The 202,920-nt window shown below is 71.6% G+C and carries 171 protein-coding genes, 1 tRNA gene and 12 pseudogenes; 101 read left to right on the top strand and 83 right to left on the bottom strand.

From position 1 onward, the window contains the following. Positions 1 to 359: 359 nt before the first annotated feature. Entirely contained in the window at positions 360 to 1,784 is a 1,425-nt protein-coding gene (locus ABD339_RS23710; RefSeq protein WP_344568447.1) for a protein phosphatase 2C domain-containing protein, read from the top strand. 72 nt (positions 1,785 to 1,856) lie between these two features. On the opposite strand, the gene ABD339_RS23705 is transcribed toward ABD339_RS23710, so the two are convergent. Further along, the gene (locus ABD339_RS23705; RefSeq protein WP_344568446.1) at positions 1,857 to 3,083 is read right to left on the bottom strand and encodes a DUF2637 domain-containing protein; all 1,227 of its coding nucleotides are present in this window, start codon (positions 3,081 to 3,083) and stop codon (positions 1,857 to 1,859) included. A 314-nt stretch (positions 3,084 to 3,397) separates the two neighbouring features. Next, positions 3,398 to 4,255 (bottom strand): (2Fe-2S)-binding protein, encoded by an 858-nt coding sequence (locus ABD339_RS23700; protein ID WP_344568445.1) that lies wholly within the window; start codon positions 4,253 to 4,255, stop codon positions 3,398 to 3,400. A gap of 118 nt (positions 4,256 to 4,373) precedes the next feature. Between ABD339_RS23700 and ABD339_RS23695 the strand changes: the two genes are divergently transcribed. Then, complete coding sequence (locus ABD339_RS23695) at positions 4,374 to 5,222, top strand: GntR family transcriptional regulator (RefSeq protein ID WP_344568444.1); 849 nt, start codon at positions 4,374 to 4,376, stop codon at positions 5,220 to 5,222. 45 nt (positions 5,223 to 5,267) lie between these two features. Here ABD339_RS23695 and ABD339_RS23690 read toward each other — a convergent pair whose 3' ends face one another. Then, complete coding sequence (locus ABD339_RS23690; protein ID WP_344568442.1) at positions 5,268 to 6,251, bottom strand: alpha/beta fold hydrolase; 984 nt, start codon at positions 6,249 to 6,251, stop codon at positions 5,268 to 5,270. A gap of 133 nt (positions 6,252 to 6,384) precedes the next feature. Between ABD339_RS23690 and ABD339_RS23685 the strand changes: the two genes are divergently transcribed. Beyond that, complete coding sequence (locus ABD339_RS23685; protein WP_344568441.1) at positions 6,385 to 6,975, top strand: TetR/AcrR family transcriptional regulator; 591 nt, start codon at positions 6,385 to 6,387, stop codon at positions 6,973 to 6,975. A 70-nt stretch (positions 6,976 to 7,045) separates the two neighbouring features. On the opposite strand, the gene ABD339_RS23680 is transcribed toward ABD339_RS23685, so the two are convergent. Together ABD339_RS23680 and ABD339_RS23675 are read right to left on the bottom strand one after the other, a co-directional pair. After that, on the bottom strand, positions 7,046 to 7,819 hold the full coding sequence (locus tag ABD339_RS23680; protein ID WP_344568440.1) for a hypothetical protein: 774 nt from the start codon (positions 7,817 to 7,819) through the stop codon (positions 7,046 to 7,048). A gap of 317 nt (positions 7,820 to 8,136) precedes the next feature. Continuing rightward, positions 8,137 to 10,038 (bottom strand): PucR family transcriptional regulator, encoded by a 1,902-nt coding sequence (locus ABD339_RS23675; RefSeq protein ID WP_344568439.1) that lies wholly within the window; start codon positions 10,036 to 10,038, stop codon positions 8,137 to 8,139. A gap of 323 nt (positions 10,039 to 10,361) precedes the next feature. Between ABD339_RS23675 and ABD339_RS23670 the strand changes: the two genes are divergently transcribed. The 5 genes from ABD339_RS23670 (at position 10,362) to ABD339_RS23650 (ending at position 17,350) form a co-directional block, all read left to right on the top strand. Continuing rightward, positions 10,362 to 11,267 carry an FAD binding domain-containing protein gene (locus ABD339_RS23670; protein ID WP_344568438.1) on the top strand — a complete coding sequence of 302 codons (906 nt, stop codon included), beginning with the start codon at positions 10,362 to 10,364 and terminating at the stop codon, positions 11,265 to 11,267. Next, positions 11,258 to 11,785: a (2Fe-2S)-binding protein gene (locus ABD339_RS23665; RefSeq protein ID WP_344568437.1), complete on the top strand. Its 528-nt coding sequence runs from the start codon at positions 11,258 to 11,260 to the stop codon at positions 11,783 to 11,785. Before ABD339_RS23670 ends, ABD339_RS23665 begins: the two co-directional genes overlap by 10 nt. 1 nt (position 11,786) lies before the next feature. Beyond that, positions 11,787 to 14,255 (top strand): xanthine dehydrogenase family protein molybdopterin-binding subunit, encoded by a 2,469-nt coding sequence (locus ABD339_RS23660; protein ID WP_425576072.1) that lies wholly within the window; start codon positions 11,787 to 11,789, stop codon positions 14,253 to 14,255. A 217-nt stretch (positions 14,256 to 14,472) separates the two neighbouring features. Then, on the top strand, positions 14,473 to 15,954 hold the full coding sequence (locus ABD339_RS23655; protein ID WP_344568435.1) for an NCS2 family permease: 1,482 nt from the start codon (positions 14,473 to 14,475) through the stop codon (positions 15,952 to 15,954). 253 nt (positions 15,955 to 16,207) lie between these two features. Continuing rightward, on the top strand, positions 16,208 to 17,350 hold the full coding sequence (locus ABD339_RS23650; protein WP_344568434.1) for an XdhC family protein: 1,143 nt from the start codon (positions 16,208 to 16,210) through the stop codon (positions 17,348 to 17,350). On the opposite strand, the gene ABD339_RS23645 is transcribed toward ABD339_RS23650, so the two are convergent. Next, entirely contained in the window at positions 17,337 to 18,431 is a 1,095-nt protein-coding gene (locus ABD339_RS23645) for an endonuclease/exonuclease/phosphatase family protein (protein ID WP_344568433.1), read from the bottom strand. The genes ABD339_RS23650 and ABD339_RS23645 overlap by 14 nt on opposite strands. A 180-nt stretch (positions 18,432 to 18,611) precedes the next feature. Between ABD339_RS23645 and ABD339_RS23640 the strand changes: the two are divergent. Then, positions 18,612 to 20,296 (top strand): annotated as a pseudogene (locus ABD339_RS23640) (AMP-binding protein). 35 nt (positions 20,297 to 20,331) lie between these two features. Here the strand turns inward: ABD339_RS23640 and ABD339_RS23635 are convergent. The 4 genes and pseudogenes from ABD339_RS23635 to ABD339_RS23620 all read right to left on the bottom strand — a co-directional run bounded on the left by ABD339_RS23635 (position 20,332) and on the right by ABD339_RS23620 (position 25,004). Further along, positions 20,332 to 21,054 carry a hypothetical protein gene (locus tag ABD339_RS23635; RefSeq protein ID WP_344568432.1) on the bottom strand — a complete coding sequence of 241 codons (723 nt, stop codon included), beginning with the start codon at positions 21,052 to 21,054 and terminating at the stop codon, positions 20,332 to 20,334. 268 nt (positions 21,055 to 21,322) lie between these two features. Further along, positions 21,323 to 23,092 (bottom strand): glyoxylate carboligase, encoded by a 1,770-nt coding sequence (gcl, locus tag ABD339_RS23630; protein WP_344568464.1) that lies wholly within the window; start codon positions 23,090 to 23,092, stop codon positions 21,323 to 21,325. A gap of 123 nt (positions 23,093 to 23,215) precedes the next feature. Further along, positions 23,216 to 24,139, bottom strand: a pseudogene (locus ABD339_RS23625) (2-hydroxy-3-oxopropionate reductase); the annotation flags it as partial. 46 nt (positions 24,140 to 24,185) lie between these two features. After that, the gene (locus ABD339_RS23620; RefSeq protein WP_344568431.1) at positions 24,186 to 25,004 is read right to left on the bottom strand and encodes a TIM barrel protein; all 819 of its coding nucleotides are present in this window, start codon (positions 25,002 to 25,004) and stop codon (positions 24,186 to 24,188) included. A 651-nt stretch (positions 25,005 to 25,655) separates the two neighbouring features. Here ABD339_RS23620 and ABD339_RS23615 point away from each other — a divergent pair. The 3 genes from ABD339_RS23615 (at position 25,656) to ABD339_RS23605 (ending at position 27,374) form a co-directional block, all read left to right on the top strand. Then, positions 25,656 to 26,540 (top strand): helix-turn-helix domain-containing protein, encoded by an 885-nt coding sequence (locus tag ABD339_RS23615; protein WP_344568430.1) that lies wholly within the window; start codon positions 25,656 to 25,658, stop codon positions 26,538 to 26,540. Positions 26,541 to 26,736: 196 nt separating this feature from the next. After that, complete coding sequence (locus tag ABD339_RS23610; protein WP_344568429.1) at positions 26,737 to 26,991, top strand: thiamine-binding protein; 255 nt, start codon at positions 26,737 to 26,739, stop codon at positions 26,989 to 26,991. Continuing rightward, positions 26,991 to 27,374 carry a helix-turn-helix domain-containing protein gene (locus ABD339_RS23605; protein WP_344568428.1) on the top strand — a complete coding sequence of 128 codons (384 nt, stop codon included), beginning with the start codon at positions 26,991 to 26,993 and terminating at the stop codon, positions 27,372 to 27,374. The genes ABD339_RS23610 and ABD339_RS23605 overlap by 1 nt, the downstream gene beginning before the upstream one ends. Positions 27,375 to 28,271: 897 nt before the next feature. Here the strand turns inward: ABD339_RS23605 and ABD339_RS23600 are convergent. From ABD339_RS23600 to ABD339_RS23590, 3 genes are all read right to left on the bottom strand, one after another. Further along, positions 28,272 to 28,862, bottom strand: coding sequence for a hypothetical protein (locus ABD339_RS23600; protein WP_344568427.1), 591 nt, complete (start codon positions 28,860 to 28,862; stop codon positions 28,272 to 28,274). Between the two features lie 372 nt (positions 28,863 to 29,234). Further along, on the bottom strand, positions 29,235 to 29,519 hold the full coding sequence (locus tag ABD339_RS23595; RefSeq protein ID WP_344568425.1) for a hypothetical protein: 285 nt from the start codon (positions 29,517 to 29,519) through the stop codon (positions 29,235 to 29,237). Positions 29,520 to 29,521: 2 nt separating this feature from the next. Continuing rightward, positions 29,522 to 29,737 (bottom strand): hypothetical protein, encoded by a 216-nt coding sequence (locus ABD339_RS23590; RefSeq protein WP_344568423.1) that lies wholly within the window; start codon positions 29,735 to 29,737, stop codon positions 29,522 to 29,524. A gap of 103 nt (positions 29,738 to 29,840) precedes the next feature. Here ABD339_RS23590 and ABD339_RS23585 point away from each other — a divergent pair, with 103 nt between their 5' ends. After that, on the top strand, positions 29,841 to 30,713 hold the full coding sequence (locus ABD339_RS23585; protein ID WP_344568422.1) for a helix-turn-helix domain-containing protein: 873 nt from the start codon (positions 29,841 to 29,843) through the stop codon (positions 30,711 to 30,713). Beyond that, the gene (locus tag ABD339_RS23580; RefSeq protein WP_344568421.1) at positions 30,706 to 30,891 is read left to right on the top strand and encodes a DUF397 domain-containing protein; all 186 of its coding nucleotides are present in this window, start codon (positions 30,706 to 30,708) and stop codon (positions 30,889 to 30,891) included. The genes ABD339_RS23585 and ABD339_RS23580 overlap by 8 nt, the downstream gene beginning before the upstream one ends. Before the next feature lie 353 nt (positions 30,892 to 31,244). Here the strand turns inward: ABD339_RS23580 and ABD339_RS23575 are convergent, their stop codons facing one another. The 4 genes and pseudogenes from ABD339_RS23575 to ABD339_RS23560 all read right to left on the bottom strand — a co-directional run bounded on the left by ABD339_RS23575 (position 31,245) and on the right by ABD339_RS23560 (position 36,315). Next, the gene (locus tag ABD339_RS23575) at positions 31,245 to 32,621 is read right to left on the bottom strand and encodes an IS1380 family transposase (RefSeq protein WP_344568420.1); all 1,377 of its coding nucleotides are present in this window, start codon (positions 32,619 to 32,621) and stop codon (positions 31,245 to 31,247) included. 128 nt (positions 32,622 to 32,749) lie between these two features. Further along, a complete protein-coding gene (locus tag ABD339_RS23570; protein ID WP_344568419.1) occupies positions 32,750 to 33,127 on the bottom strand; it encodes an Hsp70 family protein in 378 nt (125 codons plus the stop codon). Positions 33,128 to 33,227: 100 nt separating this feature from the next. Next, entirely contained in the window at positions 33,228 to 35,240 is a 2,013-nt protein-coding gene (locus ABD339_RS23565; RefSeq protein WP_344568418.1) for a hypothetical protein, read from the bottom strand. Between the two features lie 278 nt (positions 35,241 to 35,518). Further along, positions 35,519 to 36,315, bottom strand: a pseudogene (locus ABD339_RS23560) (transposase). Positions 36,316 to 36,812: 497 nt separating this feature from the next. Between ABD339_RS23560 and uraD the strand changes: the two are divergent. From uraD to ABD339_RS23535, 5 genes are all read left to right on the top strand, one after another. Then, positions 36,813 to 37,331 carry a 2-oxo-4-hydroxy-4-carboxy-5-ureidoimidazoline decarboxylase gene (uraD, locus tag ABD339_RS23555; protein WP_344568417.1) on the top strand — a complete coding sequence of 173 codons (519 nt, stop codon included), beginning with the start codon at positions 36,813 to 36,815 and terminating at the stop codon, positions 37,329 to 37,331. Then, positions 37,328 to 37,843, top strand: coding sequence for a hydroxyisourate hydrolase (locus tag ABD339_RS23550; protein WP_344568416.1), 516 nt, complete (start codon positions 37,328 to 37,330; stop codon positions 37,841 to 37,843). The genes uraD and ABD339_RS23550 overlap by 4 nt, the downstream gene beginning before the upstream one ends. A 5-nt stretch (positions 37,844 to 37,848) precedes the next feature. Next, on the top strand, positions 37,849 to 38,808 hold the full coding sequence (pucL, locus tag ABD339_RS23545) for a factor-independent urate hydroxylase (RefSeq protein WP_344568415.1): 960 nt from the start codon (positions 37,849 to 37,851) through the stop codon (positions 38,806 to 38,808). Positions 38,809 to 39,005: 197 nt separating this feature from the next. After that, positions 39,006 to 40,397 carry an 8-oxoguanine deaminase gene (locus ABD339_RS23540; RefSeq protein WP_344568414.1) on the top strand — a complete coding sequence of 464 codons (1,392 nt, stop codon included), beginning with the start codon at positions 39,006 to 39,008 and terminating at the stop codon, positions 40,395 to 40,397. A gap of 248 nt (positions 40,398 to 40,645) precedes the next feature. Next, positions 40,646 to 42,106: a nucleobase:cation symporter-2 family protein gene (locus tag ABD339_RS23535; protein WP_425576071.1), complete on the top strand. Its 1,461-nt coding sequence runs from the start codon at positions 40,646 to 40,648 to the stop codon at positions 42,104 to 42,106. Positions 42,107 to 42,180: 74 nt separating this feature from the next. Here ABD339_RS23535 and ABD339_RS23530 read toward each other — a convergent pair whose 3' ends face one another. The 3 genes from ABD339_RS23530 to ABD339_RS23520 all read right to left on the bottom strand — a co-directional run bounded on the left by ABD339_RS23530 (position 42,181) and on the right by ABD339_RS23520 (position 45,400). After that, positions 42,181 to 43,413 carry a low temperature requirement protein A gene (locus ABD339_RS23530; RefSeq protein ID WP_344568413.1) on the bottom strand — a complete coding sequence of 411 codons (1,233 nt, stop codon included), beginning with the start codon at positions 43,411 to 43,413 and terminating at the stop codon, positions 42,181 to 42,183. A 305-nt stretch (positions 43,414 to 43,718) separates the two neighbouring features. Next, positions 43,719 to 44,450: a dipeptidase PepE gene (gene pepE, locus ABD339_RS23525; protein ID WP_344568412.1), complete on the bottom strand. Its 732-nt coding sequence runs from the start codon at positions 44,448 to 44,450 to the stop codon at positions 43,719 to 43,721. Between the two features lie 161 nt (positions 44,451 to 44,611). After that, positions 44,612 to 45,400: an IclR family transcriptional regulator gene (locus tag ABD339_RS23520; RefSeq protein WP_344568411.1), complete on the bottom strand. Its 789-nt coding sequence runs from the start codon at positions 45,398 to 45,400 to the stop codon at positions 44,612 to 44,614. A 134-nt stretch (positions 45,401 to 45,534) separates the two neighbouring features. Here ABD339_RS23520 and ABD339_RS23515 point away from each other — a divergent pair, with 134 nt between their 5' ends. The 3 genes from ABD339_RS23515 to ABD339_RS23505 all read left to right on the top strand — a co-directional run bounded on the left by ABD339_RS23515 (position 45,535) and on the right by ABD339_RS23505 (position 49,024). Beyond that, the gene (locus tag ABD339_RS23515; RefSeq protein WP_344568462.1) at positions 45,535 to 46,527 is read left to right on the top strand and encodes a DUF1177 domain-containing protein; all 993 of its coding nucleotides are present in this window, start codon (positions 45,535 to 45,537) and stop codon (positions 46,525 to 46,527) included. 6 nt (positions 46,528 to 46,533) lie between these two features. After that, positions 46,534 to 48,240: an OPT/YSL family transporter gene (locus ABD339_RS23510; RefSeq protein ID WP_344568410.1), complete on the top strand. Its 1,707-nt coding sequence runs from the start codon at positions 46,534 to 46,536 to the stop codon at positions 48,238 to 48,240. Between the two features lie 73 nt (positions 48,241 to 48,313). Continuing rightward, positions 48,314 to 49,024, top strand: coding sequence for an AroM family protein (locus ABD339_RS23505; protein WP_344568409.1), 711 nt, complete (start codon positions 48,314 to 48,316; stop codon positions 49,022 to 49,024). A gap of 76 nt (positions 49,025 to 49,100) precedes the next feature. Here ABD339_RS23505 and ABD339_RS23500 read toward each other — a convergent pair whose 3' ends face one another. Beyond that, positions 49,101 to 49,991, bottom strand: coding sequence for a Clp protease N-terminal domain-containing protein (locus tag ABD339_RS23500; protein WP_344568407.1), 891 nt, complete (start codon positions 49,989 to 49,991; stop codon positions 49,101 to 49,103). On the opposite strand from ABD339_RS23500, the gene ABD339_RS23495 reads away from it, so the two are divergent. After that, complete coding sequence (locus ABD339_RS23495) at positions 49,990 to 50,634, top strand: GOLPH3/VPS74 family protein (protein ID WP_344568461.1); 645 nt, start codon at positions 49,990 to 49,992, stop codon at positions 50,632 to 50,634. The genes ABD339_RS23500 and ABD339_RS23495 overlap by 2 nt on opposite strands. 167 nt (positions 50,635 to 50,801) lie before the next feature. On the opposite strand, the gene aceB is transcribed toward ABD339_RS23495, so the two are convergent. Both aceB and ABD339_RS23485 read right to left on the bottom strand, forming a co-directional pair. Next, complete coding sequence (gene aceB, locus ABD339_RS23490; protein ID WP_344568405.1) at positions 50,802 to 52,430, bottom strand: malate synthase A; 1,629 nt, start codon at positions 52,428 to 52,430, stop codon at positions 50,802 to 50,804. 400 nt (positions 52,431 to 52,830) lie between these two features. Then, the gene (locus ABD339_RS23485; RefSeq protein ID WP_344568403.1) at positions 52,831 to 53,439 is read right to left on the bottom strand and encodes a nucleotidyltransferase family protein; all 609 of its coding nucleotides are present in this window, start codon (positions 53,437 to 53,439) and stop codon (positions 52,831 to 52,833) included. Positions 53,440 to 53,681: 242 nt separating this feature from the next. Between ABD339_RS23485 and ABD339_RS23480 the strand changes: the two genes are divergently transcribed. Both ABD339_RS23480 and ABD339_RS23475 read left to right on the top strand, forming a co-directional pair. Next, positions 53,682 to 54,044, top strand: a complete 363-nt coding sequence (locus tag ABD339_RS23480; protein WP_344568402.1) for a DUF5955 family protein — start codon at positions 53,682 to 53,684, stop codon at positions 54,042 to 54,044. A 380-nt stretch (positions 54,045 to 54,424) separates the two neighbouring features. After that, positions 54,425 to 55,612 (top strand): glycoside hydrolase family 88/105 protein, encoded by a 1,188-nt coding sequence (locus ABD339_RS23475; RefSeq protein ID WP_344568401.1) that lies wholly within the window; start codon positions 54,425 to 54,427, stop codon positions 55,610 to 55,612. Positions 55,613 to 55,688: 76 nt separating this feature from the next. Here ABD339_RS23475 and ABD339_RS23470 read toward each other — a convergent pair whose 3' ends face one another. Further along, the gene (locus tag ABD339_RS23470; protein WP_344568400.1) at positions 55,689 to 56,516 is read right to left on the bottom strand and encodes an IclR family transcriptional regulator; all 828 of its coding nucleotides are present in this window, start codon (positions 56,514 to 56,516) and stop codon (positions 55,689 to 55,691) included. Between the two features lie 297 nt (positions 56,517 to 56,813). On the opposite strand from ABD339_RS23470, the gene allB reads away from it, so the two are divergent. From allB to ABD339_RS23440, 6 genes are all read left to right on the top strand, one after another. Beyond that, entirely contained in the window at positions 56,814 to 58,154 is a 1,341-nt protein-coding gene (gene allB / locus ABD339_RS23465) for an allantoinase AllB (RefSeq protein ID WP_344568399.1), read from the top strand. Continuing rightward, positions 58,154 to 59,296 (top strand): allantoicase, encoded by a 1,143-nt coding sequence (gene alc, locus ABD339_RS23460; protein WP_344568398.1) that lies wholly within the window; start codon positions 58,154 to 58,156, stop codon positions 59,294 to 59,296. Before allB ends, alc begins: the two co-directional genes overlap by 1 nt. A 119-nt stretch (positions 59,297 to 59,415) precedes the next feature. After that, on the top strand, positions 59,416 to 59,841 hold the full coding sequence (locus ABD339_RS23455) for a guanyl-specific ribonuclease (RefSeq protein ID WP_344568397.1): 426 nt from the start codon (positions 59,416 to 59,418) through the stop codon (positions 59,839 to 59,841). A gap of 286 nt (positions 59,842 to 60,127) precedes the next feature. Further along, positions 60,128 to 61,057: a sugar kinase gene (locus tag ABD339_RS23450; RefSeq protein WP_344568396.1), complete on the top strand. Its 930-nt coding sequence runs from the start codon at positions 60,128 to 60,130 to the stop codon at positions 61,055 to 61,057. A gap of 67 nt (positions 61,058 to 61,124) precedes the next feature. Then, positions 61,125 to 61,772 (top strand): bifunctional 4-hydroxy-2-oxoglutarate aldolase/2-dehydro-3-deoxy-phosphogluconate aldolase, encoded by a 648-nt coding sequence (locus ABD339_RS23445; protein WP_344568395.1) that lies wholly within the window; start codon positions 61,125 to 61,127, stop codon positions 61,770 to 61,772. A gap of 346 nt (positions 61,773 to 62,118) precedes the next feature. Beyond that, positions 62,119 to 62,634 carry a GNAT family N-acetyltransferase gene (locus tag ABD339_RS23440; RefSeq protein ID WP_344568394.1) on the top strand — a complete coding sequence of 172 codons (516 nt, stop codon included), beginning with the start codon at positions 62,119 to 62,121 and terminating at the stop codon, positions 62,632 to 62,634. Between the two features lie 44 nt (positions 62,635 to 62,678). Here ABD339_RS23440 and ABD339_RS23435 read toward each other — a convergent pair whose 3' ends face one another. Next, positions 62,679 to 63,779: a Gfo/Idh/MocA family protein gene (locus tag ABD339_RS23435; RefSeq protein ID WP_344568393.1), complete on the bottom strand. Its 1,101-nt coding sequence runs from the start codon at positions 63,777 to 63,779 to the stop codon at positions 62,679 to 62,681. 142 nt (positions 63,780 to 63,921) lie between these two features. Between ABD339_RS23435 and ABD339_RS23430 the strand changes: the two genes are divergently transcribed. The 3 genes and pseudogenes from ABD339_RS23430 to ABD339_RS23420 form a co-directional block, all read left to right on the top strand. After that, entirely contained in the window at positions 63,922 to 64,641 is a 720-nt protein-coding gene (locus ABD339_RS23430) for a GntR family transcriptional regulator (protein WP_344568460.1), read from the top strand. A 792-nt stretch (positions 64,642 to 65,433) separates the two neighbouring features. Next, entirely contained in the window at positions 65,434 to 66,942 is a 1,509-nt protein-coding gene (locus ABD339_RS23425) for a hypothetical protein (protein ID WP_344568392.1), read from the top strand. A gap of 133 nt (positions 66,943 to 67,075) precedes the next feature. After that, a pseudogene (locus tag ABD339_RS23420) lies at positions 67,076 to 67,385 on the top strand (IS630 family transposase); the annotation flags it as partial. Positions 67,386 to 67,455: 70 nt separating this feature from the next. On the opposite strand, the gene ABD339_RS23415 reads toward ABD339_RS23420, so the two are convergent. From ABD339_RS23415 to ABD339_RS23405, 3 genes and pseudogenes are all read right to left on the bottom strand, one after another. Beyond that, entirely contained in the window at positions 67,456 to 67,833 is a 378-nt protein-coding gene (locus tag ABD339_RS23415) for a nuclear transport factor 2 family protein (RefSeq protein ID WP_344568391.1), read from the bottom strand. 68 nt (positions 67,834 to 67,901) lie between these two features. Further along, positions 67,902 to 68,036 (bottom strand): annotated as a pseudogene (locus ABD339_RS23410) (IS5/IS1182 family transposase); the annotation flags it as partial. After that, positions 68,023 to 68,740 (bottom strand): annotated as a pseudogene (locus ABD339_RS23405) (transposase family protein). The pseudogenes ABD339_RS23405 and ABD339_RS23410, both read right to left, overlap by 14 nt. A 209-nt stretch (positions 68,741 to 68,949) precedes the next feature. Between ABD339_RS23405 and ABD339_RS23400 the strand changes: the two are divergent. The 8 genes from ABD339_RS23400 (at position 68,950) to ABD339_RS23365 (ending at position 76,765) form a co-directional block, all read left to right on the top strand. Then, positions 68,950 to 69,924 carry a sugar ABC transporter substrate-binding protein gene (locus ABD339_RS23400; RefSeq protein WP_344568459.1) on the top strand — a complete coding sequence of 325 codons (975 nt, stop codon included), beginning with the start codon at positions 68,950 to 68,952 and terminating at the stop codon, positions 69,922 to 69,924. Next, entirely contained in the window at positions 69,921 to 71,021 is a 1,101-nt protein-coding gene (locus tag ABD339_RS23395) for an ABC transporter permease (protein ID WP_344568390.1), read from the top strand. The genes ABD339_RS23400 and ABD339_RS23395 overlap by 4 nt, the downstream gene beginning before the upstream one ends. Continuing rightward, a complete protein-coding gene (locus ABD339_RS23390; RefSeq protein ID WP_344568389.1) occupies positions 71,018 to 71,830 on the top strand; it encodes an ATP-binding cassette domain-containing protein in 813 nt (270 codons plus the stop codon). The genes ABD339_RS23395 and ABD339_RS23390 overlap by 4 nt, the downstream gene beginning before the upstream one ends. Before the next feature lie 229 nt (positions 71,831 to 72,059). Continuing rightward, entirely contained in the window at positions 72,060 to 73,214 is a 1,155-nt protein-coding gene (locus tag ABD339_RS23385; protein ID WP_344568388.1) for an ROK family glucokinase, read from the top strand. A gap of 50 nt (positions 73,215 to 73,264) precedes the next feature. After that, complete coding sequence (locus ABD339_RS23380; RefSeq protein WP_344568387.1) at positions 73,265 to 73,825, top strand: hypothetical protein; 561 nt, start codon at positions 73,265 to 73,267, stop codon at positions 73,823 to 73,825. Positions 73,826 to 74,012: 187 nt separating this feature from the next. Further along, positions 74,013 to 75,311, top strand: a complete 1,299-nt coding sequence (gene pcaDC / locus ABD339_RS23375) for a bifunctional 3-oxoadipate enol-lactonase/4-carboxymuconolactone decarboxylase PcaDC (RefSeq protein WP_344568386.1) — start codon at positions 74,013 to 74,015, stop codon at positions 75,309 to 75,311. Further along, a complete protein-coding gene (locus ABD339_RS23370) occupies positions 75,301 to 75,975 on the top strand; it encodes an MBL fold metallo-hydrolase (protein ID WP_344568385.1) in 675 nt (224 codons plus the stop codon). The genes pcaDC and ABD339_RS23370 overlap by 11 nt, the downstream gene beginning before the upstream one ends. A 10-nt stretch (positions 75,976 to 75,985) precedes the next feature. Continuing rightward, a complete protein-coding gene (locus ABD339_RS23365) occupies positions 75,986 to 76,765 on the top strand; it encodes an exodeoxyribonuclease III (protein ID WP_344568384.1) in 780 nt (259 codons plus the stop codon). A 23-nt stretch (positions 76,766 to 76,788) separates the two neighbouring features. On the opposite strand, the gene ABD339_RS23360 is transcribed toward ABD339_RS23365, so the two are convergent. Next, positions 76,789 to 78,636: an SGNH/GDSL hydrolase family protein gene (locus ABD339_RS23360; RefSeq protein ID WP_344568383.1), complete on the bottom strand. Its 1,848-nt coding sequence runs from the start codon at positions 78,634 to 78,636 to the stop codon at positions 76,789 to 76,791. Positions 78,637 to 78,813: 177 nt separating this feature from the next. Here ABD339_RS23360 and ABD339_RS23355 point away from each other — a divergent pair, with 177 nt between their 5' ends. Next, complete coding sequence (locus ABD339_RS23355; protein ID WP_344568458.1) at positions 78,814 to 79,254, top strand: DUF6278 family protein; 441 nt, start codon at positions 78,814 to 78,816, stop codon at positions 79,252 to 79,254. A 45-nt stretch (positions 79,255 to 79,299) separates the two neighbouring features. Here ABD339_RS23355 and ABD339_RS23350 read toward each other — a convergent pair whose 3' ends face one another. Beyond that, a complete protein-coding gene (locus ABD339_RS23350; RefSeq protein ID WP_344568382.1) occupies positions 79,300 to 80,163 on the bottom strand; it encodes a GntR family transcriptional regulator in 864 nt (287 codons plus the stop codon). A 188-nt stretch (positions 80,164 to 80,351) separates the two neighbouring features. On the opposite strand from ABD339_RS23350, the gene ABD339_RS23345 reads away from it, so the two are divergent. From ABD339_RS23345 to ggt, 5 genes are all read left to right on the top strand, one after another. Continuing rightward, complete coding sequence (locus ABD339_RS23345) at positions 80,352 to 81,089, top strand: amino acid ABC transporter ATP-binding protein (RefSeq protein ID WP_344568381.1); 738 nt, start codon at positions 80,352 to 80,354, stop codon at positions 81,087 to 81,089. A gap of 11 nt (positions 81,090 to 81,100) precedes the next feature. Next, positions 81,101 to 82,036, top strand: a complete 936-nt coding sequence (locus tag ABD339_RS23340; RefSeq protein ID WP_344568380.1) for a glutamate ABC transporter substrate-binding protein — start codon at positions 81,101 to 81,103, stop codon at positions 82,034 to 82,036. 18 nt (positions 82,037 to 82,054) lie between these two features. Continuing rightward, entirely contained in the window at positions 82,055 to 82,699 is a 645-nt protein-coding gene (locus ABD339_RS23335; RefSeq protein WP_344568379.1) for an amino acid ABC transporter permease, read from the top strand. Then, a complete protein-coding gene (locus ABD339_RS23330) occupies positions 82,696 to 83,655 on the top strand; it encodes an amino acid ABC transporter permease (RefSeq protein ID WP_425576070.1) in 960 nt (319 codons plus the stop codon). The genes ABD339_RS23335 and ABD339_RS23330 overlap by 4 nt, the downstream gene beginning before the upstream one ends. A 372-nt stretch (positions 83,656 to 84,027) precedes the next feature. Further along, entirely contained in the window at positions 84,028 to 85,821 is a 1,794-nt protein-coding gene (gene ggt, locus ABD339_RS23325) for a gamma-glutamyltransferase (RefSeq protein WP_344568378.1), read from the top strand. Positions 85,822 to 85,912: 91 nt separating this feature from the next. Here ggt and ABD339_RS23320 read toward each other — a convergent pair whose 3' ends face one another. Further along, the gene (locus ABD339_RS23320; protein WP_344568377.1) at positions 85,913 to 87,253 is read right to left on the bottom strand and encodes an FtsX-like permease family protein; all 1,341 of its coding nucleotides are present in this window, start codon (positions 87,251 to 87,253) and stop codon (positions 85,913 to 85,915) included. Position 87,254: 1 nt separating this feature from the next. Continuing rightward, complete coding sequence (locus ABD339_RS23315; RefSeq protein ID WP_344568376.1) at positions 87,255 to 88,160, bottom strand: ABC transporter ATP-binding protein; 906 nt, start codon at positions 88,158 to 88,160, stop codon at positions 87,255 to 87,257. A 390-nt stretch (positions 88,161 to 88,550) separates the two neighbouring features. On the opposite strand from ABD339_RS23315, the gene ABD339_RS23310 reads away from it, so the two are divergent. Beyond that, the gene (locus ABD339_RS23310; RefSeq protein WP_344568375.1) at positions 88,551 to 89,336 is read left to right on the top strand and encodes an anti-sigma factor family protein; all 786 of its coding nucleotides are present in this window, start codon (positions 88,551 to 88,553) and stop codon (positions 89,334 to 89,336) included. Positions 89,337 to 89,363: 27 nt separating this feature from the next. On the opposite strand, the gene ABD339_RS23305 is transcribed toward ABD339_RS23310, so the two are convergent. The 5 genes from ABD339_RS23305 to ABD339_RS23285 form a co-directional block, all read right to left on the bottom strand. Further along, entirely contained in the window at positions 89,364 to 90,218 is an 855-nt protein-coding gene (locus ABD339_RS23305) for an SDR family NAD(P)-dependent oxidoreductase (protein ID WP_344568374.1), read from the bottom strand. 435 nt (positions 90,219 to 90,653) lie between these two features. Continuing rightward, positions 90,654 to 91,508 carry an alpha/beta fold hydrolase gene (locus ABD339_RS23300; RefSeq protein ID WP_344568373.1) on the bottom strand — a complete coding sequence of 285 codons (855 nt, stop codon included), beginning with the start codon at positions 91,506 to 91,508 and terminating at the stop codon, positions 90,654 to 90,656. Positions 91,509 to 91,735: 227 nt separating this feature from the next. Next, positions 91,736 to 92,290: an isochorismatase family protein gene (locus tag ABD339_RS23295; RefSeq protein WP_344568372.1), complete on the bottom strand. Its 555-nt coding sequence runs from the start codon at positions 92,288 to 92,290 to the stop codon at positions 91,736 to 91,738. 66 nt (positions 92,291 to 92,356) lie between these two features. Continuing rightward, entirely contained in the window at positions 92,357 to 93,898 is a 1,542-nt protein-coding gene (locus tag ABD339_RS23290; protein ID WP_344568371.1) for an MFS transporter, read from the bottom strand. After that, the gene (locus ABD339_RS23285; RefSeq protein WP_344568370.1) at positions 93,895 to 94,560 is read right to left on the bottom strand and encodes a MarR family transcriptional regulator; all 666 of its coding nucleotides are present in this window, start codon (positions 94,558 to 94,560) and stop codon (positions 93,895 to 93,897) included. The genes ABD339_RS23290 and ABD339_RS23285 overlap by 4 nt, the downstream gene beginning before the upstream one ends. Before the next feature lie 189 nt (positions 94,561 to 94,749). On the opposite strand from ABD339_RS23285, the gene ABD339_RS23280 reads away from it, so the two are divergent. Further along, on the top strand, positions 94,750 to 96,948 hold the full coding sequence (locus tag ABD339_RS23280; RefSeq protein ID WP_344568369.1) for a serine/threonine-protein kinase: 2,199 nt from the start codon (positions 94,750 to 94,752) through the stop codon (positions 96,946 to 96,948). Positions 96,949 to 97,040: 92 nt separating this feature from the next. Here ABD339_RS23280 and ABD339_RS23275 read toward each other — a convergent pair whose 3' ends face one another. Continuing rightward, positions 97,041 to 97,421 carry an AQJ64_40280 family protein gene (locus tag ABD339_RS23275; protein WP_344568368.1) on the bottom strand — a complete coding sequence of 127 codons (381 nt, stop codon included), beginning with the start codon at positions 97,419 to 97,421 and terminating at the stop codon, positions 97,041 to 97,043. 268 nt (positions 97,422 to 97,689) lie between these two features. Between ABD339_RS23275 and ABD339_RS23270 the strand changes: the two genes are divergently transcribed. The 4 genes from ABD339_RS23270 to ABD339_RS23255 all read left to right on the top strand — a co-directional run bounded on the left by ABD339_RS23270 (position 97,690) and on the right by ABD339_RS23255 (position 102,408). Next, positions 97,690 to 98,532: a nitrilase-related carbon-nitrogen hydrolase gene (locus ABD339_RS23270; protein ID WP_344568367.1), complete on the top strand. Its 843-nt coding sequence runs from the start codon at positions 97,690 to 97,692 to the stop codon at positions 98,530 to 98,532. A 74-nt stretch (positions 98,533 to 98,606) separates the two neighbouring features. Beyond that, positions 98,607 to 99,914 (top strand): aspartate aminotransferase family protein, encoded by a 1,308-nt coding sequence (locus tag ABD339_RS23265; RefSeq protein ID WP_344568454.1) that lies wholly within the window; start codon positions 98,607 to 98,609, stop codon positions 99,912 to 99,914. Beyond that, entirely contained in the window at positions 99,911 to 101,347 is a 1,437-nt protein-coding gene (gene hydA / locus ABD339_RS23260; RefSeq protein WP_344568366.1) for a dihydropyrimidinase, read from the top strand. Before ABD339_RS23265 ends, hydA begins: the two co-directional genes overlap by 4 nt. Before the next feature lie 41 nt (positions 101,348 to 101,388). Next, on the top strand, positions 101,389 to 102,408 hold the full coding sequence (locus ABD339_RS23255; RefSeq protein ID WP_344568365.1) for a TIGR03842 family LLM class F420-dependent oxidoreductase: 1,020 nt from the start codon (positions 101,389 to 101,391) through the stop codon (positions 102,406 to 102,408). A gap of 63 nt (positions 102,409 to 102,471) precedes the next feature. On the opposite strand, the gene ABD339_RS23250 is transcribed toward ABD339_RS23255, so the two are convergent. From ABD339_RS23250 to ABD339_RS23240, 3 genes and pseudogenes are all read right to left on the bottom strand, one after another. Continuing rightward, positions 102,472 to 102,795: a GNAT family N-acetyltransferase gene (locus tag ABD339_RS23250; protein ID WP_344568364.1), complete on the bottom strand. Its 324-nt coding sequence runs from the start codon at positions 102,793 to 102,795 to the stop codon at positions 102,472 to 102,474. Positions 102,796 to 102,842: 47 nt separating this feature from the next. Next, entirely contained in the window at positions 102,843 to 103,442 is a 600-nt protein-coding gene (locus tag ABD339_RS23245) for a DsbA family protein (protein WP_344568363.1), read from the bottom strand. Positions 103,443 to 103,490: 48 nt separating this feature from the next. Continuing rightward, positions 103,491 to 104,359 (bottom strand): annotated as a pseudogene (locus tag ABD339_RS23240) (helix-turn-helix transcriptional regulator). 27 nt (positions 104,360 to 104,386) lie between these two features. Between ABD339_RS23240 and ABD339_RS23235 the strand changes: the two are divergent. Continuing rightward, positions 104,387 to 104,587, top strand: a pseudogene (locus tag ABD339_RS23235) (SDR family oxidoreductase); the annotation flags it as partial. Positions 104,588 to 104,984: 397 nt separating this feature from the next. Here ABD339_RS23235 and lplAB read toward each other — a convergent pair. Beyond that, entirely contained in the window at positions 104,985 to 106,040 is a 1,056-nt protein-coding gene (gene lplAB / locus ABD339_RS23225) for a lipoate-protein ligase LplAB (RefSeq protein WP_344568362.1), read from the bottom strand. Positions 106,041 to 106,605: 565 nt separating this feature from the next. Between lplAB and ABD339_RS23220 the strand changes: the two genes are divergently transcribed. Next, a complete protein-coding gene (locus ABD339_RS23220; RefSeq protein ID WP_344568361.1) occupies positions 106,606 to 107,319 on the top strand; it encodes a hypothetical protein in 714 nt (237 codons plus the stop codon). 280 nt (positions 107,320 to 107,599) lie between these two features. Next, a complete protein-coding gene (locus tag ABD339_RS23215; RefSeq protein WP_344568360.1) occupies positions 107,600 to 107,959 on the top strand; it encodes a hypothetical protein in 360 nt (119 codons plus the stop codon). 88 nt (positions 107,960 to 108,047) lie between these two features. Here the strand turns inward: ABD339_RS23215 and ABD339_RS23210 are convergent, their stop codons facing one another. The 3 genes from ABD339_RS23210 to ABD339_RS23200 form a co-directional block, all read right to left on the bottom strand. Then, on the bottom strand, positions 108,048 to 108,800 hold the full coding sequence (locus tag ABD339_RS23210; RefSeq protein WP_344568359.1) for a 3-oxoacyl-ACP reductase family protein: 753 nt from the start codon (positions 108,798 to 108,800) through the stop codon (positions 108,048 to 108,050). A gap of 354 nt (positions 108,801 to 109,154) precedes the next feature. Beyond that, on the bottom strand, positions 109,155 to 110,195 hold the full coding sequence (locus ABD339_RS23205) for an aminoglycoside phosphotransferase family protein (RefSeq protein WP_344568358.1): 1,041 nt from the start codon (positions 110,193 to 110,195) through the stop codon (positions 109,155 to 109,157). Positions 110,196 to 110,200: 5 nt separating this feature from the next. Next, the gene (locus ABD339_RS23200) at positions 110,201 to 110,983 is read right to left on the bottom strand and encodes an SIR2 family NAD-dependent protein deacylase (protein WP_344568357.1); all 783 of its coding nucleotides are present in this window, start codon (positions 110,981 to 110,983) and stop codon (positions 110,201 to 110,203) included. Positions 110,984 to 111,102: 119 nt separating this feature from the next. On the opposite strand from ABD339_RS23200, the gene ABD339_RS23195 reads away from it, so the two are divergent. From ABD339_RS23195 to ABD339_RS23185, 3 genes are all read left to right on the top strand, one after another. Further along, positions 111,103 to 111,960 carry an inositol monophosphatase family protein gene (locus tag ABD339_RS23195; RefSeq protein ID WP_344568356.1) on the top strand — a complete coding sequence of 286 codons (858 nt, stop codon included), beginning with the start codon at positions 111,103 to 111,105 and terminating at the stop codon, positions 111,958 to 111,960. Between the two features lie 26 nt (positions 111,961 to 111,986). Next, positions 111,987 to 113,429 (top strand): phytoene desaturase family protein, encoded by a 1,443-nt coding sequence (locus ABD339_RS23190; RefSeq protein WP_344568355.1) that lies wholly within the window; start codon positions 111,987 to 111,989, stop codon positions 113,427 to 113,429. A 203-nt stretch (positions 113,430 to 113,632) separates the two neighbouring features. Then, entirely contained in the window at positions 113,633 to 114,766 is a 1,134-nt protein-coding gene (locus tag ABD339_RS23185) for a glycerate kinase (RefSeq protein WP_344568354.1), read from the top strand. Positions 114,767 to 115,104: 338 nt separating this feature from the next. Here ABD339_RS23185 and ABD339_RS23180 read toward each other — a convergent pair whose 3' ends face one another. The 12 genes and pseudogenes from ABD339_RS23180 to ABD339_RS23120 all read right to left on the bottom strand — a co-directional run bounded on the left by ABD339_RS23180 (position 115,105) and on the right by ABD339_RS23120 (position 127,872). Then, positions 115,105 to 115,722: a hypothetical protein gene (locus ABD339_RS23180; RefSeq protein WP_425576069.1), complete on the bottom strand. Its 618-nt coding sequence runs from the start codon at positions 115,720 to 115,722 to the stop codon at positions 115,105 to 115,107. A 98-nt stretch (positions 115,723 to 115,820) separates the two neighbouring features. Continuing rightward, positions 115,821 to 116,959: pseudogene (locus ABD339_RS33875) on the bottom strand (alginate lyase family protein); the annotation flags it as partial. Positions 116,960 to 117,202: 243 nt separating this feature from the next. Continuing rightward, a complete protein-coding gene (gene pssA, locus ABD339_RS23165; RefSeq protein WP_344568350.1) occupies positions 117,203 to 118,123 on the bottom strand; it encodes a CDP-diacylglycerol--serine O-phosphatidyltransferase in 921 nt (306 codons plus the stop codon). Continuing rightward, positions 118,110 to 118,826, bottom strand: coding sequence for a phosphatidylserine decarboxylase (locus ABD339_RS23160; protein ID WP_425576068.1), 717 nt, complete (start codon positions 118,824 to 118,826; stop codon positions 118,110 to 118,112). The genes pssA and ABD339_RS23160 overlap by 14 nt, the downstream gene beginning before the upstream one ends. A gap of 170 nt (positions 118,827 to 118,996) precedes the next feature. Next, positions 118,997 to 120,211 (bottom strand): acyl-CoA dehydrogenase family protein, encoded by a 1,215-nt coding sequence (locus tag ABD339_RS23155; protein WP_344568348.1) that lies wholly within the window; start codon positions 120,209 to 120,211, stop codon positions 118,997 to 118,999. Position 120,212: 1 nt separating this feature from the next. Continuing rightward, positions 120,213 to 120,737: a MaoC family dehydratase gene (locus ABD339_RS23150; protein WP_344568347.1), complete on the bottom strand. Its 525-nt coding sequence runs from the start codon at positions 120,735 to 120,737 to the stop codon at positions 120,213 to 120,215. 2 nt (positions 120,738 to 120,739) lie between these two features. After that, the gene (locus tag ABD339_RS23145; protein WP_344568346.1) at positions 120,740 to 121,738 is read right to left on the bottom strand and encodes an HpcH/HpaI aldolase/citrate lyase family protein; all 999 of its coding nucleotides are present in this window, start codon (positions 121,736 to 121,738) and stop codon (positions 120,740 to 120,742) included. Next, positions 121,735 to 123,873 (bottom strand): protein meaA, encoded by a 2,139-nt coding sequence (locus ABD339_RS23140; protein WP_344568345.1) that lies wholly within the window; start codon positions 123,871 to 123,873, stop codon positions 121,735 to 121,737. Before ABD339_RS23140 ends, ABD339_RS23145 begins: the two co-directional genes overlap by 4 nt. Further along, on the bottom strand, positions 123,873 to 125,318 hold the full coding sequence (ccrA, locus tag ABD339_RS23135) for a crotonyl-CoA carboxylase/reductase (protein ID WP_344568344.1): 1,446 nt from the start codon (positions 125,316 to 125,318) through the stop codon (positions 123,873 to 123,875). Before ccrA ends, ABD339_RS23140 begins: the two co-directional genes overlap by 1 nt. Before the next feature lie 654 nt (positions 125,319 to 125,972). Continuing rightward, positions 125,973 to 126,968 carry a pirin family protein gene (locus tag ABD339_RS23130; RefSeq protein WP_344568343.1) on the bottom strand — a complete coding sequence of 332 codons (996 nt, stop codon included), beginning with the start codon at positions 126,966 to 126,968 and terminating at the stop codon, positions 125,973 to 125,975. Next, the gene (locus tag ABD339_RS23125) at positions 126,965 to 127,171 is read right to left on the bottom strand and encodes a hypothetical protein (RefSeq protein ID WP_344568342.1); all 207 of its coding nucleotides are present in this window, start codon (positions 127,169 to 127,171) and stop codon (positions 126,965 to 126,967) included. Before ABD339_RS23125 ends, ABD339_RS23130 begins: the two co-directional genes overlap by 4 nt. Before the next feature lie 44 nt (positions 127,172 to 127,215). Beyond that, entirely contained in the window at positions 127,216 to 127,872 is a 657-nt protein-coding gene (locus ABD339_RS23120) for a hydrolase (protein WP_344568341.1), read from the bottom strand. Between the two features lie 258 nt (positions 127,873 to 128,130). Here ABD339_RS23120 and ABD339_RS23115 point away from each other — a divergent pair, with 258 nt between their 5' ends. After that, positions 128,131 to 128,598 (top strand): MarR family winged helix-turn-helix transcriptional regulator, encoded by a 468-nt coding sequence (locus ABD339_RS23115; RefSeq protein ID WP_344568340.1) that lies wholly within the window; start codon positions 128,131 to 128,133, stop codon positions 128,596 to 128,598. Between the two features lie 110 nt (positions 128,599 to 128,708). On the opposite strand, the gene ABD339_RS23110 is transcribed toward ABD339_RS23115, so the two are convergent. The 3 genes from ABD339_RS23110 to ABD339_RS23100 form a co-directional block, all read right to left on the bottom strand. After that, positions 128,709 to 130,193, bottom strand: coding sequence for an amino acid permease (locus tag ABD339_RS23110; RefSeq protein ID WP_344568339.1), 1,485 nt, complete (start codon positions 130,191 to 130,193; stop codon positions 128,709 to 128,711). 435 nt (positions 130,194 to 130,628) lie between these two features. Next, on the bottom strand, positions 130,629 to 131,429 hold the full coding sequence (locus ABD339_RS23105) for a TetR family transcriptional regulator (protein ID WP_344568338.1): 801 nt from the start codon (positions 131,427 to 131,429) through the stop codon (positions 130,629 to 130,631). 89 nt (positions 131,430 to 131,518) lie between these two features. Beyond that, positions 131,519 to 133,303: a 3-hydroxyacyl-CoA dehydrogenase family protein gene (locus ABD339_RS23100; RefSeq protein ID WP_344568337.1), complete on the bottom strand. Its 1,785-nt coding sequence runs from the start codon at positions 133,301 to 133,303 to the stop codon at positions 131,519 to 131,521. Between the two features lie 339 nt (positions 133,304 to 133,642). Here ABD339_RS23100 and ABD339_RS23095 point away from each other — a divergent pair, with 339 nt between their 5' ends. Further along, complete coding sequence (locus tag ABD339_RS23095; RefSeq protein WP_344568336.1) at positions 133,643 to 134,251, top strand: HEAT repeat domain-containing protein; 609 nt, start codon at positions 133,643 to 133,645, stop codon at positions 134,249 to 134,251. A 181-nt stretch (positions 134,252 to 134,432) separates the two neighbouring features. After that, positions 134,433 to 134,938, top strand: a pseudogene (locus ABD339_RS23090) (pyridoxamine 5'-phosphate oxidase family protein). A gap of 71 nt (positions 134,939 to 135,009) precedes the next feature. On the opposite strand, the gene ABD339_RS23085 reads toward ABD339_RS23090, so the two are convergent. Both ABD339_RS23085 and ABD339_RS23080 read right to left on the bottom strand, forming a co-directional pair. Next, positions 135,010 to 135,405, bottom strand: coding sequence for a RidA family protein (locus tag ABD339_RS23085; protein WP_344568335.1), 396 nt, complete (start codon positions 135,403 to 135,405; stop codon positions 135,010 to 135,012). Between the two features lie 114 nt (positions 135,406 to 135,519). Further along, positions 135,520 to 136,584: an Rv2578c family radical SAM protein gene (locus ABD339_RS23080; protein WP_344568334.1), complete on the bottom strand. Its 1,065-nt coding sequence runs from the start codon at positions 136,582 to 136,584 to the stop codon at positions 135,520 to 135,522. Between the two features lie 188 nt (positions 136,585 to 136,772). Between ABD339_RS23080 and ABD339_RS23075 the strand changes: the two genes are divergently transcribed. The 7 genes from ABD339_RS23075 to ABD339_RS23045 all read left to right on the top strand — a co-directional run bounded on the left by ABD339_RS23075 (position 136,773) and on the right by ABD339_RS23045 (position 146,270). Continuing rightward, positions 136,773 to 137,237, top strand: a complete 465-nt coding sequence (locus tag ABD339_RS23075; protein ID WP_344568333.1) for an SRPBCC family protein — start codon at positions 136,773 to 136,775, stop codon at positions 137,235 to 137,237. Between the two features lie 231 nt (positions 137,238 to 137,468). Then, a complete protein-coding gene (locus ABD339_RS23070; RefSeq protein ID WP_344568332.1) occupies positions 137,469 to 140,498 on the top strand; it encodes a DHA2 family efflux MFS transporter permease subunit in 3,030 nt (1,009 codons plus the stop codon). 189 nt (positions 140,499 to 140,687) lie between these two features. Beyond that, entirely contained in the window at positions 140,688 to 141,362 is a 675-nt protein-coding gene (locus tag ABD339_RS23065) for a PAS domain-containing protein (RefSeq protein WP_344568331.1), read from the top strand. Between the two features lie 95 nt (positions 141,363 to 141,457). Beyond that, positions 141,458 to 142,291 carry a M55 family metallopeptidase gene (locus ABD339_RS23060; protein ID WP_344568330.1) on the top strand — a complete coding sequence of 278 codons (834 nt, stop codon included), beginning with the start codon at positions 141,458 to 141,460 and terminating at the stop codon, positions 142,289 to 142,291. Further along, the gene (locus ABD339_RS23055) at positions 142,284 to 143,714 is read left to right on the top strand and encodes a M20/M25/M40 family metallo-hydrolase (protein WP_425576067.1); all 1,431 of its coding nucleotides are present in this window, start codon (positions 142,284 to 142,286) and stop codon (positions 143,712 to 143,714) included. Before ABD339_RS23060 ends, ABD339_RS23055 begins: the two co-directional genes overlap by 8 nt. Before the next feature lie 4 nt (positions 143,715 to 143,718). Further along, positions 143,719 to 145,749: a S9 family peptidase gene (locus tag ABD339_RS23050; protein ID WP_344568329.1), complete on the top strand. Its 2,031-nt coding sequence runs from the start codon at positions 143,719 to 143,721 to the stop codon at positions 145,747 to 145,749. After that, entirely contained in the window at positions 145,746 to 146,270 is a 525-nt protein-coding gene (locus ABD339_RS23045) for a DinB family protein (RefSeq protein ID WP_344568328.1), read from the top strand. The genes ABD339_RS23050 and ABD339_RS23045 overlap by 4 nt, the downstream gene beginning before the upstream one ends. 75 nt (positions 146,271 to 146,345) lie before the next feature. On the opposite strand, the gene ABD339_RS23040 is transcribed toward ABD339_RS23045, so the two are convergent. Next, the gene (locus tag ABD339_RS23040; RefSeq protein WP_344568327.1) at positions 146,346 to 147,290 is read right to left on the bottom strand and encodes an aminoglycoside phosphotransferase family protein; all 945 of its coding nucleotides are present in this window, start codon (positions 147,288 to 147,290) and stop codon (positions 146,346 to 146,348) included. Positions 147,291 to 147,556: 266 nt separating this feature from the next. On the opposite strand from ABD339_RS23040, the gene ABD339_RS23035 reads away from it, so the two are divergent. The 3 genes and pseudogenes from ABD339_RS23035 to ABD339_RS23025 form a co-directional block, all read left to right on the top strand. Continuing rightward, positions 147,557 to 148,258: a 4'-phosphopantetheinyl transferase family protein gene (locus tag ABD339_RS23035; protein WP_344568326.1), complete on the top strand. Its 702-nt coding sequence runs from the start codon at positions 147,557 to 147,559 to the stop codon at positions 148,256 to 148,258. A 47-nt stretch (positions 148,259 to 148,305) separates the two neighbouring features. Further along, a complete protein-coding gene (locus tag ABD339_RS23030) occupies positions 148,306 to 148,530 on the top strand; it encodes a LapA family protein (RefSeq protein ID WP_344568325.1) in 225 nt (74 codons plus the stop codon). 283 nt (positions 148,531 to 148,813) lie between these two features. Further along, positions 148,814 to 149,152: pseudogene (locus ABD339_RS23025) on the top strand (DUF5107 domain-containing protein); the annotation flags it as partial. Positions 149,153 to 149,258: 106 nt separating this feature from the next. Here ABD339_RS23025 and ABD339_RS23020 read toward each other — a convergent pair. The 7 genes and pseudogenes from ABD339_RS23020 to ABD339_RS22990 all read right to left on the bottom strand — a co-directional run bounded on the left by ABD339_RS23020 (position 149,259) and on the right by ABD339_RS22990 (position 154,081). Then, positions 149,259 to 150,191 (bottom strand): hypothetical protein, encoded by a 933-nt coding sequence (locus ABD339_RS23020; RefSeq protein WP_344568324.1) that lies wholly within the window; start codon positions 150,189 to 150,191, stop codon positions 149,259 to 149,261. Positions 150,192 to 150,562: 371 nt separating this feature from the next. Then, positions 150,563 to 150,868, bottom strand: coding sequence for a hypothetical protein (locus ABD339_RS23015; protein ID WP_344568323.1), 306 nt, complete (start codon positions 150,866 to 150,868; stop codon positions 150,563 to 150,565). Next, positions 150,865 to 151,619: pseudogene (locus tag ABD339_RS23010) on the bottom strand (recombinase family protein). Before ABD339_RS23010 ends, ABD339_RS23015 begins: the two are co-directional and overlap by 4 nt. Beyond that, positions 151,616 to 151,873 carry a zinc finger domain-containing protein gene (locus ABD339_RS33870; RefSeq protein ID WP_425576066.1) on the bottom strand — a complete coding sequence of 86 codons (258 nt, stop codon included), beginning with the start codon at positions 151,871 to 151,873 and terminating at the stop codon, positions 151,616 to 151,618. Before ABD339_RS33870 ends, ABD339_RS23010 begins: the two are co-directional and overlap by 4 nt. Positions 151,874 to 152,192: 319 nt before the next feature. Continuing rightward, complete coding sequence (locus ABD339_RS23000; RefSeq protein WP_344568321.1) at positions 152,193 to 152,552, bottom strand: VOC family protein; 360 nt, start codon at positions 152,550 to 152,552, stop codon at positions 152,193 to 152,195. Between the two features lie 161 nt (positions 152,553 to 152,713). After that, positions 152,714 to 153,523 (bottom strand): methyltransferase domain-containing protein, encoded by an 810-nt coding sequence (locus ABD339_RS22995; RefSeq protein WP_344568320.1) that lies wholly within the window; start codon positions 153,521 to 153,523, stop codon positions 152,714 to 152,716. Positions 153,524 to 153,631: 108 nt separating this feature from the next. Beyond that, positions 153,632 to 154,081: a CBS domain-containing protein gene (locus tag ABD339_RS22990; protein ID WP_344568319.1), complete on the bottom strand. Its 450-nt coding sequence runs from the start codon at positions 154,079 to 154,081 to the stop codon at positions 153,632 to 153,634. 415 nt (positions 154,082 to 154,496) lie between these two features. On the opposite strand from ABD339_RS22990, the gene ABD339_RS22985 reads away from it, so the two are divergent. After that, positions 154,497 to 155,363, top strand: a complete 867-nt coding sequence (locus ABD339_RS22985; RefSeq protein WP_344568318.1) for a SigB/SigF/SigG family RNA polymerase sigma factor — start codon at positions 154,497 to 154,499, stop codon at positions 155,361 to 155,363. 148 nt (positions 155,364 to 155,511) lie between these two features. Here the strand turns inward: ABD339_RS22985 and ABD339_RS22980 are convergent, their stop codons facing one another. Beyond that, positions 155,512 to 156,951 (bottom strand): PAS domain-containing protein, encoded by a 1,440-nt coding sequence (locus ABD339_RS22980; protein ID WP_344568317.1) that lies wholly within the window; start codon positions 156,949 to 156,951, stop codon positions 155,512 to 155,514. 124 nt (positions 156,952 to 157,075) lie between these two features. Between ABD339_RS22980 and ABD339_RS22975 the strand changes: the two genes are divergently transcribed. The 3 genes from ABD339_RS22975 (at position 157,076) to ABD339_RS22965 (ending at position 160,641) form a co-directional block, all read left to right on the top strand. After that, complete coding sequence (locus tag ABD339_RS22975) at positions 157,076 to 157,849, top strand: ANTAR domain-containing protein (protein WP_344568316.1); 774 nt, start codon at positions 157,076 to 157,078, stop codon at positions 157,847 to 157,849. A gap of 272 nt (positions 157,850 to 158,121) precedes the next feature. Further along, positions 158,122 to 159,354, top strand: a complete 1,233-nt coding sequence (locus ABD339_RS22970; RefSeq protein WP_344568315.1) for an aminotransferase class I/II-fold pyridoxal phosphate-dependent enzyme — start codon at positions 158,122 to 158,124, stop codon at positions 159,352 to 159,354. Further along, positions 159,355 to 160,641: an MBL fold metallo-hydrolase gene (locus tag ABD339_RS22965; RefSeq protein WP_344568314.1), complete on the top strand. Its 1,287-nt coding sequence runs from the start codon at positions 159,355 to 159,357 to the stop codon at positions 160,639 to 160,641. Between the two features lie 153 nt (positions 160,642 to 160,794). Here the strand turns inward: ABD339_RS22965 and ABD339_RS22960 are convergent, their stop codons facing one another. Next, the gene (locus ABD339_RS22960) at positions 160,795 to 161,424 is read right to left on the bottom strand and encodes a DedA family protein (RefSeq protein ID WP_344568451.1); all 630 of its coding nucleotides are present in this window, start codon (positions 161,422 to 161,424) and stop codon (positions 160,795 to 160,797) included. Positions 161,425 to 161,453: 29 nt separating this feature from the next. After that, on the bottom strand, positions 161,454 to 162,230 hold the full coding sequence (locus ABD339_RS22955; RefSeq protein ID WP_344568313.1) for an MBL fold metallo-hydrolase: 777 nt from the start codon (positions 162,228 to 162,230) through the stop codon (positions 161,454 to 161,456). A gap of 408 nt (positions 162,231 to 162,638) precedes the next feature. Here ABD339_RS22955 and ABD339_RS22950 point away from each other — a divergent pair, with 408 nt between their 5' ends. Then, positions 162,639 to 164,696, top strand: a complete 2,058-nt coding sequence (locus ABD339_RS22950) for a phage holin family protein (protein WP_425576074.1) — start codon at positions 162,639 to 162,641, stop codon at positions 164,694 to 164,696. A gap of 79 nt (positions 164,697 to 164,775) precedes the next feature. On the opposite strand, the gene ABD339_RS22945 is transcribed toward ABD339_RS22950, so the two are convergent. Further along, positions 164,776 to 165,978, bottom strand: coding sequence for a fatty acid desaturase family protein (locus ABD339_RS22945; RefSeq protein WP_344568312.1), 1,203 nt, complete (start codon positions 165,976 to 165,978; stop codon positions 164,776 to 164,778). A 352-nt stretch (positions 165,979 to 166,330) separates the two neighbouring features. On the opposite strand from ABD339_RS22945, the gene ABD339_RS22940 reads away from it, so the two are divergent. Beyond that, a complete protein-coding gene (locus tag ABD339_RS22940; RefSeq protein WP_344568311.1) occupies positions 166,331 to 166,636 on the top strand; it encodes a 4a-hydroxytetrahydrobiopterin dehydratase in 306 nt (101 codons plus the stop codon). A 61-nt stretch (positions 166,637 to 166,697) separates the two neighbouring features. Here ABD339_RS22940 and ABD339_RS22935 read toward each other — a convergent pair whose 3' ends face one another. Continuing rightward, positions 166,698 to 167,525, bottom strand: a complete 828-nt coding sequence (locus tag ABD339_RS22935) for an aldo/keto reductase (protein ID WP_344568310.1) — start codon at positions 167,523 to 167,525, stop codon at positions 166,698 to 166,700. 186 nt (positions 167,526 to 167,711) lie between these two features. Then, positions 167,712 to 169,538: an AMP-dependent synthetase/ligase gene (locus tag ABD339_RS22930; RefSeq protein WP_344568309.1), complete on the bottom strand. Its 1,827-nt coding sequence runs from the start codon at positions 169,536 to 169,538 to the stop codon at positions 167,712 to 167,714. 345 nt (positions 169,539 to 169,883) lie between these two features. Here ABD339_RS22930 and ABD339_RS22925 point away from each other — a divergent pair, with 345 nt between their 5' ends. Next, complete coding sequence (locus ABD339_RS22925) at positions 169,884 to 171,011, top strand: bile acid:sodium symporter family protein (RefSeq protein ID WP_344568308.1); 1,128 nt, start codon at positions 169,884 to 169,886, stop codon at positions 171,009 to 171,011. Here ABD339_RS22925 and fdhD read toward each other — a convergent pair. The 3 genes from fdhD to ABD339_RS22910 all read right to left on the bottom strand — a co-directional run bounded on the left by fdhD (position 170,960) and on the right by ABD339_RS22910 (position 173,490). Beyond that, positions 170,960 to 171,805 (bottom strand): formate dehydrogenase accessory sulfurtransferase FdhD, encoded by an 846-nt coding sequence (fdhD, locus tag ABD339_RS22920; RefSeq protein ID WP_344568307.1) that lies wholly within the window; start codon positions 171,803 to 171,805, stop codon positions 170,960 to 170,962. The two genes, ABD339_RS22925 and fdhD, sit on opposite strands and share 52 nt — an antisense overlap. A 175-nt stretch (positions 171,806 to 171,980) precedes the next feature. Further along, positions 171,981 to 172,145, bottom strand: coding sequence for an MFS transporter small subunit (locus tag ABD339_RS22915; protein WP_344568306.1), 165 nt, complete (start codon positions 172,143 to 172,145; stop codon positions 171,981 to 171,983). Then, complete coding sequence (locus ABD339_RS22910; RefSeq protein ID WP_344568305.1) at positions 172,117 to 173,490, bottom strand: L-lactate MFS transporter; 1,374 nt, start codon at positions 173,488 to 173,490, stop codon at positions 172,117 to 172,119. Before ABD339_RS22910 ends, ABD339_RS22915 begins: the two co-directional genes overlap by 29 nt. 290 nt (positions 173,491 to 173,780) lie before the next feature. Between ABD339_RS22910 and ABD339_RS22905 the strand changes: the two genes are divergently transcribed. The 17 genes from ABD339_RS22905 to ABD339_RS22825 all read left to right on the top strand — a co-directional run bounded on the left by ABD339_RS22905 (position 173,781) and on the right by ABD339_RS22825 (position 194,950). Continuing rightward, the gene (locus tag ABD339_RS22905) at positions 173,781 to 174,962 is read left to right on the top strand and encodes an ROK family transcriptional regulator (RefSeq protein WP_344568304.1); all 1,182 of its coding nucleotides are present in this window, start codon (positions 173,781 to 173,783) and stop codon (positions 174,960 to 174,962) included. Between the two features lie 191 nt (positions 174,963 to 175,153). Continuing rightward, positions 175,154 to 176,653, top strand: coding sequence for a sugar ABC transporter ATP-binding protein (locus tag ABD339_RS22900; RefSeq protein WP_344568303.1), 1,500 nt, complete (start codon positions 175,154 to 175,156; stop codon positions 176,651 to 176,653). Positions 176,654 to 176,879: 226 nt separating this feature from the next. Further along, entirely contained in the window at positions 176,880 to 177,890 is a 1,011-nt protein-coding gene (locus ABD339_RS22895; RefSeq protein WP_344568449.1) for an ABC transporter permease, read from the top strand. 41 nt (positions 177,891 to 177,931) lie between these two features. Then, entirely contained in the window at positions 177,932 to 178,957 is a 1,026-nt protein-coding gene (locus tag ABD339_RS22890; RefSeq protein ID WP_344568302.1) for a substrate-binding domain-containing protein, read from the top strand. 142 nt (positions 178,958 to 179,099) lie between these two features. Further along, positions 179,100 to 180,299 (top strand): Gfo/Idh/MocA family protein, encoded by a 1,200-nt coding sequence (locus ABD339_RS22885; protein WP_344568301.1) that lies wholly within the window; start codon positions 179,100 to 179,102, stop codon positions 180,297 to 180,299. A gap of 9 nt (positions 180,300 to 180,308) precedes the next feature. Beyond that, complete coding sequence (locus ABD339_RS22880; RefSeq protein WP_344568300.1) at positions 180,309 to 181,307, top strand: sugar phosphate isomerase/epimerase family protein; 999 nt, start codon at positions 180,309 to 180,311, stop codon at positions 181,305 to 181,307. A 379-nt stretch (positions 181,308 to 181,686) separates the two neighbouring features. Beyond that, a complete protein-coding gene (locus ABD339_RS22875; protein ID WP_344568299.1) occupies positions 181,687 to 184,143 on the top strand; it encodes a PQQ-dependent sugar dehydrogenase in 2,457 nt (818 codons plus the stop codon). Positions 184,144 to 184,258: 115 nt separating this feature from the next. After that, entirely contained in the window at positions 184,259 to 185,704 is a 1,446-nt protein-coding gene (locus tag ABD339_RS22870; RefSeq protein ID WP_425576073.1) for a ThuA domain-containing protein, read from the top strand. A 171-nt stretch (positions 185,705 to 185,875) separates the two neighbouring features. Continuing rightward, positions 185,876 to 187,162 carry an inositol-3-phosphate synthase gene (locus ABD339_RS22865; RefSeq protein WP_344568297.1) on the top strand — a complete coding sequence of 429 codons (1,287 nt, stop codon included), beginning with the start codon at positions 185,876 to 185,878 and terminating at the stop codon, positions 187,160 to 187,162. Continuing rightward, complete coding sequence (locus ABD339_RS22860; protein WP_344568296.1) at positions 187,159 to 188,160, top strand: SCO3242 family prenyltransferase; 1,002 nt, start codon at positions 187,159 to 187,161, stop codon at positions 188,158 to 188,160. The genes ABD339_RS22865 and ABD339_RS22860 overlap by 4 nt, the downstream gene beginning before the upstream one ends. Continuing rightward, positions 188,157 to 189,200 (top strand): sugar phosphate isomerase/epimerase family protein, encoded by a 1,044-nt coding sequence (locus ABD339_RS22855; protein ID WP_344568295.1) that lies wholly within the window; start codon positions 188,157 to 188,159, stop codon positions 189,198 to 189,200. The genes ABD339_RS22860 and ABD339_RS22855 overlap by 4 nt, the downstream gene beginning before the upstream one ends. Then, complete coding sequence (locus ABD339_RS22850) at positions 189,194 to 190,078, top strand: EboA domain-containing protein (protein ID WP_344568294.1); 885 nt, start codon at positions 189,194 to 189,196, stop codon at positions 190,076 to 190,078. Before ABD339_RS22855 ends, ABD339_RS22850 begins: the two co-directional genes overlap by 7 nt. Positions 190,079 to 190,083: 5 nt before the next feature. Beyond that, positions 190,084 to 190,944 (top strand): TatD family hydrolase, encoded by an 861-nt coding sequence (locus ABD339_RS22845; protein ID WP_344568293.1) that lies wholly within the window; start codon positions 190,084 to 190,086, stop codon positions 190,942 to 190,944. A gap of 10 nt (positions 190,945 to 190,954) precedes the next feature. Further along, a complete protein-coding gene (gene eboE, locus ABD339_RS22840) occupies positions 190,955 to 192,136 on the top strand; it encodes a metabolite traffic protein EboE (protein ID WP_344568292.1) in 1,182 nt (393 codons plus the stop codon). Beyond that, positions 192,133 to 193,542: an alkaline phosphatase family protein gene (locus ABD339_RS22835; RefSeq protein WP_344568291.1), complete on the top strand. Its 1,410-nt coding sequence runs from the start codon at positions 192,133 to 192,135 to the stop codon at positions 193,540 to 193,542. Before eboE ends, ABD339_RS22835 begins: the two co-directional genes overlap by 4 nt. Next, a complete protein-coding gene (locus ABD339_RS22830) occupies positions 193,539 to 194,627 on the top strand; it encodes a sugar phosphate isomerase/epimerase family protein (RefSeq protein WP_344568290.1) in 1,089 nt (362 codons plus the stop codon). The genes ABD339_RS22835 and ABD339_RS22830 overlap by 4 nt, the downstream gene beginning before the upstream one ends. Before the next feature lie 238 nt (positions 194,628 to 194,865). Then, positions 194,866 to 194,950: transfer RNA gene (locus ABD339_RS22825), tRNA-Leu, on the top strand. On the opposite strand, the gene ABD339_RS22820 is transcribed toward ABD339_RS22825, so the two are convergent. After that, on the bottom strand, positions 194,915 to 196,639 hold the full coding sequence (locus ABD339_RS22820; protein WP_344568448.1) for a recombinase family protein: 1,725 nt from the start codon (positions 196,637 to 196,639) through the stop codon (positions 194,915 to 194,917). The two genes, ABD339_RS22825 and ABD339_RS22820, sit on opposite strands and share 36 nt — an antisense overlap. Positions 196,640 to 197,368: 729 nt before the next feature. Here ABD339_RS22820 and ABD339_RS22815 point away from each other — a divergent pair. Continuing rightward, on the top strand, positions 197,369 to 198,226 hold the full coding sequence (locus ABD339_RS22815; RefSeq protein WP_344568289.1) for a hypothetical protein: 858 nt from the start codon (positions 197,369 to 197,371) through the stop codon (positions 198,224 to 198,226). A gap of 101 nt (positions 198,227 to 198,327) precedes the next feature. Then, positions 198,328 to 199,320 carry a replication-relaxation family protein gene (locus ABD339_RS22810; protein WP_344568288.1) on the top strand — a complete coding sequence of 331 codons (993 nt, stop codon included), beginning with the start codon at positions 198,328 to 198,330 and terminating at the stop codon, positions 199,318 to 199,320. A gap of 549 nt (positions 199,321 to 199,869) precedes the next feature. Here the strand turns inward: ABD339_RS22810 and ABD339_RS22805 are convergent. Continuing rightward, on the bottom strand, positions 199,870 to 200,052 hold the full coding sequence (locus ABD339_RS22805; RefSeq protein WP_344568287.1) for a hypothetical protein: 183 nt from the start codon (positions 200,050 to 200,052) through the stop codon (positions 199,870 to 199,872). Positions 200,053 to 200,358: 306 nt separating this feature from the next. Here ABD339_RS22805 and ABD339_RS22800 point away from each other — a divergent pair, with 306 nt between their 5' ends. Beyond that, complete coding sequence (locus tag ABD339_RS22800) at positions 200,359 to 200,949, top strand: hypothetical protein (protein WP_344568286.1); 591 nt, start codon at positions 200,359 to 200,361, stop codon at positions 200,947 to 200,949. A 31-nt stretch (positions 200,950 to 200,980) separates the two neighbouring features. Here the strand turns inward: ABD339_RS22800 and ABD339_RS22795 are convergent, their stop codons facing one another. Further along, entirely contained in the window at positions 200,981 to 201,214 is a 234-nt protein-coding gene (locus ABD339_RS22795) for a DUF397 domain-containing protein (protein WP_344568285.1), read from the bottom strand. Between the two features lie 5 nt (positions 201,215 to 201,219). After that, positions 201,220 to 202,083, bottom strand: coding sequence for a helix-turn-helix domain-containing protein (locus ABD339_RS22790; RefSeq protein WP_344568284.1), 864 nt, complete (start codon positions 202,081 to 202,083; stop codon positions 201,220 to 201,222). A gap of 200 nt (positions 202,084 to 202,283) precedes the next feature. Here ABD339_RS22790 and ABD339_RS22785 point away from each other — a divergent pair, with 200 nt between their 5' ends. Next, positions 202,284 to 202,718, top strand: a complete 435-nt coding sequence (locus ABD339_RS22785) for an ATP-binding protein (protein ID WP_344568283.1) — start codon at positions 202,284 to 202,286, stop codon at positions 202,716 to 202,718. Positions 202,719 to 202,920: the final 202 nt, after the last annotated feature.

The following is a 202,920-nucleotide window of genomic DNA, read 5'->3' as shown; positions in this document are numbered from 1 at the left end:
GGTGGCTCCGGCGCCGACCGCGATGACGGCCAGCACGGCGGCGGTGCAGCGTACGGCGCGGTTGAGCTTGGCGGACATGGTTCCTCTTTTCCGGCGCCGGGCTCCCGTCCGGCACTCCCCGTATCCCGTCGCACCCGCTCGTCGTGGCGAGTGCGTCTTACGGAAGGTGAGATGGGCCCGGAGCCACGAATGTTCACGGGATCGGGGGAAAAGATTGTCCGGACCCTGTAACGGCCAACGGCCCTTGTCGCCGCCGCACATCACGGCAGGGGGTCGCGGCGACGGCGAGAGGGACGGCCCTTCTCCGCCGTTCTGCCGTACGGGGTTCCCGTCGGATGTGTGCGCGAGACAATGAGCGGATGAGCGAGCAGGGGGCACGCGACGAGGGACGGGACGGGGAACGCGACGAACGCGGCGGGCAACAGGCGGACTGGTGGGCCCAGTTGTACGACGTCACCGCCTCCGACACCGGCAGGACCCGTGCCCCCGACACCCTGGACGACCGCTTCGCCTCGGTGGCCCGCACCCTGGCGCCACGGGAAGCCCCGGCACCGGGAGAAGCCCAGGCACCGGGAGAAGCCCCGGCACCGGGAGAAGCCCCGGCATCGGGGGAGGTGCCGGAGGCACCACGGGGCGGAGCCGGTTCCGCCCGGACCCTCACGGAGGAGCCGGACGAGGCGAGGGGCGGGGAGTGGGACGAGGAGCCGGACGAGGACGGGGAGATTCCGGCCGCCGACCCCGCCGCGCTCTCGGTGCTGGTGGCCGATGTCGCGCTGGACGGCGGACGGCACGGCGGGCTGACCTTGCGGGCCGCCTCGGTACGGGGAGCCGGGGCACGCCGGGCGGGGACCTTGCGCGGGGACGCGCTGCTGACCGTGCGGTTCGGCGTCGGGGAGGGCGCGCTGTTGCTGGTGGCCGTCGCCGCCGGGGCCTGTGACGGGGCCTGGGCGCACCGGGCGGCGCGCGAGGTGTGTCACTCGATCGGGGCCGCCGTGGGCCGCAGTCATGCCCGGCTCGTCGAGGACATCCGCGCGGGCCGCAGGGGCTCGCTCAAGTCCGGGCTGCACCGCCTCACCGGCCGCACCTTCGGAAAGCTGCGCGCCCAGGCGGCTGCGCTGGGCCTCGAACCGGAGCAGTACACGGCCGATCTGCGCTGTCTGCTGCTGCCCGCCGACCCTCGCTGCCGTACGCGGATCTGCTTCGGTACCGGGGCGGGCGGCCTGTTCCGGCTGCGGAACGGCCACTGGCACGACATCGAACCGCAGGCCGCGCGCGGCGAGTTCACGCCGGGTGAGGCCGCGTCCCGTGAAGCCGTGCCCCGTGAAGCCAGGTCTGGTGAGGTCACGCACACGGAGTCCGTCGGCGGGGCGGTGGTGGAATCCGGTGCCGCCCCCGCCCCCGGCGGGTGGTCCGGTCCCGGTCCGGCGCGGAACCCGGCGCCCGCCCCGCCCGACGACCCGGTAGCGCGGGCGGCGGCGGCACGTGACGGCTTCACAACGGAGCCACCGGTACCGGTCCGCGCCGAGCCGTTCCGCTTCCGCGCGTCCGTGGCGCGACCGGGCGACGTACTGCTGGTGTGCGGCCGGGGGTTCGCCGTACCGCTGCGTGCGGAACCCTCCTTCGCCGAGGAACTGGCCGGGCGCTGGACGGCCCGCACGGCTCCGCCCGGCCTCGCGGCCTACCTCGCCGATATCGGGACGCCGCTGAAGGGCCACGACCTCGACCGCACGGCCGTCACCGTGTGGGAGACGGCCGCGCGAGCCGGAAGGGGAGGGACGAGATGAACGACGGGGTGAGAGAGGTGAGAGGAATGAGAGGGCGAGTGGGATGAGAAGCGCGCGACGGCCGGGCGGCGACTAGCCGAACTGCCGCTCGATCTCGGCCAGTTTCTCCTCAAGGGAGTCGAGCCGAGGACTGGTCGCTGCCCGCTCCTCCCGGTTCCGCTTCTCCTGCGCGGCGCCGGTCTTCGCCTCCTCGGAGACGGCCTGGAGCGCGGGCCGGCCGCGTGCGGCGGAGGAGCCGATGACCTCGGCGGCCGGGAGCTGACTCGTCCCGGATATGTCCGCGGAATCGGCCACGGCGGCGGGCTGCGCGGCGGCGGGGAGCGTGGCCGCGGTGGTGGCCGAAGAGGCCCCGGAGCCGCCCGCGGTGAGTGAGCCTCCGGCGGCTGCAGGGCTTCCGGAGACGGCGGCGGATCCCGCGATCTCCCTGTTCACGTGGTGCGCCGGGGCGCCGCGCCCCCGGTTCCACAGCCGGTGCTGCCGGTTGAGGGCCTTGACCCGGGCCCGCTCCAGTCGCTCCTGCTCCCTCCTGCGCTGCCGCTCCTGCTCGTCGCGGCGCCGGTCCTCGCGTACCTCGTCCACGGCCTCGTCCAGGGTGCGTACGCCCTCCAGCAGCATCAGCGACCAGGCGCCGAACGTCTCGCGAGGTGCCCGCAGCCATCTGACGACCCGGATCTGCGGCAGCGGTCGGGGGACCAGCCCCTGCTCGCGCAGCGCGGCGCGGCGCGTCTGCTTGAGGGCGCGGTCGAAGAGGATCGCCGCCGAGAGCGACATCCCGGCGAAGAACTGCGGCGCGCCGTCGTGTCCCATGCCGCGTGGCGCGTGCACCCAGTTGAACCAGGCGGCGGCTCCGGCGAAGATCCACACCAGCAGCCGCGACCCGAGGGAGGCGTCGCCGTGGCTGGCCTCGCGTACGGCGATCACGGCGGAGAACATCGCGGCGCCGTCCAGGCCGAACGGGACGAGGTACTCCCAGCCGCCGCTCAGGCCCAGGTTCTGCCGGCCGAAGCCGACCAGGCCGTGGAAGGAGAGCGCCGCCGCGACGGCCGCGCAGCAGAAGAGGAGCAGATAGGCGGCCGTCGCGTAGAGGGTCTCCTTGCGGCGGCGCCGCTCCTCCAGGCGCTCCCAGGAGTCGGCCGGTGCGCTTCCGTGCTCCGTGTGCTCGCCGGTCCGGCCGCTCGCGGCGTCGTCGGCCTTGCCGTGGCGTCGGGAGCGGGCCATCACCAGCACCGCGGTGAGGGCGCCGACGAGCAGCACGGCGCTCGGCAGCACCCAGTTCAGCGATATGTCGGTCAGTCTCATGCGGGTGTGCCCCTTGCCGCACGGCGCCTGGGGCGTACGCGGCGCGAACACCGCGTACGCACGCACAGCGCCGCGCTCGCGCTCTGGCTTGCTTCGCTGTCGCCGAGCATCCTTACGGAACGCGGGCGCCCTTCCAGAGGGTTTCGGCGCAAGAGACCGCGAATAGGGGGCGTTGACCGTTGATCGGGCGCCTCTGGGTCGAACTCCCTTACGGGGGCGGGGATTTCGCTCGAAAAGATGTCAGCCGCGAGGGGGGTGTCGGCTGCGGGCGGGGTGTCGGCCGCGGGCCGGGAGGTCAGGTGTGGGCCGGGGTGTCAGGCGCGGGTGGCTGCCGTCATCCGCTCGACGCGCTCCGTGTCGCACGTGCGGGGACAGGTCACACAGGTGTCGGCGGGGCGCAGAGTGTAGAAGAGGCAGCAGCTCGCCCGGTCGCGGGTGGTGAGCCGCTCGCCGTCGGGGCCGCTCAGTTCGCGGAAGGAGGCGCCCCGGGTGAACGGCGCCAGCCGGCCGGGCAGCAGCCGCTGGGCCTCCGCCATGGCGCGCGGCTCCTCGCCCAGCAGGTGCCCCAGGTACCACAGGCCCTCGGTGATCTCGTCCGTCGCCATGCCCCACAGGGCACGCGCTCCGCGTCGCATGCGGGGCCCGAACCCTTCCAGTACGGGTGTCAGATGCTCGGCGACAGCGGCCCGCACCTCGGTACGCAGGGCTTCTTCGTCCGGTACGACGCGGGCCCCGGGTGCCGCCGAGGCCGGGTCGTCCGGCAGGCAGGCGAACTCCTCGACGTGTACGGCGAGCCGGCCCAGCGAGCGCTGGAAGGCGACGGCCTCCACGGGCACCTTCGGCACCCGGCGCTGGAGGAACCAGGGGATGGTGACGAGCAGGCAGGCCGGCCAGGCGTAGCGGTGCAGTCCGAAGCTGGCGATGACATCGGGCCGTCCGGGCTGTCCGTAATCCCGCAGGATCTGCTCCTCGTCCCAGGCGAGGAAGGCGTCCAGGGCCGGGCCGCCGGCCGCCAGTTCGCTCGCCCGGACCCAGCCGTCGCCCTTGGGAAGGGATTCACGCGTCGTGGCCTCGGTCACATCGAGTGACGGGAAGACCTCGGTCAGCCGTGCGTAGGCGGTACGGAGAGGGGAGACATCAGGGGCCACGGAGGTGAGGGTGGGTACGGCCATGGGAACCCCTGGATCGACGATCGTGAACAGGTAAGCCTTACCTTAGCTGATTGTCGCCGAGGTTTGATCTCGCGTCCCGTCCGCCTATCGTGCTCCACAACACCCTGGAGGGGGACAGATGGAGCAAACCGGAGCGGAGCCACTCATACAGCCCACGGCGGATGCCTCGATCGTGCCCGCCGTAGAGATGCCGTCCGCGTCCCGGCCCGCGCCCTCCCCCCGGACGCCTGCCCAGCGGGCGGGGGCGGGGCGCGACGCGCACCTCCCCGCGCGGCCCCGGGCCGCGGGCCCGGACGCGCGGGGCGAACCTGTGCACAGCGAGCAGCCGTCGCCCAGGGTCGTGCCCCAGCGGCACTCGGTGCGCGCCCAGATCCTCGAAGCCCTCCGCGAGGCGCTGCTGTGCGGTGAACTCGCCCCGGGCGAGGTCTACTCCGCGCCCGCGCTCGCCGAGCGCTTCGGCGTCTCGCCCACCCCTGTGCGCGAGGCCATGCAGCGGCTGGCGGTCGAGGGGGCCGTGCGGACCGTGCCCAACCGGGGCTTCCGCGTCGCCGAGCACAGCCCCCGCGACCTGGCCGAACTCGCGGAGATCCGGGCGCTGTTGGAGGTCCCGGCGGTGCTGGGACTCGCCACGGCCATCGCGCCCGAGCGGTGGGAGGGGCTGCGGCCGCTGGCCGAGGACACCCTGGAGGCGGCGACGCGCGGCGACCGTACCGCCTTCGCGGAGGCCGACCGGGCCTTCCACCGTTCCTTGCTGGAGCTGACCGGCAACCGGCAGCTCGTCGCCGTCGCGGAGGATGTGCAGCGCCGCGCGCACCTCTTGTCCGTACGGGCCGTACCCGCGCCGCGCCCCACCGACCTGCTCGCGGAGGCGGCCGACCACCTCGCGCTGCTGGACGCGCTGTCCGAGCAGGACGTGCCCGCCGTCGAACGCCTGGTGCGCGGCCACTTCCGGGAGAGCGGTGTGTGAGGTGACGTCGCGTCTGTCGTCACCGGAAGGTGCGGGGAAGCAGCGTCAGCGCCGACCGTGCTTCCGCCCGGTCTCGTCTTCGTTGTTCTCCTCGCCTTCATCGGCTTCGGTGAGGAAGCCGATCAGCGCGGCAGTGACGGCATCGGGCTGTTCGTCGGGGATGAAGTGTCCTGCGTCCGGCACGACGATCCCGGTGGCGTGGTCGGCCCACGGCCTGATGGAAGCCGCCATGTCGGGGATGGAGCCGTGGCTGCTGGAGATCCCGAGAACCGGGACACTCAGGCGCTGTCGTTCCAGGGCTTCGTGGTTCTTCCGCGCCGACTCGGCGGCGTCCCGGTAGTAGGCCAAGGATGCGCGGAGACCGCCGCCGGCGGCCACGGACGCGGCGTATTGCTCGATTTCGGCGCCGTCGAAGGTGTCGGAGGAGAGGGTCTTGACCTTCAGGAACCAGCCGACGTACTCCCGTTCGCGGCCGTCGAGCAGTGTCTCGGGCAGGTCGGGCACGAGGTGGAAGGCGAAGTGCCAGGTCTTCCACGCCTGCTCCGGGTCGGTCGGAACGGCGTCCGGGAGTGTGATGCCCGGGATGCCGGCGTCGAGCAGTGCCAGGCCACGCAGTTGGCTCTGGTACTTCAAGGCGAGGGAAAAGGCGACCCACGCGCCGATGTCGTGGGCGGCCAGCCAGTATGTCGAGACCCCGAGCGCTTCGACCGCGGCGTGGACGTGTGCGGCGACCGTGTGTGTGTCGTAGCTGATGTCCGGGCGTTCGGAGTGGCCCTGGCCCGGCAGGTCGATCGCGATGACGTGGAAGCGCTCGGCCAGGTCGGGCATCACCTTGCGCCATGCCCACCAGGTCTGCGGGAACCCGGCGAGCAGCACGACGGCCGGACCGTCCGCCCGGCCGCCCTCGACCGCGTGCAGCCGGACGCCGCCCGCTTCGACCCAACGGTGGGTGAAACCGGCCAGGTCGTGCAGCGGCAGGTCGCGCACCGGGTTGCCGGAGACGCGGGGGGCACTTGCGGGGTCGTTCATGACTTCTCCTCCAGTGGTGCGAGGCAGGGTGTCCGGCCACGCTCATGCCTTCACCGTAACCCATCTTGAACTGAATGGTTCATGATGGGATGATGGTCTCCACCGGGAAGGCGGAGCAGAAGGGAGGTGCGGCATGGCGGGCAAGAAGCAGTTCGACATCGCCACGGCGCTCGATGCCGCGATGATCCAGTTCTGGCGGGCCGGCTACGCGGACACGTCGGTGGACGACCTGTCCCGCGCGACCGGACTCAACCGCAGCTCCATCTACTCCTCCCTCGGCGACAAGGACGCGCTCTTCACACGCTGCCTGGAGCGCTACGCCACGCGTTACGGAGACAGGTACGACGCGGCGCTGTCCTGCGCCGCCGACCGGCCCCTGGCAGCCGCGCGGGCGTTCTTCGACGTCACCCTGGAACGCATCGCGGATCCCGGTCTGCCCGACGGATGCCTGGTGGCCCAAACTGTCATGGCGACCCCGGTGCTGAGCGCGAGCGTCGCGGCGCGTGCACGGGAGGCGATCGGCTTCCAGCACACCCGGCTACGCGCCGCGCTGAAGGCCGCCCGACTGCGCGACGAGGCGGCCGAGTCCTTCGCGACCCACCTCGCGGCCGTGAACCAGTCCCTCGCCGTCATGAGCAGAGCCGGCACGAGCACGGAGCAGCTGCGCGCCATCGTCGATGTGACCCTCGGCGCACTCGCGCGGACTCTCGGCGCGAGCGACTGACATGGTCCGGCACAGCGGCCTTCGCCGTCCGCCTGAGCGGAACCCGCATGCGGCAGGGGCGGTTGGCCGGTCAGCTCTCCTCGGCGCCCGCTTCCGGCCCCGCCTGCCCGGCGCCCGGCAGCCGGGTCGCGAGCCAGGTGGGGACTCCGCCCAGCAGGCGGACGAGACGGCCGGCCTCCTCGCGGAGCCTGGTCGCCTCCGGCTCGGGCTCCACCTCGGCCAGCGAGGCCAGCGCGGGCGCCATGCCCACCAGGAACCCCAGCTCCTCGCGCAGCCGCAGCGACTCGGTGAACCCGTGCCGTGCCTCGGCCAGTTCGCCCTCGCGTGCCGCGAGGCCCGCCAAGTGGCGCCAGGTGAACGAGCACAGCAGTAGATCGCCGCGCGAGGTGGCTCCCGCGTGCGCCCTGCGGTAGGCGGCACGGGCCGACTCGGGGGTCTCGCTCAGGTTCTCCGCGAGCAGGCCGCGGCGGAAGTCCAGCAGCGCGCGCCCCGGCGCGTGGGGCGCCAGCAGCGCCGCGGCCCGGCCGAGCGCGGCGCGCGCCTCGTCGGTCCGGTCGCGGACGCCCAGCACCGTTGCGGCGTAGGCGAGTTGGCCGCGCTCGCAGGCCGCCGCACCCCGGTCGTCGTCCACCTGGGCCACCGCCTCGGCCAGGCGCAGCGCGTCCTCGGCCGCCGGCCAGCCTTCGGCGGTGAACACGCAGCGCTCCACGAGCAGCGCGGCGCGGCCCAGTGCGGCCTGCGGATGGCCGGGTGCGTAGGGATCCAGGAGCGCTGCCGCGTCGTCCCAGCAGGCGCGCGAGCGCAGGCGCCAGAGGGCCCGGCCCAGCGGAGTGTCGGGGCCCATGGCGGGAGGCGGGTCCTGTCCCTCGCGCGCTTCTCCGGTCCCCGGCCCGCCGCCTGCTTCGGCGGCCCGCTCTCCGGCGGTGGAATGCGGCCTTCCCGAACGTGACATGGCGGTGTCCGCCACAGTGTCCTCCCCAAGCGCGCCATTGAGCCGGATGTGACCGCATCTCAGCACGGCGGGGCCCGCCCGGCCAAGGGGGCGGTGTGAATCAGTTCACAAAGTTTTACCCTGCGTGCGTTTCTGCCAAGTCCCGTAACGGCGTGGGGAGGTGGGCCACGACGCTCGCGCGCTGCCCGGCTCGCTGCCGGGGCCGGGGCTCAGCTCATCCGCAGGGCGAGGAAGAAGTCGAGCTTGTCCTCCAGGCGGGACAGGTCGCGGCCTGTGAGCTGTTCGATACGGGAGACGCGGTAGCGCAGCGTGTTGACGTGGAGGTGGAGGCGGGCGGCGCAGCGGGTCCAGGAGCCGTCCGAGGAGAGGAAGGCGTCCAGCGTGGGCACCAGTTCGGCGCGGTGCTTGCGGTCGTACTCACGCAGCGGGTCCAGCAGCCGGGCGGTGAAGGCGCGGCGCACATCGTCCGGCACGAACGGCAGCAGCAGGACGTGCGAGGCCAGTTCCTCGTGTCCGGCGGCGCGTACGGCGCCGGGGCGCGCGGCGGCGACGCGGCGGGCGTGCCGGGCCTCCTCCAGCGCGCCGCGCAGGCCCTCCGGCGAGTGCACGACGGCGCTCACCCCGAGCGTCAGCCGCCCGTCGTCGGCCAGGCCCCGCGCCAGCGGCTCGGTGACGGCGGCCAGCAGCGCGTGGGCCCGCAGGCCCTCGCCCCGGCCCGGCCCGGCGCCTGCGCCCATTCCCGCGAGCCCGGTCTGCCCGGCCGACGCGTACACGTCCGCCGAGCCGTTCGGCGCCCGGCCGTCGGAGGCCGGACCGTGCGGCTCCGGGCCACCCGCGCGCGGGCCGTCCGGAGAGTGCGGGAGGCCGGGGCCCGGACCGGAGCCCGGGCCGCGAGCAGGGCCGGTGTCGGCGTCGGGGGCCGCGTCCGCCCGGCCGGCCAGGAGCGTCTCGCCGCCCTCGTCCTCGCCGCCCGCCGGGATCGGCACGAGCGCGACGGCTTCGCCGTCCGCGGTGGCCACGGCGATGCGGTCGGCGCCGTCCGGGCCCGCCGTCGCCGGGTCCACCAGCAGCTCTTCGAGGAGCGACTGCGCGATGGCCCCGCCGTCCAGCCCGGCCGAGGGGTCGGCCGTCTCCCACTCGACGCGGGCCACGATCACCTGCCAGTGCGGCGCGGCCCCCAGCCCCGGCAGTAGCACCGGGGCGGCGACCCGCAGCCTGGCGGCGACCTCCGCGGGCGCCGCGCCGGTCTGCACCAGTTCCAGCACCTCCTGGGCCAGCCGGCGGCGCACGGTGCGGTCCGCGTCGCGCCGGTCGCGCTCGACGGTGATGAGCTGGGTGACGCCGTGCAGCAGGTCCAGGCGCTCGGCCGGCCAGTCGGCGGTGTCGGCGGCGACGGCGAGCAGCCAGTCGGACAGCACCGTCTCGCGCGGGTCCCGCACCCTGCCGCGTACGGGGAAGAGGGAGTAGGCGACCTGGTCCTCCACCGTCCGGTACGGGCCGCGCCGCCCGCCGCGTACGGCCGCCATGTGGGCGCCCGCCAGCCGGGCGGCGACGGCGTGCGGCAGCGCGGGGCCCTCGCTGGGCCCGGCGACCTGCCGCCCGGTGGGGGAGAGGACCCAGGCAGGCAGGTCCAGGTCGGAGCCGAGCAGGTCGAGCACCACATCGGGGCCGCCGCCCGCCGGGCCGGAGGACATCAGCCGCCGGTGCCGCTCCACCACGGCGGCCAGGTCCCCGGCCCGCTCGGTGGAGACCTGGCGCACCACGTGTTCGGTGATCGTGGCGAAGGCGACGTCCTCGGTGACCGCGAACAGCGGCAGCCGGTGCCGGGCGCAGGCGGCCACCAGGTCGTCGGGCACCATGCCCAGTTCGGCCTCGCCCGCGGCCAGGCCCGTGACGCCCGCCGTGGTGAGGATGCGCACGAAGGGTTCGGAGTCGGCGGGACCGTGCCGCCAGGCCAGCCCTGTCAGTACCAGTTCGCCGCCGGTCAGATAGCGGCTGGGGTCGCGCAGATCGGTGGTCATGACCCCGCGCACGGTCCGGTCCAGCTCGTCCTCGCCGCCGAGGAGTCGGAGGCCCAGGGAGCCGTTCTCCAGGAGTGCGCGCAGCCGCATCGTGTCCTCGCCTGCCGTTCTGTCTGTCGCCGGCCGGTACGCCGCCGGGGTGGTGTGTCTGTCGCCGGCCGGTGTGCCGGGCACTGCCGGTGAGGACGCCTTTCGAGTTGCCGGAGGAAGCCGTGAGGTTACTGGTCCCTGACTTTCGTCTGAATCTACAAGACCCGATGGCCGGCCAGCCAAACGCTTCATGTTTTCGGTGACTGCACCGGGAGGGGTACCTGTCTGTGTACTGACCGCACCTCCCGCCAGCACCGCAGAAGCCCGGCCCTCCCTCACGGTCGGCACCCGAAGACCGACCCGGCACACCGAGAAGAGACACCATGGAGTTCCTGCGCCCGGCCAGTTGGGAGGAGGCACTCGCCGCCAAGGCCGAGTTCCCCTCCGCCGTGCCCATCGCGGGTGGCACCGACGTCATGGTCGAGATCAACTTCGACCACCGCCGCCCCGGCCACCTGATGGACCTGAACCGGATCCGCGAGCTGCACGAGTGGGAGACCGGCGAGGAGAGCGTACGGCTCGGCGCCGCCGTGCCCTACGCGCAGATCATCGACCGGCTCGGCCGGGAACTGCCCGGCCTCGCGCTGGCCTCGCACACCGTCGGCTCCCCGCAGATCCGCAACCGCGGCAGCGTCGGCGGCAACCTGGGCGCCGCCTCCCCGGCGGGCGACGCGCACCCCGCGCTGCTCGTGGCGGGCGCCGAGGTGGAGGCCGAGTCGGTGCGCGGCACCCGGCTCATCCCCGTCGAGGACTTCTACACGGGCGTGAAGCGCAACGCGCTCGCCGAGGACGAGCTGATCAAGAACATCCACATCGAGAAGGCCGACGGACCCCAGCAGTTCTCGAAGGTCGGCACCCGCAACGCGATGGTCATCGCCGTGTGCGCCTTCGCCGTCGCCCTGCACCCCGCGACCCGCACCGTGCGGGCCGCCATCGGCTCGGCGGCCCCGACACCGCTGCGCGCCCGCGTCGCCGAGGACTTCCTGACGGCGGCGCTGGCGGACGGCGGGTTCTGGGACAGCGGCAAGGCGCTGGCCCCCGCGCTGGCCCGTGAGTTCGCCGAGTTGTGCTCCGGCGCCTGCAACCCCATAGACGACGTACGCGGCAGCGCCGCCTACCGCCGCCGCGCCGTGGGTGTCATGGCCCGCCGCACCTTGGGCTGGGTCTGGGAGAGCTACCGCGCCACCGGGAGCGGCCGTACCACCGAAGGAGGCGCGCAGTGCGCGTGACATTCACCGTCAACGGACGGCGGCACGAGGCGGACGACGTGTGGGAGGGCGAGTCGCTGCTGTACGTGCTGCGCGAGCGCATGGGGCTGCCCGGCTCCAAGAACGCCTGCGAACAGGGCGAGTGCGGCTCGTGCACCGTCCGCCTCGACGGCGTGTCGGTCTGCTCCTGCCTGGTCGCCGCCGGGCAGGCCGAGGGCCGGGAGATCCTCACCGTCGAGGGCCTGCCCGACCACGCGCGGGAGCGGGATGCCACCGGATCCTACGAGTCCGCCGACGGCACCCGGCTGGCCCCCGTACAGCAGGCGTTCATCGACGCGGGCGCCGTCCAGTGCGGCTTTTGCACCCCCGGGCTGCTGGTCGCCGCCGACGAACTCATCGAGCACAACCCGCGGCCCTCGGACGCCGACATCCGCGAGGCCCTGTCGGGCAACCTGTGCCGCTGCACCGGATACGAGAAGATCCTGGACGCCGTACGGCTGGCCGCCGCACGCGCCGACAGCGCGCCGGAGGTGGCCTGAGATGACCCGCACCACGCGACCGGCCCGCACCCCGGCCACCCCCGCCCCTGCTCCGTCGTCCACCCCGGCCCCGGCCGCCCGCACCCCCGTGCGGCCGACCCGCACCCCCACCCGGCTCGCCCAGGGCGCCGAGGCCCGGGGCGGAGTCGGGGACTCGCCGCTGCGGCCCGACGGCACCTTGAAGGTGACCGGCGAGTTCGCCTACTCCTCGGACATGTGGCACGAGGACATGCTCTGGGGCTGCACCCTGCGCAGCCCGCACGCGCACGCCGAGATCGTCTCCCTCGACATCAGCGAGGCGCTCGCACAGGCCGGGGTGCACACCGTGCTGACCTACGAGGACCTCCCCGCCGAGCAGAAGAACTACGGCCTGGAGATCCAGGACACCCCCGTCCTCGCGCACGGCCGCGTGCGGCACCACGGCGAGCCCGTCGCGCTGGTGGCCGCCGACCACCCCGAGACCGCCCGCCGCGCCGCCGCCAAGATCCGCGTCGAGTACCGCGAACTGCCCGTCGTGCACGACGAGGGGTCCGCGCTCGCCGAGGACGCCCCGCTGCTGCACCCCGGGCGCGACGACCACCATGCCCGTCACGTCCCGCACCCCAACATCGTGCACCGGCAGCCCATCGTGCGCGGCGACGCGGACGCGGCAGCCGCCCGTGCCGAGGTGATCGTGACCGGCGAGTACGAAGTCGGCATGCAGGACCAGGCGTTCCTCGGGCCCGAGTCCGGCATGGCCGTACCCGCCGAGGACGGCGGCGTCGACCTCTACATCGCCACCCAGTGGCTCCACTCCGACCTGCGCCAGATCGCCCCCGTGCTCGGACTGCCCGAGGACAAGATCCGGATGACGCTGGCCGGGGTCGGCGGCGCCTTCGGCGGACGCGAGGACCTGTCCATGCAGATCCACGCCTGCCTGCTGGCGCTTGTGACCGGCAGACCCGTCAAGATCGTCTACAACCGCTTCGAGTCCTTCTTCGGACACGTGCACCGCCACCCCGCCAAGCTCTGGTACGAGCACGGGGCCACCCGGGACGGCAAGCTCACCCACATGAGGTGCCGCATCGTGCTGGACGGCGGCGCCTATGCCTCGGCCTCCCCGGCCGTCGTCGGCAACGCCGCCTCGCTCAGCGCGGGCCCCTACGTCATCGACGACGTCGAGATCGAGGCCCTCGCCCTCTACACCAACAACCCGCCCTGCGGCGCCATGCGCGGCTTCGGCGCCGTCCAGGCGTGCTTCGCCTACGAGGCGCAGATGGACAAGCTCGCCGCCGAACTGGACCTGGATCCCGTCGAGTTCCGGCAGCGCAACGCCATGTCCCAGGGCACGGCGTTGCCCACCGGACAGGCCGTGGACTCCCCGGCGCCGGTCGCGGAGATCCTGCGCCGGGTCAAGGCCATGCCGCTGCCGAGGGAACGCCAGTGGGACACGGCAGGCGGCGCGCCGGACATCCGCGCGCTGCCCGGCGGACTGTCCAACACCACGCACGGCGAAGGCGTCGTACGGGGCGTCGGCTACGCGGTGGGCATAAAGAACGTCGGCTTCTCCGAGGGCTTCGACGACTACTCCACCGCGCGGGTGCGGCTGGAGGTCGTCGGAGGCGAGCCGGTCGCCATGGTCCACACGGCCGCCGCCGAGGTCGGGCAGGGCGGCATCACCGTCCACGCGCAGATCGCCCGCACGGAACTGGGCGTCACCCAGGTGGCCATACACCCGGCCGACACCCGGGTCGGCTCGGCCGGCTCGACCTCCGCCTCCCGCCAGACCTACGTCACAGGCGGCGCGGTCAAGCACGTGTGCGAGCTGGTGCGCGAGCAGGTGCTGGAGCGCGGACGGGCCCGGCTGGGCACCTTCCATCCGGCGTGGGCGACCGCCGAACTCCTGCTGGAGGAGGGCAAGGTCGTCACCGACGGCGGCGAGGTGCTCGCCTCCCTCGCCGACGTCCTCGGCGACGAGCCCATCGAGGCGGAGGACGAGTGGCGCCACCGGCCCACCGAGGCGTTCGACCTGAGAACGGGGCAGGGCTTCGGCCACGTCCAGTACTCGTTCGCCGCGCACCGTGCCGTGGTCGAGGTCGATACCGAACTCGGCCTCGTCAAGGTCATCGAGCTGGCCTGCGCCCAAGATGTCGGCAAGGCCATGAACCCGCAGGCCGTGGTGGGCCAGATCCAGGGCGGCACCACGCAGGGGCTCGGCCTCGCCGTGATGGAGGAGATCGTGGTCGATCCGCGGGCCAAGGTCCGCAACCCCTCCTTCACGGACTATCTGATCCCCACCATTCTGGACACCCCGACCATCCCGGTCGATGTCCTGGAACTCGCGGACGAGCACGCGCCCTACGGGCTGCGGGGAGCGGGAGAGGCGCCGACGCTGTCCTCGACTCCCGCCGTGCTGGCGGCGATCCGGGCCGCCACGGGACGCGCGCTGCCCCGGGTGCCGGTCCGGCCGGAGCACATCGTCGAGGTGTGATCCTTCCGGACCTTCCTGGCCTTTACTCTCCTTCCGCACCTTCCGCACCTTCCGCATCCATGCCCCACCCGGAAGTCCTCAGCCGCCGGACAGGTCCGCACCGGCCCCCGCCGGCGGCTGAGGCGCAGACGCAAGACGCGGGCCGTCCCCCGGGTCGTGCTTCCCCAAGCCCCGGCGCACGCCGGGGCGCCCCTATGAACCTTGGGAGACGGCACACATGACCCAGTCCACAGTGGGGCCGACGACGTCGGCGCAGGACGCGGGCCCCGGCTCGCGCGTCCCCGCCCGACGCTCGTGGCCCGACCGGTACTTCCGCATATCCGAGCGCGGCTCGACCTTCGGCCGCGAGGTCCGTGGCGGTGTCACCACCTTCATGGCCATGGCCTACATCGTCCTGCTCAACCCCGTCATCCTCTCGGTGCCCGACGCCGCCGGACACAAGCTGGACGGCGGGCAGGTCACCACGGCCACGGCGCTGGCCGCCGCCGTGACCACGCTCGCGATGGGCTTCATCGGCAACGTGCCGCTCGCGCTCGCCGCCGGGCTGAGCGTCTCGGCGGTGCTGTCCTTCCAGGTCGTGCCCGAGATGACCTGGGGCAACGCGTGGGCCATGTGCCTCATCTACGGCTGCGTGATCATCCTGCTGGTCGTCACCGGGCTGCGCGCACTCATCATGAACGCGATCCCGCTGGCGCTGAAGCACGCCATCACCATGGGCATCGGGCTGTTCGTCTGCCTCATCGGGCTCGTCCAGGCCGGCTTCGTCACCTCGATGGGCGGACCGGGCGGCGTACCGGGCGAGAAGCCCATCCAGCTCGGCACCTCCGACATGCTCACCGGCTGGCCGGTGCTGTGCTTCGCCTGCACCGTGCTGCTCATCTTCGCGCTCCAGGTGCGCAAGGTGCCGGGAGCGATCCTGATCGGCATCGTCGGCGGCACCGTCCTGGCCGCCCTCGTCCACCAGTTCGCCGGACTGGACAAGAAGGACTGGGGCGGCAGGAACGCGCCCGAGATCACCGGCTCCCTCGTCAGCTCGCCCGACTTCGGACTGTTCGGCTCGGTCTCCTTCAAGGGGCTCGGCGACGTGGGCGCCATCAGCATCGGCGTCATCGTCTTCACCCTCGTGCTCGCCGGCTTCTTCGACGCGATCGGCACCATCATCGGCATCGGCCAGCAAGCCGGGCTCGCCGACGACACGGGCCGTATGCCGGGCCTGAACAAGGCGCTGGCCATCGACGGCGCGGGAGGCGTCGTCGGGGGAGTGGCAGGCGCCTCGGGCCAGACCGTGTTCGTGGAGTCCACCGCGGGCGTCGGCGACGGCGCCCGCACCGGCCTGGCCAGCGTGGTCACGGGGCTCGGCTTCGCGCTCTGCCTGTTCTTCACGCCACTCGCCCAGGTGATCCCGCCGCAGGTGGCGGCTGCGGCGCTGGTCGTCATCGGCTCGATGATGATGACCAACGCCATGCACATCGACTGGAGCGACCCGGCGACGTCGATTCCCGTCTTCCTGACGACCGTACTGATGCCGTTCACGTACTCCATTACGGCCGGTATCGCCGCGGGTGTGATCGCTTATGTTCTGATCAGGGCCGTCCAGGGAAAGTTCCGCGAACCCGGATGGCTGATGTGGGTGCTGGCCGCCGTCTTCCTGGCGTACTTCGCCCTCGACCCGATCGAACAGTGGCTGGGGGCCAAGTAGCCGGGTAGCCGACAGGCCCCGGCCGGGCCGCGAGCGGCCCACCGTCCCCAGGGGCCGGGCAGGAGCGCGGGCGGGAGAGGGGCCCGCCCGCGCCCCTGCCCGGCCGAACCCCTCGATGAGAGCACCCGGCCCCGATGAGAACACCCGGCCCCGACGAGAACACCGGGCCCGACGAGAACCGGGCCCCCGACCAGCACACCGGCCGAATCCCCACGAGCACACCCGGCCGTATCACCGCCGAGGAGAAACACACATGCTGGACATCGCCGCAGAGCTGCACCGCTGGTGCCAGGAGGGGCGGGAGTTCGCCGTCGCCACCGTGGTCGGCGTCGGCGGCAGCGCCCCCCGGCAGCCGGGCGCCGCACTGGCCGTCGATACACACGGCGAGGCCGTCGGCAGCGTCAGCGGCGGCTGCGTCGAGGGCGCCGTCTACGAGCTGTGCCAGGAGGCACTGGAGTCGGGAACCGCCGTCCGCCAGACCTTCGGCTACAGCGACGAGGACGCCTTCACCGTCGGCCTCACCTGCGGCGGCATCATCGACATCCTGGTGACCCCGGTCCGCTCCGGCGCCCCGGTGCGGCCCGTGTTCGCCGCCGCCCTCGCCGAGTCCGAGGCGGGGCGCGCCGCCGCGCTCGTACGCGTTGTCGAGGGCCCCGGGACGCTGGTGGGCGGCGCCCTGTGGCTGGACGCCGACGGACAGCCGCACGGCCGGCTCGGCGGGGCGCCCGAACTCGACTCCACGGCCGCCGCCGAGGGCCGCGCCCTGCTGGCGGTCGGCCGCACCGGCACCGTCACCATCGGTGCCGACGGCAGCAGGTGCGGGCAGCCCGTCACCGTGCTGGTGGAGTCCTCGGTGCCGCCGCCGCGCATGCTCGTCTTCGGCGCCATCGACTTCGCCGCCGCGCTGGTACGGGTGGGCAAGTTCCTCGGCTACCACGTCACCGTGTGCGACGCGCGGCCCGTATTCGCCACCGCCCAGCGCTTCCCGGAGGCCGACGAGATCGTCGTCGACTGGCCGCACCGCTACCTCGACTCCCAGGACGTGGACGCCCGTACGGTCATCTGCGTGCTGACCCACGACGCGAAGTTCGACGTGCCGCTGCTGGAGCGCGCCCTGCGGCTCCCGGTCGCCTACGTCGGCGCCATGGGCTCCCGGCGCACCCATCTCGACCGGCTCGCCCGGCTGCGCGAGGCCGGCGTCTCCCCGCTGGAGCTGGCCGCGCTGCGCTCCCCGATCGGGCTCGACCTGGGCGCCCGCACCCCCGAAGAGACGGCCCTGTCGATCGCCTCGGAGATCGTCGCGGCGCGCCACGGGGGCACCGGCGTCCCCCTGCACGGGGCCCACACCCCCATCCACCGCGACCCGGGCCGGACCGCCGGCGTCAGAACAGCTTGACGTTCACCAGGAAGGCCCGGTGATCGGTGCCCTTCAGATCCAGGAACTGGCCATCGACCGGCACCATCGGTCTGCTCAGCAGCACATGATCGATCTGCGCGCCCAGCGGCGGCGCGGTGCGCGCGGGCCAGGTGGGCGTACGGGAGTTGCCCAGCATCCGGGCCGCGTCGTGCAGGCCCGTCTTGAGCACGTCGCGGAAGGCGGAGTGGTCCTGCGAGGCGTTGAAGTCGCCCGCGATCACCGTGGGCAGCGTGCCGCGCGCGTTCGACCAGGCGCGCAGCCGGTCCAGCTCCACCCGCCAGGCCGCCGTCCTGCCCAGGCTGGGCGGCATCGGGTGGGCCACCTGAAGGCGCACCCGATGCCCCTCGATGTCCGCGACAGCGCCCGGCATGTCCAGGTGTGCGGGCACCCGCGAACGGTCCCGCAGCGGATAGACGCTCAGCAGCGCCGAGCCCCGCGCACCCCCGCCGTCGGAGATGATCCGGTGCGGGTAGGCGTCACGCATCTCGGAGGTGCGCAGCGCCTTGGCACACCGCGCGGAGCACTCCTGGACGGAGACGAACTGGGGCCGCTCCCTGCGCAGCGTCTCCACGAGCCCCGGGGTGGCCGCGCCGTAGCGCAGATTGGCCGTCAGTATCCGGAACTGCGCCTTGGCCGGGCGGCCCTCGGCGCCGGAGGGCGCCGGGGCCCCGTACGGCTGGAGGAACCAGCCGGTGGCTGCCAGCACCGCCAGCCCCCACACCAGCAGCAGCGGGCGCCGCGCCAGCGCGGCGCCCAGCAGCGCCAGCCAGGCGGGCGCCAGGAACCAGGGCAGGAAGGCCAGCAGCTGCGGCACCGGCGTCGGCCCGTCGGCGTCGGCGCCCCGCACGGCGAGCGGCACCGTGAGGACGGCCAGGGTGAGTGCGCTGAGCGCGGCGATCAGGGGGTGGCGCGGCCCGCGCCGGGCGCGCGGATACCGCCCGGCACGGGGTGGATGCCCGCCGTCGTCCGGCGCGTCCTCCACCGCCTCGCCGGGTGCCTCGTCCGCCGTCCGGCCCGGTGTCCCGTTCCTGGTCCGTCGTGTGCTCGCCCCCGTATACACCTCCCCGATGATGCCCCACGGGCGGTCGCGGCGGGGTAAAGGGCGCAGGGGAGAAGTGTGGGGCACGGGTGAATCGCGGCGGGCGGCCCGCGCTCCCCGGCGAGTGGGCCGGTGCCGGGGCTGGTGCGGGGGCGCCGGGCCGTACACGATGGCTGCCAGCACGACCTGCCAGGAGGAGACATGCGCCCGTCCACGCCCACCGAGGAATTCCGTGCCGCCCGCGACACCCTGCTGCGGCACCGTACGGACTACGACGCCGCGCGTGCCGCCTTCGAGTGGCCCCGGCCCGAGCGGTTCAACTGGGCGCTGGACTGGTTCGACCCGATCGCCGAGGGCAACGACCGTTTGGCGCTGCACATCGTCGAGGAGAACGGCACGGAGCGCCGACTGACGTTCGATCAGATGCGCACCCGTTCCAACCGCGTCGCCAACTGGCTGCGCGGGTGCGGCGTAGGGCCTGGTGATCGCGTCATCCTGATGCTGGGCAACCAGGCCGAGCTGTGGGAGACCCTGCTCGCCCTCATGAAGCTGCGCGCCGTCGTCATCCCCGCCACCCCGCAGCTGGGCCCGCACGACCTGACCGACCGGGTGCGGCGGGCGAGGCCCGCCATGTGGTCGTCCGCGCGGCGGACACCGGCAAGTTCGCGGAGGTGAAGGGCGACTACACGCGCATCGCCGTGGGCAGCGGCGGCACACCCGAGGCGGGCTGGCTCGCCTACGAGGATGCCCACAAGGCGCCCGAGGCATTCGACCCCCAGGGCGTGACCAGGGCCGATGACACGCTGCTGCTCTACTTCACCTCCGGTACGACGGCCCTGCCCAAGCTGGTCGAGCACACCCATGTCTCGTACCCGGTGGGGCACCTGGCGACGATGTACTGGATCGGGCTCCGGCCCGGCGATGTGCACCTGAACATTTCCTCGCCCGGCTGGGCCAAGCACGCCTGGTCCAACTTCTTCGCGCCCTGGAACGCCGAGGCGACGATCTTCATCCACAACTACGCGCGCTTCGACGCGGTCCGGCTGATGACCGAGATGGACCGCGCGGGCGTCACCAGCTTCTGCGCCCCGCCCACGGTGTGGCGCATGCTCATCCAGGCCGACCTGAGCCGCCTTCAGACGGTGCCCCGCGAGGTCGTCGCCGCGGGCGAGCCGCTGAACCCGGAGGTCATCGAGCATGTGCGCCGGGTCTGGGGCACCACCATCCGGGACGGGTTCGGCCAGACCGAGACCGCCGTCCAGGTCGCCAACACCCCGGGCCAGCCCCTCAAGCCCGGTTCCATGGGCCGCCCGACCCCCGGCTACGACGTCGTCCTCCTCGACCCCGTGACGGGCCGGCCCGGCGCGGAAGGGGAGATCAGCCTCGACCTGTCCCGTCACCCGGTCGGACTCATGACCGGCTACCGGGGGGACGAGGCCCGTACGACGTCGGCCATGGCCGACGGCTACTACCGCACAGGGGACATCGGCGCGCGCGACGAGGAGGGCTACCTCACCTATGTGGGGCGCTCCGATGACGTCTTCAAAGCGAGCGACTACAAGATCTCGCCCTTCGAGCTGGAAAGCGTGCTGCTGGAGCACGAGGCGGTGGCCGAGGCGGCGGTCGTCCCGTCACCCGATCCGGTACGGCTGGCCGTCCCCAAGGCGTATGTCGTCCTGGCGGAGGGCTGGACGGGGAGTGACGAGACGGCACGGCAGCTGTTCGCCCACTCCCGCGAGCGGCTGGCGCCCTACAAGCGGGTGCGCGTCCTGGAGTTCGCCGACCTGCCCAAGACGATCTCCGGCAAGATCCGCCGGGTCGAGCTGCGGGCCCATGCGGCGGGGGAGACGGGGTCGGGCGCTCCCGGGGTGGAGTACCGGGACTAGCGCGTGTCAGGCCATCTGCGGTCCCCCCGCCCCCGCTACCTCGGCGTACGGATCAGCTGGTCCGCCGGGTCGTTCACGGCCTTCGGGGTGCCCGTCAGGTCGAGGACGAACAGGGGGAGGGCCAGCTCGTCCGCGCGGTAGCGGGCGTCGCGCGCGTACCCCGCCAGGCAGAAGGAGACCGCGACGGCGGAGTCGTTGAGACCGTTCAGCCACAGCGTTTCGATGTCCCGCAGCGGGGTGGGGGAGGTCGTCGGATCGACGTGGGCGACGATTCCGGGTCCGCGCAGGTCGATTCCGGAGGCGGGGGTCCGCTCGGCCACCCGGATCTCCGCGAACCCCAGCCAGCGCAGGTACTGGGCCGCGGCCGTCTTCGCGTCCTGAGCGGTACGGATGGTGACGGGCCGGAACGCGGGGCGCGGGATGGGGGTTTGGGCCGGTGCGGGGGTGGGTGCGGGCGGGGGTGTCGGGGCCGGGCGGGAGGCCGGGGACGACGGTGCGGGCGGGTGGATGGGGACCCGCAGGACCGTTCCGCAGTCGCAGCTCAGTTCGGGCTGCGGCCACTCTTCCACGTTGCCGCAGGCCGGGCAGCGCGCCGAGACCCAGGAACCGGCCCATGTCCGGTGCCGGACCTGTACCGGCGTACTGGAGCCCATCACCGGCAGGGCGACCGGCGCGCCGCAGCCGCAGGGGTAGACCGGCGCTGTGTAGCGGTGTTCACGACGGCAGACGGGACAGCGCACTTGCACACTCTCAGCCATCGCTGCGGCTCCTGGCACGGTTCAACGGACGGTCATGTTCCCCCCAATCGTCCCCGATCCAGGGCCTTTTACGAAGGGCGTACGGCGGACGGGTTGACGAGGTTGACAGAGACCGCGGCGGGCGTGCGGTGGGGCGGGCATGGGTGTGCCCCCGTGCGGGGCCGGCCACCCCTCATCTTGGGCCGGATCCGCACGGGGGCTCGCGGCGGGCGACCTCCCAATCGGCCCGCGCGCGGTCTTTGGCGGGGGCCGCGTACCCCGCGCCGGGTCAGGACAAGGGGACCGCGGCCGTCGGCGCGTCCGCCGCCGACCTCGCCAGGTCTTCGAACTCGTTCACCGAGGCGATATCGGTACCGCTCATCGCGATGTCGGTGACGCGTTCGAGGATCGCCTCCACCACCACAGGCACCCGGAATTCCGCGGCGAGCTTCTTCGCCTCCTCGAAAGCGGGCAGCAGTTCCCCGGGGCGGCGTACGCGGAGCGCCTTGCAGCCGAGGCCCTCGACGACCTTGACGTGGTCCACGCCGTAGGCACCCAGCTCGGGGGCGTTGATGTTGTCGAACTCCAGGTTGACCTGGAAATCCATGTCGAAGTTCCGCTGTGCTTGGCGGATGAGGCCGAGGTAGGAGTTGTTGACCAGCACGTGCACGTACGGGATGCGGTGCTGGGCGCCGACCGCCAGTTCCTCGATCATGAACTGGAAGTCGTAGTCGCCCGAGAGGGCCACCACGTTCGCGGACGGATCGGCCTTGGCGACGCCGAGTGCGGCGGGCACGGTCCAGCCGAGTGGTCCGGCCTGGCCGCAGTTGATCCAGTGGTGCGGGCGGTAGACGTGCAGGAACTGGGCGCCCGCGATCTGGGAGAGGCCGATCGTGGAGACGTAGCGGGTCTCGGGGCCGAAGGCCCGGTTCATCTCCTCGTAGACGCGCTGCGGTTTGAGGGGCACGTTGTCGAAGTGCGTACGGCGTTGGAGCGTTGCCTTGCGCTCCCGGACGGCGGCGGCCCAGGCCGAGCGGTCCGGGAGACGGCCCGCGGCGGCGCGTTCGCGGGCGGCCTCGACGAAGAGCGTGAGGGCGGGGTGCGCGTCCGAGACGATGCTGTAGTCGGGGGCGAAGATCTTGCCGATCTGGGTCGGGTCGATGTCCACGTGCACGAACGTGCGGCCCTCGGTGTACTTCTGGAGGGCTCCGGTGTGCCGGTTGGCCCAGCGGTTGCCGATGCCGAGGACGAAGTCGGACTCCAGGAAGGTGGCGTTCCCGTAGCGGTGCGAGGTCTGGAGGCCGACCATGCCCGCGTGCAGCGGGTGGTCGTCGCCGATCGCGCCCCAGCCCATCAGGGTCGGGACGACGGGGACGCCCATCAGCTCCGCGAATTCCACCAGCAGCGCGGACGCGCCGGCGGTGAGGACGCCGCCGCCCGCGACGAGCAGCGGGCGCTCGGCGGCGGCCAGCATGTCCAGGGCCTTGTCCACCTGGCGGCGGGTGGCGGCGGGCTTGTGCGGGACCAGCGGCTCATAGGTGTCGGGGTCGAACTCGATCTCCGTCACCTGCACATCGAGCGGCAGGTCGATGAGGACCGGGCCCGGCCGGCCGGAGCGCATCAGATGGAACGCCTCCTGGAAGACGCCGGGGACCTGGGCCGCCTCCAGAACGGTGGTGGCCTTCTTGGTGACCGGGGCGGCGATGGAGGCGATGTCGACGGCCTGGAAGTCCTCTTTGTGGATCACGGAGGTCGGCGCCTGGCCGGTCACGCACAGGATCGGTATCGAGTCGCCGATGGCCGAGTACAGCCCGGTGATCATGTCGGTGCCCGCCGGGCCCGAGGTGCCGACGCACACGCCGATGTTGCCGGGCGCGGTGCGGGTGTAGCCCTCGGCCATGTGTGAGGCGCCCTCGACGTGCCGGGCGAGTGTGTGCTCGATGCCGCCCGCCGCGCGCAGTGCCGCGTAGAACGGGTTGATCGCCGCGCCGGGCACGCCGAACGCCGTGTCCACGCCCTCGCGTTTGAGGATCTCGACTGCCGCACGGGCAGCGGTCATACGTGCCATCGCACTCTCCTGGTTCGGTGCAGGTGCCTGGTTCGGTGCAGGGGGAGCCGGACGGCGGCGTCCGGGCGCGACAGGACAGTGTCGAACGCCGCCATCCGGGTCAGGGGCCGGCCCTCAGCCGCCGTCGGGGCTCTGGCCCGACAGCCGCTGGACGCCGCGCACCAGCGCGGAGTGGTCGAGGCCGCCGTCGCCCTGCTGGCGCAGCGCGGCGACGAGTTGGGCGACCAGCCCGCCCGCGGGCACGGCCGCGCCGACGGCGCGGGCCGCGTCGGTGACGATGCCCATGTCCTTGTGGTGCAGGTCGATTGTGAAGCCGGGCCGGTAGCTGCCCGCGAGGATGCTCTCCTTCTTCCGGGTGAGCACCGTCGAGCCGGCGAGGCCGCCGTTGAGCACGTCGAGCGCTGCCGTCAGGTCCACACCGGACTTCTCCAGGAAGACCACGGCCTCGGCGACGGCCTGGATGTTGACGGCGACGATGAGCTGGTTGGCGGCCTTCACGGTCTGCCCCGAGCCGGCCGGTCCGCACCGCACGATCGTCTTGCCCAGCGCCTCGAAGACGGGCTTCGCCGCCTCGAAGGTCTCCTGCTCGCCGCCCACCATGATGGACAGCGCCGCCTCGATCGCCCCGGCCTCGCCGCCGGAGACCGGCGCGTCAAGTGCCTTGATCCCCTTGGCTCGTGCGGCCTCGGCCACCTCGATGGAGGTCTGCGGGGTGATCGAGGACATGTCGATGAGCGTGCCGCCCTCGGGGAGGTTGTCCAGGACGCCGCCCTCGCCGAGGACGACTTCGGCCACCTCCGGGGAGGCCGGGACCATCGTGATGACGACGTGTGCTTCCCTGACCGCTTCGGCGACCGAGGACGCGCCCTTGCCGCCGTCCTTCACGAACGCCTCGGTCTTCTCCGCCTGCCGGGTGTACGCCGTGACGTCGTAGCCGGCCTTCAGCAGGTTGCGTGCCATGGGCGCGCCCATGATGCCGAGGCCGATGAAGGCGATACGGGTGGTGTCGGGGGTGTGAGCCATGACTGCCTTCCATGCGGGGTGTCGCTGTCGCCCTCCGTCGGGCGCCGGATCATGTGGCCGGCTACTTGTCCAGCCAGGCGAACGAGGCCGCGCTGCCCTGCTCGCCGGGCTTGTACTCCAGCCCGATGACGCCCTCGTAACCGGCCTTGTCCAGCCGGGCGAAGAGGTCGTCGAAGCGGAGGCCGCCCGTGCCGGGGGCCCCGCGTCCGGGGTTGTCGGCGATCTGTACGTGCGCCGTCCTCGCAGCGTAGGTGTCGATGGCGGAGGGCAGGTCCGCGCCGTTCATGGACAGGTGGTACAGGTCCATGAGGAAGCGTGCGTTGTCCAGGCCGGTCGCCGCGTTCACCGCGTCGATCACCTCGATGGCGCGGGGCGCGCTCACCAGCGGGCACTGGGGCGACTCGGGCGCGTTGAGCGCCTCGATGAGCAGCACGGCCTCGGCACGCGCGGCCGCGTGGGCTGCCAGCTGGAGGTTCTCCAGCGCGAGCGCGTCCTGTTCCTGGGGGGTTGCGCCGGGTACGCGGTTGCCGTACAGGGCGTTGAGCGCGCGGCAGCCCACGGAACGGGCGAAGTCCGCGGCGACGTTCACGTTCGCGCGGAACTTCTCCGACTCCTGGCCCGGGACGGACAGTGCGCCCCGGTCGGGGCCCGGCAGCCGGCCCGCGTAGAAGTTCAGGCCGGTGAGCTGAACCCCGGCGTAGTCCAACGCGCGGCGCAGCGCGTCGAGTTCGGCCCGGTCGGGCACGGGGGATTCGATCCAGGGCCACCACAGTTCGATCTTGTCGAAACCGGCCGCGGAGACGGCGGCGGGGCGTTCCAGCAGGGGCAGCTCGGTGAAGAGGATCGAGGCGTTGACGGTGAACCGGTGCGGGGAGGTCACGGCGACCGCACTTCCTTCCGTGAGTCCGGGTTCTTTTCGATTCTTCCGTAATGTGGAATATAGATTCTGCGTACTGGAAGAGTGCTCTTGGGGAGGGGAGGCTGTCAAGGGCTGCTGTACGACCGGGGGCGGTGTCGTGTGACCGGACGCGAGCGCGGGTCCGCTTCCGTGCGATCCGACAGGGGGTGGGGCGGGCCGGGGGCGCGGAGAGGTGGCGCGCGCTGCGGGTGCCCCGAGCGCCCCCCCAAGGCTTCAGTGCGACATCTCCTGGGGGCTTGCGGACATCGGAGAGGCCGGCGCGCCCGGTGCGCGCGTCCGGAAGGGGGGTACGCGGGGTGGCGTGGCTGCCGCGTGCTGCGAACCGGCCGCCGTTCCTTCCGGTCTGTCCGGTCTATTTGTGCGCCCCTTCGCCGGGCGGGGCAGCCGCCGCGGACGGCACCGTGATCGCTCTTCGGGCGCCGGGCCGCTCGGCCCCGAACCGGCAACTGCCGCGTACCCTGGGTTGATTGCGCGGGATTCGTGCCGAAAGTACGCGCTGGTGTGGCGCCTTGCCGGACGGCTCGGACCCGAGCATATTCTCCGAGTGTCTGTACCCGAATGTCGCGCCGGTGCCACACTGATGTGACCGCTCGGTCACCCTTGGGAGTCGTCATGCCCGCCATCGTTGAGCCGTCAGGTGAGTTCTCGCAGTCAGGACCCACGGCGCTGCGGATCATTCTGGGCGTCAAGCTGCGCAGGCTGCGTCAGGAGCGGGAGATCACCCGCGAGGATGCCGGGCGCGCCATCCGTGGCTCCCACGCGAAGATCACCAGGCTGGAGCGCGGACAGGTCGGCGCCAAGGAGCGCGACCTCGCCGATTTGCTGACGCTCTATCATGTGCTCGATCCGGATGCCCGCGCCGAGTTCTTCGCGATGGCGCGGCAGGCCAACTCCCCGGGCTGGTGGCACCAGTTCTCGGATGTGCTGGAGGACTGGTTCGAGCTGCACCTCGGCCTGGAGGACGCGGCGTCGATGATCAGGACCTACGAGGTCCAGTTCCTGCCGGGCCTGCTCCAGACCGAGGCGTACGCCTACGCCGTGAGCCGCCTGGGCTACCCCAACACCGAGACGCGCAGCATCGCCCGCATGGTGGCGCTGAGGCTGGCCCGGCAGCGCGTGCTGAGCAGGCCGAACCCGCCGCATCTGTGGGCGGTGGTGGACGAGGCCGTCATGCGGCGCCCCTTCGGCGGGCCCGATGTGATGCGGGAGCAACTGGAGTATCTCCTCAAGATGACCGAGCTGCCGCATGTGACGCTCCAGGTCGCGCCGTTCCACGTGACCGCCGCCGCGGCGGGCTCGCCGGTCACGATCTTGCGGTTCAGCGACCCCGACCTGCCGGACAAGGTCTACCTGGAGCATCTGACCAGCGCCGTCTACCTCGACAAGCAGGCGGAGATCGACCAGTACACCCTGATCATGGACCGGCTGAGCACCGAGGCGCTTCAGCCGGTCGAGAGCGCCGAGTTCATCCGGGGGCTGGTGGACGAGCTGCGCTGAGCGCGGCGGGGGCGTGCCCGCCGGGCCGGAGTCCACGGGTGAGCCAGCTTCGGAGCGTGGCCCGGCGGGCGCTGCCGGGCCGGCACGGGACGGGGGCGCCGGGTCGGAGCCGGGTGGTGGGGTGAGGCGCCTGGCCCGAGTGGCGGGAGGGGGCTGACCCTCCGTGCCAGTCGCGTCCCGTCGATAACCTTGGCCCATGACGCGACTGCGAGTGGAGTTCACGACCGAACCGTTCGACCTGGACGAGGCGCCGGCGCACGCGGTCGCGGCCCGGGAGGTCGTCCGGGCGAGGGCCCTTGACGCCGTCGATGTCGGCCCGTTCGGCAACACCGCCGAGGGTTCGGCCGACGAGGTGCTCGCCGCGATCTCCGCCCTGCTGCACACCTCGCTGGAGGCCGGGGCCACCCGGGTATCCTTGCAGGTCAACGTGATCGGGGAGGGCGAGGGCTGATGGGCGACGGCGCGGGCGGCGCGGGGCATCCGTTCGTCGTGGCGGTCAAGCCGCTGGTGGACGCGATGGGCGGCGAGATGGTCCCGCCGCAGCAGGCGAGCGGGGACGATGTCGTACTCGCCTGGGAGGGCGAGAACGTGATCGCCGTACGGCTGCCGCACCTTTCCGACTCGCTCGGCCACATACTCGCCGAACTGGAGCGGCGGCACGGGGTGCCGCTCGCCGAGCTGGATCGCAAGGCCAAGCAGTCGGTGGTCCGTACGCTGGAGGCCCGGGGCGCGTTCTCCGTCCGTCACGGGGTCGAGACGGTGGCCGGAGCTCTGGGCGTCAGCCGCTTCACCGTCTACAACTACCTGAATCGCGCCGGCGGCTCCCCGGACTGAGCCCGGCCCGGGGCCGTCCGCCCCGGCTTCCCGGCCTCTGCGCCGCTCCTGCGCAGGGCGGGGAGAGCGCAGCTCTGGACAGGATCGCTCACGGCTGTTGCCGGGGTCTCTCCGCCGTCTGGACTACTTCGGCGGGCCTGGACACTGCTCAGGCCGTCTGTCAGCCCCAGTACGGGGGAATGTCAGCAGGCACCGGACGTAGATACTGGAACGGTCTTTGGCATAGCCCCCGGAGTAGGCGTCTTGGCCCAGTTCCAGTCGCACGTGGTAGTGATCCAGAGCATCCGCCAGCCGACCGTGGTCCACGCAGACCTGACGTAGCTCCGACTCCAACCAGGAGTAGGCGCCTGCTGCATCCGAGTAGGTACCTTGATGCATCTGCCGAGGCTTGCGGAACCAATCGCTGAGCGTGAGAGGGCGAACAGCGACGTTGATGTTCTTCGCCTCGCTGTAGTCGGGATAGCGGCCTGTGTATGCGAACGCATGCCAGTGCAGGGACAAAACCGCATCCGAGATCAACTGACCGGGAAGTGATGAACTGCCCCGTCAGCCCCAGGTGTGGCGCCACTTCGTCTGATGTGAAGAGCCCGTCCGTGCGCCTCGGGGGCTGACGCACGGACGGGCCGTTCGGGGTGCGGATCTCCGATACGGTCGGCCGTATGGAGCCGCCTTTCGTTGATCCTGACTCTGACGCGCTGGCGTGCGGCATCTGCCCGGCGAAGCGTTTTCCGCGTAGCGGGTTCGTGGTCTATGACCGCCCCACCAGGGAAGCGCCGTTCAACCCTGCCGATGGATTCCGGTACGATACGGAAGGAACTCCGGTCTGCGTCCATCCGCACAAGGTTGGACTGGCGCCGGACAGAATTGCCCCACCGCCTGAGTCCGTAGAGCCAGAGGTCAGGCAGCCGCGCCGTAGGAAATGGCCACCTTTTTTCCGCGCTCGCTGACGCCAATCCCCTCGTACAGCACGTCGAGGACTTTGCGGCGCCGCTCCGTTTCCTCCGCACCGATCCAGAAGCGCGGATTTACGTCCTCGCCGTACGCGAGTTGATAGACCTCGTGCGTGTAGTCGCCGTGGTCCCAGGCACTGTTCCGGTGCTCCAGGTCTGTCATGTGCACGAACTGGATGCCGTGACGCTGCATCATGCGCGTCAGAAGCGAGAACTGCGCCATCATGGCGTGCGTCATGGTGTCTACCGGCACCGGCATGGGCAGTTCGGCCGCAGATTCGTTGCCGTCCGTGATGTCCCACACCGCGGACTTGATCGCCATGGCTCGGACTGCTTCTTTGAACAGCCCAGGTGCGTCCGCTTCGGCGTCGTACGTCGTGACGAGCGGGTACCCGTAGAAGTCGTCCCAGTCGGATGTGTACTGCGAGACTGCCGCCTCAAGGCGCCCGATTTCCGGGTCGCTCATCAGCGCCGCGTGGATCTCTCGTGCTCGCACGGCTACCTCTGTAGGCGCCGGGCGGCTCATGGTTTCTGTCACGTCCTGCACTCTCCTTTTTCGGTGGTGCATTCTGCTACCCGTACGGCTATCGATCACCGTCTGCCGATAGCCGTACGGGCCTTCCTCCCACCGGAGATGTTGGGATCACCCAGCGGGAGAGCTTGGTGCCCGCCCCCGTCGTTGGGAATGGGTCAGGAGGAGAACCATTCGATCGGCAGGGGCGGAGTCATTTCACTGTGCGGACGATTACCGACGCGGCGGCGCTGGTGTAGCCGTGACGGGCAGTCAGGTGCCGTTGGTACAGCTCCCGGAGCGCGGCCAGGTGCTCACCTTCACCCTCTCGGCTGATCAGGGATGGGTACCGCGTGCAGTCGTCGCAGTGACTTGTCGTGCGTATCGGCAGAACACCCATCACGCGCTCTCTGTGGGGTAGATCAGCGAGCCGCATTGTGCGCAGTGCCTGCCGTCGTCCTGTTCCTCCAGCGGGCCCAGGTGGTTGCAGACGGGTTCCACCTCGTCTACGGGGTAGCCCCACTCACGTCCCCCCGTGAGGGGCCGCGTGTACGCGGTCTCCACCAAGCGCCCGAGGCGGCCCGGTAGGCGGCGCGAGTCGTAGACCGGCTCTACCGCCATGAGCCGTAGCAGCTCTTCCGATCCGCGTACCCGGACCGTGGTACCGATTTCGATCTCCACCACGGTTACTCCACCGCCCGGCAGCGCTCGCGCACGATCTCCATGGCGGCGGGGTTCGAGAACCCATGTGAGCTGTGCAGATGCTCCCGCCATGTGTCCTGTAGACCCACGGCCAGTGCGTTGCACCGCGTATTGCGGATGGCGTCCGGCGCCTGGCGGCATGTCGAGCAGTGCTCCAGCATGCGCTGTCTCAGGTCTGCGTCCGGGTCGGCGTGGCTCACGGCGGGTACTCCCTCGCATCGTTGCGCTGTGTGGTCAGAGCAACACAATTCCGGCTACGCTGGCTACCGTTGACGGGGCGAGCGTCAACATGGGCAGGTAGGTGTGGGGCATTTGACAGTGCATAGGGGCTGGTCAGAAGTGGGGAAGACGGGTCCGGGCGGCAACAGTTTGACCGGCGCTGAAGTCACGCGGCGGTTCGGGGCAGACGTGCGCAGGGTGCGACTGGCGCGCGGGCTGAAGCAGCATCACCTAGCGGACGGATCCGGCTACAGCATCAGCTACGTGTCCAAGGTCGAGTCGGGCGACAAGGTGCCCAGCGAGCCATTCGCGGAGGCGTGCGACCTGATTCTTGGGACCGTGGACCTTTTTACGGAGGCTCGACGCCGCCTCTTGTCAGGCGAGAACGTGCCCGACTGGTTTGTGCCGTATATGGCCCTGGAGGCGCAGGCGGACAAGATCCTCGACTTTTCCCCGACGTTCCCCATGGGGATGCTCCAGACGGAGGCGTACGGCCGCGCGGTACTTCAAGCGGGCCGGTTGACCGCCCAGGGGGAGAACGTTGAAGCGGTGCTTGCGGCCCGACTTGACCGGCGAAAGCTGCTGGAGAGCAGCACAGCTCCCGATGTGTGGGTAGTTCTCACGGAGAGCTGTCTCCGTACGCCTGTCGGGCCTGCGGCTGTGATGCGCGAACAGCTCGACTACTTGGTAGAGATGGCTGAGCACCCTCGTATCACCATGCAAGTACTGCCGTTCAGCGCGGGCGCGTCTCCCTGCGCGTCGCCATACACCATGCTGCGGGGCGACGGCAAGTGGATGGTGTATGTAGAGTTTCCCTACGGGGGTCGCTCCTATGATGATGAGCCGTTCCTCACGGAATGCGTAGAGCTGTACGACCTGATCAGGGCGCGTGCACTGGGCCCGGAGGCATCCATCGAGTGCATCCGAAACATCAGCAAGGAATACGGAGATGACTGACAGCCAGTGGATCAAATCCAGCTACAGCGGCCCTTCCGGCGGCCAGTGTCTCGAATGGGCACCTGCCGTCGCCGCCACGGGGAGCGTGCCCGTCCGGGACAGCAAGGACGCGAGCCGTGCACCGTTGCGCTTCTCAACGGCTGCGTGGAAAAGCTTCGTTGCCGAGGTGAAGCACTGACGTAATGTCCGGGCCCCGCATGTCACCAGGCATGCGGGGCCTCTCGCTGTCCGCCTACTCGCCCAGGCTCGGAAGAAAGCTCATGACTGGCTGTTCGACCGTTTCCGGGCCCACGGCGCTTGCCTGTAGGAGAAGAGCGAGCGACCTGTCCGGGGAGACGTTAGAGGCTACAACTACCTCAACCGCCCCAACCTCGATGTTTCATGACGGCCCACCGACGGAGTCGGTGGGCCGTTTCGCTTTCGGTGGCTGATGGCGGGCATTCCGAGGGCCCGAGTGTCGCCTCGGGTGGGCGCCGGGTTCCACTGCTCCGGGCTGGGTCCTCTTTTCGTATGGACAGGCGAACCCGCTGGTCAGCCGGGGTTGGGTAGGAGCGCGAGCCGTTCAAGGGCGCCGGTGATCTCGCCGGTCCAGGGCCAGTGGCGGGCGAGGCGGAGGATGCGGCGCCGGCCGGTGGTGACGAGCTGGGCGGCCGCGGAGAACAGGCGGAATCGCAGCCGGCGGGGCTCGAAGAGCCGGGCCTGGCCGGTCAGAGCGAGCATGGGCATCCAGGCCAGCAGGTCGAGCGCGATCTGGACGATCTCCAGCCAGACCTTGTTCTGGGCGGTGTGGTGCAGGGGCAGGTTGCGCAGTCCGGTCGCGCGGGCGGCCCGGATACGGTCCTCGGCCCGGGCTCGCAGGCGATGGCGGAGCTCGAGCTCGGCGATTGGCCGGTGGGGGGCGTTGGTGGCGAAGCAGGTGATCCGCATGCCGTCCGCGTCGGTGATCCTCAACTGGGCACCGGGATGCGGCCGTTCCTTGCGGACGATCAGCCGCATGCCCTTCGGCCAGCCCGTGAGCAGGTCGCCGGTGAGTTCGGCGACCCAGGCGCCGTCGCGGACCTCGCCGTCCGTTTCGATGGCCGGGGTCCAGGCCGATGCCGGGATCTTGAGGACGTGGCTGTGGATGGCCTCGGTGATCACCATGCCGACCGAGTAGGACAGCCAGCGTCCTCGCTTCGCGAGCCAGGCCACGAAGTCGTGGGTGCCGCCGGCGGAGTCCGTGCGGATCAGCGTCTGCCGCCCGCACCAGTACTTCTTCGGCAGCTGGGCCAGGGCGAGCTGGGCGGTGGTGATGTGGTCGGCGGCCGTGTTCGAGCCCGCGTTCCCCGGCCGGAGGAGGGCCGCGACGGGCTCTCCGGTTCCGCCCGGGCCGTGGTCGACGAAGGCCGTCAGCGGGTGATGGCCGTAGGTTTTCTTCCAGGTCGCGGCCGCGTCCTGTTTGTCGGAGTGGGCGATCACCAGGACGCCGTCGAGGTCGACCGTGACCTGTCCGTCGGCGTCCGGGGCATTCTCCCCGGCCAACAACCAGACGCGCTGCCGGACTTCGGACCGTACGGCCCGGAGGGCCTGCAGAGCTTTCTCGCCGGAGGCCGCGAGGGTGTCGATGAGGCGGGAGACGGTCGGGTCGGAGGCGACCGGGCCGAAGAGGGCCGGCTCGCGCCGCAGCATTGCGACGTCTGCGAGGCATTCCCCGCCCAGCGCGACCGCCAGGGCAACGTCCAGCAGGATCTTGCCCGGATCGTGCACCGCCCGAGCCTTCCCCCACGGCGTCAGTGCCGCGGATATCGCGGTGTCCAAGCCGGCCTTGCGGACGGTCTCGACCAGCAGCACGCCCCCGGCCTGCGAGACCACCGCCCGGCCACCGCCCTCGATGCGGACACGCGGGTGCGACCCGACACGCTTCTTCACCTGGAGAGTGCTTCTTCCGTGTAGCCAACAGGCCCCTAGACAAGTCCAATCGTTGCAGGTCAGGAGCACTCTCCGCTTATTTGAACAAGCCTCGGACGCCATACCTCGCGAAAGCTCGAGGCTAATCCTCACTGCCAGTCGGTGCGCTCGCTTCGGTCCAGGACAGGTACGGGGACGTGACGACGCAGGGTGGCCCAGTTGGAGGAGTTGACCAGACCGGCGGCCGAGCGGTCCACAGTACTGGTGGCCATGTTGCCGCTGCCCAGGTCCTTGGCCCTGACATGGAAATTGCCGTTCGCGTCGAGGTCGAGAACGACCTCTATCTGGGGCACTCCTTTGGGGGCGGGCGGGCTGCGTACCCAAGTAATCGCCGTCCCCGGGTTCGGGCAAGACCCTCGGCGCCTACGAGACCGCCCGCCACCTGGAGTCCCGAGGCCGCATGCTGGCCTGGCCCCCACCCTCAACCCGCTCACACATGCGGTCCAGCGATGGCACCAGTACCGCATGAGCGGCCAGACCCACGGCCAGACCCACCCCCGGAAAGCCGCCCGATTTCTTGGAGCAGCACGCAACCGGACGCTCCCCAGCCCCGGCGTGCTCAACTCTTCAGCGCTTGCGTCTTTTAGCCGGGGCACCCGGCTGTGGATGCTTGCGTCTTTTAGCCGGGGAACCCGGCTGTGGCCAGGCGGCAGCCGGCCGGGCGGCAGCTGTCACCGGTCCGGCCGCAGGCAGACCAGCACCAGCACCAGCACCAGCACCCGGCGTCATACGGGCGACCACCGCGCTATGCACCGCCGCCGCCTCCACTGATGCCCGGGCCCCGGACCTCAGATCCCGTGCCCGCTCCACTCCCGGAGCGATATGGAAGCCGCGCTTCTCCCCCCGGGGCTGGAGGGGGATTTGCGCATCCTTCAGCACCCGCACCTCCGCATCACTCGCCCTGCCACTCGGTTGGAGGAGATCATGCAGGCGCCGCCGGGCCTTGATCTCCCACTCCGGCGCACCATTTCTCACGGCTGCGGGGAGGGTGCCGAGTCGGATGAGAGCGGGATAGCCCTCCTCACGCGGGAGGCCGTAGAGCCGTGCGATCCCCATCGCCGAGTCGACAGCGGACACGGCCCGCGCATTCTCACTCTCACGCTCCACTCCCCGATCGATACGGAAACCGCCCCCCTCCCTTCGGAGCTGCAGGGGGATTTGCGCATCCCGCAGCACCCGCATCTCCGCATCACTCGCCCTGCAACTCGGTTGGAGGAGATCACGCAGGCGCTTCCGGGCCGTGTTCTCCCACTCCGGCGCGCCTTTTCTAGCGGCTGCGGGGAGGGTGCCGGGCGGGATGAGAGCGGGATAGCCCTCCTCACGCGGGAGGCCGTAGAGCCGTGCGATCCCCATCGCCGAGTCGACAGCGGACACGGCCCGCGCATTCTCACTCTCACGCTCCACCCCCGGATCGATACGGAAACCGCGCCCCTCCCCCCGGGACTGGAGGGGGATTTGCGCCTCCTGCAGCATCCGTACTTCCGCGGGCTTCGCCCTGTGCGCCGGGTTGAGGAGGTGATGCAGGCGCTTCCGGGCCGTGTTCTCCCACTCCGGCGCGCCTTTTCTAGCGGCTGCGGGGAGGGTGCCGGGCGGGATGAGAGCGGGATAGCCCTCCTCACGCGGGAGGCCGTAGAGCCGTGCGATCCCCATCGCCGAGTCAACACCGGACACGGCCCACGCATTCTCACTCTCACGCTCCACTCCCCGATCGATACGGAAACCGCCCCCCTCCCCCCGGGACTGCAGGGGGATTTGCGCATCCCGCAGCACCCGCACCTCCGCATCACTCGCCCTGTGCGCCGTGTTGTGGAGATCATGCAGGCGCTGCCGGGCTTTGTTCTCCCACTCCGGCGCGCCTTTTCTTCTAAACGCGGGGAGAGTGCCGGGCGGGATGAGAGCGGGACGACCCTCCTCACCCGAGAGGCCGTACAGCCGCGCGATCCCCATCTCCGAGGGCACGGCCCGCGCATTCTCACTCTCGCGCTCCACCCCCGGATCGATATGGAAGCCGCCCCCCTCCCCCCGGGGCTGCAGGGGGATTTGCGCATCCTCCAGCACCCGCACCTCCGCATCACTCGCCCTGTTCCTCGGGGTGAGGAGGCTGTGCAGGCGGTGCCGGGCTTTGTTCTCCCACTCCGGCGCGCCTTTTCTTCTAAACGCGGGGAGGGTGCCGGGCGGGATGAGAGCGGGACGACCCTCCTCACGCGGGAGACCGTACAGCCGTGCAATTCCCATCGCCGAATCGACAGCGGACTCGGCCCGCGCATTCTCACTCTCGCGCTCCACCCCCGGATCGATATGGAAGCCGCCCCCCTCCCCCCGGGGCTGCAGGGGGATTTGCGCATCCTCCAGCACCCGCGCCTCCGCGGGCTTCGCCCTGCAACTCGGTTTCAGGAGGTCGTGCAGGCGGTGCCGGGCTTTGTTCTCCCACTCCGGCGCGCCTTGTCTTCTACGCGTGGGAAGGGTGCCGGGTCGGATGAGAGTGGGATAGCCCTCCTCACCCGAGAGGCCGTACAGCCGCGCGATCCCCATCTCCGAGGGCACGGCCTCGGAAGGCACGACATACGTGGTCTGGTCCATGTGATCCTCTGCAACAACCCGGCACCGGCAGTCCATTTACCACCACAACCACGTACCCCACCGCCCCGAGGGTTCACCAGGCAGGAAGAGCGGCACGAGAACCCGGCCGGCCGGAGAGCGCCTGCCGCCCTGCGGCATCTGAAACCGCCCCGGGGCGACCAGCGGCGAGGAACTGGCCGCGGCTTCGCCCGGGAGAGCCCGCCCAGAGGCATGGCCCGGCGGGCGGGCTGCGTACCCAAGTAATCGCCGTCCCCGGGTTCGGGCAAGACCCTCGGCGCCTACGAGACCGCCCGCCACCTGGAGCCCCGAGGCCGCATGCTGGCCTGGCCCCCACCCTCAACCCGCTCACACATGCGGTCCAGGGCATGGGTGATGACGTCGGTCCAGGGCCAGTGCTCCGCGAGGCGGAGGTAGCGGCGGCGGTCGGTGGTGACGAGTTGGGCGGCGGTGGAGAACAGCCGAAGCCGCAGGCGGCGGGGCTCCCAGAGCCGGGCGGCGCCGGTCAGTGCGAGCAGGGGCATCCAGGCGAGCAGGTCGAGAGCGATCTGGACGATCTCCAGCCATATCCGGTTCTGCGCGGTGTCGTGGAGGGGGAGATTGCGCAGTCCGGTGGCGCGGGCGGCGCGGATGCGGTCCTCGGCCGCTGGCGGTGGCGCAGTTCGAGGGCGGCGATCGCCTCGTCGGCCAACTGCCGGACGCGTTCGCGTACTTCGGCGCGGGCGGTGCGCAGCGCGGCCAGGACCCGCTGTCCGCCCGACGCCAGCTTGCTGATCAGACGGGAAACGGTCGGGTCGGAGGCCACCGGCCCGAACAAGGCACGCTCGGCCCGCAGCAGGCCCACATCGGCCAGGCAGTCCCCGCCCAGCGCCACCGCGAGCGCCACATCCAGCAGGACCTTGCCCGGATCATGCACCGCACGCCGCTTGCGCCACGGCGCGAGCGCAGCGGATATCGTCTGATCAAGGCCAGTCTTTCGGACCGTCTCGACCAGCAGCAGGGACCCGGCCCGGGAGACCACCCCGCGGCCGCCGACCTCGACACGGACATGCGGGTACGACCCGATACTCTTCTTCACCTGGGAAGTACCTCCGACGGTGACGGGAACAAGGACCTCAGCAATCCTCGTTCTTGCTGGTCAGCGGCACTTTCTGCTTTCCTGCCCGCCTGCCGGACAGCCCGCTTCATGAAAGCGCGAGGCCAACGTGTCCTCGGACTGCTCCGGTCACGGGGCCGGTTGGGCTCCGGTTCTCACTTCGTCGGCGCCGGCGCCGGCGCCTGCGCGGCCGGACTGTCTCGCTCTCGGCCGGTCCGTCTGCCCGGTCCGTCGGCCCGGTCCGTCGGCCCGGTCGGTTCACTCGGCCTGTTGACCGGGACTGTCGGGGGATCGCCGCGCCAGGTTCCCATCCCACCCCTCACCCCCGCTTCCGGCTCTCCGGGGGCGGGCTTCATGTTTCCGTATGACGGGATTCGTCTTCCGGGATGTCGAAAGAGATTCAACAAAGTGTTGACGCGATGTTGCCGGAGGACTTAGCTGTTCCCAGCCCGAACAGTCATACGGCCACGGAGGTCCTCGTGATGTCGTGTTCGATGCCAGGTCTCGCCTGGTTCAACTCCGCCGGGGAAGCCGACGCCCGCACCACGCTCCACGAGCTGTGTGCCGCACGGGCGTGGGGGAGCGCACTTCTCGCCCGCCGCCCCTACGAGAGCCCCGAGGAACTGCTCCACGCGAGTGACAAGGCGACAGCCGCGCTCGGTGCCGCCGGTGTGGCCGACGCCATGGCCGGGCACCCGCCCATCGGCCGCCCGAAGCCCGGTGACCTCGCCTCGGCCCGTGAACAGCGGGGCATGGTGGGAGCATCCGAAGAGCTGAAGGCCGACATGCTCGAACTCAACCTGGCCTACCAGGACAGGTTCGGGCACGTGTTCCTCATCTGCGCCACCGGCCTGAGCGCCGGACAGCTGCGGGACGCCGTGCGTCACCGGATCGACAACTCCCCGGAACGGGAACGCGAGATCGTGCGGCAGGAGCTGGCGAAGATCAACCGGCTCCGGCTCACACGCCTCATGGAGAAAGGGGACCCCACGGCATGAGCAGCGAGCACAGCACCTCGGTGTCCACGCACATCCTGGACACCAGTCTCGGCCGCCCGGCCGCCGGGGTCGGTGTCCGGCTGTCCGTACGCCAGGGCGGAAAGCGGGCCGCATGGGCCGCGCACGGCGCGTCGTACACCGACGCCGACGGGCGCTGCAAGGACCTTCCGGCCTTGCCGGAAGGCACCGCCCACGTACAGCTCTTGTTCGAGACGGAGCCGTACTTCGAAGAACAACGCGGCCTGAATCAGCACGGCCCGGCTCACTACCGCGTGAACCGGGAAAGCCCGGACCTGGAAAATTCCGGTCAGGGCACTCCGGACAAGAACACTCCGAATCCGCGCAGCCGGCGCGAAGCCGCGGAACAGCAGGACGCCCCCCGCGTAAGGGACAGCGCACCCGGCAGCTTCTTTCCCGAGGTCACCATCGTCTTCGCGGTGAACCCGGGCGAGCACTACCACGTGCCGCTGCTGCTCAACCCGTTCGGCTACTCCGTGTACCGAGGGAGCTGACAACCATGCCCACGATTCTCGGCCAGAACCAGTACGGCAAAGCGGAGAACCGCGTCGTCAAAGTCACGCGGGAGGGCGGCACCCACCATCTCAAGGACCTCAATGTGTCCGTCGCGCTCAGCGGTGATCTGGACGAGGTCCACTCTTCGGGCTCCAACGCCCATGTCCTGCCGACCGACACCACCAAGAACACCGTCTTCGCCTTCGCGAAACAGCACGGCATCGAGTCGGCCGAGGCTTTCGGCATTCTGCTCGCCCGGCACTTCGTCGACAGCTGCGACCCCATCACCACGGCGCGCATCCGCGTCGAGGAATACTCCTGGGAGCGCATCGAGACTTCCGGAGCCAATTCCAGCGGGGCCGAGTCCGCCGCTTCCCAGTCCGCCGACGTGGACGAAAGTGAGCACTCCTTCGTCCGCAAAGGGCAGGAGACGCGCACGGCGCAGATCACCTACGACGGGGAAAGCGTCGAGGTCCTCTCGGGCCTGAAGGACCTGACCGTGCTGAATTCCACCCACTCGGAGTTCTGGGGTTATATCAAGGACCAGTACACGACGCTCCAGGAGGACTACGACCGTATCCTCGCCACCGACGTGGCCTCCGTCTGGCGGCACGACTGGACCGGCGCGGCGGGGGAGCGGGAGCCCGACTGGGAGCACTCCTACGCCCGGGCGAAGCGGCACATGCTGCACGCCTTCGCGGAGACCTATTCGTACTCTCTCCAGCAGACGCTGTACCAAATGGGCTCCCGCGTCATCGACAACCTGCCCGGGATAGCCGAAATCCGGTTCTCCATGCCGAACAAGCACCACTTCAAGGTGGACCTCTCACCGTTCGGGCTGAAGAACGAGGCCGCGGACGGGGCCGTCTATTACGCCGCGGACCGGCCCTACGGGCTGATCGAGGCGACGGTGCTCCGCGACGGGGCGACCCCCCGCATACCGCTGGACCTGACCAACCTCTGAATCCCCGTCCCTACCCCTCTTTTTTCCTCAAAGGGCCCTTCCCTCCTTTCAAGGTCCCCTTCCTCCGGTGTCCGGGAACGCCGGACGCCGGAGGAGAGCGGCCCGCCGGAAACGTGCCGGAACGCATAGCCGGATCGCCCAGCAGGACCGCGTACGGAAGAGGCGCGGTCTCAAGACCCCCCGCAGCGAGGAACACCATGGCGGATCCCCTGAAATCCGAACGCACGATCATCGAGAACTGTGCCATCGCGACCGTCGACGCGAACGACACCGAATACGCCTCGGGTCATCTGGTCGTCAACGGCAACCGGATCGAATCCCTCGGTCCGGGCCCGGCACCCGAAGGGCTGGAGAATGTCGCACGCCGTATCGACGGCACGGGACAGCTGCTGACCCCGGGGCTCATCAACACCCACCACCACTTCTACCAGTGGCTCACCCGGGGCCTCGCCACGGACGCCAACCTCTTCGACTGGCTTGTGGCCCTCTATCCCATATGGGCGCGGATCGATGAGGAGATGGTCCACGCGGCGGCCCGCGGCTCCCTCGGGATGATGGCGCGCGGCGGTGTCACCACCGCGGCCGACCACCACTATGTCTTCCCCCGGGGCGGCGGCGACCTGCTCGGAGCCGAGGTGCGCGCCGCCGCCGAACTGGGCGTGCGCTTCACCGCCGCCCGCGGCTCGATGGACCGGGGCGAGTCGGACGGGGGCCTGCCGCCGGACTTCGCCGTCGAGAGCCTCGACGGCGCGCTCGCCGAGACCGAGCGGGCCATAGACAAGTACCACGACGCCTCGTTCGGCTCGATGCTGCACATCGCCGTCGCGCCGTGCTCCCCGTTCTCCGTCTCCACCGAACTGATGCGCCAGGGCGCGGAGCTGGCCCGCCGCAAGGGCGTGCGCCTGCATACGCACGGTTCGGAGACGGCGGAGGAGGAGAAGTTCTGCCACGAGATGTTCGGCATGGGCCCCACCGACTACTTCGAGTCCACGGGCTGGCTGGGCGAGGACGTGTGGATGGCCCACTGCGTCCATATGACCGACTCCGACATCGAGGCGTTCGGCCGGACGAGGACCGGCGTCGCGCACTGCCCCTCCTCCAACGCCCGGCTGGGGGCGGGCATCGCACGGGTGCCCGACATGCTCGCGGCCGGGGTGCCGGTCGGCCTGGGCGTGGACGGTACGGCCTCCAACGAGTCCGGCGAACTGCACACCGAACTGCGCAACGCACTGCTGGTCAACCGCCTCGGCCCGCACAAGGAGAGCGCGCTGGACGTGCGCCGGGCGCTGCGCCTGGGCACCTACGGCGGGGCCCAAGTCCTCGGCCGCGCACCGGAGACGGGCTCGCTGGAGGCGGGCAAGCTCGCGGACGCCGTGCTGTGGAAACTCGACGGGATCGGACACTCCACCATCGCCGACCCGGTGGCCGCGCTCGTCCTGGGCGCCGCGGCTCCGGTCACCCTGTCCCTCGTCAACGGCAAACCGGTCGTGGCGGACGGCCGGCTGCTCGGTGCGGACGAGGACGAGATCGCGCGCGGCGCGCGGGACCAGGCCAGGCGCCTGGCCCGCATCGCGGCGGACGCCGCCTGACGCATTCGCCCACCCCCAGACACCGGCCGGGAGGGACGGCTCCCGGCCGGTTCCACTTCACCTTCCACTTCACCTTCCGGCCCATCTTCCACTTCGCCTTCCGCCTCGCCCTTGCCCGTAGTTCGCTGCATGTCATGTTCCGGACATTGGGCTGGCTGGGCAGCCGCGCACGGACACACCTCCGTGCGCACCGCATCACCTCCCTGAAAGCGCGTGCCGCCCGGCACCGACATCGACAGGAGGACCCAGTGGCCAAGACGCCCAGGTTCACCGCGCAAGGAAAGACGGCGGAAGGCGGCGGGGACGCGCCGGACCCGGACCGGCCCGGCCCCGTCCAGGAGAAGCACCCCGTCGATCAGGGCATGCCGCCGCTGAAACTGCTCGCCACCGGGCTCCAGCACGTGGCCGCCATGTACGCGGGGGTGGTCGCGCCCCCGCTCGTCATCGGTGCCGCCGTGGGGCTCTCGCCGGGCGAGCTCACCTTCCTCACCGGGGCCAGCTTGTTCATGGCCGGGATCGCCACCCTCCTCCAGACCCTCGGCATCTGGAAGATCGGCGCCCGGCTGCCGTTCGTCAACGGCGTCACCTTCGCGACGGTCGCGCCCATGCTCGCGATCAACAAATCCGCGGGCCCCCAGGAGGCGCTGCCCGTCATCTTCGGTGCGACGATCGTCGCCGCCGCGTTCGGCTTTCTCCTGGCCCCCTTCTTCAGCAAGCTCGTCCGCTTCTTCCCGCCCGTCGTCACCGGCAGCGTCATCACCCTCATCGGGGTCTCGCTGATGCCCGTCGCCTTCAACTGGGCGCAGGGCGGCAATGACAAGGACCCGCACTACGGCGGCTTCGCCAACATCGGCATGGCCGGGCTCACCCTGCTGATCGTGCTGCTGCTGCGCCGCTTCACCACCGGCTTCCTCAAGCAGATCGCGGTCCTCATCGGCCTCGCCGTGGGCACGCTGATCGCGGTCCCGGTCGGCATCGCCGACTTCACCGCCGTCGAGGAAGCGGGCGTGGTCGGGTTCCCCGCTCCCTTCCACTTCGGGGCCCCGCAGTTCGCCGTCGCCGCCATCGTGTCGATGTGTGTGGTGATGCTCGTATCGATGACCGAGTCCACGGCGGACATGCTCGCGCTCGGCGAGGTCGTCGGCAGGCCGTCGGGGGAGCGGACCATCGCGGCCGGGCTGCGCGCCGACACCCTGGGCTCGTTCGTCAGCCCCTTCTTCAACGGCTTCCTGTGCAGCGCCTTCGCACAGAACATCGGGCTGGTCGCCATGACTCGCATACGCAGCCGCTTCGTCGTCGCGACCGGCGGCGGCATCCTGGTCGTGATGGGGCTGTGTCCGCTGGCGGCGAGCCTGGTGGCCTCCGTACCCCAGCCCGTGCTCGGCGGCGCCGGCGTCGTGCTGTTCGGCTCCGTCGCGGCCAGCGGTATCCAGACGCTGCTCAAGGCCGACCTCGGCAAGGACAACAACGTACTGATCGTCGGCACGGCGCTGGCCGTCGGCCTCATACCGATCGCCGCGCCCGGCTTCTACCACGCGTTTCCGGAGAGCGCGAAGATCATCCTCGATTCCGGGATCTCCACCGGCTGCGTCACCGCGGTCGTCCTCAACCTGCTCTTCAACCACCTCGGCCGGCGCCGCGACGACGAGATCGTCACCCACCCGATGGAGCCGGGCGAGGGCATCCCCCACCCGCGCTCCCCCGCGTAGCGGGTGCGGCGTCATACGTCATACGCCGTACGTCAAACCTCATGCCTCATGCCTCATGCCTCATGCCTCATGCCTCATGCCGGGGGTCGGCGCTGGAGGTGGAAGGCGACGAGGTGAGCGGCGAGGATGGCGCCGACGGCCAGGCCGAGGCCGAACACGGCGCCGCCCAGCCCGAACAGGGGCGGACTGAAGCCCAGGGCCAGCACCACGAGCGCGCCCGCCGTCAGCAGCGGCAGATGGCCCCGGGAGCCGGTGCCCGCCACCCGGTGCAAGGCGCCCAGGAGCAGCAGCACGAGCGCCACGGGCACGGCCACCGTGAGCCCCGCGCCCTGCTCGGACAGCTGCCCCCGGTGTTCGACGGCGGACAGGGCCGCTTCCAGACCCGCGCCGGTCGCGGCCAGCGCGGCGAACACGAAGTAGTGGCCGTATCCCCACGTCAACGCCGTACCCAGGGTGGCGAACTCCGCGTCGTTCCCCGCGAAGTAGATCCACCACACGCCGAAGACCAGCAGCAGCCCCCCGAGGGCGATCAGTACCACCGTCCCTGTCAGCCCGTGCTCGGTCACCGCCGACTGCACGGCCGCGAGGGAGCCGAGAATCACCTCGCCCAGCACGATGATCGTGAAGAGTCCGTAGCGCTCCGCGATGTGCTCCGGGTGCCAGGGAGTGGCCCTGCCCCCGTACTCGGCCCACGCGGGCACCGCCAGCTCCGCCGCCACCAGCACGAGGAAGGTGACCCACGCCCAGGTGCCGGGCGGCGCCCACAGCCGGGCGATCCAGCCCACCTGCACCACGGCGATACCGGCGGCGTACCGCAGCGCCCCGGCGCGCCCTTCGCGGTGCTCCGTCGCGGCCCGCAGCCACTGCGTGATCATCGCGACGCGCATGATCACGTAACCCACCACGACGAGGGTGAAGTCGCTGTCCACGAACACGGCGCGCACCCCGGCGGCCAGCACCAGCACCCCCGCCATCTGCACCAGGGTCAGCAGCCGGTAGGGCACATCGTCGGTGTCGTAGGCGGAGGCGAACCACGTGAAGTTCATCCAGCCCCACCAGATCGCGAAAAAGACCGCCGCGTACGCGGCCAGACCGGAGCCGATGTGGCCCTCGGCGAGGGCGTGGTGCAGCTGGGCCGCCGCCTGGGAGACGGCGACCACGAACGTCAGGTCGAACAGCAGCTCCAGGGGGGTGGACGCGCGGTGCTCCTCGCCCGGATCGCGTCCGCGCATCACCCGCCGCAACACCCCGGCCCGCTCCGCCGCGACCGGCTCACCGGCCGCCGCACTCCTGTCCGTACCGCTCATCCGCTGCTCCCGCATAGGTGCCGCTGACGTGCCGTGGTCCCCTGCTCGCCGCATGGCCCGGCTCCGGAGAGCTGTGACCGGTCCGGCTCGACCACGCCCCCGCGACCCTAGGCGGACGACCCGGCCGGGGCCGACACCGGGCGTGTGTCGTCACCGGCCGGATGCCGTCACCGCTACCGGCCGGGTGTCGTACGCGCATGTCCCGTGTCCATGTCCCCCGTGTCCATGTCCCGGCCCCGGCCCGGCGGCTCACCGCGTGTCAGCCCTCGTGAGAGCCGCGTGTCAGCCCTCGTGAGAGCCGCGTGTCAGCCCGCGCGGCTGTCGAAGCGTGCCCGCGTCGCGAGCAGCGCGCTCAGATCGGCGCCCGGCGCGTACTCCGCCGGGGCCGCGTCCGCCGTGAACAGCCGGGCGCCCGTCGCGACGCCGCCCAGCTCCAGGGAGTCGCCGTCGCGCCGCAACCACGTCCCCTCCCGCAGGCCGAGTACGGGGACGGCGTTCTCCTCCAGGAACTGGGTGAGCCGCTCCTCGCGGGTCTCGCCCATGTGGGCGCTGCCCGGATCGGGGTCCAGGTAGTGCGGGTTGATCTGGAAGGGGATCAGGCCGAGCGAGGTGAAGGAAGCGGGCTCGACGATGGGCATGTCATTGGTCGTCCGCAGCGTCGGACAGGCCATGTTGGTACCGGCGCTGGAGCCCATGTAGGGGACGCCCGAGCGCACGCGGCCGGCTATCGCCTCCACCAGGCCCCGTTCCTGGAGGGACTTGAGCAGCCGGAAGCTGTTCCCGCCGCCGATGAAGACGGCCTGTGCCCCGGCCACCAGCTCGCGCGGGTCATCCGCCGTGTGGGCGCCGCGCACGCGTATGCCGATGCCCTCCATGAAGGCGGCGACCTTGGCGGTGTACCCGTCGTGGTCGGCCAGCGCGTACGGCACGAACAGCAGCTCGTCGATGCCCGCCAGATGACCGGCGATGGCCTCCCGCGCGTGGTCGAGGTAACCGCGCCCCGGCGCGGCGGAGTTGGACAGCAGCAACAGCTTCATGGGGATGGTGAACCTTCCGGTTGGGGGTGAGGGGGGACCTGCGCCCCCACAGGGGCGCGGGGAACTGCGCGACCAGCCACGACGGGCCCGCAGCGGTGCACCGGGCGTACGTGCCCACCGCGGTACGGCCGTACCGCCGCACCGGCATCCCAGCGGGGCGCTCAGCCCCGCTGGGTACGCACGCGGCGCGGGGTGAGCAGTTCGCCCAGGCTCTCCGCCACGGAGCGCAGCGGAAGCAGCAACTCCTCCTTTCTGCCGTCGAGTTGCTCGTGCGGCCCGACGAGCGTGAGTGAGCCGACCGGCTGCGCGCGCACCATGACGGGCACGGCGAGGCCGGCCGTGGCCGGGTCGTACTCGCCCTCCGAGTACGCGTAACCGTCCACCGCCACGCGGGACATCAGCTCCTCCAGCTCGGCCGCGTCGGTGACGGTCAGCTCGCTGAAGCGGGCCATGGGGCGGCTGTAGAGCAGGGCGGCGCGGGCGCCGGGGCTGAGCATCCCGAAGTAGGCGCGCGAGGTGGCGCCCGCGTGCCCGGGGTACAGCTCATCGGCGAGCCGGTAGGTGCGCAGCGGGCCGGAGGAGCCGTCGGCCGAGTCCACGCAGCGCAGGTGCGCCCCGTCGGGCACGGCGAACAGCGCGGTCACCCCGCCGGCCGCCGCCAGCTCCCGCAGGCCGGGGCGTACGAGCCCGGCCATGCCGCCGTGCCGCTCCCAGGCGGTGGCCATGTGCCAGACGGCGGGGCCCAGGCGGTAGCGCCGGGTGACCGCGTCGGACACCAGGAAGCCGCGGTGGGCGAGGGAGGCCAGCAGCCGCTGGGCGACCGATTTGTCCCAGCCGAACTCCGCCGCGAGGTCGGTCACCCCCCACTCCTCCCGGTCGTGGGAGAAGGCGAGCAGGACCTGGAGCGCGCGGTCGGCGGTCTGGAGCGGTGCTCCTCGATCGGTAGTCACACGCACACTCTAACCGGTAGTAGATCTCTCATCTCGCATATAGGGAAAAGGTTGCTCTCTCGGAAACCTGGAGAGAACCTTTGGCCATCCGCACCAATGGCGGCATCAGCACCACAGCGCACCAGGGAGCCGCAGTGCTCAAGCACGTACTCGACGTCATCGAACTCCTCGACCGCCCGCAGGCCGCCGGGCACACACTCGCCGCCCATCTGAGGAACACCCTCGACCGCGCCGCGCGCGAGGCCGGCCGCCCGGCGCCCGCCGCCCTGCTCGAAAAGGTCGAGATCTCGGTGACCCGCGTCGAGGGAGCCAAGGGCGGCACCGACTTCGTCAAGGTCGTCGTCCCCGGCAGCGACGGGGCCCGCTCCGGCGGCAGCGCCCCCACCCTCGGCATCCTCGGCCGCCTCGGCGGCGTCGGCGCCCGCCCCGAGCGCACCGGCATCGTCTCCGACGCGGACGGCGCCGTCGCCGCGCTCTCGGCCGCCGCCAAGCTGCTCGACATGTACGGACGCGGCGACGTGCTGGCGGGCGATGTCATCCTCAGCACCCACGTGTGCCCCGACGCGCCCACCCGGCCGCACGACCCGGTGCCGTTCATGGACTCCCCGGTCTCCATTCTCGACTGCAACCGCGAAGAGATCGACGAGGCCATGGACGCCGTCGTCTCCATCGACACCACCAAGGGCAACCGGCTCCTCAACCACCGGGGCATCGCGCTGTCCCCGACGGTCAAGGAAGGCTGGATCCTGCGGGTCAGCGACGACCTGCTCGGCGTCCTGGAGACGGTGACCGGCGAGGCCGCACACGTCCTGCCGATCACCACGCAGGACATCACCCCGTACGGCAACGGCGTCCACCACATCAACTCGATCATGCAGCCGTGCGTGGCCACCTCGGCGCCCGTCGTCGGCCTCGCGCTGACCGCGCAGTCCGCCGTCGCCGGCTGCGCCACGGGCGCCAGCCACGAGACGGACATCGCCGCGGCGGGTCGCTTCGCGATCGAGACCGCGAAGGAATACGGACGAGGCGTCGTCCGCTTCCACGATCCGGAGGAGTTCGCCCGCCTGGTGGACCTCTACGGTCCGATGACCCGCCTCCAGTCCACCGCCGGAGCCACAGAGGACTGACCGCCCATGAGCAACCCATCCCCACCGGTCGCGGACACCGCGCCCCAGGCCCCGAGCCACCCCAGGGCACTTGAGCCCATCACGCTCGTCGTGACGATCCTGCTCAGCGTGCTCGGCGCGGTCATCGGCCTCGTCCTCATCACCACGCTGGGCATCGCGCCCAACACCTCGGTGATCGGCGCGCTGATCGCCATGCTGATCGGGCGGATCTCCTTCGCGGCCCTGGCCAAGATGCGCGATCCGCACCGCCAGAACCTCGTCCAGTCCGCGATCTCCGGATCCACCTTCGCCGCCGCGAACTCCCTGGTCACACCCATCGCCGTGCCGTTCCTGCTGGGACGGCCAGGACTGGTGTGGCCGATGCTCGGCGGCGCGGTGATCGGCCTGGCCGTGGACAGCTGGGTCCTCTACCGGGTCTTCGACTCCCGGCTGCTGCCCGCCTCGGCGGCCTGGCCCGCGGGCATCGCGGCGGCCGAGACGATCAAGGCGGGCGACGAGGGAGGCCGCAAGGCCAAGCTGCTCGGACTCAGCGCCGTCGTCGGGTTCGTCGGCTCCCTCTTCAAGCTGCCGATGAGCGCGGCCGGCGTCGCCTTCCTGGGCAACATCTGGGCGCTGCTGATGTTCGGCGTCGGCCTGCTGGTGGCGCAGTACGCGCCGAGCCTGCTGAACGTCGATCTGGGTGCGAACTACGTGCCGCACGGGGTGATGATCGGCGCCGGGCTCGTCGCCCTGGTCCAGGCGGTCTTGATGATGCGGGACCGCCGCCCGAAGACGACGGGAACAGGGGCAGGAGGGGGCGCGGAGCCGGGGAGCGCCGGGGCGGCCACGCCCGACCGGTTCACCCCGGAGGTCCGCACGGTGGATGCCCGCCGGCTGCGGCGCGGGCTGCTGGAAGGGCTGGTCCTCTTCCTCATCGGCGCCATGCTCATCGCACTGATGGGCGGCATCGTCTCCGACATGAGCGGCATCGGCCTGGCCGGCTGGATCCTGCTCGCGGGCGCGGCTGCGCTGGTGCACCAACTGATCGTGGGCCTGGCCGCCATGCACTCGGGGTGGTTCCCCGCCTTCGCGGTCACCCTGATCTTCCTGATCCTCGGCCTCGTCCTGGGCATCCCGATGGTGCCGCTCGCGCTGCTGGTCGGCTATGCCGCCTCCACGGGGCCCGCGTTCGCGGATGTCGGCTTCGACTTCAAGGCCGGATGGCTCCTGCGCAAGGACGCCGTGCCCTGGCACCCGTACGAGACGGCCGGGCGCCGTCAGCAGTACATCGCCCAGCTCGTCGGGTTCGCCGTCGCCATCGTCGTGGTGATGATCGCCTGGAAGCCCTTCTTCTCCGACGGACGGGTGCCGCCGGTCGCGCAGGTGTATGTGGACACGATCAAGGCGGGCCTCACCGATACGCACGCCCTGACGATGATGGCGCTGTGGGCCGTCCCCGGCGCCCTCGTCCAGCTCATCGGCGGATCCTCGCGCCAGATGGGTGTCCTCCTGGCCACAGGTCTCCTGGTCGCCACCCCGCAGGCGGGCTGGCTGGTCCTGGCGGCCCTCGCCGTCCGCGTCGCGTACTCCCGCTGGAAGGCGCGGCAGCGTGGGACGGAGCCCGCTCCGGGAGAGACCCAGGCCGAGGCCGACAACGACCTCGCGCTGGTGGGAGCCGGTCTGGTGGCCGGCAGTTCCCTGAACGACGTCAGCCAGATCTACAAGGCGGTGTAGCTCCGCCGCGGCACGCGCGCGTGAGGCGGGACACATCGAGCGGCACCGGACAACGTGGGAGGAGACCGTGGGGATGGGACGTGTGGGACTGGGGCTGGTCACCATCGGGCAGGCGCCCAGGGCGGATCTGGCGGGGGACATCGAACCCCTGCTCGGCGGCGCGGAGCCGCACGAGCACGGCGCGCTGGACGACGAGGTGTTCGACGGCGAAGAAGCCGCCCGCACCCGCGAGGCACTCGCGCCAGCGGAGGGCGAGGCTCCGCTGATTTCGCGCCTGCGCGACGGCACCTCGGTCGTGCTGGGCCACGACGCGCTGGCCCCCCGTATGGCCACCGCCGTGGCCCGCTGTGAAGCGGACGGCGCGGCGGCGACGCTCCTGCTGTGCACGGGCAACTTCCCGCCCGTACCCGCCCGGCGTCCCCTCCTGTATGCCGAACCTCTCGTCCAGCAGGGCGTGCGCGCCATCGTGGGGGAGGACCCGGTGGGGGTCGTGTGCCCGCTGCCCGCGCAGCGGGCCGACGTGGCGCGCCGCTGGTCGCTGCTGCTGCCGGGGCAGGTCACAGCGGAGCCGGCCGACCCGTACGCGCCGGACGCGCACGTCCGGGCCGCCGAGGCGGCGCGCCGCCTCGCGGAGGGCGGCAGCCGCTGGCTGGTGCTGGACTGCATCGGCTACACGGAGTCGATGCGCCGCGCGGCGGCCGAGGCGGCGGGCCGTCCGGTCCTGCTGGCGCGGGCCGTCGCGGTACGGCTCGCGGCGGAGGTCGCCGCGTCCGTCACGCACTGAGGAACCGGCGGAGCGGCCGGGTCGGCAGGGGACGCCGGCCCGGCCCGCGCCCGCCCCTCCTGCCGGATCCGCCCTGCTACGCCTCGTCCTGGACCTCTTCGCTCTTCGCCGCCGTGACGATGGCGGCCAGCGCTTCGGCGACGAAGGTCTCGGCGGTCGCTTTGTCGATTCCGAGGGCGCTGAGCGGGCCCGTGCCGTCCTCGAACTCCAGCAGGGCGAGCAGGATGTGTTCGGTTCCGACGTAGTTGTGGCCCAGTCGCAGCGCCTCGCGGAAGGTCAGTTCCAGGACCTTCCGCGAGCCCGCGTCGTAGGGCACCAGATCGGGCACCGGTTCAACCGGTGACGGCAGCGCGGCGGTGGCCGCGCGCCGCACCTCCTCCAGGGAGACGCCCTGCGCGCGGACCGCTCGCGCGGCGATCGCCTCGGGCTCGGACAGCAGTCCCAGCGTGAGGTGTGCGGGGCGGATCTGGTCGTTGCCCGCCGTGCGCGCTTCGTTCTGCGAGGCCGTCACGGCGTTCCGCGCCCGCTCCGTGAAGCGGCTGAATCCCTGACGGGGATCCAGGTCGGGCGCCTCCCCGGAGTCCTTGGTCACGAACCGCTTCTGCGCGGCCTGGCGGGTGACGCCCATGCTCTCCCCGATCTGGGTCCAGGGGGCGCCCGAGCGCCGCGCCTGGTCCACGAAGTGGCCGATCAGGTGGTCGGCCACCTCGCCGAGGTGGTCTGCCGCGAGCACCGCGTCGGTGAGCTGTTCCAGGGCGTCGGTGTGGACCTTCTTGATGGCGTCGATCAGGTCGTCGAGCCGGATGGTGTGGTGCTGACGTAGCGGTACCGGGACAGCCGTGGCGGCACAGGGACACCGGTATAGCGGAGTGTGACGTTTGGGCGAAGACTTGGTGGGCAGCGGCACCCGGAAGGAAGGCGAAGGGGGAACGGGTGTGAACAGCGTCACCTTGGGTGAGGAAGCCATGCTGCTGGCCCTGGACGATGTCTCCGGGGCGGCCAGGGACCGGGCGTCGGCGGGCTGGGCGGTGGCCGGGGGCACACTGCTGGAGCTGGCGCTGGCCGGCCGGGTGGCGGTGGAGGACGGGCGGCTCGTGGTGAGCGATCCGACGCCCACCGGAGACGCGCTGCTGGACGGACGGCTGGCGCGGATCGAGGAGTGGACGCGGCGCGACAGCAAGGCGAAGCCCGGCGACTGGCTGGCCAAGGACCAGGCCAAGGCAGTCGAGGCCGCCATCGAGAGCCTCTGCGCGCGGGGCATCGTCGTGGAGGAACGCCGGCGCACGCTGGGCATCTTCACCACCCGCCGCTATCCGGAAGCCGACGGCTCGGTGGAGCGCGCGCTGCGCCACCGGCTGGAGGACGTCGTCCTGCACGGCGCGGAGCCGGACGAGCGCACCACCGGACTCATCGCCCTGCTGCACGCCACCCGCATGTACGCGCAAGCCTTCCCCGAGGTGCCCCGCAAGCGGGTGGAGCCCCGGATGGAGGCCATCGCCGAGGGCCAGTGGGTCGGCGACGACGTCCGCATGGCGATCAAGGACCTCCAGGCGGTCATCGCTGTGATCTCGGTGACCACCACCACCGCTGCGGTCATCAGCACCACCTGAGCCGCACGGCCCGCGGCGCCGGCACCCGGACCGACGGCGCGGACCCTCTCCTTCCGCTCGGAGAGTCCCGCGCCGTTCGCGCCGCGCGGGGCGCACCGGCCGCGCCCGGCATCCCACGCTCAACCGCTCGACTCCTCAGCCGTTCAACCCCTCAACTCCTCAACCGCTCAGCCGCGCAGGATCTCGTACGCCGGGAGCGTGAGGAACTCCTCGTACGTCTCGTCCAGGGCCACCCGCAGCAGCAGGTCGTGGGCCTGCTGCCAGTTGCCCGCGGCGAAGGCTTCCTCGCCCGTCTCCGCGCGGATCGCGGCCAGTTCCCCGGCGGCGACCTCGCGGGCGAGGTCGGCGGTGACCTTCCGGCCGTCGTCCAGGACGACCCCGGCGTTGATCCACTGCCAGATCTGGGAGCGGGAGATCTCGGCGGTCGCCGCGTCCTCCATCAGGTTGAAGATGGCCACCGCGCCCAGCCCGCGCAGCCACGCCTCGATGTAGCGGATGCCCACCTGCACCGCGTTGCGCAGCCCCTCGAAGGTCGGGCGGGCCGTCAGTGAGTCGATGGCGATCAGGTCGGCGGCCTTGACCTCGACGTCCTCGCGCAGTCGCTCCCGCTGGTCCGGGCGCTCACCCAGCACCGCGTCGAAGGACGCCTTGGCGACCGGCACCAGGTCGGGGTGGGCCACCCAGGAGCCGTCGAAGCCGTCGGCGGCCTCGCGGTCCTTGTCGCTCTTGACCTTCGCCAGCGCCTGTTCGTTCGCCTCCGGATCGCGCCGGTTGGGGATGAAAGCGGCCATCCCGCCGATCGCGTGCGCGCCGCGCTTGTGACAGGTGCGCACCAGCAGTTCGGTGTAGGCGCGCATGAACGGCGCCGTCATCGTGACCGCGTTGCGGTCCGGCAGCACGAAGCGGGGACCGGCGTCGCGGAAGTTCTTGACGATGGAGAAGAGGTAGTCCCAGCGGCCCGCGTTGAGCCCGGAGGCGTGGTCGCGCAGCTCGTAGAGGATCTCCTCCATCTCGTAGGCGGCGGTGATCGTCTCGATCAGCACGGTGGCGCGGACGGTGCCCTGCGGGATGCCGCAGTAGTCCTGCGCGAAGACGAACACCTCGTTCCACAGCCGCGCCTCCAGGTACGACTCGGTCTTCGGCAGGTAGAAGTACGGTCCCTTGCCCGCGTCGATGAGGCGCCGCGCGTTGTGGAAGAAGTACAGGCCGAAGTCGACCAGGGCGCCCGGCACCGGCTCCCCGTCGCACTCCAGGTGCCGCTCGTCCAGGTGCCAGCCGCGCGGGCGGACGACGACGGTGGCCAACTCCCCGGCGGGGCGCAGCGCGTAGGACTTGCCCGAGCGCTCGTCGGTGAAGTCGATGCGCCGCTCGTAGGCGTCGGTGAGGTTGAGCTGGCCGCCGATCACGTTCTCCCAGGTGGGCGCCGTGGCGTCCTCGAAGTCCGCGAGCCACACCTTCGCGCCCGAGTTGAGCGCGTTGATCGTCATCTTGCGGTCGGTGGGCCCGGTGATCTCGACGCGGCGGTCCAGGAGCGCCGGCGGGCAGTCGGCCACCTGCCACTCGCCCTCGCGCACCTGGGCGGTCTCGGGCAGGAAGTCCAGCGCGCTGGTGCGCGCGATCTCGGCGCGCTTGTCGGCCCTGCGCGCGAGCAGTTCGTTCCGGCGCGGGGTGAACCGGCGGTGCAGCGCGGCGAGGAATCCGAGTGCGGCGCCGGTCAGGACCTCATCCTGCCGCTCGGGCCGCTGCCCGGTCTCGACGCCGACGATGGCCAGCGGAGAGGACGCTGGTGCGGACATGGTGGGGTCACTCCTTCGGCGAGCGGTCGATCTGTGGCCGCCGGGCCGTACGGGTCAGGGCGGCACGGGGTGCCGTGGTCCACGCCCGACGCGGAACGCGGTGGCCGGCACCCTCGGAACAGAAAGGTGCTTCTGATCTGTGGAGGTTAGTTTCCTCATAGTGGAACTTCAAGGGTTTGTTGATGTCGAGACATCCCCTCCGCCGGAACGCACCGCTCCGCTGTCCCCGGGTGCCAGGCCGCCGTCTCCGGCGAACGCGGCCCCTGGGGAGTCCGTCCCGACGACGCGGGCGGACGCCTTCCTGACGAGGACCCGTACGGCCGGGGGCCCGTACGGCTGAGGGCCCGTACGGCCGGGGGCCCGCACAGCTGAGAGCCCGTACGGCCGGGGGCCCGTACGGCTAACGCAGCCGGGTGAGGTCCTCCGGGGTGTCGATATCGGCCGGGTCGGCCACATCGCCGCACTCCACCAGTGTCAACTGCCCGGCGGACGCCGCCAGATACCCGCGGGCCCCCGCGTCCCCGCGCGCCCCGCGCGCCACCTCCGCCCAGTGCTGCCGCCCGAACAGCACCGGATGCCCGCGCCGCCCCCCGTAGGAGGCGGCGGCCAAGGTGGCGGGGGAGCGGTAGGCGGCGCGCACCCGTGCGACGGCCCGCGGCCCGATCCCGGGCTGGTCCACGAGCGAGACGAGCACCGCCCCGGCGCCCTCCGAGGTCGCGGCCCGCTCCAGCCCGGCCCGCAGCGAGGTGCCCATGCCCTCCGCCCACTCCGGATTGTCGATCAGCACGCACCCCGCCAGCTCCGCCCGCTCACGCACCTCGTCGCGCGCCGCGCCCAGTACGACGAGGACGGGGGTACAGCCGCCCTCGCGCAGCGCGCGCACCGCGTGCTCCACCAGCGGCCTGCCCTCGTGGGTGAGCAGGGCCTTGGGCCGGCCGCCCAGCCGCCGCCCCCCGCCGGCGGCGAGCAGCAGCCCTGCCACCCGGGTGTGCGCATCGTCACGTGCCATATGCCATGGATATCGCACGTGCGACGTAGGCGCCTCTCCTCCTTGGGGATGACCATCGGAAAAAGGACCCCCAAATCTCGCGTTCCGTGTGGCGAACTGAGCGGAGAGTGGCGTTTACTGTCCAAACCCCCGAAGAGCCCGGCCAACTCCCGGGGGTATAGCGGCACTTTGGGGGTTTGTGCGGAGCGGGGATCCGCGCAGCGGGGGCCCGGGTGCCCACGAGGACGATGTGGGGGCAGAGCGTGCACAGCGAAACAGTCGGAAGGGCAGTATCAGCGGCAGGGGAGACGGGTGCCCCGGGCCGGAACGGCGGGGTTCCACGACTGGCGGCGAGCGCTGATCCGCGCCTGGACGCGCTGGCGACCGCGGTCGTGCAACTGCGCGCCGACCTCGACGTGTTCCCGGCCGAGCTGCGGGACCGCCGCACGGCCGAGGACCAACTCGACGCGCTCGCGGTCATGGTGCGCGCCCGCGTACCCGACGTGCCCGCGCTGCGGCAGGCACTGCTGCTGGTGAGCGCCGCGCTCGGATCGGTGAGCGCACTGGCGGTCCCCCTCGCGGGCCTCAGAAACGCGGTCGAACTCTTCGGCACCCCGCCTCGCTGAGCCTCAACGCCGCGCTGGGTACGGCGCTTTCCTGAGTCTGTCTCCGTCGGGGACCGGCCAGCCGCGGGGCCGGCCCGCGTGAACAAGTCGGTGCACAGGTCTTGTCCAAGACCGTAAGTCACCGCCACATTACGGGTAATGCGTATTACGCCGTGTCCGGCGCATGACGTCTGGGGGGCGCCCCGATGGGGCGCGAGAACTGCGCGCCCAGCGCACAACCACCCGCACACGCTGCGGCGTAACCAGCACGGGCCCCCCTCCCCAGCACCAGGAGGAGGGCAACAAGAGGATCCCCGGCGTGCCCGTGCACGCCCCGCCGCAAGTGCGCAGCACCACGTACCCACCTGTTCTTGGCACGCGCCAAACAGTGAGGAGTTCCCGTGATCACGCGCCGAACAGCTTTCGCGAGCGGCCTGGGTCTGGCCGGTGGCCTGCTGCTCCCCGTCACGCAGGCGTCCCCGGCGGTTGCCGGGCCCTCGACGGCCGCCGGGCCCTCGACGGCCCTTCCCGAAGATCTGTCGCGGGCCGTCGTGGACTCGGCGTTCTCCCGTACCCCCGACCCGGCCGCATTCGGCGGATGGGGCTATCCGGAGGGCCTGTTCCTCCTCGGTGCCTACCGCGTCCACCAGCGGGTGAAGGAGCAGTCCTACCTCGACTACATCCAGCGGTGGGTGGACCGTTTCGTGGACCGGAGCGGTCACATCGACAACAGATTCGACACCCTGGATTCGATGCAGGCGGGCAACCTGTTCCTCGTGCTCCACAAGGAGACGGGCGACAGCCGCTACCGCACCGCCGCCGACCAGATCAGAGCGCGGTTCACCGACTACCCGCGCACCGCCGACGGCGGGATGTGGCACGGTACGCCCAAGACCAACGAACTGTGGGCGGACGGCGTCTTCATGGCCCAGCCGTTCCTGCTGCGGTACGGCCTCGCCTACGGCGACGAGGACTACGCCTTCGAGGAAGTCACCCGGAACCTGTCGGTCTACTTCGCTCACCAGCGGGCGGACAACGGCCTGCTGTACCACGCCTACGACGCGGACGGCGACGCTCCGTGGCACCCGGATCCGGGCACCGGCCACTCGGGGTACTTCTGGGCGCGGGCCATCGGCTGGACGGCCATGACCCACATCGAGGTGCTGGAACTGCTGCCCGCCGGTCACCCGAGCCGCCCCGGACTCATCGAGCACGTCCGGCACATGGCACGCGGCTTCGTCCGCTACCAGGACCCGGACAGCGGGCGCTGGTTCCAGGTCGTGGACCGCGGGGAGGACAGCCGGAACTGGACGGAGACCTCAGCGTCCGCCATGTACACCCTGATGCTGCACGAGGCGGTACGGCGGGGCTACATCGCCGGAAGGAAGTACGAGCGGGCCGTCCGGCGCGGGCTGCGAGGTGTCCTGGAGAAGGTGACCGCCCGCGACGACGGCACGGTCGATCTGCATGACATCTCGGAGGGCACCAATGTCGGGACCCTGGACTTCTACTACGGACGCGCCCGCCGGACCAATGACCTGCACGGACTGGGCGCCCTGCTGCTCATGAACGAGCGTCTGAGGCGCTGACCCGCTGCCGGCCCCGGCCCCGGGGCCCGCCGCCGGGCGGCCGTCCGGCCCGGGCCCCGGGGGCCGCCGCCGCGGGTTACTGCCCTTCCCCGCTGCGGGCCAGCGCCTGGGCCAGGTCGGCGGCGACCTCATGGAGCAGGGGGACGAATTTGTCGGTCGCCGCGTCGGTGACCCGTCCCGCCGGGCCCGAGATGGAAATCGCGGCGGCCGTGGGGGAGTCGGGCACGGAGACGGCGATGCAGCGCACCCCGATCTCCTGCTCGTTGTCGTCGGTCGCGTAGCCGCTCTCGCGCACCTGTGCCAGCGCGTCGAGGAAAGCCTCCGGGGTGGTGATGGTCTTCTCGGTGGCCGCCGGCATCCCGGTCCGTGCGAGCAGCGCGCGGACCTGCTCGTCGGGGGTGTGCGAGAGCAGCGCCTTGCCGACGCCCGTGGAGTGCGGCAGCACGCGGCGGCCGACCTCGGTGAACATCCGCATCGAGTGCCGGGAGGGCACCTGGGCGACGTAGACCACCTCGTCGCCGTCCAGCAGCGCCATGTTGGCCGTCTCGCCGGTCTCCTCGACCAGCCGGGCCAGGGAGGGGCGGGCCCAGGTGCCCAGCAGCCGGGCCGCGCTCTCGCCGAGCCGGATGAGGCGGGGGCCCAGCGCGTAGCGGCGGTTGGGCTGTTGGCGGACGTAGCCGCACGAGACGAGGGTGCGCATCAGCCGGTGGATGGTGGGCAGGGGCAGGCCGCTGGTGGCGGACAGCTCGCTGAGCCCGACCTCGCCCCCCGCGTCGGCCATCCGCTCCAGGAGGCCGAAGGCCCGCTCCAGGGACTGGACTCCACCGGATGCGGCCGGGCCCGGGGCGGCCGGGGCCGCCTGGGCCCCCTGGGGTGTGGGGTTGCGCTCTGCGGACGGCGGCACGTCGGCTTCCTTTCCTGGCCTGCGGTCAGGCGCATGGTATCCGGGGCGCCGGGTGCCCCCGGCCCACGACCGCCGTACCCGTACCGGCACCCGTACCGGCCGGTGTGTGTACGCGCCCCCGGTTCTCGGCCGGGGGCCGGCTCTCCGGCCCGGACTGCCACGTCCTCCGGCGCACCCGTTCTCTTCTGTATGGCGAAAGAGTAGTTTCATTTTGTGGACTTCTCCAAGGGGGGAACCCTTGACTGGCCGATCCTGCCGGATCAAGATTCCTTCAACAGAACGTTGAAGGAGGTCGGTTTGTCCGACGTGCGGCTCGTCCTGCGCTCGCGGCGCGTACTCACCCCCGAAGGAGAGCGGCCGGCCTCCGTCACGGTCGGCGCGGACGGCGCGATCGCGGCGGTCCTGCCGTACGAAGCCGAGCCGCCGCCCGGCGCCACGGTCGAGGAGCTGGGCGAGGACGCACTGCTGCCCGGCCTGGTGGACACCCACGTCCATGTGAACGATCCCGGGCGCACCGCGTGGGAAGGCTTCCACACCGCCACCCGCGCCGCCGCCGCGGGCGGCATCACCACCCTCGTGGACATGCCGCTCAACTCCCTCCCGCCGACCACCACGGCCGCCAACCTGGCCGCCAAGCGCGCGGTCGCCGGGCCCAAGGCCCATGTGGACGTCGGCTTCTGGGGCGGCGCGATACCCGGCAACGTGCCCGAGCTGCGCGCCCTGCACGAGGCGGGCGTCTTCGGCTTCAAATGCTTCTTGTCGCCCTCCGGCGTCGAGGAGTTCCCCGAGCTGGACCGAGCCCAACTGGCCGCCGCCATGGCCGAGATCGCCTCCTTCGACGGCCTGCTCATCGTGCACGCCGAAGACCCCGGACAGCTGGCCTCCGCACCCCGGAAGGGCGGGCCCGCCTACGCCGACTTCCTCGCCTCCCGCCCCCGCGAGGCCGAGAACGACGCCATAGCGCTGCTGGTGGAACTCGCCCGCGAGCACGGCACCCGCGTCCATGTGCTGCACCTGTCCTCCAGCGGCGCGCTGCCCCTGCTGGCCCAGGCCCGCGCCGACGGCGTCCGGCTCACCGCCGAGACCTGCCCGCACTTCCTCACCCTCACCGCCGAGGAAGTCCCCGACGGCGCCACCGAGTTCAAGTGCTGCCCGCCCATCCGCGAGCGGACCAACCAGGACGCGCTCTGGCAGGGCCTGGCCGACGGCACGCTCGACTGCGTCGTCTCCGACCACTCGCCCTGCACCACCGACCTCAAGACCCCCGACTTCGGCACGGCCTGGGGCGGCATCTCCTCCCTCCAGCTCGGTCTGCCCGCCATCTGGACCGAGGCACGCCGCCGGGGGTACGGCCTCGCCGATGTCGTGCGCTGGATGTCCGGGGCCCCGGCGCGGCTCGCGGGGCTGGCCCACAAGGGCGCCATAGCCCCCGGGCGGGACGCGGACTTCGCCGTACTGGCGCCCGAAGAGACCTTCACCGTGGACCCGGCACACCTCCACCACCGCAACCAGGTCACCGCCTACGCCGGCAAGACCCTGCACGGCGTGGTGCGTTCGGCCTGGCTGCGCGGCGAGCGCGTCGCCGACCACGGGACCCCCACGCGCAAGACCGGACAACTGATCGAGAGGACGGCCTGATGACAGCGGCGACGACCGCGGGTATACCCGGCTACACCGGGGACGCGCAGCCCTACGGCGGTGGCGACACCTACGCCGACTACCGCGCTCCCGAGGCCGGGTTCCCCTTCGCCCACCTCCCCGACCTCGCCGACCGCAGGCTGGGCGCCACGGTCATCGCGGCCAACGACGAGTTCTTCGCCGAGCGGGAGAACCTCCTCAAGCCCGGCAGGCCCGAGTTCGACCCGACGGCCTTCGCCCACAAGGGCAAGGTCATGGACGGCTGGGAGACCCGCCGCAGGCGCGGCCCCTCCGCCGAGCACCCCCACCCCGCACCCGGGGACCACGACTGGGCGCTGGTACGGCTCGGCGCCCCCGGCGTCATCCGGGGCCTGCTCGTGGACACCGCCCACTTCCGCGGCAACTACCCCCAGGCCGTCTCCGTCGAGGCCACCGCCGTCCCCGGCACTCCCTCGCCCGAGGAATTGTCGGCGGCCGATGTGAAGTGGACGACGCTGGTGCCGCGCACGGCGGTCGGCGGCCACGCGGCCAACGGCTTCGCCGTCACCGAGGAGCGCCGCTTCACCCACCTGCGGGTGCGCCAGTTCCCCGACGGCGGCATCGCGCGCCTGCGGGTGTACGGCGAGGTGGTGCCCGACCCGGCGTGGCTGACCGCGCTCGGCACCTTCGACCTGCTGGCGCTGGAGAACGGCGGCCGGGCCGAGGACGCCTCCGACCGATTCTTCTCGCCGCCCGTACACACGGTGCTGCCCGGCCGTTCGCAGAAGATGGACGAGGGCTGGGAGACCCGCCGCCGCCGCGACGACGGCCACGACTGGCTCAGCTACGCGCTCGCCGCGCAGGGCCGCATCCGCGCGGTGGAGATCGACACCGCCTGCTACAAGGGGAATTCGGCGGGCTGGGCGAGCCTCGCCGGCAGGGACGGCGGAAGCGGTGACAGCGGGGAGTGGACAGAACTGCTGCCCCGCACCCGCCTCCAGCCCGACACCGTCCACCGCTTCCTGCTCACGGACGCTCCGGCGGTCACCCATGTACGGCTGGACATCTTCCCCGACGGAGGCGTGGCCCGGCTGCGCCTGCACGGCTCCCTGACCGACGCGGGGGCGCGGCACCTCACGGCCCGCTACGCCGAACTGGGCTGACACCCCGATCGCCGGCGGGCCCCGGGGGGTTCGGCGGCGGCCGGGCGGGCCGGGTGAACAACCGGGAAAATTCGCGGTGTTGGCGTTTACATGTCATCTACGCGCGTCACGATAGTGACATGAGATTCCCCCCACGCATCGCACGCGCCGGAGCACTCGGCGCTCTCACCGCCACCCTTCTCCTCGGCGCCCCCGCCCTCACCACCGCCACCGCGGCACCGGCCCCCACCTCGGCGCCGGCGGTCGTCGCGGTGCAGGACGTCGGCGACATCTGCCAGTCCAAGCTGCCCGCCGAGGCGCACGACACCCTCCAACTGATCGACAAGGGCGGCCCCTACCCCTACCCGCAGGACGGCACCGTCTTCCAGAACCGCGAGGGCGTCCTGCCGAAACAGAGCCAGGGCTACTACCACGAGTACACCGTCAAGACCCCCGGCTCCGAGGACCGGGGCGCCCGCCGCATCGTCACGGGCGACAAGCAGCAGGAGGACTACTACACCGCCGACCACTACGCGTCCTTCGACCTGGTCGACTTCAGCTGCTGACCGGCCGGCCCGCAGCCGCCGGCCGCGCCCGCATCAACTGCCGAACCACTGCTCGCGCCCGCGTCCGTGCCGCACTCGCGCACGGCGGGCACCGGCCGCCGCTCCGGAGGGAGCGGCGGCCGGTATTGCGTGTAGCGTCTCTCTCCTCCGTTTTTCCTGCGGGCCCCGGGGGGTGGCTTTGTGGCGCTGAGCGGGTAACGTTCCCCACAGAGAGTGATGCATCGGCGGTAGATATGGGGAGTTACCGGTGAGAAACGGCCCGGAGGCGGTTACATGCGGTGAGGCAATGCTGCTGATGCTCGCCGAACCCGGTCTCCCGCTGGAACGTGCCGCGCACTTCCGCCGTTCCGTGGCCGGCGCCGAGTCCAATGTCGCCTCCGGCCTGGCGCGGCTGGGGCACTGGGCGCGGTGGATCGGCCGCGTCGGGGACGACCCGGCGGGCGAGGCCGTACTGCGCGAGCTGCGCGCCGACGGAGTGGACGTCTCCTGCGCCGAGATGGACCCCGAATCGCCCACCGGATTGCTGCTGCGCGACAGCCACCCCCGGCGCTCCATCGATGTGCAGTACTACCGCACGGGCTCCGCCGCCTCCCTGCTCAGCCCCGCGCAGATCACCCCCGAAGCCCTGGCCGGCGTACGGCTGGTACACGTGACCGGGATCACCCCCATGCTCTCCGAGTCGGCCGAGGAGGCGACGCACGCCCTCGTCGAGCGCGCCAGGCAGGTCGGCGCCGCCGTCTCGTTCGACCCGAACGTGCGCCGCAAACTGGGCTCCGAGCACGAGTGGATACGCCGCGTCGGGCCGCTGCTGCGCCAGGCCGATCTCGTCCTCGCGGGGGAGGACGAGCTGGAACTGCTGCTGGGCGCCGGACCGGACGAAGGGGCCAAGGCGCTGCTGACCCTCGGCCGGGCGAGCACGGTAGTGGTCAAGCGGCGCGACCACAGCGCTGTCGCGCACAGCGCCGAAGGCCAGTGGGAGCAGCAGCCCTTCGAGGTGCCCGTGGTCGATCCGGTGGGCGCGGGGGACGCGTTCGCCGCCGGCTGGCTGTCGGCGCGGCTGCGCGGACTCGACCAGCCGAGCGCCCTCGCGGAGGCGGCCTGTGTGGCGGCGCTCGTCATCCAGGCACCCGGCGACACCGACGGGCTGCCCACCGCCGCGGCCCGCGACCGGGCGCTGAACGCCTTTGTCCGGGGCACCGATCCGGTGCACCGCTGAGAGCCGGGCCGGCAGCCGAGCCGTACCACTGACAATCAAACAGAACCAGAAAGGCGGCGAACTTGCCGTGTACCGCTGGGAGATCACCCGGGCCGCGCTGGAGCAGCGCGTCTTCGCCATTGTTCGCGCACAGAACTACGAGAAGGCGACGGCCCTCGCCGACACCCTCCTCGCCGCCGGTATCACCAGCCTGGAGATCTCGCTGACCACGCCGTACGCGCTGGAGGCGATCAGCACCCTGCGCCGGGAGACCGGCGACGACTCGGTGATCGGCGCGGGCACCGTGCTCGACGGGGCCTCCGCCCGGCTCGCCGTGGACGCGGGCGCCAGGTTCCTGGTTTCGCCGAGCCTGGACGCCGAGGTCATACGCACCGGACACCGCTACGGCATACCCGTCTTCCCCGGCGTCGCCAGCCCCACTGAGATGGTGCACGCACTGGAGCTGGGGGCCGACGCGCTCAAGCTCTTCCCCGCCTCGGGCCACAGCCCCGGCTGGCTGCGCGACGTACGCGCCGCACTGCCGCAGGCCCCCGTGCTGCCGACCGGCGGCATCAGCGTCGAGGCGGCCCCCGAGTGGATCGCCGCGGGAGCCGCGGCCTGCGGCATGGGCTCCGCGCTCACCGAGGGCGACCGCGAGACGGTCGCCAAGCGCGTCACCGAACTCCTCCAGAGCCTGGAGGACGCCGTCCCCACCGAGGACCGCCCAGGCCACTAGGGTCTCTCGTTCGGGTCTTCGTGGATCGGGCCGCGGCGTCGGATGCGGTGCCTCGCAAGGCGGAGGAGCTTCCTCGTACTCGGCGTACTCGTGTGCTCCGACAACGCGGCGAGGTGCCGTAGCTGTCGTCCCGGGCCCGCGAAGATCCAACGAGAGATCTTGGTCCTGACCGGGCGGGATGCGGGAGGCCCGTCCGAGCGGCTGCCGGTGCGCCTCGCCCGGGACGCGCCAGAGGGAGGCGGTCGGCAACGCCGGTGGGGAGTGTCGGTGGGGACCCCGGGGGCGTGCCGCGATGACTTCGTGGAGGCCCCGTCAGTGGTCTGGGCCGAGCTTTTAGGGTACCCCCATGAGGATCAGCGAGTGCCGGGAAGAAGACGTCGAACTCCTCGACCAGCACCTGCCGTTCCGGGGCGTCGCCCCGCACGACGGCCTGCGCTACGCCCAGCAGGGAGAGGGGGACGGTACCTTTCTGGTCGCCTGGGAAGAGGGGCGGCCGGTCGCGGGGTGCGAGGTGCGCTGGGAGGGCTGTGCCGCGCCCGAGGTGCGGGCCGCGCACCCCGTGTGCCCTGAGGTGAACGGACTGGGGGTGTGGCCCGGCACCGCCCGATCCCAGAGCATAGGTGCGGGCCTGCTCCGGGAGGCCGAGCGTCTGGCGACGGGGCGCGGCTGCCCGGACATCGGTCTGGGCGTCGAGAAGAACAACCCCCGCGCGAGCGCGCTCTACCGGCGCCTCGGCTACCTCACCTCGGTGCCGTACCTGGACTGCTGGTCCTACGACGACGGCGCCGGGATCACCCACCGGGTGGCCGACGCCCGGGTGTTCATGGTCAAGCCGCTGCCCCGGGCGGCCGGGACCGTGTGAGGGCAGGACTCGGCCGACGGGCCGGGGCGGACGGCTGTGCCGGGTCAGGACTTCGTGACGGGGGGCGTGGCGGGGGCGGCCGGGGCGGGCCGCTCGCCGCGGCCGGCCCGCCGTCCGGCCTCCTCGCGGGAGGCCGGCGGTGCCTGGTCCGCCAAGGTGGCGATCTCCACCGGGGTGGCGGTGGCGCGGGACAGCTCGCAGGCTTCGGCGGCCAGCAGCGCCGCCAGCGCCTCCTGTCCGTCGCACGGGTTGGGGATCTCCCCGCGCACGGCCCGCACGAACGCCGTGATCTCGGCCTCGTAGGCCGGTCCGAAGCGGTCGAGGAAGCCGGGCCAGGGCTGGTCGGGAGCCGGTGCCGCCCCCGGCTCCAGCGAGGTGAGGGGCGTGCGCCCGTCCAGCCCTACCGCGAACTGGTCCCGTTCACCGGCCAGTTCCATCCGCACGTCGTACCCTGCCCCGTTGACGCGGGTGGCCGTGGCCGTGCACAGCGTGCCGTCATCCAGCGTCAGCAGCGCGGCGGCCGTGGCCACATCGCCGGCCTCGGCGAACATCGCGGGCCCCGCCTGCGAGCCGGCCGCGTACACCGAGACGATCTCGCGGCCGGTCACCCACCGGATCGCGTCGAAGTCGTGCACCAGGCAGTCCCGGTAGAGCCCGCCCGAGAGCGGGAGGTAGGCGGCGGGCGGCGGCGCAGGGTCCGAGGTGAGGGCGCGCACCGTGTGCAGCCGGCCCAGCCGCCCGGCGCGCACGGCCTCGCGGGCGGCCGTGTAGCCCGCGTCGAAGCGCCGCATGAAGCCGATCTGCAACAGGGTGCCCGCCTCCGCCACGGCGTCCAGGGCCTCGCGGGTGCCGCGCAGGTCGAGGGCGACGGGCTTCTCGCAGAAGACCGGCAGGCCGTGCCCGGCCGCCGTGCGGATGAGTTCGGCGTGCGAGGCGGTGGCGGAGGCGATCACCACGGCGTGGATGTCCAGCGAGAACAGCTCGCCGACGGTCGGCACCGGCGTCGCGTCCAGCGCGGCGGCGACCTCGACGGCCCGCAGGGGATCCGCGTCCGCGACCACCAGTTCGGTCACTTCAGGGTGCGCGCTGAGCGTGCGGGCGTGCAAGGTGCCGATCCGGCCGGTTCCGATGAGTCCGATGCGCATGGCAATACGCTGGCGTGGCGGTGCGGCCCTGTCAACGTGTTGTCGTTTCGTCCTGACAATCGAACGTACGGTTTCCGGCGGCACGGAAGACCACTACGCTCGCCCCGTGGCGAAGAATGATCCGGTGGACCTCCAGCTCAGTGTGGACCGCGCGAGCCCCGTGCCGCTCTACTTCCAGCTCTCCCAGCAGTTGGAGACCGCCATCGAGCGCGGACAACTCGGCCCCGGCAGCCTCCTGGGCAACGAGATCGAGCTGGCCGGCCGCCTGGGCCTGTCCCGTCCCACGGTCCGCCAGGCCATCCAGTCGCTGGTGGACAAGGGCCTGCTGGTGCGGCGCCGGGGCATCGGCACGCAGGTCGTACACAGCCAGGTCAAACGCCCCATGGAGCTGAGCAGCCTGTACGACGACCTGGAGGCGGCCGGACAGCGCCCCGCCACACGGGTGTTGCGACAGGGCACGGAGGAGGCCACGGCGGAGGTCGCCGCCGCGCTGGCCGTCCCGGAGGGCACACAAGTACGAAGGGTGGAGCGGCTGCGGCTCACGCACGGGGAGCCCATGGCGTACCTGCGCAACCACCTGCCGGCGGACCTGCTGTCCCCGGAACGCGAGGAGTTGGAGACCACCGGGCTCTACCGGCTGATGCGCGGCGCGGGGGTGACGCTGCACTCGGCCCGGCAGAGCGTGGGCGCGCGGGTCGCCGACGCCCGCGAGGGCGAGCTGCTGGGAGAGCCGGCGGGCGCCCCGGTGCTGACGATGCGGCGGACGGCGTACGACGACACGGGCCGCCCCGTCGAGTACGGCTCGCACCTGTACCGGGCCTCCCGCTATTCCTTCGAGTTCCAGCTTCTGGTCCGCCCCTGAAGCGGTGCGCGCTTTGGCGGCCCCAGGTGCGTTGACGGCCACCGGGCCCCGGCTGCAACTCGCCCATGATGCACAGAAGTACGGGACGTACGGCACGCGGGGCGGCGGTCCTCACGGCGGTGATGGTCGTCATGGCGGGCGCGGGCGCATGCAGCGGCTCGGAGGCAAGAAGGCCGAGGACGCCGGAGCGGTCGGCACACCGGTATGAGGCGGGGCCGTTCGCGGCCCGGCTGGCTTGGCGCGTTCCGGTCTCGTGGGCAAGGGGCTCGAAGAGAGCGGCCAGCGGCGCTCGTACGCCGGAAGAAATGTGAGCGCTCTGCCGCCTTGACGCTGAAACCGGTCACTCTAACGGAGTAATGTCAGATAGATCAGGGAGTAGTACGTTAGGGATGGCAGCGAAGAAGGCAAGCGACTGAGCTTCAGGTATTTCCTGTGTCCGAGCGCCCAACGCGGTTTGTCCAGTACCGGTAGCAGAATCGCGAAGAGGGGCCGACATGCCCCTTCTGTTTCCCATTTCCAAGAGCATGACCGGCTGCGGGAAAACGCAGCTGGGTGACGTTCGACGTCATCAGCCACGGCCCGCGCGCGGTCCGCCAGACGGTCTTCTTCCGTTTCCCCGGCCCGTACCCGACTTCAGGTCCGCCGGTATCCCTCAACGTGTCTGCCCAGCTCTCGACGTTCATCCGTTTCGGCCGACGAGTCGGCGCACCAACCCCCGCGTGCTCCCGGCCGCGCCGAAGTGGCATGGCACATTCCCATGCCATCTCCCCGCCTCACAAAAGGAGTTGACCCATGAGTGGATGCGGCTGCGGGCAGTCCCCCAGCGCCATCGGCGGCTGTCAGCCCTGCAAGCCGGCCTGCCCCCCCGTTGCTTGTCCCGGCCCCCAGCCGTGCGAGCACTGCGAGACGATTCCCCTGCGCGACTCCGCGCCGTACCGGGTCGCAGCGACCGCGAGCAGCACCGACCCGACGCCGTACTACACCATCGCCAACACCCATGCCGCATTGGACCCTGTCGTCGTCCGGACCATCCTGAACAGCGGCACGGGCACGTTCCCGGCCGACGACGGGACGCACAACGGTCAGCACACCTGGCTCGCCGGCGTCGTGCACATCGACCCCGCGTCACTGCGCGGCGAGCCCTCCGATGTCACGATCGGCGCGTCGGTCCATGTCCACAACGACGGCCCGAACACGGCCTGCCAGCTCTACGGCCGCTTCGCCCTGTGGAACGGCACGACCCCGATCCGCACCGATCTCCTGGGCCCGCCCGATCTCCCGGCGGGTGGTGACGACAACGGCGTCATACCACCGACCACCGTGCCCCTCGCGGACGTCCTCGCGGGAAAGGTCGTCGTCGAGCTCAACCTGGAGACAGGCAACGACGACGCCTGCCGAGTCGGCCCCAAGCAGTGGACCGTCGACAGCTTCGTCCTCACCGTCCAGGCATCCGCGCCGGGCTGCGGCAGGCCGTTCCTCCGTACGACCTGCCGTAACTGCGAGGGCGCGGTCACCTGCACGACCGACACCCTCGACGGCTCGACTCCCTACGCCGCGGTCCCGCCGGTCATCCCGGTCGCCTCCTGCCAGGACGGATGCACAACCGCCTGCCCTCCGTGCCTCTCCACCGACCGGGGCAACGCCCTCACTCGGGGCAGCGACGGCTGTCTGTACGTGCCCGACACGCCTGCTCTGGACCCGTCCCCGTGCAATGCCGCACGGAACACGACCGGCGGGCTGCTCGTGCCGCGGATCGGCCTGACGGGTATCGCTCCTGGCGGCAACACCGGCATCGAACGGTCGGTGGACATCGACGTCACCGGGACGCCCGGCTGTCCCGAAAGGTGGGATATCGGCGCCCGCCTCACGCCGGTGAGCGGGTTCCTCAACGCCGAGCGGCAGCACGCCAACCTCCAGGCGCGGGCCGGTACCGACGTGCCGATCCCCGAGTCCGACATCGTGCTCCCGGAAGCCGGGGTGTACCACATCGACAGCGATGTACGGTACGCGCTCGGTTCGGCCACCGGCGGCAGCGGCTACATCATCGGCTGGCTCAGGGACGAGACCGCGGACACCCTCCTGACGAGCTTCACCCAGATCGCGGCGATCAACGCGGCAGGGCAGGAGCAGCAAGGCGGAACCACACACATCATGACCGAGTACACGGTCGCCTCCGGCCCCCGGACGGTCCGCCTGCACCTGATGTTCGTCCTCACCGGCGGCAAGATCTCCGACGCCGAGGCCGGCGGCACCGACAGCAACGGCGCGACCCGGATGCGCTTCCTCAAGGTCCGGGATTAGGACGTCGCTCCGGTCGGCGAGCGGGCGTTGGCCGAGTGACCGCGTCGCGCGAGGGGACGGTCAGGCTTTCGGGCCGGCCGACCGGCATGTACGGGCCGTCGGAGGCGGGCATACTGCCTGCCCCGGACGCGCGCGGTACTTCCACGGCTGCTACTCCGTGGGCGACGACCGCCTGTGGGGCGTCAACCGACGTCGCAAGGGCACCGCCACCACTCTGGCCGCGCCCAAGTCGATCCGCGCCGCCCGACTCGACGCCGCCCCGGTCTGCGTCATCCTGGAGAACCTCTCCGCCCACACCGGCGCGGACATCCGCCGCTGGGCGAAGAAGACAAGGCCGAGCGGTGCTTCACTCCGACCTGCGCTTCCTGGGCCATCCGGTCAAGGCCCACTTCGGCCCGCTGCGGCAGTTCACCCTGGCCGACTCCCACCACCGCAGCCTGACCAACCGCGAACCACAGCCCCCGAGCGCCGAAGGGGGCAGGTTCAGGAGAAGGGCAGTGACAGAAGGATGACTCAGGAGGCGGTCGGTTCGATCTCCCCGGCAAAGACGATGACCTGGTCGATGAGGCTCCGCCGCAGATGGACGACGTCCGTTCCCGCCAGGCGGGGACCTCCATCAGGCGTGGTGAAGACCCACTGGTACCGGGCCCACTCGTCGGGCATGTCCACCGCCGAGCAGCGCACCATCGTGCCGGTCCCCGCCGGGTGGCGCCGGATGTCCAGCACGAACCGCTCGACCGCCGCGATCCCTTCGCTGCGACCCAACGGCCCCCAGAAGACGACGTCTGAGGTCAGAGCCTGGGAGAGCAGGGCGGTCACATAGACGTCGTCCGAGGCGTTGAACGCGGAGATGAACGTGTCGATCGCGGAGCGTGCAATCTCTTCCTGCATGCCCCAGTAATACCAGCCGTTTCGCGTGCGCTCGTCCCGCGAGCCGCCTTCCGATCACGGTGGACCGTCCCGGTCGCAGCACGCAAGAGGATCCCGCACAGCACCTCGCGCTCCGGCAACGCCTTGCGGCCGGGACACGGGGACCCGCGCTCACGCTGCGGCAGCAACCGTTCCAGACGGTCCCACAGCTCATCCGACACGATTCACCGCGACGTTCCCACACCGAGCCGAACGCCTGCGGAGGAGCCGCCAGGCTTTGAGGGGGGCCATGGCCTGCTCGACGAGTGCGCGGATCTTCGCATGGGACCGGTTGACGGCTTTCCGACCGGAGGAAAGGGTTTCCCGGCGGCCCCAGCAGGGGGCGCGGACGGTTTCGCCAGAACCCCGATACGCCTTGTCCGCCCAGCACTTGATGTCGGCTGCGGCAAGGGTGTCGGCGATGCGTGCTCGCGGGCCGCGCGGACATCGTGGACGGCGCCGGGCAGGGCCGGCGAGGCCCACAGCAGCCGGCTGAAGGGATCCGTGAGGACCTGCGGGTTCCTCCTGCGCTTCTCGTGTTTCCCGGAGTGGAAGGCGAGGCGGTTGATCGGCAGGAGTGTGCCGTCGGGGATCACGGATCACGAACGCCTTCGGCGGCCGCAATCCGGATCGCTACGGACGGGGTGGGCGGCGCGAGATCTGCCAGGAGTTGGACAGCCTCGGTGGCGTACCGGTAGGCGGTCGTGGTTCCGATGCCGAGTCCGGCCGCGAGCTGGACATACGTGTGCCCCATCCGCGGGTGGGCGGGTGCGAGCAGGGCCTGGCGGCCGGGGCTCGGACGCCTCCAGCGGGAGCCGGTCGCGCGACGGTGCTGCCGCAGACGGGCGGAGAGGAGGCGCAGAGCAGTGCTGGACACGTCGAGGCCCACACCGCGCGCGGAAGGCGGTAGGGGGTGGCGGATGAGACCCGTGGCTTCCTTCCCGGTCACGGTGGCGGATACTTGTGCGAAGATCCTGGGCGGTCTTCCGGTCTCGCGACCGCAGGCGTATTCGTATCGACGTATCCGTACCGAGAGGGCAGAACACCGTGGCCAGCGTGCAGAGGTCCCGTGCGTCCGTGCGTGTGACGGGGGCCGTGATGGCCGCGGTCGTCGCGGCGGTGGCCGGGCTCGCCGGGTGCAGCAGCACCGGCGGCAAGAGGGCGGAGGAGGCCCGTGACCAGGCGGCCTCCGGCAAGGCCAACGTCACCACGCCGCGCTGGAAGGTCGCCATGGTGACGCACTCGGGCGACGGTGACACCTACTGGGACATCGTCCAGAGCGGCGCCAAGCAGGCGGCGGCCAAGGACAACATCGAGTTCCTCTACTCACACGACAAGGAGGCGGGCCGCCAGGCGCAGCTCGTGCAGACCGCGATCGACAAGAAGGTCGATGGGCTGATCGTCACGCTGGCCAAGCCGGACGCGATGAAGAGCGTCGTCAAAAAGGCCGTCAAGGCGGGCATTCCGGTCATCACGGTCAACTCGGGCCAGGAGAAGTCGCGCTCCTTCGGCGCGCTGACCCACATCGGCCAGGACGAGACCCTGGCCGGTGAGGCCGTGGGCCGCGAGCTGAACGACCGGGGCCGCAAGAAGGCCATCTGCCTCCTGCACGAACAGGGCAACGTCGGCCACGAACAGCGCTGCGAGGGCATCAAGAAGACCTTCGACGGCAAGGTCGAGGACCTGTACGTGGACGGCACCAACATGCCCGGCGTCCAGTCGTCCGTGGAGGCCAAGCTCCAGTCCGACAAGAAGGTGGACACCGTCGTCACCCTCGGCGCGCCCTTCGCGCCCACCGCGGCAGCCGCCAAGGACGACGCCGGCAGCAAGGCGGAGATCGACACCTTCGACCTCAACGCCAAGGTTGCCGCCGGTCTCAAGGACGGCTCCATCGGCTTCGCCGTGGACCAGCAGCCCTACCTCCAGGGCTACGAGGCGGTGGACCTGCTCTGGCTCCACCGCTTCAACGCCGACATGCTCGGCGGCGGCAAGCCCGTGCTCACCGGACCGCAGATCCTCACCAAGAAGGACGCGGGCAAGCTGGAAGCGCTGACGAAGCGGGGGACCCGATGACCGGCACGGCGGGACCGGATACACCGGCCGGGCCCGGGGGGCAGGGGGAGCCGGGCAAGCCCGCGCCCCAGCCGGCGAAGGTCGATGAGCGGCTGGTGCGCCGCTCGCTGCCCGCCCGGCTGATGCGCAGACCCGAGCTGGGCGCCGTGGTGGGCGCCATCGCGCTGTTCCTCTTCTTCGCCTTCGTGGCCGACAGCTTCCTGCGGCCCTCCAGCCTCTCCACGGTGCTCTACTTCTCCTCCACGATCGGGATCATGGCCGTCCCCGTGGCGCTGCTGATGATCGGCGGCGAGTTCGACTTGTCGACCGGCGTCATGGTGACCTCCTCGGCGCTGGTCTCCTCGATGTTCAGCTACCAGATGACGGCGAACGTCTGGGTCGGCGTCGGGGTCTCGCTGCTGGTCACCCTGGCCATCGGCTTCTTCAACGGCTTCATGCTCACCCGCACCAAACTCCCCAGCTTCATCATCACGCTCGCCACGTTCCTGATGCTGACGGGCCTCAACCTCGGCCTCACCAAGCTGATCAGTGGCACCGTCACCACCAAGACCATCGGCGACATGGAGGGCTTCGACTCGGCGCGGCAGGTCTTCGCCTCGCAGGTGACGCTGGGCAGTGTCGATCTCCAGATCACCGTGCTGTGGTGGGTGGTGCTGGTGGCCGTGGCGACGTGGATCCTGCTGCGCACCCGCGCCGGCAACTGGATCTTCGCCGTCGGCGGCGGAGTGGACGCGGCCCGCGCCGTCGGCGTACCGGTGGCGCGCACGAAGATCGGGCTCTACCTGGGCGTCGCCTTCGCCGCCTGGATCTCGGGCCAGCACCTGCTGTTCAACTACGACACCGTCCAGTCCGGCGAGGGCGTCGGCAACGAGCTGATCTACATCGCCGCCGCCGTCATCGGCGGCTGCCTGCTCACCGGCGGCTACGGCTCGGCGGTGGGCGCGGCCGTCGGCGCCCTCATCTTCGGCATGAGCAACAAGGGCATCGTCTACGCCCAGTGGAACCCGGACTGGTTCAAGTTCTTCCTGGGCGCGATGCTGCTGCTCGCGACGCTCTTGAACGCGTGGATCCGTAAGCGGGCGGAGGCGACCCGATGACCGACACGACCCCCGAGACCGCCCCGGCGGACCCCGGCACCGAACCGCTGGTGGAGCTGAGCGAGGTCAGCAAGTTCTACGGCAACATCCGCGCGCTGGAGGACGTCTCCCTGCGCGTGCACGCCGGAGAGATCACCTGCGTCCTCGGCGACAACGGCGCGGGCAAGTCCACCCTCATCAAGATCATCGCCGGGCTGCACCGGCACGACACCGGCACCTTCCACATCCAGGGCGCCCCCGCCGACCTCGGCTCCCCCCGCGAGGCCCTGGACCGCGGCATCGCCACGGTCTACCAGGACCTCGCCGTCGTCCCGCTCATGCCCGTGTGGCGCAACTTCTTCCTCGGCTCCGAGCCCAGCACCGGCCGGGGCCCCTTCCGCCGCCTCGACGTGCCCTACATGCGCCGCACCACCCACAGTGAACTGCTGCGCATGGGCATCGACTTGCGCGACGTGGACCAGCCCATCGGCACCCTCTCCGGCGGCGAGCGGCAGTCCGTGGCCATCGCCCGCGCGGTGCACTTCGGCGCGAAAGTGCTCGTCCTGGACGAGCCGACGGCGGCACTGGGTGTCAAGCAAAGCGGCGTCGTCCTCAAATACGTGGCCGCCGCGCGGGACGCCGGCCTCGGCGTGGTCCTCATTACGCACAACCCGCACCACGCCTACCTGGTCGGCGACCGCTTCGTCCTCCTGAAGCGGGGGGCCATGGCCGGCGCGTACGAGAAGGCGGATCTGGAGCTGGACGAACTGGTCCGGCAGATGGCGGGCGGCTCCGAGCTGGAAGAGCTGTCGCACGAGCTGGAGCGGTAGGGGCTGCCCGGGGCCGTGCCCCTGGTTGCCCCGGGTTGTGCATCGCGGGCCGCGGGCGCGTTGTGGCTGGGCGCGCGGTTCCCCGCGCCCCTCGGGGGCGCCCCGGTGCCGGGTGCCGGGTGCCCACCACGGGATGCCCGAGCACGGCTGCGGGCGACGACGTACCGTGGACGCCTGGCAGAATCGGCCGGGCCGGTGACCACACCACAAGGGACGACCACAGTTGAGCATGGACAGTTTCCAGCGAGGTGAGAGGGTCTATCCGCGCAGGACCAGGCCCAGCGCCAGCGTCCTGCGGACGGTCAGCACGCGCGAGCGCCGCTCGCACCTGTCGGCCCCCCGCGTCCCCACCGTCGGCATCGACATCGGCGGCACCAAGGTCATGGCCGGTGTCGTGGACGCGGACGGGACGATTCTGGAGAAGGTCAGGGCGGAGACGCCCGAGAAGTCCAAGAGCCCCAAGGTCGTCGAGGACACCATCGCCGAGCTGGTGCTCGACCTCTCCGACCGGCACGACGTGCACGCCGTGGGCATCGGCGCGGCCGGCTGGATCGACGCCGACAGATCCCGCGTCCTGTTCGCCCCCCACCTGGCCTGGCGGGACGAGCCCCTCAAGGACGCCCTCACCGCCCGCCTCGCCGTCCCGGTGATGGTCGACAACGACGCGAACACCGCCGCCTGGGGCGAGTGGCGCTTCGGCGCCGGCCGGGGCGAGGACCACCTGGTGATGATCACGCTGGGGACGGGGATCGGGGGCGCCATCCTGGAGGACGGGCGCGTCAAACGGGGCAAGTACGGGGTCGCGGGCGAGTTCGGCCACATGCAGGTCGTGCCCGGCGGCCACCGCTGCCCGTGCGGGAACCGGGGCTGCTGGGAGCAGTACAGCTCGGGCAACGCGCTGGTGCGCGAGGCGCGGGAGCTGGCGGCGGCCGAGTCCCCGGTGGCGTACGGGATCATCGACCGGGTCGGCGGCCAGGTCGGCGACATCACCGGGCCGCTCATCACCGAGCTGGCCCGCTCCGGTGACGCCATGTGCACGGAACTGCTCCAGGAGATCGGCGCCTGGCTGGGCGTCGGCATCGCCAACCTCGCGGCGGCCCTGGACCCGTCCTGCTTCGTGATCGGCGGCGGCGTCAGCGCGGCCGACGAGCTGCTGATCGATCCGGCCAGGGACGCCTTCCGGCGCCAGCTGACCGGCCGCGGCTACCGCCCCGAGGCCCGCATCGTCAAGGCCCAGCTCGGTCCCGAGGCGGGTATGGTCGGGGCTGCCGACCTGGCGCGGCTGGTGGCCCGTCGCTTCCGCCGGGCCAACCGGCGCCGCCTGGAGCGCTACGAGCGGTACGAGCGCGCGGCGGACAACCTGCGCCGGGCGGTGGGTCAGTGACCGCAGCGGCCTCCACCACCGAGCCCCCCGCCCCCGGGACCCCCACCCCCATGCCTCACACGGACGAGACCCCCGACCCGCACGAGCGCCCCCCGCACCGGCCCCGGCACCGGGGCTTCGTGCTGCTCATCGTGGTCCTGCTGATCGCCCTGCCGGGCGGCTACCTGGTGCAGTCGGCCTTCCAGAGCCGGGAGAGCGGCAAGGACAAGGAACGCGCCGCGGCGGCCACCAGCCTCACCTACGCCCGCCCGCCCAAGGTCAACCAGCGCATCTACAACGTGCCCGTCCCCCTGTTCGCGACCCGGGTGGCGTTCTACGAGGAGAACTCGTGGGGCAAGAGCAGGATGTGGGTGGAGTTCCGTACGAGCCAGAAGAAACTCACCGAGTTCCTGCACGAGATGGGCACCACCCGGAAGTCCCTGCACAAGGGCAGGATCGCCATCACCGGCAAGCAGGCCAGAGAGGTCGGCTGGCGCTTCGACGAGCCGGGCCACCGCTACTCGGGCCTCGTCCACCACGAGTCCGGGAGCAAGCCGGATACCGCCCTCGTCGTGGACAGCACATACGCCAAGCGCCCGCACGTCTACGCCGTCTCCACGGCCAAGCCCTGAGTGGGCCGCCGCACACAGGATCCCCGCTCCCCGCACACCGTCTTCACGAGCGGGCCCCGGTGCCTTGTGTGCGCGGCCCCGCGCGGCCTCGCGCGTGCGGCGCTCGATAGCGTGCACGCGTGAGCGAAAGCGACCCCTCCCTCCCCCTCCCCGTCAGCTCCCGACCGCCTGTCCGAGGTGAAGCACGGTGACCCCCGCCCAGACGCTGCAACACAGGACCGACGGGTCCGACGACGCGCCCGTACTCGTCCTGGGCCCCGCCCTGGGGACGACGTGGCACATGTGGGACCGGCAGATCCCGGAGCTGACCCGCCACTGGCGGGTGCTCAGGTTCGACCTGCCCGGCCACGGCGGCTCGCCCGCCTACTCCGCCGACTCGGCCACCGCGCTGGCCGAGCGGCTGCTGGCCACCCTCGACAGCCTCGGCATCGAGCGCTTCGGCTACGCGGGCTGCTCCATCGGCGGCGCTCTCGGCATCCAGCTCGCGCTGGCGGCACCGCAGCGGGTGACCTCGCTGGCGCTCGTTTCCTCCTCGCCGCGCTACGGCACGCCCGACAGCTGGCGCCAGCGCGGCGTCGTCATCCGCACCAACGGGCTGGACCCCATCGCCCGCACCACACCCGAGCGCTGGTTCACCACGAGCTTCGCCGCGGCGCAGCCCGCCATCGTCGAGTGGGCGGTGCAGATGGTGCGGACCACCGACCCGGGCTGCTACATCGCCGCCTGCGAGGCCCTGGCCGCCTTCGACGCCAAGGACTCCCTGGGAGGCATAGGGGTGCCGACCCTGGTGGTGGCCGGGGCCGAGGACGAGGCCACCCCGCCGGCCGAGGCCCGCGCACTGGTCGCCGGGATCCCCGACGCGCGGCTGGCGATCGTGCCGGGCGCCTCGCACCTGACCCCCGTCGAGCAGCCGGGCGCGGTCACCGACCTGCTCATCCGGCACTTCACCACCACCTGGCAGGAGTCGGCCGCCGGACCGCCCGCCCCCGCGCCGGTCATCGCGCCCGTCCCGCAGCAGGCGTCGGCCGTGGCCGAGCTGGAGTCCGGCGAGCGGGCGGCACAGCGCAGCGACGCGTTCGAGGCCGGGATGAAGGTGCGCCGCGAGGTCCTGGGGGACGCCCATGTGGACCGGGCGACCGAGGCGGCCGACGACTTCACCGGCGACTTCGAGCACTTCGCCACCCGCTACGCCTGGGGTGAGATCTGGACCCGCACCGGCATCGACCGCCGTACCCGCTCGGTGATCACCCTGACCGCGCTCACCGCCGGCGGCCACTACGAGGAGCTGGCCTCCCACACCCGCGCCGCGCTGCGCAACGGGCTCACCCCCGACGAGATCAAGGAGGTGCTGTTGCAGACCTCCGTCTACTGCGGGGTGCCCGCGGCGCAGTCCGCCTTCGCCGTCGCCCAGCGCGTCATCCGCGAGGAGACCACTCCGGAGGACCGGAGGGCGGCCGAAGAGGACAATGGGCGGCATGGGAACTGACGCGAACGACACCTCGGCCCTCACCAAAAAGGGCCACTCCTGTGTGCGTCTGGAGAAGGGCGGCCGGACCCTGGTCATCGACCCGGGCGGCTTCAGCGAGCAGGACGCGGCGCTGGGCGCCGACGTGCTGCTGGTCACCCACGAGCACGCCGACCACTTCGACGAGCTGCGGCTGCGCGCCGCGATGGAGGCCAACCCGGCGGCCGGGATCTGGACGCTGCGCAGCGTCGCCGACCAGCTCTCCGGCGCCTTCCCGGGCCGCGTGCACACGGTCGGGCACGGCGACACCTTCGAGGCGGCCGGATTCCAGATCGAGGTGCACGGGGAACTGCACGCGGTCATCCACCCGGACATGCCACGCATCACCAACGTCGGCTATGTCGTGGACGGCCTGGTCTTCCACCCCGGGGACGCGCTCACCGTCCCCGAGCGCCCCGTGAAGACGCTGCTGCTGCCGCTGCACGCCCCGTGGAACAAGTTCTCCGAGATCCTGGACTATGTGCGCGCCGTCAGCCCGGCCTACGTCTACGACATCCATGACGGTCTGCTCAACGACAACGGGCTGGCCGTCCTGGGCCGCATGCTGGGCGAGGGCGGCCCCGGCACCGGCGGTGCCGCGCACGGCCATCTGACGCCCGGGGAGAGTGTCGGACTGGCGCGGTAAGTTCGGATGCATGCGTATCGCCACCTGGAACATCAACTCGATCACCGCCCGGCTGCCGCGTCTGACGCAGTGGCTGGAGACGGCCCAGCCCGACGTGCTCTGCCTACAGGAGCTGAAGGTCTCCGAGGAGGCGTTCCCCGGCGACGAGCTGCGGGCGCTGGGCTATGAGTCGGTGGTGAACGCCGGCGGCCGGTGGAACGGCGCCGCGGTCCTCTCCCGCGTGGGCGTGGAGGACCCCGCCACCGCCCTCCCGGAAGCCCCGGGGTACGAGGGCGTCGTGGAGGCCCGCGCGGCGGGGGCCACCTGCGGCGGGGTGCGGGTGTGGTCCGTCTATGTGCCCAACGGGCGCGAGGTGGGGCACCCCCACTACGAGTACAAGCTGGAGTGGCTGGCCGCGCTGCGGGCCACGGCGGAGAAGTCCGCCGGCGGCCCGCAGCCGTTCGCGATTCTCGGCGACTTCAACATCGCGCCGGCCGACGCGGACGTGTGGGACCTGGCCGAGTTCGAGGGCGCCACCCATGTCACCCAGCGCGAGCGGGAGGCGCTCGCCGCGCTGGAGGGCGCGGGCCTGAAGGACATCTACCCGCGCCCCCTGAAGTACGACGTCCCCTTCACCTACTGGGACTACCGCCAGCTGTGCTTCCCCAAGAACCGGGGCATGCGCATCGATCTGGTCTACGGAGACGAGGCGTTCGGCGCCGCCGTGCGGGACGCCTACGTGGACCGCGAGGCCAGGAAGGGCAAGGGCGCCTCCGACCACGCCCCGGTGGTCGTGGACCTCGACGTGTGACCGGGCCCCCGGCGGGCCCCGCCTCAGACATCCCCCAGGTCGCTCAGGTCGATGGACTCGGCCAGCGCCCGCAATCCCGCGTCCCCCGGGTGCAGATGGTCCCCCGAGTCGTACTCGGGCAGCATCCGCGCGGGCCGCTGCGGATCCCGTATGGCGGCGTCGAAGTCGAGGACCCCGTCGAAGTGGCCCGTATCCCCCCGCACGAAGGCGTTGACCGCCAGCCGTTGCGCGTTCACGGTGGGGGTGCAGTCCTTGTAGCCCTCGCAGGGCGTGATGGTCGCCACCAGAACGCGCAGGCCGCGCTCCCGGGCCCGTGCGGCGATGGCCTTCATGCCGTCGATGACCTCTCCCGCCGGGGTGCCCCACCGCACGTCGTTGATGCCCTCGAAGAGGATCACCGTCCTGGCGCCGGTCTGGCCCAGGACGTCCCGCTCCAGGCGGTGCCGGGCGCTGACGCCTGCCGTGTCGGCGCTGACGCCGTCGCCGGGGTAGCGGTCGGTGACGACGCGGTTGGCGGAGATGCCGTGGTTGAGGACGCCGTACCGGGGCGCCTCGCCCTGGCCTTGCAGGCGGCGGGCCAACACGTCGGGCCAGCGCGCGTTGGCGCCCTCCGTCGAGCGCACCCCGTCGGTGATGGAGTCGCCCAGAGTGACGACGGAGCCGGGCCCGCCCTGGACATCGACGCCGGTGAGGAAGGGCCACACGCTCAGGGAGCGGGTGTAGGCGCCCCCGCCGCTCTCCCCGGTGCGATCCCCGCTGCCGCCCTCGCTCAGGTACGAGCGCTGGATGGCCGCGCTGTGCACGGGCGCGGCGCTGACCGGATCCGGCAGATGGATGCTGACCAGCAGATTCGTATCGGCCGGTACATCGAAGCCGACCGGGTCGCTGACCGCGCGGGCCCCCGCGGCGATCCGGGTGCCCGCATGCCCGCCACCGAAGGTGAGGCGCGCGGGCCTGCCCTCGGTGGCGGCGCCCTCGCGCTGGACGGCGATCGAGGCGTGGCCGATGCGCACGAGCTCGGCGGCGAAGGTGTTCTCCAGCCGGATACGGGCGCGCGGCCCGCCCGCCGAGGTGTGCACGACCAGCCGCAGCGTCTGGTCCTGCCACGGCCCGGTACCCGTGTAGCCGCCGGTGCTCGCGGACCAGGTGCCGCTCCAGCCGTCCCCCGCGGGCCGCACGGCGGCGTCGAAGACGTGCAGATCCGCCTCGCCGCCCGGGTCCGCGGGCAGTTGGACGGAGCTGAGGGTGCGGCCGGGCTCCAGCGGCACCGTGACGGCGTACAGCCGCGCCTTCTCGGACAGCTGCCCGCCCTCGCGGGCGTTGAGATGGGGCAGGGCGACGGCCTTGGTGCCGAGCGGGCCGCCGCGCCAGTCGGCGGCGCTGAGGGTGTAGGAGCCGCGCGAACCGTCGCGGTAGCGCAGGGTGCCGGATCCGGTGACGGGCTCGCCCGCGCCGCCGGGTGAGGTGGCGGCCACCAGGAAGGTGAGGGCGCTGCCGCGCCCCGTCAGCTGAACGTGCTGTCCGTCGGCGCGCACGTTGTCGGCGGTGCCGGGGGAGCGGTCGGGCATGCGCAGCGGGGTCCCGTCGAGGTCGAGGCGGGCGCCTGGCCGCCATCCGGCCCGCGAGAGGTCCTGCGCCGAGAGGGAGTGCCCGGACCCGTCGAAGTCGGCCGCGCCGGGGCGCGTGTCGTCGCTGATGGCGCGGTTGTCGAACAGGCGCTCCAGGGGGAGCGGACGGTGCGGGACGGAGGCGGCCGGGGCCGCCGACGGTCTGGCCGTACGGCCTTGTGCTGCTGCCGTCAACGCCGGTCCGGTGGCCGTGGCGGTGGCCACCAGCAGCGTGACGGAGCTGGTCCAGAGGCGTCTGTGCACGTGATTGCCCTCTCGTGGGACTTCAACACCCTTGCCTGCACCCCGGATTGGATCCGGGCGGGGTGAAAGTAGGGAGACGGGGAAGCGGCGTCAAGGTGTCCGGCGGGGCAACCGGGCGGCCCTCTCACACAGCGCGCCTATGGTGCCGGGGCCTGCGTGGGTGCCACGCTGAGCCATATGCACTTCCCCTTTCTGGACAACTGGCGCAGGACTCGCCCCGGCGCGGACGGGGTCGCGCTGACCGACGCCCTGTCCAGCGACCCGGAGAGCGCGGCGCAACTGCTCTCCGAGTGCGAGTTGCTGCGCGAGCAGGCGAGGGGTGCGGGCCTCGAACTCGACGACTCGGTGGACTCCTTGGCGGCGCTCGACCAGCTGCCGCCCAACTGGCGCGGGGATCCCGAGGTCTCCCCGTGGCTGGGCACCGACGCGGGACTGTACCTGGGGTCGGTGATCGTCCGCACGGTGCCGGGTGCCCGCTGGGTGCAGTGGCCCGACGGGCAGCCGGTGGTGCTGCTGCCGTCCGGGCGGGAGATGGACGTGCTGGAGGAGGGCACGGCGTGGGCGGAGACGGGCTCGCCGGAGCTGTCCCAGGCGTACGCGGAGGCCAGCGAGGGCTGAGGCCCGGTGCGGGGCGGCGGGGGCTGCGGCGGCCGGTCTCAGGGTTCAGCCCGTGAAGGTGATGCCGTATTCGAGCCGCCAGCGGTCGGCGCGTACGACGATGTCGGAGGTCTCCACCGCGCGCCCGTCCTCGTCGTAGTGGGTGCGTTCGACGGCGGTGACGCACTGCCCCGGGGAACAGCCCAGGGTTTCGGCCTCGGGGCTGGTCGCGGGCCGGGCGCCGACGAGTTCCACGGCGCGTACCACCCGGATCCCGATGGCGGCCAGCCGGCCCCGGACGCCCCGGCGGGCGTAGGGGCCTCGTTCAGGGCACATGACGTCGGTCCCCTCGGTGATGGCGAGCGGCTCCCAGCTGGTGGCGAGCTGCACGGGGCGGCGGTCGGCGAGATATTCATACTGTGTGCACATCACCGGGTCGCCTGGTTCGATGCCGAGGCGTTCGGCGATGTGTTCGGGTGCCCGCGCCGTGCTGGAGGTGGCCTCCCACACGACGGCTGACGTCTCGTCACCCGGCTCGGGTGCCGGGTGGGGGCCGGTGTGCTCGTCGGGGCATTCACCCGCACGGTCGTCCCCGGCCGCCGCTTCGGTGCCCCGTGCGGGGTCGGCGGCGCGGCCGGTGACCTGAGCCGCGAAGGGGGAGTCCACGGCGCCGGTCGAGCGCAGCAGGGTGCCGGCGGGGGCGCGGTCGGTCACGAACACCCCGCGCCCGAACTGGCCTTCCGCGTAGCCGGCCGACTTGAGTACCCGTACGGCGCGGTCCACGGTCTGGTCGCTGGCCGCGTAGGAGCGCTTCAGCTCGGCCCGGGAGGGGATACGGGCGCCGACCGGCAGCGTCCCTTCGTCGATCTGGCGGCGCAGATCGTCGGCGATCCGCTGGTACACCGGCCTGGTCTCATCCGCACTGCCCATGCAGGGCTCCCCTCTCACCGGATGTCTCCGGACTCTCCCCGAGGCCATGGCCTCTGACGTGGCAGCAGGCTAGGTACCCAGGGGCTTCCTTCGTACCTAGGCCCAGATGACGGCCATTTCCTGTTGTATCGCCCTACTGCGTGTCATCCCGGAACTACCCCCATTCGGGCCGATAGTTTCCGGTTTCTATGGAACCGCTGATCGAGCTGCGCGGCGTCAACAAGCGCTATGGCGAGCTGCATGTGCTCAGGGACATCGATCTGACCGTCGGCCAGGGAGAGGTCGTGGTCGTCATCGGCCCCTCGGGCTCGGGGAAGTCCACACTGTGCCGGACCATCAACCGTCTGGAGACCGTCGAGTCCGGCACCATCACCCTGGCAGGGCACCCCCTCCCCGCCGAGGGAAAGGAACTGGCCCGGCTGCGCACCGAAGTCGGCATGGTCTTCCAGTCCTTCAACCTCTTCGCGCACAAGACGGTACTGGCGAACGTGATGCTCGCGCCGGTCAAGGTGCGCGGCAAGAAGAAGAACGAGGCGATGACGCGGGCCCGCGAACTCCTGGGCCGGGTCGGCCTGGCGGAGCACGCCGCGAAGTACCCCGCGCAGCTGTCCGGCGGCCAGCAGCAGCGGGTCGCCATCGCGCGGGCGCTGGCCATGGATCCACGGGCACTGCTGTTCGACGAGCCGACCTCGGCGCTGGACCCGGAGATGATCAGCGAGGTCCTCGAAGTCATGCAGCAGCTGGCCAGGGACGGCATGACGATGGTCGTGGTCACCCACGAGATGGGCTTCGCCCGCTCGGCGGCCAACCGCGTCGTCTTCATGGCGGACGGCCAGATCGTCGAGGACCGCACCCCCGAGGGCTTCTTCACGGCGCCCGAGAGCGCCCGCGCCAAGGACTTCCTCTCCAAGATCCTCAAGCACTGAGAGGGGGCGTCATGCGTCACCACACTCCTGCCCGCCTCCGCGGCGCGCGCGTCCGCATCGCCGGGGCCGTCCTGCTCGTTCTCGCGGTCGCCGGATGCGGGGCCGACGGCAGCCCCCCGGCGCGCGGGCCCCAGCCCGGGAAGCTGCCGCACTACGCCGTGGACAAGGGCTTCTCACTGCCCTCCTCGCCGACCTGGAAGAGCGCGAAGCAGCGCGGACGGCTGACCATCGGCGTCAAGGAGGATCAGCCCGGCATGGGCGAGATGAACCCGGCCACCGGCGTCTACTCCGGCTTCGACGTGGAGATCGCCGAAATGCTCGCGGCCTCCCTCGGCTTCGACCCCAAGAGAGACATCCAGTTCAAGGCCATCGCCTCCGCCAACCGGGAGACGGCCCTCCAGAACGGCCAGATCGACTACTACGTGGGCACCTACACCATCAACCCCGGCCGCAAGAAGCTCGTCGGCTTCGCCGGGCCCTACTACATCGCGGGCCAGAAGCTGCTGGTGCGGGCGGATGAGAAGCAGCTACGGGGCCCGCAGGACACCGCGGGCAAGAAGATCTGCTCGGCCGTGGGCTCCACCCCGCTCCAGCGCATCCAGCACGACTACCCCCGGGCCGTGGCCGTCGCCTACGACAGCTACGCGATCTGCGTGGACAACCTGCTCAACAACCAGGTCGACGCGGTGACCACGGACGACACGATCCTGCTCGGCTACGCGGCCAAGGACCCCGAGCACCTCAAGGTCGTCGGCAAGGCGTTCTCCGAGGAGCCCTACGGCATCGGCGTCCCGCGCCCCGACCGCGCGCTCGCGCGGGCGCTGGACAAGGCGATCACCGCGCGGGAGCACGACGGCGACTGGAAGCGGGCCTACGACGCCACCCTCGGCCTCTCCGGGGTGCCCGCGCCCAGACCTCCCCGCATCGATCACGCGCTGACGAGCTGAGAGGAAGCGAGCGGCCCCATGGACGTACTGACAGACAACTTCTCCCTCTACGGCGAGGGCTTTCTCGGCACCCTGAAGCTCACCGTCTACTCCTCGCTGCTGGCCTTGGCCGTGGGCGTGCTCATGGCCGGTTTCCGGGTGGCGCCGGTCGCGGCGCTGCGCTGGGTGGGCACCGCGTGGGTGACGGTGCTGCGCAACACCCCGCTCACGCTGCTGTTCTTCGCGATGCTGCTGGGGCTGCCCCGCTTCGGCGTCGAGCTGCCGTTCGAGCTGTTCGCGGTGCTGGCGCTGGGCTGCTACACCTCCGCCTTCATCTGCGAGGCGGTCCGCGCGGGCATCAACACCGTGCCGCTCGGCCAGGGCGAGGCGGCCCGCAGTCTGGGCATGAGCTTCGGGCAGTCGCTGAGCACGGTGGTCCTGCCACAGGCGCTGCGCACCGTCATCGCCCCGATCGGCTCCACGCTGATCGCGCTCGCCAAGAACTCCGCGATCGCGGGCTCCTTCAGCGTCGTCGAGCTGCTGAGCACCTACAAGACGCTCAACGAGAACGGCTACAGCGTCCTTTGGTCCTTCGTCTGGATCGCGCTGGGCTATCTGATCCTGACCCTCGCCATCAGTGCGCTCTTCCACGCGATGGAACGGCGCTGGGGAGCCGCCCGATGACCACACCCGCCTCCTCGCCGCCGCCCGGAGCCCCCGGCCCGCCCGGCCCGAGCCCAGCGGTGTCCCCGCGATCCCCGAAGCGGGCCCGGCGCCACGGTGCCTCCGCGCTCTACGACATCCCCGGACCGCGCGCCCGCGCCCGGCACCTTGGCTACGGGGTGCTCACCGGGCTCGCGCTCGCGGCACTGGTGGCGTGGGTGATCTATCTCCTTGTCGATACAGGCCAGTTCTCGTTCGTCAAGTGGCGCCCCTTCGGATACCGGGGCATCCAGGAACTGCTGTTGCGGGGCCTGGGCAACACCCTCAAAGCCTTCGCCATGGCCGCCGTGCTCGCGCTGGCCCTCGGCGGCGTGCTGGCCGCCGGGCGGCTGTCTGAACACCGGCCCGTGCGGTGGCTGAGCATGCTGCTGGTGGAGTTCTTCCGGGCCATGCCCGTCCTGGTGATGATCTTCTTCATCTTCGTCGCCCTCCAAGTCCAGCCGCTCCCCGCGCTCGTGGCCGGCCTGACTCTCTACAACGGCTCCGTCCTCGCCGAGGTCTTCCGCTCCGGCGTGCGCTCCGTGGACCGGGGCCAGCGCGAGGCGGCCTACGCGCTGGGGATGCGCAAGACGCAGGTGATGACCCATGTACTGGTGCCGCAGGCGGTGCGGGCCATGCTGCCGACGATCATCAGCCAGCTCGTCGTGGCGCTCAAGGACACCTCGCTCGGATTCCTGATCACCTACGAGGAATTCCTGCACGCCGGGCGCCTGATCGCGATCAACATGGACTACACGATGCCGTTCATCCCCGTCGTCATCGTGATCTCCGCGATCTACATCGGCCTGTGCATGCTGCTGAGCTGGTTCGCGACCTGGGTGGCCCGGCGCGAGCGGGGCAACGTCAAGAACGAGGCCGTGGACGTCGCCCCCGCGGTGGCCGGCTCCGCGATGCCGGGCGGTCACGGACCGGCTTGAGCGCACGGTGACGCGGCGGCGCGCGATGCCTCGTGGCGCGGAACGCACCCCTGCGGCGGTACTGACGCATGCGCGTCAAGCGGACTACGCTGACGCGGTTCACCGCCAAGGAGGTCCCCGATGACGTCCCCTGATGACCAGAGTCCGTCCTGTGAGGAGCCGAACTCCCGCTCTCGGCGGGACGGTCGCGCCCCCGCCCCTTTCCGCCCTGACGGCGGGCCATCCGGCGCGCAGCCGTCCGATGGCGGGCCGTCCGATGGCGGGGGCCGGTGGTCCGGCCTTGGCGCGAGCCGGGTCGGGCACCGACGCTCGCGCGGAGTGCGGCTGAGCGCCGTCGCGGCGGAACCGAGATCCGCGGCCGGGGCGCGGAGGATGTGGGTGGCCGGGCTCGGGCTGGGGGCGCTGCTGGTGGGGGCGGGGGCCGTGCCCGCCGTCGGGAGCGGGCACCAGGGGCGTGACCCGGTGAAGGCGCCCGTGGCGACGGGGTATGGCGGAGCCGTGTCGAGCGTGGACGCCGACGCTTCCGCAGCCGGTATCGAGGTGCTCAAGCGCGGTGGCACCGCCGCCGACGCCGCAGTGGCGACGGCGGCTGCGCTCGGCGTGACGGAACCGTATTCCGCCGGTGTGGGCGGTGGCGGATACCTCGTGTACTACGACGCGGCCACCCGCAAGGTGCACACCATCGACGGCCGCGAGAAGGCCCCGCTCAGCGCGGATGAGGACCTGCTCACCGAGAACGGGAAGGCGATCCCCTTCGAGGAGGCGGTCACCAGCGGCCTCGGCGTCGGGACGCCGGGCACCCCCGCGACGTGGGAGAGGGCCCTGCGCGAGTTCGGCAACAAGTCGCTGGGGCAGGCGCTGGAGCCGGCGACGCGGCTGGCGCGGCGCGGGTTCACCGTCGATGAGACCTTCCGGAAGCAGACGGCCGACAACGAGGCGCGGTTCCGGGACTTCCCGGCGACCGCCGACTTGTTCCTGCCGGGCGGCAAGCTCCCCGAGGCGGGCTCGACCCTCAAGAACCCCGATCTGGCCCGCACCTACGAGGAGTTGTCCCGCAAGGGCACCGACGCGCTGTACAAGGGCGAGCTGGGCCGCGACATCGTGCGGACCGTACGCAAGCCCCCGGTCGCCGACGGGGCGAGCCGCACCGTGCGGCCGGGCGACATGACCGCGAAGGACCTCAAGGCGTACGCGACGCGCTCGCAGCGTCCGACGCGTACGGACTACCGGGGACTGGACGTGTACGGGATGGCGCCCTCCTCGTCGGGCGGCACCAGCGTGGCGGAGGCGCTGAACATCCTGGAGCGCGGCGATGTGCGCGGCATGAGCCAGAAGCAGTACCTGCACCGGTATCTGGAGGCGAGCCGGATCGCCTTCGCCGACCGGGGCCGCTGGGTGGGCGACCCCGCCCAGGAGGACGTGCCCACCAGGGAACTGGTCTCGCAGCGCTTCGCGGACTCCCGCGCCTGCCTGATCGACGACAAGAAGGCCCTCAAGAGCCCGCTGGCGCCCGGCGATCCGCGCCATCCGCGGCAGTGCGACCAGGGCGATGCCGACGAGCGGGCGGCCACCACCTACGAGGGGGAGAACACCACGCATCTGACGGCGTCCGACAAGTGGGGCAACGTCGTGGCCTACACCCTCACCATCGAGCAGACCGGCGGCAGCGGCATCGCCGTGCCGGGGCGCGGCTTCCTGCTGAACAACGAGCTGACGGACTTCTCCGCCGTGCCCGCCACGCCCGGAGTGCACGACCCGAACCTGCCGGGCCCGGGCAAGCGGCCCCGCTCCTCGATCTCCCCGACGCTGGTGCTCAAGCACGGCAAGCCGGTGCTGGCGCTGGGTTCGCCCGGCGGCGCGACGATCATCACGACCGTGCTCCAGACGCTCGTCAACCACCTGGACCGTGGCATGCCGCTGGTCGATGCCATCGCGGCGCCGCGTGCGAGCCAGCGCAACGCGGCGCAGACGGAGATGGAGCCGAGGCTGATGGACAGCCAGGTGCGCCGCCAACTGGAGGCGCTGGGCCACTCGTTCAAGAGCAACCCGGAGATCGGCGCGGCCACCGGCATCCAGCGGCTGCCCGGGGGACGCTGGCGTGCGGCGGCGGAGACGGAACGGCGTGGCGGCGGATCGGCGATGGTCGTCCACCCGGCCGGCCCCTGAGCGCCCCTGCGTCCGGTCCGCCGACGGCCCCCGCCGGGTGTGAGGGCGACGGGGGCGGCGTACGGCGGTCCGGTGGCGGGGGACGGGGTGTTCACGCGGCCACCGCCACCGCGTCGATGGCCGGAGTGCGCAGCGTGCGGCGGGCCGTCGTGACGAGGGTGGCCAAGGTGGCCGCCGCCGCGAGGGCCGCCGTACCGGCGAAGACCACGGGGATGCTGCCGGGCAGCGAACCGCCGTCGGAGCGGACGGAGTTGAAGGCGAGCGTGCCGGCCAGCCCGGCCACCGTGCCGAAGAAGACACCGACCACGGTGAGGAGCGCACCCTCGACACCGACCGTGCGCAGCACCTGGCGCGGGGTGGCGCCGGCCAGCCGCTGGCGGCCGAACTCGCCGCCGCGGTAGGTCGTGGACGCGTACAGGGTGTTGATCAGCATGACGCAGCAGAAGACGGCGATGATGCCGACGACCACCAGGTTGACCGTCTCCAGGTTCTTGTCCTCGACCGTCCGGGTCAGCCCGGCGGCCTTGATCGCCGCGTTGTTGATGAGCTGCATGGACACCGTTCCGGTGGCGATTCCGGTGAACAGGATGAGCGGCATCAGTACCCCGCTCGACTGGGCCGCTCTGCGGCGGGTGTTGAGCACCGCCAGATAGCCCCCGGCGCCGGTGAGCATGGCCACGGGGCGCCCGATCGCGGCCAGCAGAGCGCGCATCAGCGCGGGCGCCAGCGTCGCGAAGCCGACCGACAGCATGATCGCGCCATAGCCGGGTGCCGCCATCAGCGCGGCAGCGTCCCGGTCCACGACGAAGGTCACCGCGATGCCGCCGCCGCCCGCCAGCAGGGCGGCGACACCCGCCGCCGCGCGCAGCCGCCCCCGGGGCGGCCTGGCACCGGCCAGCGCGCGGGTGGCGCGGCGTACGGCGAGGAACGAGGCGCCCGTTGCGGCCAGCAGGGTAATGGCCAGCCCGGCGGAGATCCCCACCGGGCCGAACGCCGGATCGATGCGCTCCGCGACCTGGCCGCTCTCCTGGAACATCCACACCAGCGCCCGCCCGCCGAACATCGCCGGTATCAGGGCCAGTGCCCAGCCCGCGAGCGCGACGACCGCGGCCTCGCCCACCACCATGCGCTTGATCTGTGCCGGGGTGGCGCCGGTGCGCCGCAGCAGGGCGACCTCCGAGGCGCGCTGCCGCACGTTGACGGTGAGCGTGGAGGCGAGCGCGAAGAAGACGAGCAGGGTGCCGTAGCCGCCGACGATGCTCGCCGAGAGGGTCAGCGTCTCCTCGCTGTCGGCGTCGATCCCGGCCACGGCCGCCGTGTCGTGCAGCGAGTTGAACGCCATGGTGATCGTCGCGCCGAGGAAGGCGGTCAGCAGCGTGGCCACGAACCGGCCGGGGCGCTTGCGCACGGAGCGCAGGGCGAGGGAGAACATGTCAGGCTCCGAAGGGGCGCGCGGGGGCAGCGGGGGCATCGGTGGTATCGGGGGCGGTGGCGGCCGGGCTCGTCGGACGGGGATCGAGGGGGCGCCGGTCCGGTGCCTCCAGCGCGTCGCCCAGGTGCGCGAGCCGTTCGGCCACCGCGTCCACGCTCGGCGAGGCCAGCGCGCCCGCCAGCCGCCCGTCGGCCAGAAACTGGACGGCGTCCGCGTACGAGGCGGCCACCGGGTCGTGGGTCACCATGACCACCGTCCGGCCGAAGGCGCGCACCATCTGCTGGAGCAGGCCCAGCACTTCGCGGGCGCTGCGCATGTCCAGTGCGCCGGTGGGCTCGTCCGCGAAGATCACGTTCGGTTCGGCCACGAGGGCGCGGGCGATGGCCACGCGCTGCCGCTGGCCGCCGGAGAGCTGTTCGGGCAGGTGGCGCAGGCGGTCCCCGAGCCCCACCTGGGCGAGGATCTCGCGGGCCCGCGCGCGGTTGACGCGCCGTCCGGCCAGCTTCAGCGGGAGCGTGGTGTTCTCCTCGACGGTGAGCGTCGGCATCAGGTTGTACTCCTGGAAGACGAAGCCGATCCGGCGGCGCCGGAACTTCGTCAGCTCCGCCTCCGTTCCGCCCGTCATCTCGGCGCCGTCCACCATCACCAGCCCGTGGTCGGGCCGCTCCAGCCCGGCCGCGCACTGGAGGAGTGTGGACTTGCCGGAGCCCGAGGGGCCCATCACGGCGGTGAAGCTGCCGGCGGGCAGGCTCAGCGTCACCCCGTCCAGCGCGGTGACCGCGTTGCCGTCGGCACCTCCGCCGCCGTAGACCTTGCTGACTTTGACCAGGCGCAGGGCCTCGGCCGGGTGCGGGGTGCCGGCCGGGCGGGGGCCGGTCGCGGTGCGGTGTGTCGCGGGCGTCGTCATGCCGCAGACGCTACGGAGCGCGCACGTGCGGCACACTGGCGTCACCACCCGAGCCGTGGTGGCGCTATGTGTACCCCTCCTATGGGGGTCTGCCGCCCGGCTTCCGCCCCGTTCGGGGAGGGAAAACCGCGCCCGGAATTGAGGTTTGCCTCAGAAGACTTTGGTTGAACGGGCGTTGTAAAGCGTCCATATCGTGGGCCGGCGAATGAGAAGTGGACGTCACCGGCCGGAAGGGCGGTCCGTGTCCCCCGAAATTGGTCACATTTCCGGGCCCGAACAGTGAACGAGAGGGCGGGGGTTTTACGTATACCCCCAGGGACGGTCCGGTCCCGTATGAATCTACGCGCGGCGAGCGCGGAAGCTCTCGCTGGAGGAAAGGAGGGTGACGCCGTGACCACACACCCCTCGCCCGGCTCCGCTACGGAGCCCGTGCAGCACACCGACGTGGCCGCCTACGCGCTGGGTGTCCTCGACGCCGCCGACGCCGAACGCTACGAGGAGCACCTCGCGGGCTGTGACCGGTGTGCCGTCGAGCTGAAATCCATGACCGCGCTCACCCCGTTCCTCGCCGAGCACGCGCGAGATGGCGGGCCGCCCGTGCCGGAGCGTCCACGGGCCGAACGGCCGGAGCGTCCGCGGGCCGCACTGCTGGAGCAGTTGCTCACCGACACGGCGGGCGAGGCCGCCGCGGAACGCCGCAGGCGCGACACACGCCGGCTGTGGCTGGCAGCGGGTGTGTTCGCGCTGGTCGTCGTCGGGGGCCTGCTGGCCGTCCTCGCGATGCTGGGGGACGACGGGGACGCCGAGCAGGCGGCGAGCCCGGCCCGGCAGATGTACGAGCGAGGGGAGAAGACCGCCACGGTTGACGTAGGCACCGAGACCCGGGCCACCGTCTCCCTGGAGAAGAAGTCATGGGGCACCCATGTCGCCCTCCAGTTGGGGCACATAAGCGGCCCGGAGAGCTGCGAGCTGGTCGCGGTCGGCAAGGACGGCACGGAGCAGACGGTCACCACGTGGGCGGTGCCGGCGCACGGCTACGGCATCGCGGACACCCGATGGCACAAGCCGCTCTACACCGACGGCGGCGCGGCCTTCGCCCGCTCCGAACTCGACCGCTTCGAGGTGCGCACACTGTCCGGACGCCACTTGGCCACCATCGATATCCGGGCCCGCTGAGAAGCGGGTCAGGACACCCCGGGGTGTTCAGGAGACCGCGGTCTCCGGCCCGTTCGCGCTGCCGCCGTCCGGGCCCGCTGCTGTGGCCTGCGGGGCCATCGAGTCGGGGTGGAAGCGCTCGACGCGGTCGCGCTCGGTGTACATCTCCCAGTAGCTCTGCGCGAGGTCGTCCGGGTCGACGACCGAGAACTGCGGGAGACCGGCCGGCGCCGGGCCCGCTTCCGGGGCCGCCGCGCCCGGGACTGCTTCCGGCACCGCTGCGGAGGCGGATTCCATGGCGGCCTGTGCCTTGGCGGAGACCTCGCTGCGGGCGATCAGGGACGCGATGGTCAGGGCTCCGGCGTAGACGCCCGTACCGGCCAGCTCGGCGTGGAGGGAGTACAGGTAGTTGCGGGTGGCGGACATCACCGGGCCGAGTCCGCTGAGGTGGGGCATCGGGTGCGCGGCCGAGTAGCCGTGGGCCAGAAGGAAGGCACCGTCGCCGCGCTCGGTCCACTCCGGCAGTACGGCCCGGACCACCTCGACCGGGGTGAGCAGCAGCAGCGGGACGAGGTCCTGGAGGGTGGCCGCGTCCAGTTCGGCGGCCGGGGTGAAGCTCTGGTCGCCGCTGATCGGCCCGTACTCGACCACGTCGATGCGGCCGAACCGGTCGCGGATCGCCCCGATGAGCGCGGGCACTTCGGCCGGCTGGGAGAGGTCGGCGGGGAAGGCGCCCGCCTCGATGCCCTCACCGGCGAGTTCGCCGACGAGGGCGTCCAGCCGGTCTTTGCGGCGGGCCACCAGTGCCACCCGGAAACCCTCCCGCCCGAAGCGGCGGGCCACCGACGCACCGAGGCCGGTACCGGCGCCGAAGACGGCGATCACTTGGGACGCATGGGACATGGGCGTGCTCCTTCGCTGCCACTGAGGCATTCTTGACCTGGGGGTCAACTTGCCTCCGACGCGCAGCTCGCCCGCGCCGCCGCCCGCAGCAGCGCCCCCGACACCTGGCGGCGCCAAGTCGCCCTCCTGCTCGACGGGTTGCGCGCCGACGCCGCGCAGGGCCCCCTCCCCGCCGAGCCGCTCACCCCCGCGCAGATGTACGACGTACTGGGCGGGCTCTCCGGCACGCCGTAGCCGTAGTCGTCGGGGGACGGCCCGTGCCGGGCCGGGGCCGAGGCGGTCGGGGTGCGCAGCCGGGGTGTGAGGCCGTGCGAGGCCAGGGACTCTCCTCGGAGTGATCTCCTTCCGTGCGGGCCGCGGCCCGGAACCTCCTCCGGCGCCCCCTGGCATCACCCCCTGGCCTTGTGCTCCTGCACGCCGCCCGCCGGTGGCGCGTCAGCCCGCTACGAGGCTCGCGAGCAGTTCGGCGGCGGGCCCGGGCCGCACGAGCCAGCGCAGGTGACTCCCCTCAAGTGTCCGGACGTCGAAGGGATTGGCGGGTGTGAGCGTGTCGGCTTCGCGGATCATGCGGTCCTGCACGGCGAGCGGCATGCTGGCGTCGTCGGCCAGGCGCACATAGGTCTTGGGAATCCGGCCCCAGGTCGTGGCCTGTGCCCGGTCCGCGGACGTACCGGCGTCGAGGGCCTCGTCGGGCTGGAAGGTGTTCAGGAAGGTCCGGAACTCGTCATCGGTGAGATCGGCGGCGAACGCGCGCTTGAACGCGGCGAGTGCCGCCGGGTCGGCGGTGCGGAAGTTGGTCCGGAGCAGGCCGAGTTCCCCCGGATCCCCGACGAGTGTGGCAGCGAAGGATTCCGTATCGACGTCCGCCATCTCCGGCTGCGCGTAGTAGCCGCCGACCTCCAGCTCGACGGGGCACCAGGCGGAGACGTAGACGATCCGGTCGATCAGTTCGGGCCGGGCGTTGGCGACGGCGGTGGCCGTGATGCCGCCCCTGCTGTGGGCGACGAGGATGGTGGGCCCGTTCCGCTTGGCCCGTTCGAGGACTCCGGCCACGCGAGCGGCGTTGTCCGCGAGCGTGACTCCCCTGATGCTCCCCGGCTCCGCGGCAAGGGCGCCGGGATCCTGGGGAGCCTGATAGGCGGCGGGGAAGGTCGCCTCGAATCCGTGCCCCGGAAGGTCGACCGCGGCCGAGCGGTGCCCGAGCAGGCCCAGTTCGGCCTGTAGCGGCGCGAACGAGAACGAGTTCGCGAAGGCCCCATGAACAAAGATGTACGTCGGATGAAGCTGCATGCCTCAGCTTCCAACAGGATGATCTTCGGAACAAGGCCGAGGGCTCAGGGGACGTGGCCGCGGGCGCGCCGCCGGTGCCGGCCGCGGTGGAGTGCGGGGCGGGTGGTGCGGCGCTGGTGGTACCGGCGGCGGCTCGGTCCGGCGGGGGCCGTCATGGGTGGACGGCCCGGCACGGACGGCCGACCGGGGTGGTGGCCTGGGGCTCGCGGCGACCCCCGGGAGGACCATCAGGGGAGGGTGGCCAGGATCTCGTCCGTGGTGGCGGTTTCGCCCAGGCGCGGGAAGACGCCCTCGACCGAGGCCCGGTGGCCGTCGGCGGAGATGTCGGTGCAGGCGTCCACGGCGACCGTCACGTGGTAGCCGTGCTCGTGCGCGGCGCGGGCCGTCGATTCGACACCGAAGCGGGTGGCGATCCCGCCGAGCACGATCTGGGTGACACCCCGGCGCCGCAGCTCCAAGTCGAGCGAGGTGCCGTAGAAGGCGCCCCAGCTCTGCTTGGTGACGCGGATGTCCGTGTCCTGGACGTCGAGTTCCGGTACGAGGTCGGTCCAGTCGGGCGCCGCGGTGCCGCTGCGGAGGGAGATCTCGGTGCGGCCGGGCGGTGTGGCCTTCACGTTGACGAGGACCACAGGCAGCCCGCGAAGGCGGAACTCCGTGGCGAGCCGGGTCCCGCGCTCGATCACCTCGGCCGGGGTGAAGGGCGCGCCGGGGATGCTGGTGATGCCCTTCTGGAGGTCGATCAGTACGAGGGCGGACCGGGGGTCGATGGCGCTGAGGGCCATGAAGTGCTCCTTGAAGTGCGGGATGCGTGGAATTCGGGGGAATATGGCGAAATAGATGGAGGCTGATTATGAACGGCCGTGCAGGGCACGGTCGGTGCCGGTCAGGACGCACAGCACGGCGCCGAGGACGACCGCCGTCACGGCTATGAGGTGCAGGCCCGCGTCGTCGGCCCGGTGGCCGTAGAAGAGGGCGATCAGGCTGGACGCGGTGATGGCACCGAGGTATTGCGAGGTGCGCTGGAGCCCGGCCGCCGCGCCCACCCCGTCGGCGGGTGCCTGCGCGGCGACGGCCGCCTGGTTGCTCGTACCGGCCAGCCCCTGGGGCAGGCCGAACAGCACGGAGGCCAGCAACAGCAGCGCCAGCGGGGTGTCGCTGTGGGCGAAGGCCAGTGTTCCGGCGCCCGCGAGCAGCAGTACGGCCGCCAGTGTCAGGGGTCCGCGTATGCCCTCCGTGCGGGCGCCCAGCAGCGAACACGCCGCTGCCGCCAGCGACATGGGCAGCATGATCAGCCCGGCGCCGGACGACGAGAATCCGTGCGACTCCTCCAGCCACTGCGCGAAGCCGTACATGACGCAGTAGATGACCAGATAGGTCAGCCCGTGCCGCAGATAGGTCAGCACCAGCGGCCGGTGACGGGCCAGTACCCGCAGGTCCAGGAAGGGCGCGTGGCACCGCAGTTGCCACCACACGAAGGCGGTGGCCAATGCCGCGAGCGGCGCCAGCAGCACCCAGCGCGGGCGGGCCAGGTCCATCAGGAAGAGCATCGCGGTGGTGAGCGCGGCGGCGAACAGGAGAATGCCCGGTACATCGATGGAGACCGTGCCGGTGGGGCCGGCCGTACGCGCGGGGGCGCGGCGGGCGCGCGGGCCTTTGGCGATGGTGCCTTCGGAGGTCGTGCTGCCGGTGGGCGGGGTGTCCTCGCGGAGTGCGGTGTGCGCGTCCTCGGGGAGCCACAGCATCGCGAGGACCAGGCCGGCGAGTGCGATGGGTACGTTGACGGCGAAGATCGCGCGCCAGCCCACCGTCGCCGCCAGCAGTCCGCCCAGCACCGGCCCGGTGGCGGCACTGCCCAGCGCCGCCAGCGACAGCCGGCCCAGGACCGGACGCGGTACGGGCCGCCCCAGCCGGGCCGCCTCGCCGCGCAGCAGCGCCATCGCGCACGGATACGCCGCCGAGGTGCCGATGCCCAGCAGCACCCGGGAGGCGATCAGCCAGCCGAAGGCGGGTGCCGCCGCGCCCACCGCCCCGGCCGTCAGCACGATGACCAGACCCGCCAGGAACACCTTCCGGGGCCCGAAGAGGTCGGCCAGCTTGCCCATGGTGGGCTGGGAGACGGCGCTGGCGAGGTAGAGCGCGGCCACCAGCCAGGCGGTCTCGGCGGCTCCGACGTCGAAGCCGCGCCCGACGGCCACCAACGCGGTCGCGATCATCGTCGAGTTGACCGGGTTGAGCAGCGAGCCGAGCAGCAGCGGCGTCATGAGGCGGGCACCGAACCCGCGCTCGGTGGCGGGCAGTTGCCCGGCGGTGGAGGAAGTGCAGGCAGCGGTGGAGGGAGAGGAGGAGGGGGGCGCGGGGGAGTCGGTGGGCTGCCCGAGGGTGCGCTTCATCGGGTGGCGGCTTCGTCCGGCGGGGTGTCGTTGTTGTCGTTGTTGTTTTCGGCCACCAGCCGCCTCAGCAGCGCGGCGGCCTCGCTGAGCCTGCGCTGTTCGTCGGCGTCGAGCCGGGTGGCGATGGCGTCGGCCAGCCAGCCGCGCTTGGCGCGCAGGACGGCCTCCAGAGTGCGCCTGCCCTCGTCGGTCAGCGAGAAGACCACCTGCCGGCCGTCGGTGGGGTGCGGGCTGCGGGTCAGCACGCCCTGCTCCTCCAGTGCGCCCACGGTGATCCGCATCGACTGCGGACGCACGAGTTCGGCGCGGGCGAGCGCCGCGATGGTGGTCGGGCCCCAGTGGTAGATCCGGCCCAGGGCGGAGCGCTGTGTCGGCGTGAACGCGCCCGCGGGTGACGCGGCGCGCAGCTGTCGGCTCAGCGCCGCGACGGCGGCGGAGACCTCGGCGGCCACGCGAGCGTGCTCCAGCGCCGGCTCCTGGGCTCGGTCCTGGCCCGGCGCCTGGGCCCGGTCCTGGTCCGGCGCCTGGGCTCGGTCCTGGTCCGGCGTCTTGGCTCGGTCCTGGTCCGGCGCCTGGGCTCGACCCGGGGCTCGGTCCTGGGGCGGCTGCGGCGCCGGATCGCGGGACGGCTGCGGGGTCGGGCCCGGCTCCTGGGACGGCATGCCGTCACCGTAGAACTTCGACAGGGAAACTTGCAAGTTTTCCTGTCGAAGTTGCGAGGCTGCCGACGGGCCCGGCGGGGTTCGAGCGGGCCCCGGCGAGGACGGGCCGCTCGGTGCGTGGTGGCCGTTCGATCACAGGCCGTACGATCCTTGTTTCCAGTCGAAGGCCCAGGAGTCGGGGGAGCGGGCATGAGAGCGCTGCGTGCGGAGGATCCTGAACGCATCGGTGAGTACCGGCTGTTGGGGCGGCTGGGCGAGGGCGGGATGGGCTGCGTATACCTCGCGCAGTCCCCGCGCGGGCGCACCGTGGCGGTCAAGCTCGTACGGCGCGAGCTGGCCGGTCACGCGGAGTTCCGGCGCCGTTTCGAGCAGGAGATCAGCGCGGCACGCCGTGTCGGCGGCGAGTGGACGGCGCCCGTCCTGGACGCGGATCCGGACGCGGCCCAGCCCTGGGTCGCCACCGGCTACATCGCGGGCATCTCGCTGCACGAGGCCGTCGCGGGGCGCGGGCGTCATACCCGGCTCCCGGAGCGGACCTTGCGCATCCTCGCCAACCGGCTCGGCCTCGCCCTGCGCGCCATCCACGGGGCGGGGCTGGTCCACCGCGATGTGAAGCCCTCGAACATCCTGGTCACCATCGACGGACCGCGCGTCATCGACTTCGGGATCGCGCGGGCGCTGGAGACGGTCGCCGACGGCAACCTGACGCGCACCGGCGACATCGTCGGCTCGCCCGGCTTCATGTCACCCGAACAGGTACGCGGCGACCACCTGAGCGCGGCCAGCGACATCTTCTCCCTCGGCTCGGTGCTGGCCTTCGCCGCTCGCGGCCGTACGCCCTTCGGGAGCGCGGGCAGCGCCGGGCACGCGCTGATGTACCGCATCACCCATGAGGAACCCGATCTGGAGGGGGTGCCGGAGGGGCTGCGGCCCCTGGTCGCCGACTGCCTCGCCAAGGACGCCGGGGCGCGCCCTTCGGTGGCCGAACTCGTGGCGCGTACGGCAGATCCGCAGGGCGCTCCCGGGCCCTCGGCGACGGCTGCCGACTCCGCCGAGCCCTGGCTGCCCGCCAACCTCGTCGCCGAACTCGGCCGTCACGCGGCCCGACTCCTGGACGCCGAGGTCCCCGGTGCGCAGGCGGCGGCCGACCGTGCCGCCGGGGCCCCGGCGATCGCGCCCCGGCCGGACGCCCCGTCCGAGGCCCCTGCCCCCACCTCGGCCTCCGGCCCCGCCTCCGCCTTCGGGGGCGAGGCCGGGGACACGCCCGGGGACGAGACCGGGGGCGAGGTGGGGGAGGGCCGCGAGGGCGCGGGCCCCGGCGTGAAGCCGGGGCTGCACGGCATGGCCACCGTCACCGGCTCCGCACAGCACGCGCAGGCGGAACCAGCGGCACCCGCGCCCGCACCGTCCGCCCTCCCGGCGTCCGCACCCCTGACCTCGCCCGGCCCGCCCGATCAGCAGGCGCCGTATTCCCTCTCCGGCCAGGCGCGGGCCGAGCGTTCGCACCGGCGCGGTGTCCTGCTGGGGGCGCTCGGTGTCGTGCTGGCGCTGGTCTCGGGCGCGGGCACCTTCGTCGCGCTGCGCGTCCACGACTCCTCCGGCGACGACGGCGGCGCCCGGCGAGACGGCTCACGCGCACCCGCCTCCTCCCACACGGGCGGCGCCGGGCCCAGCGAGCCCTCCGGCGCCGAGCGCACCAGTCCGGCGGCCGGCGGGGCTTTGCCCCGAGGCTATGTGGGCGCGTGGCAGGGCAGTGTCCAGGACGCCGACGGCTCGACGATCACCCGCCGCTTCGAGATCCGGCAGGGGAAGAAGGGCGAGGTCGTCGCCAAGACCTTCAACGTGCGCGACAACGCGATGTGCGAGGGAGAGGCCACCCTCGTCTCGTTCGGCACGAGCATGAAGATCACCAGCGAGATCACCGAGAGCCACCCGGCGGCCAGACCCTGCACGCCGTACGGCGAGCAGGCCCTCACCCTCAAACCCGACGGCACCCTCGGCTGGACCTACCCCGCCAGCTCCCTGTCCGCCACCCTGCGCCGGGTCACCGACACCGCACGGCCCGTGCCCCGCCGGCTGCTGGGCAAGTGGGAGGCCGAATCGGGCGAACACGACGGTCTCACCCTCGACTTCGGGCAGGGCCGCGTCGGCATGGCCACCTTGCAGCTGAGGGGGAAGGACGGCCGCGAGTGCGAGGCGACGATGACGCTGGGCGCCGCGGACGGCGAAACCCTCGTCTACGGCCCGGCCGATTCCGGCGGGGCGGCGGAGGGCTCGTGCGGGCCGGCGAGGAGGGCTCTTTCCGTCACCCCCTCGACCGGTGACACCGTTCGCCTGCACACCCCGGAGGACGCCTCCGGCACGACCCTCACCTTCGCCCGGCCGTAGAAACGCCGCCGTCCGGCCGTGGGACAGGCTGTCCCGCCCGTAGGACACACCGCCCCGCCCGCAGGACATGCCGTCCCGGGCGTCAGGACATGTCAGGACATGCTGTCCCGGACGGCGGCCCGCGCGTCCGGGCCCAGCAGCTGGTGCACCTTCATGCCCGGCAGAGTGGGCAGTTGCGCCCAGTGGGTGACCGTCTCCTCGCTCGGGCCGCCGTAGGGCAGGCGGACGACGCGGTCGTGGTCGACGAAGCAGTCGCGGTGCTCGGTCCCGTCCTCGGCGAAGTGGAGGCTGGTGAAGTACATCGGCAGCACCAGCCAGAAGTCCTCGCCGTCCGCCCGGGCGGCCCCGGACCCGGCCTCGGGCGGGTAGCGGCCCGTTGTCGCCGCCGCCACGGGCATTCCGTCCTTCGGCAGGCGCTCGCGCGCGTCCACCCACTTCATCACCGCGTCCATGCCGACCAGTCGACCACGCACCCCGGTGACGCTCAGGCGACCCGAAAACCCCGGGGGCCCCGCGCCCCCTCCCGGAGGATCTTTCGGTGGGAATCGCACGGGCCTGCCCGCCCGCCGGCCGGGCCCTCACCAGGGGGTTCGGCCCCCGCGCCGGCAACCGCTCCCCGCAGGGGTTCTTGTCATGGGTTCAAACGCGACCTACGGTCGCATCCTCACGGATATCTACGCGTGTCGAACAAGGCTTCACCTCGCACAGGACCGGGCTTCACCCCTCACGAAGGAGCCGCTCATGCCCGACGTTGTACGAGCCGCGCTGGTGCAGGCGACCTGGACGGGCGACACCGAGTCGATGATCGCCAAGCACGAGGCGCACGCCCGCGAGGCCGCCCGCCAGGGCGCGAAGATCATCGGCTTCCAGGAGGTCTTCAACGCCCCCTACTTCTGCCAGGTCCAGGACCCCGAGCACTACCGCTGGGCCGAACCCGTCCCCGACGGACCCACCACCCGCCGGATGAGCGAACTGGCGCGCGAGACCGGCATGGTCGTCGTCTCGCCGGTCTTCGAGGTGGACGGCCCGGGCTTCTACTACAACACCGCCGCCGTCATCGACGCCGACGGCACCGTGCTCGGCACCTACCGCAAGCACCACATCCCGCAGCTCAAGGGCTTCTGGGAGAAGTTCTACTTCCGCCCCGGCAACCAGGGCTGGCCGGTGTTCGACACCGCCGTGGGCAAGGTCGGGGTCTATATCTGCTACGACCGGCACTTCCCCGAGGGCTGGCGCGCCCTCGGCCTGGCCGGTGCCCAGCTCGTCTACAACCCGTCCGCGACCTCGCGCGGACTGTCCGCCTACCTGTGGCAGCTCGAACAGCCGGCCGCCGCCGTCGCCAACGCCTACTTCGTCGCCGCCATCAACCGCGTCGGCACCGAGGAGTACGGCGACAACGACTTCTACGGGACGAGCTATTTCGCCGACCCGCGTGGGCAGTTCGTAGGGGAGGTCGCGAGCGACAAGGAAGAGGAGCTGGTCGTCCGCGACCTCGACCTCGGCGTGATCGACGAAGTCCGGCAGCAGTGGGCCTTCTACCGGGACCGACGGCCGGACGCCTACGGAGGGCTGGTACAGCCGTGAGTCTCCCGCAAGGCCCGCACACCGCACCTCACTCCGAACCCCCTTCCCCGCCCCGCTCCGAACTCCAGCGCGCGCTGCACACCCGGCACCGCGCGGTGCTCCCGGACTGGCTCGCGCTCTCCTACGAACAGCCGCTGGAGATCACCCACGGCGAGGGCCGGTACGTCTGGGACGCCGAAGGCCGCCGCTACCTCGACTTCTTCGGCGGCATCCTCACCACCATGACCGCCCACGCGCTGCCCGAGGTCACCAAGGCCGTCTCAGAACAGGCCGCGCGCATCCTGCACACCTCCACGCTCTACCTCAACCGGCCCATGGTGGAGCTGGCCGAGCGCATCGCGGCCCTGTCCGGCATCCCCGACGCGCGGGTCTTCTTCACCACTTCCGGCACCGAGGCCAACGACGCCGCCCTGCTGCTGGCCACCGCCTACCGCCGCTCCCACCAGGTCCTGGCGATGCGCAACAGCTACCACGGCCGCTCCTTCTCCGCCGTCGGCATCACCGGCAACCGCTCCTGGTCACCCACCTCGCTCTCCCCCCTGCACACCCTCTACGTGCACGGCGGCGTCCGCACCCGGGGCCCGTACGCGCACCTGGACGACGCGGCGTTCACCGCCGCCTGCGTCGCCGACCTGGAGGACATGCTCGGCCAGACCCGGGGCGACGTGGCCGCGCTGATCGCCGAACCCGTCCAGGGCGTCGGCGGGTTCACCTCGCCGCCCGACCAGCTCTACGCCGCCTTCCGCGAAGTCCTCCAGCGGCACGGCATCTTGTGGATCTCCGATGAGGTGCAGACCGGCTGGGGCAGGACCGGCGACCACTTCTGGGGCTGGCAGGCCCACGACGCGGCCGGCCCGCCCGACATCCTCACCTTCGCCAAGGGCATCGGCAACGGCATGTCCGTCGGCGGCGTCGTCGCCCGCGCCGAGGTCATGAACTGCCTGGACGCCAACTCCATCTCGACCTTCGGCGGCAGCCCCGTCACGATGGCCGCCGCCAACGCCAACCTCGCCCACCTGCTCGCACACGATCTGCAGGGCAACGCCCGCCGGGTCGGCGGTCTGCTGGCCGAGCGGCTGCGCGCCGCGAGCGCCGGTCTCGACATCGTGCGCGAGGTGCGCGGGCGGGGCCTGATGATCGGAGTCGAGCTGGTGTTCCCCAGCACTGGCGACCCCTCCCCGGAGGCGGCCTCCCTCGTGCTGGAGGCCGCGCGTGAGGGCGGCCTGCTCATCGGCAAGGGCGGCGGCCACTCCACCAACAGCGTCCTGCGCATCGCACCCCCGCTCAGCCTCACCACCGCCGAGGCCGAAGCGGGCGCCGCGGTCCTCGAACGGGCCCTGCACACCGCCCAGCACGAGCTGTCAGGGAAGGCCACACCATGACCTCCTCGTCACCGACGCCAGTGAAGCCGGCGCAGCCATCGACCCTCATCACCGGCGGCCTCGTCATCACCGCCTCCGACGAGCTGCACGCCGACCTCCTGATCGAGAACGGACGCGTCGCCGGCCTCGCCGCCCCGGGCACCGCCGCCGCCGAGGCGTTCAGCGCCGACCGCGTGCTGGACGCCACCGGCAAGTACGTCATCCCGGGAGGTGTGGACGGGCACACCCACATGGACTTCCCGTTCGGCGGGACGTTCTCCAGCGACGACTTCGAGACCGGCACCCGGGCCGCCGCCTGGGGCGGCACCACGACCATCGTCGACTTCGCCGTCCAGACCAGGGGCCGAGCGCTGCGCGAGGGCCTCGACACCTGGCACGCCAAGGCCGACGGGCGCTGCAGTGTGGACTACGGGTTCCACATGATCCTCTCCGATGTGAACGAGAGCTCGCTCAAGGAGATGGACGGCCTGGTCGAGGAGGGGGTGACCTCCTTCAAGATGTTCATGGCCTACCCCGGCGTCTTCTACAGCGACGACGGGCAGATCCTGCGCGCCATGCAGCGCACCGCCGCCAACGGCGGGCTGACGATGATGCACGCCGAGAACGGAATCGCCATCGACGTCCTGGTCGAACAGGCCCTCGCCGCCGGGCGCACCGACCCCCGCCACCACGGCGAGGTCCGCAAAGCGCTCCTGGAGGCCGAGGCCACCCACCGCGCCATCCAGCTCGCCCGCGTCGCCGGATCGCCGCTCTACGTCGTCCATGTCTCCGCGCGCGAGGCGGTCGAACAGCTCGCCGCCGCACGCGGCATGGATCTGCCCGTCTTCGGCGAGACCTGCCCGCAGTACCTCTACCTGAGCACCGACAACCTGGCGGAACCGGACTTCGGCGGCGCCAAATACGTGTGCAGCACCCCGCTGCGGCCCGCCGAACACCAGGCCGCGCTGTGGCGGGCACTGCGCACCGACGACCTCCAGGTCGTCTCCACCGACCACTGCCCCTTCTGCTTCACGGGCCAGAAGGACCTCGGCCGCGGCGACTTCTCCAAGATCCCCAACGGGATGCCCGGCGTCGAACACCGCATGGATCTGCTCCACCAGGCCGTCGTGGACGGCCACTTGACCCGCCGCCGCTGGATCGAGCTGGCCTGCGCCACCCCCGCGCGCATGTTCGGCCTCTACCCGAAGAAGGGCACCCTGGCGCCCGGCGCCGACGCCGATGTCGTCGTCTACGACCCGCACGCCGAGCAGACCCTCTCCGCCGCCACCCACCACATGAACGTCGACTACTCCGCCTACGAGGGAAAACGCCTCACCGGCCGCGTCGAGACGGTGCTCTCGCGCGGCGAGGCCGTTATCGACCGGCGCACATACACCGGCCGCGCCGGCCATGGTCAGTACGTGCCGCGCGGTATCTGCCAGTTCTTGAACTGACGCAGCGTGAACTGACGCAGCCTGATCTGAAGGGCTCAGCGATGGACTTCGGACTCGTTCTCCAGACCGACCCGCCCGGCTCCGCCACCGTCGGACTCATGCGCCGCGCCGAACGCAACGGCTTCCGCTACGGCTGGACCTTCGACTCGCCCGTGCTGTGGCAGGAGCCGTACGTCATCCACAGCCGCATCCTCGCCCACACCACCCAGCTGACCGTCGGCCCGATGGTGACCAATCCCGGCAGCCGCTCCTGGGAGGTCACCGCCTCCACCTTCGCCACCCTCAACGAGATGTACGGCAACCGCACCGTCTGCGGCATCGGGCGCGGCGACTCCGCGATGCGGGTCGCCGGGCGCCCGCCCGTCACCCTCAACCGGCTCGGCCAGGCCATCACCGCCATCCGCGATCTGGCCGAGGGCCGCGAGGCCGTCGTGGACGGCAACCCGATGCGGCTGCCCTGGGTGCGCGACGGACGGCTGCCCGTATGGATGGCCGCTTACGGCCCCAAGGCGCTGGCCCTGGCCGGCCGCGAGGCCGACGGGTTCATCCTCCAGCTCGCCGACCCGGTGCTGACCTCGTGGATGACGGCGGCGGTCCGCCAGGCGGCGGCCCAGGCCGGGCGCGACCCCGCCTCGGTCACCATCTGCGTGGCCGCGCCCGCCTATGTGTGCGAGGACACCCCGGCGGCGCTCGCGCACGCGCGGGAGCAGTGCCGCTGGTTCGGCGGCATGGTCGGCAACCACGTCGCCGACCTCGTGTCCCGCTACGGCGAGCACTCCGACGTGGTGCCCGCCGCGCTCACCTCCTACATCAAGGAGCGCGCCGGCTACGACTACGCACACCACGGGCGCGTGGGCAACCCCGACACGGCCTTCGTGCCGGACGACACCGTGGACCGCTTCTGCCTCATCGGCCCCGAACAAGCCCATGTCGCACGGTTGAGGGAACTGGCGGAGCTGGGCGTGGACCAATTCGCGCTGTACGCGATGCACGACGCGAAGGAGCGGGCCATCGACGCCTACGGATCAGGGGTGATCCCCGCGCTGGGCGCGCCGGTCTGACGGGCGGAAGGACAGCCGTGCGGCCGGACCGGGCCCAGCCCGGGACCCGTCATCCGGCCGCCGTCAGTTCCCGCTCTTCTCGTAGATCAGCGACTGGTAGTCCGGATGTTTGCGGACCCAGCCCGCGAAGAAGGGGCAGACCGGCGCGACCTTGTCGCCCGCCTCCCGCGCGGACTCCAGGACGGCACGGGAGAGCGCGCCACCCACGCCCCGGCCCTCGAAATCCGGCTCCACCTCGGTGTGGGTCAGCGCCACCATCCCGGGGGCGCGGAGATACTGCGCGACCCCGGCCAAAGCCCCTCCGATCCGGGCCTCGTAGCGGCTCTCGGCGGGGTTGTCGGTGATCTCCACACGCTGGTCCCGGGCCTCGTTCTTGGTCTCGCCCATGCCTGCCGCTCCTGACTCGGACTCGTCGTGACTCGGACTCGTCGCGCTCATGTGGTCGCGTGGATCTGCGCGGTGAACTCCTCCGGGCGGACGGCCTGCCCCTTGCGGTCGAGAACGGCCACCGGCCGGTCCCGGAAGATCACCGTCGGAGTCGCGGCGACCCCGCTCTCGTCGTACGCGCGACCGACCCGCTCCACCCACTCGTGGAACGCCGACTCCAGCACCTGCGTCTCGAACGTCGCGTCGCGCAGCCCCTCGACATCGTTGGCCAGGCCCAGCAGCATGCGTTCTTCCGCGAAGGCGTCGTTGTGCTCGTGCGGCTGGTTGAGATACAGGGTTCGCAGGTAGGCCATGAAATGGCGTTGGCCCCGGTTGGCGGCGGCGCCGAGCGCGTTGAGCGCGCGGTGCGAGCCGTGGCCGCCGAGCGTCTCGTCCAGGAACGTCGCGAAATGGTAGTGCAGCACCACGTCCCCGTCGTCCGCGAGCTGCCGCATGGTGGCGCCGAGCGCGTTCTCCATGCGCTTGCAGTAGGGGCAGCGCAGATCGGCGTAGACATCGAGGACGGGGGCCCCCGGCGACGGCCCCTCGGGGTCGGCCCCGTAGACCACCGTCGTACCGCCCTCGCCCGTCGTGTTCGCCGGAATCATGCCGCCAGCCTGCGCGCGGGAGCGGGACCGGTCAACGGGGGCGGGCCATTACGGTGAGCCCGCTCGGGGAAGCGTGCCCGGCACGGTCATGCGCTGGGTGCCCAGGACCGACAGCAGGCGCAGCGCTTCTTCCGAGGGTGAGCCGGGGGCGGCGGTGTAGAGGACGACCTGCTGATCCCGGTCGGTGACGTCGAGAAGGTCGCAGTTGACGGTGGCCGGGCCGACCAGCGGATGCTGGCACGTCTTGACCGGCGTGGGCTCGGCCGTCACATCGTGCGAGGCCCACAGCCGGGCGAAACTCTCGCTTCCGGCCAGGAGTTCGGCGACCAGCTCGGCCACTTCCGGATCGTCGGGGTAGCGGGCGGTGGCGGCGCGCAGCCGCTGGGCGGAGTGGCAGGAGAACCCTTCCACATCCGACACTCCGTACAGCCGCCTGCCCGGGGGGTGCGGTTCGAGGAAGGCCCGGCGCACAAGATCGCGGTCCCGGCGCGGCAGGGCGGAGAAGTCCCCCATGAGGGCCGCCGCCAGATCGTTCCAGGCGATCACCTCGACCGTGGCCGACACCACGATCGCGGCGGCCTGCGGCAGCCGGTCCAGCAGGTCGAGCAGGCTCTGCCGTACCTCGCGGGAGGGGCCGGGCCGGGGGCGGGGGCGCGCCGGGGAGGTGGTGGAGGTCGCGCTCGGCGTCCGTGAGGCGCAGGGCGCGGGCCAGCCCGGTCAGCACCTCACGGGAGGCCGCGGACCGCGGGCCTGCTCCAGGCGCGTGTAGTACTCGGTCGAGATGAACGCCAGCCGCGCCACCTCCTCGCGGCGCAGGCCCGGGGTGCGGCGCCGCTGTCCGGCGGGCAGCCCTACCTCGGCGGGGGGATCCGCTCGCGCCCGCTGCGCAGAAATGCCGCCGGTTCTCGTCCGTCCACGCCTCCAGTCTGCCCAGGCGCCGCGAGCCGAGCCGGGTGGCGACAGAGATGATCCGCGCGTGGGAAGCGGAGTCACCCGGCCTCGGCGAGCGCCTCAACGCGCACACTCCGCTGCGCCGCGCGGCCGACCCCGAGGAAATCGCCGAGGCCGCCGCCTGGCTGCTGAGCGACCGCGCCTCCTATGTGACCGGCGCGGTCCTGCCCGTGGACGGGTGTGCCGGGGCCTGACTCCCGCCGGGGGCGCGGCCGGGCCCGGCCCCTGCCCGCCGGCTCGAACAGGTCGTCGCGCTGGTCGTCATCCGGATGCGGTACCTGGGCCAGTGCGGTCAGAACATGCGCGGACGCCTGAATGCCGACCCTTGAATGCGGACGCCTGAATACGGCCCTGCTCGACAGGGGTGTAACAGTCCGTGCTGAGGGCGACGAGCCGGGCGACCTCCTCGCGGCGCAGCCCCTGCACGCGCCGGGGGCCGCCGGCCCCGCCGCAGCACCCGCACCCACAGCGGCTGACCCGCCCCGCGCCCGTCACCCCTGCCGCACCCACCGTTCTCGCGGTGCCGAACTCGCCGTACCCCCCGTAGCCTCCGCACGCGTCCCCCGTCCCGGCGCCGGGCCGGGGGGCAGGTCAGGGGATGCGCGCTGTCCACTCGGGGCTGGTGAACTTGGTGGCGGCGAGGTGTTCGGCGCGGGCCATCTCCTCACTGGTCACCTGGCTTCGGGCGAGTCCGTAGCGGGTGCGGAAGGAGTCGATCATGCGGTCGATGACATCAGCGCGGGGCAGGCCGGTCTGGCGGCGCAGCGGATCGACGCGCTTCTTCATGCTCGTGGTGCCCTTGTCGGACATCTTCTCCTTGCCGATGCGGAGCACGTCGAGCATCTTGTCGGCGTCGATGTCGTAGGACATGGTCACGTGGTGCAGTACGGCGCCCTCGCCCATGACGACGCGCTTCTGCGCGGCGCCGGCGATCTTGCCCTCCTTGGAGGCGATGTCGTTGAGCGGCTGATACCACGCCCTGACGCCCATGTCACCGAGCGCGTTCAGGACCCAGTCGTCGAGATAGGCGTACGACTCGGCGAAGGAGAGCCCGGAGACCAGGGAGGCCGGGACCGAGAGGGAGTACGTGATCGTGTTCTCGGCCTCGACGAACATCGCGCCGCCGCCGGAGATCCGCCGGACGACCGTCACCCCGTGGCGAGCAGCGCCCTCCGGTTCGACCTCGTTCCGCAGGGACTGGAAACTGCCGATGATGACGGCGGGGGAGTCCCACTCCCACACGCGCAGGGTCGGGGACCGGTGCCCCAGGGCGACCTCTTCGGTGATGACCTGATCGAGCGCCATGTGCAGGGCGGGCGGCTGGGGCTGCTCGTGGACGAGCTGCCAGTCGTAGTCGGTCCAGTCCGTGGCATGGGCCAGGGCCCGCCGGACGGCGACCGCGACCCCGTCGGCGGTGAGGCCGTACATCACGGTGCCCGCGGGGAGCGCCGCCTCGATGCGGGAGGCGAGCCCGGCGGCATCGGTGTCGGCGGGGGCGCCCTCCAGAGCGCCGTCGATGGCGGTCAGGGCCTCATCCGGTTCCAGGAAGAAGTCCCCCGCGACCCGGACGTCGCGCAGTACCCCGTCCCGGCTCTCCAGATCCACCACTACGAGCTTCCCACCAGGGACTTTGTACTCGCCGTGCATGTCGCTCCGCCTCCTTGACCACAGACCGACCACACGATAGCGCGCGCCGATCCGGCTTCCGCCGGCAAGCGGGCGCGACGGCCCGGAACGCCCGGGCGGCACCGCACGATGACCCCCGTACGCCTCGTGGGGGCGCCCCGTACGGCGGCCCCCACCCGCGCCATCGCCACTTGGTCCGCGCGGCGGCCTCGTCAGGTCCAAAGCGGCTATCGTGACGCCTCGCGGGCCGCCTTCGCCGCATCCGTATGGGCGATCTCGGCCCCGGCGCGATCCGCCCGGCCGAAGCGCAACCAACGGGTCCGGCTTCGTGTCCAACACTGCGTCAGGCGTACAGGGACGAGTAACGGGGGAGTCATCAATGGCCGCTGGAGGACCACCGGGGCAGCCACCCGGTCCGTGGTACGGGAACAACCCGCCGCCGCCCGGCCATTACCCCCCGCCGGGACACCCCTACCCGCCACAACCGCCGTACCCCTACCCGCAACGCCCTTACCCGCCACGCCCCGTACCCGTGCGACGGGCGGGCCCGCTGCGGCGCTTGGGGCGTGTGGTGGGGCCGGTCCCCGTGGGGCGCCGGATCTTCCTGCCGTCCCGGCCCGGCCGTGTCGAGGACGCACGCGTCGCGCGCATCCAGAAGATGCGCACCCTGGTGGGCCTGGCCGCCTTCTCGTTCGTGGCGCTCTCCTACCGCCTCGCCGGGACCCTGAAGGATGTGGCCGAGGACCGGTTCGATCAGTCGTGGTACTCGATCCTCGCCCTGGCGGTCACCCTCCCCCTGGTGATCGCGGCGCTGGCCGCCTTCGCCCTGCCCGCCCGGCGGCGGGAGTTGCTGCGGAGGGCGCTGGGGCCGTTGGGTGCCATGTTCGCGATCTTCGCGGGGATGGTCGTCTTCCCGGCCTCGGTCCTCACCGGATTCTCGGCGGGCCGGTTCGCGGTCAACCCGTTCATGACGGTCGTGACCGCGATCGGCCTCCTGTTCACAGTCGCCTGGGTACTGCCTTTCGTGATCTACGGCGTCGCCATGTCGCTGGTGCATGTCTTCCGCTCGGCGGACATCCACGAGACCGTGCCGCCGCTGGTGGCGATGACGGTGGTGTGGGAGATGCTGCTGGTGGACCTGGTCACCGGCGCCTACGAGGGCGTTCCCGAGGCCCTGCGCGTCGTCATGCTCCTCGGTGCGCCTGTCTCGGTGACCCTGGTGGGCATGTGGGAGCTGCGGCGGCTGCGCCTCCACTACAACCTGCGGCTGCGCGGAGCGCTGATGCGCGACATGCGGTGACCCGGCGGACGCCCGCCAAGCGCTTCCCCGAGACCGCCGCTCCACCCCGCCGAGGCGGCCCGGACCGCTGAACGCGCCGTCCCACCGTGGCAGATGATGCGCGAGCTACCGCGAGGGTTTACCCGGAGTTCGAACTGGCAGTGGACGCCCCGCCCCCCGGGCCCCCGATAGCGTCGAAGAACACCGAACGGGCGCCGCAAGCGCCCGGCCGGTGCGGCACGAACACGGGTGAGGGGCCCTGCTCGACCGCAGGCCCTTCTGTCGGAAAAAGGGGGAGCACATGTTGTTCGCACAAGGACGGGCCCTGGGACGTCGCATCCGCGTGATCGCGGCAACCGCCGGTGCGGTGGGCGCGCTATCGGCGGTGGCGCTCACGGGGGCCGCGCCGGCCGCAGCCGCGGAGAAGGCAGCGGACCGCCCCGCGGTCGCCCTGGACGGCGGCACCGCGCCGGCCTGCATTCTGCGTACCGTCAACAAGAAGACCGACGACGCTGTCGTCACCAACCGGTGCGGCAAGACGATGAGGGTCAAGATCATCGTCAACAACGGATACGACAGCAGCTGCCACACCCTGCGAAACGGCAAGGGCTTCTACTACACGTGGCCGTGGGGGAGTTACGCCCGCACCGTGACCTGCTGAGCGCCGCAGCGCACCACCCGAGGCCGGCTCCCCCTCCGAAGGGGCGCCGGCCTCGCCACGCGGCCGGCCGGGAGCGCACCGGCCGGTCTCAGATCGCGCCGTCCACGGCGAAGGAAGCGCCCGTGACGTAGCGCGCGCCATCGGTGGCCAGGTGGGCGACCGTGTGCGCCACCTCCGCCGGGGTGCCGTAGCGGCCCAGCGCCGTGAGGGCCGCCTGGGCCTCGGCGCCCTCGCCGTGCGCGGGGTTCATGTCGGTGTCGATCGGGCCCGGCGCCACCTGGTTGACGGTGATGCCACGCGCTCCCAACTCGCGGGCCAGGCCCTTGGTCAGGCCGGAGACCGCCGCCTTGCTGGTGGCGTACAGCGTCATGCCGGGGAAGGGGACCCGCTCGGCGACGCAGCTGCCGACGTTGATGATCCGGCCGCCTTCCGCCAGTTGCCCCGCGGCGGCCTGGGCGACGAGGTAGGCACCGCGTACGTTGACCGTCAGTACGCGGTCCACCTCCGCCAACTCCACCTCCTCCAGCGGGCCGTTGGTGCCCACACCCGCGTTGTTGACCACGATGTCGAGGCGGCCGAACTCGGCGACCGCACCGTCCACCGCCGCGCGGATCGACGCCGCGTCGGTCAGGTCCACCCGCACGGCCCAGGCCCGGCCACCGTTCTTCCCGATGCGCGCGACTGTCTCCCGCGCCTGTTCGGCCCCGGCCTCGTAGGTGAGCGCCACCTGCGCGCCCTCCGCCGCGAGCCGCTGCGCGACGGCCGCGCCGATGCCTCGGCTGCCGCCCGTGACGAGGGCCACCTTGCCGCTCAGGGAGGAAAGAGAGGAGTTGCTGGACATCGTCGATACCTGCCGATACGTAGTGGTTTCCGTTCGAACGACCCCATCCTCCGGCGATCCGGCAGCCGCCGCTGGCGGGATCCGGACGGCACGTTCTCGCTTTTGCGCCGACGCGAGGCCGTCCGCTGACGGAACGCCTCCGAAGTGGCCGTGACCGCACGGCGGATGAGCGGGGTGCGGGGTGCGGGGTGCGAGGTGAAGGGGTGCGGGGTGCGACCGGCGCGCGGACCAGGGCGCTGCGCACCCCCGGCCGCGACGCCTCATCCCGCGCCGACGCCTCCTGCCGCGCTAGTGATCCGAGCCAGAGATCCTCGACAAGGTCGCCGCTTACTGTCGGCGAATCTCTGACTCAGGTCACTGGGGAATGTCCGGCGCCGGCCCGTCCAGCGGGGTCGCTTCCCAGGCCCGTGCCCGCTGGGCGCGCAGCAGCGGCAGTGGGCTGTCGTCCCTGCCGCTGAGCCGGTCAGCGAGCCGGATCCGCGTGTCGCAGCGCACCAGTTGGAGCGCTCGCGCACACATCGCCGTCCCGTAGCCGGCGCTCCGCGCCACCCGGAGCGCGGCGGGCGCGCCGATCGACAGGGCCAGGCCCGCGATGTCCTCGGCGGGATCGCCGAGCACCGCGTCCGTCCAGTCCAGCACCCCGCTCACCCGGCCGTCCGGGGCCAGGAGCAGGTGCTCGCCCTTGAGGTCGTAGTGCACCAGCGCTGTGGGTACCCGCGCGGCCGGGGTGGCCGGACAGCGGGTCTCCAGCCGTCGCAGAGCGGCGAGCCCCGCCGCGTATCCGGGTCCGCCGTATGCCTGGGTGCCGTATTCCGGTCCGCTGTACTCCGGTCCGTCGGGCTCCCGTGCGCCGGGCTCCCGTGCGTCATGCCTGCGCCGCGTCTCCCTCCACAGCTCCGCGATGTGGCGGGGCGCGGCGCGGGGCACGCCGAGTGCCGTCGCCTCCCGTAGGGGGAAGTGCGCGAGCCCCGACAGCAGTGCGGCCAGGTCCCGTTCGCCCGCTGCCGCCACCGGTCGCCGCTCGGCGGAGTCGCCGGGCAGCGCGAGGTCGAGCGTATAGGTGAGGTCCGCGTCCCCCTCCCACTCGCCACTGGCCGCGCTGTGCGGCACCGGCACCGGCAGTTTCGCGGCGAGGGCGGCGCGCAGCGCGACCTCGCGGCGCCCTCGGGCGGAGGCCGCGCCGCCGGGCGCCAGTCGCAGCACATAGCGGCTGCCCACCCGCCATGTCGCGTGTTCGCCCCCTTCGTCCACCGGTTCGATACGCCGCTCTTCCCCGGGGGAGGCGGCGAGCAGCCGGTTGACGAGCCTGCGCACGTCCTCGGCGGAAGGGGAAGGCGCCTCCGCCTCCGCCTGAGCCCAGGTCTCCGCGTCCGCGCGTTCCCCCGCCTCCGTCATCGCGCTCAGCCCTCCGCGCCGGAGGGGGCCAGTCGCGCCAGCAGCTTCGGCAGGGCCTCGCCGATGGGCTCGCGCAGCACCTCGTCGGCGAGCGGATCGTAAGGGGTGGGCTCCGCGTTGACGATGACGAGCCGGGCGCCGCTCTCCGCCGCGAGGCCCGCCAGCGAGGCGGCGGGCCGCACCTGGAGGCTCGTACCCACGGCGACGAAGACCTCGCACGCCTTGGCGACGGCAACGGCCTCGGCCAGCACGTCGGGGTCGAGCCGCTGGCCGAACATCACCGTCGCGGACTTGAGGATGCCGCCGCACTCCTCGCACGCCGGGTCCTCCTCGCCCGCCGCCACCCGCTCCAGCGCGCGCTCCATCGTCGAGCGCGCTCCGCAGGCGGTGCACACGACGGTGCGGGAGTTGCCGTGCAGCTCCAGGACCTTGCGGTCCGGCAGCCCGGCGGCCTGGTGCAGGCCGTCCACGTTCTGGGTGATGACGCGTACCGGCACCCCGCTGCGCTCCAGTCGCGCGACGGCGGCGTGCGCGACGTTCGGCCGCGCGCGCCACACCGGGCTCTCGCCGCGCATCCGCCACGAGCGGCGCCTGATGCCGGGATCGGACATGTAGCAGTCGTAGGTGACGAGCTTCTCCGCCTCCGGATCCCGCCGCCACAGCCCTTGCGGGCCCCGGTAGTCGGGGATACCCGAATCGGTGGAGATCCCCGCCCCGCTCAAGACGGCCACCAGCGGCGCGCCCCGTGGCGGCACGCTCCCCGGCGGCGCGTTCTCCGGTGCACCCATGACCTCAGCGTAAGCCGGATCCCGCCGCCCCGGCGCAAACCGCTGCCGCCCCGTCGGAGAGCATCCCGCCGCCCCGCCGGAGACCGACATTCCCTCCCCTTCCGTGCTTCCATGGACACATGATCGAAAACGAATTCGCGGACGCGCTGACGGACGAGCTGACCGAGGCGGTGGTCAGGGCGGTCCGTGCCGCCGTCGAGGACGAGGTGATGCCCCGCTGGCGGCAGCTGGCCGAGGACGAGGTGACCACCAAGACCGGCAGCCACGACCTGGTCACCGTCGCCGACCAGCGGGCCGAGCGCCAACTCGCCGACGCGCTGGCCGCGTTGCTGCCCGGCTCGGCCGTCGTCGGGGAGGAGGGCGTGCACGCGCACCCGGCCTCCTACGAGGCGCTGGCCCAGGAGGCACCCGTCTGGATCATCGACCCCATCGACGGCACCCGGCAGTTCGTGGCGGGCGAGGAGGGGTTCTGCACCATGGTCGCGCTCGCCCGGCACGGGGAGACCTACGGCGCGTGGATCCACGCGCCCGCGCTCGGCCGCACCGCCGTGGCCCGGCGCGGACGCGGCGCGCTGCTCAACGGCGCGCCCCTGCACGCCGGTTCCCCCGAGCCGGGCGCCCCCCTCCGGGTCGCCGTCTCCCACCCCGACTTCACCGACGAGGACCAGGAGCGGGCCCTGCGCCGGCTGCGCACCGAGGGCGTCGCGCCGCGCCCCACCGGTTCGGCGGGCCTGGAGTACCTGGCCGTCGCGGCGGGGGATCTCGACGCGGTCGCCTACTCCTGGGAAGCCGCCTGGGACCACGCCGCCGGGCTGCTGATGGTCGCCGAGGCGGGCGGCGCGAGCGGCACCGTCGAGGGGGTGCCCTTCCGCCTCGCGGGCGGCAACGCACTGCCCTTCACCGCCGCACGCGATGCCGGGGTGGCCCGGCGTATGGTGGGGCTTCTGCGTGACGGAAGCGACACGAGCCCCCAGTGAGCAGGGGCCGGCGAGGGGAGCCGAAAGTGCCATCGATCCGGGACGCTGTCGTGGTCGGAGCCGGGCCCAACGGCCTGACCGCCGCCGTCGAACTGGCCCGCCGCGGCTTCGAGGTCGAGCTGTTCGAGGCCCGGGAATCGGTCGGTGGCGGCGCCCGTACCGAGGAGCTGACCCTGCCGGGCTTCCGGCACGACCCCTGCTCCGCCGTCCATCCCACGGGCGCGGGCTCGCCCGCCTTCCGGGACATGCCGCTGGCGGACCACGGCCTGGAGTGGCTGCACCCCGAACTCGCCATGGCCCATCCGTTCCCCGACGGTACGGCCGCCGTACTGGCCCACTCCGTCGGCGAGACAGCGGCCTCCCTCGGACCCCGTGACGCGGGCGCCTACCGGCGGATGGTCGGGCCCTTCACCGGCCACTGGGACACCCTCGCCGCCGACTTCCTCGGCTACGGCTCGGCCCTCGACGGGCGCTTCCCCTACGACCCGGTCCAGCTCGTCCGCTTCGGCCTGACCGGGCTCCAGCCGGCGACGTGGACCAGGGCGCGCTTCCGCGACGAGAAGGCCCGAGCCCTGTTCGCCGGCCTCGCGGGCCATGTCATCGCCCCGCTGGGCAACTTGTTCATGACGGCGCCCGCACTCGTCTTCGCCCTCGCGGCGCACGCCAACGGCTGGCCCGTCCCGCGCGGCGGCTCCCAGGCCATCTCCGACGCGCTGGCCGGATATCTGCGCGCTCTGGGCGGCACGATCCACACCCGTACCGAGGTCAAGCGCCTGGACGAACTCCCGCCCGCGCGCGCCTACATCTTCGACACCTCACCCCTGGCCCTCGCCCGGATCGCCGGTCTTGGGAGCGCGTACGACAACGTCCGCTACGGCGCGAGCGTCTTCAAGATCGACTATGCGCTGGACGGCCCCGTTCCCTGGACCTCGCACGAGGCCGCGCGCGCCGGAACCGTCCACGTCGGGCCCACCCTGGACGACATCAACACCGCGATGTACGACGCCGTCGTGCGCGGGCGCGCCCCTGAGAAGCCGTTCCTCATCACCTCGCAGCCCTCCCTCGTCGATCCCACCAGAGCCCCGGAGGGCAAGCACGTCTTCTGGGCGTACGGGCATGTGCCGAACAACTGGGAGGGCGACGCGACCGAGGCGATCGAGCGTCAGATCGAACGGTTCGCGCCCGGCTTCCGCGACCGCGTCCTCGCCCGCGCCACGGCGGGGCCGCCTCAACTGGCCGCCCGCAACGCCAACTACGTCGGCGGCGACATCGCCTGCGGCTCCGCGGCCGGGCTGCGCCTGCTCATCCGGCCCAAGCTCAAGCGCGTCCCCTACGCGACGGCGCACCCCTCCGTGTTCCTGTGCTCCTCGGCCGCGCCGCCCGGACCCGGCGTCCACGGCATGGCCGGCCACCACGCGGCCCGCGCGGTCTGGCGCCGCCTGCGCCGCGCGGACCGGATCGCGCCCTGACAGCCCTGACAGCCCTGACAGCCCCAACAGACGTGACGGCCCCAACAGACGTGACGGCCCTGACGGATCCGGCGCCGCGCGTCAGAACCGTCAGGTCACGGTCGCCTGCCCCCTGCCCATGGTCGAGCGAGCCCGCGGGCAGATAGGGTCGCCACCGGCGCGACTGCCTGTTCGAACGCAAGACAGACCCCAGGGGCAGAACCATGACTACGACGGCGCGGACCACACCGGCGCGCGTGCTGATCGCCGCGGACAAGTTCAAGGGATCGCTGACGGCCGTCGAGGTCGCCGCACGCGTCACCGCCGGAATCCACGCGGCACGCCCGGAGACGGAGACCGAGTCCCTGCCCGTCGCGGACGGGGGAGACGGCACCGTGGCGGCAGCCGTCGCCTGCGGCTTCGAACGGCACGAGGCCGAGGTCACCGGCCCCCTCGGCGCCTCCGTCACGGCGGCCTTCGCGCTGCGCGGGGACACCGCCGTCGTGGAGATGGCCGAATCCTCCGGCCTTCAGCACCTGCCCCCCGGCGTCTTCGTCCCGCTGACCGCGACCACCTACGGCGCGGGCGAACTGCTGCTGGCCGCCGTGGACGCGGGCGCGCGCACAGTCATCCTCGGCGTCGGCGGCTCGGCCACCACCGACGGCGGCGCCGGCATGCTCGACGCGCTGGGTGCCCGACTGCTCGACCGGGACGGCGACTCCGTCCCGTGGGGCGGCGGCGGCCTGCGCGAGCTGGTCTCCGCCGACCTGTCGGGCCTCGACCCGCGCCTGAAGGACGTCGAGGTCATCCTGGCAAGCGACGTCGACAGCCCCCTGACGGGCCCCAAGGGCGCCGCGGCCGTCTACGGCCCGCAAAAGGGCGCGGGCGAGGAGGACGTGGCCCTGCTGGATGCCGCGCTCACCCACTACGCCGAGGTCCTCGGCGAGGTGGAGAGCGCCGCCGCACCCGGCGCGGGCGCCGCCGGTGGCGTCGGCTTCGCCGCGCTCGTGGGTCTGCGGGCCCGCTTCCGCCCCGGCATCGAGGTCCTCATGGCGGAGCTGGGCGTGGCCGAGGCGATCGACCGGGCCACGCTCGTCATCACCGGTGAGGGATCCCTGGACGGGCAGACCCTGCACGGCAAGGCCCCCGCGGGCGTCGCGGCGGTCGCGCGGCAGGCCGGGAAGCCGGTGCTGGCGGTCTGCGGACGGCTCGCCATCGGCAAGAAGGAACTCAAGGGCGCGGGCATCGACCACGCCTACGCGCTGACGGACATCGAGCCCGATGTCGCCCGCTGCCTCGCCGAGGCCGGCCCCCTGCTGGAACAACTGGCCGCGCGCCTCGCCGAGGAGAATCTCTGACCTGCCCGGAGGGTCCGGGCGGGGCGGGAGCGGCCCCGGCCCCCCGGCCCCGCCCGCACGGGTCCTCCCGCGGGCGGCAGACGCGCACAGCAGACGGACATCTGACAGCAGGACCTGCGCGGTGTCCGGCGGATCATCCGTGCCCGGCGAAGAGGCGCCCCGAAGCGGCGCGGGGCTGTTCCTATGCGGCTCCGCCGCGCCGGGGGTGGGGGAGCCGCCGGCGCGTACGTGCCCGCACTCTCCACAGCTGGGGCGGCCCCTGCTCAGCACCGGGAAAGTCAGCACAGGGAAAGTCAGCACCGGGAAAGAGGGCAACAGCAAGATCCGCCGGATGGGCCTCAGCGGAGCCGGGAGCGCTGCGGGACCGTCGCCGGGTCGTCCGGGACCGCGCGCGTGGCGTACTGGGGGACGGGCGTCCGGTCGTCGCCCGTGTCGCGGACCAAGCCGTAGCGCACGATGCCCCGCGCGGGATCGGGACCGGCCGCCAGGTCGTCACGGATGTCCCCTGGCCCGACCGGCTCGACGATGAGGTCGTAGTCGGCGCCCCGCTCGTTGAGGTGCGGCGTGACGCCCCCGTCCAGCCAGAAGAACTCGTTCTGCCACATCTGCTGCGCGCCGCGCGGGAGGTGGGTGAGCGCGCCGGAGGGCGAGCCCATCCACGTCCGGTCGCCCGCGCCGGGCTGACGGTCGTCCATGCGCCGCCCGCCGCCCGAGGCGACATGGAAGAGCTTGCCGCGCAGCCGCGTCCAACTGGGCATGACCAGGCTTCCCGGGCGCTGGTCCGGGAGGATCTGCCAGCGCACCCGCACATAGCCGGCACCGCGCAGCGACACCGACTCCCCCCGGTGGGTCAGCACGGCCATGGCGCCCCCGCTGCTGGTCAGGCCCCGGCCGGCGCGCCGTGGCAGCGCGCCGGGCCGCAGCCCCGGGTCCGGCGCCCGGTCGGCCGCGTCCACGACGCTGCCGTACGCGGCGCGCGAGCGCGGGCTTCTTCGGCGACGGTGACGCGGCGGCCCGGGACGGTGCGGGGGGCGAGCCCGTGAAGGACGGCCCCGAGGCCCCGGCGGTCCGCGTAGTGGTGGTGCAGCATCTCCCAGACGGGGCGGAGCTGGCCGCGCGCGACATCGGAGATGACGGTCCGCGTCATCGCCTTGCCCGGGGGCTGTCCCTGGTGCCAGGTGTAGGCGGTGAACGGGACGCTGTGGCCCAGGTTGTACTTGGCGACGTACTCCGCGGCCTTGAGGAAGCGGCTGTCGTCGAAGCCGTAGAGGTCGCCGCCCTGGCTCCAGGCCATCTCGCAGACCGCGCCGAGCCGGCCCACGCCCGTCATGGTGCGGCCCTGGTCCCGGCCGCTCTCCTGCCACTGCGCGAGGCCACCCTCGTGGAGGAAGGGAACGGCGTGCGGGATCGAACCGTTGCCCGCGCCCTCCTTCGCGTAGGTCACGGACCGGTCGAACAGCGCCCGGTCGTCGGTGAGGATCCCGATGGCCATGAGCGAGGCGGCGTTGCACAGGTCCCGGTTGACCCAGTGGTTCTCGATGTGGGCGCCGTTGTGGCGGGTGAGGAGTCCTCGTCGAGCGGCTGGAAGACCGAGGTCATCATCGTCTGGAGCCGGGCCAGGTCGAAGCCCCTCGCAGTCGCGCATCAGCTCGGCGGCGTTCGCGAACTGCCAGCCGTAGATGCCGCCCGCCAGGAAGCGGTCCGCGTTGCCGGCACCGTCTTGAGCGTGCCCGGCCAGGCGTTGAGGATGTCGCGGGCGGCGTCGCCGTGCTCCTTGGTGCCGCCTACGCGGTAGCGGAGCGCGTTCTGGTAGGCGGCGTGGATGTCGTTGTAGAGGGTCCGGTAGTTCTGGCCGGTGCCGCCGCGTACGACCTCCGCCGTCGGCCGGGCGGTCCAGGTGCTCGCGGAGTGCGGGTTGGCGGTGAGTCTGCGCCAGCCGGCCTGCCACGTCTCCTTGCCCGCCGCGACACCGTCCTTGGCCCGCCGGAGGTCGTCGGCGGCGTGCAGCATGCCGGGATGGGCGAAGGCCGCCTTGGCCACCCGCCCCTTTCCGGGCGCGGCCCCGGCGGTGGTGCCGCTGCCGAACGCGGCGGCGGCCCCGCCGACAGCGGCACGGGCCGCCGCGAGCCCGCCACCGAGCCGGAGAACATCGCGACGCGAGAGCCGGTGCTTGGCCTTGGGGGAGTGCGGCATGGGGGAACTCCTGGTGGGGGTGGTGGCGGATGAGTTGCCGTACACCCAGGAGACGGCACGCGACGCCCTCCGATAACACTTTTTCCGGGCCGGCCCCAAAGGGGGCGCGGGACAGCAAAAGGGCCCGGTCCGAAGACCGGGCCCCGAAGAGGCACGAGGAACGGCGCGCTCAGCTACACGCACCCGCAGCCGCGACCTGCCCGAAGTGGCACCCCGGAGTGCCCCCCGGGCCCCGCAAGGGACTCAGCTCTGGGCTGCGGCCCGCGCCTCCCGCCGGCTGTCGCGGAAGGAATTGACGCGGCGGAACGTCGCGAACAGCGGAATCACCGCGCCGAGCACGACCTGGAGCGCGCACCCGGTCTGCAGCAGCAGCTCACCGCCGGGCCCGCCGAACGCCCAGGCCGCCAGCAGCCCCATGCTGAGCACGATCCAGCCGAGCATCGCGACGGCCAGTCGTCCGCGCGGCTTGGGGTATTCCACCCGGCTCACCATCAGCCAGGCGACACCGAGGATCGCGAGGGTGGTCGGCACGAACGGCAGCCCGAGCAGCACGATGGAGACGACCGTCAGGGCACCGAAGGGTCCCGGCATGCCCTGGAAGACTCCGTCCCGCACGGTCGTGCAGGAGAACCGCGCAAGCCGCAGCACCACCGCCAGCAGCACCACGACCGCGGCCACCACCGAGACCCGCTGGTGCGCGTCGTTGGCGACCATCCCCCACACGACCACGAAGTACGCGGGCGCCAGCCCGAAGCTGATCAGGTCGGAGAGGTTGTCCAGCTCGGCACCCATGGCCGAGCTGCGCAGCTTGCGAGCGACCAGGCCGTCGAACAGGTCGAAGACGGAGGCCATCAGCATCAGCACGACGGCCGTGGCGGCGCTGTGCCGCGTCATGCCGCCGTCCTCGCTGCCGGTCAGGTGCGGGATGAGGACGCCGGTGGTGGTGAAGTACACCGCCATGAAGCCGCACGTGGCGTTGCCCAGCGTCAGCGTGTCCGCTATTGAGAGGCGGGTGGACAGCGGCATCTCCTCGGCCGCGTCGTCCTCCAGCACATTGAGCCGGTCGTCATGGGCACCGCGGCCGTCGTGGCCGTCGCGCTCGTCGCGTGCGGCATCGGCGCCGGGCGCCCACGCCGCCTGGGTATCGGGATCAATCACGGTCAAGGCGAGTCACCCCCGCTGTCGTGGCCTGGCCGACCTCCACGGCCGTCTCGACTCCCTGCGGGAGGTATACATCCACCCGGGAGCCGAATCTGATCAGCCCGATGCGCTCGCCCTGCTCCACCTTGGCGCCACTGGGCACATAAGGAACGATACGCCGCGCGACGGCACCGGCGATCTGGACCATCTCGATGTCGCCCAGCTCGGTGTCGAAGTGCCACACGACGCGCTCGTTGTTCTCGCTCTCCTTGTTGAACGCGGGAACGTAGCCGCCGGGGATGTGCTCGACGGAGGTCACCGTCCCGGCCAGCGGGGCGCGGTTGACGTGCACGTTCAGCGGGCTCATGAAGATGGCGACGCGGGTGCGGCCGTCCTTCCACGGCATGATGCTCTGCACCACACCGTCGGCCGGCGCGATCACCCGGCCCTGGCCGATTTCCCGCTCCGGGTCCCGGAAGAACCACAGCATGCCCGCGGCGAGCGCCGTGGCGGGCACGGCGACCAGCGCGGCACGTCCGGACCTGCGGGAGCGGGCCAGGCTGAGGGCCGCCGTCGCCACGGTCGGCAGAAGCCATGGGGACGCTCCGCGCGCCAGACGTACGCGGGGCACACCTGTCGCACCGGGTGCGCCGGACATGCCGGACCCGCTGGGGCCGGAGCCGCCCGCGGGGGAGTCGCTGGGTGCAGTGGATGGGCTGTGGGGCATGAATGACCTTCGTAGCGGAGGGAGCCGCGTAGGTAACAGGGGGACGGCGGCTTTCCCGGGATGCTATCGGTTTCTGACGGCAACTGGGCAAGCCAGAGGGCCAGTCAGTGGCTGAAGTCCCAGGTCGGGGTGTGATCTTGATCTTCAAGAAAACACCCCGAAAAGGACATTCAGCCCTGGTTGCGGTACTCCTCCAGGAGCCGCCGGCCCACGATCATCTTCTGGATCTCGGCGGTTCCTTCGCCGATGAGGAGCATCGGCGCCTCCCGGTAGAGCCGCTCGATCTCGTATTCCTTGCTGAAACCGTACCCGCCGTGGATGCGGAACGAGTCCTCCACGACCTCTTTGCAGTACTCGGAGGCGAGATATTTCGCCATTCCGGCCTCCAGGTCGTTGCGTTGGCCGGAGTCCTTCTTGCGGGCGGCCCCGACCATCAGCGCGTGTGCCGCCTCGACTTTTGTCGCCATCTCCGCCAGCTTGAACTGAATGGCCTGATGGCCGGCGATCGGCTTTCCGAAGGTGTGCCGTTGCTGTGCGTAGTCGATACCGAGTTCAAACGCACGCTGGGCGACGCCACAGCCACGCGCGGCGACATTCACCCGGCCGACTTCGACGCCGTCCATCATCTGGTAAAAACCGTGGCCGGTCGTGCCGCCGAGTACGCGATCGGCCGGAATGCGCAGGCCATCCATGATCAGCTCGGTGGTATCAACACCCTTGTAGCCCATCTTGTCGATCTTCCCGGGAATGGTGAGGCCGGGGCGGACCGCGCCGAAACCGGGAGCCTTCTCCACCAGGAATGTCGTCATCGACTTGTGCGGGGGCGCCCCTTCGGGGTGCCCCTCCTCGGTGCGGCACAACACCGCTACCAGTGTGGAGGTGCCTCCATTGGTCAGCCACATCTTCTGGCCGGTCAGCAGGAAATCCCCGGAACCGTCCCCGGCGGGCACCCCCTTGGAGGTGATGGCCGAGACGTCCGAGCCCAGTCCCGGCTCCGACATGGAGAAGGCTCCGCGGATCTCACCGGCCGCCATCCTCGGCAGGAAATGGTCCTTCTGCTCGGGTGTGCCGTGCTGCTTGAGCAGGTACGCCACGATGAAGTGCGTGTTGATGATGCCCGACACGCTCATCCAGCCCCGGGCGATCTCCTCGACGCACAACGCGTAGGTGAGGAGTGACTCTCCGAGCCCGCCGTACTCCTCGGGGATCATCAGGCCGAAGATCCCCAACTCCTTCAGGCCCTCCACGATCTCCGTCGGATACTCATCCTTGTGCTCCAGCTCCGTGGCGACCGGGAGGATCTCCTTGTCCACAAAGCCGCGCACGGTCGCGAGTATTTCCCGCTGGATCTCCGTCAGCCCCTCGGTCCGCGCCAGGCGCCCCATCTCACTCGCCCCCCTTCGACGGCGGACCGGCCGGTTCCGGACGGCCCGGCTGCTCCCCGCCGCGTTCCTCGATGTACGTCCGCGTCGGCACCATCACCTTGCGCCGGAAGACACACACGAGCGTGCCGTCCTGCTTGTAGCCCTTGGTCTCGACACGCACGACCCCGCGGTCGTTCTTCGACTTCGACGCGATCTTCCCCAGCACCGTCGTCTCGCCGTAGAGCGTGTCGCCGTGGAAGGTGGGGGCGACATGCCGAAGCGATTCGATCTCCAGATTGGCCAGGGCCTTCCCCGAGACATCCGGCACGGACATGCCCAGCAGCAGCGAGTAGACGTAGTTGCCCACCACTACGTTCTTGCCGAAGTCCGTCGTGGACTCCGCGTAGTTGCTGTCCAGGTGCAGCGGATGATGGTTCATCGTGAGCAGGCAGAAGAGGTGGTCGTCGTACTCGGTGACCGTTTTGCCGGGCCAGTGCTTGTAGGTGTCCCCGACGGTGAATTCCTCATAGGTACGGCCGAATTGCATGCTCAGTCCTCCGGGGGGACGAAGGCGGAAGTGCGCCGCATTCCCGCGGCGCGGCCCTTGCCGGAGATGACCAGCGCCATCTTGCGGCTGGCCTCGTCGATCATCTCGTCGCCGAGCATCGCGGAACCCTTTTTGCCGCCCGCCTCCGAGGTGCAGTAGTCGTACGCGTCCAAAATCAGCTCGGCGTGGTCGTAGTCCTCCTGGGAGGGCGAGAAGACCTCGTTCGACGCCTCTACCTGGCCCGGGTGCAGCACCCATTTGCCGTCGAATCCGAGTGCGGCGGCGCGCCGGGCGACTTCGCGATAGCCGTCCACGTTCTTGATCTGGAGATAGGGGCCGTCGATCGCCTGGAGATCGTGCGAGCGGGCCGCCATGAGGATCCGCATCAGGATGTAGTGGTAGGCGTCGGCCGGATAGCCGGGCGGCTGCTCGCCCACGACCAGGGTCTTCATGTTGATGGAGGCCATGAAGTCGGCGGGGCCGAAAATGATCGTTTCCACGCGCGGCGAGGCGCCCGCGATCGCGTCCACGTTCACCAGCCCCCTCGCGTTCTCGATCTGCGCCTCGATGCCGATCCGCCCGACCTCGAAGCCCATCGTCTTCTCGATCTGCGTCAGCAGCATGTCCAGCGCCTGCACCTGCTGCGCGTCCTGCACCTTCGGCAGCATCACGCAGTCCAGGTTCTGCCCGGCCCCCTCCACGACGGTGACCACATCGCGGTAGGTCCACTCGGTCGTCCAGTCGTTGACCCGCACGACCCGCGTCTTGCCGCCCCACTCGCCCTCGTTGAGGAACTTCACGATGGTGTGCCGCGCCTCCGGCTTGGCCAGCGGCGCGCACGCGTCCTCCAGATCGAGGAAGACCTGGTCGGCGGGGAGGCCCTGGGCCTTCTCCAGGAAGCGCGGGTTGCTGCCCGGCACGGCGAGGCAGGAGCGGCGGGGCCGTGAGGGGCGCTGCCGGTCGACGCTGCCCGCTGTGCCCACGGTGCTCGCGGTGCTCATTGAGTGACCTCCTGGGGGTCGCGCTGGACGGGCCGGTCGTGCTGGTCCAGCTTGTCTGGTGTATCCAGCGTGTTCGCTGTACGGATCTCGCCGACGATACGGCCGATGATGTCCGTGATCCCGAAGTCCTTCGGGGTGAAGACCGCGGCGACGCCCGCCTCGCGCAGCGCCCGCGCGTCCGCCGACGGGATGATGCCGCCCACTATCACGGGCACGTCACCCGCGCCCGCCCCGCGCATCCTCTCCAGCACGTCCGGCACCAACTCGGCGTGCGAACCGGACAGGATGGACAGGCCCACACAGTGCACGTCCTCGGCGACGGCAGCCGCCACGATCTCCTCGGGGGTGAGCCTGATGCCCTGGTAGACCACCTCGAATCCGGCGTCGCGGGCCCGTACGGCGATCTGCTCGGCGCCGTTGCTGTGGCCGTCCAGTCCGGGCTTGCCCACCAGCAGCCGCAGCTTGCCCACACCCAGCTCGGCGGCCGTGCGCTCCACGCCGCGCCGTACCCCGGCCAGTGCCGAGCCCTCCTCGGCACCTGCCGCGACCGGGGCGCCGCTCACCCCCGTGGGGGCGCGGAACTCGCCGAAGACCTCCCGCAGAGCGCCCGCCCACTCCCCGGTCGTGACCCCGGCGCGGGCACACTCGATGGTCGCCGCCATCAAGTTGGCGTCCGTGGCCGCGGCCTCCTTCAGCTGGCGCAGCGCCTGCGCGGCGCTGGGGTACAGCGCCGGATCCCGGGCACCCGAGCGCCAGAACGGCTCATCGCGGGTCTCGCGCCAGCGCCGCACCTCCTCGACGGTGGCCGCCTCGCCCGCCGCGTCCACCGTCATGACCGCGGTGTCCAGATCGGCGGTCAGCGGGCTGGGCTCGGTCGTCTCATAGCAGTTGACGCCGACAATGCGCTCCTCGCCCGACTCGATACGGGCACGCCGCTCGGCGTGCGAGGAGACCAGCCGGGACTTGAGATAGCCGGACTCGACGGCCGCCATCACCCCGCCCATCTCCTCTATGCGCCCGATCTCCGCCCAGCTCTCCTCGGCCAGCGCCGCCACCTTCGCCTCGACCACGGGCGACCCGTCGAAGAGGTCCTCGTACTCCAGCAGATCGCTCTCGTGTGCCAGGACCTGCTGGATACGCAGCGACCACTGCTGGTCCCAGGGCCGGGGCAGGCCCAGCGCCTCGTTCCACGCGGGCAGTTGCACGGCGCGGGCCCGCGCGTCCTTGGAGAGGGTGACGGCCAGCATCTCCAGCACGATGCGCTGGACGTTGTTCTCCGGCTGCGCCTCCGTCAGCCCCAGCGAGTTGACCTGTACGCCGTAGCGGAACCTGCGCTGTTCGGGGTCGGTGATGCCGTAGCGCTCCGTGGTGATCCGCTCCCAGACACGGGTGAAGGCCCGCATCTTGCACATCTCCTCGACGAAGCGGACCCCGGCGTTCACGAAGAAGGAGATCCGCGCCACCACCCGCCCGAACTCCTCGGCCGGCACCTGCCCGCCGTCTCGAACGGCATCCAGCACGGCGACGGCCGTGGCCATCGCGTACGAGATCTCCTGAACGGGAGTCGCCCCCGCCTCCTGGAGGTGGTAGCTACAGATGTTGACCGGATTCCACCGCGGCAGGTGGGCGACCGTGTACGCGATCATGTCGGTAGTCAGCCGGAGACTCGGCACCGGCGGGAAGACGTGCGTCCCCCGCGAGAGGTACTCCTTGACGATGTCGTTCTGCGTCGTCCCCTGGAGCCGGGAGATGTCGGCCCCCTGCTCCTCCGCGACGACCTGGTACAGCGCCAGCAGCCACATGGCCGTGGCGTTGATCGTCATCGAAGTGTTCATCTGCTCCAGCGGGATGCCCTCGAAGAGCCTGCGCATGTCGCCGAGATGGGAGACCGGCACCCCGACCCGGCCCACCTCGCCGCGCGCCAGCACATGATCAGGGTCGTACCCGGTCTGGGTGGGCAGATCGAAGGCGATCGACAGCCCCGTCTGCCCCTTGGCGAGATTGCGGCGGTACAGCTCGTTGGACGCCTCCGCGGTCGAATGCCCGGCGTACGTCCGCATCAGCCAGGGACGGTCTCTGCCGTTCTGCGCCGCTCCCGTGCCGGGAGCCCCAGCGGTACTTGAGACGGGCGCCATCAGGCGCTCCGGCTGTGCTTGCCGGTCCGCTCGCCTTCGGCATCACGGCTGTGCTTGCCGGTCCGCTCGCCTTCGGCATCACGGCTGTGCTTGCCGGTCCGCTCGCCTTCGGCATCACGGAACAAATTGATGGCGCCGAGGTGCCGGGCCCGCATCTCCGTGTCGCGGACCCCCAGTCCTTCCTCGGGGGCCAGTGCGAGGACGCCGACCTTGCCCTGGTGGAGGTTGCGGTGCACATCGTGGGCGGCCTGGCCGGTCTCTGCCAGGTGGTACGTCTTCGACAGCGTCGGATGGATCCGGCCCTTGGCGATGAGCCGGTTGGCCTCCCACGCCTCGCGGTAGTTGGCGAAGTGCGAACCGACGATCCGCTTGAGCGACATCCACAGGTAGCGGTTGTCGTAGCTGTGCTCGTAGCCCGAGGTGGAGGCGCAGGTGACGATGGTGCCGCCCTTGCGGGTGACGTAGACGCTGGCGCCGAAGGTCTCCCGCCCGGGGTGCTCGAAGACGATGTCCACGTCCTCGCCGCCGGTCAGTTCGCGGATGTGCTTGCCGAAGCGCTTCCACTCCTTCGGGTCCTGATGGTGCTCGTCCTTCCAGAAGCGGTAGCCCTCCGCCTTGCGGTCGATGATCGCCTCGGCGCCCATCCTGCGGCAGATCGCGGCCTTGTCGTCGCTGGAGACCACACAGATCGGATTGGCGCCCCCGGCGAGCGCGAACTGTGTGGCGTACGAGCCCAGTCCGCCGCTGGCGCCCCAGATGAGCACGTTGTCGCCCTGTTTCATGCCGGCGCCGTTGCGCGAGACGAGCTGCCGGTAGGCGGTGGAGTTGACCAGCCCGGGGGAGGCGGCCTCCTCCCAGGTGAGGTGGCCGGGTTTGGGCATCAGCTGGTTGGACTTGACCAGCGCGATCTCCGCCAGTCCGCCGAAGTTGGTCTCGAAGCCCCAGATCCGCTGCTCCGGGTCGAGCATCGTGTCGCTGTGCCCGTCGGCAGACTCCAGTTCGACGGACAGGCAGTGTGCGACGACCTCGTCGCCCGGCTTCCAGGAGTTGACGCCGGCTCCGGTGCGCAGTACGACGCCCGACAGGTCCGAGCCGATGATGTGATACGGCAGGTCGTGCCGCTTGGCCAGCGGCGAGAGGCGGCCGTAGCGCTCCAGGAAGCCGAAGGTGGGCAGCGGCTCGAAGATCGAGGTCCACACGGAGTTGTAGTTCACCGAGGAGGCCATGACGGCCACCAGGGCCTCGCCCGGCCCGAGTTCGGGCACCGGCACCTCGTCGAGGTGCAGCGACTTGCGCGGATCCTTCTCCCGGGTCTCCAGCCCCTCGAACATCTCCGCATCGTCCTTGTGGACGGTCATGGCGCGGTACGAGTCGGGCAGGGGGAGGGCGGCGAAGTCCTCCGGCGGAGTGTCGGACACGAGGATCGCGTCGAGTATCTGGTTCACGGAATGCCTCCGGCGAAGCGCGGATTGAGGGAGGACTCCCCCGGCTTACGGCCGGGAGGTGCCCCGGGGGAGTCGTCGGTGTGAAGGCAGTGCCGTCGGTTCGGCGAGGTGGTGCGGGCGCGGGTGTGCGCCGGGTCGCTTGTGACGCCAAGCGGTCCGGGAGAGCGTGGCGTGAACCACGGGGACAGGGGCCCGGACTGCTGCCAAGGTATGACACCCAGTGCCAGGAGACAAGACACCGGGTGCCGCTATTTCTCACATGTATTGCACCGCTCTCATATGAGCGATGATCGATCAGGTCGGCAAGGGCGCACCCGCGCGGCGCGCTGAAGGAGAAAGGGGAGCAGGGCGCCCGTTCCCACGCGGGGTGCTTCCGCCCCCACGGCAGCTCCACGCCGGAGAACTCACCCGGGCCCACGGCGGCCGGCCGGCCCGCGCGCAGCGTGGCCCTCGCTGTGCGTGACGGCCAAGGCGGCGTCGGCCAACTCCGCCTCTCCCTCGCACGGTTGGGCGACAGTCGACCGGCCTTCCTCAAGCGGAGCCCCTGACCAGCGGCAACACCCCGACCCGACCTCAGTCATCCGGTGCCACTCAGTGATCGAGTTCCACCGTCTGCCGTGCACACCGTCTGCTGTGCGGCCCCTGCCCGAGGGGCTACGCGCGCGGGCGCATCCTGGAGTTCGGCAAGGGCGGTGCCGGCAACGGCGGCAGTTGACCGGCCGGGAACTCGCCGAACAGAGCAGGCTTGTCGGCGTCGGCCGGATCGGCGGGTTCGAAACCGAGCTCGGCCTGATAGCGGCGCCGGTACTCGGCGATCTCGTCGTGGCTGCGTCCGATGAAGTTCCACCACATCACGATCTGCTCCCCCAACGGGACACCGCCCAGCAGGAGGACGCGGGCTTCCATATCGCCCGCGGTGATGACCAACGTCTCGGATCCGGGAGGGATGTAGGCGAGTGATCGATGGTCCACGACGGCCGAGTCCACCGTGACCTCGCCCGTCTCGGCGAGGACCGCGTGCTCGAAGTCGGCCCGCACGGTGAGCCGGGCCGAGGAGCCGGGTTCGAGTACGAGTTCAGCACCGAGCAGGTCAGGTGTCCGCGTCTCGACCGGGGAGACCGAGCCGAGCAGCTCGCCGATGAACACGCGGGCCGTGACGCCGGGAAGCGCCACCGGCTCCGGGGTGTAGTGCACGAACGCGTTCTCGCCGAAACGCGTCTCCTCCGGCAGCGCGTACCAGAGCTGCACGCCGTGCAGAGTGCTCGACCCGGGGTCGCTGATCTCCTGATGAGTGATGCCACGGCCCGCGATCATCAAGTTGAGCTCTCCCGCCACCCCCGAGGCCGCGTTGCCGCCGGAGTCGAGATGCTCGACGCGCCCGGCGAACAGCCAGGACACCGTCGCGAGCCCGGTGTGCGGATGCCGCGGCACCCGCATCCCACCGGTCACCGAGACGTCATCGGGACCGAAGTGATCCAGAAAGCACCACGACCCCACCAGCGACCTCCGCCGCTGCGGGAGCGTCCGGTGCACCGTCGTCGCCCGCACGCCGCCGAGCGGCACCAGGCGCGGCGTAAGGATCTCCACCGCCGTGCACGGCTGACCGTGATCAAGGACTTCCGGATGAGGGCGGGTCTCCAGGTTGGTCATGGAACAATCTTCCCTTCCGCATCGCGGGGAGGCACCGGATGCCGGCTCGGAATCGAGATGCGGTCGAAGACGTTGAGGGTGACCGCCGCCCACTCGGCCGCGACGAACAGCTCTTCGCCGCGGACCGAATGTGCGCCGGGCGGATCGGCATCCGAGTCTTCGGTGGTGGGGAGCGACGTGCCCGCTTCGGTCCCCGCGACCACCGCCCGCTGCCGATCGCGATGTCCCAGCGGGTTTCGCGACTATGTCAGGCGGCGCTTCCGGCGCGCCCGGCGAGGAGCTGCGTCTCCCAGGCGTAGGCCACGCCGGAGGCGCCACCGTGCTGCGCCTGGACTTCGGTGGCGCCCGGCACGGTCTTCTCCCGGGCCCAGTCGCGCTGCCACTCGCCCAGCACGGCCAGCCAGGTGATCGGAACCACGCCCGCCTGGACCATGCGCCGCACGGCCATGTCGTGCCCCTCCTTCGAGCCGCTGCCCGAGGCGTCGGTGACAGCGAAGACCTCGAAGCCCTCGCCCACTGCCTGTATGGCCGGCATCGCCAGACAGATCTCCGTCCAGAGGCCGGCCATGATCAGCTTCTTGCGCCCGGTCGCCTTGACGGCATCCACGACGCGCTCGTCCTGCCAGGTGTTGATGAAGGTCCTGTTGATCGGCTTCTGCTCCGGGAACACGTCCCGCAGCCCCTGGATGAGGTAGCCGCCGCGCTCCTCCAGCACGGTCGTCAGGATGGTCGGCACGTCGAACACCTTGGCGGTCTTGGCGAGTCCAACGGCGTTGTTCACGACCATCGTCGGTTCGTGGCTGTTCAGATTGGCGAACTGGAACGGCTGGTGGTCGATCAGTACGACCACGCTCTCCTCGGGTGTCAGCAGTGCGTCGAGTCCGGCCTTGTTCTTGGTGCTCATGGGATTCCCCTTCTGGAGCTTCATGTGCGGGGGTGTCAGGCGGCACGCCGAAGGCTCGATGCCTGTAGCGCGCGCGATGCGGGCTGCCTGCCCGACGGCCCCGCCTCGCGTAGTTGATGCGACAACTAAACTAGGCGTAAGTGATTGACACGTCAACTAGCTGCCCAGGGAGGCGACTTCCGGGCACGTGCCGGGTACTTGCCGCGTACGTGCCGGGTGGGCGGACACCCGTCCGAGCCGCGCCGATACGCTCCCACCATGAACGCAACGCCCCGCTGGCTGACCACGGAGCAGCAGGCCGCCTGGGACAGCTTCATCCACATGCAGGAGAAGCTCATCGGACGGCTCTCCCGCCGGGTCCAGGCCGACTCCGGCATGTCCGCCTCCGACTACATCGTGTTGGCCAAACTCACCGAAACCGGCGGCGGGCGGATGCGTTTCATGGACCTGGCGAAGCTGGTGGAGTGGGAGAAGAGCCGCATGTCCCACCAGGTCGGGCGGATGACGAAGCGCGGACTGGTGACCAAGGAAGACTGTCCCGACGACGGGCGCGGAGCGTTCATCGTCGCCACCGCGGCCGGCCACCAGGCGATCGAGGAGGCCGCGCCCGTGCACGTCGAGCAGGTCCGCCGGCTGTTCATCGACGCACTCACCCCTGAAGAACTCGACGCGCTCGCCCGGATCTCGAACCGTGTCCTCGCGCATATGGAGAAGCAGCCCGACTGACGGAACCGGACAGCAGGCAGCCGCCGACCCCAGCAGACCCCGCACCCCGAACCCGCGGGTTCCCGTTCCCGGCCCCGGCTCGGCCACCGTCCGGCCGGGATCACCCGGGGCTACTCGCCGCCCGTCCGCTCCGGGGCGCGCTCGTGCATCGTGCTGTGCCGCCGCCCGTAGAGGGCGTAGATGATGCCGCCGAGCACCATCCAGCCGGCGAAGCGCAGCCATGTCTCGGTCGGCAGATTGAGCATCAGCCACAAGGAGGCCAGCACCGAGGCGATGGGCAGTGCCGGTACGAGAGGCGTGCGGAACGCCCTGGGCAGGTCCGGGCGGGTGCGCCGCAGGATGATCACGCCCAGTGCGACGACGACGAACGCGAAGAGGGTGCCGATGTTCACCAGCTCGGCCAGCTCGGCGATGCTGGTGAAGCCCGCGACGATGGCGACCAGGACGCCCAGCAGGATCGTGGAGCGGTACGGCGTCTGGAAGTGGGGGTGGACGCGGGAGAAGAACCGGGGGAGCAGCCCGTCGCGGCTCATCGCGAAGAAGACGCGGGATTGCCCCAACAGCAGGATCATGCACACCGTGGTGAGGCCGATCGCCGCGCCGAAGCTGATCAGCCCCGCCCAGAAGGGCTGGCCGACCGCCTTGAACGCGTCGGCCAGGGGCGCCTGGACGGTCAGCTTCGTGTACTTGCGCATGCCCGTGACCACGATCGAGACGGCCACGTACAGCACGGTGCAGATGACCAGGGAGCTGAGGATGCCGCGCGGCATGTCGCGCTGGGGGCGCCGGGTCTCCTCGGCCGCCGTGGCGACGACATCGAAGCCGATGAAGGCGAAGAAGACGACGGCCGCCGCGGTGAAGATGCCCATCACCCCGAACGCGGTCGGCGCGTAGCCGGACATCAGCTGGATCAGCGGTGCGGTGAGCCCCCCGCCGCCCGTCGCGCTCCCCTTGGCCGGTGGGATGAACGGCCGGTAGTTGTCGGCCGTGACGAAGAAGGCTCCCGCGATGATGACCACCAGCACCACCCCGACCTTGATCGCGACGATGACGGTGGTGACACGGGCCGACAGTTTCATGCCGAGCACCAGGATCGCCGTCAGCGCCAGCACCAGCACACAAGCCAGCAGATCGAAGCCGAAACCGGTCTCGGGGGTGGTGCCGGAGAGCCACTGCGGCAGGTGCCATCCGGCGTTGTCGAGCAGTGAGCGGACATAGCCGGACCAGCCGACCGCGACCACCGCGCACCCCAGCGCCAGCTCCAGCACCAGGTCCCAGCCGATGATCCAGGCGGGCAGCTCACCCAGCGAGGCATAGGCGAAGGTGTAGGCGGAGCCGGCCACCGGCACGGTGGAGGCGAACTCGGCGTAGCACAGCGCGGCCAGCGCGCACACCGCGCCCGCCACGGCGAAGGAGATCGCCACCGAGGGCCCGGCCATGGTCTTGGCGATCTGCCCGGTCAGTACGAAGATGCCGGTGCCGATGACGACGCCGACGCCGAAGACGGTCAGGTCGAGCGCGGAGAGCGACCTGCGCAGGCCCCGCTCCGGATCGTCGGTGTCGCGGATGGACTCCTCGATGGACTTGGTCCGCAACCAGGGCCGGAGGCCCTTCGTTCCGCGGGATTCTGGCCCAGCCGCCACTGCCGCACCTCCACGTCGCTGTAGGGCGTCATGGTTCCCGTTCAGCGGGCTCGTGGCCCGGAACGCGGCGTGGGCGGGCCCGCAATTCACCCGACTCACCCGGCGCACCCGAATCCCCCGAAGGGGCCCGCCCCGCCCGCGAGAGCCTCACCCCGCCCGGAACAGCCCAGCCACGGGAAGAGGCTGCCCCGCCGTGGGAGGGGGGAACGCCGCGGACGCGAAGGATCCGGCCGACTGGGCGGCGTCCGGAAAGGGGCGGCGGTCCGGTGCCCGGATCAGCGGCCCGGCGCCCCGGAACGGTCAGCGAGCCCGGCGCCCCGAAACGGCCGCTTCGGCGCCCGGCCGATTCGGTCTGCGTCGGCCGGCGTCGGCACCGGCCCGAGGCGGTCAGCGGGCCAGCGCCCGCTCGATCGTCGCCATGATCTCCCCGAGCGGGGCGTCCGTCCGCGCGACCGTCACCAGGACCTCCTCCTGGCGCTCGACCGCGACGGACTGTTCCGTCACCGGGCGGTTCGCGCCGAAGCCCGTGCCGAAGGTGCGCCGCACGATCGCGAACGCGTGATCGAGCTGGGACTCGACATCCCCGACGCCGCCCGAGCGCAGCCACCGGCGCAGCACATGGTTGTGCGCCGTGACCACGGCGGAGGCCGCCACCTCGGCGAGCAGCGGCTCGTCATAGCCGCTGACGCCGTCGCGGTGCGCCTCCTCGTCGAAGTGCCCCAGCAGATAGCGGGTGAACAGCCGCTCGTAGCGGGCGACGGAGGCGATCTCCCGCTCGCGCAGCGCGGGAACCTCCCGGGTCAGCTTGTAGCGCTCGACGCTGCCCTTGGGCGACGAGGCGTACATTTTCATGACTTCCTTGATGCCCCGGCAGACGGTGTCCAGCGGGTTCTCGTGCGGCGGCGCGGCCTCCAGCACGGCCTGGGCGCGTACGAGGGTGTCGTCGTGGTCGGGGAAGATGGCCTCTTCCTTGGAGCGGAAGTGCCGGAAGAAGGTGCGGCGTGCGACGCCGGCCGTTGCCGCGATCTCGTCGACCGTCGTGGCCTCGTATCCCTTTGTCGCGAAAAGCTCCATCGCTGCGGCGGCCAACTCGCGGCGCACCTTGAGGCGCTGGGTGGCCGCGCCGCTCGCACGCGTCGTGGCCGCACGAGTCGTGGTCGTACGGGAGTTCTTCGCGGACTCTGACATGTGCTGAACGTTACATGCCGTGACCGCTCCGGTGGGCGGGGCGGCCTGCCGGGGATCCAGCAGCCCGCCCCACCCCTCGTGGCCGCCGGTCACCGGCGCGCGTACTCGCGGAAGCCGCGCCCGGTCTTCCGGCCCAGGCACCCTGCCGCGACCAGGTGTTCCAGCAGCGGCGCGGGCGCCAGGGAGGGGTCGCGGAACTCGCGGTGCAGCACCTGCTCGATGGCCAGTGACACATCCAGCCCGACGACATCCAGCAGCTCGAACGGGCCCATCGGGTAGCCGCCGCCGAGCTTCATCGCGGCGTCGATCTCATCGAGCGAGGCGTAGTGCTCCTGGAGCATCTTCACCGCGTTGTTCAAGTAGGGGAAGAGCAGCGCGTTGACGATGAATCCCGCACGGTCCCCGCAGTCCACCGGATGCTTGCCCACCCGCGCGCACACCTCGCGGACCGTGGCGTGACTGTCCGGGGCGGTCAATACCGTGGCCACCACCTCGACCAGCTTCATGGCCGGGGCCGGGTTGAAGAAGTGCATGCCGACCACGTCCCGGGGGCGGGAGGTGGCGCGGGCGCAGGCGATCACCGGAAGCGAGGAGGTGGTGGTGGCCAGCACCGCGCCCGGCTTGCACACCTCATCCAGCGCGGCGAACAACTGCCGCTTCACCGCGAGATCTTCGGCGACCGCCTCGATGACCAGATCGGCCCCGGACAGCGCCGCGAGCGACCCGGCGGGGGAGATCAGCGCGAGCGCCCCGTCCCGCTCCCGCGCACTCAACCGCCCCTTGCGCACCGCGCGTTCCAGCGACCCCGCCACCTTGTCCTTGGCCGCCCGCGCCTTGTGCTCGCTCCGGGCGGCGAGCACCGTCGGACAGCCGGCCCTGGCGAAGACCTCGGCGATGCCGGCGGCCATCGTCCCCGACCCCACGACGCCCACCGCGGCGACGGGACGGCCTCCGGCGCGGGGTGCGACCGGATCGGGGGTGAGCGCGTCGGGGACCACGGTCCCCCTGCCGGGCGCCTCGTAGGTGTAGAAGCCGCGCCCCGCTTTGCGGCCGGTCAATCCGGCGTCCGAAAGCTGGCGCAGTACCGGCGCGGGGGCATGCAGCCGGTCGCGCGAGCGGTCGTACATCGCGTCCAGAACGGTGCGCGCCGTATCCACTCCGATCAAGTCGAGCAGCGCGAGCGGGCCCATGGGCAGGCCACAGCCCAGCCTCATGGCGGAGTCGATGTCCTCGCGAGTGGCGTAGCGCGACTCGTACATCGCGGCGGCCTGGTTCAGATAGCCGAACAGCAGGCCGTCCGCGACGAATCCGGGACGGTCACCGACCGCGATCGGATCCTTGCCCAGTTCCCGTGCCAGCGCGGTGACGGCGGTGACCGCTTCCTGCGAGGTCAGTACCGAGGAGACGATCTCGACCAGTCTCATGGCCGGCGCCGGGTTGAAGAAGTGCAGTCCCAGGACCCGTTCGGGCCGGTCGGAGTCGGCGGCCAGCCGTGTCACCGACAGCGCGTTGGTGCCCGTGGCCAGGATGGTGCCGGGCTTGACGACGGCGTCGAGGGCGGCGAAGACCTGGCACTTGGTGTCGTAGTCCTCGGGCACGACCTCGATGACCAGGTCCGCCTCCGCGGCTGCCTCCACCCGTGTGCGGGTCCGCAGCCGCGCCAGCACCTCCTGGCGCTCGCTCTGTGTCATCCGCTCGCGCCGCACGGCCCGCGCCGTGGACGCCTCCAGGGCGGCGACGGCCTGCCGGGCGGCTGCTTCGTTCGTGTCAATGCCGATGACCTCTCGCCCGGCGCGGGCGAGAATGTCGGCGATGCCGGTGCCCATCGTGCCGAGGCCGACGACGGCGATGGTGCGCAGGGGAGGACGGTCCATCACGGGACTCCAGAGGGTGCGACACAGGCCCCGGACACGGGGCGCGGCTGATGAGGGTGAGGGTTCTGTGCACTACCGGGCGCACGGGCGTACGTACGCCGCAGGCAGGGGAGTTACAGGTCAGGCCCCTTCGGCGGGCCCTGTCCCGGGGCCCGGCCGTGAGCCGTGCCGTATGCGCGGTGCTCCGCGCCGAACCGACGTCACTCTCGGCGGCTGCGTCACCAGGCCGCCTGAGCGGGGGTGCCGCTCTGATGAGCACCGTAACTCGTGGGTAACCAGAATGCCAGGGGCAGGAGCACTTCCGAGGCTGTGGCACACAGCAGGTGAGGGGGAAGCGTAGTGGGCGACGCATTCCGAGCGCTGATCGACCGAGTGCGGCCAGAGGCCGAGCCCGTCGAGTACGCACGTCTGGTCACGCTGGCCAGGCAGCGCGGCCCGGAGGCGCGCGACCAGCTCGCTTCCGTGCTCGTGGAGGCCGAACGGCCGCTGTGGGCCCGCGAGATCGCGGCCTTCGCGCTGGGCAGCGCGGGAGACAGCAGGGCCTTCGAGACCCTCGTGTTCATGCTGAACTACCGGGATCCCACGCGCTGCGCCAGCGCGGCACAGGCGCTGGAGAAGCTGCGCGATCCCCGCACGGCCAAGGCGGCGGCAGCCCTGGCCACCAACGAACTGCGCACCGCCTACGCCCTCTACCCCGTACGGTTACTCACCGCGCTGCGGGCCCCCGAATCGGTCCCCACGCTGATCAACGTCCTCCAGCGGCTGCTCATCGGACCGTTGCACTACTGGCCGATCGCCGAGGCGTGCGTCCTGGGACTCGGCGCCCTCGGCGACAAGCGCGCGGTGCCCGTGCTCGACGCCGCGGCCGAACACCACAGGCTCTCCCCCTCGGCGAAGGCCGCGCTGGCCCGCATCCCCGCCCCGTCCTCGGCCGGCCGCCATACCTGACTCCGCAGTTTCCCCGGCCTTGGCCGCCATACCCGACAGAAGATGTCCGGTTGCCGCGCCAGCTTCCCGCATGACGAGGAGCGAGCGGGCACAAGAGCCGACAACCGAGCCGACGGAGGGGCTGAGGGGCGAACCGGGGGAGGGGAGAGGCGAGCAGTCGGGCGCGGGTGAGGGGGCCGGTGTGAGCCGGGCGGGCTTCGCGCAGGCGGAGCCGCACTTCGCCGGCCGGGGCGCGGCGGCGGCGCTTCGAGCGCCACACGCACCACGTGCTCGCCACCTTGCGCAAGGACGGCTCGCCCCGGCTCACCGGCCTGGAGGTCGGCTTCCGGGAGGGCGAGCCGTGGGCTGGGCATGATGCCCGGCTCGCTCAAGGCGCTGGACCTGCGACGTGACCCCCGCTTCTGCCTGCACGCCAATCCGGGCGCCGGATCGGGGATGGACGAGGGCGACCTCCGGGTCTCGGGGCGCGCCGTGGAGGTTCGGGAACAGGCGGGGCTGGAGCGCTGGGCGGCCGGTGCGCCCGAGGGGCGGGTGCCGGAGACCTTCCATCTGTTCCGGGCCGAGTTGACGGAGGTGGTCGGGGTCTCCATCGAGGATCCGGGCATCGTCTTCAGGATCTGGCACCCGGGCCGCCCCCTGCGCACCGTTCGGCGCGGCAACGACGACGCGCCGCCGCACGAGGACTGACACCGCCCGCCGGGGGGCCGATGCCGCGCGGCGCACAGGGCCGTTGCCGCGCGGCGGGCGGGCTGCGATGCCTACCCGACGACGGCGAACGCCTCGATCTCTATGAGCAGTTCGGGCCGCACCAGCCCGGCGACCTGGACCGCGCTGCAGGCGGGGAGCCGTTCGGGGTCGAGGTAGGTGTCCCGGACCTGCCGCAGCGCGGGCATCACCGACAAGTCGGTCACGAAGAAGGTGAACTTCACGACATCGGCGAAGGTGGCCCCCGCGCCCTCCAGGCAGCGCTGGAGGTTGGCGAACACCTGCCGCGCCTGCGCGGCCGGATCGCCTTCGCCCACGACCTTGCCGTCCGCATCGACGGCCACCTGGCCCGAGACCGCGACGAATCTGCCCTCTCCCCACACGACATGGCTGAAGCCGTTGCCGGGAGCGAGACCGTCAGGGGTGGCGATGTGAGTGAGCGGTGACATGCCGAGAGACTCGCATACGGGTCCGACAGTGCGGCCCGTCGCCCGCTCTGCCTGCTGCCTGCTGCCCGCTGCCCGCTGCTCGTCGGCCGGGGCGGAGCGGTGGTCGGCGGCAGGTCAGAGCAGGGTGAGCTGGGTGCAGTGCGCGTCCTCCGCCTCCCGCGCCGGGCGTTCCTCCGGCGCGGAGGGTGCGGTCCTGGCCGGTGACTCGATGCGCCGGGCCGCGCCGGGGGAGGAGGGGCCGACGCCGTACTCGGCCGCCAGTTCGTGCACCTGGCGCGTGATGCGTCGCTGATACCACTTGGGCGCGTACGGGCCGTTGGCGTAGAGCGCCTCGTAGTGGCGTACCAGGTGCGGGTGATGCCCGGTCAGCCAGCGGAAGAACCATTCGCGCGCTCCGGGCCGCAGATGCAGGGCCAGCGGGGTGACGGAGGTGGCACCGGCCGCGGCGATGGCGCGGACGGTCTGGCGCAGCTGCGCGGGTGAGTCGCTCAGGAAGGGGATCACCGGCGCCATCAGCACCCCGCAGGGGATGCCGTGCCCGGCGAGCGTACGGACGACATCCAGCCGCCGCTGCGGAGCGGGCGCGCCCGGCTCGACCGTGCGCCACAGCTCCTCGTCGGTGAAGCCGACCGAGACGGAGACCCCGACGTCGGTGACGGCCGCCGCCGAGCGCAACAGGTCGAGGTCGCGCAGGATGAGTGTGCCTTTGGTGAGGATCGAGAACGGGTTGGCGCAGTCCCGCAGCGCGGTCAAAATGCCCGGCATCAACCGGTATCGGCCCTCTGCTCGCTGGTAGCAGTCGACATTGGTGCCCATGGCGATGTGCTGGCCGTACCAGCGCGGACCGCTCAGTTCCTTGCGCAGCAGCTCGGGTGCGTTGACCTTGACGACGATCTGGGAGTCGAACCCCTCCCCGGTGTCCAGGTCGAGATAGCTGTGGCTGCGCCGGGCGAAGCAGTACACGCACGCGTGCGAACAGCCGCGATACGGATTCACCGTCCATTCGAACGGCATCCGGGACGCTCCGGGCACCCTGTTCACCAGGGAACGGGCCCTGACCTCGTGGAAGGTGATCCCCCGGAACTCGGGGGTGTCGAACGTCCGGGTGGTGACGGCGGAGGTCCCGAAGAGCGCCGGCGCCGCGGTCGGCCCCTTGTCGCTCAGTTCGTCCCAGCGCATGTGCGGCCTCCTCGGTGGTGGTGTCGCGTCCTTCTGGCGGCGCTGTCGCTTGCTCGTCCAGAATAGAACACCTGTTCCCCGGATCTCTGTCAAGGCGGATTTTGGCGGCCGACGCGAGGGTGATTGGCTGGGCGCCATGTCCGCAGCGCCCCGCGGAAGCCCGTGGGGCGCCCACCACTGGAGGAGTTATGGCGCAGGTCGAGGCGACCACACAGCGGGAGATCGCCGCCGGTCCCGACGAGGTGTTCGACGCACTCGCCGACTACAGCGAGACCCGGGCCGAGCTGCTTCCCGGGCACTTCAGCGAGTACGAGGTCAAGGAGGGGGGCGACGGCGCGGGCACCGTCGTGCACTGGAAGCTCCAGGCCACCAGCAAGCGCATCCGCGACTGCCTGCTCGACGTCACCGAGCCCTCCGACGGGGAGCTGGTCGAAAAGGACCGGAATTCCTCGATGGTCACCACCTGGCGTGTGACCCCCGGCAGCAAGGAGAAGACCGCCCGGGTCACCGTGACGACCGTGTGGAACGGCGCGGGCGGCATCGGCGGCTTCTTCGAGAAGACCTTCGCCCCCAAGGGCCTCGCCCGCATCTACGACGAGTTGCTCGGCCGCCTGGCCGCGCATGCCGAACAGGGCGGCGCGGCAACGGAGTAGCGCGGCGGGGCGTCGCGCCGCTCACCGGAACGAGTGGTTTTCACCGCGGGGCCGAGGTGCGCCGGTGGTACCGGCCCCGCGGCGAAAGCCCCTGCTCGGCCGCCCGACAGACGCCCCGGGCAACGGAATTGAGGATCCTGACGCCCACGGCACGCGCCCGGACCTTGCTTGAACGCTCTTGTCGTGCAATGCGAGAAATACTCCCCCGGATGAAGCGGCAAGGGGAGTGCGATGGGCGGAACCAGCGGGGCGATCCTCGACAGCAAGGACGATGAGAACCCCGCATGGCGGGCGTACGGCGGCGATACGCCACCCGAAGTGCGGGACCACCGCCCCGCGTTGGCACCGGCGGCGGTCGAGGTCAGCGTCGAGATCCCCGGCGGCTACGAGGCCCCGGCGGAGCGGACACCGGAGCGGACACCGGCGGCGCCGGGTCTCCCGGGTGCCGTGCCGGGCACCGCGATGCGGGGCGGCGCGGCGGCGGGCGACGCGGCGCCGGGCGGCGCGGTGCCGGAAGGAGTCGAGTACCCGTACCTGGCACACGGCTGGGGCGGGCACTTCGCCTGGGAGCCGACCGGACCGGTGTCTCCTGGACAGGAGCCGGCCCCGCCCAGCCCCTCCGAAAGGCCGGCACCCGGTCATGTTCCGCCGGAAACAGTCGAGTCCGTTCAGTCCTTGCCGGTCAGAGACCCCGCGTGGGCCACCGTGCGGGAGCCCGCGCCGGAAGCGTGGCCCGACCCGCCATCGGATGCCGGGCCGGAGTCCGGGCGCACCGGATGGCAGGGCCCCGGGGAGCCGGCGGACCCGCCGCAGCCCCCGGACCCGGCGCGGACCACGGGCCCGGAGCAAGCACCGGATACGGCGCAGGCAACCGATACGGCGCAGGCCGTTGACCCGGCGCAGCAGGGCGCGGCGCTCAGCCCGCGCCGCCTGCGGCTCGTCTTCGGGGCCCTCATGCTCTCGCTGCTGCTCGCCGCGCTCGAACAGACCATCGTCGCCACGGCACTTCCGAAGATCGTCGGAGAGCTCGACGGACTGCGGCAGATGTCCTGGGCGATCACCGCCTACCTGCTCGCCGCCACCATCGGACTGCCCGTCTACGGCAAGCTCGGTGACCTTTTCGGCCGCAAGGGACTCTTCCTCTTCGCCATCGCCGTCTTCACCGCCGGATCGGCCCTCGCAGGCTGGGCGGGCTCCATGCAGGAGCTGATCGTCTACCGCGCCCTCCAGGGGATGGGCGCGGGCGGCCTCATGATCGGCGTCCAGGCGATCATCGCCGACGTCGTACCGCCTCGCGAACGCGGGCGCTACATGGGCCTGATCGGCGCCGCCTTCGGCCTGGCCTCGGTGGCCGGCCCGCTGCTGGGCGGCTGGTTCACCGACGCCCACTCCTGGCGCTGGTGCTTCTGGTTCAACGTGCCGGTCGGCCTCCTCGCCCTGGTGGTCACGGCGCTCGCCCTCAAACTGCCCCGCCCCCGCGTACGCCCCCGGCTCGACGTGCTCGGCGCGCTGCTATTGGCGGCCTTCTCCACCTGCCTCGTCCTGCTGACCAGCTGGGGCGGCACGACCTACGAATGGGGCGATCGCGTCATCGTCGGCCTGGCCGCCGGGGCGGCGCTCAGCGGGCTGCTGTTCCTCGTCGCCGAACACCGGGCCGCCGAACCCGTCCTGCCGCTGCGGCTGTTCCGCGACTCCGTCTTCAACATCACGGGCCTGGTGGGCGCCGCGATCGGCATCGCCCTGTTCGGCGCGGCCAGCTATCTGCCCAGCTTCCTGCAGATGGTCGAGGGCGCCAGTGCCACCAGCTCGGGGCTGCTGATGCTGCCGCTGATGTGCGGCGTCGTCGTCTCCTCCACCCTCGCGGGCCAGCTCATCTCGCGCACCGGCCACTACCGGATCTTTCCCATCCTGGGCTGCGCGCTCTCGGCCGAGGGGATGTGGCTGCTCTCCAAGCTGGATGAGGAAACCTCCCGCCAGGTCTTCGGCATCTGGTCCGGCATCCTCGGCCTGGGTATCGGCTTCGTACTGCCGGTGCTGATCCTGGCCGTGCAGAACTCCGTGAGCGCTGCCGACCTCGGCGCGGCCACCAGCGCCAACAACTACTTCCGGCAGATCGGCGGCAGCGTCGGCGCCGCCTTGTTCGGCACACTCCTCGCCGAACGCCTGGCCGACGCGCTCCTGCGCGACATGCCGCACGCACGCGACGGCGAGCTGCCCGACCCCGACTCGGTCACCCCGCAACTGGTGCACGCGCTGCCCGCGCCGCTGCGGGATGCCTACATCCACGCGTACGCGGACGCGATGCCGCGGATCTTCCTCTACCTCGTGCCGGTGCTCGCCCTCGGACTCGGGCTGGCCCTCTTCCTCAAGGAGAAACCACTGGTGTCTCAGCACATGTCCGTCCCCCAGGCCCGCGCGGCCGACGACCTCCCCGCACCGGCCCCCGCCCCGGCGGCGGAGACCGGCGGCGCGGCGCCCCAGCTCCAGCCGGTGCCCTACGCGGCGGGAGTCCCGCTGTGCGGCACGGTCCGCCACCACGACGGCAGCACCGTGCCCCGCGCCGCGCTCACCCTGGTGGACACCTCGGGACGGCAGATCGGACGCGGCGCGACGGGCGATGACGGCCGCTACGCGCTGAGCACCCCGGGCGAGGGCGCCTATGTGCTCATCGCCGCCGCCGGAGGGCACCAGCCGCGCGCCGTCAGCGTCACCGTCGGGGAGCGGCCGGTCGATCTCGACGTGGTGCTGGGCGGCGCGGGCCGGCTGGCGGGCAGCGTGCTCACCGCCGACGGCACGCCCGTCAAGGACGCCGTGGTGACTCTCACCGACGTACGCGGGGAAGTGGTGGCAAGCACCCGCAGCGGGCGGGAGGGCACCTACGTCATCACCGAACTCGTCGCGGGGGAGTACACCCTGGCCGCGAGCGCCCCCATCTACCGCCCCGCCGCGCTCCCCGTCTCCGTGCAGGCGTCACGCGAGACCCGGCAGGACATCGAACTGGCGGGCGGCGCCGTGCTGCGCGGCACCGTGCGGGCCAGCGGCGGCAGGCCCGTCGAGGACGCCAGGGTCACCCTCCTGGACGCGGCCGGCAACGTGGTGGACACCGCGACCACGGCCGCGGACGGCATCTTCCGCTTCGTCGATCTGGCGTCCGGCGAGTACACGGTGGTAGCCGCCGGATACCCGCCCGTCGCCACCGTGCTGCACATCGCCGGCGGAGGCCGCACCGAGCGCGACCTCCAACTCGGCCACGAGGACTGACGCCCCGGCGGACCGGCCCGGGACACCGGCCGGGGGCTCACTCCCGGCTCCCTTCCGCGCCATTCCGCTCCGGCGCACCCCCCGTTCGTGCGTTGCCCCGCCCCTGGCCGGCCATCCGCTCTACCGTGGACGTGGCCGCGCCAGGAGCGGCCCGGGACCGGCCACCGCCGGAAGGGAGGACTGGCTTCCATGGAAAGTGAGCCGGACATCGCCCAGGGGCCAGGGACGGCGGAGAACGTCGTAGCCGTACGCGGCTGCGTGCCCACCGCCGCCATCACCATCGACGCGCGCGGCACCATCCTGCACTGGGGTGCCGGGGCACGCGCCCTGTTCGGCCACCGCCGCCAGCACGCCGTCGGGATGCCGGCCGGTGAAATCCTGCCCGTGACAGGCGCGCTGAACGCCGCCGCGCGCCCCGGCGACCACCACTGGCTCGACGGTGCCGGAGACCTCGCGGGCGCGGGAGACCTCATGGCGGGCAGAGCCCGGGTCACCGCCGGCGCCGACCGCGCCGACACCGCCGGGCGGGCCGACGTGCTGTGGTGGGCCTATCCGCTGCCCGCCCCGTCCTCCGCCCGGCTGCTGGTGCTCGCGGTGGACGCGGCCAGGCTCCAGCGCCAACGCGGCCTGCGCGGGGCCAGGTTCGCCCCCGGTTTCGGCCCGCACCGCTGGTTCCCCGAGGCCGCGGAACTCGCCGCCCGGCTGCCCGGCATGCTCGGCCGCCCCGGCCGTGAAGCCGCCGCGCGGCTCGTGGCCCGGGTCCTGAAACTGGGCTGCCCCGTACTGGAGGTCAGCCGCCCCCTCCTCCTCGACGACCCGGCGCTCGCCGCGCTGAACGCGCAGGTCAGCGGGCGGTGTGGATAACTCGCTCACCCGCCCGAGTGGAAACAGCTGGTGTGGACCAGTGGAGTTATCCACAGGGGTGTCCTGGCGTTTGGCGACCGCGTAACGTTCCGGCCATGAAGATCCTCATCAGCGCCGACATGGAGGGCGCCACGGGAGTCACCTGGCCCGCAGACGTGCTGCCCGGCACGCCCCAGTGGGAGCGCTGCCGATCGATGTTCACCTCGGACGTGGACGCGGCCGTCAGAGGCTTCTTCGCCGCGGGCGCCGATGAGGTGCTCATCAACGAAGCGCACTGGACGATGCGCAACCTCCTGCTGGAAAAGCTGGATGAGCGGGTGGAGATGCTCACCGGCAGACACAAATCGCTCTCGATGGTCGAAGGCGCCCAGCGCGCCGACGTGGACGGCATCGCCTACATCGGCTACCACACCGGAGCCGGCACCGAAGGCGTCCTCGCCCACACCTACCTCGCCAACACCCTGACCGGCGTATGGGCCGACGGCGTACGCGCCAGCGAGGGCTACCTCAACACCCTGGTCGTCGCCGAGTTGGGCGTCCCGGTCATCCTCGTCACCGGCGACGACCGCACCATCGAGGACGCCAAGGGCTACGCCCCCGAAGCCGAAGGCGTCGCCGTCAAGGACTACGTGTCGCGCTACGCCGCCGTCTGCCGCACACCGACCCGCACAGCCGCGGACATCGAAGCCGCCGCACAGCGCGCCGCACCACTGGCCGTGCGCCACACCCCCCAGAACACTGAACCGCACACGATCGAGATCGAGTTCGACGCCGAACACCTGGTGGGCGCCGCGACAGTCGTCCCCGGCGTCGAACCGTCGGGCGAGCGCCGGGTGACCTACACCTCCCCGAGCGCCTACGACGCCATCCGCTGCTTCAAGGCCGTCACCACCGTCGTCTCCTCCGCCGTGGAGGAGCAGTATGGCTGAGCTGGAGGAAGGCACCATGACGCCTGGCGTCCCCGACCACCTGGACACCCGGGTCTTCGACGAGGTGGTGACGGCCACCTCGGAGCTGATCCGCATCGACACCACCAACAGGGGCGGCGGCGAGGGCTCCGAGCGGCAGGCCGCCGAATACGTCGCCGCCGGGCTCGCCGAAGCCGGTATCGAGCCCGCACTGCTGGAGAAGAAACCCGGCCGCACCAACGTCGTCGCCAGGATCGAGGGCACCGACCCGACAGCCGGCGCCCTGCTGGTGCACGGCCACCTGGACGTGGTGCCCGCCGAGCCCGCCGACTGGAGCGTTCACCCGTTCTCCGGTGAGATCCGCGACGGGGTGGTGTGGGGGCGCGGTGCGATCGACATGAAGGACGCCGACGCCATGGTCCTCTCCCTGGTGCGCGCCTGGGCGCGGGCAGGAGTGCGCCCGCCGCGCGACATCGTCCTCGCCTTCACAGCGGACGAGGAGGACAGCGCCGAATTCGGCTCCGACTACCTGGCGGAGCAGCACGCCGAGCTGTTCGAAGGCTGCACCGAAGGCATCAGCGAGTCGGGCGCCTTCACCTTCCACACCGGAGACGGGCTGCGGCTCTACCCCGTGGGGGCGGGAGAACGGGGCACGGCCTGGCTCAAACTGACCGCCCACGGCCGCGCCGGACACGGCTCCAAGATCAACCGCGCCAACGCTGTCAGCAGGCTCGCCGCCGCGATCCACCGCATCGGCGAGCACGAGTGGCCCGTCCGGCTGACCCCCACCACCCGCGCGGCGCTCGCCCGCCTCGCCGAGCTGCGCGGCCTCCAAGCCCCCGGACCCGAGCTGACCGACACCGAAGTGGACACGCTCCTGGCAAAGCTGGGGCCCGCCGCCGCACTGATCGAACCCACCGTGCGCAACAGCGCCAACCCGACCATGCTGGACGCCGGCTACAAGATCAATGTGATCCCCGGGACGGCGACCGCCAGAGTCGACGGCCGGATGCTGCCCGGCGCCGAGGAAGAGTTCCACGCCACCCTCGACCAGCTCACCGGCCCCGATGTCGAATGGGACTTCCAGCACCGCGAGACCCCCCTCCAAGCCCCGGTGGACTCCCCGCTGTTCGCCGCCATGAGCCAGGCGCTGGAGCACTTCGACCCCGGAGCACACGCCCTGCCGTACTGCATGTCGGGCGGCACCGACGCCAAACAGTTCTCCCGCCTAGGGATCGTGGGCTACGGCTTCACCCCCCTCAAGCTGCCCGAAGGCTTCGACTACCAGGCCCTGTTCCACGGCGTGGACGAGCGCGTGCCCGTCGAAGCCCTGCACTTCGGCGTCCGAGTACTCGACCGGGTCCTCCTGGCCGACGGCACCTGCGGGCCAAGCAGCCCACGCCCCACCGCCCACGACGACGCCCCCACCCCGTCAGGAGGCTGACCCGATGCCCCTCCAAGCCCCCTACGGCACCTGGCCCTCGCCCATCGACGCCGCACTCGCCGCCGCGCACGACGGGCGGCCCGAATTCCTCGGCGCCGTCGGCGACGAACTGTGGTGGACCGAACCCCGCCCCCAGGAAGGCGGACGGCGCGCCCTGATGCGGCTCACCGGCGAGAGCAGGGGCCCCGCCGTCAGCGTGCTGCCCGCACCGTGGAACGTCCGCAACCGCGTCATCGAATACGGCGGCCTGCCCTGGGCGGGCGTGCCCCGGGCCGAAGGCGGACCGCTGGTCGTCTTCACCCACTTCGCCGACCAGCGGCTCTACGCCCTGGAGCCCGACGCGCCGGACGAGAGCGGGCCCAGGCCACTGACACCGCTCTCACCCGCCACCGAAGGCGGACTGCGCTGGTGCGACCCGATCGTGGTGCCCGAGCACGGCGAAGTGTGGTGCGTGCTGGAGGAGTTCACCGGAGACGGCCCCACCCAGCTGCGCCGAGTGCTGGCGGCCGTACCCCTCGACGGTTCCGCCGCGACGGACCGCGCCCGGGTGCGGGAACTGACCGCGGACGAGGACCGGTTCGTGACCGGGCCGCGCCTTTCCCCCGACGGACGCCGGGCCACCTGGCTCGCCTGGGACCACCCCGCCATGCCCTGGGACGGCACCCGGGTCAAGGTCGCCGAAATCGCCGAAGACGGCACCCTGAGCAGCACCCGGGTCGTAGCCGGGGGCCCCGAGGAGTCCGTCGCACAGGCCGAATTCGCCCACGACGGCTCGCTGCTGATCGCCTCTGACGTGAGCGGCTGGTGGAACCTCCAGCGAGTACAGGTCACGGCAACGGAGACTGCGGGCACGCGACGGCCGGTCCCCGTGCCGCTCTGCCCCCGCGAGGAGGAATTCGCCGGGGCCATCTGGAAGATCGGCCAGCGCTGGTTCGCCCCACTGCCAGGCGGACTGATCGCTGCCTTGCACGGGCGCGGCGCACAGCGACTGGGCGTGCTCGACCCGCAAACCGGCGAACTGGTGGACACCGCCGGCCCCTGGACGGAGTGGGCGCCCGCGCTCGCCGTCACCGACACCCGTGTCACCGGCATAGCAGCCAGCCCCCGCACCTCCTACGAGATCGTGGAACTGGACACCCGGACCGGGCACACGGTTGTGCTGGCCGCCCAGCACGAGGACCACATCGACCCGGCCTACTACCCCGAGCCGCAGATCCGCACCTTCACAGCACACGACGGGCGGGACATCCACGCCCACATCTACCCGCCCCACCACCCCGACCGCTCGGCACCCGCCGACGAGCTTCCGCCCTACGTCGTATGGGTGCACGGCGGCCCCACCAGCCGGGCATCCCTGGTACTCGACCTGGAAATCGGCTACTTCACCTCGCGCGGCATCGGCGTCGCGGAAGTCAACTACGGCGGATCGACCGGCTACGGCAGGGAGTACCGCAACAGGCTGCGCGGACAGTGGGGCGTGGTCGATGTCGAGGACTGCGCGGCCGTGGCGCGCACCCTCGCCGACGAAGGCACAGCCGACCCCGCCCGCCTGGCCATCAGAGGCGGCAGCGCCGGCGGCTGGACCAGCGCGGCCTCGCTGACCTCTCCCGCCACAAAGGGCCTCTACGCCTGCGGCACAGTCACCTACCCCATCCTCGACCTGGAGGGCTGGGCCACAGGAGAGACGCACGATTTCGAGTCGCAGTACCTTGAGTCGCTGGTCGGCCCGCTCGCGGAGTGCCCGGGCCGCTACCGCGAACGCTCACCGCTGCACCGGGCAGACCGAGTGGCGGCCCCGTTCCTCCTGCTCCAGGGGCTGGACGACGTGATCTGCCCCCCGGTGCAGTGCGAGCGGTTCCTGGAAGAGGTCAAAGGCACAGGAGTGCCGCACGCCTACATCGCCTTCGAGGGTGAGGGGCACGGCTTCCGCATGGCCGAGACCATCGTGCGCGCACTCCAGGCCGAACTGTCGCTCTACGACCAGACCTTCGGGCTGAGCCGACAGGACGTGCCGAGTCTGGAACTCGGCTCATGAACACTCCGCCCCTTCCCGAAGGCGAGCCCGGCCCCGCACTCGCCGACCCGCACACCCTGCTGGAGGGCTACCTCGACTACTACCGCCACGCCCTGCTGCGGAAAATCTCCCAGCTGTCGGAGACCGAGCTGCGCATCGGACGGCTGCCCTCGGGCTGGACACCACTTGAACTGGTCCGCCACCTGGCGCATGTCGAACGGCGCTGGCTGGTGTGGGGGTTCCTGGCAGAGAAGGTGCCGGACCCCTGGGGCGACCACGACGGCCACAACGGCTGGCACGTACCCGAGGAACTCAGCGGCGCGGACGTCATCCAGGCGTTCGAGGCCCAGTGCGCACGCTCGCGGGAGATCACGGCCGCGGCGGAACTGGATCAGCGGGCCGGGGTGGGCGGGGGTTTCTCCACCCAGGAGGAGACGCCGACCCTGGCCTGGATCCTCTTCCACCTCCTCCAGGAATACGCCCGCCACATGGGTCACCTGGATGTGGCAGTGGAGCTGGCAGGAGGCGCTGTTGGAGAGTGAGAAGAGGGAGCCGAGAAAGCAAGCCGACGGGAGGGAGCAGAGAGAGCAGGCAGAGAAGAGGGAGCCGGAGGCCGGTCACAGCTCCGCGACGTCCGCGAGGATGCGTGCCTGTCGCATCATCTGGACGCTGCGGCCAAGGTCCTCGTCCTCCTCGACCGACCAGAGCACGTACTCGACATGGCGGGCCACCGACCAGGCCCGGATACGGGCCGGATCCTCATCCAGAGCCTCGGCCACGAGGGCCGTGCGGTGGCGCAGAACGTGGTGCGGGTCGGGATGGGCGAAGGGATCATCGACCTGTTCGAGCAGTGGCCACAGCTCGAAGGCCGGATCACCGGTCATTGGCTTGGCATCGATGGCGAGCCAGGGGGCGCGCCGGGCGGAGAGGAGGTTGCCGGGATTGAAGTCACCGTGGACGAGGACCTCGCGCTGCGCTGAGCCGGGCAGATCCCGCAGCAGCCGGGACCCCAGCCGGAACAGGCCCGCATCCAGCTCGGCGGGCCAGTCACGGTCCGCGCGCTGGTCGGCCAGATCGGCCCACTCGGCCGCGACCCCACGCACACTGCCCACGCCGAGGGCCCGCGCCCGCTCGGTGTCGGCCGACCACAGCCGGCGCAGCACATCGGTGGCCAGCAGGAGCCGGTCGTCGGCCGGAATGTCCTCGGCGCGGCCGAGTTCAGTGCCTGGCTCGCAGCGCTCCAGCAGCAGGGCGTAGAGCGCCGCGTCGCGCTCGTACACGCGCACGGCACCGTTCCCGTCCCACAGGGCGAGCGCCGCACCCTCGGTCCGGGCTTCGGGGTGCGGCCAGGTGAGCTTGAGCACGGCGGTGGTGCCATCGGCCCGTTCGACGGGCGCCACCCAGGAGCAGCTGCCGCCGTGGTAGGGCGCACCGAAGCGCAGTTGCCACCGCTCGCGCATCGTCTCCACCAGCGCGGGCAGCCCTGCGAGCCAGGCGCGCCCGTCGGCGGTGCGGCGCATGTCGTTGAGCACGGGCAGCGTCGGCGGAAAGAGTTCGGTCACAGCGCGATCCAGGGGGCGAGGGGAGGGGGTGGGGGGAGGGGCCCCCACCGTAGGCCGCACGATGTCGCTGCCCCAACACTTTTCCCCTGGCCGTGGCCCTGGCCCCCTGCCCCGCCCATTGCTCCTTGACCCCGGCCCTTGCCCCTGCCCTGCCCCCCGGCTCTTGCCGTCGCGCACAAAACCCCGGCGCAAGGGGCTTTCGCGGGGGCGGAGTTGTGTGGGGTCCGGGGCAGCGCAGTGTCACCTTGGTCGGGTATTTTCCACCTATGACCACCGCCGCGTCCGGGACCACCGACCCCGACCCCACTCGCTGCCCCGCTGTTCACGTGGTGCGCGTATCCGAGCATGCTGCCGACGCGCGGAAGCCCGGAGCCCTGGAGCAGCTGTCCGTCGAGGAGCGCGAGCGCGCCGCCGTGTTCATGCACGAAGCCGACCGCGATCGCTATCTGGTCGCGCACCTCGCGCTCCGCCGCGAGCTGGGCGTGCTGCTGGGGGTGGCGCCCGGTGAGGTCCGCCTCGGCCGCGCGGACTGCCCCGTGTGCGGGGGCCCGCACGGTCGGCCCGGTGTGCCGGGCGATCCGCTGCACTTCTCGCTCTCCCACGCGGGCGATCTCGTACTGCTCGCGTTCGCCGCCGTGCCCGTCGGCGTGGATGTCGAGGAGCACCCGTCGCTGCGCAGCGCCACCGAGACGCTGGGTGCGCTCCACCCGCGTGAGCAGTCCGAGCTGAGGGCGGTGGCGGATGCCGAGCTGCCCGCCGCGTTCGCCCGCTGCTGGACGCGGAAGGAGGCGTATCTCAAGGGGACGGGCTCCGGGCTCGGCGAGGATCCCTCGGTCACCTACGTCAGCGCGCTCGGTGAGCCTGCCGCGGTGCCCGGCTGGCGGCTGACGGACCTGCCGGTGCCCACGGGATACGCGGCGGCCAGCGCGCTGCGGCTCACTCTTTCGGGTGAGGCACCCACACGGTAGGACCGGCCTGCCGGGCGCATGGCGGGCGGGCTGCCCAAGGTGAAGTCATGACTCCGAAGAATGCCGGCGGCTCGCGCGACGGCGGCCTGGTCACGCCCGGCAGGCTCGTTATCGCGGTGCTCTCCGTCCTAGCGGTCATCTTCATTTTCGAGAACACCAGGCACGCCAGGATCCGGCTGCTGATTCCGGAAATCTCCATGCCGCTGTGGGCAGCGCTGCTGGCCACAGCCGTCGTCGGGTGGCTGTGCGGCAGGTTCTTCGTGCGGCGCTGAGAATCTCTTCGCTCCGCCGCCGGTCCCCGCCGCCGGCCCGACAGCCCGCCCGCCTCCGCCGATGCCCCGCCCTCGCAGGTAGCCCGCCCGCCCCTCGCTGACGACCCGCCGGCCCCACCAGCAGCCCGCTCGCCCCCCACCAACAGCCCGGTCGTGGCGGTGACTTCACCGTCCGGGACGATCCGGACGATCTGGCGCGCCGGGCGTGACCGTGTTCCATGGTCATCGGGGGTCCCGGTATGGCGGCGGCGCCCGTGGAGACGCATGAAGGAGCGAGGTTGCCGTGGCCACGACCGTACGACGCGACACTCTGACCCTGCCCGCCGCACCCCTCGGCCCCGAGAATCCGCTGCCCGCGCTGCTGCCGCTGGAGGAGGCGCACACCCTGGCGGAATCCGAACGTGCCGCGCTCCCCGCAGAGATGGCCCGGCAGGTGGGTTACGGCCCGCTGCGTTCCGTTCTGCCCACCCGGATTCTCGACGGATACGGCAGGCAGCGCGCTCCCGCCTCGCTGGACACCCTGGTCATCGAGAACGACCGACTGCGCGTCACCGTGCTGCCGGGGTTGGGCGGCCGGGTCGGCTCGCTGTTCCACAAACCGTCCGGCAAGGAACTGCTCTACACCTACCGTCGATGAACCAGCGCCCTGGCAATCGCCCTGCCTCCTGCCTGCTGGGCGCACGGAAAAGGCTCAATGTTAAGAATCGAGGTCAACCCTACGGAACCCCTTATCGAGATTTTCTACCGCTCTGAGGACGCAACCGCCTTGTTACCGCAGCAATCGCTTGCTGTGGCCGCCAGCTTTGGACTGAAGAACCGGAGGAAGTGGCGGCCTGATTTCTGACGTTGTCAGTAGGGGTGAGCAGCCTTGCTGCCGCAGCAATCGCTTGCTGTGACCGCCAGTTTTGGACCAAGTCCTTTAGGGGCAAGGTGATTGCCTGACCGGCTCTAAGCTGCTCGGTGATGGACTCTAGGGCTTGTTTGGTCTGGTCGTCCCAGGAGAAAAGAGTGGCGGAGCTTCCGGCTCGAACAATGCAGTCTTTGATGGCGTCGGCCACGGTGGAACTGCCGCGATCTGACGTGCGCATATGTGATCCGATTTCGCGAAGCATTAGCCTTTGGACACGGTCATTTCCCACACCCGCGCCAGCCCACTTTTCCCGAAATTCTTTTGCAATCACTTCACCGCAGACTTTGTGCATCCATTCGATATTTCCTTCAAAGTACTCACGGTTGCCGGAATTTATCTGAAGGCCGTCTACTTTTGCTGCCGACAATGGCGAAGCGAGTGTTCTATCGTTGGCCGCTACCGCTACTATGTCGGCCGGAGGGATTCGCTGTGTGGTGACCTGTTCATCCTGGAAAAACCACTGTTCTGGACGGTGGCTCTTGTCAGTGCGTATCGCGACCGCAAAGCGAGCAGGCTCCATTGTATACCTCAAGAATGAGTTATAAAGCTCGCCATCCTTGGCGGTTGAACCGGGGGACCTTGATACGCATACCTGCCACCACTTACCGTCCTCGGACTGAGACGAGGCCGGCAGACCCTCATGTAGGATTTTATCCAGAACTCCAAAGTCCATGGACTGGACTGCATGCCACTTAATTGAGGGGTCGTCAAGAGCATCCAAGAACTCCAGTCTTTTCGAGTCCTCGACCATCGGTACCACTCCTTCGATTGGCTACGCAGCCCTGACGTCAACGTCCAAGGGTTGTCCCGCAACTCTAGAGACGGCGTGTCGGCGTCCGGTTCGACCTGGTTGGCCGGAGGCCCGTTGAGACTGTGAGCCGGGACGGAACCAGACAAGTCGATCCGGCCGTGATGCCCCATGAGTTTCCGCCCCGAGTTGCGGGACAACGCTTAGGCGGCGTCAAGAACATGAGCGAGCTGCAACTCATAAACGATCCTCACGCCAGTCGGGTTCATCGCAGGGACCCGGCGTTTGCCCGGCTCGTTCGAGCTTGGGTCGGTTGACGTCGGTGGCAAGCCCCAGAAGCAGGCCAACACGGCCCCTGTGGATCATGGGGTTCTCTACGCTTCAAAATCCACGAAGATGCCGTGTTCGTCCCACCAATCGCCGAGTTCGCGCGCCGCCTCGCGCCAGTTCGCGGTGAGCTGGAGCAGGTGCTCGCTGTCGTGGCGGTAGCCGGGCGGCGGGGTGTTCGGGACGGTGGGCCAGAGGATGGTGGCGGCGAACCGGAGTCCGTGCATGGCGGCGGTGGCGTGGGCGTCGACACTGCCGCCTTCCAGGCGCCGCAGCATGTCGAGCCGGGCTGCGGCACCGAGGAGTTCGTCGTACACCTTCGCGTACTCCTGCGCGCGCGGTGGCGAGGTCATCCACGGGGGGCGCCCGCGGCGTTCGCTTGGGGCTGGGCCTGGAGCCGTTCGCGCAGTTCGATCTCCTCGGGGGTGAGCGGGTCCTCGGGCCGGCGGGCACGGACGGGCTTGGGCCGCAGCGGCAGGCCGTCGTCCACCGCGGCGGCCTCGGCGAGGGCCCGGTAGAGCGAGGCGACCGAGGGGGACTTGCCCGCGTTTTCCCGACCTTGATGGTGAGCTTCTTCGCGATCTCCGGGACGGGGACGCCCTTGTCCTTCAGGGTGACGGCGAAGGTGAGCATGTCGTCGTCGATGACCTGCGGGTGTTCCGCCATGGTTGCCCTTGGACGCGGCGACGACCTGGCCTTCGAGGGTCTTCTCCCGGATGTAGTTGCGCTCGATCTGCCCGGCGACGGCCAGCACGGCGAAGAACATCGCGCCCAGGCCGTTGGGGTCGTAGATCCCGGTGAGCGGACCGGTGAGGAGTTCGAGCTGGATACCGCCGGCCTGGAGCTCGGCGGACAGCGTCATCATCTCGGCCGCGTTCCTGGCCGGACGCTTCAGCTCGTGCACCGTGAAGATGACCGGCGTCTCCGGCGCGGCCTCCTTGAACTGGTGGGCCAGCGCGAGCGCCTTCTCCAGCTCGGGCCGGACCTTGATGCGGTGCTGATCTGCTCCTTGAAGACCTTGTGGCACCCTCTCCGGTGGAGGGCTTCGAGCTGGCTCGCCAGCTCCTGGCGGGCGGTCGATGTCCTTGCGTACCCGATTCTCACCGGTCGCTCGGTGCGGGGCGCGGGGACGGCGAGCGCCGGTTGCTGCTTCCATGCGCGGCCAGGAGCGCGGTCGGCGGGGACGGAGATCTCCAGTTCCTCGCGGAGCGCGGGGACGAGCGGACGAAGCGCGGGGTGTGGTACTTCGCGGCGGTCTTCCCGCCCCGGGTGCGGCAGGCGCTGCCGGCGGGTGCGTCACAGTTCGGGCAGTCGTGACGTTCTAGCGCAAGTGCTGCCTGATCGGGCGTCAAATCCATGGAGACAGTCGCCAACTCCCCAGCAAAGCAGTGTCAAAAATTCTGACAGCAACACCGGTTTCCCGGACCGTTCCTACTCGGACCCCGGGCTTCGAGGCCGATGATCTTCGGGAGGGCGAGGAAGTCCTCAGCGATACGTGGGCCGCGCTCACGGACGAACCCCTGCCCGACCGCTACGACTTCCGCATGCGCCCCGCTCGGCCCTGATCCGGACCGGTTCGTTCCGATCCGCTCCGCTCCGATCCTGGCCTGGCCAGGTCAGGCCCTGTCCCCGTCCACCGGCCCTTCACGCGCCGGTGGACGGGACGGGCCCGGGGCGTCACTCCGCGGACGGGCCCTGCCGGTCCACGTATTCGAAGACGCTACCGTCCGGATGGCGGGCGATCAGGTTGCGGCCGATGGGGGTGGGCATGGGGCCCGCGATGACCTCGGCGCCCACGGTGTGCAGGTCGGCCAGGGCCTCATCGACGTCCTTCACGGCGAGGGTCGCGGCGATCTTACGAAGGATCTCCAGGTGCCCTTCGGGGCCGCTCATCAGGACGAAGGGGCCGACGGCCGCGACCGATACCGGGCCGTTCTGGAAGCGGACCGCCTCCGCGCTCGTCAGCCGCTCGTACACCGGTACGGCAGCATCCAGATCGTCGACACAGACGCGCAGTGAGGTCCCCAGAATATCCATGCGCCCAGCCTAATTGCGTCCTCGCCGGAGAGCCCAACTGCCATGGGGGCGACGGTGATCAGCCGCGCGTACACGCGCAGGAGCACCCGCATACCCGCGCACGCTCACGCACGACCTCGCGCACCCGCACCTCGCGCACCCGCACCCCCGCGCGTCCTGCCTCAGACCCGGCAGAGGATCTCCCCGTGCACCACCGTGAACCAGCCGTCCTCCTGCTCGCCCCAGGTGCGCCACGCCGTGGAGATCCGTTCCAGGTCCTCGCGGCTCGCCAGCCCGCCCGCGACCGCGATGCCGGCGTAGCTGGAGGCCACCGTGCGCTCGGCCCACAGGTCGCTCCACCAGGCCCGCTCCTCGGGTGAGGAGAAGGTCCAGGTGCTGGTGGTGAGGGCGACATCCGTGAAGCCCGCCTCGCGCGCCCACGCGTGGAGCCGACGTCCGGCATCCGGGGTACCGCCGTTGGCGCGGGCCACTTTCCGGTAGAGGTCCTGCCATTCGTCCAGCACCGGGGTGTCCGGGTACCAGAACATTCCGCCGTAGTCGGCGTCGCGCACGGCGACCAGGCCGCCGGGCGCGCATACCCGGCGCATCTCGCGCAGCGCGGCCACCGGGGCGCCCACGTGCTGGAGTGTCTGGTGGGCATGTACGACGTCGAACGACGCGTCCGGGAAGCCGAGCGCGTGTACGTCGCCGACGGTGAACTCCACGTTCGGCAGCCCGCGTTCGGCCGCCGTCGCCCGCGCCGTCTCCAGTACGCCTTCGGCGGCGTCCAGGCCCGTGACCGAGCCTCGCGGGGCGAGCGCGGCGAGGTCGGCGGTGATGGTGCCGGGGCCGCAGCCGATGTCGAGGACGCGTGCGTCGGGCCGCAGTTCGGGGAGCAGGTAGGCGGCCGAGTTGGCCGCCGTACGCGCGCGGTGGGAGCGCAGGACGGAGTCGTGGTGGCCGTGGGTGTACACGGCGGTCTCGTGTGCCATGCATGTACATTGCTCGCGTCTTGCCATGCGAGCAACATCATTCCATTATTTGGACAGTCGTATGCGGGTGCGCGTCATATCCGTTCGGACGCTGTGTGCGTGTGCGCGTCACATCCAGCCGACCGCGCCGTCCTGCCGCCAGCTGTCGGGTGCCGCCCGGCTGATCTGGGCCAGCGCGGAGTCCGGGTCGTTCTCCTGGGCGAGGTCCCCGATGCTGACCACCCCGGTCAGCTTCCCGTGGTCCAGCACGGGGAGCCGCCGGACCGCATGCGCCCGCATCAGCTGGATGGCCGCCACCACCTCCATGTCGGGCCCCACCGTCACCGGGTCGGGGGTGCAGACCGACCGGCAGCTCACGCCCAGCGGGTCCACTCCGTCGGCGACGGCGCGCAGCGCGATGTCGCGGTCGGTGAGCACCCCCACCAGCCGGCCCTCCTTGGCCACCAGTACGTCGCCGATGTCCTGCGCGCGCATCAGCTGCGCCGCCTCGACCAGTGACGCGTCGGGACGCACCGTCGTGGCCGCCGGCGTCATGACTTCCCTCACGAACTGTGCCATCGTCTCGTCCCTTTGCCGCTCTTCCTCGTGCCGCGCACTCACTGTGCCGCGCACTCACTGTGCCGCGCACTCACTGTGCCGCGCACTCACTGTGCCGCGCACTCGCTGTGCCGCCCTTTGCTGGGAGGCACGAGGTACCCGCCGATCCGCATCCGACACGGGCCGGTGGCAACGGAGTTGGGGGCTCGGAGTGCCCCGTCGAAGATCCCGCCGAAGTGGCCGCCGGGGAACTCGCCCGAACGCCCCCGGAATGCCCGGGGTTTGCCCCGGGAGCGCTCGGGCACCCGGGATTCCGTGCTTCGGAATGAAGGCACATCCGCGGGAGCGACCTGTGCTCGCCCGGCTCGCCGCCCCGCCTGTGCCCAGTTCCCGCGGTGACTGTCCGCCACCACGTCAGCGTTAGGGAGCAGGGCCGATGACCGTACGGACCCGGACGAAGCGCGCGAGGCATCCTCACGACGACGCCCCCGACACCGACGGGGAGTTCCGGCGTATCGCCGAGTTGCCGGACGGCCCGGAGAAAGAGGAGCTGCGACAGCGGGTCGTGCGCGCCTGGATGCCGATGGCCGACCGGCTGGCCCGGCACTTCCGCAACCGGGGCGAGACCCTGGAAGACCTCGAACAGGTCGCGGCCCTCGGGCTCGTGAAGGCCGTCGCCCGCTACGACATCTCGCGCGGCTGCGCGTTCGAGAGCTTCGCCGTGCCGACCATCGTCGGCGAGATCAAGCGGCACTTCCGCGATCACATGTGGGGCCTGCACGTGCCCCGGCGCGTGCAGGAACTGCGCAACCGCGTACGCGTCGGACAGCGCGAGCTGAGCTGCTCGCCCGACGGGCGCAGCCCGACGGTCACGAAGATCGCCGAGCACTGCGGGCTGTCCGAGGAGGACGTGCTCGTCGGCATGGAGGCGCTGGAGAGCTACAGCACCCTGTCCCTGGACGCCGGACTCCCCGGGGCCGAGGACGGCTACTCGCTGGCCGACACGATCGGTGCGATCGAACCCGGGTTCGACCGGGTCGTGTACCGTGAAGCCGTCCGGCCCCGGCTTCGCAAGCTGCCCGAGCGCGAGCGGCGCATCCTGTACATGCGCTTCTTCTGCGACATGACGCAGGGCCGCATCGCCGAACAGCTCGGCATCTCGCAGATGCACGTCTCCCGGCTCATCAGCCGGACATGCGACCGCCTCCACAACGAGGTCGAGGCGGACCGGCCCCGCGAGCGCGAGAGCGCGCGTACGGGACGCAGGCGCAGGACGACGACCCACGCGCGCGCCGTCGCCTGACGCGGCATATCCGGTCATCAGGTCCGCCGGCCGAACCGTGGCCATCCGCTCCGCCGGCCGGACTTGCGCCCCGCGGGACCGCCGAACCGCGCGCCGCCGGACCGCCCGACCCGTCAGCGGACGGGCGGGGCCCCGTGGCGGGTGTCTCTCAGGTGCTCTCGGCACCCTCGGGCACGGAACCGACATCCTTGGGCCCGGTCCCGGTGCCCTCGCGAACGGCCCCGGCATCGGCGGGCACGGATTCGGCCGGACGCTCGAAACGGCCCAGCGCCAGCGCCAGATGGCGGGCCATCCGATCCACCACGCCCGCCTCGGCCAGCCCGAAGGCGTTTCTGCCGCCGCTGCGCAGCAGGGTCAGCGCGCCCAGCGCCGATTCCCCGGCTGCCCGCCGCCCCGTCCTGCCCTGGCATCCGGGAAGGCCGGGCGGCGCGGTCAGCGGGACACACAGCAGGGAGCTGACCTCGGCCCGCGCGAGCACGGGCGCGCCCGTGGTGTCCGTGCCCAGGGCCTCCGGCCCCTCGGGGCGGACGAGGAGCGTCTCGGAGCCCCGCTGGGCGGCATCGGTGACCACGGGGACCTCGGCGGGGTTCTGGGCCGCGATCGCCTCGCGGGTTTCCCCGGCCCCCTCGGGCGCGAGGACCAGTGACCGGCGCAGCCGCCCGCTGCCGTGGCGGCGGTCCACCACGACCCAGTCGGCGAAGCGTGTGTGCAGGACGGCGGCTGCCCGGGTGACCGCCTCCTCGGCGGACGCGGAGACCAGCAGTTCGGCCGCCACGTCGTCCACCAGGTCCAGCAGTTCCGCGTGGCGGGTCAGCTCCGGCAGCGTGCGCGCGGACTCCGGCCGTCCGCGCTCCGGGGACTGCCCGGACGGCCGCCCCCACGACGCCTGCCCTGACGGCCGTCCCGGGGACTGAGCCGATGTCCGGCCCGGCGACGGGTCCGACGAGCGGTCCGCCGACGAGCGGTCCGACGCCCGGCCCGACGGCCGGCCCGGGAGCGGGACGACGGGCACCGTGTGGGCGACGAGCTGGAAGACCGCCAGCACGGTGCCGCGCTGGGAGCCGGGGGTGCGCAGCATGTTGAGCGTCACCCGCAGCTCCCTGGACTCGGGCGCTTCGGTGCAGGGGGGACGCAGCAGATGGACCCGCAGGCTGCGGGAGCCCTCGCCGCGGGCGACGGCCGCCACCTGCGAGCGGAACGCCGCCCGGGCGCTGTGTGCCAGCGAACCGGCCAGCGGCCGTCCCGAGGCGTAGCCGGCGCCTATTCCGAACAGCTCGGAGGCGGCCGTGTTCATCCGGCGCACCACCCCGTCCCGGTCGAGCAGCGTCACGGGGACCGGCAGCCGCTGGAAGAGCGCGCGCAGCACCTGCGGCTCCCGGCTCCCGGTCCGGTCGGTGCCCTTGCGGCTTGCCGCGACCAGTTCCTCGTACCGGGGCCACAGCACGTCAGCGGCGTGCTGGAGTTCGAACAGTGCGGCGTCGAGGGTCGAGAGCGGCTCGGTGTCCGGCAGGGCACGCGCGGCCTTGAGCCCGTCCACGCGCCGACGGAAATCTGCGAGTTCGGTGCCGAACTCATCTACCCCGGTCATGGTGCCCAACCTAGACGCACCCGCGGACCCCCGGTCCGCTCCGGGCGCTTTCGCGGAAGAATCGCGGCCGGGGCGGGTATATCCGGCCGTTTTCCGATCTCCCGGGCCGGGCAGCCGTGCCGCTATGGGCACCTCCCCGTACGTCCCCGCGGCGCACACCGGAATCCGTCGGCCCCCTCTGGAGCCGGGCGAACGGCCGGAGGACGCATCACTCGGGCGCAGCCTCGCCGACCTCGCCGAGCGCGCGGCCCGCTTCAGCCCGGAGTGCTGCGGTGCCATCGCCACCTTCTCCGACGCCGGAGCCGAGATGCCCCCGGCCCCCGGGGGGCAGCAGGTCGCCGTCACCCACCCCGACCTGACGCCGCTCGTGACCGTGCAGCGCGAGTGCGGCGAGGGCCCCATACCCACCGCGCTGGCGACCGGCCGCTTGGCCGGCGGCGATGACCTGCTGTACGCGGAGCGCTGGGATGCCTACCGGGCCCGCGCGCTGGAGGCCGGACTGCGCTCCAGCACCACCCTTTCCTACCGGCGCGGCGGGATGGTCCTCACGCTGACCGTCTGTTCCTTCCGCCCCCACCGCATGGACGAGGACGTGCGCGCCGGCACCGCGCTCCTCGGTGACCTGGCCGCCTCCCTCCTGGTGCGGGACGTGCGCTACCGGGCCGCGCTCGACGAGGTCGAACAGCTCGACACCGCGCTGCGCTCCCGGCCGGTGGTGGACCGCGCCTGCGGCATCATCATGGCGGTCACCGGGTGCTCGGCCGACGAGGCGTTCTCCGTCCTCCGTCGCCTCTCCCAGCACGGCAACCGCAAGCTCCACGACCTCGCCGACGCCGTCGTCCGCACGCGCGGACGCGGCATGGAGAGCGAGTTGCGCCGCCTCGGCCGGACACCGTAGCTCCGTGGCGACCCGCAGCGCGGTGGGAGCAACGCCGCAGCGCGGTGACGATCCGCTTCCGGCCGTATGCGCTGTACGTGCCGCTCATGCACTACGTGCCGTACGTGCCACTCGTGACAAGCCGCCCCCGCGCCCCCGGCGGACGCGATGGGCCGCACGTGTCGCCGCTGCCGCTGTCACGGCCTTCTGCCAAGGTGTACGAGATGCAGGTTGTCTGATGTACGGGTAGGCAGACCCCAGGACCCGAGGACCCCAGGAGAAGGCGGGGACGGATGCGGCGCACCGAGCAGGGACCCGACGCCGCTGTCCGCGAGGCCGCGTGCGGATACTGGCAGCGGCGCGGCATGCCGACGGAGCCCGCCCAGGTCGCCGTCGCCCCCGGCGTCTCCCTCCTGCTGCTCGCCGTCCTGGCCGCCGCCGACGGGGACGGCCCCTTCGATGCCGACGGCCGCGGCGCCGCTTCCGGCGCCGCCTGGGGCGGCAGAGCGGGCAGCGTGCTGCTCCCGCACCCCTGTTCGGCGTGGTATCCCCCGCAGGCCCGGCTGCTGGGCCACTCGGCGCGGACCGTGCCCGTCCCCGCCGAGTGCGGCGGCGTACCCGACCCTTTCGCGCTGCTGGAGACGGTGCGGCGGGCCAGGGACGAGGGCGACGAGCCCCGGCTGCTGATCGTCTCCGTCGCGGACGACGTCACCGGCACGGCGGCGCCGCCCGAGCTGCTCCACGAGGTGGTCGAGGCCGCGACGGACGAGGGCTTGCTGCTGGTCAGCGACGAGACCTGGCGCGACACCACGCACGACCCGCACGGCACAGTGATCGTCAGCCCCGCCGAGATGTTCGCCGGCGAGCGGGCCGAGGCCATCGTGGTGCTCACCGGGCTCGGGCCCACGCTGCTGCCCCCCGGCCTGCACGCGGGGATCGCCCGCTTCCCGAGCACCGGCCGGGGCCGGGCGCTGGGGGAGGGCGTCGGCCAGGTGCTGTCGGCCCTGCACACCGAGGTGCCCGAACCGGTCGGCGCAGCCGCCGCCGAGGCGTTGAGGGAGCCGGAGCCGCTGCTGGCCAGGCGTGGCGCCGCCGCCCGGCTGCACGGGGCCTTCGCCGGGGCGCTGCACCGTGCCGTCATCGCGGCGGGCGCCGTGTGCCGACCGCCGCGTCTGGGGCGTCAGCTCTACGCCGACTTCGACCAGCTCCGGCCCCTCCTCGCCGCCCGCGGCATCGCCGACGCGGCGGGCCTGGAGGCCGAGTTGGTCCGCCGACTGGGCCCGTACGCCGAGGGCGGGCACCGCTTCGGGGAGGAGCCGGGCGAGCTGCGGGTGCGGCTCACGACGGACGTGCTGACCGGTGCGCTGACCGACGCCGGGTGGGCCCGCCCGGCAGGTCACGCGGCGGGTGTGGGACGGTCTGAGGTGCCCGCCGACCTGGACCCGCTGGAATTGCCGGGCGCGGGCGGGGCGTTGGCAAAGGTGCAGTCGGTGCTGGCCGACCTCACGGATGGGAGCCCTCAGTAGATGACAGAACGGACCGGGCAGCGCCCCGAGCGCCCTTCCACCTCAGCCCCAGCGTCGTCTTCCCCTTCCCCTTCGCCATCTTCAGCGTCGTCCTCCCCTTCGCCTTCTTCGGATCCGTCCTCCCCGGCCCGCTCCCGTACCGCCGGTACTGCCGGGGCAGAGGGGACGGGAGGGGGCGCCGGGGCGTGCGGGGCCGGTCCGGGGCCCGTCGATGTGGTCCTCGCGCCCCCGCGTACCACGCTCTCGCCGCCCCGTCCGGTGGGAGCGCGGCGCATCTGGCCACGTTCGTTCGCCGACCGGCTCACCGCGCCGCTGCCCGGGGTCCGTGCCATGGCGAGGCTCGCCAGGGAAGGCACCATGCGGCCCATGGCCGCCACACTGGCCGAGGAGATCCCCGAACTCCCCTTCGCCCCCGGCCCGATGCCCGACTCCGGCCCCGACACGCTCGCGGTCACCTGGGCCGGGCACGCCAGCTGGGTGGTGCGGATCGGCGGTCTGACGGTGCTGACCGACCCCGTCTGGTCGCGCAAGATCCTGGGCACCCCCGCTCGGGTCACCCCCGTCGGCGTCGCCTGGCAGGATCTGCCCCCGATCGATGCCGTGGTCATCTCGCACAACCACTACGACCACCTCGACCTGCCGACCTTGCGCAGACTCCCGCGCGCTACACCGCTGTTCGTGCCCGCCGGGATGGGGGAGTGGTGCCGCAGACGCGGCTTCACCGTCGTCACGGAGCTGGACTGGTGGGAGGGGGCCGAACTGCCCGCGCCCGCTGCCACGGCCGCGCCCGCTGCCGCCGCCGTTCCAGAGGGCGGCTCCGGCCGGGGCGCCCGGGTACGGTTCGATTTCGTGCCCGCGCACCACTGGTCCAAGCGCACCCTCACCGACACCTGCCGCTCCCTGTGGGGCGGCTGGGTGCTGACCGACCAGCACGGCCGGCGGCTCTATTTCGCGGGGGACACCGGATACGGACACTGGTTCACCGAGATCGGCCGCCGCTACCCCGGCATCGACCTGGCGCTGATGCCCATCGGCGCCTACGACCCGCGCTGGATGCTGCGGCCCGTGCACACCGACCCCGAGGAGGCCGTGCTCGCCTGCCGGGATCTGGGCGCGCGGAGGATGGCGCCGATGCACTGGTCCACGTTCCTGCTCTCGGGCGAGCCGCCGCTGGAGCCGCTGATCCGCGTCCGTGCGGCCTGGCGCGACGCGGGCCGCGACCGCGAGGACCTGTGGGACCTCCCGGTGGGCGCCTCCCGCGTACTGGAGTCGGAGCCCGCCGCGTAGCACGGCCCGCCCGCCGGTTCCGGACGCACCCTGGAAGCCCCGGGCTCACGACCGGTGAGCGCCGGACTGACGATCCGCGGGCGCCGGGCTCACGGACCTGTGAGCCCGGCCCCCACGCCCGGAGCCTCGTCCCCCGGCGCCGTCTGAGGAGTCTCAGGAGGAGCGCGGCGGGCGGATCCGGCGCCACAGGGAGGGGGCCGTGCTGAGGAACAGGGTGAGCCCGACCGCCGCCGCGATCCCCTCCCAGGGGCTCGGGAAGAGCGCGCCGCCGGCGACGCCGATCAGCTGGTAGACGACGGCCCACGCCAGACAGGCGAAGACGTCCCCGCGGGCGAACTCCCGCAGCGGGGTACGCGCCAGCAGACAGGCCAGCATCACGGGGATCCGGCCGGCTGGCACCAGCCGGGAGACGACCAGCACGGCCACCCCGTGCTCGCGCAGCTTGCTGTCCGCCTGCGCCAGCCGCTCCGGCGCCGCGCGCTCGCGCAGTTGGGCCAGCCAGCGCGAGCCGTTCTTCGAGCCGACCCCGCGCCTGCCGAGCCAGTAGAGCCCGATGTCCCCGAGGAAGGCGGCGAACGAGGCGACGCCGAACACGGTCAGCAGCGAGAAGAGCGGCAGGCTCTGATGAAGCGCCACCACCGCGGCGCCGCTCACCAGGGCCCCCGTCGGCACCACGGGCACCAGCGATCCCAGCACCACCAGGAGGAACAACGACGGGTAGCCCACGGCCTGTTGGGTTGCTTCCGTGGGCTTCACCAGTGTGTCGGTCAGCGTCCCGGCCATCGTGCCCAGGCCGCCCGCGAGCGCTCCGCTCACCGGGCCGCCTCCAGCCGTACGCTCTCGCCGTGCCGCAGCAGATGGACCTCGACCTCCGGTGCCGGCCGCGCCGCGAGACGGACGAACTCGGCGCCGGGGGAGTGGAATTCGTGAGGCCGGACCGCGTCCATCCCGATCGGCCAGTACGTGCCGAAGTGCACCGGCACCGCGTTGCGCGGGCGCAGCCGCGCCAGCGCCTCGGCCGCCCGTCCGGGATCCAGATGGTGCTCCCCCAGGAAGGGCCCCCAGCCGCCGACCGGCAGCAGCGCCGTGTCCACCGGGCCCACCGCCTCGGCCATCCCGTCGAACAGCCCCGTGTCCCCGGCGAAGTAGGTGCGGGCCTCGCCCTCGACGACGTACCCGAGCGCGGGCGCGGTGTGCCGGCCCACCGGCAGCCGCCGCCCGTCGTGCGAGGCCGGAACCGCGCGTACCGTCACCGGGCCCGCCGTCACCGCGCCGCCCGCCCCGATTTCCACCAGGTCCAGCAGCGGCGCCAGCCTGCGCAGCCCCGGTACGGCGCGCACGGCGCCGCGCGGCAGCACCACGCGGGTGCCCGGAGCCAGCCGGGCGAGGGAGCCGAGGTGGAGATGGTCCGCGTGCAGATGGGAGACGAGCACCACATCGGCGAGCGCGGCCCGGGGTGGCGGCAGCGCGCCACGCCTGCGCCGCAGGTGTGCGAGGCGGCGTACCAGCAGGGGGTCGGTGAGCACCGTGACCCCCGAGTCCCGCACGGTGGCCGTGGCGTGTCCCCACCAGGTGACCTCGACCGGCACGCGCGTTCCTCCTGCACTCTCCGGGATCCGGGACCTGCCGCGGCTCCCGGGGCCTGCCGCGCTTCCCGGTGCGCGGCGCCCCTGAAGGGGCCGCCGGACCGGTGCGGGCGTCTGTACGGACACCTACGAGCGTAAGCGCGCCCTGAGCGCGCCTGTGGCCGGGCCCACTCCCGAGCGCCTCCTCACCCGGGTGGCCGGCTGTGAAAAAGTGGACGATGTCCCGCTGGCCGTGAGGAGGTGAAGGACCGCGTGCGCATACCGGATTTCCGGCGCGGGCCCGCCTTCTGGCGCACCCCGCTGTTCCGGCGCGGATCCTCCGCCTCCCGGAGCGGGCCGGGCTTCTCCTGGCGCGGGCTGGGCGCCGCCCTGCTGCGGATCGGCGCCGTGTGGCTGGTGAGCACCGTGACGATGCTCGTCCTGGCCGGTGTGCTGCCCGACTTCCGCCTCCAGTCCGCCGGCGGCGACAGCGCCACCGTGATCGGCATCACCGCAGCGGTCGGCGCCGGGGTCTTCGGGCTGCTGAGCGCACTGGTGTGGCCGATCCTGGTGCGGGCCTTCCTGCTGGTGCCCGCGCTGGTGCTCGGGGTGCTCGTCTTCTTCCTCAACGGCTCCCTGCTGTGGCTCGCCCTCTCCCTCGTGCCGTACGGGCGGGGCAGCACCGATCCCACGATGGCGGTGGTCGTGGCCGCCGCCATGTCGGCCGCCTCCTCGGCGACCAACGCCTTCTTGGCCGTACGGGACGACCGCGCCTACCGGCACCGCCTCGCGCGCATCGCCGGGCGACGGCGCCGCAGGGAGGGCACCGGCGCACCGGCCGCCGCCCTCGGCACCCCCGGCACCGTCTTCCTCCAACTCGACGGGCTCGGCCACGGCGTGCTGAGCGAGGCACTGGAGGCGCCTGCGGGCGGCACGCCGCTGATGCCCGCCGTCGCCGCGCTGCGCGCGCGCACCCACCGGCTCACCCGCTGGCGCACCGACTGGTCCAGCCAGACCGGCGCCAGCCAACTGGGCATCCTGCACGGCACCAACGAGGACGTGCCCGCCTTCCGCTGGTACGAGAAGGAGAGCGGCGAGGTCGTCGTCAGCAACCGGCCCACCAGCGCGGCGGAACTCCAGCGCCGCGCCGTCGAACGCACCGGGGACCGGGGCCTGCTCGCGCAGGACGGCGCCAGCAGGGGCAACCTGTTCACGGGCGGGGCCAAGCAGGTCGCGCTCGTGCTGTCGGTGGCCGCCCGGCGCGGCAAGGACAACCGCTCCCGGGCCGGGTACTTCGCGTACTTCTCCGACCCGGCCAATGCGACCCGCACCGCCGTCTCCTTCGCCGGCGAGGTGGTCCGCGAGGTGGCCCAGTCCACCCGCGCGCTGCTGCGCCGCGAGCGCCCGCGGGTGGGCCGGGGCGGGCTGTACCCCTTCATCCGGGCGTTCGCCACGGTCGTCGAGCGGGATGTGGTGGTGGCCGCCGTGCTCGGTGACATGCTCAGCTGCCGCACCGCCGTCTACGCCGATCTGGTCGGCTACGACGAGGTGGCGCACCACTCGGGGCCGCGCGGGCGCGACACCCGCCAGGTGCTGCGACGGCTGGACAGGTCCGTCGCGCTGATCGCCAAGGTCGCCGAGCGCGCACCGCGCCCCTACCGGCTGGTGCTGCTCTCCGACCACGGGCAGAGCCACGGCGAGACGTTCGAGGAGGCGTACGGGCTCACGCTGGAGGAGCTGGTGCGCGCGGGCAGCGGACTTCAGGTGCCGCGCAGCGCCGGGCGTACGCCCAGCGGCTCGGAGGCGCGGGCGGCGGCGCGCGCCGCACTGCACCGGCCCGAGGACGGGCGTCAGGAGCCGCCGCGCAAACCGGCCAGGCATACCGGCCCTGTGGTGCTCGCCTCCGGCAACCTGGGCCTGATCTCCTTCCCCGACGTGCCGGGGCGGCTGACCCGTGAGCGGATCGACGAGCTCAGGCCCGCGCTGCTGCGCACGCTGGCCGAGCATCCGGGAATCGGTTTCGTGCTGGTCGAAAGCGCGGAGCACGGACCCGTGGTGCTGGGCAAGGGCGGTGCCGAACACCGGCTGGAGAGCGGCGAGATCCTCGGGCCGCGCGATCCGCTGGCCGGGCTGGGTGTCGGCGCCGCCGGGGCGGTGTTGCGCACGGCGCGCTTTCCGCACGCCCCGGACATCATGGTCAACTCCTCGGTCGATCCCGGGACCGGGGCCGTCCACGCCTTCGAGGAGCAGGTGGGCTCGCACGGGGGGCTGGGCGGCGAGCAGAGCGACGCCTTCCTGCTCTCCCCGCTGGAGCTGTCGCCCCCGGTCGTGCCGGGGGCCGAACTGGTGGGCGCACAGGCCGTCCACCGGGTGCTGCGGCGCTGGCTGGCGGAGTCCGCCGAGCCGCCGCACGCCCGCACGCGGTCCGCACCCCCGGAAGGGGACGCGCCCGGCGCGGCGGAGCCGTTGCCCGCCGCGTACCGGGGCTGACCGGCGCCCTCACCTCGGGCGGCGCCGCTGCTGACCGGCCGTCCGGTCGCCGGTCGCCCGGCTCACCCGGCCGGCCGGCTCAACCGGCGGGGGTCTTGACCAGGCTGTGCACAGCGCCCCCGGAACCGCCGCGGGACTCGGACCCGGCTTCCGGGCGCGGCTGCGGAGTGGAGCCGGCCCCGGGGACGGCTTGAGCGGCTTCGGCGGTGACGCCCTCGCGGATCGGCTCCCCCACTTCCTTCAGGTGCTGGAGCGCCTCGCCCCACGAGGCGATCAGGCCGGTCTCGTGGTACGAGATGCCCAGCTCGGCGCAGTAGTCGCGGACGATCGGCTGGGCCTTGCGCAGGTGCGGGGAGGGCATGCTCGGGAAGAGGTGGTGCTCGATCTGGTAGTTGAGGCCGCCGAGCGCCACATCGGTGAGCAGACCGCCGCGCACATTGCGGGAGGTGAGCACCTGACGGCGCAGGAAGTCCGGCCGCTCGTCGCCGCGGAGCGTGGGCATGCCCTTGTGGTTGGGCGCGAAGATGCTGCCGAGGTAGACGCCGAAGACGGCGTGGTGCAGGAAGAGGACGGCGAACGCCATGCCCACGGGCAGCGCGGTGAACAGCGCGGCGAGGTAGGCGCCGGTGTGGAGAAGCATCAGTCCGCCCTCCAGCCACTTGCGCTTCAGGTGCGGCTCGCGCAGCGCGCGGAAGCTCGCCACGTGGAGGTTGAAGCCCTCCAGCGTCAGCAGCGGGAAGAAGAGCGCGGCCTGGTGACGGCCGATGAAGCGCGGCAGCCCCCGGGACTCGGCCGCCTGCTCGCGGGACCAGACCAGGATGTCGGGTGCCACATCGGGGTCGAGGTCCTCGTGGTTGGGGTTGGCGTGGTGGCGGGTGTGCTTGTTCATCCACCAGCCGTACGACATGCCGATGCCGACGTTCCCCACGGCGCGGCCGAACCACTCGCTGGCACGCCGGCCGCGGAAGACCTGGCGGTGGGCGAGGTCGTGGGCGACCAGTGCCATCTGGCCGTAGAGGACGCCCAGGTACACGGCGACGGCGAGCTGCCACCACGAGTCACCGACGGTGAACAGGGCCACCCAGCCCGCGACGAACGCCAGGCCCACCAGCGTGAGCCGTATCGCGTAGTAGACGGGTTTACGGGTCATGAGGCCCGCCTCGGTGATTCTGCGGGAGAGCCGGGAGAAGTCGCTGCCCTGGGAGCCGGAGCTGTCGCGGGGCGTGCGGGAGGTGGCGGCTCGCTGAGTGCGCGCTGGGGGCGCCTCGGTCGCTGTCGTCATACCCGTAAGGCTCCCGGCAGGCCGGGGGGTCTTGACAGCCGTGCAGCACGCCAGTGGAAGAGGGGGCCTAGGACCACGGCGGGGGTGTAGCTAGGTACACCCCCGCTCGGGGGTATCCCTGGTCCGGCGCCCCGGAATGTCCCGTAGGGGTCGGATACGCGGCTGCCCGGCGGGGCTGTGGGCGGGCCCGTCCGGCGAGATGGGCATGGACCCGGCGGTAACCGGAGGGACGTGACACGCTGGGCCCAGGGCCGCCCGTCGCGGACACCGCCGGACCGGCACCGTCTCGAACAGAGCGGCGCGGCGGACCAGTCTCGAACAGACCGGCACAGCCGACAGAAGGGACCATCCCATGGCGCCGCAGCCGCTGACTCCCGAGGAGACCGAGCAGGCACTGGCCCAGCTTCCGCACTGGAAGACCGACGGCGACAGCGTCTCGCGCACCTACAGCTTCGGCGGGCATCTGCCGGCCGCCGCGATGGTCATCCACATCGCCGCGATCCAGGAGGAGCTGAACCACCACTCGGACATGACCCTCGGCTACAACAAGCTGGCGGTCACGGTGAACACGCACAGCGTCGGGGGCCGGGTCACCGAGCTGGACATCGCGCTGGCCCGGCGGATCGAGGAGATCGCGCCGGGCCACGGGGCGAGCTGAGGCCCGGCCACGCGCAGGGGGCCGGGCCGCCGGGGGGCGTTGCCGCCGCCTCGTGTCGTCGTCAGTTCACGTTCTCGGGGTCGTCGCCGAGCCGGGTGTCGGTGTTCAGCTCGGCGATGGCCGCGAGGTCCTCGGCGCTCAGCTCGAAGTCGAACACGTCGATGTTCTCGCGGATGCGGGAGGGCGTGACGGACTTGGGGATCACCACGTTCCCCAGCTGGAGGTGCCAGCGCAGCACGACCTGGGCGACGGACTTGCCGTGCCGCCCGGCGATCTCGGTGAGCCGCGGCGCCTTGAGCAGCTCGCCGCCCTGGCCCAGCGGGGACCAGGCTTCGGTGGCGATGCCGTGGTCGGCGTGGAAGGCGCGGGGCACCGGCTGCTGGAGGGAGGGGTGCAGCTCGATCTGGTTGACGGCCGGGACGGTGCCGCCCTGCTCGATCAGCCGGTTGAGGTGCGTGGGCTGGAAGTTCGAGACGCCGATGGCGCGGGCGCGCCCTTCGGCGTAGATCTTCTCGAACGCGCGCCAGGTGTCCGCGTACTTGTCGACGGCCGGCATCGGCCAGTGGATGAGGTACAGGTCCACCTGGTCCAGGCCGAGCTTGGCGAGCGAGGCGTCGAAGGCGCGCAGGGTCGTGTCGTAGCCCTGCTCGGAGTTCCACAGTTTGGTGGTGACGAACAGCTCGTCGCGCGGCAGGTCGCTGGCGGCGAGGGCGCGGCCCACGCCCGCCTCGTTGCCGTAGACGGCCGCGGTGTCGATGCTGCGGTAGCCGGACTCCAGCGCCGTGGTCACCGTCGCGGTCGCCTCGTCGTCCGGCACCTGCCAGACGCCGAGGCCGAGCTGCGGCATCGTGACGCCGTTGTTGAGCGTGATGGTGGGAACGTTGCTCACGCGGTGGGTCCTCAATCGTTCGTCTCGTGGGATTTCTTCCGCCATGGTGAACGCGTGGTGCCGGGTGTCTGTTCCTCACCGGCACCCGGAGTATCCGCTTCCGGTCCCGGAGTGCCCCCTTCGGCGCCCCGGAAACCCCCGCCCCCGCCGCCGGACCCAGCCGCTCAGCCCTGACGTTTGCGCTGCTCAGCCGCGGTACAGGGCCTCGATCTCGGCGGCGTAGGCGCTCTCGATCGCCGCGCGCTTCAGCTTCAGCGAGGGGGTCAGCAGCCCCTGCTCCTCGGTGAACGGCGTGGCCAGAATGCGGAACGTGCGGATCGACTCCGCCTGGGAGACCTGGGTGTTCGCGGCAACCACGGCACGCCGCATCTCGGTCTCCAGATCGGGGTCCCGCAACAGTTCCGAGGCCCGCACATCGGGCTTCTCGCGCATCGCGAGCCAGTGCCGCACCGATTCCTGGTCGAGGGTGAGCAGCGCGGAGACGTAGGGCCTGTCGTTGCCCAGCACGATGCACTGTCCGACCAGCGGGTGCTCGCGTACGCGGTCCTCCAGCGGGCCGGGGGAGAGGCTCTTGCCGCTGGAGGTGACCAGGATCTCCTTCTTGCGGCCGGTGATCGTCAGATAGCCGTCCCCGTCCAGCGAGCCCAGGTCGCCGGTGGCCAGCCAGCCCTCGCGCAAGGAGGCTCGGGAGGCGCGGGGATCGTTGAGGTAGCCCGCGAAGATCTGGCCGCCGTGCAGCAGGACCTCTCCGTCCTCGGCGATCCGTACGCTCGTGCCGGGCACCGGCCGGCCCACCGTGCCGAAGCGGGGCCGCTCCGGGGGGTTGGCCACGGCCGCCGCCGTGGACTCGGTGAGCCCGTAGCCCTCGAAGATCCGCATGCCCGCGCCGTCGAAGAACAGCCCGAGCCGCCGCTCCATGGCCGAGCCGCCGGACATGGCGTAGCGGCACCGGCCGCCCATGGCCTCGCGCAGCTTGGTGTAGACGAGCCGGTCATAGACCTGGTGCTGCATCCGCAGGGAGGGGCCGGGGCCCGGGCCGTCGCCGAATGCCTTGCGCTCGGTGGCCTCGGCGTAGCGGACCGCGAGATCGACGGCCTTGTCGAAGGGGCCGAGCTTTCCCTCCGCCTCGGCCTTGCGCCGGGCGCTGCGGAAGATCTTCTCGAACAGGTGCGGCACGGCCTGGACGAAGGTGGGCCGGAAGCTCTTCAGGTCCGGCATCAGTGCCCGCGCCGACATGTCCGGCTGATGGCCCAGCTTGACCCTGCCCCGTACCGCCGCGATCTCCACCATCCGGCCGAAGACGTGTGCGAGCGGCAGGAACAGCAGCAGCGAGCCCTGTTCACCGGACCTGGCGTGGAAGACCTGGTCATAGCAGGCCACGATGTTGTCGGCCTCGGCCATGAAATTGGCATGGGTGATGACGCAGCCCTTGGGGCGGCCCGTGGTGCCCGAGGTGTAGATGACCGTGGCGACGGTGTCGGGGGTGAGCGCCAGCCGGTGGCGGTGGACGACCTCGTCCTCGATGTGGGCTCCGGCGGCCGTCAGTTCGGCGAGGGCGCCGGAGTCGAGCTGCCACAGCCGCTTGAGGCGGGGCAGCCCGTCGATGACCGAGCCGACCGTCATCGCGTGGCCCTCGTGCTCGACGATCGCCGCCGACACCTCGGCGTCGTGCAGCATCCACGCGACCTGCGCGGCCGAGGAGGTCGGGTAGACCGGAACGGACTGCGCGCCGATCGACCACAGCGCGAAGTCCAGCAGCGTCCACTCGTAGCGCGTACGCGACATCAACGCGACGCGGTCCCCGAAACGGACGCCTTCGGCCAGCAGGCCCTTCGCGAGAGCGACGACTTCGTCGCGGAACCGCGCCGCGCTCACGTCCTGCCATCCGCCCGACTCGTCCTTGCGCACCAGCACGGTCAGCGCCGGGCTCTCATCGGCATGTTCGAACACGACGTCGGCCAGCCCCCCGACGTGGGGCCCCGTCGCCAAAGCGGGGACGGTGAACTCGCGCAAAGGTTCTGCTCCTCGACGTACAGGCGCTGCGTGACACAGCGCGAGTGACCGTATCCGATGCCTCGCGTGATCGGGAGGCGGTCGCGGCGGCTCCGGGTGGGCCCGTCGGCCCAGCAGCCGGTCAATTGAGGACAGTTCGTACGTCGCCCACCCGGATGCCCGCGAAGTCGTCGCGGGCCCCGCCGGGTTTCTGCACCGAACCTTCGCGGTGTGACGCCCCGGCTTGCGCGGAGGCCGACCGAAGCGAAATGGTCGGAAAAACAATTCCGCAGCGCGGTATCCGGAGCCCGAAACCGTACGCCCCCGGCACCGCGACCGCGGCGCGCGCACCGTACGAGGGAGACCATGCGCCGACTGGCCCGACTGCTCGACCCCTACATACTGCTGCTGCTCGGCACGGTGCTGCTCGCCGTGGTGCTGCCCGCCTCCGGGGGCGTCGCCGAGGGCTTCGGCTGGGCCACCAGGATCGCGGTCGGGCTCATCTTCTTCCTGTACGGGGCGCGCCTGTCCACCCGAGAGGCCGTGGACGGACTGCGTCACTGGCGGCTGCACCTGGCCGTGCTGCTGTGCACCTTCGCGCTCTTCCCGCTCCTGGGCCTGGCCTCGCACGCACTGGTGCCCTACGTCCTGACCCCGCAGCTCCAAGGCGGGCTGCTCTTCTTGTGCCTCGTCCCCTCCACCATCCAGTCCTCGATCGCCTTCACCTCGATCGCGCGGGGCAACGTGCCCGCCGCCATCTGCGCGGGCACCTACTCCAGCCTCTTCGGCATGATCGTCACGCCGCTGCTGGCGGCCTGGCTGATCGGCGGGCACGCGGCGCTCTCGGCCTCCGGGCTGCTCGGGATCGGCACCCAGCTGCTGGCGCCCTTCGTCGCCGGACAGCTGCTGCGCCGCTGGCTGGCGGGGTTCCTCGCCCGGCACAAGCAACTCCTCGGGCGCGTGGACCGCTCCTCCGTCCTGCTCGTCGTCTACACCGCGTTCAGCCAGGGGATGGCCGAGGGGATCTGGGGCAAGGTCACGCCCGTCCGGCTGCTGGCCCTGCTCGGCGTCGAGGCGGTGTTGCTGACGGTGATGCTCACGCTCACCTGGTACGGCTCGCGCAGGCTCGGCTTCGCCCGCGCCGACCGCGTGGCCATCAGCTTCGCCGGGTCGAAGAAGTCACTGGCCGCCGGGCTGCCCATGGCGAGCGTCCTGTTCGGCGCCCAGGCGAGCCTGGCCGTCCTGCCGCTGATGCTCTTCCATCAGATGCAGCTGATGGTGTGCGCGTATCTGGCCCGGCGCTGGTCGTCCACGGCAGAGACAGAGACTCCGACAGAGGCAGTGGCCGAAACGGCCGCAGCGGCGGGGACGGGGGCGGTGGCGGACGCGCCGGTGCGCCCGGACACTCGCACGGATCCTCGCCCGGACATCCGTACGGACGCTCAGCCGCTGCCCGTGGGCACCTCAAGAGCCAGCCGCTCCGCTCCGGAGTAGATGTTCATGGTGGTGCCCCGGAGGAAGCCGACGAGGGTCAAGCCGGTCTCGGTGGCCAGATCGACGGCCAGCGAGGAGGGCGCGGAGACGGCGGCGAGGAGGGGGATGCCGGCCATGACGGCCTTCTGGACGAGCTCGAACGACGCGCGTCCGGAGACCATCAGCACGCTGTCCCGTAGCGGGAGGTGCCCTTGCTGGAGGGCGTGGCCGATCAGCTTGTCCACGGCGTTGTGGCGGCCCACGTCCTCGCGCAGGTCGAGCAGTTCACCGTGCGGGGTGAACAGGGCCGCCGCGTGGAGCCCGCCGGTCCGGTCGAACACGCGCTGGGCGCCGCGCAGCCGGTCGGGGAGCGCGGTCAGCACCTGCGGGGTGAGGCGCGGGTGGTCGGCCTCCAGCGCCCAGTGGGCCGTGGTGCGGACGGCATCGAGGCTGGCTTTGCCGCACAGCCCGCAGGAGGAGGTGGTGTAGACGTTGCGTTCGAGGGTGATGTCCGGGACCGGGACATGGGGGGCGAGGCGCACGTCCACGATGTTGTACGTGTTGGTGCCCTCGTGGGTGGCGCCCGCGCAGTAGGCGATGGTCGCCAGGTCCTCGGCGGTGCGCAGGACGCCTTCGCTGGCCAGGAACCCGGCGGCGAGGGCGAAGTCGTCGCCGGGGGTGCGCATCGTGATGGCCAGGGGCTTGCCGTTGAGCCGGATCTCCAGCGGCTCCTCGGCCACCAGGGTGTCCGGGCGGGAGCTGACCACCCCGTCCCGGATCCGCATGACAGGACGCCGCTCGGTGACCCTTCCCATGATCCGTCCACTCCCGGGTGTCGTTCCGCTCTTCCGTGCCATTGTCGCGCGCCCGGCCGGATGCGGCCGGAGCGCTCCAGATGCTGGAACCGCGGGCGCCTCGGCCGGTGACGATCCGGAGCACTCCAGCCGGTGCGGGCCGGGGGCATTTTTGTCGGTGCGGGTCGGAGGCGTTTCAGTCGGTGAAGAGCTGCGTGGCCTTGCTGATCAGCTCATACAGACCATAGACGAGCGGCAGTCCGACCCAGAGCCAGGCCAGCACCGCCAAGGGCGTCCGGGCGGGGCTGGCCGTGGTGGGGGGCGTCGTGCTCTCAGGCGGTACGCCGTTGCTCGGGGTCACCGGCCACCTCCTCCTCCGGTTCGTGGTGCTTGGGGTGCACGGGACGTACCAGCTCGTTGGCGATGAAGCCCACCACCAGCAGGCCGATCATGATGGACAGCGACAGGCCGTACAGGCCGGGGCCCGAATGCCCCGCGTTCTCCTGGGAGTCGGCGACCTTGTTGACGATGAACGGGCCGAGCACGCCCGCCGTGGACCAGGCGGTCAGCAGCCGGCCGTGGATCGCGCCGACCTGAAAGGTGCCGAACAGGTCCTTGAGATAGGCGGGCGCCGTGGAGAAACCGCCGCCGTAGAAGGAGAGGATGACCAGGGCGCAGACGATGAACAGCGGCTTGGAGTCGTCCCCCAGCTGCGCGATCGCCAGGTACATCAGCGCGCCGACGCCGAGGTAGACGCGGTACATGTTCTTGCGGCCGATCAGGTCGGAGGCGGAGGACCACAGCAGGCGGCCTCCCATGTTCGCCAGCGACAGCAGTGCGACGAACCCGGCGGCGGCCGAGGCGCTGACCGGCGTCGAGGTACCGGAGAAGAAGTCGGTGATCATCGGCGCCGCCTTCTCCAGGATGCCGATGCCCGCCGTGACGTTCATGCACAGCACCACCCACAGACACCAGAACTGCGGGGTGCGCACCGCGCTGCGGGCCGAGACCCGCGCGGTGGTCACCATCGCGCGGCCGGCGGCGGGCGGCTCCCACCCGGCGGGCCGCCAGCCCTCGGGCGGCACCCGCACCAGCAGCACCCCGAGGGCCATGAACACGGCGTAGACCAGCCCGTGGACGAGGAACGAGGCCGCGATGCCGCCGTTGCCGGAGCCGAAGGCGTCCAGCATGGACGCCGACCAGGGCGAGGCGATCAGTGCGCCGCCGCCGAAGCCCATGATGGCGATGCCGGTCGCCATGCCGGGCCGGTCGGGGAACCACTTGATGAGGGTGGAGACGGGGGAGATGTAGCCGATGCCCAGGCCGATGCCGCCGACGAAGCCGTAGCCGAGCACCACCAGCCAGTACTGGCGGGTCGCCGCGCCGAGCGCGGCGAGCAGGAAGCCGGAGGAGAAGCAGACCAGCGCCACGGCCATCGCCCAGCGCGGGCCGCGCTTTTCGACGAGGGTGCCGCCGAACGCCGCCGAGAGGCCCAGCATCACGATGCCGAGCTGGAAGGGCAGGGCGCTGGCCGTGCCCGACAGGTTCAGTGAGGACTCCAGCGGTGGCTTGAATACGCTCCATGCGTACGCCTGCCCGATCGACAGGTGCACCGCCAGCGCGGCGGGCGGCACCAGCCAGCGGCTCCAGCCTGGTGGTGCGATGGTGCGTGAGCGGTCGAGGAACCCGGCTCGGGGGTGGGTCATGATCCGGCACCCTACGAAGACCGAAAGGATTTGGACAGGGGCGGACCGTCGTGGGCTGTTGCCCCGCCCCGCCCCGCACCGCCCCGCCCCGCCCCGGACCGGCCCGGCCGGGTACGCGTATCGCTCTTTGTCCTCTCGCGGGAAAAAGTAGATCGGGTTTCCGCATAACTTCTTCCCAACCCCGGAGGCTGCTGCTACGTTCCCCGTGAAATACCGGGCTCGACACGGCGAACTCCCGGGCTCGACACAGCAATGCCGACGTAGCGGCTGGAGGGGTAGCGGTGAGGCGCATGACTGCACGGCCCGCGAACGCGCACCAGGCGCGGCTGCTCCGCCTGCTGCGTGACGGCGGCCCCCGGTCGCGCGCCGAACTCGGCGACCGGGTCGATCTCTCCCGCTCCAAGCTCGCCGTCGAGGTGGACCGGCTGCTGGAGACCGGGCTGGTCGTCGCCGACGGGCTCGCCGCCTCGCGGGGCGGGCGCCGCTCGCACAACATCCGCCTCGCACCCCAACTCCGCTTCCTCGGTGTCGATATCGGCGCCACCTCGATCGACGTCGCCGTGACCAACCCCGAACTGGAGATCCTGGGCCACCTCAACCAGCCCATGGACGTGCGCGAAGGGCCGGTCGCCGTCTTCGACCAGGTGCTGGCGATGGTCGCCAAGCTCCGCGACACCGGGGTGGCGGAGGGCTTCGACGGCGCGGGCATCGGCGTCCCGGGCCCCGTCCGCTTCCCCGAGGGCATCCCGGTCGCCCCGCCGATCATGCCCGGCTGGGACGGCTTCCCCGTACGGGAGGCGCTCAGCCAGGAACTGGGCTGCCCGGTGCGGGTGGACAACGATGTGAACCTGATGGCCACCGGCGAGATGCAAGCCGGAGTCGCCCGCTCCGTACGGGACTTCTTCTGCGTCAAGATCGGCACCGGCATCGGCTGCGGCGTCGTCGTCGGCGGCGAGGTGCACCGCGGTACCACCGGCAGCGCGGGCGACATCGGGCACATCCAGGTCGAGCCCGAGGGCCGCCAGTGCGCCTGCGGCAACCGGGGCTGCCTGGAGGCGTACTTCGGAGGCGCCGCACTCGCGCGGGACGCCGAAGAGGCCGCCCGGGACGGCCGTTCGGCGGAGCTGGCCCGGCTGCTGGAGGCGAACGGACGGCTCACCGCCGCCGACGTCGCCACCGCCGCGTCCGCCGGGGACGGCACCTCGCTCGACCTCATCCGCGAGGGCGGGGCCCGCGTGGGCCAGGTCATCGCGGGACTCGTCAGCTTCTTCAACCCCGGACTCGTCGTCATCGGCGGCGGCGTCACCGGGCTCGGCCACACACTGCTCGCCAGCATCCGCACCCAGGTCTACCGCCAGTCGCTGCCACTGGCGACCGGCAATCTTCCCATCGTGCTGGGCGAGTTGGGCCAGGTCGCCGGGGTGACCGGCGCCGCCCGCCTCACCAGCGACCACCTGTTCTCACCCGCGTAAGCCCGCCGCCTCTGTTCCCCCGCGTGTAAACCGCCTCTCCCGCGCAAGACAGCCACCCGGCCCGCACCTTCCGCACCGTCGGTCCCGCTTCCGTCCCACTGGTCCGAAGCACAGCACAGCGCAGCGCACAGCAACGTTCGCATCCGCACTCTCGCACCGCGATCCCGTACGGCCTGGGACGGAGGTCCCGTATGCCCTTGTTGACGATGTCCGGAATCACCAAATCATTCCCCGGTGTCCGCGCGCTCGACGGCGTCGATCTCGACGTGGCGGACGGTGAGGTGCACTGCCTGCTCGGCCAGAACGGCGCCGGCAAGTCCACCCTCATCAAGGTCCTCGCCGGCGCCCACCAGCCCGACGAGGGAGAGATCACCTGGCAGGGCAGGCCCGTCAAGCTGTCCACCCCCGTGGCCGCCATGCGGCTGGGCATCGCCACCATCTACCAGGAACTCGACCTGGTGGAGCACGTGTCCGTCGCCGAGAACGTCTTCCTGGGCCACGAGGTCGCCACCCGCGGCATCATCCGGCCCCGCGAGGCCCGCGCGAAGACCGCCGAACTGCTCGCCCGGCTCGGCCACCCCGAGATCGACCCGGCGGCGCTGGTCGGCTCCCTGCCGGCGGCGGGCGCGCAGATCGTCTCCATGGCCCGCGCGCTCTCCCACGACGTGCGACTGATCATCATGGACGAGCCCTCCGCCGCGCTCGACCCGGACGAGGTGGACAACCTCTTCCGCATCGTCGAGAGCCTCACCGCCGACGGCGTCGCCGTCGTCTACATCTCCCACCGGCTGGAGGAGATACGCCGCATCGGCGACCGCGTCTCCGTCCTCAAGGACGGCCGCGTCGCCGCCCGCGACCTGCCGGCCCGCACCACCCCCACCGGCGAACTCGTCGCCAGGATGACCGGCCGCGAGGTGCAGCACGCCTTCCCCGAGGGGGAGCGCGAAGCGCCCACGGGCGAGCCGGTGCTGCGCGCCGAAGGGCTCGCGCGCGAGGGCGAGTTCGAGCCGCTGGACCTGGAGCTGCGGCCGGGGGAGATCGTCGGACTCGCCGGACTCGTCGGCTCCGGGCGCTCGGAGATCCTGGAGACCCTCTACGGCGCCCGCCGCCCCACCGCGGGCCGGGTACTGGTGGACGGCAGGCCGCTGCGCCCCGGCAGCATCGTCTCCGCCGTCCGCGCCGGTCTGGGCCTCGCGCCCGAGGAGCGCAAGTCCCAGGCACTGCTGCTGCTGGAGTCCGTCACCCGCAACGTGTCGGTCTCCTCGCTGCCCCGCTTCTCCCGGGGCGGCTGGCTCGACCGCTCCCGCGAGCGCGCCGCCGCCCGGCTGCACACCCGAGACCTCGCGCTCCACCCCGACGACCCGGACCGCCCCGTGCGCACGCTGTCGGGCGGCAACCAGCAAAAGGCCGTGCTGGCCCGCTGGTTGCTGCGCGAGTGCCGCGTCCTGCTGCTGGACGAGCCGACCCGGGGCGTGGATGTGGGGGCGCGCGCCGAGCTGTACGCCGTCATCCGCCGTCTCGCCGATTCGGGCGTGTGCGTGCTGCTGGTCTCCAGCGAACTTCCCGAGGTGCTCGGGCTCGCGGACCGGGTCCTGGTGCTGCGCGAGGGCCGCGTGGTGCACCGCGCAGCCGCCCGGGACCTGGACGAGCACCGCGTGCTCGACCTCGTCATGGAAGGCGGCCCGACATGAGGCGGACTCACCTGAGATGCCTCCGCAGGTGCCTTCGCATGACGCGCCTCGCCTCGGCCCGTCCTCACGTGACGCCCTCGCACATGACGCGGCCTCACCCGACGTACCTCCGCATGACGTTCTCCCACCCGGCGCGTTCGCACCCGGCGCGCCCGCACCTGACGCAGCCGGCCCTCTCCACCGTCTCCAGAGGTGACATGACGTGAACTCCACCAAGGGGCAGGCGGTGCACGACGCAGCGCCCGGGCCCGACACCGACTCCGCGCCCCCCGCGAAGCCCGCCCGCCGCCGTGGCCTCGGCGGCAGCCCGCTGGATGTGCGCCACCTCTCCCTCATCGGCGTCCTGGTCGTGCTGGCCGTCGTCGGCGCCCTCACCAAACCCGATGAGTTCCTGGCGACGGAGAACCTGCGGCTGATCCTCACCCAGGCATCCGTCATCGGCGTCGTCACCGTCGGCGTCACCTTCGTCATCATCGGCGGCGGCATCGACCTGTCGGTGGGCGCGATCGTCGCGCTGGCCTCCGTGTGGGCCACCACCGTGGCCACCCAGGACTTCGGGCTGGGCGGCATGCTGGTGTGCAGCGTGCTGGTCGGCGTCGGCTGCGGCCTCGTCAACGGGCTGCTGGTCGCCTACGGGCCGATGGTGCCCTTCATCGCCACCCTCGCCATGCTCGCCTCGGCGCGCGGCCTCGCGCTCCAGATCAGCGACGGCAAGACCCAGGTGGTGAACGTCGATTCCGTCCTGGACCTGGGCGTCGCCGACTCCTATGTGCTGGGCATCCCGCCGATCGTGCTGGTCTTCGCCCTCGTCTGCGTCGTCGGCTGGCTGCTGCTCAACCGCACCACCTTCGGACGGCGCACCGTGGCCGTCGGCGGCAACCCGGAGGCGTCCCGGCTCGCCGGTATCGCCGTCAAGCGCCAGCGGCTGCTGCTCTACCTGCTGTCCGGCCTGTGCTGCGGCATCGCCGCGTTCATGCTGATCATCCTCACCGGCTCGGGCCAGAACACCAACGGCAACCTCTACGAACTGGACGCCATCGCCGCCGCGATCATCGGCGGCACCCTCCTCAGCGGCGGGCGCGGCACGATCCTCGGCTCCGTCCTCGGCGTCCTGGTCTTCACCACGATCACCAACCTGTTCGCCCTCAACAACCTCCAGACAGACGTCCAGCAGATCGCCAAGGGCGCGATCATCGTCGCGGCCGTCCTGGTCCAGAAGGGTCGATCCTCCTCATGACAGACAGCCCACGGGTGCCACACGTATCCAGCAGACGAAGCATGCTCTTCGGCACGGCGGCGGCCGGTGCCGCGCTCCTGACCGCAGGGTGCACCAGCAACGACAACAACTCCGGCGACTCGGCCGGTCCGGCCGAGGCCGCGGGCGCCGGGGTCGCCGACGACAAGCCCGGCAAGAAGGTCACCATCGGCTGGGCCGGACCGCAGGCCGACCACGGCTGGCTCAACGCCATCAGCGAGCAGGCCAAGAACCGGGCCAAGAAGTACAAGGACGTCACCTTGGAGTCCACCGAGGGCTCCAACGACAACGCCACCCAGGTCGGCCAGGTCGAGACGCTGATCAACAAGAAGGTCGATGTCCTCGTCGTCCTCCCCGCCGACGGCAAGGCCCTCACCCAGGCCGGGCTCAAGGCGATGCGCGCCGGGATTCCCGTCGTCAACCTCGACCGGATCTTCTCCACGCAGCAGGCGTACCGCTGCTGGATCGGCGGCGACAACTACGGCATGGGCCTCAACGCCGGGCACTACATCGGCGAGCAGCTCAAGGACAAGAAGAACGCGAGGGTCGTCGAACTGGCCGGCATCGACAACCTGGAGCTGACCCGCGAGCGCACCAAGGGCTTCGACGACGCGCTGAAGAACTACCCCAACATCAAGAAGGTCGCCCGCCAGGCCGCCGAGTTCACCGTCGAGTCGGGCCAGAAGAAGATGTCCGAACTGCTCCAGGCGCAAAAGAGCTTCGACGCGCTGTGGAACCACGACGACGACCAGGGCGTGGGTGCCGAGCGCGCCATCAAGCAGGCCAACAGGGACGAGTTCCTCATGGTCGGCGGAGCCGGCTCCAAGCGCGTCATGCAGGCCATCAAGGACGATGACAGCGTCATCAAAGCCACCGTCCTCTACCCGCCCACCATGGCCGCCTCCGCCATCGACCTGGCCCGCGCGCTCGGCCAGGGCAAGGGCATCTCCGGAATGGCCGAGTTCGAGATCCCGGCCCAGGTCACGCTCTACTCCGCCGTCGTGACCAAGGAGAACGTCGACGACTACCTCCCGATCGGCTTCACCTGACAGGCCCCACGGCAGCGCGGCCGTTCGCCGGACACCCCCTGGCGCCCACCGCCCGGCACCTCCGGGCCGGTGGGGCCGCGCGCCGCCGTGTCCTGACCCCCACCGCTGAGACCGTTCGGAATCCCCGAGAGGGAGGACCTCAATGTCGTACGACAACGTCACGCCCGCACCCGACGACGCGCCGCCACTGGGCGTGGGCATGGTCGGCTACGCCTTTATGGGCGCGGCCCACTCCCAGGGCTGGCGCACCGTGGGCCGGGTCTTCGACCTGCCGCTGAGCCCCGTCATGGCAGCCGTGTGCGGACGCGACCCCGACGCCGTCCGCACGGCTGCCGGGCGCCTGGGCTGGGCGGCGGCCGAGACCGACTGGCGCGCGCTCATCGCCCGCGAGGACGTCCAACTCGTCGACATCTGCACCCCCGGCGACAGCCACGCCGAGATCGCCGTCGCGGCGCTGGAGGCGGGCAAACACGTGCTGTGCGAGAAGCCGCTCGCCAACACCGTGGCCGAGGCCGAGGCCATGGCGCGGGCCGCACACGAGGCGCGGGCCCGCGGCCAGGTGGCCATGGTCGGCTTCAACTACCGCCGCACACCCGCGCTCGCGCTGGCCCGCCGCATGGTCGCCGAGGGCAGGCTGGGCGAGGTGCGGCACGTACGGGTCAGCTACCTCCAGGACTGGCTGGTGGACCCCGCCTTTCCGCTCGCCTGGCGGCTGCGCAAGGAAACCGCCGGCTCCGGCGCCCTCGGCGACCTGGGCGCCCACGCCATCGACCTGGCCCAGCACCTGGCCGGCTCCCCGCTGGCCGGAGTGTCCGCGCAGACCGAGACCTTCGTGCGCGAGCGTCCGCTGCGTGAGGGCGGCCCGGACGGGGAGATGGGCCAGGTCACCGTGGACGACGCCGCCGTCTTCACCGGCCGTCTCGACTCGGGCGCGCTCGCCTCCTTCGAGGTCACCCGGGTCGCCGCCGGACGCAAGAACGCGCTGCGCGTCGAGCTGAACGGCACCGCGGGCTCCCTCTCCTTCGACCTGGAGCGCCTCAACGAGCTGGAGTTCCACGACGAGACGCAGGCCGCCGGGGAGGCGGGTTTCCGCCGCATCCTGGTCACCGAGCAGGACCACCCCTACCTGGAGGCGTGGTGGCCGCCGGGCCACGGCCTCGGCTACGAGCACACCTTCACCCACCAGGCCCGCGACCTGGTCCATGCCATCGCGGCGGGCAGCGCCCCCGCGCCTTCCTTCGACGACGGGCTCCAGGTGCAGCGGGTGCTGGCGGCCGTGGAGGAGAGCGCGGGGAAGAACTGCGTCTACACGCCGGTCGAACACCACCCGGCAACCGTCTAGGAGGCCACCGTGGCACGTAAGTTCACCCTCTTCACCGGCCAGTGGGCCGACCTGCCGCTGGAGGAGGTCTGCCGCCTCGCCCGCGACTTCGGCTACGACGGTCTCGAACTCGCCTGCTGGGGCGACCACTTCGAGGTGGACAAGGCCCTGCGCGAGCCCGGCTATGTGGAGGGCAGGCGGCAGCTGCTGGAGAAGTACGGCCTGGAGTGCTGGGCCATCTCCAACCACCTCAACGGCCAGGCCGTCTGCGACCACCCCATCGACGAGCGCCACCAGGCGATCGTCGCGCCCCGCGTCTGGGGCGACGGCGACCCCGAGGGCGTGCGGCAGCGGGCCGCGACGGAGATGAAGGACACCGCGCGGGCCGCCGCCGCGCTCGGCGTCCGTACGGTGGTCGGCTTCACCGGCTCCTCGATCTGGCACCTGGTCGCGATGTTCCCGCCGACCCCGGCCGCGATGGTCGAGCGCGGCTACGAGGACTTCGCCGAGCGCTGGAACCCGATCCTGGACGTCTTCGACGCGGAGGGCGTGCGCTTCGCCCACGAGGTGCACCCCAGCGAGATCGCCTACGACTACTGGACGACGCAGCGCGCCCTGGAGGCGGTCGGCCACCGGCCCGCCTTCGGGCTCAACTTCGACCCCAGCCATTTCGTGTGGCAGGACCTCGACCCGACGGGCTTTCTCTACGACTACCGCGAGCGGATCTACCACGTGGACTGCAAGGAGGCCCGGCGGCGGCTGGACGGCCGCAACGGGCGGCTCGGCTCCCACCTTCCCTGGGGAGACCCGCGCCGGGGCTGGGACTTCGTCTCGGCCGGGCACGGGGATGTGGCCTGGGAGGACGTGTTCCGCATGCTGCGCTCCATCGGCTACGACGGCCCCGTGTCGGTGGAGTGGGAGGACGCGGGCATGGACCGCCTCGCCGGGGCGCCGGAGGCGCTGTCGCGCCTGAAGGCGTTCGACTACGACCCGCCCACGGCTTCCTTCGACGCCGCGTTCGGCAACTGAGCGACCCTTCTTCTCGGGGCTTCGGGGCTTCGGGGCTTCGGGGCTCCTTTTTGGGCTCCGTCCCCAAGCCCCCGCTCCGCAAGCGCCGGAGGGGCTACTTGCAGCCCCTCCGGCAGGGGCGATCCCTCTTTGTCCTTCCCGAGGACAAATCCCATACGTTCCCGTGTCAAAGGGGTTTCCGGGCCGGACAAACAAAGCTACGGTCCTTGAGATGTACGGGACATGAGGGGCGCAGCCCCCTCCCCGCGGCGCGACGGCGCGCGCCTGCGAAGCACACGGCACGACGGCACCCACTCCCCCCCCCCGTCAACCACCGTTACCTTGCAGGAGGAAACGCGTGCACCGAAACCAGCCAAAGCCCAGCGGGCCCAGTAGGCCCATGAGGCCCAGTCGGCACAGCACACTTCGCACCCGCCTCACCGCACTCTCCGCCACCCTCCTCATCAGTGCCGCGACCGCACTGGGCGCCCAGGCGGCCGGTCCGCCCGACGCCCAGCGCACCGAGTCGGCGAAGCCGGCCGAGGCCGCCCAGTTCCAGCAGGTCACTCTTGCCAAGGGCGTCGAGGAGACCGGCGAGCCCATGACGATGGCGGTGCTGCCCGACCGCTCCGTCCTGCACACGGCCCGCGAAGGCACACTGCGGCTGACCGACGCCAAGGGCACCACCAAGGTCGCCGGCACCCTCGATGTCTACAGCCACGACGAGGAGGGCCTCCAGGGCGTCGGCGTCGATCCGGGCTTCACCAAGAACCGGTTCGTCTACCTCTACTACGCGCCCAAGCTGGACACCCCCGAGGGCGACGCGCCCGACAACGGCACCGCCGAGGACTTCAAGAAGTTCGACGGCGTCAACCGTCTGGCCCGCTTCGTGCTCAAGAAGGACGGCACCCTCGACAAGGCCAGCGAGAAGAGGCTGCTCGACGTCCCGGCCAGCCGCGGCACCTGCTGCCACGTCGGCGGTGACATCGCCTTCGACTCCAAGGGCAACCTGCTGCTGTCCACGGGCGATGACTCCAACCCCTTCCAGTCGGACGGCTTCACGCCCATCGACGAGCGCGCCGACCGCAACCCGGCCTTCGACGCCCGGCGTTCGGCGGGCAACACCAACGACCTGCGCGGGAAGCTGCTGCGCATCAAGGTCAAGAAGAACGGCTCGTACGCCATCCCCAAGGGCAACCTCTTCACGCCGGGCACCAAGAAGACCCGGCCCGAGATCTACGCCATGGGCTTCCGCAACCCCTTCCGCATGACCGTCGACAAGAAGACCGACACGGTCTACCTCGGGGACTACGGGCCCGACTCGGGCACCGCCGACCCCAAGCGGGGCCCGGCCGGGCAGGTGGAGTTCAACCGCGTCACCAAGGCCGGCAACTACGGCTGGCCCTACTGCACCGGCAAGAACGACGCCTACCAGAACTACGACTTCGCCACCGGCGAGTCCGGCGCCGCGTTCGACTGCGCCGCGCCCGAGAACACCTCGCGGCACAACACCGGCCTGGCCACGTTGCCTCCGGCGCAGCCCGCCTGGATCCCCTACGACGGCGCCTCCGTGCCCGAGTTCGGCGACGGCTCCGAATCCCCGATGGGCGGCCCGGTCTACAACTACGACAAGAAGCTCGACTCGGTCGTGAAGTTCCCCAAGGAGTACGACGGGAACTTCTTCGCCGGGGAGTTCGGCCGCAAGTGGATCAAGCGCATCGAGCAGCAGAAGGACGGCACCGTCTCCAAGATCAACGACTTCCCGTGGGCCGGCACCCAGGTCATGGACATGGACTTCGGCCCCGACGGCGCCCTCTACGTCCTCGACTACGGCACCGGATACTTCAACGGGGACGAGAACTCGGCGCTCTACCGCATCGAGAACGCCGCCGAGGGCCACACCCCCGTGGCCGAGGCCAAGGCCGACACCACCAGCGGCCAGGCCCCCCTCAAGGTGGGCTTCTCCGCCTCCGCGACGGACGAGGACGGCGACGACCTCACCCTGGAATGGGACTTCGGCGACGGCAAGACCTCGGCCGAAGCCGCCCCCACCCACACCTACGAGGCCAACGGCACCTACGTCGCGACCGTGACCGCCACCGACCCCTCGGGCCGCACCGGCAGCGCCGGCGTGCACGTCACGGTCGGCAACACCGCGCCCAAGGTCGAGCTGAAACTCCCCGCCGACGGCCAGCCGTTCGGCTTCGGGGACGAGATCCCGTTCAAGGTCGAGGTCACCGACCCCGAGGACGCGCAGATCGACTGTTCCAGGGTCGAGGTGACCTACATCCTCGGCCACGACAGCCACGGCCACCCCATGACCTCCGCCAAGGGCTGTGAGGGCACCATCAAGACGCAGGCCGACGGGGAGCACGACCCCAACGCCAACATCTTCGGCGTCTTCGACGCGAAGTACACCGACGGCGGCGCGAACGGCCAGCCCCCGCTCACCAGCCACGGCCAGAGCATCCTGCAACCTGAGCACCGCCAGGCCGAGCACTTCACCACCTCCTCCGACGGTGCGACCAAGGGCGAGGTGGCAGGCGCCGAGGGCGGCAAGGCCGTCACGTCCGCGAAGAACGGGCAGTGGATCTCCTTCGACCCCTACGCGCCGGGCGGCCTCAGCAAGCTGAGCGCCCGCGTCAGCGGCAAGGCCGAGGGCGCGATCGAGGTCCGCGCCGACGCCCCCGACGGGCCCCTGCTGGGCACCGCGAAGGTCACGGCGGGAGGCGGCTGGAGCGAGGTGAGCACCGCTTTGAGCGGCGCGCCCGAGGGCGCCGGCAAGCTCTACCTGGTCTTCACCGGAGGCAGCGGGGCGCTCTTCGACTTCGACAGCTTCACCGTCACGGCCGGATGAAGGGGGCGCAAGCATGACCACTCCAGGAGCGCAAGCCCCAAGGGGCGTACCAGGGCCCGGTGTACGGCCCCGCGTACGGCACCGGGCACGTCTCGCCCTCGTCGCGGCGGCGGTGATGGTCGGCGCCATGGCGCTGCCCAGCCAGGCGGCTCAGCCCGCCGGTGACCCGGCGGCGGCGGACGGTGCACCGGATGAGCGGACGCAAACCCGTGCACCGGATGAGCGCACGCAGACCGGCGTACCGGATGAGCGCACGCAGACCGGCGTACCGGATGAGCGGACGCAGACCAGTGCACCGCGTGCCCGGCCGAAAGTCCTCGTCTTCTCCAAGACGGCCGGGTTCCGCCACGACTCCATCCCCGACGGCATCGCCGCCGTACGGAAGCTCGGCGCGCAGCACGGCTTCGCGGTCAAGGCGACGGAGGACGCCGCCGTCTTCACACCCGGGAAGCTGGCCGCCTACGACGCGGTCGTCTTCCTCTCCACCACGGGTGACGTCCTCAACAGCGCCCAGCAGACTGCCTTCGAGGACTACATCGGCGACGGCGGCGGCTACGTGGGCGTACACGCCGCAGCCGACACCGAGTACGACTGGCCCTGGTACGGCGGCCTCGCCGGGGCCTACTTCGACTCCCATCCGGCGATCCAGCCCGCCACCATGCGGATCGAGGACCACGCCCACCCGGCGACGGCCCACCTCGGCACGGCATGGGAGCGCACGGACGAGTGGTACAACTACCGCGCCAATCCGCGCGAGAGGGCCCGCGTCCTGGCCACCTTGGACGAGGGCACCTACAACGGCGGCACCATGGGCGGGGACCACCCGCTGGCCTGGTGCCAGAACTACGAGGGAGGCCGCGCCTTCTACACCGGCGCCGGCCACACCAAGGAGTCCTACGCCGACAAAGCCTTCCGGACCCACCTGCTGGGCGGCATCCAGTACGCCACCGGAGCCGTCAACGCCGACTGCCGCCCCGAGACCGGCTACACGCCGCTCTACGACGGCAACGGACTCGACGGCTGGCAGCAGGCCGGGCCCGGCTCCTTCGAGGAGAGCGCCGAGGGCACCCTCACCACCCGGGGCGGTATGGGCCTGCTGTGGTACGGGAAGCGGCAGTTCGGCTCCTACTCGCTGAAGCTCGACTGGAAGATGGCCAGTGCCGACGGCGACGACAACTCCGGTGTCTTCGTCGGCTTCCCCGCCTCCGACGACCCGAACTCGGCCGTGAACAACGGCTACGAGGTGCAGATCGACGCCACCGACGTCGATGAGAAGACCACCGGCTCCGTCTACGGCTTCCAGTCCGCCGACCTGGCGGCACGCGATGCCGCGCTCAACCCGCCGGGCCGGTGGAACACCTACGAACTGCGCGTGGAGGGCGAGCGGCTGCGCGTCTACCTCAACGGCACGCTCATCAACGACTACACCAACACCGATCCGGCCCGCAGCCTCACCGACGGCTACCTCGGTCTGCAAAACCACGGCGACGGCGACGAGGTCGCCTTCCGGGACGTGCGCGTCAAACCGCTCGCCGCGGAACCCCCGGCAGCCAGGAAATAGCCGCCCCATGCGGCGGTGGAGGGAGACGCCGACTCCCTCCACCGCCCCCCGCGGTCACGCACGGCCCTCGGTGATCTCACAGGGGCGCGCCCGGTGAGAAACGGGAAGGGATGGGACCGGGGTCTGCCGGCCGCAGGCCCCGGGCGCACGTACGAGAACAGGGAGGACGACGTGACCGACGCTCACCAGATCCCCAGGCCGCGCACCGGCATATGGCTCATAGGAGCCCGCGGCTCGGTCGCCACAACGGCCCTCACCGGCGCGGCGGCCCTCGCCGCCGGCCTCCACCCGCCCACCGGCATGGTCACCGAGGCCGCCCCCTTCGGCCCCTGCTCCCTCCCCCCGCTCGACAGCTTCGTCTTCGGCGGCCATGACACCGTCTCCTGCCCCCTGCCCAAGCGCGCCGAGATCCTCGCCGAGGCCGGTGTCCTGCCCCATGGGCTGCCCTCCGCGCTGCACGCCGAACTCGCCAAGGCCGACACGGCGATACGCCCCGGCGCCGCCGCGGGCGACCCGCGCGGTGAGGAAGAGCTGATCGACACCTACGCGGCCGACCTGACCGCGTTCACCCGCGAGCACGATCTGGCGCGCACCGTCGTCATCAACGTCGCCAGCACCGAGCCGCACCCGCCCCACGACGCGCCTCTGCCGCCCAGCTCCCGCTACGCCGCCGCCGCGCTGCGCGCCGGATGCCCCTACGTCAACTTCACGCCCTCCACCGGCCTGCACCACCCCCGCCTGGCCGAGGCGGCCCGCACGGCGCGGGTGCCGTTCGCCGGGCGGGACGGCAAGACGGGCCAGACGCTCCTGCGCTCCGTGCTCGCCCCGATGTTCGCGCAGCGCTCCCTCGCGGTGCGCGCCTGGTCCGGGAGCAACCTGCTGGGCGGCGGGGACGGCGCCGCGCTCGCCGACCCCGCCGCGGCAGCCGCCAAGAACGCGGGCAAGGAGCGGGTGCTCGCCGACAACCTCGGCCACCTGCCCGAGGGCGAGGTGCACATCGACGACGTGCCGGCGATGGGGGAGTGGAAGACCGCCTGGGACCACATCGCCTTCGACGGCTTCCTCGGCTCCCGCATGGTCCTCCAGACCATCTGGCAAGGCTGCGACTCGGCCCTCGCCGCACCCCTGGTCCTCGACCTGGCCCGGCTGCTGGCGCGCGCCGACGAGGCGGGCCTCACCGGGCCGGTGGACGGTCTCGGCTTCTACTTCAAGGACCCCGACAGCGGCCCCGGCGACCTGCCGGGCCAGTGGCGCGCCCTGCTCGGCCTCGCCCAGCGCCTGACACCCGGGGGCGAACGGGCGGCGACGGGCGCCGCCCGTGGCGGCGACGGGCCGGAGGCCGCCGCAGCCGTCGTCGGAGAGGGGCGCGAAACCGTCACCACCTTGGGGGGTGACGGTTCGGCGGCCCCACCTGACCAGGGCGGCCCGGCCACCGCCCGCACCGGAGAGGCCCGATGAGCGGGCACGCCGCCGCCTGGGCCCAACTCCTGCGCGTCTCCGCGCTGTTCACGGTGCCCGGCGACGCGGTGGCAGGCGCCGTCGCGGCCGGACGCCTCCCGGGCCGCGCCACGCTACTGGCCGCCGGATCCTCGCTGTGCCTGTACGAAGCGGGCATGGCCCTCAACGACTGGGCCGACCGCGCGGAGGACGCCGTCGAGCGCCCCGAACGCCCTCTGCCCGCCGGGCGGATCCACCCGCCCGCCGCACTGGCCGCCGCCACCGGCCTGACCGCCGCCGGACTCGCCCTCGCGGCCCGCGCCGGACGGCTGCCACTGGCCACCGCCGGGGCCCTCGCCACCACGGTCTGGGCCTATGACCTCCGCCTCAAGCACACCCCGGCCGGCCCCGCCGCCATGGCCACGGCCCGCGCCCTGGACATCCTCCTGGGCGCCACGGCCAGCGGCCCGTCCACCAGCGGCCCGGCCTGCCGTACCGGGCCCCGGAACGCCTCGCCCGGACGGGCACTGGGCGCGGCGGCGTTCATGGGAACGCACACCCTCGCCGTCACCGCCGTCTCACGGCGGGAGGCCCAGGGCGGCGCGCCCGGCATCCCGCTCGCCGCGCTGGGCGCCGTCGCGGCGATCGCGGCCGGTGTGACCAGTCATCGACGGCGGAGCACGCCGATGACGCTCGCCGCCACCGCCGCCTACCTGGGCACCGCCGTCCGGCCCCTCACCCACGCCGCGCTCAACCCCTCGCCGCAGCTGCTCCAGCGCGCGGTGGGCGGCGGCATCCGCGCGATGATCCCCCTCCAGGCGGCGCTCATCGCACGGGCCGCCGCCGCGCCGGGCGCTCAGCCGTCCCCGGCCCCGCCCGGCACCGCACCACCGGGCGGCGGCCCGCCCCGCCGACTGAGCCGGATGACCTGGGACGGGCGCGGCGCCGGATACGCGTCGGCCCTGCTCGCGCTGGTCCCGCTCGCCCGCCGCTTGTCCAGGAAGGTCAGCCCCACATGAGCCCGGCAGCCCCCGCCCCTTCCACCCCCTCTTCCGACCTTTCCTCCCCTTCTTCCCCTTCTTCTTCTTCTTCGACGTGTCCCGCGCTCCGCTTCGCGTACGGCACCAACGGACTGACGGACCTGCGCCTGGACGACGCGCTCGCCCTCCTCGCCGACCTCGGCTACTCCGGCGTCGCGCTGACCCTCGACCACATGCATCTCGACCCGCTCGCCCCCGACTTGACGGCCCGCACCGCACGGGTGGGGCGCGCGCTGCGGCGTCACGGCCTGGACGTCGCCATCGAGACCGGAGCCCGCTACGTCCTCGACCCGCGCCGCAAACACCACCCCACCCTGCTCGACCCCGACGCGGAGGCCCGTGCCGCGCGAACCGGCCTGCTGCGCACAGCCGTTCGCGTGGCCGCCGACCTCGGCGCGCACGCCGTCCACTGCTTCAGCGGCCCGCTCCCGCCCGGCACCGCGCCCGAGGAAGGCTGGGCCCGCCTCGCCGACGGGATCGGCTCGCTCCTGGACGCCGCGCGGGCGGCGGGAGTTCCCCTGGCGATCGAGCCCGAGCCCGGTCACCTGCTGGAGGACCTGGCGGGCTTCCACCGGCTGCGTACCGCGCTGGACAGCCCCGAACCGCTCGGCCTGACCCTCGACATCGGCCACTGCCAGTGCCTTGAGCCCTTGCCGCCCGCCGACTGCGTCCGCGAGGCGGCCCCCTGGCTGCGTCACGTCCAGATCGAGGACATGTGCCGGGGCACGCACGAGCATCTGCCCTTCGGCGCCGGCGAGATCGACTTCCGCCCCGTTCTCCAGGCGCTGCGGGAGGCGGCCTATTCGGGGCTGGTCAGCGTGGAACTGCCCCGCGACTCCCACGCGGGCCCCGCACGGGCCGCCGAGTCGCTCGCCTTCCTGACCGCCACCGCCACCGCCACCGCCACGGCCACCGCCACGGCCACCGCCACCGCCACCGCCACGGCCACCGCCACGGCGGCCGGTACCGCCACAGCCACCGCCACCGGTACCGCGAGGGGAGCGACCGCCGCATGCTGACGCCCCTGGCCTCCCTGCGTACCGGGCTGGAACTGCGGCTCGGAGCCGACGCCCGGGCCTGGCTGCACCTCGCACTCACCGACGCGGCCGACGCCGCCCGCCACCGCGCGGGGCCCGGCATGCCCGCCTGGGAGCGGCACTTCGTGACCGCCGGACGCCACTGCCGCGGCGGCGGCCCGCACGGCGGCTCTGACAACAGTCCGCACCGCGGCCCGGACAGCGGCGCCGAGGAGGCCACCGGACCGGCGGCCGAGCCCGCCGACGCGGCCCGGGTGCTGCTGCTGCACGCCGCCGCGCCCGGCACCGACACAGTCGTCCGCCTCTACACCCAGGGCACGGCCGACGAGCGGCGGGCCGTGGTGCTGGCGCTGCCCCACCTCGACCCGGCGCCGGACACCGCGCCCACCCTCGCGCTGGTCGAGGACGCGCTGCGCACCAACGACACCCGGCTGATCGCCGCGGCGCTCGGGCCCTGGTCGGCGGCGCACCTGCCCACGCCGCAGTGGCGCCAGGGCGTCCTCAAGTGCCTGTTCACAGGCGTGCCGTTGAGGGCCGTCGCCGGTCTGGAACACCGCGCCGCCGCCGACCCGGAACTCGCCCGCATGCTCCAGGACTACGCCCGTGAGCGCTCCGCCGCCGGCCGCGCCGTCCCCGCCGACCTCGACCACGCGCTGCGCCTGGCCCGCGCGGCCCCCCAGGACCCGGCCCCCGCCCGGCCGGCCCCGGAGAGCCCCGCCGGCCCCGCCGGCCCCACCAGCCCCGAGCACCCCGCGTCCCCTACTTCCCCCGCGTCCCCCGAGAGCTCACCGTCCCCCGAGAGCCCCGAACGCCCCGCCGCCCCCGAGCACCCCCGCCCCGCCCCGCCCGAGGAGCTGTGACCCCGATGACGAGCAGTCGCATCTTCGACCCGCACATCCACATGACCTCCCGCACCACCGACGACTACGCCGCGATGTACGAGGCCGGGGTCCGCGCACTGGTCGAGCCCTCCTTCTGGCTCGGCCAGCCCCGCACCTCACCCGCCTCCTTCTACGACTACTTCGACTCCCTCTTGGGCTGGGAGCCCTACCGGGCCGCGCAGTACGGCATCGCCCACCACTGCACCCTCGCGCTCAACCCGAAAGAGGCCAACGACCCGCGCTGCACCCCCGTCCTGGACGCGCTGCCGCGCTACCTCCTCAAGGACGGAGTGGTGGCCGTCGGCGAGATCGGCTACGACTCGATGACACCGGCCGAGGACGTCGCGCTCGCCGCCCAGCTCCAGCTCGCCCGCGAGCACGAGCTGCCCGCCCTCGTCCACACCCCGCACCGCGACAAGGCCGCCGGACTCGCCCGCACCCTGGATGTGCTGCGCGAATCCGGGCTGCCGCCCGAGCGCGTCGTCCTCGACCATCTCAACGAGACGACGCTGGGCGCCGCCGCCGACAGCGGCTGCTGGCTGGGCTTTTCCATCTACCCCGACACCAAGATGGACCCCGACCGCATGATCCGCATCCTGCGCGTGCACGGCACCGAGCGGGTGCTGGTCAACTCGGCGGCCGACTGGGGCCACAGCGACCCGCTCAAGACCCGGCACGTCGGCGACGCCATGCTCGCCGCCGGATTCGACGAGGAGGAGGTCGAGCAGGTCCTGTGGCACAACCCGGTCGCCTTCTACGGGCAAAGCGGCCGGCTCGACCTCGACGCCGCGTCCCCCTCCGGCGGGCTGTTCGAGGGCAACTCCGTTCTGCGCGGCGGAGAGTGAGGAGCGCCCCATGCGATTCCGCCACCCGGACGGCACGACCGTCCACCTCGCCTACTGCACCAACGTGCACGCGGCCGAACAGCTCGACGGCGTACTGCGCCAGCTCACCGAGTACGCCGAGCCCGTACGCCGCAGGCTGCACCGTGACCGGCTGGGCATCGGCCTGTGGCTGGCCCGCGACGCGGCCCGCACCCTCACCGACGACCCGGCCGCGATCCGCCGGCTGCGCAATGGGCTGAAGCACGCCGGCCTCGAAGTCGTCACCCTCAACGGCTTCCCCTACCAGGGCTTCGGTGACGAACACGTCAAGTACCGCGTCTACCGCCCCGACTGGACCGACGACGCGCGCCTGGACCACACCACCGACCTCGCCCGGCTGCTGGCCGCGCTGCTCCCCGACGACGTGACCGAGGGCAGCATCTCCACGCTGCCCCTGGCCTGGCGCACCGGCTTCGACGCCGAGGCCAGGCACCGGGCGCTGACCCGGCTGCACACCCTCTCCCAGCGCCTGGACGCCCTCCAGGAGCTGACCGGGCGCAGCATCCGCGTCGGCCTGGAGCCCGAACCCGGCTGCACCGTGGAGACCACCGACGACGCCATCGCCGCCCTCACCGGCACCGACGGGCCGCCCGCGCACCGCATCGGAGTGTGCGTGGACACCTGCCACCTGGCCACCGCGTTCGAGGACCCGGGCAAGGCGGTGGCGGCGCTCACCCGGGCGGGCCTGTCCATCGTCAAGTCCCAGCTGTCCGCGGCACTGCACGCCGAGCACCCCGAGCGCGCCGACGTACGCGAAGCGCTCGCCGAGTTCGCCGAACCCCGCTTCCTGCACCAGACCCGGGCCCAGGTCCCCGGCGGCGGACTGCGCGCCACCGACGACCTCGACCGGGCGCTCGTCCCCGGCGCGCTGCCCACCGAGGGCCCCTGGCGCTCCCACTTCCACGTCCCGCTGCACGCCCCGCTCTCGCCGCCGCTGACCGCCACCACCCCGGTCCTGCGGGAGACCCTCGGCCACCTGGTCGGCGGAGCGGTGCCGCTGACCCGGCACCTGGAGGTGGAGACCTACACCTGGCAGGCCCTGCCCACCGCGCTGCGCCCCACCACCCGCGCGCAGCTCGCCGACGGCCTGGCGGCCGAACTGTCCACGGCCCGCGACCTGCTGACCGACCTCGGCCTCAAGGAGCTGCCATGAGCCGGCCCGAGGGCGCAGAGCCCCTCCTCGTCATCGACGTCGTCGGACTGACCCCCGCCCTGCTGGCCCACATGCCGGAGCTGCGCGCCCTCTCCCGCGGCGGCTCCTACGCGCCGCTGCGCACCGTGCTGCCCGCCGTCACCTGCGCCGCACAGTCCACCTTCCTCACCGGCGAACTCCCCTCCCAGCACGGCATCGTCGCCAACGGCTGGTACTTCCGCGAGCTGGGCGACGTCCTGCTGTGGCGCCAGCACAACGCGCTGGTCGAAGGCGAGAAGCTGTGGGACGCGGCCCGCGCCCGGCAGCCCGGCTACACCGTGGCGAACATCTGCTGGTGGTACGCGATGGGCGCCGACACCGACTGGACCGTCACCCCCCGCCCCGTCTACTACGCCGACGGCCGCAAGGAACCCGACTGCTACACCCGCCCCCCGGCCCTCCACGACGAACTCACCGAGAAACTGGGCACCTTCCCCCTGTTCACCTTCTGGGGGCCCGGCGCGAACCTCACCTCCTCCGAGTGGATCATCGGCGCCACCCGGCACATCCTGCGCACCCGCCACCCCGACCTCGCCCTGTGCTACGTCCCCCACCTCGACTACGACCTCCAGCGCTACGGCCCCGACGACCCGCGCTCCCACCGCGCCGCCGCCGACGTGGACGCCGCGCTCGCCCCGCTGCTGGCCGACGCGCGGGCCGAGGGCCGCACCGTCGTCGTCCTGTCCGAGTACGGGATCACCCGCGTACGGCGCCATGTGGACATCAACCGCGCCCTGCGCCGCGCCGGTCTGCTCCACGTCCACACCCAGGACGGCATGGAATACCTGGACCCGTGGACCTCCCGGGCCTTCGCCGTCGCCGACCACCAGCTGGCCCACGTCTACGTTCGCGACCCCGCCGACCTGCCCGCCACCCGCGAGGCCCTCACCGGACTGGACGGACTGGCCCAACTGCTCGACGAGACGGCCAAGAAGGAGGCCGGACTCGACCACCCCCGCTCCGGAGAGCTGGTGGCCCTCGCCGAACCGGACGCCTGGTTCACCTACTACTACTGGCTGGACGACGCACGCGCCCCCGACTTCGCCCAGCTCGTGGAGATCCACCGCAAGCCCGGCTACGACCCGGCCGAGCTGTTCACGGACCCGCGCGACCCGTACGTCAAGCTGCGCGCCGCCACCGCGCTGGCCCGCAAGAAGGCCGGCCTGCGCTACCGCATGGCCGTCGTCCCCCTCGACCCCTCACCGATCCGCGGCAGCCACGGCCGCCTCCCCGCCCACCCGGACGAGGGCCCCGTGCTGCTGTGCTCACGCCCCGACGCACTGGGCCCCCGCCCGGACGACGAACCCTTCCCCGCCACCGATGTGAAGCGACTGCTTCTCGACCTCGCACTGGGAGACGCCTCATGACCCGCAGACCCGCCCGCGCGCAGACCCCCCGACACCCCGAACTCGACCGCACCCTGCGCCGCCGCGGCTTCCTCGGCGTCGCCGCGGGCGCCACCGCCGCCACCTTGCTGGGCGGCCCCCTCGGCGGCACCGCCCTGGCATCCACCGGCACGGACGCCACCCCGCAGGGCGGCCACGGTCGCGGGCCGATCGTGCCCCGCGGCAAACTGGGCATACAGCTCTACACCGTCCGCGACCAGATCCAGGCCCTCGGCTTCGCCACCGTCTTCAAGGAACTGAACCGCTACGGCTACGACTCCGTCGAGTTCGCCGGCTACACCCAGGGCACCGGAGACCTCACACTCCGCCAGCTCAAGCGCCTGATGCGGGACCACGGCCTGCGCGGCATCGGCAGCCACGTCGGCTACTACTCCGGCAACCCGGCCGACTACACCTTCGCCACCCAGCTGGAGAAGGTCCTCGACGACGCGGCGGCCCTCGGCCTCCCGCACGTGGGCACCGCCGCCAGTCCCGACCGCTACGGCCGCACCGTGGACGCGTGGAAGCGCGCCGCCGAGGACTTCAACACCTACGGCGCGGCGGCCCGCACGCGCGGCCTGAAGTTCTACCAGCACAACCACCAGATGGAGTTCGGCTTCGCCCAGGACAAGCCCGACGTACGCCTCTACGACGTCCTGCTCGCCGAGACCGACCCCGAACTGGTCTACCTGGAGATGGACATCTACTGGGCCTTCGCCGGCCAGCACCGCTTCAGCGTCCGTCCCGACGGCACCCCCGCCCCCTTCGACCCCGTCGACTACGTCCTCAAAGCCCCGCACCGCTACCCGCTCTTCCACGTCAAGGACGGCGAACACGACGAGGCATCGGCCGACGGCTACCACATGGTCGATGTCGGCGACGGCGACCTCGACTACGAGAAGTTCATCGGCGCCGTCCTCAAACGCGGCCACCAGGGCCCGCACGGGCGCCGCGCGGACCACCACTGGTTGATGGAACGCGACGACGCCGTAGACCCCGAAGCCAACCCCGCCGGCTCCCTCACCTCGGCCCGCCGCTCAGCCGCCTACCTGCGCCGCAAGCACTGACCCACCCCTCCGGACCTGGCCGGCCCCTCCGGGCGCCCGGCCAGGTCCGGCCCCGCCCGGCCGCTTGCCCCACGGGCCCCGCCTCCCCGCGGGACCGACCGGGGCCCGGCCCTCACCGAGAGTGATCAACCCCTCACTCCTCGCCCCTTCCCGGCAGGGGGAAATCCCTGGTGAGAACCACTCCCAACCCTTGGTATCGTTACCCCGTCGCCGAGGGCAGCGCCCCCGGCACAGCCCAGTCCGGGTGGCGGAATGGTAGACGCGCTAGCTTGAGGTGCTAGTGCCCTTTATCGGGCGTGGGGGTTCGAGTCCCCCCTCGGACACGCACCGTACGCACATGCCGTACACAGGCTCTCGGGCCGTGACTCCACAGTCACGGCCCGTTTGCTGTGGTCGTAGGTGAGGGACAGCCCGAAAGCCTTGTAGAGCGGCGCTTTGCGCTCCGGGGCGGCTTGCTGGAGCCGGTCGGTGAGGTCCCCGAGGTCCTTGATGATCTGGGCGATCTGTTCTTCGGTGAGCGGGCGGGGGCTTTTCGCGGGGGTGGCTGTCGTTGCTGTGACGGCGGCGATCTGGCGTTGGGCGGCGTTGCGGTCGGCGGTGGCCTGGTTGATCCACTCGGTGACGAGCGCCGGGTCCGTTCCGGCGTCGATGGCGACGCGGTAGCGGTCGATGCGGCGTTCGCAGTCGGCGACGGTCCGATGGGCGGCTTCGAGCGCGGGGTCCGGGGCGGAGGAGGCCGTGGTCTGGGCCTGGTGCAGGGCTTTGAGGGTCTGCTTGAGGCGCCCGGGGGCGAAGACACGGACGAGCCAGGCATCGAGTGAGGGGAGGAGCGCGCTCTCGCGGACATAGACGGCCAGCGGGTGGGGGAGCGAGGCGCTGTGGGCGTACTCGGCCGGGTAGCGGCAGCGGTAGTGCGGAAGGCCACGGTTGTAGTTGCCCTGCATCTTGCGGTCGCACTGTCCACATCGCAGCAGACCGCGCAGCGCATAACTGCGTTTGGTCGGGCCGACCTTGCGTTCCACGCCCGCGATGTTGCGACGGCGTTCCTGTTGGGCCTGGGCCGCCTGGAAGTCGGCCATCGGCACGAGCGGTTCGTGGACGGGTTCGGCGGACCAGATCCACTTGTCGTGGGAGTTCCACGTCAGTTGGGTGCGGTGGCCGAGGGTGACGTCGTCGATGTCGAGGAGGATCTCTTTCTTGTGCTGTTTGTTCCAGACCTGGTGGCCGGTGTAGCGGGGGTTCATCAGGATCGTGCGGACGGCGCCCTTGGACCAGGCGTGGCCGTCGCGGTGCGGGTTGCGGGCGCGGTCGTGCGCTGAGGGGCAGAGGACGCCGTCGCGGGTGAGGCTCTCGGCGATGGCGTACATGCCGTTTCCGCGCAGGTACTCGCGGAAGATGCGGCGTACGACGGGTGCCGCGACCGGGTCGGGGTCGAGTTTGTGGAGCCGTTTGCCGTCGGCGGCTTTGGCCGAGTTGGGGTGCGGCCCGGCGTCGGCGAGGAGGTAGCTGTAGGGAGGGCGCCCGCCGAGGTAGCGGCCCTCGATCTGGGCCTGCGCGGACATCGCGGTGTGGACGCGAACCTTGATGCGGTTGCGTTCGCCCTTGCTCATGCCGCCGAAGACCGACATGACGAGGTCGTGCGCCTCGTTCTCCGGGTCGATCGGCCCGCCCACTTCGGGCACCCAGAGCGGGATACCGAAGTGGACGAAGAGGGGGAAGGTGTTGCCGAACTGGTTGCCGTAGAAGGTGCGCTGCGGCTCACCGATCACGACGGCGTCGAAGGGGCGTTGGGGGTCGCGGAGATCCCGGAGCAGCTCGGCGGCGCGGGGGCGGCGCTGCCAGGGGAGGGCGCGGGAGTGGCCGGAGTCGAAGTATTCGGTGACGATCTCGCCGCCGGTGGGTTCGATGAGAGTGCGGGCGCGGGTGAGCTGCCAGTTGCGGGAGGTTTCGGGGTCCTGGAGGTCTTCAGTAGAGCAGCGTCCGGCGAAGGCGAAACGGGTCGGGCGGTTCATGGGCGGCACGGGCGGCTCCCTGTGCGGTCGGTGCGGTCGGGTCGGGTGGTCGTCGTCCGTCGTACCGTCGAGTCGCGATGGAGGGCCAGCCGCTGATCCGGGTCGTAGTGGGTGGGGCTTTCGGCTGGTTGGGCCTGGTCAGCGTGCTCGGTGTGCTCGCTGAGCAGGAAGTCGAGGAGTGCTGCGGCGGCTTCGGGGGTGAGGGGCGGGGGCTCGTCGGGGAGGTGGACGCTGGGCTGACTCGCGGGTGTGCTCGTCGGTCGGTTCGGGGTGTGGGACCGGTCGCGGCGAGGGGCACGCGAAGCGGGCACATAACCTCAGGAGAGATCTCTACTGAGTGCGCTCGTGGTGGCGGCTGGGCTCTTCGATGCTGCTGGGAGCGCTGTCGAGAGGGATGGGACATCCGGGGCCCCGCTTTAGCCACGCGGCTTCCGACCGGATGGTGGACCGCGCCTCTCGGAGAGGTCGGAGAGGTCGGAGAGGGAATCGCCGCAGGCCATCCGGTATACGAGCCAGTGCCGAACCGCTCCGGCCCGCGCGGGATTCACCGTTGGGGCAGCCGCCTTGTTTCAAGTGCGAATCCCGGCCTACCGCCCCTGGGAACGGTGCAGGTCACGGGGCGAAGTGCCAGTCGCAGATTCGCACATGACGTGCCACTCGCGAGCCACTGGCTCGGGAATGGCACGCAACTGGCTCGGGAGTGGCACGGGGCTACGGCAGTAGGGAGGGGTGACCGATTCCGCCAGCCTCACGGAGGTGCCCTTGCACCGCGCCCACCCGAACACGCTGCCTGCCATGTCTGTCGTGGCTGCGTCGATCCCGACGTCGCGGTCCCCGTTCCTCTCCATCGAGCGAACCTTCCATCGCCTCTCCCGAGACCCCCACCGGCTGACTCTCCCGAACCCCGAAGCGCCCGACGCGAACGGTGCGGAAGTGGCCTGGCCGCTGTGGCAGGTGCGTGACTGGATGGTGCGCCAGAAGCCCGACTCCACCGCCCGCTCGCAGGTGTGGGCCGAGGTGATTGACCGTGCCCGCCGGGAGGGCGAGCCATGGGAGCTGGCGGCCCTCGGCTTCGCGCTGCCCGTGCTGCACCGTACGGCGCGACGCCGCAGGCGTCCGCCTGGGGTGGAACGCACCGACCTGGAGCAGGAAATCCTCACCGCCGCCCTCGGAGCACTGCGCGAGCCAACCACCACGCCAGGCCGACCGGAGCTGAGCCTGTTTCGTGCTGCAGACTCCGCCGCCCAGCGACTACTTCGCACCGAGCGGCGCCACGGAAGGCGGGAGGACGCGGGCGGCGACCCCTCCAGCGTCCTGCCTGCCGATGCCGGCGAGGTAGCCGACGCCGGGGGAGGGAGCGTCGGGGATGCGGCACGAGTACACCGTCCTGGCCGATGCCGTCCGGTCCCGCGTGATCACCGTCGCCGAGGCGCAGTTGATCGCCTGTACGCGCCTCGGCGACGCCTCGGTCAGGGAACTGGCCGCCGACGCGGCTACATCCGGCGCACGCTGTGCCGACGGCGCCAGGACGCGGAAGTCCGCCTTGCGGAGTGGCTCCAGCCAACCGACCGTCCGTACGCCCGGTGACCCGTTCGGGGATGAATCCGATCCTCCCTGGCCACCGCCCGGATCCCACGGTCCACTCCAGGCGCCGTCTCCCCCTGCCCACCTTCGGAGGTGACCCCGTCTTGGCCCCTGCTCTTCCCCGTCCCGGATCCGGCCCCGGCTCCCGCTACATCGCCCGTGCCGCCACCACCCGCACCCGCGCACCGGCTCGGGTCCCGCTGGCCGCGCTCGCCTCGCGTCTCACTCCGCGCGACCAGTGGCTGGTGCGCATGGTGCACGAGCACCGGGTACTGACCACCGGCCAGATCCACCGGCTGGCCTTCTCCGCCCGCCGCCGCGCCCAGCGCCGCCTGCTGGTCCTCCACCGGCTCGGACTCCTCGACTCCTTCCGCCCGCTGACCGCGTACGGCTCGTCGCCCGAGCACTACACTCTCGGCCCCGCCGGCGCCGCCCTCCTCGCCGCGCACGCCGACTGCGCCCCGAAGGCACTGGGCTGGCGCCCCACCCACACCGCCCGCATCGCCTTCTCACCCTCCCTGGGCCATGACCTGGGCACCAACGATCTCCTGGTACGCCTCGCCGCCCACCGCCACACCCACCAGGCCGGGCTCACCCTGTGGCTCTCGGCACGCTCCTGCGAACGCCGCTGGGGCGACCTTGTCCACCCCGACGCCTACGCACACTGGAGCGACGGCGATCGGCTACTGCCGTTCTTCCTCGAATACGACACCGGCAGCCAGAACCTCGCCCGTGTCGAAGCGAAACTCGATGCCTACGCCCACTTCACCACGACCACCCGCGCCCGCCCCGCCCTGCTGCTCCACACCAGTACCGCCTCCCGCGAACACGCCCTCCGTCAGCGCCTCACCGGCACCGCCCACCGGTACGAACTGCTCTTCGCCACCGCTTCCGCTGACCTCACCGCCGACACGCCCTGGGGACCGTGGTGGCTCCCTGCCCACCCACCTGCGCTTCGCCTGACGTTGACCGAACTCGCAACCCACTGGCCCGATCTGTCTTTCGCCCCGGATCTGGAACCGATCGAGACCGGCACACCGCTCGATCTCCCCGTACCCCCGCTGCCCCCAGCCGCCACCGCCAGCAGCCGCACCTGATACGGGGCCAGGCCAGGTCAGATGCACCAGGGGTGCACCCCGGATGCGGGGGAGCGCGGTGCACCCGATCGACGCCCGCTCGCGGACCGACGGGGCCGATCGGAATGCCTGACCCCATGAGACCGATCGGCGTCCGCGAGCCGACAGTGAGTCTGCCGATCCGTACGAAGCCCCCTGCGTCCGCCGCCCCGAGTGCGCTGCCGAGTGTGCCCACACTGCTCCCGAACCGGTACGGGAGCGCAGGCAACACACACAGGACGGAGGACGGGCGAGGGCAGGCAGGAAGCAGGCCGGAATGAGAACGAGGTCAAGGAGCGAGCTCCTGGCACACGGGCGGGCGCTCCCGGTGGGCCGGGCTGCCGCCCCACAGGATCGGGGTGCTTGTCAGAAACCGATATACAGTCGGTCTCGCCGTCGCGCTGGCTCGCAACGGCCCCACCTGCGCAAATGGGGCCGAGAGAGTGGGCGCATCCAAGCACGACGCCCGATACGCCCACGGATCCGCCCATCAACGCGCCCCCGGGAACGACCCACCGACACGGTCCGGCACTACTCCCGCGGCAGCGGAATCGCGAACCACGCGGCCTTGCTGGCAACGCCTACCCGGCGGAACCCCCAGGTCCCGCCAGCCAGTTCGTCCAGCATCCCTAGGCCGCGCCCGCGCTCGGAGAGCATCGTCACCAGGGTGTCGAGGCCCTCGCCCGCTTCACCCGGCTCGGGCAGCGCGTTCACCGCCCGCTCCACCGAGCCGCGTGACGACCTCCGCTCCTACGGTGGCGGCCGGGCCCTGCTGTGGTGAAGGTCCGTACGGGGTGATAGGCGAACGGTGCCGCGAACGCAACGGACGGCAGGCCGAGGGTGAGGACAGAGGCCGGCACGGGGCACCTCCCGGTGATCGCCGATCAGTTTTCGACGACGACACCGAAGAGGTCCGGGCGAGCGGAACCCGCCTCTCAGAAGGGTTTTCGAGAATTTCGCGGACCCGGCCGACTCCGTGCGGGCCGCCGGTAGCCTGGTGCTTTAGCGGAGGGGGAGTGTATGAACGAGGAGTCCGGGGACGGGTGGATCACTCCGCCGAGCGTTCCGCCCTTCATGGGCACGGAACGGTTCTCCACTGGCGACTTCGGCGTCGTGGATTTCTGGCGCTTCGCGATGTCCAACCTCAAGATGAACAACGTGCGCGGCTACTGCGCCGAGTTCCTCGTGCACCGCGCTCTCGGGTCCACGAGTCCACGTGAGGAGTGGGCCGGCCACGACGCCGAGACCGAAGACGGCACGCGCATCGAGGTCAAGACCAGTGCGTACCTTCAGGCATGGGACCAGCGCAGGCTGTCGACCATCCAGTTCACCGGGCTACGCAGCAAGCTGTGGAACCCGCGCACCGGGGAGGCCGACAAGGCGACGTACAACGCGGACGTCTATGTCTTCTCGGTCCAGACGGCCCGAAGCCACGAGGAGTACGACCCGCTTGACCTGGCCCAGTGGGAGTTCCACATCGTTCCAGGCTCCGTCCTCGTCGCGCTCAACCAGAAGTCGATGGCCCTCTCAACCGTCCGGAAGCACTCGGGCGGAGCGGTCGGCTTTCATGGCCTCGGGGACGCGATACGCGCCGTCAGCGCAGGTGGCTGACGTCTCAGCCGCCTTCGACTGAGCCCAGTTCTCACCGCGTCGGTGGCGCGCTTGGCACTCCGCTCACAAAGGTCTGCCAGGTCAGTGGAGAAAACGTGAGCACCCCGCGCTCCCGATCCTTGCTGTCGCGGACGGCTTGGGTGCCCCTTGGCAGGGAGGCGTGTTCGATGCAGTTGGCACCGCTGCCGCTGTAGCTGCTGGTATGCCAGGACGCGCCAGCAAAAGCCTGGTCGCTCGCGTCCTGCTCGCGCTGCTGCGCTGCCATGGGGCCTACTCCTCTGCCTGGGCGCGGTACTCCTCGATGAGCTTGCGGATGTACACCGTGGATTCCCGGGGTGACAGCGCCGCAGCCGTGTGATCGTCCCATGCGCGCCGGTAGCGCTGCACGTGCGGTTCCCTTTCCAGCAACGTACTCCCGGAAAGGTGTTCCAGCCACACGTAGTCGGCCGTCGGCGCCTGCCGCATGGTGAAGATGGTGTACGGCACATACTGGTCCGGCGTCACCGAGCGGCGCTGCGGGAGGACTTGCACGTCGACGTTCCGATGCCGACTCGTGGTCAGAACATGCTCCATCTGCTCAACCATGATCTCGGCGCCGCCGACTGTGCTGTGGAGTGCCGAGGCATCCAGCACTGCCCGCAGGTGCACCGTCCCCTCGTCGAGAACTCCCTGCCGCTTTCGCCGGGTCTCGACCATCAACCGCGCCTCTTCATCTGCGTAGTGGTGTTGCAAGAGCGCGGACATGTAGTGCTCGGTCTGGAGAAGACCAGGCATCAGCTGCGTCTCATAGGTGCGAATCAGCGAACTGTCGGTCTCCAGCGTCAAGTAGTCCTTGAGGTCGTCGTGTAGAAGCGGACCCTGCGCCGACCACCAGTCCAGCGTCCGGACGTGCTTGGCGAGCTGCCTGAAGTTCTGCCGTTCCTCCTCATCCTCGACGCCGTAGAGGTTCAGCAGGTGGTCGAGGTCGAGGGGGCGGATGCCTTGCTGCCCGGACTCGATCTTGCTGATCTTCGGCTGCCCGCTCTGGAGTTCGCGGGCGGCATCTCCCATGTTCAGCCCGGCCCGCTCGCGCAGCCGCTTGAGTTCGCTGCCGAGCCGCCGACTGCGCATCGTGGGCATCTCACTGTGTGCCATGCGGGTCATCATCGTCGGCTGCCCCCAGAGCAACAACATTCTTCCTGCACCCACGCCCATAAGGATGAAATCTAAAAGAATAGTTGCGATTCGAATAGTGGCGCCCTCATGGTGGCGACAGGCAACAGCCGACCGCGCCAGGGCAGTTCCGGGCGCGGAAGATCTCTACGTGCGTATGAAACGCACCCCTGGAGGACGTCATGCACGGCGCAGCAGCACCGACCTGGGCAGCTGAGGGCCCTGAGTACCGGTTCGAGGCGGAGTACCAAACGCAGCACCTGCCCCAACTCCGCTGGTTGGTGCGCAGCTGGATCCACCAACGCGGACTCGACATCCTCGCCCCGGACGTCGCACTGATCGCCACCGAACTGTGCAGCAACCTCCGGCACGTCCCTGACCGCTACGGCGAGGTGGAGTTGCGCGCGCTGGATGCCGGGCTTCGGTTGTCCGTCCGGGACCGCTCCGAAGCGCTTCCGGTCGTGCCCAGTGCGCCGCCGTGCGTGACGGCCACCAGCGGGCGCGGCCTGCTCGTCGCCGCGTTGACCGCCGACCGCTTCCAGATCGAGGCGGTGGCTGGGGGCAATGTCATCTGGGCCGAGGTGCGCGCACCTTCCGAGAAGGGAGCGGTTCGGTGAGCGCCCTCCACTTCCGTACCGTCGGACACAGGCTGGAGCCAGTCGGCTTCTGGGGAGAGTGCCTCGCGTACCGTTTGTCAACGGTCATTGAGATGCCCAGGTAGGTGGCCGTTGAGTGTCCAGGCTGGTGGCCATCAGAAACCCAGGTGTGTGGCCAGTGGTGTTCCTGGGGGTGAGGGTCAGCTCAAGGGGACCACTCCCT

The sequence above is a fragment of the Streptomyces axinellae genome, assembly GCF_039532135.1.
GTDB classification, from domain to species: Bacteria; Actinomycetota; Actinomycetes; order Streptomycetales; family Streptomycetaceae; genus Streptomyces; species Streptomyces axinellae.
Note: the sequence above shows the minus strand (reverse complement) of the source record. Positions and strands in the feature narration are given on the sequence as shown.

What these genes read in the sequence shown, in the direction of transcription:
- ABD339_RS23710 (WP_344568447.1), top strand. Translation starts at nt 360, where the DNA reads ATGAGCGAGCAGGGGGCACGCGACGAGGGACGGGACGGGGAACGCGAC.
- ABD339_RS23705 (WP_344568446.1), bottom strand. Translation starts at nt 3,083, where the DNA reads ATGAGACTGACCGACATATCGCTGAACTGGGTGCTGCCGAGCGCCGTG.
- ABD339_RS23700 (WP_344568445.1), bottom strand. Translation starts at nt 4,255, where the DNA reads ATGGCCGTACCCACCCTCACCTCCGTGGCCCCTGATGTCTCCCCTCTC.
- ABD339_RS23695 (WP_344568444.1), top strand. Translation starts at nt 4,374, where the DNA reads ATGGAGCAAACCGGAGCGGAGCCACTCATACAGCCCACGGCGGATGCC.
- ABD339_RS23690 (WP_344568442.1), bottom strand. Translation starts at nt 6,251, where the DNA reads ATGAACGACCCCGCAAGTGCCCCCCGCGTCTCCGGCAACCCGGTGCGC.
- ABD339_RS23685 (WP_344568441.1), top strand. Translation starts at nt 6,385, where the DNA reads ATGGCGGGCAAGAAGCAGTTCGACATCGCCACGGCGCTCGATGCCGCG.
- ABD339_RS23680 (WP_344568440.1), bottom strand. Translation starts at nt 7,819, where the DNA reads ATGGGCCCCGACACTCCGCTGGGCCGGGCCCTCTGGCGCCTGCGCTCG.
- ABD339_RS23675 (WP_344568439.1), bottom strand. Translation starts at nt 10,038, where the DNA reads ATGCGGCTGCGCGCACTCCTGGAGAACGGCTCCCTGGGCCTCCGACTC.
- ABD339_RS23670 (WP_344568438.1), top strand. Translation starts at nt 10,362, where the DNA reads ATGGAGTTCCTGCGCCCGGCCAGTTGGGAGGAGGCACTCGCCGCCAAG.
- ABD339_RS23660 (WP_425576072.1), top strand. Translation starts at nt 11,787, where the DNA reads ATGACCCGCACCACGCGACCGGCCCGCACCCCGGCCACCCCCGCCCCT.
- ABD339_RS23655 (WP_344568435.1), top strand. Translation starts at nt 14,473, where the DNA reads ATGACCCAGTCCACAGTGGGGCCGACGACGTCGGCGCAGGACGCGGGC.
- ABD339_RS23650 (WP_344568434.1), top strand. Translation starts at nt 16,208, where the DNA reads ATGCTGGACATCGCCGCAGAGCTGCACCGCTGGTGCCAGGAGGGGCGG.
- ABD339_RS23635 (WP_344568432.1), bottom strand. Translation starts at nt 21,054, where the DNA reads ATGGCTGAGAGTGTGCAAGTGCGCTGTCCCGTCTGCCGTCGTGAACAC.
- gcl (WP_344568464.1), bottom strand. Translation starts at nt 23,092, where the DNA reads ATGACCGCTGCCCGTGCGGCAGTCGAGATCCTCAAACGCGAGGGCGTG.
- ABD339_RS23615 (WP_344568430.1), top strand. Translation starts at nt 25,656, where the DNA reads ATGCCCGCCATCGTTGAGCCGTCAGGTGAGTTCTCGCAGTCAGGACCC.
- ABD339_RS23610 (WP_344568429.1), top strand. Translation starts at nt 26,737, where the DNA reads ATGACGCGACTGCGAGTGGAGTTCACGACCGAACCGTTCGACCTGGAC.
- ABD339_RS23605 (WP_344568428.1), top strand. Translation starts at nt 26,991, where the DNA reads ATGGGCGACGGCGCGGGCGGCGCGGGGCATCCGTTCGTCGTGGCGGTC.
- ABD339_RS23580 (WP_344568421.1), top strand. Translation starts at nt 30,706, where the DNA reads ATGACTGACAGCCAGTGGATCAAATCCAGCTACAGCGGCCCTTCCGGC.
- ABD339_RS23570 (WP_344568419.1), bottom strand. Translation starts at nt 33,127, where the DNA reads ATGCGGTACTGGTGCCATCGCTGGACCGCATGTGTGAGCGGGTTGAGG.
- ABD339_RS23565 (WP_344568418.1), bottom strand. Translation starts at nt 35,240, where the DNA reads ATGGACCAGACCACGTATGTCGTGCCTTCCGAGGCCGTGCCCTCGGAG.
- ABD339_RS23550 (WP_344568416.1), top strand. Translation starts at nt 37,328, where the DNA reads ATGAGCAGCGAGCACAGCACCTCGGTGTCCACGCACATCCTGGACACC.
- pucL (WP_344568415.1), top strand. Translation starts at nt 37,849, where the DNA reads ATGCCCACGATTCTCGGCCAGAACCAGTACGGCAAAGCGGAGAACCGC.
- ABD339_RS23540 (WP_344568414.1), top strand. Translation starts at nt 39,006, where the DNA reads ATGGCGGATCCCCTGAAATCCGAACGCACGATCATCGAGAACTGTGCC.
- ABD339_RS23530 (WP_344568413.1), bottom strand. Translation starts at nt 43,413, where the DNA reads ATGAGCGGTACGGACAGGAGTGCGGCGGCCGGTGAGCCGGTCGCGGCG.
- pepE (WP_344568412.1), bottom strand. Translation starts at nt 44,450, where the DNA reads ATGAAGCTGTTGCTGCTGTCCAACTCCGCCGCGCCGGGGCGCGGTTAC.
- ABD339_RS23510 (WP_344568410.1), top strand. Translation starts at nt 46,534, where the DNA reads ATGAGCAACCCATCCCCACCGGTCGCGGACACCGCGCCCCAGGCCCCG.
- ABD339_RS23505 (WP_344568409.1), top strand. Translation starts at nt 48,314, where the DNA reads ATGGGACGTGTGGGACTGGGGCTGGTCACCATCGGGCAGGCGCCCAGG.
- ABD339_RS23495 (WP_344568461.1), top strand. Translation starts at nt 49,990, where the DNA reads ATGCTGCTGGCCCTGGACGATGTCTCCGGGGCGGCCAGGGACCGGGCG.
- ABD339_RS23500 (WP_344568407.1), bottom strand. Translation starts at nt 49,991, where the DNA reads ATGGCTTCCTCACCCAAGGTGACGCTGTTCACACCCGTTCCCCCTTCG.
- aceB (WP_344568405.1), bottom strand. Translation starts at nt 52,430, where the DNA reads ATGTCCGCACCAGCGTCCTCTCCGCTGGCCATCGTCGGCGTCGAGACC.
- ABD339_RS23485 (WP_344568403.1), bottom strand. Translation starts at nt 53,439, where the DNA reads ATGGCACGTGACGATGCGCACACCCGGGTGGCAGGGCTGCTGCTCGCC.
- alc (WP_344568398.1), top strand. Translation starts at nt 58,154, where the DNA reads ATGACAGCGGCGACGACCGCGGGTATACCCGGCTACACCGGGGACGCG.
- ABD339_RS23455 (WP_344568397.1), top strand. Translation starts at nt 59,416, where the DNA reads ATGAGATTCCCCCCACGCATCGCACGCGCCGGAGCACTCGGCGCTCTC.
- ABD339_RS23450 (WP_344568396.1), top strand. Translation starts at nt 60,128, where the DNA reads ATGCTGCTGATGCTCGCCGAACCCGGTCTCCCGCTGGAACGTGCCGCG.
- ABD339_RS23440 (WP_344568394.1), top strand. Translation starts at nt 62,119, where the DNA reads ATGAGGATCAGCGAGTGCCGGGAAGAAGACGTCGAACTCCTCGACCAG.
- ABD339_RS23435 (WP_344568393.1), bottom strand. Translation starts at nt 63,779, where the DNA reads ATGCGCATCGGACTCATCGGAACCGGCCGGATCGGCACCTTGCACGCC.
- ABD339_RS23425 (WP_344568392.1), top strand. Translation starts at nt 65,434, where the DNA reads ATGAGTGGATGCGGCTGCGGGCAGTCCCCCAGCGCCATCGGCGGCTGT.
- ABD339_RS23415 (WP_344568391.1), bottom strand. Translation starts at nt 67,833, where the DNA reads ATGCAGGAAGAGATTGCACGCTCCGCGATCGACACGTTCATCTCCGCG.
- ABD339_RS23400 (WP_344568459.1), top strand. Translation starts at nt 68,950, where the DNA reads ATGGCCGCGGTCGTCGCGGCGGTGGCCGGGCTCGCCGGGTGCAGCAGC.
- ABD339_RS23395 (WP_344568390.1), top strand. Translation starts at nt 69,921, where the DNA reads ATGACCGGCACGGCGGGACCGGATACACCGGCCGGGCCCGGGGGGCAG.
- ABD339_RS23390 (WP_344568389.1), top strand. Translation starts at nt 71,018, where the DNA reads ATGACCGACACGACCCCCGAGACCGCCCCGGCGGACCCCGGCACCGAA.
- ABD339_RS23385 (WP_344568388.1), top strand. Translation starts at nt 72,060, where the DNA reads ATGGACAGTTTCCAGCGAGGTGAGAGGGTCTATCCGCGCAGGACCAGG.
- ABD339_RS23380 (WP_344568387.1), top strand. Translation starts at nt 73,265, where the DNA reads ATGCCTCACACGGACGAGACCCCCGACCCGCACGAGCGCCCCCCGCAC.
- ABD339_RS23370 (WP_344568385.1), top strand. Translation starts at nt 75,301, where the DNA reads ATGGGAACTGACGCGAACGACACCTCGGCCCTCACCAAAAAGGGCCAC.
- ABD339_RS23365 (WP_344568384.1), top strand. Translation starts at nt 75,986, where the DNA reads ATGCGTATCGCCACCTGGAACATCAACTCGATCACCGCCCGGCTGCCG.
- ABD339_RS23355 (WP_344568458.1), top strand. Translation starts at nt 78,814, where the DNA reads ATGCACTTCCCCTTTCTGGACAACTGGCGCAGGACTCGCCCCGGCGCG.
- ABD339_RS23350 (WP_344568382.1), bottom strand. Translation starts at nt 80,163, where the DNA reads ATGGGCAGTGCGGATGAGACCAGGCCGGTGTACCAGCGGATCGCCGAC.
- ABD339_RS23345 (WP_344568381.1), top strand. Translation starts at nt 80,352, where the DNA reads ATGGAACCGCTGATCGAGCTGCGCGGCGTCAACAAGCGCTATGGCGAG.
- ABD339_RS23340 (WP_344568380.1), top strand. Translation starts at nt 81,101, where the DNA reads ATGCGTCACCACACTCCTGCCCGCCTCCGCGGCGCGCGCGTCCGCATC.
- ABD339_RS23335 (WP_344568379.1), top strand. Translation starts at nt 82,055, where the DNA reads ATGGACGTACTGACAGACAACTTCTCCCTCTACGGCGAGGGCTTTCTC.
- ABD339_RS23330 (WP_425576070.1), top strand. Translation starts at nt 82,696, where the DNA reads ATGACCACACCCGCCTCCTCGCCGCCGCCCGGAGCCCCCGGCCCGCCC.
- ggt (WP_344568378.1), top strand. Translation starts at nt 84,028, where the DNA reads ATGTGGGTGGCCGGGCTCGGGCTGGGGGCGCTGCTGGTGGGGGCGGGG.
- ABD339_RS23320 (WP_344568377.1), bottom strand. Translation starts at nt 87,253, where the DNA reads ATGTTCTCCCTCGCCCTGCGCTCCGTGCGCAAGCGCCCCGGCCGGTTC.
- ABD339_RS23315 (WP_344568376.1), bottom strand. Translation starts at nt 88,160, where the DNA reads ATGACGACGCCCGCGACACACCGCACCGCGACCGGCCCCCGCCCGGCC.
- ABD339_RS23305 (WP_344568374.1), bottom strand. Translation starts at nt 90,218, where the DNA reads ATGTCCCATGCGTCCCAAGTGATCGCCGTCTTCGGCGCCGGTACCGGC.
- ABD339_RS23300 (WP_344568373.1), bottom strand. Translation starts at nt 91,508, where the DNA reads ATGCAGCTTCATCCGACGTACATCTTTGTTCATGGGGCCTTCGCGAAC.
- ABD339_RS23295 (WP_344568372.1), bottom strand. Translation starts at nt 92,290, where the DNA reads ATGGCCCTCAGCGCCATCGACCCCCGGTCCGCCCTCGTACTGATCGAC.
- ABD339_RS23290 (WP_344568371.1), bottom strand. Translation starts at nt 93,898, where the DNA reads ATGAAGCGCACCCTCGGGCAGCCCACCGACTCCCCCGCGCCCCCCTCC.
- ABD339_RS23285 (WP_344568370.1), bottom strand. Translation starts at nt 94,560, where the DNA reads ATGCCGTCCCAGGAGCCGGGCCCGACCCCGCAGCCGTCCCGCGATCCG.
- ABD339_RS23280 (WP_344568369.1), top strand. Translation starts at nt 94,750, where the DNA reads ATGAGAGCGCTGCGTGCGGAGGATCCTGAACGCATCGGTGAGTACCGG.
- ABD339_RS23270 (WP_344568367.1), top strand. Translation starts at nt 97,690, where the DNA reads ATGCCCGACGTTGTACGAGCCGCGCTGGTGCAGGCGACCTGGACGGGC.
- hydA (WP_344568366.1), top strand. Translation starts at nt 99,911, where the DNA reads ATGACCTCCTCGTCACCGACGCCAGTGAAGCCGGCGCAGCCATCGACC.
- ABD339_RS23255 (WP_344568365.1), top strand. Translation starts at nt 101,389, where the DNA reads ATGGACTTCGGACTCGTTCTCCAGACCGACCCGCCCGGCTCCGCCACC.
- ABD339_RS23250 (WP_344568364.1), bottom strand. Translation starts at nt 102,795, where the DNA reads ATGGGCGAGACCAAGAACGAGGCCCGGGACCAGCGTGTGGAGATCACC.
- ABD339_RS23245 (WP_344568363.1), bottom strand. Translation starts at nt 103,442, where the DNA reads ATGATTCCGGCGAACACGACGGGCGAGGGCGGTACGACGGTGGTCTAC.
- lplAB (WP_344568362.1), bottom strand. Translation starts at nt 106,040, where the DNA reads ATGCACGGCGAGTACAAAGTCCCTGGTGGGAAGCTCGTAGTGGTGGAT.
- ABD339_RS23215 (WP_344568360.1), top strand. Translation starts at nt 107,600, where the DNA reads ATGTTGTTCGCACAAGGACGGGCCCTGGGACGTCGCATCCGCGTGATC.
- ABD339_RS23210 (WP_344568359.1), bottom strand. Translation starts at nt 108,800, where the DNA reads ATGTCCAGCAACTCCTCTCTTTCCTCCCTGAGCGGCAAGGTGGCCCTC.
- ABD339_RS23205 (WP_344568358.1), bottom strand. Translation starts at nt 110,195, where the DNA reads ATGACGGAGGCGGGGGAACGCGCGGACGCGGAGACCTGGGCTCAGGCG.
- ABD339_RS23200 (WP_344568357.1), bottom strand. Translation starts at nt 110,983, where the DNA reads ATGGGTGCACCGGAGAACGCGCCGCCGGGGAGCGTGCCGCCACGGGGC.
- ABD339_RS23195 (WP_344568356.1), top strand. Translation starts at nt 111,103, where the DNA reads ATGATCGAAAACGAATTCGCGGACGCGCTGACGGACGAGCTGACCGAG.
- ABD339_RS23185 (WP_344568354.1), top strand. Translation starts at nt 113,633, where the DNA reads ATGACTACGACGGCGCGGACCACACCGGCGCGCGTGCTGATCGCCGCG.
- ABD339_RS23160 (WP_425576068.1), bottom strand. Translation starts at nt 118,826, where the DNA reads ATGCCCCACAGCCCATCCACTGCACCCAGCGACTCCCCCGCGGGCGGC.
- ABD339_RS23155 (WP_344568348.1), bottom strand. Translation starts at nt 120,211, where the DNA reads ATGGGGCGCCTGGCGCGGACCGAGGGGCTGACGGAGATCCAGCGGGAA.
- ABD339_RS23150 (WP_344568347.1), bottom strand. Translation starts at nt 120,737, where the DNA reads ATGCAATTCGGCCGTACCTATGAGGAATTCACCGTCGGGGACACCTAC.
- ABD339_RS23145 (WP_344568346.1), bottom strand. Translation starts at nt 121,738, where the DNA reads ATGAGCACCGCGAGCACCGTGGGCACAGCGGGCAGCGTCGACCGGCAG.
- ABD339_RS23140 (WP_344568345.1), bottom strand. Translation starts at nt 123,873, where the DNA reads ATGGCGCCCGTCTCAAGTACCGCTGGGGCTCCCGGCACGGGAGCGGCG.
- ABD339_RS23130 (WP_344568343.1), bottom strand. Translation starts at nt 126,968, where the DNA reads ATGACCAACCTGGAGACCCGCCCTCATCCGGAAGTCCTTGATCACGGT.
- ABD339_RS23120 (WP_344568341.1), bottom strand. Translation starts at nt 127,872, where the DNA reads ATGAGCACCAAGAACAAGGCCGGACTCGACGCACTGCTGACACCCGAG.
- ABD339_RS23115 (WP_344568340.1), top strand. Translation starts at nt 128,131, where the DNA reads ATGAACGCAACGCCCCGCTGGCTGACCACGGAGCAGCAGGCCGCCTGG.
- ABD339_RS23105 (WP_344568338.1), bottom strand. Translation starts at nt 131,429, where the DNA reads ATGTCAGAGTCCGCGAAGAACTCCCGTACGACCACGACTCGTGCGGCC.
- ABD339_RS23100 (WP_344568337.1), bottom strand. Translation starts at nt 133,303, where the DNA reads ATGGACCGTCCTCCCCTGCGCACCATCGCCGTCGTCGGCCTCGGCACG.
- ABD339_RS23085 (WP_344568335.1), bottom strand. Translation starts at nt 135,405, where the DNA reads ATGTCACCGCTCACTCACATCGCCACCCCTGACGGTCTCGCTCCCGGC.
- ABD339_RS23080 (WP_344568334.1), bottom strand. Translation starts at nt 136,584, where the DNA reads ATGCGCTGGGACGAACTGAGCGACAAGGGGCCGACCGCGGCGCCGGCG.
- ABD339_RS23075 (WP_344568333.1), top strand. Translation starts at nt 136,773, where the DNA reads ATGGCGCAGGTCGAGGCGACCACACAGCGGGAGATCGCCGCCGGTCCC.
- ABD339_RS23070 (WP_344568332.1), top strand. Translation starts at nt 137,469, where the DNA reads ATGGGCGGAACCAGCGGGGCGATCCTCGACAGCAAGGACGATGAGAAC.
- ABD339_RS23065 (WP_344568331.1), top strand. Translation starts at nt 140,688, where the DNA reads ATGGAAAGTGAGCCGGACATCGCCCAGGGGCCAGGGACGGCGGAGAAC.
- ABD339_RS23060 (WP_344568330.1), top strand. Translation starts at nt 141,458, where the DNA reads ATGAAGATCCTCATCAGCGCCGACATGGAGGGCGCCACGGGAGTCACC.
- ABD339_RS23055 (WP_425576067.1), top strand. Translation starts at nt 142,284, where the DNA reads ATGGCTGAGCTGGAGGAAGGCACCATGACGCCTGGCGTCCCCGACCAC.
- ABD339_RS23050 (WP_344568329.1), top strand. Translation starts at nt 143,719, where the DNA reads ATGCCCCTCCAAGCCCCCTACGGCACCTGGCCCTCGCCCATCGACGCC.
- ABD339_RS23045 (WP_344568328.1), top strand. Translation starts at nt 145,746, where the DNA reads ATGAACACTCCGCCCCTTCCCGAAGGCGAGCCCGGCCCCGCACTCGCC.
- ABD339_RS23035 (WP_344568326.1), top strand. Translation starts at nt 147,557, where the DNA reads ATGACCACCGCCGCGTCCGGGACCACCGACCCCGACCCCACTCGCTGC.
- ABD339_RS23030 (WP_344568325.1), top strand. Translation starts at nt 148,306, where the DNA reads ATGACTCCGAAGAATGCCGGCGGCTCGCGCGACGGCGGCCTGGTCACG.
- ABD339_RS23020 (WP_344568324.1), bottom strand. Translation starts at nt 150,191, where the DNA reads ATGGTCGAGGACTCGAAAAGACTGGAGTTCTTGGATGCTCTTGACGAC.
- ABD339_RS23015 (WP_344568323.1), bottom strand. Translation starts at nt 150,868, where the DNA reads ATGACCTCGCCACCGCGCGCGCAGGAGTACGCGAAGGTGTACGACGAA.
- ABD339_RS33870 (WP_425576066.1), bottom strand. Translation starts at nt 151,873, where the DNA reads ATGGATTTGACGCCCGATCAGGCAGCACTTGCGCTAGAACGTCACGAC.
- ABD339_RS23000 (WP_344568321.1), bottom strand. Translation starts at nt 152,552, where the DNA reads ATGGATATTCTGGGGACCTCACTGCGCGTCTGTGTCGACGATCTGGAT.
- ABD339_RS22995 (WP_344568320.1), bottom strand. Translation starts at nt 153,523, where the DNA reads ATGGCACACGAGACCGCCGTGTACACCCACGGCCACCACGACTCCGTC.
- ABD339_RS22990 (WP_344568319.1), bottom strand. Translation starts at nt 154,081, where the DNA reads ATGGCACAGTTCGTGAGGGAAGTCATGACGCCGGCGGCCACGACGGTG.
- ABD339_RS22985 (WP_344568318.1), top strand. Translation starts at nt 154,497, where the DNA reads ATGACCGTACGGACCCGGACGAAGCGCGCGAGGCATCCTCACGACGAC.
- ABD339_RS22980 (WP_344568317.1), bottom strand. Translation starts at nt 156,951, where the DNA reads ATGACCGGGGTAGATGAGTTCGGCACCGAACTCGCAGATTTCCGTCGG.
- ABD339_RS22975 (WP_344568316.1), top strand. Translation starts at nt 157,076, where the DNA reads ATGGGCACCTCCCCGTACGTCCCCGCGGCGCACACCGGAATCCGTCGG.
- ABD339_RS22970 (WP_344568315.1), top strand. Translation starts at nt 158,122, where the DNA reads ATGCGGCGCACCGAGCAGGGACCCGACGCCGCTGTCCGCGAGGCCGCG.
- ABD339_RS22965 (WP_344568314.1), top strand. Translation starts at nt 159,355, where the DNA reads ATGACAGAACGGACCGGGCAGCGCCCCGAGCGCCCTTCCACCTCAGCC.
- ABD339_RS22960 (WP_344568451.1), bottom strand. Translation starts at nt 161,424, where the DNA reads ATGGCCGGGACGCTGACCGACACACTGGTGAAGCCCACGGAAGCAACC.
- ABD339_RS22950 (WP_425576074.1), top strand. Translation starts at nt 162,639, where the DNA reads ATGCTCGTCCTGGCCGGTGTGCTGCCCGACTTCCGCCTCCAGTCCGCC.
- ABD339_RS22945 (WP_344568312.1), bottom strand. Translation starts at nt 165,978, where the DNA reads ATGACGACAGCGACCGAGGCGCCCCCAGCGCGCACTCAGCGAGCCGCC.
- ABD339_RS22940 (WP_344568311.1), top strand. Translation starts at nt 166,331, where the DNA reads ATGGCGCCGCAGCCGCTGACTCCCGAGGAGACCGAGCAGGCACTGGCC.
- ABD339_RS22925 (WP_344568308.1), top strand. Translation starts at nt 169,884, where the DNA reads ATGCGCCGACTGGCCCGACTGCTCGACCCCTACATACTGCTGCTGCTC.
- fdhD (WP_344568307.1), bottom strand. Translation starts at nt 171,805, where the DNA reads ATGGGAAGGGTCACCGAGCGGCGTCCTGTCATGCGGATCCGGGACGGG.
- ABD339_RS22910 (WP_344568305.1), bottom strand. Translation starts at nt 173,490, where the DNA reads ATGACCCACCCCCGAGCCGGGTTCCTCGACCGCTCACGCACCATCGCA.
- ABD339_RS22905 (WP_344568304.1), top strand. Translation starts at nt 173,781, where the DNA reads ATGACTGCACGGCCCGCGAACGCGCACCAGGCGCGGCTGCTCCGCCTG.
- ABD339_RS22900 (WP_344568303.1), top strand. Translation starts at nt 175,154, where the DNA reads ATGCCCTTGTTGACGATGTCCGGAATCACCAAATCATTCCCCGGTGTC.
- ABD339_RS22890 (WP_344568302.1), top strand. Translation starts at nt 177,932, where the DNA reads ATGCTCTTCGGCACGGCGGCGGCCGGTGCCGCGCTCCTGACCGCAGGG.
- ABD339_RS22885 (WP_344568301.1), top strand. Translation starts at nt 179,100, where the DNA reads ATGTCGTACGACAACGTCACGCCCGCACCCGACGACGCGCCGCCACTG.
- ABD339_RS22875 (WP_344568299.1), top strand. Translation starts at nt 181,687, where the DNA reads ATGAGGCCCAGTCGGCACAGCACACTTCGCACCCGCCTCACCGCACTC.
- ABD339_RS22870 (WP_425576073.1), top strand. Translation starts at nt 184,259, where the DNA reads ATGGTCGGCGCCATGGCGCTGCCCAGCCAGGCGGCTCAGCCCGCCGGT.
- ABD339_RS22860 (WP_344568296.1), top strand. Translation starts at nt 187,159, where the DNA reads ATGAGCGGGCACGCCGCCGCCTGGGCCCAACTCCTGCGCGTCTCCGCG.
- ABD339_RS22855 (WP_344568295.1), top strand. Translation starts at nt 188,157, where the DNA reads ATGAGCCCGGCAGCCCCCGCCCCTTCCACCCCCTCTTCCGACCTTTCC.
- ABD339_RS22850 (WP_344568294.1), top strand. Translation starts at nt 189,194, where the DNA reads ATGCTGACGCCCCTGGCCTCCCTGCGTACCGGGCTGGAACTGCGGCTC.
- ABD339_RS22845 (WP_344568293.1), top strand. Translation starts at nt 190,084, where the DNA reads ATGACGAGCAGTCGCATCTTCGACCCGCACATCCACATGACCTCCCGC.
- eboE (WP_344568292.1), top strand. Translation starts at nt 190,955, where the DNA reads ATGCGATTCCGCCACCCGGACGGCACGACCGTCCACCTCGCCTACTGC.
- ABD339_RS22835 (WP_344568291.1), top strand. Translation starts at nt 192,133, where the DNA reads ATGAGCCGGCCCGAGGGCGCAGAGCCCCTCCTCGTCATCGACGTCGTC.
- ABD339_RS22830 (WP_344568290.1), top strand. Translation starts at nt 193,539, where the DNA reads ATGACCCGCAGACCCGCCCGCGCGCAGACCCCCCGACACCCCGAACTC.
- ABD339_RS22820 (WP_344568448.1), bottom strand. Translation starts at nt 196,639, where the DNA reads ATGAACCGCCCGACCCGTTTCGCCTTCGCCGGACGCTGCTCTACTGAA.
- ABD339_RS22800 (WP_344568286.1), top strand. Translation starts at nt 200,359, where the DNA reads ATGAACGAGGAGTCCGGGGACGGGTGGATCACTCCGCCGAGCGTTCCG.
- ABD339_RS22795 (WP_344568285.1), bottom strand. Translation starts at nt 201,214, where the DNA reads ATGGCAGCGCAGCAGCGCGAGCAGGACGCGAGCGACCAGGCTTTTGCT.
- ABD339_RS22790 (WP_344568284.1), bottom strand. Translation starts at nt 202,083, where the DNA reads ATGGCACACAGTGAGATGCCCACGATGCGCAGTCGGCGGCTCGGCAGC.
- ABD339_RS22785 (WP_344568283.1), top strand. Translation starts at nt 202,284, where the DNA reads ATGCACGGCGCAGCAGCACCGACCTGGGCAGCTGAGGGCCCTGAGTAC.